The organism is Chenggangzhangella methanolivorans, from assembly GCF_019797865.1.
GTDB lineage: Bacteria > Pseudomonadota > Alphaproteobacteria > Rhizobiales > Methylopilaceae > Methylopila > Methylopila methanolivorans.
This window is the reverse complement of the sequence record NZ_CP081869.1, coordinates 283,256-510,817: the sequence shown is the minus strand read 5'-3', so window position 1 is coordinate 510,817 and position 227,562 is coordinate 283,256. Positions and strand designations below refer to the sequence as shown.

At 66.6% G+C, this 227,562-nt stretch carries 200 protein-coding genes, 4 tRNA genes, 35 pseudogenes and 2 riboswitches (1 of these 241 running past the window's edge); of the genes and pseudogenes, 106 read left to right on the top strand and 133 right to left on the bottom strand.

The genetic code is table 11. The features are described 5' to 3' along the window. Positions 1-185, top strand: partial view of a hypothetical protein gene (locus K6K41_RS02665; protein ID WP_261403784.1) — the 3' portion only. 46 nt of this gene lie to the left of the window's left edge; the window shows 185 of its 231 coding nt (coding positions 47-231); the start codon falls outside the window, past its left edge; the stop codon is at positions 183-185. 232 nt (positions 186-417) lie between these two features. Further along, positions 418-510 carry a pyrroloquinoline quinone precursor peptide PqqA gene (pqqA, locus tag K6K41_RS30120; protein WP_428978560.1) on the top strand — a complete coding sequence of 31 codons (93 nt, stop codon included), beginning with the start codon at positions 418-420 and terminating at the stop codon, positions 508-510. A gap of 98 nt (positions 511-608) precedes the next feature. Here the strand turns inward: pqqA and metC are convergent, their stop codons facing one another. Beyond that, positions 609-1,787 carry a cystathionine beta-lyase gene (metC, locus tag K6K41_RS02660; RefSeq protein ID WP_261403783.1) on the bottom strand — a complete coding sequence of 393 codons (1,179 nt, stop codon included), beginning with the start codon at positions 1,785-1,787 and terminating at the stop codon, positions 609-611. A gap of 279 nt (positions 1,788-2,066) precedes the next feature. Here metC and K6K41_RS02655 point away from each other — a divergent pair, with 279 nt between their 5' ends. Beyond that, entirely contained in the window at positions 2,067-3,161 is a 1,095-nt protein-coding gene (locus tag K6K41_RS02655; RefSeq protein ID WP_261403782.1) for a hypothetical protein, read from the top strand. Positions 3,162-3,215: 54 nt separating this feature from the next. Continuing rightward, entirely contained in the window at positions 3,216-3,494 is a 279-nt protein-coding gene (locus tag K6K41_RS02650; protein WP_261403781.1) for a hypothetical protein, read from the top strand. A gap of 6 nt (positions 3,495-3,500) precedes the next feature. Here K6K41_RS02650 and K6K41_RS02645 read toward each other — a convergent pair whose 3' ends face one another. From K6K41_RS02645 to K6K41_RS02620, 5 genes and pseudogenes are all read right to left on the bottom strand, one after another. Next, positions 3,501-4,115 carry a thiamine phosphate synthase gene (locus K6K41_RS02645; protein WP_261403780.1) on the bottom strand — a complete coding sequence of 205 codons (615 nt, stop codon included), beginning with the start codon at positions 4,113-4,115 and terminating at the stop codon, positions 3,501-3,503. Between the two features lie 171 nt (positions 4,116-4,286). Next, a pseudogene (locus tag K6K41_RS02640) lies at positions 4,287-5,067 on the bottom strand (thiazole synthase). A 2-nt stretch (positions 5,068-5,069) separates the two neighbouring features. Continuing rightward, positions 5,070-5,267, bottom strand: coding sequence for a sulfur carrier protein ThiS (gene thiS / locus K6K41_RS02635; RefSeq protein ID WP_261403779.1), 198 nt, complete (start codon positions 5,265-5,267; stop codon positions 5,070-5,072). Further along, a pseudogene (locus K6K41_RS02625) lies at positions 5,258-6,237 on the bottom strand (FAD-dependent oxidoreductase). The gene thiS and the pseudogene K6K41_RS02625 overlap by 10 nt, the downstream one beginning before the upstream one ends. An 80-nt stretch (positions 6,238-6,317) precedes the next feature. After that, positions 6,318-6,420: riboswitch (TPP riboswitch) on the bottom strand. Continuing rightward, on the bottom strand, positions 6,388-7,134 hold the full coding sequence (locus K6K41_RS02620) for a hypothetical protein (RefSeq protein ID WP_261403777.1): 747 nt from the start codon (positions 7,132-7,134) through the stop codon (positions 6,388-6,390). It overlaps the preceding riboswitch by 33 nt. A 25-nt stretch (positions 7,135-7,159) precedes the next feature. Here K6K41_RS02620 and K6K41_RS02615 point away from each other — a divergent pair, with 25 nt between their 5' ends. Next, positions 7,160-7,822 carry a hypothetical protein gene (locus tag K6K41_RS02615; protein ID WP_261403776.1) on the top strand — a complete coding sequence of 221 codons (663 nt, stop codon included), beginning with the start codon at positions 7,160-7,162 and terminating at the stop codon, positions 7,820-7,822. A 9-nt stretch (positions 7,823-7,831) separates the two neighbouring features. Here K6K41_RS02615 and K6K41_RS02610 read toward each other — a convergent pair whose 3' ends face one another. Continuing rightward, the gene (locus tag K6K41_RS02610) at positions 7,832-8,335 is read right to left on the bottom strand and encodes a hypothetical protein (protein WP_261403775.1); all 504 of its coding nucleotides are present in this window, start codon (positions 8,333-8,335) and stop codon (positions 7,832-7,834) included. 113 nt (positions 8,336-8,448) lie between these two features. Here K6K41_RS02610 and bluB point away from each other — a divergent pair, with 113 nt between their 5' ends. The 3 genes from bluB (at position 8,449) to K6K41_RS02595 (ending at position 11,575) form a co-directional block, all read left to right on the top strand. Next, positions 8,449-9,174 carry a 5,6-dimethylbenzimidazole synthase gene (gene bluB, locus K6K41_RS02605; protein ID WP_261403774.1) on the top strand — a complete coding sequence of 242 codons (726 nt, stop codon included), beginning with the start codon at positions 8,449-8,451 and terminating at the stop codon, positions 9,172-9,174. Positions 9,175-9,311: 137 nt separating this feature from the next. Then, positions 9,312-10,388 carry a siderophore-interacting protein gene (locus K6K41_RS02600; protein WP_261403773.1) on the top strand — a complete coding sequence of 359 codons (1,077 nt, stop codon included), beginning with the start codon at positions 9,312-9,314 and terminating at the stop codon, positions 10,386-10,388. A 14-nt stretch (positions 10,389-10,402) separates the two neighbouring features. Further along, positions 10,403-11,575: an amidase gene (locus K6K41_RS02595; RefSeq protein ID WP_261403772.1), complete on the top strand. Its 1,173-nt coding sequence runs from the start codon at positions 10,403-10,405 to the stop codon at positions 11,573-11,575. Positions 11,576-11,595: 20 nt separating this feature from the next. Here the strand turns inward: K6K41_RS02595 and K6K41_RS02590 are convergent. Then, a tRNA-Thr gene (locus K6K41_RS02590) sits at positions 11,596-11,671 on the bottom strand. Between the two features lie 151 nt (positions 11,672-11,822). Then, a pseudogene (locus K6K41_RS02585) lies at positions 11,823-13,533 on the bottom strand (MFS transporter). Between K6K41_RS02585 and K6K41_RS02580 the strand changes: the two are divergent. Both K6K41_RS02580 and K6K41_RS02575 read left to right on the top strand, forming a co-directional pair. Next, positions 13,460-13,825 carry a hypothetical protein gene (locus K6K41_RS02580; protein WP_261405905.1) on the top strand — a complete coding sequence of 122 codons (366 nt, stop codon included), beginning with the start codon at positions 13,460-13,462 and terminating at the stop codon, positions 13,823-13,825. The pseudogene K6K41_RS02585 and the gene K6K41_RS02580 overlap by 74 nt on opposite strands. Before the next feature lie 19 nt (positions 13,826-13,844). Continuing rightward, on the top strand, positions 13,845-14,261 hold the full coding sequence (locus K6K41_RS02575) for a hypothetical protein (RefSeq protein ID WP_261403771.1): 417 nt from the start codon (positions 13,845-13,847) through the stop codon (positions 14,259-14,261). Here the strand turns inward: K6K41_RS02575 and K6K41_RS02570 are convergent. After that, positions 14,258-15,080: pseudogene (locus K6K41_RS02570) on the bottom strand (TrmH family RNA methyltransferase). The gene K6K41_RS02575 and the pseudogene K6K41_RS02570 sit on opposite strands and share 4 nt — an antisense overlap. A 231-nt stretch (positions 15,081-15,311) precedes the next feature. Here K6K41_RS02570 and K6K41_RS02565 point away from each other — a divergent pair. The 3 genes from K6K41_RS02565 to K6K41_RS02555 all read left to right on the top strand — a co-directional run bounded on the left by K6K41_RS02565 (position 15,312) and on the right by K6K41_RS02555 (position 16,457). Continuing rightward, positions 15,312-15,396: transfer RNA gene (locus K6K41_RS02565), tRNA-Tyr, on the top strand. Positions 15,397-15,427: 31 nt separating this feature from the next. Continuing rightward, a tRNA-Gly gene (locus K6K41_RS02560) sits at positions 15,428-15,501 on the top strand. A 413-nt stretch (positions 15,502-15,914) separates the two neighbouring features. Continuing rightward, positions 15,915-16,457, top strand: coding sequence for a type IV toxin-antitoxin system AbiEi family antitoxin domain-containing protein (locus K6K41_RS02555; RefSeq protein WP_245479769.1), 543 nt, complete (start codon positions 15,915-15,917; stop codon positions 16,455-16,457). Between the two features lie 85 nt (positions 16,458-16,542). Here the strand turns inward: K6K41_RS02555 and K6K41_RS02550 are convergent, their stop codons facing one another. Further along, positions 16,543-16,890 (bottom strand): hypothetical protein, encoded by a 348-nt coding sequence (locus K6K41_RS02550; protein ID WP_128778768.1) that lies wholly within the window; start codon positions 16,888-16,890, stop codon positions 16,543-16,545. A gap of 170 nt (positions 16,891-17,060) precedes the next feature. Further along, positions 17,061-17,136 (bottom strand) — tRNA-Gln (locus K6K41_RS02545). A gap of 478 nt (positions 17,137-17,614) precedes the next feature. Here K6K41_RS02545 and K6K41_RS02540 point away from each other — a divergent pair. The 4 genes from K6K41_RS02540 to K6K41_RS02525 all read left to right on the top strand — a co-directional run bounded on the left by K6K41_RS02540 (position 17,615) and on the right by K6K41_RS02525 (position 18,820). Continuing rightward, positions 17,615-18,067 carry a hypothetical protein gene (locus tag K6K41_RS02540; RefSeq protein ID WP_128778769.1) on the top strand — a complete coding sequence of 151 codons (453 nt, stop codon included), beginning with the start codon at positions 17,615-17,617 and terminating at the stop codon, positions 18,065-18,067. Continuing rightward, positions 18,064-18,213 (top strand): hypothetical protein, encoded by a 150-nt coding sequence (locus K6K41_RS02535; RefSeq protein ID WP_164919661.1) that lies wholly within the window; start codon positions 18,064-18,066, stop codon positions 18,211-18,213. Before K6K41_RS02540 ends, K6K41_RS02535 begins: the two co-directional genes overlap by 4 nt. Continuing rightward, a complete protein-coding gene (locus tag K6K41_RS02530; protein WP_128778770.1) occupies positions 18,210-18,443 on the top strand; it encodes a hypothetical protein in 234 nt (77 codons plus the stop codon). Before K6K41_RS02535 ends, K6K41_RS02530 begins: the two co-directional genes overlap by 4 nt. A 62-nt stretch (positions 18,444-18,505) precedes the next feature. Next, positions 18,506-18,820, top strand: coding sequence for a hypothetical protein (locus K6K41_RS02525; RefSeq protein ID WP_128778771.1), 315 nt, complete (start codon positions 18,506-18,508; stop codon positions 18,818-18,820). 28 nt (positions 18,821-18,848) lie between these two features. On the opposite strand, the gene K6K41_RS02520 is transcribed toward K6K41_RS02525, so the two are convergent. Continuing rightward, positions 18,849-19,523, bottom strand: a complete 675-nt coding sequence (locus K6K41_RS02520) for a hypothetical protein (RefSeq protein ID WP_261403770.1) — start codon at positions 19,521-19,523, stop codon at positions 18,849-18,851. A gap of 40 nt (positions 19,524-19,563) precedes the next feature. On the opposite strand from K6K41_RS02520, the gene K6K41_RS02515 reads away from it, so the two are divergent. The 11 genes and pseudogenes from K6K41_RS02515 to K6K41_RS02465 all read left to right on the top strand — a co-directional run bounded on the left by K6K41_RS02515 (position 19,564) and on the right by K6K41_RS02465 (position 26,849). Continuing rightward, entirely contained in the window at positions 19,564-20,502 is a 939-nt protein-coding gene (locus K6K41_RS02515) for an AAA family ATPase (protein ID WP_261403769.1), read from the top strand. Then, positions 20,502-21,122 (top strand): hypothetical protein, encoded by a 621-nt coding sequence (locus K6K41_RS02510; protein ID WP_128778773.1) that lies wholly within the window; start codon positions 20,502-20,504, stop codon positions 21,120-21,122. Before K6K41_RS02515 ends, K6K41_RS02510 begins: the two co-directional genes overlap by 1 nt. A 50-nt stretch (positions 21,123-21,172) precedes the next feature. Beyond that, entirely contained in the window at positions 21,173-21,589 is a 417-nt protein-coding gene (locus K6K41_RS02505) for a hypothetical protein (protein ID WP_128778774.1), read from the top strand. Next, positions 21,586-21,891, top strand: a complete 306-nt coding sequence (locus tag K6K41_RS02500) for a hypothetical protein (protein ID WP_128778775.1) — start codon at positions 21,586-21,588, stop codon at positions 21,889-21,891. The genes K6K41_RS02505 and K6K41_RS02500 overlap by 4 nt, the downstream gene beginning before the upstream one ends. Further along, positions 21,888-22,697: a metallophosphoesterase gene (locus K6K41_RS02495; RefSeq protein ID WP_261403768.1), complete on the top strand. Its 810-nt coding sequence runs from the start codon at positions 21,888-21,890 to the stop codon at positions 22,695-22,697. Before K6K41_RS02500 ends, K6K41_RS02495 begins: the two co-directional genes overlap by 4 nt. Next, the gene (locus tag K6K41_RS02490) at positions 22,690-23,073 is read left to right on the top strand and encodes a hypothetical protein (protein ID WP_128778777.1); all 384 of its coding nucleotides are present in this window, start codon (positions 22,690-22,692) and stop codon (positions 23,071-23,073) included. Before K6K41_RS02495 ends, K6K41_RS02490 begins: the two co-directional genes overlap by 8 nt. 122 nt (positions 23,074-23,195) lie before the next feature. Beyond that, positions 23,196-24,290: a metallophosphoesterase gene (locus tag K6K41_RS02485; RefSeq protein ID WP_128778778.1), complete on the top strand. Its 1,095-nt coding sequence runs from the start codon at positions 23,196-23,198 to the stop codon at positions 24,288-24,290. A 605-nt stretch (positions 24,291-24,895) separates the two neighbouring features. After that, positions 24,896-25,111, top strand: coding sequence for a hypothetical protein (locus K6K41_RS02480; protein WP_128778779.1), 216 nt, complete (start codon positions 24,896-24,898; stop codon positions 25,109-25,111). A gap of 63 nt (positions 25,112-25,174) precedes the next feature. Next, positions 25,175-25,371: pseudogene (locus tag K6K41_RS02475) on the top strand (SOS response-associated peptidase); the annotation flags it as partial. Between the two features lie 228 nt (positions 25,372-25,599). Continuing rightward, the gene (locus K6K41_RS02470; protein ID WP_128778780.1) at positions 25,600-26,175 is read left to right on the top strand and encodes a restriction endonuclease; all 576 of its coding nucleotides are present in this window, start codon (positions 25,600-25,602) and stop codon (positions 26,173-26,175) included. Further along, positions 26,175-26,849, top strand: coding sequence for a hypothetical protein (locus K6K41_RS02465; protein ID WP_128778781.1), 675 nt, complete (start codon positions 26,175-26,177; stop codon positions 26,847-26,849). The genes K6K41_RS02470 and K6K41_RS02465 overlap by 1 nt, the downstream gene beginning before the upstream one ends. Before the next feature lie 92 nt (positions 26,850-26,941). Here K6K41_RS02465 and K6K41_RS02460 read toward each other — a convergent pair whose 3' ends face one another. Further along, positions 26,942-27,121 (bottom strand): hypothetical protein, encoded by a 180-nt coding sequence (locus tag K6K41_RS02460; protein ID WP_128778782.1) that lies wholly within the window; start codon positions 27,119-27,121, stop codon positions 26,942-26,944. 388 nt (positions 27,122-27,509) lie between these two features. Between K6K41_RS02460 and K6K41_RS02455 the strand changes: the two genes are divergently transcribed. From K6K41_RS02455 to K6K41_RS02420, 8 genes are all read left to right on the top strand, one after another. Continuing rightward, on the top strand, positions 27,510-28,385 hold the full coding sequence (locus tag K6K41_RS02455; RefSeq protein WP_261403767.1) for a hypothetical protein: 876 nt from the start codon (positions 27,510-27,512) through the stop codon (positions 28,383-28,385). A gap of 77 nt (positions 28,386-28,462) precedes the next feature. Continuing rightward, a complete protein-coding gene (locus tag K6K41_RS02450) occupies positions 28,463-28,792 on the top strand; it encodes a hypothetical protein (RefSeq protein WP_261403766.1) in 330 nt (109 codons plus the stop codon). Then, a complete protein-coding gene (locus K6K41_RS02445) occupies positions 28,789-29,268 on the top strand; it encodes a hypothetical protein (protein WP_261403765.1) in 480 nt (159 codons plus the stop codon). The genes K6K41_RS02450 and K6K41_RS02445 overlap by 4 nt, the downstream gene beginning before the upstream one ends. A 2-nt stretch (positions 29,269-29,270) precedes the next feature. Further along, positions 29,271-30,815: a methylation-associated defense system protein MAD7 family protein gene (locus K6K41_RS02440; protein ID WP_128778783.1), complete on the top strand. Its 1,545-nt coding sequence runs from the start codon at positions 29,271-29,273 to the stop codon at positions 30,813-30,815. Beyond that, on the top strand, positions 30,812-31,798 hold the full coding sequence (locus K6K41_RS02435) for a hypothetical protein (RefSeq protein WP_261403764.1): 987 nt from the start codon (positions 30,812-30,814) through the stop codon (positions 31,796-31,798). The genes K6K41_RS02440 and K6K41_RS02435 overlap by 4 nt, the downstream gene beginning before the upstream one ends. Further along, the gene (locus tag K6K41_RS02430; RefSeq protein WP_261403763.1) at positions 31,758-32,045 is read left to right on the top strand and encodes a hypothetical protein; all 288 of its coding nucleotides are present in this window, start codon (positions 31,758-31,760) and stop codon (positions 32,043-32,045) included. Before K6K41_RS02435 ends, K6K41_RS02430 begins: the two co-directional genes overlap by 41 nt. A 945-nt stretch (positions 32,046-32,990) precedes the next feature. Beyond that, complete coding sequence (locus K6K41_RS02425) at positions 32,991-33,242, top strand: hypothetical protein (protein WP_261403762.1); 252 nt, start codon at positions 32,991-32,993, stop codon at positions 33,240-33,242. Further along, a complete protein-coding gene (locus tag K6K41_RS02420; protein WP_261403761.1) occupies positions 33,188-36,217 on the top strand; it encodes an FtsK/SpoIIIE domain-containing protein in 3,030 nt (1,009 codons plus the stop codon). Before K6K41_RS02425 ends, K6K41_RS02420 begins: the two co-directional genes overlap by 55 nt. 9 nt (positions 36,218-36,226) lie before the next feature. On the opposite strand, the gene K6K41_RS02415 is transcribed toward K6K41_RS02420, so the two are convergent. The 13 genes and pseudogenes from K6K41_RS02415 to K6K41_RS02355 all read right to left on the bottom strand — a co-directional run bounded on the left by K6K41_RS02415 (position 36,227) and on the right by K6K41_RS02355 (position 49,631). Continuing rightward, positions 36,227-37,063 (bottom strand): phosphoadenosine phosphosulfate reductase domain-containing protein, encoded by an 837-nt coding sequence (locus tag K6K41_RS02415; protein WP_128778785.1) that lies wholly within the window; start codon positions 37,061-37,063, stop codon positions 36,227-36,229. Then, a complete protein-coding gene (locus K6K41_RS02410) occupies positions 37,060-39,276 on the bottom strand; it encodes a hypothetical protein (RefSeq protein WP_261403760.1) in 2,217 nt (738 codons plus the stop codon). The genes K6K41_RS02415 and K6K41_RS02410 overlap by 4 nt, the downstream gene beginning before the upstream one ends. 498 nt (positions 39,277-39,774) lie before the next feature. Further along, on the bottom strand, positions 39,775-40,359 hold the full coding sequence (locus K6K41_RS02405; RefSeq protein WP_261403759.1) for a hypothetical protein: 585 nt from the start codon (positions 40,357-40,359) through the stop codon (positions 39,775-39,777). Continuing rightward, positions 40,356-41,279 (bottom strand): DUF4007 family protein, encoded by a 924-nt coding sequence (locus K6K41_RS02400; RefSeq protein WP_128778827.1) that lies wholly within the window; start codon positions 41,277-41,279, stop codon positions 40,356-40,358. Before K6K41_RS02400 ends, K6K41_RS02405 begins: the two co-directional genes overlap by 4 nt. A 10-nt stretch (positions 41,280-41,289) precedes the next feature. After that, positions 41,290-42,392, bottom strand: a pseudogene (locus K6K41_RS02395) (cysteine desulfurase family protein). A gap of 65 nt (positions 42,393-42,457) precedes the next feature. Then, entirely contained in the window at positions 42,458-42,952 is a 495-nt protein-coding gene (locus K6K41_RS02390) for a hypothetical protein (RefSeq protein ID WP_128778787.1), read from the bottom strand. A gap of 370 nt (positions 42,953-43,322) precedes the next feature. Beyond that, the gene (locus K6K41_RS02385) at positions 43,323-43,715 is read right to left on the bottom strand and encodes a (R)-mandelonitrile lyase (RefSeq protein WP_261405620.1); all 393 of its coding nucleotides are present in this window, start codon (positions 43,713-43,715) and stop codon (positions 43,323-43,325) included. 85 nt (positions 43,716-43,800) lie between these two features. Beyond that, positions 43,801-45,002 (bottom strand): annotated as a pseudogene (locus K6K41_RS02380) (MFS transporter). Positions 45,003-45,228: 226 nt separating this feature from the next. Next, complete coding sequence (locus tag K6K41_RS02375; RefSeq protein ID WP_261405619.1) at positions 45,229-46,086, bottom strand: aldo/keto reductase; 858 nt, start codon at positions 46,084-46,086, stop codon at positions 45,229-45,231. Positions 46,087-46,181: 95 nt separating this feature from the next. Further along, complete coding sequence (locus K6K41_RS02370) at positions 46,182-47,252, bottom strand: SMP-30/gluconolactonase/LRE family protein (protein WP_245479771.1); 1,071 nt, start codon at positions 47,250-47,252, stop codon at positions 46,182-46,184. Continuing rightward, positions 47,242-47,523, bottom strand: a complete 282-nt coding sequence (locus tag K6K41_RS02365; RefSeq protein ID WP_261403758.1) for a cyclophilin-like fold protein — start codon at positions 47,521-47,523, stop codon at positions 47,242-47,244. Before K6K41_RS02365 ends, K6K41_RS02370 begins: the two co-directional genes overlap by 11 nt. 210 nt (positions 47,524-47,733) lie before the next feature. Beyond that, on the bottom strand, positions 47,734-48,495 hold the full coding sequence (locus tag K6K41_RS02360) for an SDR family NAD(P)-dependent oxidoreductase (protein WP_128778792.1): 762 nt from the start codon (positions 48,493-48,495) through the stop codon (positions 47,734-47,736). A gap of 243 nt (positions 48,496-48,738) precedes the next feature. Next, positions 48,739-49,631, bottom strand: a pseudogene (locus tag K6K41_RS02355) (LysR family transcriptional regulator). A 1,085-nt stretch (positions 49,632-50,716) separates the two neighbouring features. On the opposite strand from K6K41_RS02355, the gene K6K41_RS02350 reads away from it, so the two are divergent. Further along, positions 50,717-51,913 carry an alpha/beta hydrolase gene (locus K6K41_RS02350; RefSeq protein WP_261403757.1) on the top strand — a complete coding sequence of 399 codons (1,197 nt, stop codon included), beginning with the start codon at positions 50,717-50,719 and terminating at the stop codon, positions 51,911-51,913. 151 nt (positions 51,914-52,064) lie between these two features. Further along, complete coding sequence (locus K6K41_RS02345) at positions 52,065-52,994, top strand: AraC family transcriptional regulator (RefSeq protein WP_128778795.1); 930 nt, start codon at positions 52,065-52,067, stop codon at positions 52,992-52,994. Positions 52,995-53,320: 326 nt separating this feature from the next. On the opposite strand, the gene K6K41_RS02340 is transcribed toward K6K41_RS02345, so the two are convergent. Then, complete coding sequence (locus tag K6K41_RS02340; RefSeq protein ID WP_261403756.1) at positions 53,321-54,139, bottom strand: helix-turn-helix transcriptional regulator; 819 nt, start codon at positions 54,137-54,139, stop codon at positions 53,321-53,323. 554 nt (positions 54,140-54,693) lie between these two features. Between K6K41_RS02340 and K6K41_RS02335 the strand changes: the two are divergent. Continuing rightward, positions 54,694-55,448: pseudogene (locus K6K41_RS02335) on the top strand (IS5 family transposase). 538 nt (positions 55,449-55,986) lie between these two features. On the opposite strand, the gene K6K41_RS30115 reads toward K6K41_RS02335, so the two are convergent. The 8 genes from K6K41_RS30115 to K6K41_RS02300 all read right to left on the bottom strand — a co-directional run bounded on the left by K6K41_RS30115 (position 55,987) and on the right by K6K41_RS02300 (position 62,570). Then, a complete protein-coding gene (locus tag K6K41_RS30115) occupies positions 55,987-56,130 on the bottom strand; it encodes a hypothetical protein (RefSeq protein ID WP_428978588.1) in 144 nt (47 codons plus the stop codon). Next, complete coding sequence (locus tag K6K41_RS02330) at positions 56,084-56,212, bottom strand: hypothetical protein (protein WP_378146918.1); 129 nt, start codon at positions 56,210-56,212, stop codon at positions 56,084-56,086. The genes K6K41_RS30115 and K6K41_RS02330 overlap by 47 nt, the downstream gene beginning before the upstream one ends. An 877-nt stretch (positions 56,213-57,089) precedes the next feature. Next, positions 57,090-57,896 carry a polyamine aminopropyltransferase gene (locus tag K6K41_RS02325; protein ID WP_261403755.1) on the bottom strand — a complete coding sequence of 269 codons (807 nt, stop codon included), beginning with the start codon at positions 57,894-57,896 and terminating at the stop codon, positions 57,090-57,092. Positions 57,897-58,386: 490 nt separating this feature from the next. Beyond that, on the bottom strand, positions 58,387-58,704 hold the full coding sequence (locus K6K41_RS02320) for a hypothetical protein (RefSeq protein WP_261403754.1): 318 nt from the start codon (positions 58,702-58,704) through the stop codon (positions 58,387-58,389). A 527-nt stretch (positions 58,705-59,231) separates the two neighbouring features. Further along, the gene (locus K6K41_RS02315) at positions 59,232-59,855 is read right to left on the bottom strand and encodes an alpha/beta hydrolase family protein (protein ID WP_261403753.1); all 624 of its coding nucleotides are present in this window, start codon (positions 59,853-59,855) and stop codon (positions 59,232-59,234) included. An 852-nt stretch (positions 59,856-60,707) separates the two neighbouring features. Continuing rightward, positions 60,708-61,370, bottom strand: a complete 663-nt coding sequence (locus K6K41_RS02310; RefSeq protein ID WP_128778799.1) for a hypothetical protein — start codon at positions 61,368-61,370, stop codon at positions 60,708-60,710. A 179-nt stretch (positions 61,371-61,549) separates the two neighbouring features. Further along, positions 61,550-61,843 (bottom strand): hypothetical protein, encoded by a 294-nt coding sequence (locus K6K41_RS02305; protein WP_261403752.1) that lies wholly within the window; start codon positions 61,841-61,843, stop codon positions 61,550-61,552. 295 nt (positions 61,844-62,138) lie between these two features. Further along, entirely contained in the window at positions 62,139-62,570 is a 432-nt protein-coding gene (locus K6K41_RS02300) for a hypothetical protein (protein ID WP_128778801.1), read from the bottom strand. 31 nt (positions 62,571-62,601) lie between these two features. Between K6K41_RS02300 and K6K41_RS02295 the strand changes: the two genes are divergently transcribed. Further along, positions 62,602-63,276, top strand: coding sequence for a hypothetical protein (locus K6K41_RS02295; protein WP_261403751.1), 675 nt, complete (start codon positions 62,602-62,604; stop codon positions 63,274-63,276). A 227-nt stretch (positions 63,277-63,503) separates the two neighbouring features. On the opposite strand, the gene K6K41_RS02290 is transcribed toward K6K41_RS02295, so the two are convergent. Further along, positions 63,504-63,716, bottom strand: coding sequence for a DUF763 domain-containing protein (locus K6K41_RS02290; RefSeq protein ID WP_245479772.1), 213 nt, complete (start codon positions 63,714-63,716; stop codon positions 63,504-63,506). 745 nt (positions 63,717-64,461) lie between these two features. Here K6K41_RS02290 and K6K41_RS02285 point away from each other — a divergent pair. The 5 genes and pseudogenes from K6K41_RS02285 to K6K41_RS02265 all read left to right on the top strand — a co-directional run bounded on the left by K6K41_RS02285 (position 64,462) and on the right by K6K41_RS02265 (position 73,938). Continuing rightward, positions 64,462-65,214 (top strand): ImuA family protein, encoded by a 753-nt coding sequence (locus tag K6K41_RS02285; protein ID WP_128778804.1) that lies wholly within the window; start codon positions 64,462-64,464, stop codon positions 65,212-65,214. After that, a pseudogene (locus K6K41_RS02280) lies at positions 65,129-66,648 on the top strand (DUF6504 family protein). The gene K6K41_RS02285 and the pseudogene K6K41_RS02280 overlap by 86 nt, the downstream one beginning before the upstream one ends. Beyond that, positions 66,645-69,914, top strand: coding sequence for an error-prone DNA polymerase (locus K6K41_RS02275; RefSeq protein ID WP_128778806.1), 3,270 nt, complete (start codon positions 66,645-66,647; stop codon positions 69,912-69,914). The pseudogene K6K41_RS02280 and the gene K6K41_RS02275 overlap by 4 nt, the downstream one beginning before the upstream one ends. Positions 69,915-70,141: 227 nt before the next feature. Continuing rightward, positions 70,142-70,762: a hypothetical protein gene (locus K6K41_RS02270; protein WP_261403750.1), complete on the top strand. Its 621-nt coding sequence runs from the start codon at positions 70,142-70,144 to the stop codon at positions 70,760-70,762. Beyond that, complete coding sequence (locus K6K41_RS02265; RefSeq protein WP_261403749.1) at positions 70,759-73,938, top strand: hypothetical protein; 3,180 nt, start codon at positions 70,759-70,761, stop codon at positions 73,936-73,938. Before K6K41_RS02270 ends, K6K41_RS02265 begins: the two co-directional genes overlap by 4 nt. 306 nt (positions 73,939-74,244) lie before the next feature. Here K6K41_RS02265 and K6K41_RS02260 read toward each other — a convergent pair whose 3' ends face one another. Further along, positions 74,245-74,652, bottom strand: coding sequence for a hypothetical protein (locus K6K41_RS02260; protein WP_128778808.1), 408 nt, complete (start codon positions 74,650-74,652; stop codon positions 74,245-74,247). 609 nt (positions 74,653-75,261) lie between these two features. Between K6K41_RS02260 and K6K41_RS02255 the strand changes: the two genes are divergently transcribed. Then, complete coding sequence (locus K6K41_RS02255; protein ID WP_261403748.1) at positions 75,262-76,308, top strand: hypothetical protein; 1,047 nt, start codon at positions 75,262-75,264, stop codon at positions 76,306-76,308. Between the two features lie 126 nt (positions 76,309-76,434). Here the strand turns inward: K6K41_RS02255 and K6K41_RS02250 are convergent, their stop codons facing one another. The 5 genes from K6K41_RS02250 to K6K41_RS02230 all read right to left on the bottom strand — a co-directional run bounded on the left by K6K41_RS02250 (position 76,435) and on the right by K6K41_RS02230 (position 77,962). Then, the gene (locus K6K41_RS02250) at positions 76,435-76,632 is read right to left on the bottom strand and encodes a hypothetical protein (RefSeq protein ID WP_261403747.1); all 198 of its coding nucleotides are present in this window, start codon (positions 76,630-76,632) and stop codon (positions 76,435-76,437) included. Between the two features lie 37 nt (positions 76,633-76,669). Continuing rightward, positions 76,670-76,819, bottom strand: coding sequence for a hypothetical protein (locus K6K41_RS02245; protein WP_261403746.1), 150 nt, complete (start codon positions 76,817-76,819; stop codon positions 76,670-76,672). A 131-nt stretch (positions 76,820-76,950) separates the two neighbouring features. After that, positions 76,951-77,181, bottom strand: coding sequence for a hypothetical protein (locus K6K41_RS02240; RefSeq protein ID WP_128778812.1), 231 nt, complete (start codon positions 77,179-77,181; stop codon positions 76,951-76,953). 95 nt (positions 77,182-77,276) lie between these two features. Then, positions 77,277-77,459: a hypothetical protein gene (locus tag K6K41_RS02235; protein ID WP_261403745.1), complete on the bottom strand. Its 183-nt coding sequence runs from the start codon at positions 77,457-77,459 to the stop codon at positions 77,277-77,279. A 92-nt stretch (positions 77,460-77,551) separates the two neighbouring features. Then, a complete protein-coding gene (locus tag K6K41_RS02230; RefSeq protein ID WP_128778814.1) occupies positions 77,552-77,962 on the bottom strand; it encodes a hypothetical protein in 411 nt (136 codons plus the stop codon). 99 nt (positions 77,963-78,061) lie between these two features. On the opposite strand from K6K41_RS02230, the gene K6K41_RS02225 reads away from it, so the two are divergent. After that, positions 78,062-78,295: a hypothetical protein gene (locus K6K41_RS02225; RefSeq protein ID WP_128778815.1), complete on the top strand. Its 234-nt coding sequence runs from the start codon at positions 78,062-78,064 to the stop codon at positions 78,293-78,295. On the opposite strand, the gene K6K41_RS02220 is transcribed toward K6K41_RS02225, so the two are convergent. The 3 genes and pseudogenes from K6K41_RS02220 to istA (K6K41_RS02210) form a co-directional block, all read right to left on the bottom strand. Beyond that, complete coding sequence (locus K6K41_RS02220) at positions 78,292-78,486, bottom strand: hypothetical protein (protein ID WP_128778816.1); 195 nt, start codon at positions 78,484-78,486, stop codon at positions 78,292-78,294. The two genes, K6K41_RS02225 and K6K41_RS02220, sit on opposite strands and share 4 nt — an antisense overlap. A gap of 784 nt (positions 78,487-79,270) precedes the next feature. Further along, complete coding sequence (istB, locus tag K6K41_RS02215) at positions 79,271-79,999, bottom strand: IS21-like element helper ATPase IstB (protein WP_128779582.1); 729 nt, start codon at positions 79,997-79,999, stop codon at positions 79,271-79,273. Continuing rightward, positions 79,999-81,493: pseudogene (gene istA / locus K6K41_RS02210) on the bottom strand (IS21 family transposase). The gene istB (K6K41_RS02215) and the pseudogene istA (K6K41_RS02210) overlap by 1 nt, the downstream one beginning before the upstream one ends. A 328-nt stretch (positions 81,494-81,821) precedes the next feature. Here istA (K6K41_RS02210) and K6K41_RS02205 point away from each other — a divergent pair. From K6K41_RS02205 to K6K41_RS02165, 9 genes are all read left to right on the top strand, one after another. Then, complete coding sequence (locus tag K6K41_RS02205) at positions 81,822-82,121, top strand: hypothetical protein (protein ID WP_128778820.1); 300 nt, start codon at positions 81,822-81,824, stop codon at positions 82,119-82,121. Between the two features lie 1,164 nt (positions 82,122-83,285). After that, positions 83,286-84,518: a tyrosine-type recombinase/integrase gene (locus K6K41_RS02200; protein WP_261403744.1), complete on the top strand. Its 1,233-nt coding sequence runs from the start codon at positions 83,286-83,288 to the stop codon at positions 84,516-84,518. Between the two features lie 503 nt (positions 84,519-85,021). Then, positions 85,022-85,954, top strand: a complete 933-nt coding sequence (locus K6K41_RS02195) for a KAP family P-loop NTPase fold protein (protein ID WP_261403743.1) — start codon at positions 85,022-85,024, stop codon at positions 85,952-85,954. Then, a complete protein-coding gene (locus K6K41_RS02190) occupies positions 85,884-86,435 on the top strand; it encodes a P-loop NTPase fold protein (protein ID WP_261403742.1) in 552 nt (183 codons plus the stop codon). Before K6K41_RS02195 ends, K6K41_RS02190 begins: the two co-directional genes overlap by 71 nt. After that, on the top strand, positions 86,398-86,907 hold the full coding sequence (locus K6K41_RS02185) for a hypothetical protein (RefSeq protein ID WP_261403741.1): 510 nt from the start codon (positions 86,398-86,400) through the stop codon (positions 86,905-86,907). The genes K6K41_RS02190 and K6K41_RS02185 overlap by 38 nt, the downstream gene beginning before the upstream one ends. Then, on the top strand, positions 86,907-87,695 hold the full coding sequence (gene qatB, locus K6K41_RS29220) for a Qat anti-phage system associated protein QatB (protein ID WP_315855125.1): 789 nt from the start codon (positions 86,907-86,909) through the stop codon (positions 87,693-87,695). Before K6K41_RS02185 ends, qatB begins: the two co-directional genes overlap by 1 nt. A 59-nt stretch (positions 87,696-87,754) precedes the next feature. Continuing rightward, positions 87,755-88,963 carry a Qat anti-phage system QueC-like protein QatC gene (gene qatC / locus K6K41_RS02175; protein ID WP_261403739.1) on the top strand — a complete coding sequence of 403 codons (1,209 nt, stop codon included), beginning with the start codon at positions 87,755-87,757 and terminating at the stop codon, positions 88,961-88,963. After that, positions 88,960-89,688, top strand: a complete 729-nt coding sequence (gene qatD / locus K6K41_RS02170) for a Qat anti-phage system TatD family nuclease QatD (RefSeq protein WP_261403738.1) — start codon at positions 88,960-88,962, stop codon at positions 89,686-89,688. The genes qatC and qatD overlap by 4 nt, the downstream gene beginning before the upstream one ends. A gap of 1,102 nt (positions 89,689-90,790) precedes the next feature. After that, positions 90,791-93,721, top strand: a complete 2,931-nt coding sequence (locus tag K6K41_RS02165; protein ID WP_261403737.1) for a site-specific integrase — start codon at positions 90,791-90,793, stop codon at positions 93,719-93,721. Positions 93,722-93,737: 16 nt separating this feature from the next. Here K6K41_RS02165 and K6K41_RS02160 read toward each other — a convergent pair whose 3' ends face one another. After that, a complete protein-coding gene (locus K6K41_RS02160; RefSeq protein WP_261403736.1) occupies positions 93,738-94,262 on the bottom strand; it encodes a hypothetical protein in 525 nt (174 codons plus the stop codon). A gap of 1,013 nt (positions 94,263-95,275) precedes the next feature. On the opposite strand from K6K41_RS02160, the gene serA reads away from it, so the two are divergent. Beyond that, positions 95,276-96,538, top strand: coding sequence for a phosphoglycerate dehydrogenase (gene serA, locus K6K41_RS02155; protein WP_261405618.1), 1,263 nt, complete (start codon positions 95,276-95,278; stop codon positions 96,536-96,538). A gap of 240 nt (positions 96,539-96,778) precedes the next feature. Here the strand turns inward: serA and K6K41_RS02150 are convergent, their stop codons facing one another. From K6K41_RS02150 to K6K41_RS02120, 7 genes are all read right to left on the bottom strand, one after another. Next, positions 96,779-96,937, bottom strand: coding sequence for a hypothetical protein (locus K6K41_RS02150; RefSeq protein ID WP_261403735.1), 159 nt, complete (start codon positions 96,935-96,937; stop codon positions 96,779-96,781). Positions 96,938-97,195: 258 nt separating this feature from the next. Further along, positions 97,196-97,507, bottom strand: coding sequence for a hypothetical protein (locus tag K6K41_RS02145; protein ID WP_261403734.1), 312 nt, complete (start codon positions 97,505-97,507; stop codon positions 97,196-97,198). A 76-nt stretch (positions 97,508-97,583) separates the two neighbouring features. After that, positions 97,584-97,775 (bottom strand): hypothetical protein, encoded by a 192-nt coding sequence (locus K6K41_RS02140; protein ID WP_261403733.1) that lies wholly within the window; start codon positions 97,773-97,775, stop codon positions 97,584-97,586. Positions 97,776-98,066: 291 nt separating this feature from the next. Then, the gene (locus tag K6K41_RS02135) at positions 98,067-98,702 is read right to left on the bottom strand and encodes an ATP-dependent metallopeptidase FtsH/Yme1/Tma family protein (RefSeq protein ID WP_261403732.1); all 636 of its coding nucleotides are present in this window, start codon (positions 98,700-98,702) and stop codon (positions 98,067-98,069) included. After that, positions 98,674-100,140: an ATP-binding protein gene (locus tag K6K41_RS02130; RefSeq protein ID WP_261403731.1), complete on the bottom strand. Its 1,467-nt coding sequence runs from the start codon at positions 100,138-100,140 to the stop codon at positions 98,674-98,676. The genes K6K41_RS02135 and K6K41_RS02130 overlap by 29 nt, the downstream gene beginning before the upstream one ends. A gap of 41 nt (positions 100,141-100,181) precedes the next feature. Continuing rightward, positions 100,182-101,363 carry a GIY-YIG nuclease family protein gene (locus tag K6K41_RS02125; RefSeq protein ID WP_261403730.1) on the bottom strand — a complete coding sequence of 394 codons (1,182 nt, stop codon included), beginning with the start codon at positions 101,361-101,363 and terminating at the stop codon, positions 100,182-100,184. 148 nt (positions 101,364-101,511) lie between these two features. After that, positions 101,512-101,832, bottom strand: coding sequence for a hypothetical protein (locus K6K41_RS02120; protein WP_261403729.1), 321 nt, complete (start codon positions 101,830-101,832; stop codon positions 101,512-101,514). A gap of 208 nt (positions 101,833-102,040) precedes the next feature. Here K6K41_RS02120 and K6K41_RS02115 point away from each other — a divergent pair, with 208 nt between their 5' ends. Then, positions 102,041-102,556 carry an MDR/zinc-dependent alcohol dehydrogenase-like family protein gene (locus K6K41_RS02115; protein ID WP_261403728.1) on the top strand — a complete coding sequence of 172 codons (516 nt, stop codon included), beginning with the start codon at positions 102,041-102,043 and terminating at the stop codon, positions 102,554-102,556. 15 nt (positions 102,557-102,571) lie between these two features. Further along, positions 102,572-103,000 (top strand): hypothetical protein, encoded by a 429-nt coding sequence (locus K6K41_RS02110; RefSeq protein WP_261403727.1) that lies wholly within the window; start codon positions 102,572-102,574, stop codon positions 102,998-103,000. Between the two features lie 597 nt (positions 103,001-103,597). On the opposite strand, the pseudogene K6K41_RS30110 reads toward K6K41_RS02110, so the two are convergent. Together K6K41_RS30110 and K6K41_RS02105 are read right to left on the bottom strand one after the other, a co-directional pair. Beyond that, a pseudogene (locus K6K41_RS30110) lies at positions 103,598-103,912 on the bottom strand (transposase); the annotation flags it as partial. Positions 103,913-104,092: 180 nt separating this feature from the next. After that, positions 104,093-104,992, bottom strand: coding sequence for a LysR family transcriptional regulator (locus K6K41_RS02105; protein ID WP_261403726.1), 900 nt, complete (start codon positions 104,990-104,992; stop codon positions 104,093-104,095). Between the two features lie 579 nt (positions 104,993-105,571). Here K6K41_RS02105 and K6K41_RS02100 point away from each other — a divergent pair. The 4 genes and pseudogenes from K6K41_RS02100 (at position 105,572) to K6K41_RS30105 (ending at position 108,744) form a co-directional block, all read left to right on the top strand. Further along, positions 105,572-106,705 (top strand): amidohydrolase family protein, encoded by a 1,134-nt coding sequence (locus K6K41_RS02100; RefSeq protein ID WP_315855199.1) that lies wholly within the window; start codon positions 105,572-105,574, stop codon positions 106,703-106,705. A 41-nt stretch (positions 106,706-106,746) separates the two neighbouring features. Then, positions 106,747-107,430, top strand: coding sequence for an alginate export family protein (locus K6K41_RS02095; RefSeq protein ID WP_261405616.1), 684 nt, complete (start codon positions 106,747-106,749; stop codon positions 107,428-107,430). After that, positions 107,366-108,306: pseudogene (locus tag K6K41_RS02085) on the top strand (alginate export family protein). Before K6K41_RS02095 ends, K6K41_RS02085 begins: the two are co-directional and overlap by 65 nt. 273 nt (positions 108,307-108,579) lie before the next feature. Beyond that, complete coding sequence (locus K6K41_RS30105; protein ID WP_428978559.1) at positions 108,580-108,744, top strand: MFS transporter; 165 nt, start codon at positions 108,580-108,582, stop codon at positions 108,742-108,744. 281 nt (positions 108,745-109,025) lie between these two features. Here the strand turns inward: K6K41_RS30105 and K6K41_RS02075 are convergent, their stop codons facing one another. After that, positions 109,026-109,406 (bottom strand): DUF411 domain-containing protein, encoded by a 381-nt coding sequence (locus K6K41_RS02075; RefSeq protein WP_261403724.1) that lies wholly within the window; start codon positions 109,404-109,406, stop codon positions 109,026-109,028. Between the two features lie 236 nt (positions 109,407-109,642). Between K6K41_RS02075 and K6K41_RS02070 the strand changes: the two genes are divergently transcribed. Beyond that, the gene (locus K6K41_RS02070) at positions 109,643-109,861 is read left to right on the top strand and encodes a hypothetical protein (protein ID WP_261403723.1); all 219 of its coding nucleotides are present in this window, start codon (positions 109,643-109,645) and stop codon (positions 109,859-109,861) included. Between the two features lie 77 nt (positions 109,862-109,938). Here the strand turns inward: K6K41_RS02070 and K6K41_RS02065 are convergent, their stop codons facing one another. From K6K41_RS02065 to K6K41_RS02025, 9 genes and pseudogenes are all read right to left on the bottom strand, one after another. Then, entirely contained in the window at positions 109,939-110,442 is a 504-nt protein-coding gene (locus K6K41_RS02065) for a Crp/Fnr family transcriptional regulator (protein WP_261403722.1), read from the bottom strand. Between the two features lie 280 nt (positions 110,443-110,722). Beyond that, the gene (locus K6K41_RS02060) at positions 110,723-111,094 is read right to left on the bottom strand and encodes a hypothetical protein (RefSeq protein ID WP_261403721.1); all 372 of its coding nucleotides are present in this window, start codon (positions 111,092-111,094) and stop codon (positions 110,723-110,725) included. Further along, entirely contained in the window at positions 111,084-112,052 is a 969-nt protein-coding gene (locus K6K41_RS02055) for a cation diffusion facilitator family transporter (protein ID WP_261403720.1), read from the bottom strand. The genes K6K41_RS02060 and K6K41_RS02055 overlap by 11 nt, the downstream gene beginning before the upstream one ends. 10 nt (positions 112,053-112,062) lie before the next feature. Next, positions 112,063-112,533 carry a hypothetical protein gene (locus tag K6K41_RS02050; protein WP_261403719.1) on the bottom strand — a complete coding sequence of 157 codons (471 nt, stop codon included), beginning with the start codon at positions 112,531-112,533 and terminating at the stop codon, positions 112,063-112,065. Continuing rightward, positions 112,530-114,615, bottom strand: a pseudogene (locus tag K6K41_RS02045) (efflux RND transporter permease subunit). The gene K6K41_RS02050 and the pseudogene K6K41_RS02045 overlap by 4 nt, the downstream one beginning before the upstream one ends. 121 nt (positions 114,616-114,736) lie before the next feature. Further along, a pseudogene (locus K6K41_RS02040) lies at positions 114,737-115,707 on the bottom strand (efflux RND transporter permease subunit); the annotation flags it as partial. Positions 115,708-115,774: 67 nt separating this feature from the next. Then, positions 115,775-116,684, bottom strand: a pseudogene (gene ihpB, locus K6K41_RS02035) (divalent metal ion exporter adaptor subunit IhpB). A gap of 999 nt (positions 116,685-117,683) precedes the next feature. Continuing rightward, complete coding sequence (locus K6K41_RS02030; RefSeq protein ID WP_487308368.1) at positions 117,684-118,673, bottom strand: TolC family protein; 990 nt, start codon at positions 118,671-118,673, stop codon at positions 117,684-117,686. A gap of 352 nt (positions 118,674-119,025) precedes the next feature. Further along, a complete protein-coding gene (locus K6K41_RS02025; protein ID WP_261403718.1) occupies positions 119,026-119,304 on the bottom strand; it encodes a hypothetical protein in 279 nt (92 codons plus the stop codon). A 343-nt stretch (positions 119,305-119,647) separates the two neighbouring features. Here K6K41_RS02025 and istA (K6K41_RS02020) point away from each other — a divergent pair, with 343 nt between their 5' ends. The 3 genes from istA (K6K41_RS02020) to K6K41_RS02010 all read left to right on the top strand — a co-directional run bounded on the left by istA (K6K41_RS02020) (position 119,648) and on the right by K6K41_RS02010 (position 123,328). After that, on the top strand, positions 119,648-121,144 hold the full coding sequence (gene istA, locus K6K41_RS02020) for an IS21 family transposase (protein WP_261403717.1): 1,497 nt from the start codon (positions 119,648-119,650) through the stop codon (positions 121,142-121,144). Beyond that, complete coding sequence (gene istB / locus K6K41_RS02015) at positions 121,144-121,869, top strand: IS21-like element helper ATPase IstB (RefSeq protein WP_261403716.1); 726 nt, start codon at positions 121,144-121,146, stop codon at positions 121,867-121,869. Before istA (K6K41_RS02020) ends, istB (K6K41_RS02015) begins: the two co-directional genes overlap by 1 nt. Before the next feature lie 361 nt (positions 121,870-122,230). Continuing rightward, positions 122,231-123,328, top strand: coding sequence for a hypothetical protein (locus K6K41_RS02010; RefSeq protein WP_261403715.1), 1,098 nt, complete (start codon positions 122,231-122,233; stop codon positions 123,326-123,328). A 336-nt stretch (positions 123,329-123,664) separates the two neighbouring features. Here K6K41_RS02010 and K6K41_RS02005 read toward each other — a convergent pair whose 3' ends face one another. The 3 genes from K6K41_RS02005 to K6K41_RS01995 are packed head-to-tail and all read right to left on the bottom strand — an operon-like array spanning position 123,665 to position 126,862. After that, positions 123,665-125,194 (bottom strand): ATP-dependent helicase, encoded by a 1,530-nt coding sequence (locus tag K6K41_RS02005; RefSeq protein WP_261403714.1) that lies wholly within the window; start codon positions 125,192-125,194, stop codon positions 123,665-123,667. After that, on the bottom strand, positions 125,187-125,873 hold the full coding sequence (locus tag K6K41_RS02000; RefSeq protein WP_261403713.1) for a hypothetical protein: 687 nt from the start codon (positions 125,871-125,873) through the stop codon (positions 125,187-125,189). The genes K6K41_RS02005 and K6K41_RS02000 overlap by 8 nt, the downstream gene beginning before the upstream one ends. Continuing rightward, complete coding sequence (locus K6K41_RS01995) at positions 125,852-126,862, bottom strand: ATP-binding protein (protein WP_261403712.1); 1,011 nt, start codon at positions 126,860-126,862, stop codon at positions 125,852-125,854. The genes K6K41_RS02000 and K6K41_RS01995 overlap by 22 nt, the downstream gene beginning before the upstream one ends. A 473-nt stretch (positions 126,863-127,335) precedes the next feature. Then, positions 127,336-127,439: riboswitch (glycine riboswitch) on the top strand. Positions 127,440-127,597: 158 nt separating this feature from the next. Between K6K41_RS01995 and gcvT the strand changes: the two genes are divergently transcribed. The 3 genes and pseudogenes from gcvT (at position 127,598) to gcvP (ending at position 132,008) form a co-directional block, all read left to right on the top strand. Continuing rightward, positions 127,598-128,767: a glycine cleavage system aminomethyltransferase GcvT gene (gcvT, locus tag K6K41_RS01990; protein ID WP_261403711.1), complete on the top strand. Its 1,170-nt coding sequence runs from the start codon at positions 127,598-127,600 to the stop codon at positions 128,765-128,767. A gap of 89 nt (positions 128,768-128,856) precedes the next feature. Further along, positions 128,857-129,157 (top strand): annotated as a pseudogene (gcvH, locus tag K6K41_RS01985) (glycine cleavage system protein GcvH). After that, positions 129,154-132,008 (top strand): annotated as a pseudogene (gene gcvP / locus K6K41_RS01980) (aminomethyl-transferring glycine dehydrogenase). The pseudogenes gcvH and gcvP overlap by 4 nt, the downstream one beginning before the upstream one ends. A 405-nt stretch (positions 132,009-132,413) precedes the next feature. Here gcvP and K6K41_RS01975 read toward each other — a convergent pair. The 3 genes from K6K41_RS01975 to K6K41_RS01970 all read right to left on the bottom strand — a co-directional run bounded on the left by K6K41_RS01975 (position 132,414) and on the right by K6K41_RS01970 (position 135,673). Continuing rightward, on the bottom strand, positions 132,414-133,808 hold the full coding sequence (locus K6K41_RS01975; RefSeq protein WP_261403710.1) for a site-specific integrase: 1,395 nt from the start codon (positions 133,806-133,808) through the stop codon (positions 132,414-132,416). A 691-nt stretch (positions 133,809-134,499) separates the two neighbouring features. Beyond that, complete coding sequence (locus tag K6K41_RS30920) at positions 134,500-135,045, bottom strand: hypothetical protein (protein WP_487308360.1); 546 nt, start codon at positions 135,043-135,045, stop codon at positions 134,500-134,502. A gap of 178 nt (positions 135,046-135,223) precedes the next feature. Beyond that, a complete protein-coding gene (locus tag K6K41_RS01970; protein ID WP_261403709.1) occupies positions 135,224-135,673 on the bottom strand; it encodes an RrF2 family transcriptional regulator in 450 nt (149 codons plus the stop codon). A 581-nt stretch (positions 135,674-136,254) separates the two neighbouring features. On the opposite strand from K6K41_RS01970, the gene K6K41_RS01965 reads away from it, so the two are divergent. From K6K41_RS01965 to K6K41_RS01955, 3 genes are all read left to right on the top strand, one after another. Continuing rightward, on the top strand, positions 136,255-136,620 hold the full coding sequence (locus K6K41_RS01965; protein WP_261403708.1) for an APC family permease: 366 nt from the start codon (positions 136,255-136,257) through the stop codon (positions 136,618-136,620). Positions 136,621-136,914: 294 nt separating this feature from the next. Further along, entirely contained in the window at positions 136,915-137,757 is an 843-nt protein-coding gene (locus tag K6K41_RS01960) for an APC family permease (protein ID WP_261403707.1), read from the top strand. 314 nt (positions 137,758-138,071) lie between these two features. Beyond that, positions 138,072-138,224 (top strand): hypothetical protein, encoded by a 153-nt coding sequence (locus K6K41_RS01955; protein ID WP_261403706.1) that lies wholly within the window; start codon positions 138,072-138,074, stop codon positions 138,222-138,224. Between the two features lie 197 nt (positions 138,225-138,421). On the opposite strand, the gene K6K41_RS01950 is transcribed toward K6K41_RS01955, so the two are convergent. The 5 genes and pseudogenes from K6K41_RS01950 to K6K41_RS01930 form a co-directional block, all read right to left on the bottom strand. Then, positions 138,422-138,799 carry a hypothetical protein gene (locus tag K6K41_RS01950; RefSeq protein WP_261405904.1) on the bottom strand — a complete coding sequence of 126 codons (378 nt, stop codon included), beginning with the start codon at positions 138,797-138,799 and terminating at the stop codon, positions 138,422-138,424. 61 nt (positions 138,800-138,860) lie between these two features. Beyond that, positions 138,861-139,067: pseudogene (locus tag K6K41_RS01945) on the bottom strand (HAD family hydrolase); the annotation flags it as partial. A gap of 19 nt (positions 139,068-139,086) precedes the next feature. After that, entirely contained in the window at positions 139,087-140,496 is a 1,410-nt protein-coding gene (locus tag K6K41_RS01940) for an HAD-IC family P-type ATPase (protein ID WP_261403705.1), read from the bottom strand. Positions 140,497-141,024: 528 nt separating this feature from the next. Further along, on the bottom strand, positions 141,025-141,357 hold the full coding sequence (locus K6K41_RS01935) for a hypothetical protein (RefSeq protein WP_261403704.1): 333 nt from the start codon (positions 141,355-141,357) through the stop codon (positions 141,025-141,027). A gap of 62 nt (positions 141,358-141,419) precedes the next feature. Next, the gene (locus K6K41_RS01930; RefSeq protein WP_261403703.1) at positions 141,420-141,707 is read right to left on the bottom strand and encodes a hypothetical protein; all 288 of its coding nucleotides are present in this window, start codon (positions 141,705-141,707) and stop codon (positions 141,420-141,422) included. A gap of 548 nt (positions 141,708-142,255) precedes the next feature. Between K6K41_RS01930 and K6K41_RS01925 the strand changes: the two genes are divergently transcribed. From K6K41_RS01925 to K6K41_RS01915, 3 genes are read left to right on the top strand one after another with little or no spacing between them, the layout of a single operon-like run. Then, positions 142,256-143,161, top strand: a complete 906-nt coding sequence (locus K6K41_RS01925) for an exopolysaccharide biosynthesis protein (protein WP_261403702.1) — start codon at positions 142,256-142,258, stop codon at positions 143,159-143,161. Continuing rightward, complete coding sequence (locus K6K41_RS01920; RefSeq protein ID WP_261403701.1) at positions 143,158-143,313, top strand: hypothetical protein; 156 nt, start codon at positions 143,158-143,160, stop codon at positions 143,311-143,313. Before K6K41_RS01925 ends, K6K41_RS01920 begins: the two co-directional genes overlap by 4 nt. Before the next feature lie 8 nt (positions 143,314-143,321). Next, on the top strand, positions 143,322-143,477 hold the full coding sequence (locus K6K41_RS01915) for a hypothetical protein (protein ID WP_261403700.1): 156 nt from the start codon (positions 143,322-143,324) through the stop codon (positions 143,475-143,477). Positions 143,478-143,510: 33 nt separating this feature from the next. On the opposite strand, the gene K6K41_RS01910 is transcribed toward K6K41_RS01915, so the two are convergent. Continuing rightward, a complete protein-coding gene (locus K6K41_RS01910) occupies positions 143,511-143,660 on the bottom strand; it encodes a hypothetical protein (RefSeq protein WP_261403699.1) in 150 nt (49 codons plus the stop codon). Between the two features lie 54 nt (positions 143,661-143,714). Between K6K41_RS01910 and K6K41_RS01905 the strand changes: the two genes are divergently transcribed. Continuing rightward, on the top strand, positions 143,715-144,212 hold the full coding sequence (locus tag K6K41_RS01905; RefSeq protein ID WP_261403698.1) for a hypothetical protein: 498 nt from the start codon (positions 143,715-143,717) through the stop codon (positions 144,210-144,212). 120 nt (positions 144,213-144,332) lie between these two features. Here the strand turns inward: K6K41_RS01905 and K6K41_RS01900 are convergent, their stop codons facing one another. The 7 genes and pseudogenes from K6K41_RS01900 to K6K41_RS01870 all read right to left on the bottom strand — a co-directional run bounded on the left by K6K41_RS01900 (position 144,333) and on the right by K6K41_RS01870 (position 149,766). Then, on the bottom strand, positions 144,333-144,476 hold the full coding sequence (locus tag K6K41_RS01900) for a hypothetical protein (RefSeq protein ID WP_261403697.1): 144 nt from the start codon (positions 144,474-144,476) through the stop codon (positions 144,333-144,335). Positions 144,477-144,642: 166 nt separating this feature from the next. Beyond that, positions 144,643-145,989 carry a P-type ATPase actuator domain-containing protein gene (locus tag K6K41_RS01895; protein ID WP_261403696.1) on the bottom strand — a complete coding sequence of 449 codons (1,347 nt, stop codon included), beginning with the start codon at positions 145,987-145,989 and terminating at the stop codon, positions 144,643-144,645. A 25-nt stretch (positions 145,990-146,014) separates the two neighbouring features. Beyond that, positions 146,015-146,922 (bottom strand): annotated as a pseudogene (locus K6K41_RS01890) (sulfite exporter TauE/SafE family protein). A gap of 196 nt (positions 146,923-147,118) precedes the next feature. Continuing rightward, the gene (locus tag K6K41_RS01885) at positions 147,119-147,757 is read right to left on the bottom strand and encodes a GNAT family N-acetyltransferase (RefSeq protein ID WP_261403695.1); all 639 of its coding nucleotides are present in this window, start codon (positions 147,755-147,757) and stop codon (positions 147,119-147,121) included. A gap of 1 nt (position 147,758) precedes the next feature. Continuing rightward, positions 147,759-148,577 carry an ABC transporter permease gene (locus K6K41_RS01880; RefSeq protein WP_261403694.1) on the bottom strand — a complete coding sequence of 273 codons (819 nt, stop codon included), beginning with the start codon at positions 148,575-148,577 and terminating at the stop codon, positions 147,759-147,761. Then, a complete protein-coding gene (locus K6K41_RS01875) occupies positions 148,574-149,323 on the bottom strand; it encodes an ABC transporter substrate-binding protein (protein WP_261403693.1) in 750 nt (249 codons plus the stop codon). The genes K6K41_RS01880 and K6K41_RS01875 overlap by 4 nt, the downstream gene beginning before the upstream one ends. Beyond that, a complete protein-coding gene (locus tag K6K41_RS01870; protein ID WP_261403692.1) occupies positions 149,284-149,766 on the bottom strand; it encodes an ABC transporter substrate-binding protein in 483 nt (160 codons plus the stop codon). The genes K6K41_RS01875 and K6K41_RS01870 overlap by 40 nt, the downstream gene beginning before the upstream one ends. Positions 149,767-149,822: 56 nt before the next feature. Here K6K41_RS01870 and K6K41_RS01865 point away from each other — a divergent pair, with 56 nt between their 5' ends. Beyond that, a complete protein-coding gene (locus tag K6K41_RS01865) occupies positions 149,823-149,975 on the top strand; it encodes a hypothetical protein (protein ID WP_261405903.1) in 153 nt (50 codons plus the stop codon). Positions 149,976-150,273: 298 nt separating this feature from the next. Here the strand turns inward: K6K41_RS01865 and K6K41_RS29920 are convergent, their stop codons facing one another. The 4 genes from K6K41_RS29920 to ssuD form a co-directional block, all read right to left on the bottom strand. Further along, positions 150,274-150,393 (bottom strand): hypothetical protein, encoded by a 120-nt coding sequence (locus K6K41_RS29920; protein ID WP_346433438.1) that lies wholly within the window; start codon positions 150,391-150,393, stop codon positions 150,274-150,276. A gap of 188 nt (positions 150,394-150,581) precedes the next feature. Continuing rightward, complete coding sequence (locus tag K6K41_RS01855) at positions 150,582-151,610, bottom strand: acyl-CoA dehydrogenase family protein (protein ID WP_261403690.1); 1,029 nt, start codon at positions 151,608-151,610, stop codon at positions 150,582-150,584. Beyond that, positions 151,607-151,999 carry a carboxymuconolactone decarboxylase family protein gene (locus K6K41_RS01850; RefSeq protein WP_346433464.1) on the bottom strand — a complete coding sequence of 131 codons (393 nt, stop codon included), beginning with the start codon at positions 151,997-151,999 and terminating at the stop codon, positions 151,607-151,609. Before K6K41_RS01850 ends, K6K41_RS01855 begins: the two co-directional genes overlap by 4 nt. Before the next feature lie 245 nt (positions 152,000-152,244). Beyond that, positions 152,245-153,375 carry an FMNH2-dependent alkanesulfonate monooxygenase gene (gene ssuD, locus K6K41_RS01845; protein WP_261403689.1) on the bottom strand — a complete coding sequence of 377 codons (1,131 nt, stop codon included), beginning with the start codon at positions 153,373-153,375 and terminating at the stop codon, positions 152,245-152,247. A gap of 163 nt (positions 153,376-153,538) precedes the next feature. Between ssuD and K6K41_RS01840 the strand changes: the two genes are divergently transcribed. The 8 genes from K6K41_RS01840 (at position 153,539) to K6K41_RS01805 (ending at position 162,417) form a co-directional block, all read left to right on the top strand. Further along, the gene (locus tag K6K41_RS01840) at positions 153,539-153,898 is read left to right on the top strand and encodes a hypothetical protein (protein WP_261403688.1); all 360 of its coding nucleotides are present in this window, start codon (positions 153,539-153,541) and stop codon (positions 153,896-153,898) included. Further along, positions 153,895-155,109 (top strand): acyl-CoA dehydrogenase family protein, encoded by a 1,215-nt coding sequence (locus K6K41_RS01835; RefSeq protein WP_261403687.1) that lies wholly within the window; start codon positions 153,895-153,897, stop codon positions 155,107-155,109. Before K6K41_RS01840 ends, K6K41_RS01835 begins: the two co-directional genes overlap by 4 nt. Before the next feature lie 62 nt (positions 155,110-155,171). After that, positions 155,172-156,797, top strand: a complete 1,626-nt coding sequence (locus K6K41_RS01830) for an ABC transporter substrate-binding protein (RefSeq protein ID WP_261403686.1) — start codon at positions 155,172-155,174, stop codon at positions 156,795-156,797. Next, complete coding sequence (locus tag K6K41_RS01825; protein ID WP_261403685.1) at positions 156,794-157,726, top strand: ABC transporter permease; 933 nt, start codon at positions 156,794-156,796, stop codon at positions 157,724-157,726. The genes K6K41_RS01830 and K6K41_RS01825 overlap by 4 nt, the downstream gene beginning before the upstream one ends. Beyond that, positions 157,723-158,604 carry an ABC transporter permease gene (locus K6K41_RS01820; RefSeq protein ID WP_261403684.1) on the top strand — a complete coding sequence of 294 codons (882 nt, stop codon included), beginning with the start codon at positions 157,723-157,725 and terminating at the stop codon, positions 158,602-158,604. The genes K6K41_RS01825 and K6K41_RS01820 overlap by 4 nt, the downstream gene beginning before the upstream one ends. Continuing rightward, complete coding sequence (nikE, locus tag K6K41_RS01815) at positions 158,601-160,286, top strand: nickel ABC transporter ATP-binding protein NikE (RefSeq protein WP_261403683.1); 1,686 nt, start codon at positions 158,601-158,603, stop codon at positions 160,284-160,286. The genes K6K41_RS01820 and nikE overlap by 4 nt, the downstream gene beginning before the upstream one ends. A gap of 11 nt (positions 160,287-160,297) precedes the next feature. Further along, the gene (locus tag K6K41_RS01810; RefSeq protein ID WP_261403682.1) at positions 160,298-161,629 is read left to right on the top strand and encodes an LLM class flavin-dependent oxidoreductase; all 1,332 of its coding nucleotides are present in this window, start codon (positions 160,298-160,300) and stop codon (positions 161,627-161,629) included. Between the two features lie 281 nt (positions 161,630-161,910). Beyond that, on the top strand, positions 161,911-162,417 hold the full coding sequence (locus K6K41_RS01805) for a PPC domain-containing DNA-binding protein (RefSeq protein WP_261403681.1): 507 nt from the start codon (positions 161,911-161,913) through the stop codon (positions 162,415-162,417). A 17-nt stretch (positions 162,418-162,434) separates the two neighbouring features. Here the strand turns inward: K6K41_RS01805 and K6K41_RS01800 are convergent, their stop codons facing one another. The 13 genes and pseudogenes from K6K41_RS01800 to K6K41_RS01740 form a co-directional block, all read right to left on the bottom strand. Further along, on the bottom strand, positions 162,435-163,364 hold the full coding sequence (locus tag K6K41_RS01800; RefSeq protein ID WP_261403680.1) for a DUF6882 domain-containing protein: 930 nt from the start codon (positions 163,362-163,364) through the stop codon (positions 162,435-162,437). Positions 163,365-164,290: 926 nt separating this feature from the next. Further along, the gene (locus K6K41_RS01795; protein WP_261405890.1) at positions 164,291-164,599 is read right to left on the bottom strand and encodes a c-type cytochrome; all 309 of its coding nucleotides are present in this window, start codon (positions 164,597-164,599) and stop codon (positions 164,291-164,293) included. 156 nt (positions 164,600-164,755) lie between these two features. After that, positions 164,756-165,667, bottom strand: a pseudogene (pufM, locus tag K6K41_RS01790) (photosynthetic reaction center subunit M); the annotation flags it as partial. Between the two features lie 10 nt (positions 165,668-165,677). Then, on the bottom strand, positions 165,678-166,517 hold the full coding sequence (gene pufL / locus K6K41_RS01785) for a photosynthetic reaction center subunit L (protein WP_261403679.1): 840 nt from the start codon (positions 166,515-166,517) through the stop codon (positions 165,678-165,680). A 121-nt stretch (positions 166,518-166,638) separates the two neighbouring features. Then, positions 166,639-166,827, bottom strand: a complete 189-nt coding sequence (gene pufA, locus K6K41_RS01780) for a light-harvesting antenna LH1, alpha subunit (RefSeq protein WP_261403678.1) — start codon at positions 166,825-166,827, stop codon at positions 166,639-166,641. A gap of 10 nt (positions 166,828-166,837) precedes the next feature. Further along, positions 166,838-167,071, bottom strand: a complete 234-nt coding sequence (gene pufB / locus K6K41_RS01775; RefSeq protein ID WP_261403677.1) for a light-harvesting antenna LH1, beta subunit — start codon at positions 167,069-167,071, stop codon at positions 166,838-166,840. Between the two features lie 152 nt (positions 167,072-167,223). Continuing rightward, on the bottom strand, positions 167,224-167,442 hold the full coding sequence (locus K6K41_RS01770) for a hypothetical protein (protein ID WP_261403676.1): 219 nt from the start codon (positions 167,440-167,442) through the stop codon (positions 167,224-167,226). Further along, positions 167,439-168,887, bottom strand: a complete 1,449-nt coding sequence (bchZ, locus tag K6K41_RS01765) for a chlorophyllide a reductase subunit Z (protein WP_261403675.1) — start codon at positions 168,885-168,887, stop codon at positions 167,439-167,441. Before bchZ ends, K6K41_RS01770 begins: the two co-directional genes overlap by 4 nt. Beyond that, entirely contained in the window at positions 168,887-170,422 is a 1,536-nt protein-coding gene (bchY, locus tag K6K41_RS01760; RefSeq protein WP_261403674.1) for a chlorophyllide a reductase subunit Y, read from the bottom strand. Before bchY ends, bchZ begins: the two co-directional genes overlap by 1 nt. 14 nt (positions 170,423-170,436) lie before the next feature. Continuing rightward, positions 170,437-171,408: a chlorophyllide a reductase iron protein subunit X gene (locus K6K41_RS01755; RefSeq protein WP_261403673.1), complete on the bottom strand. Its 972-nt coding sequence runs from the start codon at positions 171,406-171,408 to the stop codon at positions 170,437-170,439. Continuing rightward, positions 171,405-172,346 carry a chlorophyll synthesis pathway protein BchC gene (gene bchC, locus K6K41_RS01750; RefSeq protein ID WP_261403672.1) on the bottom strand — a complete coding sequence of 314 codons (942 nt, stop codon included), beginning with the start codon at positions 172,344-172,346 and terminating at the stop codon, positions 171,405-171,407. Before bchC ends, K6K41_RS01755 begins: the two co-directional genes overlap by 4 nt. Before the next feature lie 78 nt (positions 172,347-172,424). Further along, positions 172,425-173,600 carry a methyltransferase gene (locus tag K6K41_RS01745; protein WP_261403671.1) on the bottom strand — a complete coding sequence of 392 codons (1,176 nt, stop codon included), beginning with the start codon at positions 173,598-173,600 and terminating at the stop codon, positions 172,425-172,427. Next, entirely contained in the window at positions 173,597-174,466 is an 870-nt protein-coding gene (locus K6K41_RS01740) for a polyprenyl synthetase family protein (protein WP_261403670.1), read from the bottom strand. Before K6K41_RS01740 ends, K6K41_RS01745 begins: the two co-directional genes overlap by 4 nt. An 81-nt stretch (positions 174,467-174,547) precedes the next feature. Here K6K41_RS01740 and K6K41_RS01735 point away from each other — a divergent pair, with 81 nt between their 5' ends. Then, a complete protein-coding gene (locus tag K6K41_RS01735) occupies positions 174,548-176,326 on the top strand; it encodes a phytoene desaturase family protein (protein ID WP_261403669.1) in 1,779 nt (592 codons plus the stop codon). Next, a complete protein-coding gene (locus K6K41_RS01730; RefSeq protein WP_261403668.1) occupies positions 176,212-177,162 on the top strand; it encodes a carotenoid 1,2-hydratase in 951 nt (316 codons plus the stop codon). The genes K6K41_RS01735 and K6K41_RS01730 overlap by 115 nt, the downstream gene beginning before the upstream one ends. Before the next feature lie 150 nt (positions 177,163-177,312). On the opposite strand, the gene K6K41_RS01725 is transcribed toward K6K41_RS01730, so the two are convergent. From K6K41_RS01725 to bchF, 24 genes and pseudogenes are all read right to left on the bottom strand, one after another. Continuing rightward, complete coding sequence (locus K6K41_RS01725; RefSeq protein WP_261403667.1) at positions 177,313-177,477, bottom strand: hypothetical protein; 165 nt, start codon at positions 177,475-177,477, stop codon at positions 177,313-177,315. Then, positions 177,474-178,505: a phytoene/squalene synthase family protein gene (locus K6K41_RS01720; protein ID WP_261403666.1), complete on the bottom strand. Its 1,032-nt coding sequence runs from the start codon at positions 178,503-178,505 to the stop codon at positions 177,474-177,476. Before K6K41_RS01720 ends, K6K41_RS01725 begins: the two co-directional genes overlap by 4 nt. Then, positions 178,483-179,996: pseudogene (locus K6K41_RS01715) on the bottom strand (phytoene desaturase). The gene K6K41_RS01720 and the pseudogene K6K41_RS01715 overlap by 23 nt, the downstream one beginning before the upstream one ends. 215 nt (positions 179,997-180,211) lie before the next feature. After that, positions 180,212-180,919, bottom strand: a complete 708-nt coding sequence (locus tag K6K41_RS01710; RefSeq protein WP_261403665.1) for an alpha/beta fold hydrolase — start codon at positions 180,917-180,919, stop codon at positions 180,212-180,214. Positions 180,920-181,331: 412 nt separating this feature from the next. Continuing rightward, a pseudogene (dxs, locus tag K6K41_RS01705) lies at positions 181,332-183,262 on the bottom strand (1-deoxy-D-xylulose-5-phosphate synthase). Between the two features lie 103 nt (positions 183,263-183,365). Beyond that, positions 183,366-183,974 (bottom strand): annotated as a pseudogene (locus K6K41_RS01700) (VWA domain-containing protein); the annotation flags it as partial. A 273-nt stretch (positions 183,975-184,247) separates the two neighbouring features. Beyond that, a pseudogene (bchD, locus tag K6K41_RS30100) lies at positions 184,248-184,447 on the bottom strand (magnesium chelatase subunit D); the annotation flags it as partial. Between the two features lie 171 nt (positions 184,448-184,618). Continuing rightward, positions 184,619-184,825 (bottom strand): annotated as a pseudogene (gene bchD / locus K6K41_RS30095) (magnesium chelatase subunit D); the annotation flags it as partial. Between the two features lie 539 nt (positions 184,826-185,364). Continuing rightward, the gene (gene bchI, locus K6K41_RS01690; protein WP_378146843.1) at positions 185,365-186,423 is read right to left on the bottom strand and encodes a magnesium chelatase ATPase subunit I; all 1,059 of its coding nucleotides are present in this window, start codon (positions 186,421-186,423) and stop codon (positions 185,365-185,367) included. After that, positions 186,416-187,330 (bottom strand): 4-hydroxy-3-methylbut-2-enyl diphosphate reductase, encoded by a 915-nt coding sequence (gene ispH / locus K6K41_RS01685; protein WP_261403664.1) that lies wholly within the window; start codon positions 187,328-187,330, stop codon positions 186,416-186,418. Before ispH ends, bchI begins: the two co-directional genes overlap by 8 nt. A 302-nt stretch (positions 187,331-187,632) precedes the next feature. Then, on the bottom strand, positions 187,633-188,850 hold the full coding sequence (hemA, locus tag K6K41_RS01680; protein WP_261403663.1) for a 5-aminolevulinate synthase: 1,218 nt from the start codon (positions 188,848-188,850) through the stop codon (positions 187,633-187,635). Between the two features lie 19 nt (positions 188,851-188,869). Then, a pseudogene (puhE, locus tag K6K41_RS01675) lies at positions 188,870-189,684 on the bottom strand (putative photosynthetic complex assembly protein PuhE). 172 nt (positions 189,685-189,856) lie between these two features. Next, positions 189,857-190,941: pseudogene (gene acsF / locus K6K41_RS01670) on the bottom strand (magnesium-protoporphyrin IX monomethyl ester (oxidative) cyclase). Positions 190,942-191,100: 159 nt separating this feature from the next. Then, on the bottom strand, positions 191,101-191,352 hold the full coding sequence (locus K6K41_RS29215) for a hypothetical protein (protein ID WP_315855124.1): 252 nt from the start codon (positions 191,350-191,352) through the stop codon (positions 191,101-191,103). A gap of 91 nt (positions 191,353-191,443) precedes the next feature. Continuing rightward, positions 191,444-191,902 carry a photosynthetic complex assembly protein PuhC gene (gene puhC / locus K6K41_RS01660; RefSeq protein ID WP_261403662.1) on the bottom strand — a complete coding sequence of 153 codons (459 nt, stop codon included), beginning with the start codon at positions 191,900-191,902 and terminating at the stop codon, positions 191,444-191,446. Between the two features lie 13 nt (positions 191,903-191,915). Next, on the bottom strand, positions 191,916-192,581 hold the full coding sequence (puhB, locus tag K6K41_RS01655; RefSeq protein WP_261403661.1) for a photosynthetic complex putative assembly protein PuhB: 666 nt from the start codon (positions 192,579-192,581) through the stop codon (positions 191,916-191,918). Beyond that, positions 192,578-193,315 carry a photosynthetic reaction center subunit H gene (gene puhA, locus K6K41_RS01650; RefSeq protein ID WP_315855264.1) on the bottom strand — a complete coding sequence of 246 codons (738 nt, stop codon included), beginning with the start codon at positions 193,313-193,315 and terminating at the stop codon, positions 192,578-192,580. Before puhA ends, puhB begins: the two co-directional genes overlap by 4 nt. A gap of 73 nt (positions 193,316-193,388) precedes the next feature. Further along, positions 193,389-194,797, bottom strand: a pseudogene (locus K6K41_RS01645) (BCD family MFS transporter). After that, positions 194,794-195,486 (bottom strand): magnesium protoporphyrin IX methyltransferase, encoded by a 693-nt coding sequence (gene bchM, locus K6K41_RS01640; RefSeq protein WP_261403660.1) that lies wholly within the window; start codon positions 195,484-195,486, stop codon positions 194,794-194,796. The pseudogene K6K41_RS01645 and the gene bchM overlap by 4 nt, the downstream one beginning before the upstream one ends. 11 nt (positions 195,487-195,497) lie before the next feature. Further along, positions 195,498-196,403 (bottom strand): ferredoxin:protochlorophyllide reductase (ATP-dependent) iron-sulfur ATP-binding protein, encoded by a 906-nt coding sequence (bchL, locus tag K6K41_RS01635; RefSeq protein ID WP_261403659.1) that lies wholly within the window; start codon positions 196,401-196,403, stop codon positions 195,498-195,500. A 10-nt stretch (positions 196,404-196,413) separates the two neighbouring features. Further along, positions 196,414-200,019: a magnesium chelatase subunit H gene (locus K6K41_RS01630; protein WP_261403658.1), complete on the bottom strand. Its 3,606-nt coding sequence runs from the start codon at positions 200,017-200,019 to the stop codon at positions 196,414-196,416. Further along, positions 199,991-201,655: a ferredoxin:protochlorophyllide reductase (ATP-dependent) subunit B gene (gene bchB / locus K6K41_RS01625; RefSeq protein ID WP_261403657.1), complete on the bottom strand. Its 1,665-nt coding sequence runs from the start codon at positions 201,653-201,655 to the stop codon at positions 199,991-199,993. Before bchB ends, K6K41_RS01630 begins: the two co-directional genes overlap by 29 nt. A gap of 4 nt (positions 201,656-201,659) precedes the next feature. Further along, positions 201,660-202,937: a ferredoxin:protochlorophyllide reductase (ATP-dependent) subunit N gene (locus K6K41_RS01620; protein WP_261403656.1), complete on the bottom strand. Its 1,278-nt coding sequence runs from the start codon at positions 202,935-202,937 to the stop codon at positions 201,660-201,662. Between the two features lie 137 nt (positions 202,938-203,074). Beyond that, positions 203,075-203,565: pseudogene (bchF, locus tag K6K41_RS01615) on the bottom strand (2-vinyl bacteriochlorophyllide hydratase); the annotation flags it as partial. 563 nt (positions 203,566-204,128) lie between these two features. On the opposite strand from bchF, the gene K6K41_RS01610 reads away from it, so the two are divergent. The 5 genes from K6K41_RS01610 to K6K41_RS01590 all read left to right on the top strand — a co-directional run bounded on the left by K6K41_RS01610 (position 204,129) and on the right by K6K41_RS01590 (position 209,909). Then, positions 204,129-204,722: a cobalamin B12-binding domain-containing protein gene (locus tag K6K41_RS01610; RefSeq protein WP_261403655.1), complete on the top strand. Its 594-nt coding sequence runs from the start codon at positions 204,129-204,131 to the stop codon at positions 204,720-204,722. A 33-nt stretch (positions 204,723-204,755) separates the two neighbouring features. Next, positions 204,756-206,204 carry a transcriptional regulator PpsR gene (gene ppsR / locus K6K41_RS01605; RefSeq protein WP_261403654.1) on the top strand — a complete coding sequence of 483 codons (1,449 nt, stop codon included), beginning with the start codon at positions 204,756-204,758 and terminating at the stop codon, positions 206,202-206,204. Positions 206,205-206,280: 76 nt separating this feature from the next. Beyond that, positions 206,281-207,159 carry a chlorophyll synthase ChlG gene (gene chlG / locus K6K41_RS01600; RefSeq protein ID WP_261403653.1) on the top strand — a complete coding sequence of 293 codons (879 nt, stop codon included), beginning with the start codon at positions 206,281-206,283 and terminating at the stop codon, positions 207,157-207,159. A 64-nt stretch (positions 207,160-207,223) separates the two neighbouring features. Further along, positions 207,224-208,567, top strand: coding sequence for a BCD family MFS transporter (locus K6K41_RS01595; protein WP_261403652.1), 1,344 nt, complete (start codon positions 207,224-207,226; stop codon positions 208,565-208,567). A gap of 133 nt (positions 208,568-208,700) precedes the next feature. Next, positions 208,701-209,909: a geranylgeranyl diphosphate reductase gene (locus K6K41_RS01590; RefSeq protein WP_261403651.1), complete on the top strand. Its 1,209-nt coding sequence runs from the start codon at positions 208,701-208,703 to the stop codon at positions 209,907-209,909. Between the two features lie 15 nt (positions 209,910-209,924). On the opposite strand, the gene K6K41_RS01585 is transcribed toward K6K41_RS01590, so the two are convergent. From K6K41_RS01585 to K6K41_RS01570, 4 genes and pseudogenes are all read right to left on the bottom strand, one after another. Next, positions 209,925-210,188 carry a hypothetical protein gene (locus K6K41_RS01585; RefSeq protein WP_261403650.1) on the bottom strand — a complete coding sequence of 88 codons (264 nt, stop codon included), beginning with the start codon at positions 210,186-210,188 and terminating at the stop codon, positions 209,925-209,927. A 458-nt stretch (positions 210,189-210,646) separates the two neighbouring features. Next, positions 210,647-211,845, bottom strand: a pseudogene (gene nhaA / locus K6K41_RS01580) (Na+/H+ antiporter NhaA). 83 nt (positions 211,846-211,928) lie between these two features. Continuing rightward, positions 211,929-212,133: pseudogene (locus K6K41_RS01575) on the bottom strand (ion transporter); the annotation flags it as partial. A gap of 98 nt (positions 212,134-212,231) precedes the next feature. Continuing rightward, complete coding sequence (locus K6K41_RS01570) at positions 212,232-212,735, bottom strand: nuclear transport factor 2 family protein (RefSeq protein WP_261403649.1); 504 nt, start codon at positions 212,733-212,735, stop codon at positions 212,232-212,234. 270 nt (positions 212,736-213,005) lie between these two features. On the opposite strand from K6K41_RS01570, the gene K6K41_RS01565 reads away from it, so the two are divergent. From K6K41_RS01565 to K6K41_RS01530, 9 genes and pseudogenes are all read left to right on the top strand, one after another. Further along, positions 213,006-213,932, top strand: a complete 927-nt coding sequence (locus tag K6K41_RS01565; protein ID WP_261403648.1) for a LysR substrate-binding domain-containing protein — start codon at positions 213,006-213,008, stop codon at positions 213,930-213,932. 275 nt (positions 213,933-214,207) lie between these two features. Then, positions 214,208-214,860, top strand: a pseudogene (locus tag K6K41_RS01560) (hydrolase). 22 nt (positions 214,861-214,882) lie between these two features. Further along, positions 214,883-215,161: a XapX domain-containing protein gene (locus K6K41_RS01555; RefSeq protein WP_315855123.1), complete on the top strand. Its 279-nt coding sequence runs from the start codon at positions 214,883-214,885 to the stop codon at positions 215,159-215,161. 98 nt (positions 215,162-215,259) lie between these two features. Next, on the top strand, positions 215,260-217,143 hold the full coding sequence (locus tag K6K41_RS01550) for an amidohydrolase (RefSeq protein ID WP_261405885.1): 1,884 nt from the start codon (positions 215,260-215,262) through the stop codon (positions 217,141-217,143). Between the two features lie 25 nt (positions 217,144-217,168). After that, complete coding sequence (locus K6K41_RS01545; RefSeq protein ID WP_261403647.1) at positions 217,169-218,005, top strand: alpha/beta fold hydrolase; 837 nt, start codon at positions 217,169-217,171, stop codon at positions 218,003-218,005. A 207-nt stretch (positions 218,006-218,212) separates the two neighbouring features. Then, positions 218,213-219,787: pseudogene (locus K6K41_RS01540) on the top strand (MFS transporter); the annotation flags it as partial. A 439-nt stretch (positions 219,788-220,226) separates the two neighbouring features. Next, a pseudogene (locus tag K6K41_RS01535) lies at positions 220,227-220,667 on the top strand (alginate export family protein); the annotation flags it as partial. 38 nt (positions 220,668-220,705) lie between these two features. Next, complete coding sequence (locus tag K6K41_RS30090; protein WP_428978619.1) at positions 220,706-220,942, top strand: alginate export family protein; 237 nt, start codon at positions 220,706-220,708, stop codon at positions 220,940-220,942. 275 nt (positions 220,943-221,217) lie between these two features. Continuing rightward, positions 221,218-221,652: a GlcG/HbpS family heme-binding protein gene (locus K6K41_RS01530; protein ID WP_261403646.1), complete on the top strand. Its 435-nt coding sequence runs from the start codon at positions 221,218-221,220 to the stop codon at positions 221,650-221,652. A gap of 19 nt (positions 221,653-221,671) precedes the next feature. Here the strand turns inward: K6K41_RS01530 and K6K41_RS01525 are convergent, their stop codons facing one another. Next, a complete protein-coding gene (locus K6K41_RS01525) occupies positions 221,672-222,610 on the bottom strand; it encodes a LysR family transcriptional regulator (RefSeq protein WP_261403645.1) in 939 nt (312 codons plus the stop codon). A gap of 122 nt (positions 222,611-222,732) precedes the next feature. Between K6K41_RS01525 and K6K41_RS01520 the strand changes: the two genes are divergently transcribed. The 3 genes from K6K41_RS01520 (at position 222,733) to K6K41_RS01510 (ending at position 224,776) form a co-directional block, all read left to right on the top strand. After that, on the top strand, positions 222,733-223,665 hold the full coding sequence (locus tag K6K41_RS01520) for a ring-cleaving dioxygenase (protein ID WP_261403644.1): 933 nt from the start codon (positions 222,733-222,735) through the stop codon (positions 223,663-223,665). A gap of 71 nt (positions 223,666-223,736) precedes the next feature. Continuing rightward, positions 223,737-224,381, top strand: a complete 645-nt coding sequence (locus K6K41_RS01515) for an alpha/beta hydrolase (RefSeq protein ID WP_261403643.1) — start codon at positions 223,737-223,739, stop codon at positions 224,379-224,381. After that, entirely contained in the window at positions 224,378-224,776 is a 399-nt protein-coding gene (locus K6K41_RS01510; RefSeq protein WP_261403642.1) for a helix-turn-helix domain-containing protein, read from the top strand. The genes K6K41_RS01515 and K6K41_RS01510 overlap by 4 nt, the downstream gene beginning before the upstream one ends. Here the strand turns inward: K6K41_RS01510 and K6K41_RS01505 are convergent. Together K6K41_RS01505 and K6K41_RS01500 are read right to left on the bottom strand one after the other, a co-directional pair. After that, entirely contained in the window at positions 224,727-225,782 is a 1,056-nt protein-coding gene (locus K6K41_RS01505) for a glycosyltransferase family 87 protein (protein ID WP_261405883.1), read from the bottom strand. The genes K6K41_RS01510 and K6K41_RS01505 overlap by 50 nt on opposite strands. Further along, complete coding sequence (locus K6K41_RS01500; protein WP_261403641.1) at positions 225,680-226,135, bottom strand: glycosyltransferase family 87 protein; 456 nt, start codon at positions 226,133-226,135, stop codon at positions 225,680-225,682. The genes K6K41_RS01505 and K6K41_RS01500 overlap by 103 nt, the downstream gene beginning before the upstream one ends. Before the next feature lie 168 nt (positions 226,136-226,303). Here K6K41_RS01500 and tuf point away from each other — a divergent pair, with 168 nt between their 5' ends. Next, complete coding sequence (tuf, locus tag K6K41_RS01495; protein ID WP_261403640.1) at positions 226,304-227,491, top strand: elongation factor Tu; 1,188 nt, start codon at positions 226,304-226,306, stop codon at positions 227,489-227,491. Positions 227,492-227,562: the final 71 nt, after the last annotated feature.

Here is a 227,562-nt window from a genome sequence, read left to right as displayed (position 1 = left end):
TGGCGAACCTCAAGGGCGAGGACCGCGCGAAGAACGGCTCCTGGGCGGCTGCGATCCCCGACAAGGCGGCGGCGCGCAAGGCCATTCCCTACGGCGCCGCGGTGCCGAGCGCGCCGCTGCAGCCGCTCAGCGCGGCCGAGATCGAGAGTCTTGGCCTCAAGGCCGGCGAGGTGAGGCGGATCTAGCTGTCGGTCGCCTGTTCTCGCGACGCCGGCGCGAACGCGGCGATGGCGGCCGACAGGTCTGGTCAGCTTCAAAACCTGTGAGAATTCTAAGACATATCTTGCTGCGCCGCACCCAAACATGACCGATAATTAATTGGTCATCGGCGGCCGGCGTCCCTATGTTCAATCTTACAGGACGCGACGCAGCGATCCGACGCCGCGCGGTGCGACTACCGCGCCAGCTTTAGATCTAATGGAGGATCTTATGGCTCTCTGGACCGCCCCGATCGTTGAAGAGACCCCGGTTGGCCTCGAGGTCACCTCGTACAGCCCGGCCGAGCTCTGAGCTTCTAAGCTCAGTCCTTAGTCAATACGGAAACCCCGCGCGGCCCGACCGCGCGGGGTTTTTGTTTGTCTTGACGTCGTCTGTCGTCGCGCTTCTCCTCAACAGGCGGCGGCGTATCGCTCGAGCCCTGCCTCAAGGTCGGCGATGAGGTCTTCGACGTCCTCAAGACCGATGTGAAGCCGCACGGTCGGACCCTTGGGGGCCCATCGCGACGCCGTGCGGATCGGCGTCGCGTCGTAGGGGATGGCGAGGCTCTCGTAACCGCCCCAGGAATAGCCGAGCCCGAACAGCTCCAGCCCGTCGAGAAACGCCTCCACCGCCTCGAACGGACCGGGCGTCAGCTCCAGCGCGAACAAGCCGCAGGCTCCCGAAAAATCGCGCTTCCAGAGGTGGTGGCCCGGATCGTTCTCGAGCCCCGGATGCATCACGCGGGCGACCTCGGGACGCGACTGAAGCCAGCGCGCCACTCTCAGCCCCGACGCCTGGTGATGGGCGAGCCGCACGCCGAGCGTCCTCAGCCCGCGCAGCGCGAGGAACATGTCGTCCGGCCCGCAGCAGAGGCCGAGAGCGCCATGCGTCGCCTTCAGGGCGGCGGCGTAGGGCTGCGTCGCCGAAACGTAGCCGATCAGCACGTCGGCGTGTCCGCCGAGATATTTGGTGCCGGCCGACAGCGACAGGTCGACGCCATGGTCGTGCGCGCGGAAATAGAGCGGCGTCGCCCAGGTGTTGTCCATGATCACCGCGGCGCCGCGGGCGTGCGCGGCTCCCGCGATCGCCGGCACGTCCTGCACCTCGAAAGTGAGGGAGCCTGGGCTCTCGACGAAGACCGCGCGGGTGTTGGGCCGCATATGCGCGGAGATGTCCGCGCCGAGGGCGGGATCATAATAGTCGGTCTCGATCCCCATGCGCTTCAGGAAGCCGTCGCAGAACCGCCGGGTCGGATCGTAGACCGTGTCGACCATCAGGAGGTGATCGCCGGCGCTCAGGACAGACAGCAGCGCGAGCGAGACGGCCGTGACGCCGGACGGCGCGAGCGCTACGTGGTCGCCGCCCTCGATCGTCTGAAGCGCATCAGACAGCGCGTCGGAGGTCGGCGTGCCCCGCCGGCCGTAGGTGTAGCGTCCGCGCGCGGCCTTCATGTCGGCGACGGTCGGCCAGACCACCGTCGAGCCGCGCACCACCGGCGGATTGACGAAGCCGTACGAGTCTTCCGGATCACGGCCGGCCGTCACGAGGTCCGTCAGCGTTCCGTAGTTTCGATCGCCGCGCCGCGCCATGCATCCTGATCCTTCGATGCGCCCCGGGTTTCATTGGGGGCGGGCCCGCGCGGCCGTCAAGCGCCCCCAAGGCGCGGCTCCGTCGCCGCCGAATGCGCAAGGCCCGGATTTCTCAACGAAATTCAAGTAATCTTTAGCCGTTCAAAGACTTGATCGCTCGAACAGCTTGTGGTTATCCGACGCCCCGACTAACGTCACGCCCGATAAAAGCTTTGGGGGAGAACAATGACGCACGTCCACATGCGCAGTCTGTCCGCGGCTTTGGTGGGGGCGTCGCTCATGGCCGCCCCTTCCGCCTTCGCCCAGAGCCGGGCGACGACGGTCGTTCCGGCCGAAAAGGGCCGGGTCACCGGCGAGATGACGATCGACTACGCTTCTCGATCCGAGCGCTCGTCCAGTGGCGTCGACACCTACGAGTTGAAGAAGCTCACGGTCGCCGACCTCTTCATCATGCGCGAAGCCAGGTTCGGCGGCCAGCCCGGCGAGCGCATGACCTACAGCATCAAGTTCGACGTCTTCAATCCGGCGAACCCGGGGCAGGTGGCGACCGACGTCGCGATCCTGCGCGGCGACCTGCCGATCGACAAGCGCGGCCGCTATCTTCCGGCCGACGGAAACCTGCGCATCGACGTCGTGAAAGGGCAGCAGACCTCGTCACGCTATGGCGGCGTGCTGCAGGGGCGGCGCGTGACGAAATGGTGGGACGTCGCCGAGCGGCTGCGCGCGGCCAAAACCGACGCCGAGAAGATCTATTCGCGCGTGGTCGAGGGCAAGACCGTGTCGATCACCGTGAAGAATCCGGATCCGCTCGGCTTCGAGAGCCTCGCGCTCGCCGCCGGACCGTTCTCCTACCTCACGGCCGTGAAGGTGAACGGCAATCTCGACTACGACTACGAGCTCGGAAACTGGCTCACCGACGCCAACGGCCTCAACTTCTACTACACGATCGCCGACCGCCCCTACACCGACCGGGTCACGGGCTCGATCCGCTACGTCGAGGAGGAGGGCCGGTTCGCCGATCCGACCGGCCAGATGCGCGAATACACCGGCTATTACGACTACAACCTGCGCTGGAACGAACAGGCGACCTCGCAAGACGCCTCCTTCTTCCCGAGCGCTGGCGGGCAGTCGGATCCGGACGCCTTCTTCGCCTCCAACGACCAGACCAAGCCTGGCGTCTACGGGCGGGTCTACTACAAGGACAGCGAAGACTACTGCAAGAAGGTCAAGAACGACAAAGGCGAGGACGAATGCGTCGGCCCGACGCGATCCGAGGTCGTCTATGACCTCAAGGCCGTCGGGCTGAACTATCAGCAGCTCGCCGCGTGGTTCAAGATGGAGCCGCTGGCGCTCGGGCCGCTCACCGACGAGTGAGCGACGCCGGAACCTTGTGCGCGCGTGATCGCTTCGCTTCGAGAAGCGACACGCATGCGAGGGTTCATGACGCCGGGATCGCCGAAACCGGAAGCCGAAGACAGCGCCGCCACCGGGGCCTCCGCGGCGGAGGCGGAAAGACCAGTGGACTTCGAGCCGGATCGAGGCGCGAAGCCCGGCAAGGGCAAGGATCCGAAGGATCAGCCGCCTGACGCCGCCGAACGGCTTGGGACCAAGCGGCGTGACGGTGAGAAGGATGAGACGAACGGCGCCCCTCCCGGCGCTGTCTCGCCCGAAAACCTCACCACCGAAAGCGACGACGGAGCTTCCTGACCGCGATCAGGCCGTCTCGCGGGTCACCGCGATCCATTCGCGGGCGCGGGCTTCCGGGTCGACGGCGCCCAACACGTCGTTGACCACCGCGACCACGTCCGCGCCGGCGTCGAGGCAGAGGCGCGCCCGTTCCGGCGTCAGCCCGCCGATCGCGACCAGCGGCCTGTCGTCGATCAGCCGCTTCCATTCGGTGACGCGCTCCACTCCCTGAGGCGCGAACGGCATTTTTTTCAGGATCGTCGGCCAAACGGGACCGAGCGCGATGTGGTGGGGGTCGATCGAGAGCGCCCGGTCGAGCTCCTCATGGGTGTGGGTCGAGACGCCGAGTTTCAGGCCCGCGGCCTTGATGGCCTTCAGGTCCGCGCCGTCGAGGTCCTCTTGCCCGAGATGCAGGAACTTGGCGCCCTCATCGATCGCGATCTCCCAAAAGTCGTTGATCACGAGATCGGCCCCAGCCTTGCGGGCGAGCGCCAACGCATCGCGAATCTCGCCGCGCAGCTCTTCGGCCGGCCGGTCCTTGATGCGGAGCTGGATCAGCTTCGCGCCCGCGCCGAGCATGCGGCGGACCCAGTCGAGGCGGTCGACCACGGGGTAGAAAGGATCGAGTTTCGCGGAGGTCATAGGCGTTCCGAACAGGCGGTAAAGGTGGACCGAGGCGTCGTGACCTTGTCCCGGCCTTGAGCCGGGACCCAGAACCGAGACGCCGGCGAGAGAGAGCGACGAGCGTCCCGACAATCCCGGAAACGGCGTCGGTTCTGGGTCCCGGCTCAAGGCCGGGACAAAGGCGGCGCTTTACGCGAAGGCCCGCCCGAACACCGGCGTCGAGGGCGCGGCCATGTCGCGCGGCTCGATGCAGCCGGCCTCGAAGCCTGCGCGGCCGGCCTCGATCGCCTGGCCGAAGGCGCGGGCCATCGCTACCGGATCGCCGGCCTTCGCGACCGCCGTATTGAGCAGCACGGCGTCGTAGCCGAGCTCCATGGCGTGCGCCGCGTGGCTCGGGCGGCCGACGCCGGCGTCGACCACCAGCGGAACCTCGGGGAAATGCGCCCTCAGGCTGCGCAGCGCGTAGACGTCGTTCAGCCCCATGCCGGTGCCGATCGGCGCGCCCCAGGGCATCAGCACCTTGCAGCCGGCCTCCAGCAGCCTTTCGGCCACCACGAGGTCAGTGGTCGTGTAGGGGAACACCTCGAAAACCGTCGTCGGTCAGGATCTTGGCGGCCTCGACAAGCCCGAACACGTCCGGCTGTAGGGTGTCGGCCTCGCCGATGACCTCGAGCTTCAGCCACGAGCTTCCGAACACTTCCCGCGCCATCTGCGCCGTGGTGACCGCCTCCTGAACCGAATGGCAGCCGGCGGTGTTCGGCAGCACCTTCACGCCGAGACCCTGGATCAGCCCCCAAAAATCCTGGCCTTCGCGCAGTCGCCCGGATTCGCGGCGCAGCGACACTGTAAGGATCTCGGCTCCGGAAGCGCGGGCGGCGTCGGCCAGCACCTGCGGGGAGGGGTACTGCGCAGTGCCGAGCAGCAGGCGGGAGCCGATGGTCTCACCGTAGAACGTCAAGGGTCCGTCCATCGTCATCCTCCCTGTCGCGGCGCGACGATCTCGATGCGGTCGCCGTCTTCCAGTCTTTTCGTCGCGCGCGCGGCCGCCGGCACGAAGGCGCCGTTCACCGCGGTCGCGACTTTGGCGTCGCCATAGTCGAGCGCGTCGAGCGCGTGGCCCAGCGTCTCCGCCTCGACCTCAAGCGCTGAGCCGTTGACGATCAGCCGCATGGGGCGTCTCCGAAACCTCTTCGAGGGCCTCCGCGGCCTCCCGCGCGAGCGCGGGGGGTGAGCAGGAAGCCGTTGCGATAAAACCCGTTCAGCCGCAGCACGCGGCCGGACCTCTCCAGCCGCGGCAGGTTGTCGGGGAAAGCGGGGCGGACGTCCGCGCACATCTCCACGATCTCCGCCTCGCCAAAGGCCGGATGCAGCGCATAGGCGGCGTTCAGAAGCTCGACGGCGGAGCGCGCCGACATCTTCGCGCGTGAAGAACTCCGATGGAGGTCGCGCCCACCATGAAGATGTCGTCGGCGCGCGGCACGACATAGAGCGACAGCCGCGGATGCAGCATCCGAACCGGGCGCTTGAACGCGATCTCCGCCGTGCGCAGCAGCATCATTTCTCCGCGCACGCCGCGGAGCTCCGGGACGGCGTTCCTGGCCGCGAGGCCGCGGCAGTCGAGCACGGCGTCGGCGTCGAGCGCCTCCGGGTCGGCGTCGACGCCGAAGCGGACAGCGCCGCCGAGCGCTTCCAGCCGCCGCACGAGCGCCGGCAGCGCCTCGCGCGGGTCGACGTGGCCTTCCTCGGGAAAGAACAGGCCCTTGTCGAAGCGGCCCGAGAGGTTCGGCTCAAGCTCACCGATCCGCACGGCGTCGGCGTGCTCGAAACGCTCCGTCATCCGGGCGAAACGGGCGAGTTCGGCGTGGTCCCGGCGCGAGGCGACGACCAGCGTGCCCTCGATCTTGGCTTGCGAGATCTGGCGCGGCCACCAAGCGAGCGCTTCGGGACCCTTTTCGGCGACCTCCTCCTCGCCGGCTTCGGCTTCGCACCAGGGCGCGATCATTCCGCCGGCCGACCAGGCGCAGGCGGCTCCGCCGAGGCGGGGGCTCCGCTCCAGCACCTCGACCTCATGTCCGCGCTCGGCGAGTTCGACCGCCGCCACGAGGCCGGCGACGCCTGCGCCCACCACGGTGACGCGCATCTCAACGTCCTTCCCGGCCGCAAAGGCCGCAAGGGATCCGGACGTCGCATCGCGAGAAGGAACGGAGAGGTCGGCGCTGACGCGCCGTTTGCTCCCGTCCCTTCGCCGGCATGACCCGGATCAGGTTCAAAGGGTCCGGCCGAAGCCGTCTCAGCCCGTCGCCGGGCGCCCCTCGGATGATGAGGAAACTGTGGGGGCGGGGCAGGGCGGTGTCAACCGCGCGCCATGGATCTTCACCGATGCTAGTCTGGCGCGCGAACGCCATATTCGCGTGCGAGCGAAGTCTGATCGGGGGACGCCGTGACTGCAACATTGACCCGTCGTGGGTTTTTCCTCGGTCTGGCGGCCGGCACAGGTCTCGCTGTCGTCGACGCCCATGCGCGTCGCGCCGAACGGCCGGTCTCGATGGCGGCCGCAGGCGTCAAGTCCGACGGCAGCGATCAGCAGGCGGCGATCCAGAAGCTTTTGAGCGCGGGCACGCCCCTCGACGGCGGCGGCGCCACCTATTGCGTTTCGAACACGTTGCGGCTCTTCGACGATGGGCTGCTCCAGAACGCGACCATCAAATACATCGGTCCCGACATCGCCAAGATGGCTGAGTACGGGGTCATCACGGCGATGAACGTGACCGGGCCGACGATCCGCGACGTTCGCGTCGACCGCAACGGCGCGCGGACCAGCGGCGTGGCGCTTACGAGCGCAGCAATCGCCGTCATCGGCTGCACGAAGCCGGTCGTCGCCCGCTGCGACGTCACGGGCGACGGCAAGGGTTCCGGCGTCCTCTGGCGCGCGAATGTCGGCGGACGGCTGTCGAACGTGACCATTCACGACATGACGTGGGAGGACGACGCCGCGCGCGACGACGTGCTTGTCGGCCTCGCGCTCGACGGGCGCCAACACCGACAACCTCATTTCCAGAGTCGTGGTGAAGAACCTGCTGGGATATCGGGCGTCCGGCTTTCCGCGCGGCGAGACGCGGTTCCAGACGAAGGCGCTCTGGACCCGCGGGATCTCGCATTGGACCGGACCCGGCTCGTCGGGGAATGTCTTCTCGGACTGTCAGGTCTCCAATGTCGATCAAGCCTTCGATGCGCCTGGGCGGGGACTGCGGTTCGAAAGATGTTCGGCGACGGACTGCTACACGTGGGGCTTCAAGCAGGCTCACAACGGCTTCGGCACCAGGTTCACCGATTGCGTGGCGACGCGCTGCGGCTATGCGGGCTTCGTGTTTTCCCAGACGCAGGCCGCGGGCGAAATGACCGTCAAAGTGCTGCGCATCGTCAATTGCCGCTCGATCGATAGCGGAACCTCCAATTGCACCGGATCGCCCACGACGACGAGCACGCCGGTCGGCGTGCCGGCTCTCTGGGCGGATCCCAAAGCAAGTGGTTTTCTCTTCACGGGAGCGAGCGGGCTTTCTCCGGAAGACGTGGAGATTCTCGGAGGGGCCGCGACGGATCGCTATGGCCGCATGGTTTTCGGCGTGAACAACGCGACTGCGTCCCGGACGATCTCCGTCGACAGGGCGTTCCTCTCACAAGGCTCCGCGAGCGCGCCGACGGCGAATGTCGGGCGCCTGAACTAGTTCGGACCGTCATCGACCGGGCGGGCACGCTTTGGCGATCTTCGCGCGGACCTCGGCGACGCCCTTCGTGGAGAACGTCGTCTCGCGACGCGCGCCGGCCGCGTCCGCGAGCATGACGCGAAGCTCCCCGTCGTCCGAAAGCGCAGCGAGGAACGCTTCGACGCCCTCGCTCAGAAACGCCGCCTTGCCGTTGGTCGAAACATCCCAACGTCGGGTCTCGGACGAATGATCGTCGACGCGGGTCGTGATCTCGATCTGGCCGCGCGACAATCCCCAGCCCCCGGAGCCGCCGACCAGAAATTCGACGCGGCCGCCGAGGCAGCGCGCGACGAGATGGCTCGGGTCGTTCGGATCGGCGGACGGCGAAGGCGCCGGGGCGAGCGCGGTGACGATCCCCCCCTCGCCGGTCGAGGAGGGCTCGTAGGTGTAGGTCCAGACGCCGGACTGGCCCGTTTCGCCCCAAGCCGGGACGACGGCCGCCGAGATGGCGATGGCGAGAGCGACTCTTCGCATGCTGACCGTTTCTTCCTGCTGCGGATCCTTTGCCGGGATCCTTCGACGGAGGTCATCTTGCGCGCTCGGCGGGCGAGGCCATAGACCTCGTCATCAAGTTCAAGGACCGCACGATGACCGCCCCCGCCGAGGGAACGCCGGACGACGAGGCCGACCGGGAGCGCCGGGCCGCCGGGCCCTTCGACGCGGCCGCGCGCGCCGCCGTCTACCGCGCGATCGAGAGCCGGCGAGACGTCCGCAACGAGTTCCTGCCCGATCCGGTCTCCGACGAAATTCTGGCGCGGCTGCTCAAGGCGGCCCATTGCGCACCGTCGGTCGGGCTGTCGCAGCCCTGGAGCTTCATTCTCGTGCGTTCGGCGGAGAAGCGGGCCGAAGTCGCCGGCATCGTCGCGCGGCGGAACGAGGAGGCGGCGAACATGTTCGACGGCGAGCGCGCCGCGCAGTATCGGCGGCTGAAACTCGAGGGAATCGAGGCGGCGCCGCTCAACATCTGCGTGGTGGCGGACCGATCGCGCGGCGGACCCGTCGTGCTCGGACGCACCCACCAGGACGACGTCGACCTCTACAGCACGGTTTGCGCCGTCCAGAATTTCTGGCTCGCGGCGCGCGCCGAGGGGATCGGCGTCGGCTGGGTGTCGATCTTCGAGCCCGACGACCTGAAGCCGGCGTTCGGCCTGCCCGAGCATGTGTGCGTGGTGGCCTATCTGTGCGTCGGCCATGTCGAGCGACTGCATGTGCGCCCGGAGCTCGAGGCGCGACGCTGGGGCGAGCGGCTGCCGCTCGCCGACGTTGTCTTCGACGAGCGCTGGGGCGCGGGCGCGGAGATGTTCAATCGCTGATCGCAGCCGCTGCGCCATGCGGGCCGAACGGTGGAACCTGCTGATTTTAGAACGATTATCATCTTCGCCCGTGGCGTTGCCGGTGGCGGCTTGGATCGGTTAAGCCTGTCGCGGCCCCCGCCCGCGGAGCGCTTGCGATGACCCGACTGTTCGTCTCCGAAGCCGAAATCCGGACCGAAAACGCCGAAGCGCTCGCGGCCGAAATCACGGCCTATTGGGACGGCTACGAGGTCGAGCTCGAAACCCAGGGCTCCCGCACCACCGCCAAGCTCGGCGCGAGCCTGGGCGTGATGGAGGCGCATGGCGAGGTGCTCCGATTCCGGCTCGAATGCGCGGAGCTCGGCGTGCTCGAGATCATGCGCTCCTCGGTCACCGAAACGTTTCTGGCGCTCGGCAAGGACGAGGGCCTCAGCCTCGCCTGGCGCGGCGAGATGCCGACCGGGCGCCTGTTCGCCGATTTCCGCGAGGTGCGGCTCGTCGCCAATGTCGAGGTCGCGCCGCGCATCAGGCGCCTGACCTTCACGGGCGACGACGTCGCGCGCTTCGGCTCTGCGGCCGACATCCACGTGCGGATCTATTTTCCGCCCGACGGCCTCGCGACGCCGGAATGGCCGAGGCCGGGGCCGGACGGGCGCACGATCTGGCCGGAGGAGGCGAAACGCCCGGAGGTCCGCTACTACACGGTGCGGCGCTGGCGGCCGGAAGCCAACGAGATCGACGTCGACTTCGTGATGCATGAGGACGAGGGGCCGGGCTGCGCCTTCGCGTCCCGGGCGACGCCCGGCGCGATCGTGGGCATGGCGGGGCCGGTGGGCCGCGTCGCGCCGAAGGACGGCTGGACGCTTTACGCAGGCGACGAAACGGCGCTGCCGGCGATCGCCCGAATGCTGGAGGAGGCGCCGCGTGAGGCCGCAGGCGTCGTCTTCATCGAGGTGAACTCGCGCGCCGACGAGATTGCGCTCGATGCGCCTGCCGGCGTCGCCGTGCGCTGGCTGCACCGTCGCGGCGCGCCCGCGGGCGCGACCGATCTGCTGCATCGCGCCGTGATCGCCGCGCCGCTGCCGATGGACTCAGATCCTTTCGTGTGGGCGGCCTGCGAGGTCTCGGCCGCAAAGGCCATCCGCAAGCATCTGAAGGCGAAAGGGCTTGCGCGCGACCGCTTTCTCGTCGTCGGGTACTGGCAGCGGGAGGCGATGGACGCCGCCGCGGCCTGAGAGGTTTTGCGCGCGTGTTCGTCGACGAGATCGGAGCCCTTGTCCCCCACGGAGCGGTCGAGCGTGAGCCGACGGCCGACGGGCCGCTGTCCGGCCTGACCTTCGCGCTGAAGGATCTGTTCCATCTCGCGGGCGTCCCGACAAGCGCCGGCAATCCGGACTGGCTGAACACGCACGACGTTCCGTCCGAGACCGCCCCGGTCCCCGCCGCGCTGCTCGCCGCGGGCGCGCGGCTCGCGGGCAAGACCATCACCGACGAGATCGCCTGGAGCCTCAACGGCGAGAATTTTCACTACGGCACGCCCAAGAACCGCGCGGCGCCGGGGCGCATCCCTGGCGGTTCGTCTTCCGGCTCCGCCGCTGCGGTCGCCGCGGGGCTCGTCGATTTCGCGATCGGCACCGACACCGGCGGCTCGGTGCGGCTGCCCGCAAGCTATTGCGGGCTCATCGGCCTGAGGCCCACCCACGGCCGCATTCCGATCGACGGCGCGGTGGCGCTCGCGCCGAGCTACGACACGGTTGGTTGGTTCGCGCGCGACCTTGCGACCTTCGAGCGGGTGGGGGGCGTTCTGCTTGGCGCGCCCGAAAAGACCGTGGAGCCGGCGCGCCTGCTGGTCGCTGACGACATGTGGGCGCGCGCCCGACCCGAGACGCGAGAGGCGCTCGCGCCCGCGCTCGAGAAGCTGACGGGCCTCTTTGGCGGCGCCGACCATGTCGAGGTGTCAGGCGCGCGCGGCGCCGGCTGGCGCGACGTGTTCCGCATCATCCAGTCGGCCGAGGCCTGGTCGCTTCACGGGGACTGGGTCGAGCGCGTCCGCCCGACCTTCGGTCCCGGCGTGAAAGAGCGCTTCGAGGCCGCCTCAAGGCTCTCCGCCGACGAGATCGCAGGCGCCAAGGCCGGGCTCGAGACCATCCGCGCGGAGATGGAGGCGCTTCTGCCGCCGGGCGTGATTCTCGTGTCGCCGACCGTCCCCGGGATCGCTCCGCTGATCGGCACGCCCGAGCCTGAGCTCAACGTCTTCCGCGCCGCGGCGCTCGAGATGTTGTGCCCTGCGGGTCATGCCGGCCTGCCGCAGATCTCGCTGCCGCTGGGCGTCGTCGACGGCTGCCCGGTCGGCCTCTCCCTCGTCGCGGCGCGCGGCCAGGACGAGGCCCTGATCGCGCTGGCGGGACGGCTGCTGGGCTGAGGCTTCCGCCGAGACGTCCGTGGTGCCGCGTGCAGGGATCGAACCCGCGACCCCCTGATTACAAATCAGGTGCTCTACCAACTGAGCTAACGCGGCGCCGGCGGACGACCTTCGGGATCGGCGCATGGCGCTGTTCTTAGGGATAGCGACCGATCTTTGCAAAACGATTGCGCCGTCGTCCGGCGAAAAGAAAAAGGCCCCGCGGTTCGCCGCGGGGCCTTTTCCGTTCTCGGGCAGGCCTGAGCGGTCAGGCGTGCTCGTAGGTGGTGATGTCGCGGTCCTTGGTCTCCGGCACCAGGATGATGCCGATGATGAAGGTGAAGACCGCGAAGCAGATCGGGTACCAGAGGCCGGCGTAGATGTCGCCGGTCGAGGCCACGATCGCGAAGGAGGTCGCCGGCAAGAGGCCGCCGAACCAGCCGTTGCCGATGTGGTAGGGCAACGACATGGCGGTGTAGCGGATGCGGGTCGGGAAGAACTCGACCAGCGCCGCGGCGATCGGGCCGTACACGGCTGTCACGTACAGCACCATGATGGTCAGGATGCCGATGATCTTCAGCGCCTGCATGTTGCCGAGCGCGGCGAAGAACCCGTTGACCTTGACCTTCTCGGCGTCGTTGGCGGCCGGATAGCCGGCCGCGACGGCCGCTTCGCCGATCGTCTTGGCGAAGGTGGCGGCCTCGAACGGCACTTCCGTCCCGTTGACCGTGACCTTGGTGGGCGAGCCCGCCGGAGTCTCGACCTTGGTGTAGCGCAGCGCCTGCTGCGAGAGGGTGCGCCGCGCGACGTCGCAGGGCGCGGTGAACTTGCGGATGCCGACGGGGTCGAACAGCGTGCCGCAGGTGGCGGGATCGGCCGAGACCTCGATCTTCACGTTCTCGAGCGCCCGCTCATATTTCGGGTTGGCCACCGAGGTGAGCGCGCCGAACAGCGGGAAGTAGGTGACCGCCGCGATCAGGCAGCCGCCGAGGATGATCGGCTTGCGGCCGATCTTGTCCGACAGCGCGCCGAAGAACAGGAAGCCGCCGGTGCCGATGATGAGCGACCAGGCGATCAGCACGTTGGCGGTCAGAAGGTCGATCTTCAGAATGTTCTGGATGAAGAACAGCGCGTAGAACTGACCCGTGTACCAGACCACCGCCTGGCCGACCACCAGGCCGAACAGCGCGATGAGAACGAGGCGGGAGTTCTTCCACTGTCCGAAAGCTTCGGTGAGCGGAGCCTTCGAGCGCGTGCCTTCCTCCTTCATCTTCGTGAAGGCTGGCGACTCATGCATCTGCATGCGGATGTAGATCGAGATCGCAAGCAACAGGATCGAGGCCAGGAACGGGATGCGCCAGCCGCCCTGCAGGCCGAAGAACAGCTGGAAGTCCGTTTGGAACGCCTGCTCGCCCATCCACAGGCGCAGCGACACGATGACCGCGAGCGACAGCAACAGGGCCGAGCGTGGCGGTGGTCTGGATCCAGGCGGTGTAGAAGCCGCGGCGGCCGACCGGGGCGTGCTCGGCCACATAGACCGCCGCGCCGCCGTATTCGCCGCCGAGCGCCAGGCCCTGGAGCATGCGCAGCACGATCAGGATCACCGGCGCGAGCCAGCCGATCTCGTTGTAGCTCGGCAGCAGGCCGACGAGAAAGGTTGAAGCGCCCATGATCACGATGGTGATCAGGAAGGTGTATTTGCGGCCCACGAGATCGCCGAGGCGGCCGAACACCAGCGCGCCGAACGGACGGACCAGGAAGCCCGCCGCAAACGCCAGCAGCGCGAAGATCGCCTGGGTGGACGGATCGAAGGCCGAGAAGAACTGCTTGCCGATGATCACGGCGAGCGTTCCGTAGAGATAGAAATCGTACCATTCAAAGATGGTGCCGAGGGAGGAGGCCAGGATGACCTTCTTCTCCTCGCGGGTCATTGGCCGCGTCCTTTCGGCCATGCTCGGAGCGGCTGTTGCGACTGACATGGGCGTCACCTCGGTTCTGGCGGTCGGCGCGCGTTCCCGTCGCGTCGCAGCCGTGCGCCGCCTTGTTTTCGGCGGCTTCGTTGAAACACTGGACCCGCGGCTCTTCCGGCCGTCGGTCCCACCCCCGACGAACCGCGAAGCCTTCGCCGCGATTCGCCCTGTAGCTGACGTCCTGGACGCCGGTCTTCAGCCTGACGACGGGACCGCCGCAACGCTTTCGGCGACCGCCGAAACGATCCCCGCGCTACTGGCGCGGAATGTCGCACCAACTAGATACAAGTTGTTGGAATGACTCGTCGACTGGAGGCTGAATGCGACGTTCGTCTATGCCGCTTGCGATCGTTCTCGCGCTGGCGTGCCATGCGCTGGGCGTCGGGCCCGTCGTCGCCGACGAGCGACGCCCGGGAACCTCGATCGCCGCGCCCTACGACCAGCGCCCTGGCGCGGTCACACGCCCGTCCGGACAGGCCGACCGCGACTGGCGTCGCGGGCGGCGCTCTCCCGAGATCGTGATGACGCCCCAGCGCTCCACCTACCCGCGGCAGCGCTTCGAGGCGCCGCGATATGACGCGCGGGGGCGGCGGCTGAACGTGCCGGGCCGTCCGGACACCTATGACGGCTTCGGCCGCGCGCGCGCCCTTCAGCGGCCAGGGCCCGCGATCGCGCCGAGCGGCCCGACCGTGCGGACCGACGCGGCCACCCGCATCAACCAGTACAAGCCGCGCTAGCCCGCCGGTTTCGTCCGCCGCGCGACGTGCAGCGCGATCGCCGCCGCGTTCGACACGTTGAGGCTCTTGATCGCGCCCGGGCATGTCGAGCCGGGCGAGGACGTCGCAGGTCTCCCGCGTCAATTGGCGAAGGCCCTTGCCTTCGGCTCCGAGCACCAGCGCGAGGCCGCGGTCGCCGAGCTTGGCGTCGTCGAGCGGGGCGGGCCCATCCGAATCGAGCCCGATCCGCAGAAATCCCCGTTCGCCAAGATGTTGGAGCGCGCGGGCGAGATTCTGGACGAGCACCAGAGGGGCGTGTTCGAGGCCTCCGCTCGCCGATTTCGCTAGCACGCCGGTGGCTTCCGGGCTGTGGCGGGCGGTGGTGACGATGGCGTCCACCGCATAGGCGGCCGCGGTGCGCACGATCGCGCCGACATTGTGCGGGTCGGTGATCTGGTCGAGCACGAGCACGAGCCCGTCGCGCGGGATCGTCTCGAGCGTCGGGACTTTCAGCGCCTCGGCTTCGAGATAGAGGCCCTGATGGACGGCGTCGGGGGTGAGCAGGCGATCGATCTCGCCGGGGCGCACGATCTCCGGCGCGAGGCGCTCGGCGACGCCGGCCTCCGCGAGGCGGGCGAGAGCGTTCTCTGTCGTGAGAAGACGGATCGGCTTGCGCTTCGGGTTCCGCAGGGCCTCGACGACGCTGTGGAAGCCGTAGAGCACGACCGGGCCGTCGTGATCGCGCGGAAAGGCGCGCGGACCCCAGCTCTTCTGGCCGTCCTTGGCGTCGCGGCCCTGCGCGCCGGGGCGTGGCCGGCGGGGCGGTCGGGAGACGGACATTCTGGGCTCCCTTGGGGCGGAAGGTTCGAGACGGCGACGTTCGGGCCGCCAAGGCGCGGTTCTTCCACCACGACGGGCCGCTTGGCAACGCGTTCGCCCACAGCCGGGCGGCCGCCGCGCGGTTTTCCGGTTGACCGAGGGCGCGGCCTCCCCCTATAGCGAGCGCCGCGATCGCTTCTGTCCTTCGGGACCGCGGCGCTTGCGCGGCCCCCTACATATCGGGGCCGGCGTGGAGGGGTGCCCGAGTGGTTAAAGGGGACGGACTGTAAATCCGTTGGCTCAGCCTACGTTGGTTCGAATCCAACCCCCTCCACCATCCCGCATGAATGCGCTATGACGGGCGGCGCGCGGGTGTAGCTCAATGGTAGAGCAGCAGCCTTCCAAGCTGAATACCCGGGTTCGATTCCCGGTACCCGCTCCAGCCTTCCAGCCCTGAAAATTGAACGTTTTTCTGGCCTCTGGCCGCCTCATGCGGCGTGGGGGCTAGGGGAACGTAAGGCGGCCAAAAGGCCTCTTGTGGGGTGTTTCGGTGCAGAAAGTCCCCACGAAGTCCCCACGGAGGTTCGCTAGGCGTTCTCGCCGGCGTCCGAATCGGGAAGGGGGTTACGAAACAGCGAAGTAGCTCGAATCGGATTTTGCTACTTGGACGTTTCGAAAACCGGCGGCCGGGGATGTTACGTTCAGGTAGCAAAACTGAGATTTTGCTACTTCATTGTAACATGCGGGCTGCGCGGATAGGCTGCTCGCATGAGCCCTCCACCCGCTATCGACGCTATCTTCGCAGACAACAGGCTGCATCGATCCGCCGATCTGGCTGCAGCCGGGTTGTCGCGGATGGCGATCAAGCGCGCCGCCGACGCCGGTCGGATCATTCAATACGCCCGGGGCGTCTACGTAAGCGCCGAAGGCCTTGCGACCACTGGCATCAGCCTGGCCGCGACCTCCCTGCTCTTGCAGGGCGTCGTCTGCCTCGGATCCGCGGCGCAGTTCCATGGCCTGTCCGACGAGGATCCGCCAGAGATCTGGTATGCGGTCGATCGCGGAAGAAACGGCAATATGGCGGCGCCCAGCATCCGTCAGCCCCATCGCCTCGTGTGGTGGCCGGCCGAACTCTTGGAGGTCGGTGTGAACACCGTCCAGATCGCCGGCGTCGACGTTCGCTTCACGTCGCCGGCGCGGACCGTCGTCGACCTCATCCGCTATCGAGGGAAGCTTGGCGAGGAGACCGCCGCCAAGGCGCTGGCGGACTATGTGCGCAGCGGCGCGGATCTGAACGAGATCTGGGACATTGCGGAAGCGATCGGGGTGAAGGACGCGTTGACGCCATTCTTGAGGGTGGCCGAGGAACTGGCGCCCTCGATCGCGGCCCTCCGGTAGTCCCTCGATCTCAACGAAAAAGGGCCGCCGGCGCCACCACCGACGACCCAGTCCTGGGGGAGGAAACGCCCAAGGGCGCTCCTGGTCACCTGGATTCGCGCGCCGGCAGGTCAAGCCGCCTGCGGATCATCCGCTCCCCGGACGGCGTCAGCGTCCATCCGGCGCCGCCGCGCGGGCCTGGAGCCTTCACTGCGAAACCATCACAGACGGCGACGCCCATCGCCTGCTCGACGTCCCAGGCCGCCGCTCCGGTCATGCGGTCGAAAGCGTTGCGCGACGCGACCATCTCGGCCTTGGAGCGCCGGACGCCCATGATGTCCCCCAACCAGTAGCGCAAGCTCCGCGCCTCGCGGCGGGCGGTCTCGGCACGGGTGACGGCGGCCTGCTTGGCTGCCTGCGAGCGCGTCAGGGGGCGATGGCGTTGGGTGAGCACCGGAGACCTCCTCTGAAAGGCTACCAGCGGGCCGGTCGCTAGGCCGGCTATCGCAGAGGGAACGGCCTGCGTCGCATCAAGGCCCTCATCCCTGCCAGCTTGCGGGAGCGCGATGCGCTGCGCGGCCCGCTCACCTACGTGTCTGCTCTCCACGCCGCCGCGCTGGAAGTTGGCTCGGGGTGAAAGTCTCGAACTTCCGACCTTCGGGCTCAGAACCCGCTGCGCTACCAATTGCGCCACCCCCGAAAAGGGCGCGCGCGGCCGGAGCGCGCCCCACAGTCCAGTTCGAACGGCCCGCCTGGTGCGCTTCTAGGAGAGGCGTGGCGGGCACTAAGGGCTCTGCCCCATTCCAGGCGGATATCTAGGCTGAAAATTGGATTCTGCCGGAAGCCCCGACCCGCCACAACGGTTATCTGCGGCCTGACTCAAGAAGAGGCATTGTCAACATTGCGCCCAAGAAGGCGTCATGTCCGATAACCCTGAGTTATCGGACATCATAAATCGGGCGTTCCAGCAGGCTCCGCAGGCCAAAACTATCGGTACAAGAGAAGCGAAAAGAAGGGTGCTTCTTTTCCAAAACAGCGGTCCGCCGACCCCCCGGCCGGGAACTTCGAATCGGTCGGCGAGATCGTACCGCAGCCCTATTGCGGCTTTCGAGGGCGCATGCATATCATGGCCTTGTCCCGCTCGGATGACCGAGGCGCGACGGCAGGAGGCCTAGAGAATGAACACCATCATCATCACGGACAAAGACCGACAGCTCCGCGCTGAGCTCGCTGAACGCGTGCTCGTCGCCGTGCTGGGCGAGGGTTACGACCCTATCCGCGGCGACTTCCATCCACTCGGCTGGACCCGCACGCTGGTGCAGTTCACCGGCGCGATCGACAACCCCGACGACGAAGACCCGGAGGCGACAGTCGAAATGCTGGCGCAGGTCGGCGGGATGGTTGCAGCCATAGATGCCGCCAAGCGTGCGTTCGAGGATCAGTGGGTAGAGGCTCGCCTCTCAGACGACGGCCTCACGCTCGATATCTCCGACGTCACAGGAGAGGAAGCGCTCGAGGAGGCCCAGGATCTCGCGGCGCGCTGGCTGTGCGTTTCGTCCGATAGGAGCGTCATTCCACCGTTCCCGTATCCGATTCCTCGGGTCGATCTCGACACAGAGATCGGCTGGTGACCGGCCGCCCCTGGGCCGTCGCCCTGGACATCGACGGAGACGTCGAGCTCGTCCGTGAGTTCTTCCCCACCGCAGCCGAGGCCGAGCTCTTCGGAAACGCCTGCTTCAGCCCCATGCCCTTCATCCTCGTGAGGATCGACCAGTGACCAAGCCCGACGCCGTCTCCCGCCGCCTCTTCGCCGCCGTTCTCGCGGCCCCGCTCGGCCGCAAGCCGGAAGCCAACGCCCTCCTCAATGACCTGCTCGCCCGCAATCGCCGGATCGGCGACGAGGTCGAGGCCGCGGATCCGATGACGGTGGACACCGACGCGGTCGCGGCTCAGGTGCTCGCCAACCGAAAGGCGGCGGCCGAGGCGATCGAAGCGCTCTCGGCGTGACGACACAGCACCACGACGGGTATGCTCACCCTCGCGCTGACCACGGCGCGGGGGATTCTTTATTGGCGCTGACCGAGCACGAAGTCCTCATGCACATCGTCTTTCCGGAAGGCGCTGGCGGCCGGCTCGCGCGCGTCTTCGGCGTCGACACGAGGACCGGCCAGCGCTGGAACAAGCAGGAAATGCCGATGCCGGCCGAGGTGAAGGCCTGGCTCGAGGATCAGCAAGAGAAGATCTTCACGATCGTGAACCCCTACCCGGACGCGGTCCTTCGGGCGCTCGTCCAGCGCATGCGCGACGCCGGCGTCCATGACGAGGCGATCGCAAGCTATCTCGCCGAGGCGCACGTCGAGGTCCTCGGACGAACGATCCGGTAACCAGCCAAGCAACTTCAGCTTGAAATCGCTACCGTCGATCACCTAAGGTGGTCGAGTCCACCGCTGGAATGGTCCGCGCTGGACGGTTCGAGCGAGACCAGCTTTGCCCTCCCAGAATCCGCCTTTTACCCCTCGCGCCGAGGATGTCTCGGTCGCGCGCCAACGTGCCGCGCGTAGCGCCGAGATCATGTGCGGCGACCTGCCGACGCTTGCGGACCTGCTCGTCGGCCATCCGTTCCGAAGTGGTGACTTCGAGAAGGACGTCCGCTCGTGGGCGCACACAACGCTGAACGCGCTGGTCGTCTGCCGGCCTGAGCGCGGCCGCGCCGATCTCGGGAGCGCCCTTCATGCACTCCTGGGCGAGGTCAGCCTGACCAACGTCGCTGAGGCCGGACGGGAGCTTGAGCGCGTCGGGGCGCTGGCGGCCGCCGCCGAGGAGAAGATCCGCTACGAGGGCCGGGTTCGTTGCGACCTTTATTGCGTGGCCGGTTTCGGAGCCCTGGAGCCGCGCGCCCGGCTGATCGGCGCGATCATGCTTTTGACCGGTAAGCACCACCAACACCACCTGCTCGCGATGGCGGCCGGCCTGCTGCCGTTTCGTCCAGGGCGGGCGTCCGAAGTCCCCACCTCCATACCGCCGCGAGAACATCCTCCGCTCGGCATGGTCGAGGATCTCCGCCGAGCGCCGGGCGGAGGGCGACATCGAAGAGGGCATCCTCCGCAACCGGCCCGAACCCGGAGAGATGACGGACCTGCTCGACGAGGTCATGGAGGACCGCGGCGAGATCGTGCGCGCGCCGGGCGGGTTGGCTCGCCTGCGCGAGAGTCGCGTGACCGGCCTGCAGGTCGTCCCGAAGCAGCCGGCGGGCGCGGGCGATCGTCTGTGGCGGCCCTTCGCGGCGATCGCCGGCCGGCGCTTGCCGCTGGTCCGCCGCGGGGATGTGGCTGCCCACCGCCGCGCCCTGGTTCGCCGCGCGCCGCATGCCGCGGCCGCGATCGACGTGATCCTGCGCGACCTGACGGCGTCCGAGCTCGCCTGGATCAGGCCGACGCTCTTGGTCGGCCCTGCAGGCGCCGGGAAGACGTCGCTCGCACGCTCGATCGCCGAGGTCATCGGCTTGCCGGTCACGACCTACGCGGCCGGCGGGATCGCGGACGCCAGCATGATGGGGACCAGCGCGCAGTGGTCGACGTCGCGGCCGAGCGTGCCGCTGGACCTGATCAGGTCTTCAGGCGTCGCGAATCCGCTGGTCGTGCTGGACGAGGTCGAGAAGTCGCAGGCGTCCCACAACGGCTCGCTCGTGGACGCCTTGCTGGCCTTTCTCGAGCCGTCCACCGCCCGGCGCTACCGCGATCTCGCGCTCGAGATCGAGGTGGACCTATCGCGCGTGTCCTGGATCGCGACGGCGAACAAGCTCGATGACGTCCCGCGGCCGCTGCTCGATCGATTCCGGATCATCCGGGTTGAAGAGCCGACCTGGGCGCATGTCGGAGATCTCGCGCGCGGCATCCTCGACGACATCGCGGCCGAGCGCGACCTCGACAGGCGATGGCTGGACGAGCTGGCCCAGGACGAGCTTCAGGTGCTCAGACGAGCATGGAACGGCGGTTCGATCCGGCGACTGCGGCGCGCCCTTGAGGTGCTCGTCGACGGGCGTGACATGGCGATGCGGCGCGCGTGATGGAGCAAGCCCTCCTCATCGTTTCCATCGCGATCGCGCTCCGCGGCCTTCACCGAGACGGCCTGCTCGAACCAGCGCGCGCCAACGGGATCGCCGGGCGCGGCGCGGACGTCATCGAACTGCTCGGCATCGTTTCTCGTCTCGAGGATGAGGCCGAGATCCGGGAGCGTCTCGGCGAGCCCGGCGTCGCAGATCTACACGTGCGAGCGGCGGGTATGGAGCGGCTGGCGCTGGAGCTCCTCGACGCCGGCGGCTGGCTGGCCGTATTCGACGCCGCGCCCGATCATGCCCGAAACACCTGGGAAGCGCTCGCCGCCGATCTGAGTGCGGCACACGCTCAAAAGGTCAAGCCTGCACCTGATGGGATCGAGGTACAGGTCGATATGGCTCGGCGCACGATGCACGTGCGGATGTCCATGCGACCGCTACTCGACCGCTGGTGGATCGGCAGGCTCTTCGGCCCTGGCCGGCCCGGTCACCGCTGGCCGATGGTCGGCGGGAAAATCCACGGCGACCCGCGCTCGGTCGACGGGGATGAGGTGATGATCGTGGCCGTCGTTGAGGGCCAGACAGCACGCGGGCTTAGCGGGCTGGACTACGAGCTTGGGAGGCCGGCGTGAGCGCGTTCGATGCCAAAGACCCTGCGCGACGCCGAGATCGCGAGGGGCGAATGACTTCTGACGCGCTCATCCTCGCATTGGCCGCCGACGTCGCGACGGCCCATCGGACCGGCCGGATCAGCCGACCTGTCGCGACCGCGATCCTGACGCGGCCGAGCCCGATCGCTTTATCGTTGGCTGGGCTCGGAGAAATCGGAGGCCGGATCGACGCGGCCGGAGGCTGGGAGCTCGTCTACTGGTCCGCCGGCTCGGAGGCGCGCACCGCCTGGGCGGAAACCGTCGCACTGATGCTTGAGCAATTCCCGCGGCTGGATGGATGGGCGCTTGTCGGAGAGGTCGACGGCCGGACAATGGCGGCCGGAAATTTCTCGCACATCAGCGTCGGCGCCGGGTACGCGATCGGGTTTTTCGACGCCGTCCGGTTGGGCTCGCAGGCGAGGCGTGAGACCGAGATTCCGAGATCATGAGCGCGTTCGAGCCAAAGACCCTGCGCGACGCCGTCGTCGTGATCGGGCTGCTGACCCGCGCCAACGCGGATCGTGGGTTCATCGGCCGCGAGGAATCCGCGCGCCTGCTCTCCATGAGGGAGCCCGACCTGCTCTTGGTCGTTGTGGAAATCAACGGGCTCCGGCTTTCAGGCGATCACGAGGGCGCGTGGCAGCTGTTGCAGGCCTTGTCGCTTATCGTCGTGGCGGGCGGATGGCCCGCCGTTGTCGCGGACCCCGAGGCCTCGGCTCAGTGGCCTAAATTCTGGAGGCCGGGGGAATGAGGCTCTGGGTGATCTCCGACCTGCACCTGTCCAAGATCGCGGCGCAGTCCGGCTGGCAGCCTCCGCGCGTGGACGCCGACGTCGCGGTCGTGGCCGGCGACATCGTGGAGGGCGTCGGCTTCGCGCTGAACTGGCTCTGGTTGACGATCACGCGCCGGATGCCGGTCGTGTGGGTCGCCGGGAATCACGAGTTCTACGGCGAGATACTGCCCCAGGCCCGCCGGCACGCCCGGACCTACGCCGATCGCGTGCCGAACCTGCACCTGCTCGACGACAGCCAGACCGTGATCGACGGCGTCCGATTCCTCGGATCGACCCTCTGGACCGACTACAAGCTCTATGCCTTCGGCGAGCGGGCGCGCCAGGAGGGTTCCATGCGGGTCGCGGAGCGTCTGCCCGATCACGCCCAGATCTTGATGGAGGCGCCGGAGCCGGGGAAGATCGCGCGCCGGTTCTCGGCCGCCGACGCGCTGGAGCTTCACGAGACCAGCGTCGCCTGGCTGCGGTCCGCGTTCGAGATCGAGCACGGCCCGACAGTCGTCGTGACCCACCACGCTCCGCACCCACTCTCGGTCGCGGAGAGATGGCGTGGCCACCCCAGCACGCCGAGCTACGTCAGCGATTTGAGTTCCCTGATCGACGCCGGCCAGCCCCGGCTCTGGAACCACGGGCACACCCACGTCAGCCTCGACTACTCGATCAAGCCGATGTTTTCCGGCCTGCGGGACACGCGCATCATCTGCAACGCGAAGGGCTACGCCGGCGAAAACCCGAGCTTCGACTGGGGCCTGGTGGTCGATGTCTGATCGCCCGCGCGACCTCGGCGACGTCGTCAACGACATCGAGCGCATTCGACACGAAGCCGGCCGTCGCGCGCCCGGGCAGAAGCCCGTGGTGGAGCCGTTCTACGACAGCCGAGATCCGGACGCCGTCGAACGCGCGGCCGCCGCGATCGAGCAGTGGACTGACCCCGGCGCCCGTCGATGGTCGACCCCGCTCCGCCGGTACGCCGCAGAGCTCAGGGCGCCGCTCGCTGTGCCCACCGAAGCCGAGCTCGTACGGCGTTGCGTCACCGGCGAACACGACGTGACCACGCTCCGGGAGATACTTCAGCTCACGCTTGTCGAGACGATGGACCTGCTCATCGGCTACCGGGCCAAGCCTCGGGACGGCATGCATTGAGTCACGCTGACGCACCCTCATTTCGAGCTTGCGGCTTGCGACTTGATCTACGGGTGACCTGCCCATGACCTTTCGATAGGTCAAGAAAATACAAGCCTAAACCACTGATAAGGCTGACTAAATTGCGCTTTCGCGTGTTTTCCGACCTGCATGTGGACGCCAATGACGGGCTCGCGGTCCCGCTGGATTTGAGCGACTGCGACGCCGTGATCGTGGCCGGCGATGTGAGCGAACGGCTCTCAACTCGGGTGCTCGACTGGCTGGTCGAGAACATCGCGATTGCCGGCGCGCCGGTCGTCTACACCCCGGGCAACCACTGCTATTACGGCAAGCGTTTTCCTGCGGAGCTCGACCGGGCGGTCGCCGCGTTCGAATCCGCCGGGATCAGCCTGCTCGCGCGCGGGCAGAGCGTTCAGATCGGTGACGTTTTTGTGGTCGGCGCGACGCTCTGGACCGACTTCCGGCTGACCGGCGACCAGCGGGCGGCGATGCTTGCAGCCTCGGATCGAAGGTCGGGGATGAACGACCACCGGAAGATTCGACATGGCGCCGGCTCGCGGCCGTTCCTGCCTAGCGACGCCGTTCGGGAGCACGCGGCCGCGGTCGAGGCGATCACCCGGTCCTGCCGAAGCGCTCGTGCGGCTGCCGATTCGCTCGTGCCGGGCGGTGGCCCTGCGGATACGCTCGTGGCCTGCAAAAACGTTCGCGGGCGTGCAGAAAAGTTCGCAGATGAAGGCCGGCCTGCAAATCCGCTCGCGCGCAAAAACGCTCAGCCGATCGCAGGAACCTTCAGCGGCGACGACGACGTCGCAAATCCGTCCTGCAAAAACGATTACGAGCCTGCAAAAACGATTACGAGAGCGGCCGAGCCTGCAAATGTCGTTGTGGTCACCCACCACGCGCCGAGCCCGAGGTCGCTGCGTGGCGGCCAGGTGACCGGCCTGCTGGACGCCGCCTATGCATCCGATCTGGAGAGCCTGATCCTCGACCTGCAGCCAGCCGCCTGGATCCACGGGCACGTCCACCGATCCGTCGACTACGAGATCGGCCGCACACGGGTGGTCTCGAATCCGCTCGGCTACGTCACCCAGGTCGGGCGCGGCAAGGCGGCGCGGATGCAGCTCGAGAACCCGGAATTCGATCCGTCCTTCACGATCGTCGTCGGGCGCGAGACGCCGCCGGAGGATGAGGCGGCGATCGGGGATTTATGGCGCTGACGCCATATCCGCGTTTATGGCGCTGACGCCATATCCTACCGCTCGGGAGGAACTGGCCTCCCAGCTCCCGAATCCTCCCGAGCGGTAGGAGCTAACCGATCGGGAAGAAACCGGCTCTGAGGGCTCGAATCTTCCCGATCGGTAAGATTTCAGGCCCCTGGAAACGGTACGGGAGAAGCGAAAAGAAGGGTCCCTTATTTCCGGATCAGCGTGCCCAGACCGGTGCCCGGACGGCGTTCGCCTGGTTCGGTGCCGGCGGCTCGAAGACCAGACTGATCCTCCTGTTGCCGCAGCGCGGGCATTTAAGCAGGCTCTATAACATACTGGCCAGAAAAGATAATCCCCGCTTTCAGGCGAGGTTGCGGAGGTCGAGTTCCTCGAAGATGTCGCAGCGGCGGCTGGACGTTTTGTGGTCGACCGGGCCGCCAACGCACCGTGCCCGGACCCTCCAGCCGGCGCTCAGTGCATCCGCGATCGTTTCCACAGCCGCTATGAGAACATATAGGGAACAATTTCTGGACGGGTCAACCCGACTCGGGCACGATCGGGCGATCGGCGGAAAATAGATCACTCCGGCGGAAACGGCGTTACAGGGGGCTTACGAGATGGCTGAAACCGCTGAGGCTCTTGGGCCACAGGATTCCGCGCTCGACATCGCCACCGACCGGGCTGTCGAGGCCTGCTACGGCGATGCATGGGACGCTGTCCGAGGTCTCTTGGTCGCGAACGCTGCGCTCGAGGAGCAGATCGCCGAGCTCGAGGCTCGAGTGTCGACGGGGTACGCGCGCGGCCGCGTCAGGAGAATAGCCAGATCAGGATGACCGCGACCGCGGCCCCGCCGATCAGCGGGCCGTACCGATCCGTGCGGATCCGCCAGCGCTGGATTCTTCACCACCGAACCCAATGCCGTGATTAAGCCTGCCACCCGAAAGCGATGCCGGTCATCTTGACGACGGAGGAGGAAATCGACGTCTGGACGAGGGCGGAGTGGTCTGAAGCGAATAGGCTTCAGCGGCCTCTGCCGGACGATCAGCTCACTGTGGTAGCTCGGGGATTAAAGTGGGACGGGGCGAACTCGTAGGTACTCTGATACAGGTAACGGCCTTTTTTTGGCATTGTCATCGCTGGTTTATTGTTCTCGTATACACGACCAGTTTCGATAGTTGTACTATTGATATTTGGCCTAATATTCCTATATATTTTAATTACATCGTCTGGAAGCTCAAATCATTTTCAGACAGCGATCGATAAAGCGTCGTCTGCTGTCCAGGAACACCTCGAGACGCTGGCCCGGAAGCGGCTCGCAACAGTGAGAATAGACGAATATGGCGTCATTCATGACGCGGCTTGGCAGAAAGAATGGCGCTACTTCGTCGAGAAGGTCATCCACGCGAAGCTCAACGACAAAGAGCGCAACGCGTTCGACGCGATGCAGCGCCAGCCGTTGGCTAATTTCAAAGATACGATCATTGCCCCTATCGTGAAGAGAGCCGAAGAGATCGCGGCCAACAGCGCGATACCGGACTTCATGACCCCGACCGGCTTCGAACAGTGGTGCCAGCGGCGACTGCAGAAACAAGGCTGGATTGCAATAACTACCCAAGCCACGGGCGATCAGGGCGCTGACGTGCTGGCCGAGAAGGACGGCTTCCGTGCCGTCGTGCAATGCAAGTATTACACGTCGTCGGTAGGTAATAAGTCAGTCCAAGAGGTCTTCGCCGCTAAGCAGCACTACCGCTATGACGCTGCCGCTGTCGTCACCAACGCTGGTTACACGGCCTCGGCGCGCACGCTCGCCAGGTCAACAGGCGTCGTGCTGCTGACGATCCATGACCTCGACCGCTTTGATGAGTTGATGGACGCGCCTTGGACGAGGGTAGCGTGATGAGATTTTTGCTTTCCGGCTACGGCTACCGGTCGAAGGTCTCGGACGGATCCAAGTCATACCGCACCTTGCGCGGACGCATGGGAGCGCTCGACGAAAGTGTCGAGTTCCGGAAGAACGGCATCTCGACCGGTGCGCCGGCCTTCGTGCTTAAGGCCAAGACGTCGAAGACTAGCGAATACACCTCCGACAACGACGTTGAGATCGTGCTGTTTGACCTGAAGGAGCACGAAGTCCTCGACCTGGCAGCGAAGCTGGTCGACTACGCTACCTTTCTACACGAGCAGCGACCCGGTCACGGCTACCAAGGGGCGACAGATCGGGTTCCGGCGTGGGCGTCTGACGCTCATCGGGTCGAGTATGAGCGCGAGACCGCGAGAGCATTCGGCCGACTGCTGGCCACCACGATCACCTATGAGAAGAAGGTCAGCTATATTAACGGCATTATGGGCTACGCAGACGGAATTGTCGCGGCCCTGGCCAGGCGCGTAAGATCCGCAGGAATTTTCGAGAAACTGCGCCAAAACAATTCGCCCGAGCGCCCGCCGTCACGCGACTTCGGTCTTTGGGATGAGGCGCTGTCTCTCGCCGAACGACTCCAGGGGATGGTGCAGCCGGGCGCGATTGAGCGACGGGAAGAAAGGCCTCCGCTCAGGCTCGTTGATCCGGACTAGGCGAAGTCCAGAGGCTCGCTATAGGGCGCTTCCTGAGTGCGCCGACTAGCGGCTTCGTCAGCCATCCAATTTGCCGTCCGGACCGCAAGAACCTAAGCGAATTCGTCATAGCCGCGTGTCTTCGATCGGTCGTTAGTCAGCCCGCACATCTGCTCGGCGTCGATCAGGATGGCGGCGTTGGTGCGGATTATCGCCATGTGCGGCAGGACGGTTTTGCCTGGACCGTCATCGATGGTCTGGCCGGCCTTTTGCGCGCCAAGATGACTCTCCATCGCAGCGATGCAGATTAGTCATGTAACATATCAAAGCAGATCGTCACGCTCGACAGCTTAGTGGCGTCAGTGACTGACCCACATCGGTCGTTGGAAACGTCTGTTTGGCGAGCCTAATCTCAGCGCTGGTGTGCAACTCTAGCCGGCGCTTGGCAACGCAAGCCTTAATCCAAGTCGACGTCAGCCCTACCGTGGTCATAACGGCTGTTGAGCTGGCGCAGAAGTCTACCATGGACGTTGGAAATCTACCCTGCCGATTGCGTTGCGGCGCCAGATCGGTAGCGTGCAACCAAGAGGTGTCGGGGGAATCGGATTGCCAGAAGCATCGACCACAGCCACATGGGTGCGATTTCTGCGCAACTACGGGCCGATTCCAACAAACGACAACATGTATGACGAGTCGATTCAGCGCGCGTTGAAGCGGCACAGGATCAAGCCTATCGTGTTGCCTGCACAGTTTATGCAGGCGCTGCTTGAGAATTTCAGTGGTGCCGACCCTGTAACCCAAATCATCACCGGGACGGCGGGCGACGGAAAGACCTACCATTGCCGCGAGGTTTGGAGCGCCCTCGGCGGCGACGAGGCGACCTGGAACAAGGGCACCAAGGTCCAAACGCTAGCGGTCGGCCAACGCACCCTTGTGATCGTCAAGGACCTCAGCGAGCTTCGCGACGAAGAAAGCGCAGAGCTCATCGCCGGCGTGGCGCGCGACGTCACTCAGCCATCCTCGAACACCGTCTATCTCCTGGCCGCCAATCACGGCCAGCTCTTGGAGAAGCTGAAGGCCGCACCCGACACGCCGGAGGTGCGCCGACTCTCGGACGTGGTCGAGGACCTGCTGGTGACTGGCGGCACCGACGATCGGGAGGTCCGCCTGAACCTCAGCGATCTCAGCCGCGCGCCGGCGGCGAAGATGACGTCGTACATTATCGACGAGATTGGTGGTCACGAAGGCTGGGCGGGCTGCGACGGCTGCCCCGCGGCTCGTGACCAGGCCTGTCCAATCCTCGAAAACCGCCGGCGCCTGACCGGCGCTGACGGCCACGGGAAGTTCAGACAGCGTCTGGCGTCGCTGGTCGAACTCAGTGAGCGGAATGGCGGCCACTTTCCGGTCCGCCAGCTCCTTTCACTCGTGGCGAATGTGATCCTCGGTCACCCCGATGGTCGCGATGGCCTGATGTCCTGCGGGGACGTCCCAGACATTGTCGCCAGCGGCAGGGCCGATCTCGCCAGCGTCTACCGCAACGTTTCGGCGAGAACCTGAAGCCTAGCCGTGCCGAGAAGACCGAGCCCTTCAAAAAGCTGAACCTGTTCGGCATCGGCGCGGAAACCAGCAATCGGGTGGATAACCTCCTGGTCTATGGTGCCGACGACCCTGCCTATTCCGAGCCCTATGACGCTCTTGTCCGGAAGGACCCGTTCTACGGGGCCACGGCGAACTACACCCAAGGTCAGAAGGCGTATCTAGAGGGCGGGGAGGGCGTCGACCGTTCCGCATTCCTTCACCTGCTCAAGGCCCAGCGCCAGCGCCTGTTCTTCACCCTGCCGGATGACCTCGTAGCGGCCTACGAGCTGTGGGACCTGACGGTCTTCCGCTTTGCGGGCGTCTACCTCGAGGTGGCCGAAAAGTTGGCGCGAAGCAGCCCCTGCCGCGGGCCGCGCTCTCGATGATCGTGCGGGGTCTCAATCGCGTGTTCACCGGCATGCTCGTGCAGAACCAGGACGAATTGGTCCTAGCGACGTCGGGCAGCTACTCGCAGTCCAAACGAAGCCCGCTGCTCGACGAACTGATTTCTGTTCCCCGACAGGGGGGCGAGGAGGTCAGCCTGGTGCTCAATCCTCAGGGTGGCTTCGACGTCGCCGTGCGGCTCACGCGGGGCGAGATCCATCCGGCCGTGCGCCTCGAGCTCTCGCCGACCCGATTCGAATTCCTGGGCCGGGTGGCCGAGGGTGCGCTGCCGAGTAGTTTCTCGCTCGAGTGCCACGAGGACATCCTGGCCTTCAAGGCGCGCCTGCTCCGCGAGACCGAGACCCGGCGCAAGCTGGATGGTGACGACGTCGGCGAGGATGGTCAGCTGGTGCTGCGCTTTATCGAACTGACTAACGACGGGCGGGCCACGCCGCGCCGAGTGATGGTGCGGGCATAACCATGGAGGTGCTGGCGAGGCCGACGCATTTCGAGGAACGCTCCGGGCCCGAGATCTGGGTCGATGAGGCGATCTGGGGCCACCGGCTCCACGACGAGCAATCGCCCTGGCTGACGTTTCTCGAGTTCCTCAATGTCCTGTTGGCAGAAAAGGTCGCTGGCCGGGCGCTGCAGGAAACATCGCTGAACAGCTTGAGCTATCGGCCGCAGACCCAGCTTCGACTGCGCAACCTGGTGTTCAACAACCCCCACATCACGACCGTGCTGGCGGAGGACCGCTCCGACGAACTGGCCTGGACGTCCTGGTTGGAGAAAATGGCGGACACCGCCGGGGGGCTCGAGTCACCCGACTTCGCCTACCTGCGCGACCGCTTCGAGACCTTTCGCGACTTCGCGGCCGTCATCCGTTTCCTCCAGGGCTCGGCGATCGAGGGCGACAGCAACAAGCGCTGGAGTTCCAAATTCGTCTTCCCGTTCGGGCCCAACGGCCTCTACGAGGACGTCAACGTGAAGGTCAACGGCGGAGTGACGACTGACCGCCGGTTCTTCGCGCGCACCGGCGAAATCCTCTACCTCATGCTTTGCCGCAGCCAGCGCGTCGAAGAGCTACGCGAACGGCTCGTCGGGCAGTTCCTGCAGAATCCGGCGCCCTATGACGGCATGGTCCGGGCGCTTCAGGGAGAGGCTCAGCTTGCCAAGGCCGACCGCGGCGGTGCCTTCCTTCCCTGCTCATCGCATCCTGCGTTCGACCGTCTAGCCGAGGATTGGCTCGCCATCCTGTCACTGCCGATCCCGGCCTACGACGCGATCCCCCACCTCGTCGCGGTGACCGGCCTCAACCTAATCCTCTATCAGCTCGACCGGGCCGGCGAAGTCTTGGGCAGCGAGCGCGCCAGCTTGGTGTGCGAGATCGTCTCGCCCAAGAAGTCTGTGGTGCGCGATCTGTCCGCGGACTCCTACCAGTCCAACAACGCCCTGCCGCAGCAGGCGATGGAGCGCTTCATCCGGGCGACAACCGAAACGTCGCAGTGGCAAACCGCGATCACCTCCGACGACGCGGCCATCGAAGTTGCCGAGCTGCTCAAGCGGGCATTCGACTGGCCCGATCCGGACGACGACGATGAGCGCAGCATCCCGCCCGAGGAGCTGATAGACCGGCTAGTCAATAAGGCTGCGGTCCGACACAAGCAGCACGTCGGCAAGGTCCACATGACCTGGGCCCGCGCCATTGGCCTCTCTTCGCGCCGTTCGAGCCGGCGGGTGCGCTACGCCCCAACCGACAGGCTCCTCAAGACGCTTGTTGTGACCTGCGTGGCCAAACGGATGGAGTTCAAGGACTTCTTGGCTACCCTGGCAGGCCGTTACGGCCTCATCATCGGTGATCATCAGGCCCGCTCCTTCATCGACAGCGGCAATGCCGATCAAGAGGATTTCTCTGACAACGCGCGCCGGCTCGAAGAGCGCCTCGCCAGTCTCGGCCTGCTGAAGCGCCTGTCCGACTCCTGCGCTTACGTCGAAAATCCCTTCCAGCGCGGAGAAGCCGCATGAAGCCGGCCGACCTCATCGGCGCTGCCGGCGCAACCTCGATCCAGCAGCGCTTGTCGACGCTCACATCCGAGGATGGCGTAGCGCGCTACCTGCTCGACCGCCTTACCGGCGAGCAGGTAGCGGCGATAACGGCGGCCTTGCTGGCAACATCGGGTGTCGCGGCCCAGCTGAAGATCGCGATCCCACGCGCCTTAGTCGACGGTCACGGCCTGCCGGACGCGGTTGTCACTGACGATCGGACCGTCGCGGTGCGCAACGCGGAGTGCGAAAAGCCGGCGCTCCTGATGGCCAATACCGACGACGACCAGGGCGAGTCCTTGCAGGACGTGACATTGATCGGCGCCAAGCAACTCACCGAGGACGTCGCCCCCTGGGTCGAGGCCGCTAGCACTGGCCTCGGTCTGCCGGAGGGGCAGCTCGCCGCGTGGCGCGCGGCTTTGGCGGGGCTGAACGCCGCCGACGACTGGACCCTCCACCAGGTCTCCCATTTCGTCGCCCTTACGCGCCAACGCGTGGCCGAGGAGTCCAAGCCCGTCCAGGAAGCGCTCGGCTGGGCGCTGCCCGCTCTGAGGCTCCCGCGCGACAGCGGCTATTTCGTCGGGATCAAGGATAAGGATCTCGACCAGCCGCGCCGTTGGAGGAAGCTGTTCGATAAGCTGATCTCGGACCGCAAGCCGCTCATGGCGAAGATGCGGTCCAACCGCCAGACTATCGATGCGGATGAGCTGCAGGGACAGTTCGAGCAGTCGAAGGAAGACATCGCCGCCATTGCGCACGGGCCGATTGAGGTCTTCATCGCGGCGCCGCCCGGGTGGGGGGACGCTGCTCAGGCGCTCGCCGAGTTCGAGTGGGAGGCAGACAACGTTCTGCTGCTGTTCTCCGGCATCAAGCTCAAGAAAACGACGCTGGCCGAAGACACGATTAACTTCTTCGAATTCGATTTTGCCGGGCCGGCTCAGCGATGCCGACGAGGAGTATCTTAAGGCACTGAAGGGGCGTTCGCTCAAAGAGACCCGCGACGACGATCGAGAGTTCTTCGAAGCCCACCGCGATGACCTCGGGCAGGACAAGCCCCTGCGCGCAAAGTGGGAGCGGTTCATCTTCGGCCGCCCGATTGAGTGCACGGACTTCCTCGCCGGCCTGCTCCTCGTGCTCGAGCGCCTGTTCGGTCAAGTCAACGCGACGGGCGGCCCGCAGCCTAACCATCCGCTCCGCCCGCAGGTCGCGTAGCCAGTGGCTCGACATGAACGCAGACATCGCCCTTGCGTTCGGTGTGCGCTACCGCGGCCTGCCCGCGCTGATGGGCAACGCGGTGACCTGGGACGCGCCTCACATCTTCCAGTACGAGGAGCTTCTGGAACGCGCGAAGCGCCGCAAGAAGTATCGACGCAACGAGTCGGTCTCCCGAGCGAGCCTGCAGATCAAGTTCGACGTCGAGTTGGTCGTGGGCTCTGGTGCCGGCTCGGAACGCGCCGTCGTTCAGCTCGTATGGGCGGGGCAACCCAATGCGATTGGCGCGGAACTTTCCAAGGACCTACGGCGTCTGTTGGAGCGTCCGCTGCGCCGAACAAACGTTGCCCGCCTACTGGTGAGCCGAAAGGGCGCCTTGCAATCGGTCTCGCTGTCCGATGTAGGGACCCTACAGCCGGCGTTCGGCCAGGACGCCGGCTCCTTAGTGCCTAGGACCAAGGTCGGCGAGGATGTCGCGAAACTCATCCCGCGGCGCCTTAAGGAGGCCCGCCAAGTCGGTCGGTTGACTCCCGATGCGGCGGACGCCGTGGCGGCCGCCTGGGGGACGTTCTCGGAGGTCTATGGGCGGGCGCTCCTGGCCTGGTCGGGGACCGGGTACGCCGACGCAGTGCTCTTAGAGCAGGCCGAGGCCTTTGGCGCGCTGTTGCGCTGCCTCTCCGTTCACGCGGTCGGCGACATCAACCGCCAAGGGCTGTGGGAGCAAGCGTTGGGCTTGGGCATAGTGCAGATCACCGGCGCGGCACCCTCGGCGATCATCGCGCCGTGGCACCCCATGCGCCTAGCGGCCACCGCCATCAAGATGCGATCGGTCGCCGGCTTGGCAGACTATCTCCTGTCGGACAACGACGTGAACTTCGGGGACTCGCGGCTATTCTTTCCGACCTGCGCGAGGAGCTCGGCCACCCGCTCTACCCCGAGATCGCCGTGGGCTACGAGGGGGCGGAGCCGGTGCTGCTGGTCGAAACGGGAACCGTCAACGACTACTCCCTGTTCGAGCGGCCGGTGCGCGATCCGGCCGAGGCCGGCACCGACGTCGACCCGCAGGAGGCGGCGCGTCAGATCCGCGGGGTGCTGGAGCGCTACCTCGACTTGCAGCCGCATGAGGATCGAACCTCAGCATCATGCTCTACAACTGCGATGCAGCTGGCCTGCCCCTCGCAACGATCAACGCCCTGAGCACGGTGCAGGACGAAGATGAGGTGCATTGCAACGTCCTCGTCCGCCACCGGGACCGCAATCGGCTCACCCAGGTCTATTCGGAGCTGCTGGAGAAGTCGGAGGGCGATCCAGACGCCATCGTGGTCAGCGAGACCTCCCGCAACTTCATGTCCAAGCTGCGCATCGGCGTGATGCTGGACGGGGGCGGCGGCCCCAAGGACGCCATCGGCCGGCGGATCGATGTCGCCTTCCTCCACGACGTGGTGTCTCGCCAGGCCAAGGAACACTGGTTTCCGGTCCCGGCTGCAGAGCGGAATCCGTCGCTACTTGAACACGTGCCGTCGCGCTGGTCCTATCGCCGGGTAACTGCCGAAGACGAGCTCAAAGCGACAAGTTATCTGACCTGTCCGCGCCAGCCCGATGCTGGCTGGGCCTATGTCGATGCGGTCGCCGGGGTGATCCGCCGGCAGTCGCATGGCACGCAGGAGCACGTCCTGCCCGCGCGGCAGATCTCCTTCCAAGATCATGGCCTGAAGTCGATGTTCGACGAGGCCCACCAGCTGGCGGAATGGGTTGCGACTTACGACGACCTGCTCGACAAGCGGCAGCTGACTGCACAGGGGATCAGCGTCATCCGCTATCGCCGTCAGCGCACCCACGGCCGCAACATGGTGGTCTCCTCGACTTCCGAACTGCGTCTGCTGCACGTCCTGGTCCGTCGGCGTCTGGGGGAATTGAACCTTGGTCTGTCCGACGCTCGGCTGTCCGAGCTGGCGCGGCGCATGATCAACGACGCCAACGCTATCTCCGGCGATATCGTGCTTCGAGCGGCCAAGCGCGGTATCTCGGCAGGTGAATTGATCGGATTGGTCATAAGTCGAGCGCTCGTCGCCGAAGAGCTCGGCGACGGCGCTGCGGTTGCCTGGTTCTTACTCGACGACTATGCGGAGTGGCTTGGGCAACGCGAGGAAGGGTTGGCGGATATCCTGGCGCTGAGCGTCGGCGTCGACGCCGATGGCACCGAGCACCTGCGCGCCGTGGTCACCGAAGCCAAATACGTCGATGCGTCCGGCCAAGCGGATGCTAGCCGCAAGTCCCGCCAACAGCTGCGCCAGACGGTCAGCCGAATGGACGACGCCTTGTTCGGCTATCCCGGCCGGCTCGACCGCGACCTTTGGCTGTCGCGGATCGCAGACCTGTTGCTCGACGGAACGGCAGCCCTCGGCCATTCGACGCTTCTGGAACGGGTGCGCGACGGAATCCGTCAGGGCAGGGTGCCCATCGACCTGCGTGGGTACTCCCACATCTTCATCTCGGGGCCGCCGAGCGATGCGAGCAGCCTTGGAGACCAGGAGTCTATCGCCGACATCAGCGGCGGCCTGCAGGAGACCTTCACGCGGGAAGGTGTTAGGGCCCTGATCAAGGCTTACGAGTCCAACGAGCCTCTAGCGCCGCAGCGTGAGGCGCTAATCGGCGTGCGTCCGTGGCAGGCCGATACGTTCAAGAGCCCGGCACCGCGCATCGACTGGACTAAGGCCATCGACCTCGACCCTAAAGCACCACTGCCCAAGCCGGTCAACGTCCAGACCTTCGACGATGACGAGGACGATGGGGATGACGACGACGGCGCACCGCCGAACGCGCCCCCGTCCCCGTCTTCCTCGCCGGAGCCCAGCCCCGCGGGTGGTGCGGCCGCCGCGCCGTTCACGCCGGCTCTATCTTCACCCGCCGAGCCTGCCCTCGAAAATGGTGGCACCGAGGTCGCGCCCGCGGCTCCTGCCGCGCAGGTCTCGCCTCCGCCCGCGTCGGAGCCAACCAGGGGGCTCGCCGAACTCGTTCGGGAGAAGGCGGAGCAGGCCCGCGAGGACACGGCCGATGACCAGGCCTGGCTCAACGCGACAGCCCAGAAGCTGCGCAGCGCGCTCCTGGGTTATTCGCTGCAGGCCAAGATCGTTGGCACACGGCTGACGCCTAACGCCGCGCTAGTGCGGTTCCAGGGGAGCGATCGGCTGCGGGTGGAGGACATTGAGGCCAAGCAGTCGGCTTTGCTGACGACCCACGGGCTCCGGCTGATCTCGATCTCGCCGCTGCCCGGCGAAATCGTCGTCGGGGTCGCGCGACCGCAGCGTCAGACCGTCTCCATGTGGGATGTCTGGGCGCGCCGTGTGCTCAACCGCAACGCAGTCGGTGTGAACACCTCCTTCGTTCTCGGCCTTAAGGAAATTGATGGGGACATCCTTTATCTGAACCTTAGCGGTCCATTCGCCGGCGGGACGCAGCACGAGCCCCATACCCTAGTCGCTGGCGCGACCGGCAGCGGCAAATCGGTGCTGATCCAGGCGTTGTTGCTGGACATCGCCGCCACCAATACTAGCCGTTTGACCCGGATCCACCTGATCGACCCCAAGATGGGCGTGGACTACGCCGCCGTCGAACGATTGCCCCACTTGCAGGGCGGGGTGGTGGTCGAACAGTCCCGTGCGACCGAGGTGATGGAAGGCTTGGTCGCTGAGATGGAGCGGCGCTACGACCTGTTCCGGCAACGGGGCGCGCGCGACATCCGCAGCTTCAACGAGAAGGCCGACGCGGCGGAGCAACTGCCTTGGACCTTCCTCGTCCACGACGAGTTCGCCGAATGGATGCTCAGCGACGACTACAAGGAGGCCGTCACCGCCAATGTCTCGCGCCTCGGGGTCAAGGCCCGCGCGGCCGGCATCCACCTGATCTTCGCCGCCCAGCGGCCTGACGCCAACGTCATGCCGATGCAGCTGCGCGATAACCTCGGCAACCGCCTGATCCTCAAGGTGGCCAGCGTCGGGACCTCGGAGATCGCCTTAGGGGTAAAGGGCGCCGAGCAGCTGCTAGGGCTTGGCCACCTGGCGGCCCGTCTCAGCGGCGAGCCTGCCATCATCTACGCCCAGGCGCCGTTTCTCTTGGACGACGACATCGACCTGGCCGTGAACGCCATCATTGCCGGCGACGCTGGCGCCTAGGCGCTCCACCTACTTGTGGCAGATGACGCAGCCACCGTCGGCTTCATCGACACCGTAGACGTCATCGATCGTCTCATCGGTGCGGGCGGACAGCGGATTAACGGGTCGATTGCGCCTTAGGCGGTCACGTCGGCGCTCATAGTCGGCCTTGATTTGGGCGACCCTGCCGGGCGCGAGCAGATCGACGAGGCGTTCCCCGTGGCTCCAGGTGAAGGGCGAGCCATCGTCCATGGCCGTCTTTTCGTAGGCGATCGCTTCGGCGAAGCGCTGCGGATGGTTCTCCGCGAGCCGCACCCACTCGATCTTCTGCTGGAAGAAACAGAAGGTGCAGCCGGACCTGGAGCGCCAGCGATAGTATGCTGGCTCGCCGACATCGGCTTGATCGAGGATCTCGACCACCCCAGCGCGGTCAATCCCCGCTTCCCGCAGCGGTAGGTGCACCTTCATGTTGGGATGCGTTGCCTGATAGCCCTCGCGACTGGGTTCGTCGGACCGGATCGCAACATAGGAGTGGACAGTGACGCCGTCGTCGAGGTCCTTACGGAGCCAATGCTCCAGCGGCCGCAGCTTCAACTGGCGAGTGCACCAGCGTGTCCGCGGCGAGGGCAGGAAGTTGTTGTACTCTTGCAGCCAGAAATCGAAGTCCCGGTCCGGGTTCAGGCGCGCGATCTGACGGCCGAGGAATCCCTCCAGGCGATCTAGGAACGAATAGACCTCCGGCAGCTCCTTCCCAGTGTCGGTGAAGAAGTATTCGATTTGCAGCTCTGGGAAATGCTGGCGCATATAAACGGCCAGCGCCGCGCTGTCGCGGCCGCCCGAAAGTCCCAGGATGTGCCGTTCGATCACGCTGCCTCCACTTCGCTTTCGGCCGCCAATGCCGCGATGGCGCGCGCCAAGGCCGCGAGCTTTAGGCGCCTGCCATCCGGGTCGGTCTGCAACACCTTGAGGACGTGGTCGGCCAGGCAGGCGGCCGCCTGCTTCTCGCTGTCCGTCAGTTCGAAGCTGCGCAGCAGAGGCGGGGTCAGGGGATCAAGCCCCACGACAAGGGCCAAGGTTTCAGTGTGGGACCGGCGGTCGCGCACCACGGCGAGCGCCTCGAGCTCCCGGAAACGGCGCCCGTACCGCGCCACCTCGGTGAGTGCTTGTTCGCGATCGCGGTCCGACCATCCGTGGGCCGGGCGGTGGAGCAAAACGCTGAGTGCGCCCTCAAGGTCGCCGTGGCCCTCCAGAGAAGCGACCCGGTCGGCGAACGCCTCGAACGCATAGTCGTTGGTGAGTCCCTTAATCGCCGCCGCGCGCTCCGTCAGGCCGGCGAAGGTGTTCGGGACCACGCCCAGCGCCCGGGCGATGGCTTGGCGCATCTCGGCCAGCAGCGCCGGATAGGTCGCTTCGCATTCGAGCAGCGCGTTGTGGACGGTTTCGGCGGCGAGGTCGTCACCGAGCGCCTCAGGGAGCGCGTCGAACAACAGTGCTTCCGGGTCCCGCGACTTCAGGACCGTCCGACGCACCGTTTGGGCCAGGGCGCTCACCCGGGTTGTTCGGGCCGCGTGCACTGGCAGCGCCTCGAACCTCTGGAACAGGGCCTGTGCGACCGGCAGCGAAGTTGACGCGTCCTCCACGCCCAACTGCGACGCCAAGCTGCCTAGGAACGCGGTCTCGCGGACAGTGCGATCAATTATCCTGAACTTGAAGTCGGCTGGACGCTGCAGGAGCCGATCGACGGTTACGTCGTCGATGCCCGTTTGGAAGACGCCGTCGGCATAGACCGCGACGGTCTCCCGGTACGCCAGCATGTAGGCGAGGGCGAGCGCGGGCATGACGCCAGCCTTGATGCCGAAGGGCGGGGCCGCCCAAACCTTGAAGACCTCACCGAGGCCTCCGTCGCCAGATTCCTCCAACACCCGCCAGGCCGGCCACAGAGTTTTGCCCGGGCCCTCGGGCGAGGGCTCGCAAAAGTCGAACCGGCCATCCGCGTCCTCGCGATGCAGCCCGAACGGCTTGATGACCGTCAGATAGAGGCCGAGTTCAGCGGGAAAGCCTGTAATGCCGAGGTTGGCCTGGTCGCCTCGAGACACCATCGCGTGGCAGAGCTCGCGGAGCGCCGCCATTGAGTTTGACGATGGCCGGTCGCGTTGCAACAGCTCGCTCTTGAGCACCGGCGCGGCGGGATAGCCGGCGTCCGCCAAGGCGCTGGCCACGATCGGCAAGGTCTCCCGCATCGGCTTGAATGGCTCGGGAGCGAGCCACCATTTGGCCTCGTCTAACGAGGTTTCGAGAGCGCGATGCAGGCGATCGACGCAAGTGGAATGCCGGGCCGCCAGTTCGCGCCGCGCTATTCGATCTCCCTCAAGCTGCGGATGGTCGCGCAGCACGCGCTCGACGGCCGCGAGTTCAGCCGCGCTGTCGCGCAAGGCATAGCCGTTCGCAGCCGCACCAAGCGCCACGACCAGACCCGACTTCTTCAGCCCCTTGGCGGCTGCCTTGCAGACCGCCTCAACGGCCGATTGCTCGACGCTTCCATCGCCCAGCACCAACGCAAGGTGACCACTGCCCCGGGCGGCCCTGGCGGTGACGCCGGCGGCCAGCTCATCGGCGGTGTCATCAGCCCCGACCAGGTACAGCGAAATCGCGAAAGTGCGCAGGGTGCCTGTGACGAAGTAATGGCGTTTGGCCGTGGCGAACCCGAAGCCAACGCGCTGCGGCAAGCCCTCCAACAACGCGGCATCGACCGGGCTCGTCGCTCGGGCGATGGCCTCCTCCAGGTCGAAGTCGCTGCCCGCGAACAGGGCGTAGCCTCCGAGCCGCGGCTGTCTGATTAGGACCGCCCATTCGAGTAGGTCGGCGATGGCGCGGCTCCGCTCAGCGTCCTCCAGCCCTGGAAGCGAGAGCGCCAAGAAATCTTCCGCCAAAGCGAGCCCGGACCCGTTTCGGAAGAATTCAAGCGCCGCCGCCGTCTTCGTCAGCGCGACGTGGGCCGGGCTGCCCTTTGCGCCGGCGCGTTCGATCGCCTCGAAGGCCAAGCTGAACCGGCCACTGTCGTGTCCTGCGGCGAGCGCCATGCCGAAGTTCGACGCTAGGTAGTCCCACAAGCGATCTGGCCCGTAGGTCGCAGCGTCCCCTTCCGTCGTGGCCAAGAATTCTTGGAAACCAGCCGGCTCGCCAGAACTCAAGAAACCGAAGACGCTACGTTCGTTCTGCGCGAACCGGGCCCGGGAAACCGGCCCGAGAAGGAGAGCGGTGACCGGGTTGAGCGGCCACGTCGCCGCCAGGGCTCCGGTTAGGACTTCAACCTCAGTCGGCCGGCGCCGGGCGACAGCTTGCGCGGTGGCTTCGGCGAGCCCGTGGAATTCGGTGGGTGGGGTGGGGCTGGAGATTGCGCGCCCAAGGAGCGCGACGGTTTCGTCCGCGCCGCTCAGAAACGCGATGTCGTGGAACCGGCCCTGAACCTTAGCCCATTCCTGGCGTGCGTCGCGAGCGGCCCGAGCTGCGTATTGATCGAACGCCTGGTGCAGAATCCGATGACGACCAGCCGGCCTTGCTGCGCGTCGCGTGCTCAGCTAGATCCTGCAGGAGATGGATATCGCCGCCGCCAAGCGCTTCGTGCTCCAATAGTTTGCCCAACTCGTCGAGCACGATGAGAGTCCGCTCGATTTCGAGGATCCCGCACGTTGGATCGCGCTGATCAGCGCATTGTCACTCTCGTTCGCCGCGGCAGCCTGCTGGTCCGTCCAGCCGAAAGTCGTCGCGGCAGCGCCCGCAACGGTGTCGCGTAGACCGACCCGACTGCCGGTGACCGCCACCACCTTCCATGGTCCGCTATCTTCCGGGAACGCCTTGGCGTAGGCCGTCGCCAGTTCCTTGCCGGCGATTTTGGTTGCGATCGCGCGGTTGCCCTTTTGCCCGGCGACCAGGTTCGCCAAGAGCAGGGCTGCGCTGGACTTTCCGCCGCCGTAGGGGCCTGTCCAGGTGTACGCGCCCTGACGGTGCTCGCTTTGGCTTACGGCAAGACCCATGAGTGACTTGCGGACGCTGGCCTGAAGCACATAGCCCACCAAAGGCGGCGTGCCGTTGAGATCAGCGTCGATCCGAGCAGAACGTGCAAACCGGCGATCGATTTCGACGATGTCGGAGAGGCGCATCATGCCGCGACGCCAACAAGCGGTCGGGACGGATAGGCGGCCGCCACGAGGCTGAGGGGGTCGATGTCCCCGCGCTTCTGAACCTGACGAAGGCCGGCCGTGTCGGTCCACTGCCAGGCGTTGTCGGTCAGCTCCGCCAGGTGCATCAAGCGCGTGATCACGCTGTCTTCGTCGAGCTTGAAAACGCGTCCAGGCGAGCCGGGGGCGTAGCAGATCTGTTCAGCGGCGAGCGTGCTGGTGCCGCCTTGGCGCTGCCAAAAATCGGCGAGGCCGTAGGCAAAAACGCCGTCCGGCAGATTGGGTTTTGGGCCCCGAACAAACTCGTACCATCCGCCGAGCCGGGCCTCTCGCACCAAGCCAAGCTCTGCGAGCAGCGGCTCGGCCGCGTCCTCGTTCCGAACATCGCCTTTGCGCACGTAGCTGCGCAGAAAGACCTCCACGTCGCGCTTGATCGTGCCGCGGGTGGCCCGCCAGCCCTTCGCTGTCACCATCTCGAAGAGATCGTCGATCAATGTCGCGGAATCGAATTCGATTGCGTTTAGTGCGTTGAAGGCGTGGAAGGCAGTCGTCGTAACCTCGGGGGTCGCCGCGATGTGCAAGTGACAAAGCCAAACGGTGGCGGGCCGTTCTAGGTAGGGATCTAACCCGCCGTCGGAGAGTAGGAGGCGGCCCAGCGACGTCGGCGAGAGCTGACGATCAGTTTCCTCAAAGAATCCAGAGGCTAAGGCCCAATGACGCATCGAGACCGCCATGTTGCGCCCTACGCCAAAGCGTGCGATAGCGTCTTGTTCTTGGAACGTTCCGGATGGCGCGCCGTCTTTGACGGCATCGAAGGCCTTTTTTAGCCACAGGAGCCGCAGCGGGAACGTCTCGTGCCCTGCGAACTGAACCTTGGAATCGGCGTAGATTGCTTCCTGTCGCATGGAGAGGAGGCTACTGGCGAAGTTCTCCAGTGGCAAGGCGGCAGCGCTCGGCTGCGGCAACAAATTCGTCAGCAGCTAGCACAACATGCACTTCGTCTAAGTAACGGTTAAAGTATACTCTGACAACTTGCTTGGCGGATTTGGCGGAAAAGCCCATTGCTGCAAGGACATGGGAAGTTGTGAGCTGGCCTGACGTGCAAGCGGATCCGGTAGAAATCGCCACTGTCTTCGCCAACGCGACGCACAGAGCGTCTCCGTCGACGCCAGGAATACTTAGGGCGATGCCGCCCGGAACCGTGGGATGGCCGTCCGTCACCCGATGATGGCGAAGTTGTCGATGGGACAAACACTCCAGGAAGCTCTCCAGCAGCACGTCTTCGCGATGGTCTGCCCGGGCGAGTTCAGCGGCGGCAACGGCGGCGGCCGCGCCGAACCCCGCGATCAAGGCTACGGGTTCGGTGCCCGGGCGTAGTCCGCGCTCTTGGCGACCGCCATGCAGGAGGGGGTGGGGCGCCGGCGCGCTTGAAGCACGGTAGAGCGCACCGATCCCCATCGGTCCGTAGCACTTGTGACTAGAGATGCTGAGATAGTCGACGTCGAGCTCGACGACATTGACTGGGATTTTCCGATCGCCTGAGCGGCGTCGGTGTGAAACAAGCCGCCGACACGGTGGGCTAAGGCGGCCGCCTCGGCGATCGGTTGAATCGCGCCGGTCTCGTTGTTGACGAGCATGATAGACGCCAGAAGGAGTCGTTCGTCCGCCAGTTCGGCGAAGGCTGCAACATTGAGGCGCCCGGTCTTGTCGACGGGGCAGCGAATGACCTCAATGCCCTCGCTTCGCAAGGTATCAGCCGTTTCGAGCACCGACTTGTGCTCGACAGCCGAGACGATAACCCGCGATCGCGAGTGGCAGGCCCGGTGGACCGCCCGCAGAACGCCAGCCAGCGCTAGGTTGTTCGCCTCCGTCGCGCCCGAAGTGAAGGTGATCTCGCCGGGCGAGGCACCGATGAGACTGGCGACGGCGGCGCGTCCCGTAGCTACGAGCGCCGCAGCCTGCTCGCCGGCGGCATTCGGCGATCCCGCGTTTCCCGGACGATCCCACGCCGAAAGCATCGCTGTTCTGGCCTCGGGCGCCAAAGGCTGAGTTGCGAATCCGTCCAGATAGATCGGTCGCGCGATCATGGCGCGGGACCAACTTCGGCCTGCGGCGCTTCGGGCTCCGCAGCGACCGGGCCCCGCTGCACCGCATCTTTCCGACTGGGCGCATCCTCGACTTGTCGATCGTGCACGTGGATAAGTAGACCCGAGCGCCAAGCATCCCCCGGGTTTAGCTTGGCTCCGACGTTCGGCGCATTCTTGGCGGTGAAAGCCATCCCGCTCAGACCCTCTGCCGCCGTTTCGATCGTGCTCCACAGCGCGCCGACACTGTCGAAGCTCGACCCCCTCGAGGCCGTCTCGCTTAGCTCTGAACTTGCCTTCACATGCTCACAGGCAGGTCGTGCTATGGCAAAGACCGTATCGACATCGGCTGTGACGGCCTCCTCGACACCGTCCCAGGCGCTCTCCGTCCCGGCGTCGTTTTCATTTTCGATCAGCTTATAGAACGCGATGATGTCCGAGCTGATGAGGACGGGATCTAATTCAAGCACCATCCGGGCGGTGATTCGGAACAAGCGGACGGATTCTCCGTAAACGCCAAAGGTAGGGGTGGGGAACCGCGTCGCCAAGGGGCACCACAGAAGTTGCATCCTGGTCCGTTTGCGACGCGGTCTCCTCGTCGAGCACGCAGCTGCGTCGAGGCTGGCAGGTGAGGGGACCTTGCTGGTGGGCTGGGATGCGACTGCGCCTTGGCCCGCGGCTGCAGCAAAGCTTGGCGCCGCGATGCAGGTCCTGGCGCTCAGCGTCGGCAAATGACCCTTTGCGGCTGTCTGAGGCGTCTGCTTTCGAAACAGACAGGCGGCCGATCTACGCGGGAGACCGGACTGGAGGATCGGCCGCTCTGATCGCGCGAAGGAGCTCCGCGCGAAGACTACGCTGTCGCGCTCAGTCGCCGTACTGCTCATCCGTAACCTTCTCCATCCACTCGACGACCTTGCCGTCGAGGGCTTCCTGAATGGCGACATGCGTCATCGCGGCCTTCGGGGCGGCGCCGTGCCAGTGCTTCACGCCCGCAGGGATCCAGACGACGTCGCCCGGCATGATCTCCTGAACGGCTGCCCCCTCCTGCTGGACCCGGCCGAGGCCTGACATGACCAGCAGGGTCTGGCCGAGCGGATGCGTGTGCCAGGCCGTGCGCGCGCCGGGCTCGAACGCGACGGTCGCGCCCGTGACCCGCTGTCCCGTACCCCTGAAGGGCTGGTCAACCCTGACGGTCCCAGTGAACCAGTCCGCGAGGCCGACCTGCGAGGCCTGCGATCCCGGGCGCTGGATCGTCACCCGGACCTCTTCGGCCGCCGCCGGGGCGCCCATCGCGACCGTGGAGGCCGCGGCGGCCATGATGGCCTGTCTCATGTCGTTTCTCCTACTTAGGCGACCGCCGCGGACAAGCGGACGACCGGGACGTGAAGACGACGAGGACCGCGGCCGCGACCAGCATCGCGGCGCTCGCCGTGAACGTCGCCTGGTAGCCGTCGGCGTCATAGAGAACGCCGCCGACCGTCGCGCCGGCGGTGATCGCGAGTTGGACGATGGCGACCATCAGGCCGCCCCCGGTCTCCGCGTCGTCCGGCAGGGCGCGGGCGAGCCAGGTCCACCAGCCGACGGGCGCGGAAGTCGCGAGCAGGCCCCAGGCGCCGAGCATGACGCCAGTCGCGCCCGTCCAGCCGCCGAGCGTCATGAGGGCGAGCGAAAGGACCGCCATCAGCGCCGGGATCAGCCCGAGCGTCCGATAGAGCCCCTTGGTCAGGAGCCCACCGATCAGCAGCGTTCCGACGAAGCCGGAAACCCCCATCACCAGCAGCATGACCGACAGCGTTGGCACGTCGACATGCGTGACCGTCTCGAGGAACGGCCGCAGATAGGTGAACAGCGTGAACTGGCCCATGAAGAAGAAGGCCGCCGCAGCCATGCCGAGCGCGACCATGGGCTGGCGAAGAAGCCGGAACACCGATCCCTTCCCACTCCGGGCGTCGGCCCTCATCGAGGGCAGGCTCAGGACCTGCCAGATCAGCACGATGACGGCGACGGGGACCACGAAGAAGAACGCCCCGCGCCAGCCGATCAGGCCGCCGAGGAAGCTGCCGAGCGGGGCCGCGACGACTGTCGCGAGCGCGTTGCCGCCATTGAAGATGGCGAGCGCCTTCGGGACCTGGTCGCTCGGCACGAGGCGCATCGCAGTCGCGGCCGACATAGACCAGAAGCCGCCGAGCGCGACGCCGATCAGCGCACGGCCGATCATGAAGACGACGTAGTTGGGCGCAGCCGCGACGACCGCTCCCGAAACGATTGTCAGGGCGGTGAGCGCCAGCAGCAGCGTCTTGCGGTCGAGACCGCCTGCGACGGAAGAGATGGAGAGGCTGGTCAAGACGCGAAGGCGCCTGAGACCGCGATCGCCTGTCCGGCCTGGCCCTCGGTGACGCCGAGGTCTTGCGCGATCGGGGTGAGCAGGCTGACGGGCATGAACTCCGAGGCGACGAGGCCGAACGCGCAAAGCGACAGGGCGAAGACCGCGCCCCAGGACGCGGAGGGGCTTTCGTCAACGGATGGGGCTGCTGTGACTTGCATTGCGTCTGTCCCGAATGCTTTCCGCTCGACGGAGGCGTGCGTCTGCCTTGCGCGCGGCGTCAGCCTCGCGGTGCGGTCGTGTCCAGTGACGGTGTCTGGAGCGGAAGCTAAGGCCGTGGCTGTGTGCCCGGCACCCGGTCAGTTCCGCATGCGACTATGAGAAAGGCTCATCAATCAGCGGACACACGAGGCAGCGCCACCGAGACGACGCTTCCATTTGTTCGGGTCAGGTCTGCGCCGCCAGCTTCTGTTCGAAGAAGGCGAGATCGAACTCGTTCGGGTCCGGACCGCCTCGCGCGCCGCGGTCGAGACCGTCCAGCGCCGCCATGTCGTCGTCGGAGAGAGCGAAGTCGAAGACGGCGATGTTTCCGGCGATGCGCTCGGGATTGACCGACTTCGGTATCGGGGAGAGCCCATGTTGCAGGTGCCAGCGCAGGACGACCTGAGCAGGCGTCCTGCCAAGTCGCGTCGCCATCCCGGTTATGACCGGGTAATCGAGCAAGCGCGTGGCTGTGTCGGGGTCGTTCGCGTCATAGACGAGCACGCCCCCGATCGGCGACCAGGACTGTGTGGCTATTCCCAGCCTGGCGTGGGTCTCCCTCATCTCCCGTTGGCTGAAGAAGGGATGTAGCTCGACCTGATTGACCGCCGGGACGACGGACGACTCCGCCGCGAGCCTCTCCAGGTGACCGGCCCTGAAGTTGCTGACGCCGATGGCCCGCACCCTTCCTTCGCCGAGTAGCATCTCGGCCGCCTGATAGGCCTCAACGGTCCGGTCGAAGCTCGATGGCACCGGAAAATGCAGGAGGTAGAGGTCGAGGACGTCGAGACCGAGCTTCTCCATACTGATGTCGAAGGCGCGCAGCGCTTCATCGCGGCCGAAGTCCGAGATCCAGAGCTTGGTGGTGACGAACACGTCCGAGCGCGGGAGCCCGCTCCCGGCGATGGCCTCGCCGACCTCGCGCTCGTTGCCGTAGACGGTCGCAGTATCGATCAGGCGGTAGCCAGCGCGCAGAGCATGGACGATGGCGTCGACGGTTTCTTCCGGGGCGCTGCGATAGACGCCCAGTCCCACTGCGGGCATGACCACCCGTTGTTGAGGGTGATTCCCTCCACGCCATCGACCATGACGGTGTCCTTTGCCTTGCGCTCGGACCCAAGAGGGGTCCGGGGGTGGATCTACCGGTGGGAGTACAGTGTCGCGGCCTTCGCAAAGGCCTTGGACCTGAAGATCGTCGACCCGCGGCCACCGTCGCCGTCGTTGGTGACGATGAACAATTCGTCTGACCCCGTGCGGATCGCCATGCTGGTGGAGCGGAGGTTGTGCCCTTCCTCACGTCCCGGCAGCAGCACTTGGCCGATCGGGATGCCTTGGGGGTTGAATGCGAGGACCCGTCCTTGGCCGTACATCGCGACGTAGACGTTCCCGTCGCCGTCGACCCGCATCGAGTCGGGAGCCGGCCCGACGAAGTGATAGGCGACCGCCGTCCCGAAGGGAGTCGGGGTCGTCGCGTCAGCCAGCTCGATCCGGTGCAGCAGGTTTCGACTGAATTCGGTCACCCAGAGGGTCCGGCCGTCCGGGCTCAGCGCGACGCCGTTAGCCATGGCGAGGTTCGGGACAACCGGAACGACAGTCTTTCTGTCAGGCGCAACGTAGTAGACGCCCCCCTTCGGATCAGTCGACGAGCCCCTGAAGTCGGTGAAGTAGAAGCCGCCGAGCCTGTCGAACACGAGGTCGTTCGGGACATACCCGGCGTCCAGTGACACGACAGTCGCCATGTCCGACCCATCGGCGGCGACCGAAACAATTGAGCCCCTACGGAAGTCTCCGGCGCCGGCCGCGTAGATGCGGCCATCCTTATGCACCGCCAGTCCGCCCAGGCCGAGCGCGTTCTCAGGCACGACCGTCGTGAGCCGCCGCTCGGCAGTGACGCGCAGGATGCGCCCGCTCCCCGCATCCGCGAAAATTAAGTCGCCGATCCGGTCGAACGCCGGGCCCTCCAGCGGCACGCCGACGTCTGCGACCTTGAACCACTCGTCGGCGACCGCCGTCTGGAGCATGCGCTCGGCCGGCGGGATTGGGGCAGGCCCGCGCGTCAGCTCATCATATGCAAGCGGTCTCGGGATATCTCCGGCCTGCACGAGGAGAGAGAGCCCTGGCCATCCGATCGCCGCGACGACCAGAGCGCCTCCGAGCACGCGCCGCGCGTGCGGCCCGATCGGTGCGAGCGTCGAACCGTCAGGGGTCACGGCGTCGCCTCGCCTGTATCGCTTCGATCGTGACGGCGACCGGATCCGAGCCGCGGAACGCGTCCGGAATCTGCTTCAGCCGGCCGAGGCGTACCAGTCCCTTGGAGTACGGGAACTCCTTGTAGAAGACCGCGAGGTTTCCCCAGGGCGCGTAGTAGGCGATGTCGCCCGCAACGGGGGTGAAACCTTCGCGAGCCCCGGCGGTCGGCAGCTTGCGCGGGAGGTCGCTGATCTTCTCCGTGGCGTTGTAGTCGGTCAGCTTCAGCGTCATCCCACACAAGCGCCCCGAATGCTCGGGCGGCCTCTCCGTCCTCGAGGGTCGCCTCGACGGTCTCGCCGCTCCCCGCGATGCGGAACTGGATCTCGTTCATCGGACGTCTCGCGGAGCTCTCGACTTCAACAGGCCAGGCGACGGAAGTCGTCGCCAGGAAGGCCGCGGCGATAGCCGTCGCTCGCGACCGATGGTTTCCGACGCCCGGCATCAGTGCGCCGTGTAGCCGCCGTCGACCGGAAGGGCGACACCCAGCACGAAGCTAGCCGCGTCGCTACAGAGCCACAGAACGGCAGCTCCAACCTCGTCCGGCTTTCCAAGGCGGCCAATTGGCTGCTTCTTAAGGATCTCAGCCATGGCCTCGGGGCGCTCCTCGATCATTTTGGCGACCATCGGCGTGTCGATCGTCGCGGGACACACCGCGTTGATGCGGATGCCGCGAGCGGCGTTCTCGAGGGCGGCGGCCTGGGTAAGGCCGATCACGCCGTACTTGGTGCCGTGATATGCTGTGAGGAACGGGTTACCGACCAGCCCGCCGATGGACGAGCAGTTGACGATCGCGCCGCTTCCCTGCGCCTGCATCTGGCGCAGCTCCGCCTTCATGCAGTTCCAGACGCCACGCAGGTTGACCGCGACCACGCGTTCGAAGTCGGCGCTCGGAACGTCCACGACGTCCGCCGGAGGAATCTGGATCCCGGCGTTGTTAAAGGCCACGTCGAGGCGGCCGAACCTCTCGACCGTCTGCCGGACCATCGCTTCGACCTGATGCTCGTCCGTCACGTCGCAAGGCACGCCGAGCACCGTGCGCCCCGCCGCCGTCAGATCGTCGGTCGCCTTCCGGAGGGCCTCGGGGTTGAAGTCTGCGAGCACCACCGACGCGCCGGCCTCGGCGAAGAGCCTGGCGGTCGCCAGTCCCATGCCCATCGCGGCGCCCGTCACGAGCGCAACCTTGTTCTCGAACCCAAGCTTCATGATGCGGACCCTCCTGCGTTCCGAAGCTTCGCGCTCATGCGCGGCGTGTTTCCATCGACGGGTCCTCAAAGGTCGTTAGTCGGTGCCGTCGCGCGAGCCGACCACGGTCCCCGCCTGTCCCGCGACCTGCAGCGCGGATGAGCCGTAGTTAGACCCTAGGCATTCCCGCCATTAGCCGCCTGCGCCTCATTGCTTTCATCGACGCGGCTCATCAATCGAGGTGGAAACGTATCGGGGGCTTCTTCAGGTCCTGTGGCGGAGCGCCTCGAGCAGCTTCACGAACGCCGGGGAAGTATGCCGACGGCTGGGATAATAGAGGTAGTAGCCGTCCCAGACCGGACAGAATGGCTCCAGGACGCGGGTGAGACGTCCGGACTCAATGTGCGTCATCGCGATGTCTTCCGGCATGTAGGCGAGCCCGAACCCGGCGAGCGCAGCCTCGAGCACATCGTAGATGTGGTTGAAGGCGAGCTGACCGTCGACCCGGATCCTCAACTCGCGGCCGTCCTCCTCGAACTCCCAGGCCCAGAACCCTCCATACGTCGGCAGGCGGATGTTGATGCAGGTGTGCTGGACGAGGTCCTGCGGATGCGCGGGTTCCAGGCGCGAGGAGAAGTAGGACGGAGCCGCCACGACCGCGAACCGCAGATCGGGGCCGATGCGCGCGGAGATCATGTCTTTGGCTAGTTGCTCACCGAGCCGCACGCCCGCGTCGACGCGCTCGGTGACGATGTCGGTTAGGCCGTTGTCGAGCACCAGCTCGACCTTAATGTCAGGGAAATGAGGAAGGAAAAGGCCCAGCTTCGGCCAGAGTGCGCTCCGGATTGCATGGTCCGAAGCCGTAATGCGAATCGATCCGGCGGGCTTGTCCCGCAGCTCGCTGAGGGCGTCGATCTGGGCGTTAATCTCATCGAAGTGCGGGCCGACGCCGTTCAGAAGCCGCACCCCCGCCTCGGTCGGCGTCACCGCGCGGGTAGTCCGCGTCAGCAGCCTCAAACCAAGCCGGGTTTCGAGCTGGCGGATGGTGTGACTGAGCGCTGACTGCGAGACGCCGACCTTGGCTGCCGCCCGGGTGAAGCTGCGCTCCCGGGCACCGCCAGGAAAGCGAGAATGTCGCTGACGTTCTCGCGGGGCACCCATAAACTCCCTTCATGTCCGCATGCCGATTGTACCGGCTAATCGCGGGGCATGACAGAGCTCAGATCGAGGCAGCCGCGGCCGTCAGGCAAGGCGCGGAGAACGACGCTTCGGATGGGCACCGGGTTGGTCCGCGAGGCGCGCGGAAGCACCGGGCCCAGAGAGCCCAGCACGCCGGAGGCGACCCGCTCCACAGGGTCTACTCTTGCAGCGCTCTCCGCCGATCAGGCCAGGACGGACGAAGGAGCGAGGTGAAGCCGACAGTCGCGAGATCTCGTCCAGCTCGCCCTTAATACGGCTGTAGAAGAAGCGCGAACCGACGTCGGCCCCGAGCGGGGTTCAGCGCGAAGGTCTCGGCGCCCCTGCCGTTCGGCAGCCGGGATCCTGAGCGGATAATCGTAATCGTGCGGCGGAGCGCATCATTCGAACTCGCTTTCCGGATCGTGGTTCCGAGCGCGCAGATGAGCAGCATCGACGCTCCGAACGGCGCTCCCGCGAGAAGGTTCTCGTAGTCCAGCAACCGGCGCCGACAGCTTCGGATGCCCGGGCAGTGCGCGTTGGAGCGGTGCCGTCACCGCGGCGACGCGCCGGTCTTCTACGCGAGCTTCGACGGCGATGCCGGGGTATCGCTAAGCGAGGCCGCGACGGTGCCATCTCACGGTCTCGAAGCAGGGCGACAGGACACCGACGCTCGAGATCGACAACAATCGATCCATAACGGCAGCTGTGTCGGAACGCCTAGCCGTCACGCGGCGACGCAGCGGCGCATCCGGCCGCATCGTGCGTCTCCGCACGACCCCCAGCAGCGTGTCGTTGCTGATCGGCAGCACGAGGCGTGCGTCAAGGCGAAGGGGATCTGCTCGTCCGGATACCGTTGCGCTTAGCGGGATTCCCTCCGGCAGGGGTGACGACGCCCGAAAAAGCCGCGGTCAAATCGCACCAGCCGGAGGATCAGGGCAGGACCACCTCTCAGGCGACAGACCAACTTGACAGTAGCGCTTCTTACCAGCTAGTCTTCGATCGTCGGCTATCCCCGCATCAAGGTCGACCAAATAAACCAACAAGTACGTCTAGGGATGACGCTATGGAAACCGATAAAAAAACCGGAACGTCCCGCAGATCATTTGTGAAGGCTGCTGGGACCGGCGCAATAGGAATAGCGACGCTGCCGCTTTCGACTGCAACTGCTTTCGCGGAAACTGACAACGTGGAGCTTGCCCAATCGAAGCGGAAGGTTGTCCTTGCTGAACAAGGCAGTTTCTACATCGGGGGCAGAACAGTAACCGGGCCTGGAAAATTCGATCCGTCAAAGCCGGTAATTCGAGCTTCCAACGAAGGTGCCACGTTTTATATCAATCAAATGTACGTAAACTTTCAAGCTCCTGTGCGCCCTCGTGGGCTGCCTCTAGTCTTTTGGCATGGGGGCGGACTAACCGGCCATATCTGGGAATCTACCCCAGACGGCCGCCCCGGATTTCAGACCCTCTTTGTTCAAGATCGGCATACGGTCTACACGATTGATCAGCCAGGGCGCGGAAGGGGCAATATTCCTACCTTTAATGGCCCTTTTGGGCAGTTGGAAGAAGAGTCGATTGTTAACACTGTTACCGCAAACGTCAGTAAAGAAAGAGCGTGGGTTAGAGATCGACTAGGGCCCGCTCCCGGCCAGTTTTTTGAGAACAGCCAATTCCCACGTGGTTATGAAGACAACTACTTCAAGGAGATGGGGTTCAGTCCGTCGATCTCATCAGATGAGATAGTCGACGCTGTTGTTAAACTAGTAACTCACATAGGTCCTTGTGTTCTGGTGACCCATTCGGCTTCCGGAGTACTGGGCATGCGAGTCGCGACACACGCCAAGAACGTGAGGGGGATCGTTGCTTATGAGCCTGCGACAAGTATCTTTCCCAAAGGAAAAGTGCCTGAGATACCGCCTCTCGCCGATAAAAAGTCGCAAATTTTCCCGCCGTTCGAGATCCAGGAGTCTTACTTTAAGAAGCTCGCGAAGATACCCATTCAGTTTGTCTTCGGAGATAATATCCCCAAGAACCCTAAATCCGCCTATTGGTTCTTGGACTGGTGGAGAGTCACTCGCTACGCTCACAGCTTGTCACTCGAGGCTATCAATAAGCTCGGTGGTCAAGCGTCTCTTTTGGATTTGCCGACTGCGGGACTTCGCGGCAACACGCATTTTCCATTCACCGACCGGAATAACGTGCAGGTCGCTTCTCTGTTATCTGATTTCCTCGGAAAGCACGGCTTAGATCAGAACGAAAGCTGAAGCCGCAAGTCCTAGAGGCTGCATTCTGACATCATCCCTCCACTTTAACGAGTGGAGGGCTTTTCCATGTTGACGACCTGTTCAGTCCTTGCTCTGCTAGGGCTGAACGCAGCAGTCATTTCTATTTTCTTCCGTTTTGGAGGTCTGGATTATGACGATGACGGCCTCTTCCGCTCAGTCGCCTCTCCTCGATGTCGTGCGCTTCTTAGCGTCAGAAGGTCTGGTCATACAGCAATCAGCGCAAATAGAGGACTCCACTAGCGCTTGCGTAAGTTATGATCAGTATACATTTGTCGACGGCGCGTGCAAGAAGTGCCAAAGCGATTATTTCGGGATATCAATCAAGGTTAAAGGCCCGCCGGTTCGTCGGGTTGACTTTCGAGCCAAGCCGGACTTCGCTGTAGGGAAGGCTGGTATGACAATCATGATCCCGCCCGATGATGAAGGGCATTTCGAGGGGGTCGGCTCGTTCGAATCGTTAAATTTTTTCATTGCCTCGAGCGCTGTTGAAAGGTTGTCACTTGAAGTCTTTGATAAGCCTCTTGCTAATCTAGAGTTTCAGCAGGGGCATTTCCGTTATGATGCGACGATGATGCAAATCGGAGGTATCGTACTAGAGAGACTATTTAGCGGTGATCTTGTCACGGCTTTAGAAATGGACGCCTGGGCTCAGATTGTTGCGTTGCATATACTTCGTAAATACAACCTGAGCGACGGCCTGAAAAGAGGATTATCGGGCGGTAGGAAAGAGGTTCTTTCAGGAGTTGCTCTTAGCCGGGCTAAGGCGTACATAAATTCTCATTTGAGTATCGGCCCTCTGTTCCTCCGGGATATTGCTTCATCGGTGGGCGTTAGCGAGCGGAGATTTGCAAGGGCGTTTCAGGAAGGGACGGGATCCAGCGTTCACGAATATGTCTTGCAGGTGAAATTATCGCGAGCCTGCGAAATGCTTCGGAACAGTAACATGCCGCTCCTAGAGATCTCGGTGTTGTCAGGCTTCGCTTCCCAGAGCCATATGACAAACGTTTTTCGGCGTAGACTTAGGATGACTCCGCGAGAATTTCGCAATGCATTGTTGTAGGGACGCGTTCAGCTGAACGCAGAAAGCTTGGGGCGGCAAGATTGTAAAGCATGCGAGCTGTTACGCTGACTTCCGCCCTATCCGGCAGTCTCCGCAGCGCTCGCGACAGATTCCACGGAAAGGAACAGTACCGGGTGTTGACGCTGATGGCTATTAGAGCCTTGAACTGTTTGAGACGAGCGTCTTGAGCTACTTGGAGTAGCTGTAGGCAAGCAGTCAGCCCCTGACATGGCAAAGCAAGAGGTTGGTGGCGAACTTAGTCAAATGCAAAGACGGTCGACATCCCAGCTTTACAATGTCACTGAATCCTGTAAAGATGAACCCAATTAGCAAAGCCGTCTATATTTGGAAGGACTGAGGCCCGTTAGCTTTCGAAAGATGCGAGAGAAATGCGTATGACTTGAAAAACCAAGCGTCACTGCAATATCAACCAAATCCCGTTCCGGGTTTCTCATAATGATCTTCGCTTTTTCAACCCGTTGCAAGAGCACAAACTGATACGGACCGGTCCCAAAAGTGGTCTTGAACACCCTAGAGAAGTGGTCGGGGCTTAGCTGAACCAGATCTGCGAGCCGCGTCACCGACAAGTTATCGGATAAATGTTCTGATATATAGTCTAAAATTCTTTCGGTCTCTTTAGGAGAGAGCGAACGATGGTCAACAATCGGCGGGCAGGTCGCAGAGTATTTCGCCCTTAAAAGGCCAACGAGCGCGATAGAGAGCGACTCCGCATACAAAGGGCCGTTTGGACAACCGGCCTTAATCTCAGCCCGCATCAACCGAACGATGTCAGCGACTTGACGATTTTGACTGAAGACTGTCGGCACTAAGCCCTGCGACTCTCCAACGCCCGTCATTGGGTATAACTTAGTTAATCTATCGGTATCTAAAAGCAACCCAGTGCGATTATACGCCTGAGTCCTACTCACCTCGACGATTTCTACGCCCGCCCTTAGCAGAAATATCGCTCCAGCCGACATCCGTTCATGGTGAGATGAACCTCGAAAAAACCATCGTACTTCACCATGCTGCTTTCCGCCAACGACGAGCACCGTTTTTATCGCCATCGCCCGCTTGGTGGGTTCTAACGTTCCGGCACCCTCTTCGAGCGGAAAGCCAGCCCATGCCGGGGTGGCTGCACTCAAGAAATGCTCTGAGCCGGGCACAAACGTCTGAATTTCGCCATTGCGAAAATTGCGACGCGCCGCTGAACAGCGGCTGGAATCAGTTCGGTGGAGGGCATGGCGATCACAAAGTCCCCTCCTCAGCCAAACACTCTTCACACGGGACAGAGAAGCTTGACGAATTGCACATTCGTTCGCCGGAGAGGGGTGTGTCTCTGCGAGAGCGCGCGGAAGCCCTTTATAAGCTCAGTGTCTGCTGCCGTCAATTATGGCTGTGTTCACCTCTTCTGATGGTCTAACATCTTACTTTGGCGATGGACCGCGGCGGCATCCTTGTTCAGCAATGATGCGCCAATCTTGCTGCAGGACGCTACAAGTGGTATGCTAGGGTTTGGAGCGGCGCTTGCGCCCTAGGTAAATCACGCGCGCCGTGCCAAGCCCGTCGCCGCACGCGTACTCCCAGCGCTTCTCCTACTGCGCCATCTAGGCGTTCAGTCCTAGGGCCCGGACCCATTAACGGCTTTGCGGATTGAGCGAAGCGTGATTCAGAGGCGTCCTCGTGGAGGAGGACGCCGATGGGATCGGACTACTTCTGGCTGACGGACGAGCAGTTCGGCCGTCTCGGGCCACACCTTCCGACGAAGACGCGGGCATGCCGCGGGTCGACGACCGTCGGATGATCAGCGGCATCGTGCATGTGCTGAGGTCGGGCGGCCGATAGGCCGGCGCGCCTGCCGTCTGTGGTCCGAGCAAGACCCTCTACAATCGCTATGTGCGCTGGGCCGTGAAGGGTGTCTGGTGCAAACTGTTTCGACGCGCTCGCCGCTGAGGCCGGGCCCCGCTCTCACGTCCTGATCGACAGTTCCGCAGTAACAGCTCATCGCTCGGCGGCCGGCCGCAAAGGGGCGAGCGCAGCCAGGCGGTCGGCCGATCGCGCGGGGACGCACCACCAAGATCCACGCGCTCACGGACGGAAAGAGCCGGCCGATCGCCTTCCTGCTGACCGGCGGGCAGGTCGCAGACTGCGCGGCCGGCGCGACGCTGCTGGCGGAGCTTCCCGCCGCCCGCATGCTTCATGGCGACAAAGGCTACTACAGCGACGCGATCCGGCGTCAGGTCGGGGCCGCAGGCGGCACGCCCAACATCCCGCCGAAGGAGAACAGGCGCTGGAAGCCGTGCTTCTCGCCAGCGCTCTACCGCGATCGCAACGCCATCGAGCGCATGTTCTGGCCGCCTCAAGGACTTCAGGCGCGTCCCGACGCGCTACGACCGCCTCGCCTCGAGCTTCCTCGCCGCCGTCCACATCACCGCGATCGTCAGCTGGTTATGAGTCCGGGCCCTAGCGTGTCCTGGCTTGGCTGGCGAGTAGACAGAGCTCCGGCTTTTCGACGCCGACGGCTTTGAGGGCCTCGAGCGACGTTCTGAACCGGAGCCTCGATCTTCCAGCATTCGATCAGTTATTCGAGTGGCTGATGCGTATGCCCGTCGACCTAAAGAGTTGGCTGCCGTCGATCGATCAAGGTTGACAGATCGGAGACGAAGGCAGGCGTGAGAGCGTCACCTGCGAAGGGCTGGCTTACCGACTCCGGGTGCGGGCGCGGTGGTGACAACGATGGTCAGACCGTGGTCCGTTGCGGGCGAGAGCCCGATCGAGAAACGCGGCGCTTCGCGTCGTGCATCCGATCCGGCCGCCGATCGCCGCCAGGCTCTCCGCGCCTTGCGGAAGTCTACCGCCGCGTCGCCACCAGAACCCAGACCGAGCCGGACGGGCCGATCACGCCCCGGCCTTCAACGCCCGGATCACCGTCGCTACGGTACTTGCGTCCGCACCGCCGCACCGTCGACCTCACGCCCGATCGACGCTGTCTTCAAAGACGAACGCCGCAGCCGACGAGGCCTTGGCCTGGCCGATACTCCGGCTCCGCCGTCACGACTACCGGAACGAACGACGCCGCCTTCTCCGCCTCAGCCCTGTACGTCCGCCGCCATGCAAAAAGCTGAGGCGGCGTCAGCCCATGCCGTCGCGAAACTGCGCGCACCGTCGCGCCGGGGCTCCGCGCTTTCGGCGACGATCGCCGCCTTCTCCTCGGCCAACCAGACCCGCCGCCGCCCGCGCCGATGAACACCTCAAGCCGCCGGGCAGGCTCCGACATAGGCTTAAGCTCTAAAACCGACATATGCCGAAGCCCTAAATCAGGCTCCGAACATCACCCCGCACCGCCCCGGCAGTAGGTGGCGGTGGAACAGCGCTTACCTTGGAATCACACCATGCTGCCGTTAACATAGCAGGGCACAGGTACTATGTTCGTCTGCACGACCACAGCATCAGGAGTAACGCACCAAGATAACAGGAAGCCGCAATGTTAAGGGCGAATGTAAAACTGAATTGCTTCGAAAGCGCAACGGATAGCGCGGACCCAAGTACCGACGCCGAGCCATTGATCGCCCATAGAATAGGAATATCAATGGAATGAGCTTTATGACCGGCCAGCCTCAACGCTGTAGGAAAAAAGCAGCCCAACGAAATACTTAGCGGAAAAATCATGGCTCCCGTTAGGATTATCCGCCCACCCGTCGAAAGATAAAAAAACTTGCTCGTTACTAAGGGACCTAGATAGTTCACCATCAGAACTGCCGGAACAGAAAACATACATGTGACCAGCAAGATCTGCCACTTTTCACGATTGATAAAAAGTGCGAAAGCAAACTGCCTAGGCCCGCCCCCACCAGCATGGAGAAGAGCACCACAGAAAGAGTGATGGTAGGAAATCCCAAAAATAACATGTATCGCTGAACAATGATATTCTGGACAACCATAAATCCTACGCCTATTAAAGCGACTAGGATAGCTAAAATGGATAGCTTCGGAGTCGCTTCTCTAAAGTTCCTACCCGACGCAAACGCCCATACCAGCACAATAAATGTTACTGAGGCCGAAATCACAAGTAGCCCTCTTACCATTATGGGAAGCTCAAAAGATAATCGAAAAAAACGGGCTATCGTCACTCACTGGTCTTAAATTTACCTCAGGGAGCTTATATGCTTCCGATGACGAAGCGAGTTGCTTTAATAGCGGAGAGCCCGTATCAGGAGCTAGATAACTAAGCGCAAATCCGCGCGCCTCCGTGACGAACTTCAGTCTTGCTGTTTCCTCAGCGGTCAATGGAGATCGTTTGATGATGAGGAGATGATTATAGGGTGCATTGTTTTTATTAGGCGCGCTCACCACAGCGAGATGAGCGGCGGCTTTCGCTATACTCTGCCCTTCCGAATAAAGAATCGAAAGTGCTGTTACGAAGGCACGCGCAAGAAATGCATCCTGATCAAATATAAGTACAAGGGCACCACTTGGCGTTAAACGTGCAACAGCGTCTTGTAAGCCTTCACGGGTCTGAATGTAACTTTCAGCCAGAGCAAGGCCCTGACCGGTCGCGGTCGCCGTTTGCGTCAGAGAGAGATATATTAAGTCATACGCACCTGTATCTCGAGCTAAGAAGTGTCGTCCTTCCTGTATAAAAAGTTTCGTACCCGGTTTGTTATACAAGTCGCCATAAAATTCGCGAAACTGTTCGAGCATCGCCGGTAGGGCGGGATTTATATCAATTGCCGTGATGTCTCTGACGCCAGCGAACTGTCCGAAAAGTACGTCCAGCCCCCCACCGGCCCCAATCGTTAACATCCGATCGGACTGACGCGGCCGCCAGACATCAAGCGGGACGTGTCCGATGTGCGAGCGCAGAGCCGTGGGATCAGTTTCCCGGCTGTGCATCCGCACCATTGGGGCGGGCGTGTCACCGTCTGTGAATATCGAGATTAGATCTTTGTTCAATCCCATGACGGCGTCAGTTCGAGCATATGCATCCCCCTCGTGGCTAGAAACGGTCCAATTATTTGGGTCCCTTTGCATTCTAACTATCATCGGCTTTGAGTTAGCCGGGTCGACAGCGACCCTGCCAACCGTCAGCCGATTCAGTGGAACGCTCACGCTAAAAGCGAAGCAGGCGATCAACAACGGTAGCGCTAGGAATGTTGCTGCTCTAAGTCGCCGTTCGCGCTCGCATCCCAGCGCAAAAATCAAACCTGCCAGCGACGTGAGCGTAGCAGTAGCGGAGATTGTAGAGACCGGTCCAAGGAGATTCAAAAGGAAAATACCTACAAAGCATCCAGTTCCCGCTCCTATTAGATCAGCTGCATAGAGTTTACCTGCTCTGTCCGGCCAGCGCGTGAAATTGATCCCACACACCATCCGCTAAAGATAAATGCGGGGATCAAGACGATCGAACGGCGGCGAGAGGCGGGAGCAGTGAGAGGGCGGGTGTGGTGAAGATCATTATCATCGGCGTGACGTTCAGGATCGCGGCGGCAATGGAGGCTGCTACAATGTAGGCATCACCGTTGCGCCAACGCGCCAGCAAAGCTCCCAGCCCCAGCCCCAGAATACTGAAGGAAACAACCGCGAAGACGAAATGATATCGAAATATGGCCGAAAATATTCGGATAATGCTTATCTGAAAAACCAACGATGATAAGCATAGAACGAACGTAGAGGCGTAAAGGGCCGTTGAACGTGTCATCAAGCTCGACATCAAACCTGAGCCTTGGGAAAGCTACCTTGGCATAACGCGGCTCTTCGCGCGTGCTGGCCGACAGGCGTGCTCTGTCGGCCAGACTGATGAAAGTCTTCTATTAATCGGCGTCGAATTGGGAACTTCCGCGGCTTGTATCCAGGACTTTATCTTCTATCCAATTCAGAATGACGCCCGCCACTTCGTCACTATTACGTTCCGACATCATCTGATGGCTGTTGCCGTGGATATCAAAGTCCGGGAGGAAGGCATTGGACTTTACCTCCTTTCGCCTTTATCGCCCTGACTAATGGACGGCAGTGCTCTTTACCGTGACCGGACCAGATACCGTGACCGGCTTCACTATTGAGGTTGAGCAGAGGAACTTTGGTGTCTGCATAGACGGATACGAGTTTTCGGATCGACCGGCTTCTGTGGCTGCGGGCTGTCAAAATCCGTCGAATTAAGAGGCAAGGTCGTACAATTGGCAGCTTCGACGGAAACAACAGCCTTAAACAAATCGGGCCGTTGCATCATGAGCTCGTTTCCTAAGACAGCACCTCCTGACCATCCGACATAGATAACCGGCCATATTCCTCTTTTATACGTTCCATGGCTGCGATAAAGCTCTCATGTACGTCGCCTCCGCTTGGACCGCCCGGGATTAACTGTCCAAGGAACTGCCTCCGAGCTTCTTTGTCAGTGGCCATCTGGTTTCCGAAATTATGGCCATCACCTAGCTCCCCGAATTTCGGCCCAACGTCGTACCATCTCCATGCGAAGCTGGTCTGCAGGAAGAACGGGCTGTTAGCCAGCGGATCGCCCTTCCCTGTGGCGGCCTTATTGATTGCGTCGACCACGAAGCCCGCGCGTCCAGTGCCTGGCGGATCAATGACGTAGACGGGAAAGCCGCGCCTTGCAAAGTATTTATCCCAGCCTTCCCGCCCGTCGACTGTCGTTTGCCAGACCATCCCGTTCAGGCCGCTGTGCGCGAAAATGATAGGTGCCGCGCCGGCTCGTAGTTCCTTAGGTATCAGGTATTCGACATAAGCTTGACCAACAAGGTTCTTCATTGTATTCAGAGGCGGGAGGCCCGGCGCCAACAAATCAGAAGACTTCCTTTTCATGATCTTGCCGCCCGCAAAGAAATGTCCCATCGTCCTCAGGGTCAATCGGGCATCTTCTTAGCCTCTGCCAAAGCACCGGAAATATTCGCGGCGAGCAAAGTTCCCGCTATTGCAGCTGCCAGCTTGATTTTGTTCGTTGACTCCCGGGGGCCCTTTACATCTTTTCTGATCACGTTTCTCTCCCTGACCTTATTGTCTATACCACTACCGCCACCACTACGATGAAGGGTTCGGCACAGGCATATTGGAGAGACTTTTCCGGTCCCGCTCCCACCTTTGCGCGCTTTTTAGTATCATTCCGCGGTCCCGAACCATCGCAGTGGATAGGTGCCCCGCCCGCCAGCGAGAAAGCCGACTCTACCGTTTATAGTGTCCGCCGATGTCGCCGGTAAAATCTTACCAGCTAAATCCGTAGGGACGGGAAGCGTCGCGCGACCCTATCGGCGCTAAGCAGCGGCAGGCGAGAACGTCCGTAGCGCAATTGTACTGGTGGCCTTTTGCCACTTTCGCCACCAGTTGCGAGGTCGGTTGGGCGCCATAGGACTAAACCGCTCTCGCGGTAGACGCGGCCGGCGTTTGGCGGCGGCGTAGAGGGCGCAGGCCGAAAATCGACGTCGAATAGTAAATGGAGAACGCATCGTCGAACGTCAGCCGCAGTTCGCTATAGGTTTTGCCGATGGATATCATTATCACGGACATGAGCTATTGAATGTACTACCTGAGATGGTGCGAGCGTGTGAGGCAACTTTGAAGATTTTAATCAAAGCGAAGCTCGGTTCATAAGTCGAGTTGTGCCGATCCATAACATGGCGGTCTTCTGCGATTGCTAGAAGCGACGAAAGCGCCCCGCCGGCCGGAGCCGAGCGGGGCGCGCTAATATCTGGCGGACACAGCTGGTCAGCCGCTATCGTCCTGGAGGGTTGCTGCGGGTGGATCGGTCAGAGTCGCCCTTAGGCTGTACGGAAAACGCCGGTCGATCTCGATCCTGTTTTCTCGAAAAGGGCCGCTGCCGTCTTCCCGGCGGCCCTCCATCCGCTCGAGGAGCCGATCCAGCTTCCGCTCGAAGCCTTCGACCCGCTGGGTCAGTAGCGCAAGGCCCTTGTCGGTCCCGGCCTGACGTTCGCGGGCGTCGTCGATCTGCCGCTGTCGCTCCCCGCGCCCGTCGTCGAGGTTCTTCGCCACCCGCTCGAGGCTGCCCTGTTGCTGCTTTAGTTGATCGCGTATCAGCGGGATGTCCTCGACCCTTGAGGCCATCTCGTCGAGCTTCGAATTCACGAAGGTGCGCCGGGACGCGATGTCGGAGACGACGTTGTCGACGCGCGTGTTCACGCTGCGGTCGTTGTTCGCGATCTTGTTGTTGATGTCCGTCATGGACGCCGTGAACTGGCCCCATGCGATGAAGGCCGTCCCCGCCATCGCCGCGATCGTCAGCAGGTTCCCGACCGAGATTTCTGCATTGAAGCGTGGTCTACCGTAGCCGTTCGCATGCGGCGCTGGCTGGACCGGAGGAGGCGCGGGCGGCGGCATGTGGTGGTCATGACGATTCTTCAGATCCGCCACCTCAGACCGAAGTGCTTCAAAGGCCTGTCTCACGATTTCCTCGAAGGTCGCTTCGTTTTTCGGAGCCTAGCGACCTCTTCCGGATCGCCCTCTGCGTATGTTCCCACAATGCCGCCTTACTGCGCGGCCCGCTCGCTCTTTGCCGCGTCCCTCCGTCACCGCGATCGAGCTGTTCGTCGTCACCACGTCGTTCTGCACGCCCGGCAGCTTGGCGATGATCTTGGTGCGGAGCGTGTCGTCGCTCTGCTTGAGCGCCGCGACCGCCTTGGGATTGTCGCGCGCTTCACGATCTCGATCGCGTCGTTGATGAGGCCGGCCGGAAGCCCTTCGAGCTTGCCGCCGCGCGCCGCGAGCGTGGTCACGAGCGCCCGCAGCGTGTTGTCGATGGTGCGATAGAGGCTCTGCGCGAGCTCGCCGTCCTTCTGGACCTTGAGCGCTTCGACGATCTTCGCCGTCAGCCATGTCGCGAGCACGGGTACGAGGCCGGCGAAACAGGAGCAGTCCCGGCCGGACGGCCTCCCAGACGTCGTTCAAGAAGGCTTCCATGGCTCAGGTCTTTCCGATGGCGTTGCGGATGTCCGCACATTGGAGAGTTCTTGAGGTCCGGTTGTGGCGCATCACGGCTGTGCATCTTAGGCGCGAACGACCTTTTGCCGACATACGTGGCGTCCGGTTCTGGGCTGCCGATAACCGTAGATTGCCAAGCCCGCTCTTTTTTCGGCCGCGATATTACAATTGACAGAAAATAAGATAGCTACCGATACTTTTTTATTTATCAGGTATTGATCCAGTATCTGAATTGAATGTCAGCAAATTTTCTTTCTGAGACGGTCTGAGCGCAACGTAAATTTGAGATAAAAAGTGCATGCCGGCAGGCGTTATTTCGATGCTGTACACTCTGCCTTGCCCGCCCTTTTTTTTAAGAAGACCTAATCCCTCACGCCCTCCTACTCCTGCTCCTAGCAGATCTGTATGTCGAGCGAGTGTCGAGTAAGGCACACCAAGGTCACGGGCGATTTTCGGAAGCGTCAAAGAACCAGCGTCGATCTGCTTCTGCCGACGGGAAATATAGATGAGGGTTTCGAGCGCGCCTACCGTGAGTTGAGGGAAGCGAGACCGCGACTCTGCGAGCGCGCGCTCTACCGGAAGCCACGCCTTATCAGCCAGCAGCCTCTCAAGGTCCAAAAACCAAAAGAACATCGAGATCCCGTTTACCTTACGCGATCATATAATGATTGTTTGGAGCCGGCGTGTCGATAGCAGCCTTGACAGCAAGGCGTTTGTGCCTCAGAACATTACGCAATCGCGTAAACTTTATGCGTTCCAAAAAGGAGTTAGCGCATTGGTTTTGAACAATTTTTTCTTTTCTCGCCCCGTCGCTATCGACGCAGGTTCCGTTCTTTCCAAGGCCCACGAGGGGCGTCAGCTGTCGGACGGAGAGGATGCTTTGTTGGATCTTCTCGCAGGTCTTCCGACCTACCCGGAGGCGCATGCCTCCGAACACGCCCGCGAGATGAAGCTGGGGATCGACAACGGCGTCGTCGATTTTCTGGCCACGACGGCAAACGAGGTCGAGGCCGCGGGCTTCGAGCTTTCCCTGATTGCGATAGGACCTGCACCGGACGAGCAGGGCTTCAACCTAATCGCTTCTCTAATACTTCCTGAAGTCATTCAGAAGGCGAAGTCCCGTGGAAGCGAGAATCAGTGGAACGCGCAGATCATAATCGCTCGCATCCAGTGCTCGATCGATTATGATTCAGGTGGTGGGCTCAGTGTCGAAGGGTATCCACTCTACGGTGGCTTCGACGCTCATGCGCGTCGAAATGGTCCTTCGCTGGCTCACTGCAGCCGTAAAGACGCGACTTTAAAACGGCTGTTATCAACTGGAGTATGGCGCGCCTCGTAGGAGACGGGGCGCGCATGTACAACGGTGCCTCCGTTGTTGAATTCAAGAGTTCTGTAAAGCGGCTCGATCTCAACCAGCTTCATTGCGGGCTCCCATCCGAACGTGCTGCGACTACCACACTCTGAGACCGTCCGCGTTCTTCTCGAAGCACGTCGTTCGCTGGCAATGGCCTCGAGACGGCGAGCCTCCCGATCCAGCCGCGCCAACGCCTCAAGCCGCTCATCGTTTCAAAGCTTCGCCTTTGAGAATGCAGACTTCGAAACTCCGATGGTCTCGTCATAGACGCGCGTAGGCACCGGGAGTGGATGCCAGTCCCTGCAACCGTGGGCGAACGAGAACCGAGCGAGGTCGCCGAAGCGACACGGAGCGCCGTGGACGACCTCGGCTACCAACGCCAAGGCACGCACAGTTCGAGCCCCAATGCCTGGCGTCGCGAGCACATCCGCAAAATCCTCAGGCCCCCGTTTCGTCGCAGCGGCGATTGCCCCAAGAAACGCCGTGCAATCACATCGCTCGCATGGACCTTGTGATGCGCCGGGATAGACAGGTGCGGCAGCGTCATCAGGGTGGTGGACTTGGCCTCCTTCTCTGCGCGCGGTTCGAGCCTGAGGGGCCCGGTCGCGATCCTGTCGGGCGACGTCGTGCGAAGAAGGTCGAGCTGAGCGTCCCGCGACGCCGTAGCGTGGTCAGCGAAATTCAGGATCGAGCTGCCTGTTTCGCCGTCGATCGCCGCGTGCGGATCGTCGAGGTCGAGACTTCAGGTTCAGCCCTCAGCGCCTCGATGTCGGATAGGCGCTGAGCAAGAAGCCGTGCGTGAATTACGTAGTGGCAGACCTGTGGAGCGGACGGTCGGCCCGAACGTGCCGCCGCGCAGTTTCAGAACCAAGTGGTGCTCGGACTGGCGCGCCGTCGGCGGGACCAGTCGCTGGCAGAGCGCGTTGCGCGGCGCCTCGTTGGCAGCGGCCTCAATTTTTTCGAGCTCCGCCTGAAGGCGCTTCGCGCGGCTCATGGATCCTGTCGGTCAGTCATTGTCCTAGAGCCTCTGGACTTCAGCGACCTAGCGCCCTCGCGATTGAATTGAAGCCGCAGCGTTACCCACAGCAGATCGCGTCTTGACTCAAGCGTAGCGGGATTAGAACAAAGAGAGAACGATGATGCCGCCCGACTTCGGAGGACGACGACCACGTGCAGCCACAGCCTGCGATCGACGCTTTGCGCGCGCAGATCGAACGGATCGAAGGTCGTTCGAAGCGCGCGAGATCGGCGCTCCCGTTCGGGATCGCCGAAGTCGATGCGCGTCTACCTGGAGGGGGACTCGCATTCGGCGCGCTGCATGAGGTCGCTGGCGGCGGCAACGGCGCCATCGATGGGGCGGCGGCAGCCTTGTTCAGCGCAGGAGTCGCGGCTCGCACGAGGGGCAAGGTCCTCTGGTGCGTCACGCGGCCAGATCTGTTCGCGCCGGCGATCGCGCAGGCGGGGCTCGTCGCGGACCGAGTGATCTATGTCGAGGCCGGCGACGACAAGACCGTGCTTGCATGTATGGAGGAAGGCCTTCGCCATGGCGGGCTCGGCGCTGTTATCGGCGAGCTTGCACGCCTCGCCATGACGGCTTCCCGCCGCCTTCAGCTTGCAGCAGAAGGCACGGGCTCGATCGGGATCGCGCTTCGTCGATGGCGACGACAGGCGGAGGCGATGGACTTCGGCCAACCGACCGCGGCGACGACCCGATGGCGGATTTCGGTGATCCCGTCCGCTCCGCTGCCCGTCCCGGGCGTCGGAAGACACCGATGGCTCGTCGAGCTGATCCGGGCCCGGGCGGGCGAAAGCGCTGATTTCGAATTGGAGGCGTGCGATGGCACGGGTCGTCTCGCTCTTCCTTCCGACCTGGCCGACGGATCGCTTTCGGCGACAGGCCGGCTACGTCGCGCCGCCGGCTGAGACGCCGCTCGTCCTTGTCGGCCGTCAGGGCAACCGGCGCGTCGTCACAGCAGCGGACCTCGCGGCGCAGAGCATGGGCGTGCGGGTCGGCATGCCCGCCACGAAGGCCCAGGTGCTGGTCCAGGGCCTGCTCGTTAAGGACGCCGATCCACGAGCCGACGCCGAGGCTCTCGAACGACTGGCGGTCTGGGCGCTGCGCTTCTCGCCGATCGTGACAGTCGATCCGCCAGACGGATCGTCATCGATACGACCGGCGCCGATCATCTCCATGGCGGCGAGACCGCGATGCTCGAAGGCCTCATCGGGCGGCTCGCCATGTCGGGCGTCACGGCGCAGGCCGCGGTCGCTGACAGCTGGGGCGCGGCGCATGCGCTGGCCCGCCACGTCGCGCGACCAGCAGCCGTGGCACCTTCGGATCACGGCGCGGCGGTCCTGCGCGACCTGCCGCTCGAAGCCCTTCGGATCGCGCCTCAGGTCACAGCCGCGCTGCGGACGCTCGGCTTCGATCGCATCGGCGAGCTCCTTGCGCAGCCCCGGGCGCCGCTGACTTTACGGTTTGGCCCGGAGCTTGGCCGCCGTATCGACCAGGCGGTTGGCGACGCGGCCGAGCTGATCGAGTCGGTGCGGCCGGCCGACCTGATCGAGGTCCGTCGCGCCTTCGCCGAGCCGATTGGCGCGCCGGAGACCATCGCCCGCTACATCAGCAAGCTAGTGGCGGAGCTTTGCGAGAGACTCGAGGCAGGTGGCCTTGGCGCCCGGCGGCTCGACCTCATCTGCCGCCGGGTCGACAACGACGTCCAAGCTGTGCGCGTCGGCATGGCGACGCCGGTCCGCGACGTGAAGCGCATGACGCGGCTGCTCTGCGACAAGATCGAGACCATCGCGCCGGGCTTCGGCATCGAGATGATGACGCTTGCCGCCACCCTCGCGGAGCCCTTCGGGCGCAGGCAGATGGCGAGCTTGCTGATCGAGGAGACGGCAGCCGACGTCTCCGATCTCGTCGACACGCTGATGAACCGGGTCGGCGAGCGCGCGATCTACCGGATGGCGCCTGTCGCGAGCGACGTTCCCGAGCGGTCAGTCTGCCGGGTGCCCGCCATGGCGGCAGACAGCGGTACAGGCTGGCCCGGTCACTGGCCTCGGCCGTCCCGATTGCTCGCTCATCCCGAGCCCGTCGAGACTGTCGCGCTACTGCCCGATCATCCGCCCGTCAGCTTCACCTGGCGCGGCGTCCGCCGGCGCGTACAGCGCGCCGACGGACCGGAACGCGTGTTCGGCGAGTGGTGGAAGCGTGACGCCGAGCTCGTGGCCGTCCGCGACTATTTTCGGGTCGAGGACGATGCCGGCGAGCGCTACTGGCTCTACCGGGCCGGCGACGGCGAGGACGCGACAACCGGATCGCACCGCTGGTTCGTCCACGGCGTGTTCGGATGAGCGGCCCGCGCTACGCCGAGCTCCAGGTCACCTCGCACTTCTCGTTTCTGCGCGGCGCCTCGTCCTGCGAAGAACTCTTCTCGCAGGCGGCGGTCTGCGGGATCGAGGCGCTCGCGGTCGTCGACCGAAACTCGCTCGCCGGGATCGTCCGCGCCCATGAGGCGGCGAAGGTCACGGGCGTGCGGCTCGTCGTCGGCTGCCGCCTCGATCTCGTCGACGGCGTGTCGGTGCTGGTCTATCCGACCGACCGGGCGGCCTACTCGCAGCTGTGCCGCCTGCTCTCGCTTGGCAAGAAGCGCGGCGGGAAGGCGAGGTGCCGGCTCCAGTGGCAGGATCTCGTCACCTATGGCGAGGGGCTACTCGCCGTTCTCGTGCCGGATCTTGCTGATGAAGACTGCGCCTTTCGTCTTCGCCGGCTACGCGACGCCTTTGGTGACCGCTCCTATCTCGCGCTGACCCTTCGACGCCGACCGAATGACCAGCTTCGGCTGCACGAGCTGTCGAATCTGGCGACCCAAATGCGCGTCGCGACCGTCGTGACCAACGACGTGCTGTTCCACGAACCCTCGCGCCGCATGCTGCAGGACGTCGTCACCTGCATCCGGCACACCGTCACGATTGATGCCTTGGGCGATCGGCGGGAGCGCCACGCCGATCGCTACGTAAAACAGCCCGAGGAGATGCATAGGCTGTTCGGCCGCTATCCGGAAGCGCTCGCCCGCACGCTGCAGATCGTCGATCGCTGCCGCTTCAGCCTGGACGAGCTCGCCTACCAGTATCCGGAGGAACGCGACGACCCGACGCTGACCCCGCAGGAGACACTAGCGAAGCTAACCTGGGAGGGCGCCGCGGAGCGCTATCCGGAAGGTCTGCCCAAAAGCGTCCGCGCGGCGCTCCAGCACGAGCTGACCCTGATCGAGAAGCTCAGCTACGCGCCGTACTTCCTGACCGTGAACGCGATCGTCCGCTTCGCCCGGTCGAGGGACATCCTCTGCCAGGGCCGCGGCTCGGCCGCAAATTCCGCCGTCTGCTTCGTGCTCGGGATCACTTCGATCGACCCGGGCCGGAACGACTTGTTGTTCGAGCGCTTCGTCTCGGAGGAGCGCCGCGAGCCGCCTGACATCGACGTCGACTTCGAGCACGAGCGGCGTGAGATCGTCATGCAGTGGGTGTTTGAAACCTACGGCCGCGACCATGCGGCCCTGTGTTCGACAGTCATCCGCTATCGCGCCAAGGGCGCGCTCCGCGACGTCGGCAAGGCGCTGGGCCTGCCCGACGACCTGATCGGCGCGCTGTCGGGGCAGCTCTGGTCCTGGTCGGAGCAAGGGGTCGAACAGCGCCATGTCGAGGAGCTGAACCTCAACCTCACCGACCGCCGGCTACGGCTGACGCTTGACCTCGCACGCCAGCTCATGGGCGCGCCGCGGCACCTGAGCCAGCATCCGGGCGGTTTCGTGTTGACCCATGATCGTCTCGACGACCTCGTGCCGATCGAGCCGGCCGCCATGGCCGATCGCCAGGTGATCGAGTGGGACAAGGACGACATCGATGCGCTGAAGTTCATGAAGGTCGACGTGCTCGCGCTCGGCATGCTGACCTGCATGAAGAAGGGGCTCGATCTTCTCGCCGAGCACAAGGGCGCGACTTACGACCTCGCGACCATCCCAGCGGAGGACCCGCGCACCTACGCGATGATCCGCAAGGCTGACACGCTCGGCACCTTCCAGATCGAGAGCCGCGCGCAGATGTCGATGCTGCCGCGGCTGAAACCGAGGACCTATTACGACCTCGTCGTGCAGGTCGCGATCGTCCGCCCCGGTCCGATCCAAGGCGACATGGTCCATCCCTATCTTCGAAGGCGGGAAGGGCTCGAGCCGGTTCACTTCCCAAAGCCTGAGCTCGAGAAGGTGCTGGGCAAGACGCTTGGCGTGCCGCTCTTCCAGGAGCAGGCGATGCGGGTCGCGATCGAATGCGCGGGGTTCACCCCAGGCGAAGCCGACATGCTCCGGAAAAGCATGGCGACGTTCAAATTCACGGGCGGCGTCTCGAAGTTCAAGGAGAAGCTGGTCGCTGGCATGGTGGCGAACGGCTACGAGGCCGAGTTCGCCGAACGCACCTTCAAGCAGCTCGAAGGCTTCGGTTCGTACGGCTTCCCGGAGAGCCACGCGGCGTCCTTCGCGCTGATCGCCTACGCCTCGGCCTGGCTGAAGTGCTGGCATCCGGATGTGTTCTGCGCCGCGCTGCTGAACTCTCAGCCGATGGGGTTCTACGCGCCTGCCCAGATCGTCCGGGACGCCAGAGATCATGGCGTCAAAATCCTGCCGGTGTGCGCCAACGCTTCAAGATGGGACTGCACGCTTGAGCCGATGGACGACGAGGCCCGGTTCGCGGTCAGGCTCGGCCTGCGAATGACCAAGGGACTCTCCAACGCTTATGCGGCTGCAATCGTCGCGGCGCGTGGCGACCGGCCGTTCGTGTCAATGGACGATCTGTGGCGTCGCTCCGGCGTGCCCGTCATGGCGCTGACTCAGATTGCCGAGGCCGACGGCTTCCGTCCGGCGTTCGGACTGGCTCGCCGAGAAGCGCTCTGGGCGATCCGGGGGCTGCGCGACGAACCGCTTCCGCTATTCGCAGCGGCCTCGGCGCGAGAGAACGAAATCGTGCCGGAGGTTGAGGAACCGGCCGTCACGCTGCGACCTATGACGGCCGGCGGCGAGGTCGTTGAGGACTACCGCCATGTCAGCCTGTCGCTGCGCGCCCATCCCGTTGCGTTCCTGCGCCAGGAACTGACGCGGCGCCGGATGGTGACGTGTCTCGAAGCCATGGAGGCGCGCGACCGGCGATGGCTGGAGATCGCGGGCGTCGTGCTGGTCCGCCAGCGTCCCGGCAGCGCCAAAGGCGTCATGTTCATCACGCTCGAGGACGAGAGCGGAGTGGCGAACCTCGTCGTCTGGCCGAGCGTGTTCGAAAAGAACCGCAGGACGATCCTGTCCGCGGGCATGATCGCGGTCTACGGGCGGGTGCAGCGCGAGGGCGAGGTGGTTCATCTCGTTGCCCAGCGCCTGACGAACCTGTCGGCGGAGCTTGCAAGCGTCGGCGAGCGGGACGGTGAGTTCCCGCTGCCGCACGGACGCGGCGACGAGGTGCATCGCGGCTCGACCCCGGATCCGAGGGGCCAACGTTCGACGGGGCTTCGGCCGCGCGACATCTACGTCCCGGACCTGCACCTCGACACGATCAAGGTGAAGACGCGGGACTTTCGCTAGAACATCACCGGGTCGCGATACGCCGACTTGTGTTGGCGGTCTCCAGTCTCTTTGACGACGGCCTGATCGGAGTCGCGGGCAGGCGCGGCGAAGCGCGATCGTTTTCGGCGGCGATCGTCAGAAGGGTGTTGTGGTTCTCCACGATTACACCGAACATCTAAAGAATAGGACGAACCCGCGCCTGGCAGCCCGGTCTAGTCCGCCCTGACCATGACGAGCGTTCCCAGATGATTTTGGACGATCGCAGAGGCGCATCCGCGCCCGCGCAAGCAGACGTGCGCTTTGACCCGAGAGGCTGGGACGCCACTCCGGAGGCTGTCGCGGCGCGTGAGCAGGCTCAGCACATGATCCGCGTCCTCACGGACGTGCAGCGCGACGTCTACGTCAGCAACCGCTGGTTCTACAAAGACGTCGGCGTCCAGATGCACAATCTCGGCTGGCCGGTGTTCCCGCAGACGCGTGACAGAGACAGCCGTCGGCCGTTCCGCGCGCAGCCGTCCGAATATCGGGACGCACTTCCGTCGCGATGGAAGGTGGAGGAGTGGACCGCCAAGGCCGGGTACGAGCACAACCTTGCGCTGGCGCTTGGCGGCTCCTCGTCGCTCAGTGCGATCGCGATCGATGTCGATATCTCGGACGCGACCTTGTCGGCCGAAGTCATGCGGATCGTGTTCAAAACGCTCGGATTCACGCCGTTCGCGCGTATTGGTTCCTCGCCCAAGGTCGCTTTGGTCTACCGCTTGGACGAGCCAACCCGCCAGGGCGACGAGGCCTTCGCGACGATCGAGCTCCCAAGGGAGAAGAGGGCAAGCGCGAGGTCGAGTTCCTTGGATTTGGTAAGGTCTTGACGCTCTACGGCTGGCATCATCGGTGGGGTTCGAAGATCGTCTGGTGGCGTGATCTCTCTGACGCACGTCCCGAGGATCTGCCGGTCATCACCCGCTCGCAGCTCCAGCGGCTTAGGTATGAGATCCAGCGCCGCTTCACCGACCTCTCGGTCGCGAAGATCGCTGCGGCGCCTGTGGAGCTTTCCGACGTCCGGATCGACAATGTCCGCCTGCCGTCGATGCCGAAGGCGGGCGAGAAGGCGAGGGAAGGCCGCGAGAGCCTCCTCCATGGCATCGTCTGGAACCTGGTTCGCGCCAATCCCTCGTCGAACTACGAGGAGGGCGACAAGGCGAGCCTGCTCAAGGCCGCGATCGCGACGTTCGGCGAGCATGCCGAGATGAGCGGGCGCTTCGGCGGGCAAGGGCTCGTGACCGAGATCACCGAGCGCCTCAACCGTTTCTGCCCGATGATGGAGCGAGGCGAGATCAGTCCGCTGCGCGGCTCAATGCCGACGCCGACATCGCCTGCTCCCAAGGCTCCTGCGGCGCCGGTTGTGGACCGTTTCCGCGACGAGAGCGGCGCGTTCTCGCGCCTCAACTCAAAGCCGTTCGTTTCCCCGGCGTGGAAAGGCATCCAGAAGGTCTTGGCCGTCGAAAAGTCTCCCGAGCAGGTCGCGAAGGACCGCGAGGAGCGCAAGCTCCTCACCCAGGATCAGCGCGAGGCCGGATACAAGCGGATCGGCCGCGCGATCGACAAGGTCAATGGCGACTTCTGGGAGGCCGTTCGCGACGCTTCCGAGAGCAAGCAGGGGTCAGAGCACGCAGTAATTCTGCGGGTGCCGCCGGGGTCGGGGAAGACCAGCCAGTCGGCGCGCTACGCCGCCCAGGCGGTCGACGTCATGAACACGCTGTTCGCCAAGCCGCTCGAGTACGGCTTCGTCGCCTTCATGCTCCCCGACTACAATGTGCTCGAGGAGGTCGTGGAGAAGGTCGCTGCGGTGTGCCGCGAGGACGGGTCTCCGCTCGCCGCCATCATTCGTCACAACCAGCCAATGCCGGATCTCACCGACCGCGTCGCCGTCATGGTGCCCGTCGGAAAGGGCCGTACAGCCTGCATGCGCAAGGCCGAGATGGAGGCGCTCGAGGCGGCGGACATCTCAGGCTCCGGCTTGTGCGAAGCCAATGTCGAGATTCCGTCTTACCGGCGCGCCGACAATGGACCGAAGACCGAGAGGATCCAGTGCACGTTCATGCTCGATGGCTGCGAGTTCTTCGAGCAGCACCGTCGCATCAAGCATGCGCAGATCGTCTTCATGGTCAGCCAGATGGAGACCGTCGCTGGCAAGTGGCTCTGGGAACGCTGCGTCGGTCGCATCGTGGACGAGGATACGACGACGAGCCTCGCCAAGAGCTACGTCAGCTTCGATGTGGACCGGGCGAACGCCGTCCGTCACGGACGCCCGACCAAGGCGCAGGCCGATGCCGGCTACGACGACGACTTCCCGACGATGGCGCGCGAGGCGCTGCTCCCGAAGATCGTCGCGGAGATCAAGGCCGGCCGCTGCCCGTCCTATTTCGTGAAGCACTGGCATGATGGCCTGAACACCGACGGACCGACGATGCTCGGGCTGGCGTTGTCGGCAGTGCGCCGCGACGACCCAAGCCAGCTCAAGATCCACCCGAAGATCTCGGCTGCAGACCTCCAGAAGATCATCGATGCCCCGAGAAAGTCGCCCGGCGCTTCGGCCGAGCGCGAGCTCCTGAAGATCGTTGAGGATCGTCTCGAGAGCTATGACCTGAACACCCCGCGCCGCCCACTGGACGCTCGCCTACAATACGTGCTCTCCGAGTATGCCGGCTCCGAATTCCGCGGACAAAAGCTGTGGGGCGTTCGCGTCTCCAAGCGCTTGAAGTCGAAGTTCACAGGCCACCCGCTGCTCGTCCTCGACGCCAGCGCGAGCAAGCGCCGGGTGGACAAGGTGTACAACGTGAACGCGAAGGTCGTGTCCGAGACCGTCGCGCCGCACTTGCGTGTTCTGATGGACCCGACCCGCACCTATTCTGTCGCCTCGTTCAAGCCCGGTCCGGACGCGCCGCCGGAGCAGATCAGGTCCGCGCGTCTCTTGATCGACAAGGTCCGCCGCATCATCGCCCTCGAGGCCGCTGAGCGCCCTTGGAGCCGCATCCTTGTCGTCCTCCCGAAGGCAATCGAAGAGGTGATCAACAGCCCGTTCTGGAGAGCTCCGGAGAACGTTTGCTGGCTGCATTACGGCGCTGTGCGCGGCCGCGATTTCGCGAAGGGTTACGCCTCGGTGATCACCGTCGGCCGCCAACAGATGGGCATCGGCTCGAACGACGCGAGCGCATGCGCTTTCGGCTGTGACGACATCAAGCCGATCACACCCTTCGACCTGCGCGGCGATGGTCTCACCGCCGATGAGAAGCCGCTTATGCGGCCGACGGTGGTGAAGACCTGGGCCATGCGGTCCGGCGAAGACGTCCAGGCCAGCGTTCCTTCGTTTGAGCTCGGGACGTTCCACCACGAGATCGACGACGCCGCACGCGAGCAGGAGGTCTACCAGGCCGCCTTCCGCCCCCGTCCGATCTACTCCGACGCCGCGAGCGCTCCGGCCCGCTGGATCTGCCTCGGACCGTGGGTGCCCTGCGATATCGTCGTGGACGCCATCCAGTCGCTCGACGTCATGATCGCCAATGCCGACCAGGCTGAGTCCGCCCGCGGCGCGGGCCTGCTCACCTACGGCGGCCTGTTCGAGCACCGGGACTCCAGCCTCAAGGGTCGCGAGCCTCTCCCGGCGCCGGACGTCCGCGGCGAGAACGAGGCGCTGCTCAAGGCAGCGCGGGAGGCTTTTCCGGATCGCACGGACGCCAAGGCCTTGGTCCTGCTCCGTCGCCGCAGGAAGCGGGTCGAGGACTGGGGCCCGTATCTTGCCCCCTGCGAGATCGAGATCGTCGCCACGGCCGACGAGGAGCGCGATCGCGCGGCGCTCAAGGCGATCTACGCGAGCATCGTGGCCGTCTTTGGGGACGAAAACGTTGCGCCGCTCGAAGAAAACCTAGGGCCGATCGCTGAGCCCGCTCGCCCTATGAACGAGGTTGTGGCACCCGCGACACCACCGTCGCCGCTGGTCCTAACCTGCAAGGTCAGGCGCGTGATGCCGATGTCGATCACGGCTTAGTCCTTGGGGCTGCGGAGAGCTCGGCTGAGATCCTGAGGTCGGTTGTGTCGGTCGCCATGCATTTAGGACGACGGCCAGCGCGGCGAACGTCCAGAACGAAAGAGCCCCGCGCGATCCAATGGACCGGCGGGGCGATGGCGCATGGTGGCGGAGCAGCGCGCGGGGCTCCTTGCCGAATCGAGGCTCCGGCCTGCCTGCTTCGCCCTGACAGACTGAGCGCTCTCGATTCTATCTGAACCGACGCATCGCACAAGAGTCCCCCGCATTTCCGGCGGAATTCATGCGAATTTTGGACCGTCGCCCCCGTTACTCCCTCACTCCGGCGCACGTGTCCCGAGACGTGACGCGGTCCGCAGTCCGAACGTTTCGGCGAGACGGCACCGGGCGCATGCGGGCCAGCACCGCAAGCCGCGCCTGCTCGGGATCGGCGCGGTCGAGGCGAGCCAGATGCGCGGCCGCGCGGGCGCCGATCTCGACGGCGGAGATGGGCTTGCCCATGGCGGCCGCGCGCGCCTGGGGATCAGCCCCGGCCTGGTCGATCGAGGCCGCCCAGATTTCGCGCAACGCCATCACGATCGCCCGGTCGGCCTGGCCCGACGACGGCCGGCGCGCCGCGGAGATGCGATCGCGATAGGCCTGAGAGCGCCTGCGATCGCTTTCCAGCCGCGCGGCGAAACGGTCCTCGAAATTGGTGGTCTGTCTGATCCGGCCCATCTGCGGTCTCCCTAGGATCTCACGACCCTATCGAGAGGCCCGGAAAGTCACAAAACGTGACGCGCGCACGTGGCGCGAACCGCAGTCCGATCGAGAGACAGCGCCGGCATCGCGCGAGAAACAGCGCCGGCATCGACAGCGTCCGCAGCCGGCATCGGGGATGAAATGCGCAGGGCCTCTGTCAGCCGCTTAAGGCCTTCAGACCTCCGCTCATGCATTCATGGCGAAGCCGCCCTCTCAGCGCGCCCAGGCTGGCCCTCATGACCATCCCGCTCGCCTCCGCTCCCCTTCACCTCTTCCCGACATTCTTCCTCTTAAATCTTGGCCGAAGGCCCAGTCAGGCATCGGCTTCCAAAGAGGCAAGCATCGGCTTCCATGAGGAGGGGCGAAGCCCCGACCCAGCCATCTGGATTCTGACAGCTCCATGGGGGAGGCCGCAGGCCGGAGCGGCAGCGTAGGGCCGTAGGCCGTCAGCCGGACGCAGCCGGAATCTCGCTGTTTGGAAGCCGCTTTCAGGCCATTTATCTGCTTTCTTATAACCCCACGGCTTTCGCTTGCAGCGTTCTCCAAGACGCCTGCATAATGAGGAATTAGCAAGAACGGTATACAGTGAGACGACAAAAAGTGCACGGATTTCGTTTAAGTCGTTTGAACCCGCAGCCGAGGTCGTACGAGCCCAAGCTGGAGCCCGATGAACAGCTCGAGCGGGCGATCCGATACGCCTATGGGGATGAGGCCGTCGAGCAGGCGTTGGAGCCAACCGCGCCTACGCAGGTTCGCAGGGGACGGCGCCGGCCGATCGCGCAGGGCAAGCTGGCTTCGACCATGGACGCCGGGCGTGCGTTCAAGGTCTCGGCGGTGGTGGCGGCGAACGTTGATTTTCCAGCGCTCGAGGGGGCGGACGCGCATCGCCTCTGGACGATCCTCTCCCTCTGCACGGACGCCGTCACGCGGATCCAGCTGCTCGACCTCGAGGCGGTCTGCGGGCGGCCGTTTCGTGACCTGGACGCGTTCAGGCGGTTGATCGAGGGCTCGATCGCCTATTGCCCGTTCCTTCCGGATCTCCAGGGCGTCCAGCTGGTCGAAAACATCGTGCTGGAGGAGGGCGAGCGGAACCGGGCCTTCGTGCGCGGCAAGAGCTCCGAGATCGAGGTCACGCTCAACCAGCGGGCGATGTGGGCGCTGAAGTCCAAGCCGACCGCCGAGATCAACGCGACCGCATGGAGGCATGTCACTGGCCGGCTGGCGGTGCGGCTCCTGGTCATGGCGGCGGGCGGAACGCGGCTGCAGAGCACGGACGCTCTGAGCCTGACGCTGGACGAGGCTGACATCGACCTCTACGCGCCGAACCTGGGTCGCCGGACCATGGCGCAGTTCGTCGGCGTCTACGTCAGGACCGCGATCGACACGCTTAAGACCCTGGAGCCGCAGGAGTTCGAATGGGGCTATTGGCCGATCCGCAAGGGCGCGGCGACGACCGGCGTGACAATCTACGCCTCTTCGAGCCGGTGGAAGGGCAGGAAGCGCCCGGCGACGGTGGCGGCCGCCCAAAACAAGGCCCAGAGATCCGCGGACGCAGCGTGGCGGAAACAGCGCCAAGAGCGTCTGGCGAAGGAGCGGGCCGAGCGGATAGCGGCGCGAAAGACGGCCTCTTGACTTTTCGAATCCAGGAGGTTACTGCTAAGCGGTAGCGCAGGCAGTAAACGGTCGTTTACTTCGCCGCCAGGACAGCAAAAAGCCCGCCCCGAAATCCGGTGGCGGGCTTTGTCGTGTCTGTGGCTCTCAGGGGAGCCGGTGAGGCAGGAACGTGACCCCGGCGCGCCGGGCGTAAACCTCCCGTATTATAAGCGCGAACTCGGAATCGAACTTGCGCGAGTGCCGCCTGCGCTGCAGCTCCTGGTACCAGGCCAGGACCAGGGCCTCGGCCGGCGAGGCGTCGGGGACGTAGCGAAGGTCTTTCTTCTTCTTCATCGGTCTCATCACCAGCCCCTGGATGACGGCGGGGCGCCCGTGTCGGTCAGGCTTTCTTGCGAGCGAGCGACTTCGCGACCTTGGCGAGGGCGTGGTCGATGGCCGCGCGATCGGACGTCAGGTCGTGGGCGGCGCGGATCGCGGCGATCGCCTCGACGGAGGGCCGAGAGCTGCAGGGCAACGGTCTTGCCGCCATTCTCCTGGGCTTTCGAGCGAACGCGGGCCTGCTTCTCAGCGAGGGTGAGTGGGGCGTCGCCAAGGGCGGTGCGGGGCATCTGATTGGGTCCTATTCATCCCCGCACACGCAGGGAACAGAGTTCTGCTCGATCAGAGCTGGGGGCCGTCCACGATGACGGCCTCGACGATGCGATCCACTTGGGAGGCGAACCCCAGGTCGTGGTCGCCCGGCAGGCCGGCGAGCCCGCTCTCGCGGGGGCGGGACACAACCTCGACGTCGTGCTCGGCGAGCGGGGAGACGAGCGCCTTCGCGAGGCTCTCGCAGGTCCAGCCCTCGAGGTCGTTGGCGTCGGCGTTGACGATGTAGGTAGGCTTGCTCATTTTCGGTCTCGGCCCCTGGGTTTCGGCGGGGCGCCCGTCATCGCGACTGCGATATAGTTACTAGTAGCTGAACAAGTGGACCGGGTCAAGCGAGATCAGAGGCCGAGATCAGACATGAGCTCTGGATCGGCCGGCTCGCCTAGGCTCTCGTCGGGCTCCAGCCCCATCGCGGCGCGAGCGGCCGCCGGCCGGTCGGTCTCGATCCAGGCGCCCTGATCACGGAGCGCGCGGAAGGATTCGGCGGTCAGCTGCTCGGAGGCGTGCTTGAACAGAAGCACCCCGGAGCGCGGAGCCCCGGGGCGTGAGTTCGTCCAGCGGAGCGAGCGCGAAGGCTCGCCCGGCGTGTGCAATCGATATCCCATGAAGCCCCTTATGCCGCGACCAGATCGTCGGCGGTTGTGTACGGCTCGTGACCCCAGATGCACTCCTCGACGAGGTAGGCCCACTTGAGATCCTTCGCGAGCTGGTTCGCGAGGCCGCGCGCGATGAACTCCGCGTCGTCCCAGCACGTGTTGTAGTCGTATTCCGCGTTGTCCGAGCAGTGCTGGCGGACCTGGCGGGCTGCGTCCGTCATGCCGAGCTCGTCGAGGGTGCGGGCAGCGGACTGGAGCTCGAGGATACGGCCGGACAGGCGATCCATCTCATTGGCGATGTCGGCGTGACCGTTGAGACGGAAGGCGTCGGCGAGGCCGATGTCGGAGAAGAGGGACTGGACGAAGCCGTCGCTGGAGATGACGAGCTTGGCGAGTTCGATCTGGTTGCGGGTGAGCTTGGTGTGCATCGTGGTGGTCTCCTGGCCCCCTTTGATCCGGCGAGGCGTCCGGTAACGATCTATTAATTAGTGACTAGTAACCTTATGTCAAGCGACCTTGGAGGTCTCATGCTCGGCTACGAAGAAACCGGTCTCATCCTCGGCATGGGCGACCGCATGAAGCGGGATGCGGCGGCCGCCCAGGCGGTGGTCGATCAGGTGGTCTCCCAGAGGAATGATGCGATCCGGCTGGCGAACCACAACTACTTAGAGTGGGAGAAGTCGCAGGCGGTGGTCGCCGAGCAGGCCGCCTACATCGCCCGCCTTGAGGCCATCGTCAGGCGCCAGGCCGGCTGCGCCTAACGCCGAAGAATGTTGGCGACGATCTCGTCGTCGGTGAGCGCGGCCGCGCGCGGGGCAGGGGCCGGGTTGACCGCCTGACGCCGGCGCGCCGGGTCGCCCTCCGCGATCGTCCGATCCAGATCGAGCTCCGAGATCCAGATCTTCGCCCAGGCCTCGGCGTCGATCCGCCGGAGGTCGCGCTCGGACCGCATCCGGACCAGCTCTGCCGCGACATGCGGTCGCAGGCCTTCGGGCAGTCTCTGGCCCCGTCCAGCGCGCCGCTCCTGGGCCCAAAAAGCGACCTTTTGAGCCTCCGTCTGAAGGATTGGCCTTCGAGCTTCCACGCCTCCAGGGGCTGGATAAGACGTTTTGAAGGGGGTCGAGCGCCTCAACCTGAATCTGTCGATCAAACCCATTTTAGCCTCCGTACGTGGCTCCTGGTGAACCACAGGCCCCAAAGATATGCCTCTGCACTATGAAAGTAACAAGCGAAGGTCGTTTGCGCATCGTAAGTCGAGGCCGCCGGATGCGTCCTCAGGGTGGCGAAATCCGATAGATCCGGACCCAGCGTTGCGGTCGTTTTGAGGGTTTGACGGTCCGTGGAGCGCGGCGAGGGTCAAATCAAGGTTGCGGATACTTCGGACTGCGGCATTCTCTAAGCGTTGAATTTAACGCTTCTCGGATTCGTCCATGCTTCGCCGTCCGCCTGCCTATGTGCCGCCATCAGAGCCCCAGTCTATAGAGACGCCCGCGCCCGCCGCGCCGGCGGTCCAGAAGGTCTCCGAGACCCCGTGGGAACCGGCTCCGGCGTTGGAGCCCGGCCCGGTTCCGGCCCTCCCGACTGTCAATCGGCGCTGAACTTTGACCCCTTATCGGCGTCCAATGTTGACCCCCTGAAGCTGGGTGAGCGGTGTCGATCCCGCCGGCGCGGAGCTGGTCGGGGTTGCGCAGCGTCGGCGGGATCGACGTCCAGAGGGCTAGGGTCTGGGGCGGAGCTCAGGCGCGGTTCTTGAAGCGCCAGCTCTCGTTGCCGGTCTCGACGATGTCGCAATGGTGGGTGAGCCGGTCGAGCAGCGCGGTGGTCATCTTGGCGTCGCCGAACACGCTCGGCCATTCGCCGAAGGCGAGGTTGGTGGTGACGATGATCGAAGTCTGCTCGTAGAGGCGGCTGATCAGGTGGAACAGGAGCTGTCCGCCGGACTGCGCGAACGGCAGGTAGCCGAGCTCGTCGAGGACCACGAAGTCGAGGCGGCCGAGGTAGTCGGCCATCCGGCCCTGGCGGCCTGAACGGCCTTCGGCCTCGAGCTTGTTGACGAGGTCGACCACGTTGAAGAACCGGCCTCGGGCGCCGTCGCGGATGCAGGACCGGGCGATCGCGATGGCGAGGTGGGTCTTGCCGGTCCCGGTGCCGCCGACCAGCACGACGTTGCGCTGATGGGCCAGGAACTCGCCGCCGGCGAGGTCGCGGATCAGGGTCTCGTTGATTGGCGTGTCGTCGAAGGCGAAGTCCTCGACGTCGCGGGCGAGCGGCAGCTTGGCGATGGTGATCTGGTACTTGATCGAGCGCGCCTGCTTCTCGCTGATCTCGGCGGTGAGCAGGTCGCCGACGATGCGTTGAGGCTCGTGCTGGCGCTTCACCGCGGTCGCGATGATCTCGTCGAAGGCGGCCTTCATGCCGTAGAGCTTCAGCTCGCCCATGGTGGTCAGTATCGCGGAACGCTCCATCACACGGCCCTCCTGAGGCTGTCGTATCGGGCGCAGTCGGCGGTCGGCTCGACGGCGAGCCGCAACGCTTCGGGCGTCATGATCGTGACCGGCGGCGCGGGGTCCCGGCGCCGGGCGAGGATGTTCAGGACGACGTCGGCTGAGCAGACGCCCTCACGCAGAGTCTCGGCGCAGGCGGCCTCGACTGCGGACAAGCCGTCGCTCAGCACCGCGGCGAGGATCGCCACCATCTGACGGTCGCCGTCATCGACGCTCGCAAGCTTGCGCCGGACCTTCTCGAGGCTCGCCGGCAGCACCCAGTCCTTGAACGGCGCTCCGTTCCTGAGCGCGCCGGGCTTACGAGCCAGCACCGGAACGTAGTGCCAGGGATCGAACACGGTCTGGCCGCGGCCGAAGCAGCGCGGGTGGTCGCCGACGATCCGTCCGTCCTGGCGAAGCTCGATCCGGTCGGCGTACGCGCGGATCTCGACCGGGCGGCCGATCGCGCTCGCGGCGACCGAGTACTTGTTGTTGTCGAACCGCACGAGGCAGGTCTTGGACACCGACGCCGGCACGGCGTGGAAGCCGTCGAAGCGGCCGGCATAGGGAACGAGGCTCGGGCGCTCGGCCTCGAACGCCTCCCACACGGTCCGCTCGGCGAACTCGGGATGACGATGCGCCTTGGCGTAGGCGATCGCCTGGTCGAGCAGCCAGGCGTTCAGCTCGTCATAGCTCTTCGCCCGGACGCGCGGCGTGAAGAAGCGCTCGCGCACCAGCCCGACTTGGTTCTCGACCTGCCCCTTCTCCCAGCCCGAGGCCGGCGTGCAGGCCACGGGGTCGATCAGGTAGTGGCTGCACATCTGCAGGAAGCGCCGATTGTAGGCGCGCTCGCGGCCGACGAGGATCGTCTCCACCGCGGTCTTCATGTTGTCGTAGATCCCGCGCGTGCAGGTTCCCTTGAAGAAGGCGAACGCCCGGTCGTGGGCGTCGAACACCATCTCCTGGCTCTCGCGCGGGTAAGCCCGAACGAACAGCATCCGCGAGTGACAGAGCCGGACGTGTGCGACCTTCACGGTCGTGGTGACGCCGTTGATCAGGACGATCTCGTGGCTCCAGTCGAACTGGTAGGCCTCGCCCGGATCGAAGCTCAGCGGCACGAACGCCGCCGATGACGACGACCGCTCACGCTGCCGACCGCGGGCGTAGCGCCGGACCGCGTCGTAGCCGCCTTCGTAGCCCAGCGCCCGCAGCGCCTCGAAGATCCGGATCAGCGTCAGCCGCTCGCGCGCCGCCCGTCCCTCGTTCTCCGTTAGCAGCCGGTCAAGGTCGCTACGCCAGGGCCCGAGCTTCGGAGCGGCTGGACTTCGCGCTCGTACTCGAACGCCGTCGCCCCGACCGCAACACCTTGCGCACCGTGTTCCGCGACACGTGCAGCTCGCGGACGATCTCCTTGATCGTCTTGCCGCGCACAAAATGCTCGCGGCGGATCCGCGCGATCGTGTCCACGCCCTTCATCCCCCGGCAGCCCGTCCTCGACAAAGACAGGCAGCATGCGCAACGCGCCAATCAGGGGGTCAAAATTGGACGCCGATCCCCCGACCTACGGGGTCAAAATTCCACGCCGGATCACAGTGGAGGGCCCGGTTTTCGACTGGGTGACTGCGTCGCACGAGCTCAATCAGGCTTGGCGGGCGGCTGCGAAGGAGAAGCGCACATGACTATCACCGAACCCCGCATTCCAGTGTCTTCGACACTTACCTACCGACCCGCTCGCTCGACCAACTCCAGCGCCTGCGGATGATATTTGAGGCCGTGAGCGTCGCTTCGAGAAGCGTGCCGCCAAATGCCGAAGGGCTTCAAGATCTCGTCCCCGACGCATCGCAGGATCGTCGCTCTAAGGCGGGCAGGGCGGTCGCGCGTTCACATCGCGAAGGAGCTCGGCGTCAGCTACTCCATGGTCGTCAAGACGCTGATCGAGGCTGGCCTGGGCTCGCAGAACCGCCTGCCGGACGAGCCGGTCCTGCAGGAGTACCTCGAGGCCGGCATGAGCCAGGCCGAGATCGCGCGGACCTACGAGGTCTCCCCGGCGCTGGTCTCCAAGACCCTGAAGCGGGCGCGCGAGGCGCTTGAGCCGGCCTCCTGAGCCGCAGATCAATCTGATCCGCCCATAGGTCAGCGGCAGGTCAACGTGATCTGCGCGCGACCTATGGGTGACCTGCGCGTAACCTTCCCATAGGTTATGGGACCGAAAACTCCATGAGTAACAATCCCTTATGACGCTGATCCGGAAGCTGAGCGTGAGCGGCTCAGAGAGCTATGGCTGGCCGGCATTCGCACGGCGGCGATCGCCGAAAAAGACGGGACCAACATCCATGTCGTCCTCAGCCGGGCCGCGGCGCTGGGCCTTTCGACCCGGCGAAATCGCGGTCGAAAGGTCGTGCCAGGGTCAGCGGAGGACCGCCGTCTGCGAACGCTCGACGCCACGGTCGAACGCCTGACCCGGCTCCGAACGCCGATGGACGAGATCGCGATCAGGGCCGGCGTCAGCCAGCGGACCGTCTATAATCGGCAGCGACGCCTGGGCCTGCGTCAGCCCGGCCGGCGCCTGCCCTGATCGATCCCATCCAGGACGGCGATGTCGGCCTTGGTGTAGCCGTCGGTCGGCTCCGGAGCGGGCTCTTTGAGCAGACCGTGCTCCCTCAATTCGGCCTCTAACCGTTCAATCTCTTGGCCTGCGCCTCTGTGGGGGAAATCGTTTTCGGGTCCATGATCGGCCTCCGAGCCCGAATTTTTTGCACTTTAAGCCACAATTTCCGCGGTCACCCACCGATTGTATCCTAAATTGCGGGGTCGATCATCGGTTGGCGTGGTTAACCGGTAAGGATTGGCCGTTCGGAGCCCCGAACTTCCCCACGATTTTGACGAACTTCCCCAAGGTTTTCGACATAGGCATGGGGAAGTTCGTGGTGAAGTTTTCGATTTCACCCATAGCCGCAAGACTCTGCGAAACCTAGGATTTTGCCGCTTGATGCGGATGCAAAATCCGGCATGCTGAATCGCATGTACGCCGCATCTTCGATTCCTTTGCAGCAGCTCGCCGACGCGTTCGGCCCGGACCCGATCATCCCCCTCGATCGGGCGGCCGGGCTCCTGCGCATGTCGTCAAAGCAGTTGCGTGGACACTGTGCGGCGGGGAACATTCACTGGGTCAACACAGGGCTCGGGACCAGCGGCAGAAGCGGTTCTTTCGCCTCGCCGACATCGCGGAGTTTCTCGAGCGCCAGTCACAGCAGGCGACGCACGCTCAATGTCGGTCTTCAAGCGTCCGGACAGCACGGGCTGGCACTACGAATTCGTCGTCCGTGGTGTCAGGCTTCGTGGAAAGGCGCCGTATGATGACAAGCGCCAAGCGGACGCCTGGCTGAAGGCCGAGAAGGCTCGCGTAAAGGCCGCCGCCGCCGACAAGGTCGCCGCGCCCTCCATGACGTTCGACGCCGCAGCGGACCGGTATTGGACCGAGGTCGGCCAGCACTCGAAGGAACGCGATCTCGCCGCCAACCTAGAGCGCCTCGTGCTCTGGGTCGGCCAGCGCACGCCGATCTCCGACATCAATAACGACCTCGTGGCGCGCCTCGTCGCCCGGCGCCGCGCCGACATCAAGACCAACGCGGCCGCCGGGATCGTGAAGGACGAAGAGGGCAGGCCGGTCCTCGTCTCTCCCTCGACCGTCAATCGCTCTGTCACCGCGCTCCTGCGCCGGATCATGACCCGCGCCCGCAAGGCCTGGGAGATCCCGCTCCGCGAGCCGGACTGGTCCCAGCACATGCTGAAGGAGCCCGAGGAGCGGGTGCGGGAGCTCGATTTCGCGGAAGAGGAGCGCCTGTTCGAGAGCCTGCGGCCGGACTACCGGCCGATCACGGCCTTCGTCCTGGTCGTGGGGCTCCGGCGTGAGACCGCCGTCACGCTGACCTGGAACCAGATCAAGTGGGCCGAGGGCCAGCTGCGGGTGAAGGGCAAGGGTGACAAGTGGCAGACCCTGCCGATCACGCCCGCGATCACTGAGATCCTGTGGCCGCTGTGGCAGAACCGCGACCCGTCGATCGAGCAGGTCTTCACCTACACCGCCGAGCGGACCCGCACCTGCGCGACCTCGAAGAAGCAGTTCGTGCGCGGCAAACGGTACGCCATCACTTACAGCGGCTGGGGGAACGAGCTCGCCCGCGCCTGCAAGGCGGCCGGCGTCGTCGACTTCAAGCTCCATGACACCCGGCACACGGCCGCGACCAGAACGCTCAGGGGCTCCAAAAACCTCGCCGCGGTCCAGAAGCTGCTCAACCATTCCGATGTCAAAACGACGATGAATACGCTCACGTGCTGGTTGACGACGTCGCTGAAGCCCTGTCCACGAGCGCCCTTGACGTCGCCGCGCGCCGCGCGCGTTACGAGGAAGCGGCCGCAAAAATCCCCCACGGCACTCCCCACGGGACGAAGCGGATGCGGACTAACGGCCGAAAAAAAAGCGTATTCGGCCGTAGAGTGACAATCTTCCAAGCTGAATACGAGGGTTCGATTCCCTTCACCCGCTCCAGCCCCAACGCCTCTTTTTTGAACGATTATATTGGACCAAGCGCTTTTAGAGCTGGATCTGCGTTCAGGCTGGCACCACATCGGCACCACCTTTCGGTAGAACTCAAGGATTTCTCCGTGGATCTCGGAAGCCTGCGGAACTCCATAGAAGCAATCCTTCGTCGGCGGGTTTCTCGAGCGAATTTCGCCGGGCTCTGAAGGAAGTTTTTCTGCTGACGACGCTGGAATCCGTGTGAGCCATTCCTTCAGCTGGTTTTAATCCATACGCGCGCGTTTGATTCGGCGATGCCTCAACGGCCATGCCGCGAAGGCTTTCGCGCCAGCGCGACGCGCACGAATCCAACATTTTGGCTTGAGGTGTGGACACACCGTGACCTTGAGGCGTGGCGTCTGGCGATTGAAGCCAAGATGCAGGTAGCATGTCCGCGAATAATTCAACTGCTGGGCGATATTGGCATGTGGTCCGACAATGAGACCGACCGCGACTTTCTGAACTTCAAGTATGTCGCCGGCGTCGCAGCCGAGATGATTGCTCAGGCGAATGGGCAGCCGCTGTCCATCGGCGTTTCGGGAAGCTGGGGCGTCGGCAAATCGTCGATGATGCGGCTGCTTGAGGCCGATCTCAAAGCGCGAGAGCGCGAAGATTTCCTGTTCGTGCCGTTCAACCCCTGGCTTTACCAGGGATATGACGACACCCGCGCCGCCTTGATGGAGGTGCTCGCCCGAGCGCTCGTGAGGCACGCCGAAGAATCGAAGACCGTCGTCGAGGGCGGCTTGGAGCGGGCGCGCGGCCTGCTCGGGCGCGTGAACTGGTTCCGTGTGGCCGCAGCTGGAGCAAAGACCGCCGCTTCACTCGCTGTGGGCTTGCCGCCGATAGGGCTGGCCGGAGACGTCTACGACGCCTGGAATGCGTTGACGGACGGCGACATCAGCCAAGCGGACATCGACAAGGCCGATAAGGTGGCTGCCGCCGGCGCCGAAGCCGGAAAGGGCGCGCTCAAAGACGCCAAGCCAAAAGCGCTTCCGACGCCGCCGAAGGCGATTCAAGACTTCAGAGACGACCTGGAACAGACGCTCGAAAAACTACAGGTCACCCTGGTCGTGCTGATCGACGACCTGGACCGCTGCCTGCCGCCGATCACCATCGCGACGCTCGAGGCGATGCGCCTGTTCCTGTTCCTCAAGCGAACGGCGTTCGTGATCGCGGCCGACGACAACATGATCCGCTCGGCAGTGAAAATCCACTTTCAAGACGTCAGCCTCGACGAGGATCTGGTCACCAACTATTTCGACAAGCTGATCCCAGGTTCCACTTCGCGTGCCTCCGCTCGGCACGCAGGACGTCAGGGCCTACCTCTTCCTGTTATTTATCGAAAACAGCGCGATTGAGGTGAAAAAAAAGGAAGAATTACGGGCCACCATAAGCAAACGTCTTGGCGAAAGTTGGCAAGGCAAGCGCGTCGATCGCGCGTTTCTCAAAGAAGTTCTAAAATCATGTCCTTCTGAGCTTGAGTCGCAGCTCGATCTCGCGGATCGCATCGCCCCGCTGATGACGAGCGCGAGCAACATCGCCGGCAACCCGCGCCTCATCAAACGCTTCCTGAACACGCTTTCGATCCGGCGCTCGATCGCAAAGGCGCAGGGCATCAGTTTCGACGACGCCGCCATGGCGAAGATGCTGCTGTTCGAGCGCGCGGGGGGCCCCCAAGGTCTATGCGCAGCTGCTCGCCGAGATCAACAACAGCGAACATGGCAAGCCGGCGTCGCTTGCGACGCTGGAGAAGGCGGCGCTCAAGGGCTCCGAGGAACTCAAGCTCGAGAAGGAATGGGACGTGCCGTTCGTGCGCGAGTGGCTGACGCTTGCGCCTGAGCTCGCCGATCAGGACCTGCGCGGGCTCGTCTATGTCAGCCGCGAACAGATCCCGATCGTGACGGCCGCAGACCGCCTGTCGAGCGAAGCCGTCGGACTGCTGGAAGGGCTGTCCAAACTCACGACGTCCGCCAGCGCCCAGCTCGCCGAAAGGCTGCGCGCTCTGCCCCCGCACGAACTCTCCGCCATCGTCGAGCGCCTGATCGCGCGCGCCCGCAGCGTGACGACCTGGGGCGCGCCGCCGATCCTTCATGCCTTCCTCACCATCGCCAAGGTCGACGGCGCGCACCGGGCCACGATCGCGCGCTTCCTGAAAGACGTGCCCGCGGCCCAACGCTCGACCCCGATCGTTCCGTTGCTGGGCGGCGAGGCCTGGGCGGCGGACGTGCTCAGCGCCTGGGCGGCCGACAAGGACACGAAGGAACCGGTGAAGAAGGCGATCGCCACGGCGTCGCGAAAGGCCGGCGGCTGATGGGAACATCGAGTTCGAGCAAGGGACCCGGCGCGGGAGTGGCTCTCGTGCCGGGCTGGGTCGATCCGGCGCCTGCGCCCGCGAACGCGCCCCCGCCGGCGCCACCCGCAGTCGCCCCGCCGCGCAGATTCCAGTCGGCGCGGCGCAACCTCGGCGGGTTCGCAGCAAGCGGCGACGCAGGCCGACTGAGACAGGGGCTCGGACATTACGTCCGCACAGGACTTGGCGGCTCGGCGTCCGCCACGTCGCGAATGGCGGGGACGTCACGGACTGCGGGACGGCTCTACGACACGCTCAGCTCCTTAAGCGGCGGCGGCGCGCCGCCTGCGGACGTATCGCTCGATCCCGCGTCGCTTGCGGGTCTGTCGCAGGGTGAGATCGCGGATCGGCTGGCGGACGCGATCAGGCCTGTCGACGGCGCCCAGGACAGCGAAGCGGCCCGCGACGCGCTCTCACGGGCATTGTCGGAACTGCTGAGCGAACAGCCAGACGTCGACCTCACCAATCTCGACGCCGCGCAGATGGAAAGCGTGGTCGAAGGCTATGTCGGTCACGACCTCGCCCACCGGATTGAGCTGGACGTCGGAGCGGCGGTCTACTCCAGAGCGCCGAGCATTCCCGAAGGCGTGGAACGCATGCAGGAAATGCAGGACTACGTCCGCCAGGCGGTCGCGGCGGCGTTTCGCGCCCGTCGGGAGCTCGGCGAGCGAATGACGGCCGGGACGGCGGGGCGACTGACCGCCACCGTGCTGCGCGACACCTTCGAAGTCTTCGAGTCCTATCTATGAAACGGGTTGTCTGCGCCCCAAACGGTACGCCCGGCGTCCCCATCGGCGACGTTCGTTACGTGCTCTACAACTATGGCTCGCGCCCCGGCGAAGGCGGCGTCGGCGCTCGGTTGATCGATGAGATCCGGACCATGGGTCTGTCGGCGGGCCAGAAAGCCTGGGATTTTTCCTGTCGATCGCTGGCGGTCCTGGCCGCGGACGAGGGAATCACCCGCTCCGACAGCCCGGACGGCTGGACGCGCGAGATCACGCTGACCGTCGCGGTCGCCGACGCCGGTTTCTGGGCGACGCAGGCAGCCTCGCTCGCGCAGGCCCTTCGCTTCCTGACGACTGACATCTGGGCGCTCGACTTCATTGAAGGCGGCGTCCAGCCGGCGCCGCTTCGCAACCGGGCGGCTCGGCCAGAAACGGTCGTGTCGCTCCTGTCCGGCGGCATGGACAGCCTGATTGGCGCGATCGATCTCGTCGCCCAGGGCGAGACCCCGCTGTTCGTCAGCCAGGTCGCCAAGGGCGACAAAGCCAACCAGATCGAGTTCGCAAGCCGAATTTCGCCGCGTTCGCTTCACGCCCAGCTCAACCACAAGGCGGTTCACCCCGTGATCTCCGAGCGCTCACAACGGGCTCGGTCGATCATCTTCTTTGCCTTCGGCGCGTTGGCGGCCGAAAGCCTGACTGGCCGCGCCGGCCGCGTCGACCTGATCGTGCCTGAGAATGGCTACATCAGCATCAATCCTCCGCTGACGCCGCTCAGGCTCGGGTCTCTCAGCACGCGCACGACGCATCCGTATTACCTGCAGGCGCTCCAGCGCGTCCTGGACGCGGCGGATCTGCGGGCGGTGCTGCGCAACCCGTATCAGCTCAAGACCAAGGGCGAGATGCTTACGGAGTGCCTGACTCCTGCTCTGCTGGCGGATCTGGTCGGCCGTTCGACGAGCTGCGGGCGATACGCGCGCTCCGGCTTCCGCCAATGCGGCAGATGCGTTCCCTGCCTCGTGCGACGCGCGTCGTTTCATGCGGCGGGGCAAGTTGATCCGACAGGGCGTTATCGCTACGACGACCTGTCCCTTCCGGGGCGCGCCCATCGGGATTTCGACGATGTCCGCGCTGTCGCCTACGCCTGGCGGGTGATACAGACCGACGGCTTCGACGCGTGGCTCGGCGGCGCGCTGAACTCTGCAGTCAATCCCGACGCCGATGGCTTGCGTAAGACCGTCAGACGGGGCGTAACCGAACTGGGGGAATTCATCTCCAACCGTCTCGACCCGTGATCGATTTTCATTGCCACATAGACCTCTACAGTGATCCAGCGGCCGTCCTGAACGAGGCGGAGACGCGAGGCGTCTACGTGCTCGCGGTGACGACCACACCGAAGGCTTGGGCGGGCAACCTGAAGCTGGTGGCGGGCCGTCGGCGCGTCAGGTTGGGGCTCGGCTTCCATCCCGAACTGGTTGAAACTCGTTATTCCGAGATCGCGCTGTTCGAACATCTGGTGCCGGAAGCCAGATACATCGGCGAAGTCGGTCTCGACGGAAGTCCTGAGCACTCCGCTGGATTCGATCGCCAGCGCAAGATTTTCGAACGGATACTCCGGGCCAGTTCGATGGCCGGTGGCCGGGTGCTGAGCCTCCATTCGCGGCGAGCCGCGGGCGCCGTAATGGACTGCCTGGATCGGTTTCCAGACGCCGGGACGGCGATCCTGCACTGGTTCTCCGGGGACCGCTCCGAACTCGACCGTGCGATCCGCCGCGGGTGCTGGTTCAGCGTGGGCCCGTCGATGTTAACGAGCGCGAAGGGCATGGCGTTGGCGAAAGCCATGCCGAGGGACCGTGTGCTGACCGAAACCGACGCGCCATTCGCGCGGATCAAGGGCCGTCCGCTCAATCCATGGGATGTGGACGGGGCATACGTGCTTCTGGCTGAGGCTTGGGGCTGTGACGTCGAAACGGCGAGGGGCACGATACGGGAGAACCTTCGAACACTCGGCCGGGGATGAGAGACGATCGCGGGGTAAGGTCGTCGGACGCCTGGGAAGATCGCCCGCGCGCTCGTAACGGGTAATCCTTCCAAGCCCTTCATTTTCTTGGCGTGATGGTGCCCCATCGTCTTATCAAACCTTTCGCAAATAAAGGATTCGTTCCGCCAACGACGTGTCGTGACAAGGATTATAAGTCACTGAATTAATTGAGTTTTTTTAAAAATTTGCTTGACCGGTGCCCCGGCTTGCGCTGCGATCATCAGGCTTGGCGGGAGGCCAAGCCTGATGGAGGGCGACGTGAGCATCGAGCACCCAAGATCGAGAAACCGAGGATCAAGCGTTGATAATCCGCTGTCCCCGAGGGTCGGCCATTCGCAGAATGCGCTGTCGGAGGTCTGCGCAGACGCGGAGGGGCATGGATCCCGTAAAAATGCCGTTGGCTTTAGCGTGCCTCAAGAACCAGCTCGCATCGCGACGGCTTCTGGTCACCTCGGATTCCACGAAACAATTTTTGATTGTGGTAACGACGCGAGTTATGATCGAGGCTGGGTCGTCCTTCAAGCCCGTCCGGAATGGCGATGGAATGCTGTCCCAACATTCAGGGATTTACTGTATCTTCCATTCTTGAATGAGGGATTCGGTTTCGTTTCGAAGGCTCCTACACCGACACAGTGGTCAGGTGTTGAGGCGCCGCTTCCGGAGCCCAGAAACGACTCGTCGGGCAACGGGTCCAAGACCCCCAGCGGTTCCGACCGAAACGTTAACCTCAATTTGAGGTTGTGCTTGACGGGCGTGGCCGAAGACGCCTGCAAGCCCCATTTTCTCGGTCTGACAGCCGGGGTTCACCATCATGCATGAGGCCGCCGCCGCCGGTCGCGCCGCGACCGGAAACGCCATCCTTTCGTCCACGCGTGGCGCGTCCCCGGCCGGACCGCAAGACCTCAAGCAGGTGAGGGCGGACATGTCCGCCTGGCGACGCCTGAAGCCCGGCTTGATCAAAAGCACCGGAACGGCGGCACGTCTTCGCGCGACGCTGACGGCCTGGGCGGCGACCGCGGTCATGCCTGAGCTCGCCACCGACGCCAGGACCGCCTGCGCCTATCTCGCCGCCCAGCGACTGGTGATCCACCTGCCGGAAGCCGAAGTCGCCGCGACATGCGCGGCGCTTGCAGCGCTTGCAGGCGACGCGGTCGCGCAGACGACCGTCAGGGCGCGCCTTTCGCACGCCGCGGTCCATGATCCCGTCGCGCGCGACGTGCTCGGCGCCTGGATCAGGCGCGACCGCCATGTCGCGCGCTCGAGCCGATGCGCACGCGAGGCGGCAGAGGCGGGCCAATCGCCTGACGGCGGCGCGGTCGCGCCGCCGGAGGCAAGTCGAGCAGGGCCGAACTGGACCACCGCACACCCGTCGCAAAGCCACAACCGGATCGTTCATGCGCAAAGCGCCAGCCGCGCCGAAACCTACCGGCAGGCGCTGGAACGCGGGGGGCTGACCCTTCCGCAGCGAAGCTGGGCGGCTGGAGGTCTTCGCGACGCGACGATCGACTGGCAGCAGGTTTCAGCAGAAAGCGGCATCAAGATCGGCTCTCTGCGTCCGAGGATGAAGTGGCGCGTCGTGATCGAAAGCTGGATCCCGGCGCTTGGTCTGGCCGAGCGCGAGCTGCGCCGCTACGACGGTCCAGGCGGAAACCCTGAGTGGTCAGGCGCCAATCGCACGCTGGACCGCGGCGAACGCGAAGCCAAGCTGACGGCCTATCTCCAGCGCCTGCGCGAGCAGGGTCTGCCGCTGCCGGAGCAGGTGACGCTTGGCGGCGGCATCCTGTGGAGGAAGGTGGCCGAGGAAAGCGGCCTGAGCCTAAATTGCTTCCACGCCGCCGGCGGCCGGATGCGGCGTATCGTCGAGCGGTGGGCGCCGGAGCTCGGGACTGGCCCGCGCCGGTCGGCCAGCCTTGGAGACCCGCTGTCGATCGAAGAGCTGGAAATGGTCCTCGACATCGAGCAGCCCCGGCTGCTGCGGCGACGGGGCCTGGACGACAAGGCGGTGCGCAAGGCGATGTCCAATCTGCACTGGGCGTTCCGGATCGCAAGAATTGTCGCAGGCGACTTGGTCGGCGCGCCGGCGAGGCCTGCGTTCGAAACTCTGGCGGCCGACGCCGGAACCAAGGCGACTGTCCGTACCGAAGCCCGGCGTTGTCTCAATGCGCTCGACGAGATCGAGCACGGCGACGGTCTGCCGGCGAGCTATTCGGCGGCGTTCGCTCTCGTCTGCGCTCGCTCGGGCAAGTCGACCCCCGCGATCGCTGCGATGGTTGGCCTGACCGAACGCGCGTTGAGGAACCGGATCGAAAGCGAGATCGGCAGCAATACCCTGATCGCCGAAGCGCAGAAGTTCGAGCGTCTCTTCGGCCTGCCGCCTGCCTGTCTGAGCTCGCGCCTGACGGAACGACGCCGCCGGACGCTGTATGTCGACAGGTCGATGTTCGACGCAGACATCGTCGACGAGGCGACATATCTGAAGATCCGAAAATACGTCCCGCCCGAGTTCACGATCCAGCCGGCTGAAGCCCGCCGGGCGATGCTGATCGAACTGCTGGCCGAGCTCGACCAGCAGACCTCGGCCTATTCGCGCGCGATGCGGATCTACAGACAGACGCCTTACAGGATGACGGCGTTTTCCGAGGCGCTCGCCAGCGAGTGGAACGATTTCATCGAATTCCAGAATACGCTCGCCCGTCGCCTGGACATCCATCGGCGCGGCGGAAAATGGTCCGACGCCACAGTCCTCATCAGAAAGGAGAGGCTGCATGGCTATTTCGGATCGCTCTGCATCCTGGCATCGCCCGACGACCCTGCGGCGCTCGTCCCTCACATGGCGCTCGCCCTGGCGTTGTTTCCGAAGTGCGCCCGCGCGCATCTGGAGCACATGGCGCGCCGCAAGGCGCTGGCCTGGGATGGCGACATGGAGCGGCTGACGGGCGCCGAATTCCATATTCTCGGCGATCTCCAGCGCCTGGTGGAGACCGAGACCGGCTGGCTTCGGCAAAGGCCTGATCTCGGCGATCGCCTGAGACCCGTCTACGGTCTGGTGAGCCAGGAGGAGATCGACACCGCGCTGGCCGACTGGGACGGGGCATGCGATCGCGCCGAACGAGGCTACAAGCGGGAAAAGCGTTCGCTGCGCAGCTTCGTCGAAGAACTGTGCGATCGACATGAAGCCGTGCTGCCCTTTCTCAAACAAGCCAATCCCGCCGTCGCCTTCGCGACATTGATGGAGGGCCTCGCGCAGGACATCGAAAAATGCCTGCCGGGCACGCGCGAGCGCGCGATCGCGCTGCGCAGCGGCGTGCTGGTCGGTATCCTGTCGCAGCTGGGATTGCGGCTCGGGACGCTCTGCGCACTCAATGCGCAAGGGGCCCACACGCATATCATGAAGGTCGACGGCGTCTGGACGCTGCGGATCAGCCGGCACCTATTCAAGAACAAGAACGGTCCGTATTTCGGCGACAAGGACAAGGGGTTCCACGACTATGAGGAAGAGCTCGACGACAGCGACGGCCTGGGGCTCTACGCCATGCTCGACGAGTATTTGCTGGAAGGCGGCCGGGAGGCGTTGAACCCGAAGGGTGTCGCAGACGCGCTGTTCCCGGGCATCATCGAGGGCAAACGCATGCGCAAAACGGCGATCCGCAATCTGATCATCGAGATCACGAGACGCTTTCTTGCGTACAACCCGTTGACGAAGTCCGGCGTCAAGGGCGTTCGACCGTTCGGGCCGCATCCGTTCCGGCACATCCTGGCGACGGCAGTGCTCAAGGCCACCGGCGACAAGCAGACCGCCGCCGACGCGATCCACGACGCAGTCGATACGATCGAACGCTATGTCCGCTATCTGCCAAGCGATAGACGCGACACGCTGAAGGCGGCGCGCCGGTCGATCTTCTCCAGCAGCCCCGAGCGGAAGACGTCGGCCAATGAGCGATCGGGCAAACCGGCCGCTAGCCCTTCAATTTCGCGCCTGGGCGCGCGAGGGCGCGCTCAGACCTCGCGCTGACGGCGGGGGGCGCGGCCTAGCCCCCCGCCGGCTTGGTTGTCTTCGCGCCAGCCTTGACGCCGGGGGCCGCCAACGCGCCCGGCGCCGACGTCGCCGTGGCTCCGAGCTCTCCCAGCGCCTGCTTCACGACCCGCATATGGTCTTCGGCGGTCGTGGCCTGCGCGAGGTGGGCTTTGAGCGCCTTGATCTCGGACTTCAGGCTTGCGTTGGAGGTCGCGAGGCTCAGTCTTACTGCGGAGAGCGCCTTGACCTCGGCGTCCTTCGTCTCGATCACCGCCGACAGTCGCTGGTTGGCCTCGGTCAGATCCGTGTTGGCGGCTTTCTGGCTCTGAAGCTGCGCTTCAAGAGCGCGCTCACGTTCGAGCGAATCCGCTTTGAGCAGCCGATAGCGCCGTTCGGCGGCGGTCCTGACGGTCGCGAAGAACCCCGCGATTTCCGCCCGGTGCCTCATCCACAGCCGCTGCTCCAGGAGCGCGTCGAGCTCCGACAGGTTCTCGCATTCCTCATTCAGCTTCGGCAGATTCTTGTGCGCGGTGCTCATCGAGCCGCCGATGCGCCCCCACGCGTGTATTCATCGTCGCTGACGCCGCACAGTACAGACGAATCAAGAATAGGACTTGAGTATGTTTCCGCAGGGACGTAGGTGACGTCGCCTGATGGCGACCCCACTACCATATGACGGTCGATCTAGGGCACAGAAGCTTCGACAAGCAGAACCGTGGTCTCGAAGAGCGCGGTTATGCAGGGAAACAAAAACTATCTGGACCTTGTAAGTTTCGCCGCGATCAAATCCGCTTCTTCTTTACGCAGCTTTATCATCAAAGTCCCTTCAGGATCTATCGCTATCGAGCCGCTGGGCACTCCAATTACCGCCCACCCAGACAACGACGCAGGATTCAGATTGTGAGCGATAAACCGGTCGTCCGCGGCGCGTGTCTGCTGTTCTTCAGGTGAAATACTTAGTTCGCGCAATGTAGCCACCATCGTTGCGGAAAGCTTGCCGAACCGTAATTTTTGCCGTTGTGCACTGCAAATAGACGAAAGTATAACAAGATCTGGTTGTGGAACATTCAGCTGGGAGGGGGACAATAAGGAGATACGGCCTTCCACTTGACCGCATGTCAAAGCGGCAGCTTCGTAGCTTCAGCCGCCATACTTGCATGAAATCAAATACGATCTTGGCGTTTTCACCGCTGACAGATCAAACACGTGTTCGACCTGGGCCGGCAAACAGTTCAGACAGTGTAAGCGCTAGGTGCCCCGTCCATGCTTTAGATAGACACATCAACGGCTGGCAGTGATTCCGATTGCAATCGGCGTACCTACCCACATCTGCAAACACCACCAAAGTACAAATCGCAGGGCTATCACACAGTAAATCAAATGAATTGTGTAGCATCGGACGCCTGACCAACAAATCTGCTCTATAATAATATTTGTTATATCTGCTATCTCAAGTCCACGCGCGTTTTGCATCGTGATCTATGAGCTGGTATGGACGCGATGCTGCGCTGCAATATGGCGGCTGCGATCCTTTGGCGAGCGCGACCAGACATGAGAGAGACAGGTAGTCGACACGCGTCATCCGACGTAAGCGTCGTTTTGACAGAAAATATTGCGCCTTCAGCGGCCAAAGCATTTTTGCTGGCCGGGTTCGGCGACGTCGTGCGGCTAACGGGCGCAGTCACGCCTGCAAACCAGACAGAGGCGCGCTCGGCGAACGTCCTCGGCATTCGATCTCGGACACGGATCGACATAGGCCTTCTCGACATTGCGTCAGGTCTTTTGGCGGTCGGGTGCTTCAGCGTCGGAACGAACCAGGTCGATCTGGCCGCTGCGCGGGCCCGCGGCATACCCGTCTTCAACGCGCCGTTCTCCAACACGCGCAGCGTCGCCGAACTGACAATCGGCGAGATCGTGATGCTGCTGCGCCGCATCCCGCAACGGTCGATTTCCGCTCATGGCGGAGGCTGGGACAAGTCCGCCGACGGTTCGTTCGAAGTTCGCGGGAAGACGCTGGGGATCGTGGGATACGGCAATATCGGAGCTCAGCTCTCCAACCTCGCCGAGGCCATGGGGATGCGTGTGATCTTCTTCGATCTCACCGACAAGCTCCGCCACGGCAACACCGAGCCGGCTGACAGCCTCGACGCGCTTCTTGCCGCCAGCGATGTCGTCAGCCTGCATGTGCCCGAGACCCCCGCTACGGCCGGACTGATGGACGCCGGAAGGATCGGCGCGATGAAGCCCGGCTCTTGCCTCATCAACAACAGTCGAGGCACGGTCGTAGACCTCGACGCTCTGGCGGACGCCCTACGACGGGGCCACCTGCATGGCGCCGCTGTCGACGTCTTTCCGGTCGAGCCGAAATCGAACAACGAACGCTTCAGGTCTCCGCTTCAAGGACTGGAGAACGTCATTCTCACGCCGCACATCGGCGGCTCGACCGAAGAAGCCCAGGATCGCATCGGCGCCGAAGTCGCGCGCAAGCTGATCGACTACGTGGAGACTGGATCAACACTTGGCGCGGTTAATTTTCCGCAAGTGCAAATTCCGCCGGGAAACGGCGGCGCTCGATTCGTCCATGTTCATCACAACGTTCCGGGCGTGTTGGGACGCATAAACGCCGCCTTCGCAAAGCGGAGCGTGAACGTATCATCTCAGTTTCTTCAGACAGACGGCGATCTGGGCTACGTAGTCATCGAGGCCGATGCAGAACCGGCCGACCAGACTGCGATCCTTCACGATCTTCGCACGATCGAGGGGACGGTTCGCGGGCGGCTGATACGGGATGGCGCGATCGCCAGGTCACGCTGATGTCGGTGCGCGGCGCGATCCATGGGCGTTTTGGGCAGGCTCTAATTCGACAAGGGCGTCGTTCGGCAGATTAGAGCTCAGCGACGTGGACGGAAAGTCCATGCGAACCGCGATCGGGAAAGTGTGGGCGCATCCATCACGGGCGCACCCGAACGGAAAGGGTTGTAATCGAAGAAGTCGCCTTGAGATCTGCGTCCTGATGATGAAGGGCGGCGCCAAGGCGCCGCCCTCCAGATTGCCTCATAGGGGAAGCAGGTAGATCACGCAGTTGCCGGGGGCGAGGAAGGCGCCCGGCGGAAGAAGACGCCAGTACTGGGCGTCTGACGCCAGCCAGTCACGCAGTTCCTGCTTGCCTCCGCGCTCGGCGAGAAGCGACCTCAGGTTGAACGAGAGCTTCACGCCAGGCCGTCCGAGTTCGCCTCGGCGACGAGGGTTGATCCCGGTCTCGATGCACCACAGGACGGCTTCGATGAACGCCTTGCGTGTGGCGAACGACGAGTTGGTTGCGCGACGCAGGGCGGCCGAACGACCGAGCAGTTGGAGAACTGCTCCTCGCTGAGGTTCCAGCGCCTGCCTCGAGCTGGCTGCGGGCCATCTCGAGATAGGCGTCGGAGACTCCGCCCTGGAGCCGCCAGACTTCGCGACAACGCGTGATGATCAACGGGTCGGGCGCGTCGCTTCCCCGTTCGGGCACAGCTCGACCGTCACGTCAAACATGTTGTGCCCCTGGTCGAAGCGCACCAGCACGCGGCGCCAGTTCTGCGTAAGCAGATCCTCGTGCTCCGGGGCGCCGACGAGCGATTTCACGCCATCGATCTCGGCCGCACGCAGTTCAGAGGTGTGAATGCCCGAGTGCTTGCGGACATAGACCTCGTTCTCGCAAACGAAGACCCGGTGGACCTGGTGCGTCTCGTGCCTCTGCTGCACTATGGGCAGGTCGCACGCGCAGCACCGCACCTTACGGCTCAAGTAGTCGACCGAGGCATAAGTGCGCCTGGCCGCGACCTTCCTGGTGCGAACCTCCTCGCTTTGACGCGCAATCGCGTCACGACGCGCTTGCGAGGTGGCGGACCCGAGCGATCGCAGTGTCGAAGAGCGGTTCGCTCTCGTCCCCGTCCTCCTTGCGACCGAAGACGTAGAGGCCGTTGTAGGTCGTGGTCTTGAGGATCTGCTCGATCCCGTAGCCGAGCGTCGCCACCACGATGCCGGCGTTGACGTCGTCGGTGATGCGCGCCACGCCCTTGAACGCCCCGCGGTCGTCGCTGGACCTTGACCCGGTCGCCCTCGATGATTCCGCTGGCGTCGGGCGTCGCGCTGGTTGATCAGCACGAACTGCTCGCCTTGCACGTGATGCTTGTCCGCCATGTTGGCGTAGCAGGTGTTCAGAATGTCCTGCCAGCCGTCGCTGACCCAGGGGTGGGCCGTGACGACGCGCTTGTCACCCACGATCTCGCTGAACAGATCAGGGTGCGTAGCGACCATGTCCTTGCGCCAGTCGCTCATCGCGAGGTTCGTCCCGGGCGCGCCGTCACTGAAGCGGCCCCATGTGAGGTTCGTGCTCCTCGGGCCAGTCGAAGACAGGCGTCTTGACCAGATCGCGCGTCAGCTCCTCGATGCGCTGGCGCGCCAGATAGGTCTCGCGTGCGAGAGCCTCTGCGACCCTTTCAAAGGTGCAGCTGTTCGCCGCCAAGGCGCGCGCGGCCGTCTCCTCCGCCATGCGAAGGCGAGCGCGCACTGCGGACGAGACAAGCGCGAACGCGTTACCGCCGACTACTCGGTCTGGCTCACCGAGATAAAGGGGGCCTTGCTCGCCCAGGCCAAAACTCGCCTCGATCGCGGTCGCCACGTGCGTCGCGAGCGCGATGTCGCTGTCGCGCGATCCGCCCGAACCGCTGCGGATCTCGCCATAGACGAGCCGTTCGGCGATGCGGCCGGCGAGCGCCTGTGCGATCATCGCGGTCAGCCCCTCGACCGTGTGATCGGTCAGGTCCTGTAGAATTTCGGTGTGACCGCCGTCCGAGGTGATCGCCGCGCTGCCGACACGGCACACCCCGAGCGCCAGAGTCACCACGACGTGCCCGGCTTCGTGGAACGCGACGCGACGGCGTACGCCCGGGGCGAAGTCCGGCTTGCCGTCACGGATCGCATCCAGGACGTCGTCCAACGTCACCTTTCGACGACCGACGCGACGCCCGTTGGCGTAAGCCCGCCGAATCCAGGCCGCCAAATCGGCGGGGGTGGCGCCAAGCCGCAACGCCCGCTTCGCGCAGACCGGCGTCGTCGAGCTCGCCCTGCAGATGATGACGGGCGACGCCCATGAGCTCGTCCAGCTCCGGCAGTCGAAGCGTCACGATTCGGTCGAGACGTCCCGAACGACGCAGAGCCGGGTCGATCCGGTCCGGATGGTTGGTGGCGCCGAGTACAAAAACGCCATCGCGGTTTTCGGCCCCGTCAAGACATTCCAGCAATGCGTTCACCACTTGGGACGAGTAGTCCCGATGATCGGCGGTGAACGTCGTCCGGTCGCCGAAACTGTCAATCTCGTCGATGAACCACACGGCGGGCGCTCTCCGCCGTGCGTCGGCGAAGCTGCGGCGCATCGCAGCGAGCGTGTGGCCCAGGTGACCTTCGCGGCTGCTTTGCCAGACCGCCAGCGATCCGGAGATCAGCGGAACATCCGCCGTCGCGGCGAATGCCTTGGCGAAAAACGTCTTTCCCGTTCCTGGCGCGCCGACGAGCAACAGACCTCGGTCGACGACGCTCCACGAGAGTTCGCCTGCGGCGAACGCCTTGAGATCTGCTGCGATCGCCATGCCGATGTCCCGCGCAGCGCCGAATCCCGACAGGCGATCCAGCGTCTCGGCGGAAGCCGGAGGCGTCGCGCGGCGACGCACCAGTTCCTCGACCCGCGCGACCATCAGATCCGCCACGCGCGACCCTCGCGCCGCGATCTGAAGGTCAATGGCGCGCACGTCTTGAACAAGGTCGCAAGCCACGTCTCGCGACGGCCCGGCGCCGCAGATCGCTTCGACGGTCGCCGCCAGGCGCGGGCCATCCATCCCGCCGAGCTCGATGCGCCAATCGGCTGCACGGACGAGATCGGGATTGAGCTGCCGTTCGGGATCGGCGGCCAGCGCGACGATCACGGCGCGGTTCTCCAACGCGTTCGTCAGCGCCTCGTCATTGGCGTCGCGGCGGACGCTGTCGCCTCCGCTACGGAAGATTACATAGGCGCGTTCGCTTGACGGCTCGATAGAGCCCGAACGCAGCCGAGCCTGACTGAGCTTGACGCAGCCGTTCAGCAGACAAGTGGAGACCGCGCGTTCGAGCGGCTCGACCAGTTCGTCGACGCCTGTCGTGATGCAGACGATCGGCGAGCCACCGCGAAACTGCCGAAGCAGCTCGGGGAAAGGCGAGATCGCGAATGCAAGATGGACGGCCGCAACGACGGTGTCGACGCGTGGCTGCGCGACCGGCTCTTTCTTCGGAACATCGACGCCGTCGACGTCGCTGGTCCCGCTCGCCTTTTCAAAAAGAAGCGCCACGAACTCGCGAGCCAGTCGACGAGGATCGACCGGCCGCTTGCGGGAGCCTGCCGTCATGATCTTACCGCCGTCTGTCGTTTTCGAAGACCGTCCAGCCGTCACGTTGCGTCACCCGTCTCGCCAGGCGAGGCGCTGCCCAGACGCGCAGCCCGGCTCGAGATCAGTCCGACGTCGCGGAGCGATCGGCAGAAATGATCGAACACGTCGGCGGCGGCGTTGCCCGCCAGCGCGCAGGCCAGCAACGCGGACATCACGAGATCGAGCTTGATCGACAGCTGGCGCGCGCGCGGCGCTACGGACCATGCCATCGCGATGGCCGCCGGCGCATAGCCGCGCGCCGCGCGCGGCCAGTCGGGCTCCTTCATGATGCTGACGCTGGCGAAAGCGCGTCGGATGTCTATCGGACGAGCGCGCCGCAGGACGTGCACGTCATGGCTGCGCCAGAAGTCCAGGGGCAGGGCTAACTGCGATCGAGCCCCCCGCAGCGGCGGGCGATCCCAAAGCTGGAGCTGACCGCGCGTCGAGCCCAGCACGAAAGCGGTCATCATCGAAGCTGACCGAAAGACGAGGTCGCTGGTCAGTCTGCCCGTGTCGGGCGAGAGCTCTTCTATCAGCCCGGCGAAGCGCGCCTCGAACCGAGCCATCAGCGCGCCGGATGGCATCGACTGCGTCGCCTTGAGCAAAATCTCGCTCCCGGCCTTGAGGATCGCCGGCTGCGGAACGACGCCAAGTTCTTCGTCCATGACGCTCGCAAACTGCACTGACCGTGCCCGAACCGGCCGATCGAGCCGTTTTTCCACCCCGCCAGAGGTCGGCACGAGCGCGGCGTAGACGCCATGCTCGACCGGCATCGATGGCCCGGCCGCAAGCGCCTGAAGAGACAGCAGTCGCAACGCCGGCTCGGACCGCGCGATCAGCATCGCCGCGGCGCCGGCGAAGGCGCGCCAGCCGACATAGCGTTCGAACGACGCGCATCGACCGCTGGGCAGTTGACGGTTGAGCTGGGGCAGGGCGCTGAACTGCGCGATCAGCAAGCGCTCGACGAGCCGCGCCTCGTCGGGACTGACATCGCCCCCTCCAGTCACGGCGTAGGCCCTGACGTTCGATGCGAACTCGTGAAGCCGAGGGTGCGCCTTGAGTCGCCGTCGCAAATCGCTGGCGCTGCCGACGTAAAGCTCGGAATTGGTCCCAAGAGCGTCGCAGATCAGCACATAGACGCCGATCGCGGATCCCTCAAGGCTCGAGAGCTTGAAGGGGCGGCTGCATAGCGCTTCGACCACCGGCTGACCGACCTGAAGCGTGAGCGTTTGGGCGGTCGTGCCGCCAGGAGTAGCTTTCATCGTCGCGTCCGTTCGATCCCGGTCATGCAGATGCGTCGCCGCGCGGCCGCGGCCGCGTCGAACGATCAGCGCTCTTGGTCAAGAGTCGTCAGGGTTCGAACGAGCGAAGAACGACGTGCGCGTCCGGGCTGAAGTCCTGACCGGACACGAAGGAGGCAAGGCCCTCGTCGATCAGGGCGACGACGGCCGACAGCGGGCGGGGATGGACGGGAATCGCGGCGATGAGCGCCTCAAGGGTGGCGAAGCCGTCGTGCTGGAGAATTTCGAGCAGCAGTCGGCGCGTGACGGGCGTGAGCCATGCGCTGCCGTTGGGCGCAACTCCATCGCTGCCATGGACGGAGTGGTGCAGGAAAGTCAGAGATTCGGGATTGCAAGCGAGCGCGGGCTCGCCGAAAAGGCCAGCAGCCATGACGGTCGGATCCTGTCCAAGCAGGTTTCGCCATCATGGTCAGGGCGTCGGCGGCTGCTTCCAACAGCTGCCGGCGTCCGCTTGTTATGCGGACGGCCCGTTCCCAAAAGCGAAAACCGTAGTCGCGGCATGATCGCCGCCGTCGAAAACTGTAATTAGGCCCCCAACCCGTCAAGCACGCAGCCGCCCGTAAATGCGATCACGGTTAATGCCGTGCCTGCCGGTCGTTCAGGATCGCGGGAGGCATTTGGGATCGTATAATGGCGAAAAGGGCGTCGTCGAAAAGGCTCTTGCCGGATCGAGCGTGAAGGCGGGCGATCGGGTCGTCGGCCTGAAATTCGAAGGGGCGTGGGCGGAGCGTGTCGCGGTTCCCGAAAGCTTCATTGCGTCGATGCCGGATCAGGTCAGTTTCGAGCATGCATCGACGCTGCCGGTCGCCGGACTGACGGCTGCGATCGCTCTCGCCACGAAGCCGTTGAAGCCGGGCGACGGGGCGCTCATCACCGCCGCGACAGGCGGTGTCGGCACGTTCGCAATTCAGCTCGCCGCCAAAGCTCAAGCTCACGTCGTTGCGTTCGCGCGTTGCGAAAGCGACGCTCCACGTCTCGTTGCTCTCGGCGCGCATGAGGTGGCAGCCAGCATCAACGACGCCAAGCGGCTGGGTCCCTATGACCTGATCCTTGAAGGCGTCGGAGGCGCGCTGCTCGGACATGCGCTGTCATAGCTTGCGGCGCGCGGCATGTGCGTTCAGTCCGGCGCCGCTGACGGCGATGACCTGACAGCGTTCGACGCCAAACAGTTTCGCTTGGGCTCCGGCGGGCTATTGGGTGGCGCGTCGCTCTACGGCTTCTTTCTTGCCGAAGAGCTCACGAGGCCAGGCGCGTCACGCGCCGGTCCTCATCTCGGTGAGCTTGCCAGGCAGCTGGTTGGCGGGGGCTTGGATCCAGGCGTCGAACGGATGGCATTGTGGCAAGACATCGACGAGGCGGCGCGATCGCTGCTTTTGCGCCGGTTTACGAAAAAGGGCGTCCTGATTGTCGATTTAAACGATCAGGATGCTTGCGCCGTCGAGGCGTCATTCGCGGGCATTCGAGGATACGTGGACAACGGGCGTTTGGCGCGGTCAAATCTACTTCGCTTCCATTCCATTGCACTCTCCCCGGCCTGATCGGACAAATTTTTCATTAACCGACCTTGCGGACTGAATTGCGCAGGCAGGACCGAAGACGCTGCCGTCCGCCTTTGGGCGAATAGCTGACGGAAGCGTAAAGCGAGTTGGGCCGAACCGCTTTCTGGCGCAGCGCGATGATGGCGACCCCCGCCTCGCAGACCGCCGCCGGCGTCGTCGGGTGCGCCACAGCCATGCCTAACGCCTCGCTCCGACGGACGACCGGAAGCGCGCGCCGTTACAGACTGCATCCGAGCCGCGCGAGCGCCCGCGCGGCTCGGCACCGCGGTCGACATGCACGATGCGGACTTGGCCCATCGCGGCGAGATTTTCGACCAAGACGACCGATGTTCCAGATCCGGCCTGGCGTCCGCGACATGCACTCGTCACGCTGGCGGCTCGGCCACGGCGCTGAAACCGCTCTTAGACCGCGAAACGCCGGCCGTCTTTATAGAAAGCGGCAGAGCAACGTCGGCTTTCGTCAGATCTTTTCGCGGGCGGCATAGGCGGGCTCGGCCGCGCGGATCAGGCTTTTGGCCTCGGCAGCGCGGCCGATGATCTCGGCGAGACAGCGCGCAGTCGCGTTGAGGCGGTCGGGCGCTCGGAGGCGTCGAGCTTGCCCATCACTCGATCGACGCAGGCGCTACGGCGGGCGAGGCTGGTCGGTTTCCCGCCCAGCCTCGGCCTGGATCATCTAATCCAGAGTCCAGTCCGACGCTGCGCGTCGAAGATGTGCGTTCTCAGCCTCGAGCTTTGTCAGCCGTTTCACCTGGTCGCCCTGCAGCCCGCCATGCTCGGTCAGCCAGCGAGAGAACTGACTTCAGTCACCCCGATCGACCTGGTCGCCTCCGTGACCGTCCGACCCTGCAGGGTCACAACCTGCACCTGCCGCAACTTCGCGACGATCTCCAGGCACGTGCCTTCTTCTCCGCATCAGACAGTCCTCCTAATGGCCAGAAGCCATACACAATGGAGGACAACTTCTCAGGGGGCAGACCAGCGCCAACGCGCAAACAAAGCGTTCGAGCAAGGAAGCCACCTTCATATAGCAAAACGAGAATTTGGCTAAGTTCTTATCGCAAGTGTCTTGGGTTAACAGGCAAGACGTTTCGGCAGATGATAAGCGAGATGCTCCAGGACCGCCGAAACGCGCGCCGGACGCGGTCCGGACGAAGGCGTGACGAGATAGAGCGCTGAAGTCGCCATCGTCCAATCGGGCAGAAGCTTCACCAGACGGCCCGTTCGGAGATCGTCCTGCACCATGAATTCTGGCATGTGAGCGATCGCCTGGCCTGCATGAAGCATCGGCAGCATGGCGTCGCCGCTGTTGGTGGTCAGGATCGCAGGCGCGTCGACGCGGACCTCGACTCCGGACGGGCCGACCAGTCTCCACCGTTCTGCAGCTGAAAGGGGCGTGTAGGACAGGCAGGCATGACCGGCGATATCTTGCGGAGCCGCAGGCGCGCCTCGGCGGGCGAGATAGTCGGGCGCGGCAACCAGAAAGCTCCGCATGTCGACCAGTTTTCGCGCGCGAAGCGTGGAATCGCGTGGCCAGCCGATGCGCACCCCTATGTCGACGCCCGAAGCGACGAGATCCGTCGGACCGTCGTCGAGCTGAAGCTCGACGGTCACATCGGGGAGCAGTCCAAATAGGCTCGGCAGAAGCGGCGCGATATGGAGCACGCCGAACGACACCGGTCCTGAAACCCGGACCAGTCCGCGCGGTTGCGTCGATCCGCTGCGCGCGACGTCGTCCAGAGCTTCCGCCGCGTTGAGCAGCGAAGCCGCCTGCTCTACGAGCTCCAGCCCGACCGGCGTGAGCGAGAGCGTCCTCGTGCTGCGGTGGATCAGCGCTGCGCCAAGGCTGTTTTCCAGCCGGCTGAGCGCTTTCGAGACCGTGGCCGGAGACATGTTGAGCTCGGCGGCTGCCGCTGAGAACGACCGCAGATGGGCGACGCGGGAAAAAACCGCCCAGCCTTCGAAGTCAGGCATTCTGCTCATTTTTGAAATTCAGTTTTCCTCTTCTTTCGATTGTTGAAGAGATTGGGGTCCTTATCCTCTCGCGCAAGACCAGACCCCGACAGTTCAGATCGTTCCGGGGGTGCTGCAAACGCGCTTGACCGGAACGGCCGCGACACGTCTCGCACGGCTTCCAATCGAGGGTTCGGCCATTGGAGATGATGCAGTGACCCGATTTTGCTTATGCGGCCGGCCTCTTTCGCTGTCGGTCGCGCATAGGCCGTCGCGCCGCGGTTTTCTATGCCGCGCTCTGGCTTCGGTCGCCGCAGCCAGCCTGCTTCCGAGCTTTCTGACCCTGCCCACGGTTGCGCAGGAGGCGGCGCCGCCTCTTGGCATCGGGGACGCCGGGCGAAGAACGCTGATTAGGGGCGGGCATATCCTCAGCCTGGATAGGGGCATCGGCGATCTGACCGGCGACGTGCTAATCGAAGGGAAAAAGATCCTGGAGGTCGCCGCGTCGATTGATGCGCCGGAGGCCGTCGTAATCGACGCGGCCGGCCGGGTGGTGATGCCAGGCTTCATCGACACACACACCACCAGTTCGAGACGGCGCTGCGTTCATTTCTGCCGAACGGCATCCTGTTCCACGATCCGACCCGCGAGGGCGAGCCGACCTATGAGAGCGACATTCTCGGCAAGTTCTCGAAGGTCTACCGTCCCGAAGACGTCCACATTGCACAGCTGTTCGGCGGCCTTAGCCAGCTCGACGCAGGCGTCACGACGGTCCTTGACGTCTCGCAAGTCCACCATTCGCCAAGACATTCCGAGGCGCTGATCGACGGTCTGAGGGAAGCCGGCCGCCGCGCCGTCTTCGGCTACTTCGAGGCCTATGGCGACAAGGTGGACTATCCGAAGGACGCGCGCCGTCTGCGCGAGACGTTCTTCGCGTCCGACGATCAGTTGCTGACCATGTTGATGGGCGGCGAGGTCTACGTGCCGGGCGTCGACCCGCTGCTGCTTTGGAACATGGCCAAGGAGCTCGATCTCCCCATCGGCCTGCACGTCGTGGGCGGCCCCATCATACGGGAGATAATGGAGAAGCTGATCCCGCATTACACCGACAAGCACCTGTTCATCCACATGACGGAGATGTCGGACGCCGTCTGGGATCGCGCGAGTGAGACCGGCGCTCATGTCTCCCTGTCGGTACCGATCGAGATGCAGATGCGTCACGGAATGCCGCCGATCCAGAAGGCGATCGACATGGGCATGAACCCCTCGCTGTCATCGGACGTCGAAGTGACAATGACGGCCGACTTCTTCACCCAGATGCGCTCTACCATCACGCTGCAGCGCGCATTGGCAAACCAGAGAGCGCTGGACGCCGGCATGGAGAAGGCGCCGGCTCTGCTCGATGCAAGGAAGGTGCTTGAGTTCGCCACGATCAACGGCGCCAAGGGCCTGAAGCTCGATCACAAAACTGGCTCGCTGACCCCCGGCAAGGAAGCCGACATCATCATTCTTGATGCGACTGCCCTGAACGTCGCCCCGCTAAACAACGCCGCCGGCGCGGTCGTTACGCTGATGGAGCGCTCGAACGTCGAGACCGTATTGGTCGCAGGCCATATCAGGAAATGGAAGGGAACGCTGATTGGCCACGACATCGCCGCGCTGCGCGACAGGATCACAGCATCGCGGGACTATCTGTTCGAGGCGACCAAAACGGCGATCCCCCTTTACCGCTAGTCTATAGCCGGGAACCCGGAGATCGCTCCGGCGTGACGATCATGCTTCATCACCGGCGACGAAGACGACGAGCCGCGCCTGCCATGCAGGCGACGCTTGATGTCGGCCAAAAGAGTTGCATCGGCCGCGGCGGCGGGCGCCCGTTCCGTGCCGGTCAAGACCAACTGTCGCCGCGTCCGACACGATTAGGGCAGATTCGGCTCTTCTCGGTCGCGGCGGTGGTCCTGATGCTTTATCTCGACGCCCGGCCTGCCGTGGCGGACGACGGCGCTTCCCCGGCCGCAGAAAGACCCGCGATCCTTGCAGACCGATGGCGGGAGGACTGGTCGCGCCTCGCCGACCCGCGCTTGCGGACTCAGCCGTTCGACGAGCTTAAATTCATCCCGCTCGGCGCGCATGCCCCCGACAGCTACCTGTCGTTGGGGCTGACGTTGCGCGAGAGTTTTGAAAGGAGCGACGCGCCTGCGTTCGGAACTTCTGAGGACCAGCCCAGCGATACCTACGGGCTTCAGCGCCTTCAATTTCATGTTGACCTGCGCCTCAACAAAAACTTGCAGATCTTTACCCAGTTTGAAGACGTCCGAACGTTCGACAAGAAGACGATAAGCTCCACCGAGGCCAACAGGCTCGATCTCAGGCTCGCCTTCCCTGGGCTACACGGTGCCGCTGGACGCCGGAACGTTCAGGGCGAGAATCGGCCGGCAGGATTTCGAGTTCGACCTTGAGCGCTTTCTGTCGTCACGGGACGGACCCAACGTCCGTCAGTCCTTCGATGCGGTTTGGGCCGGTTGGGAGTCGGACGAATGGCGTTTTTATGGGCTCGTCAGCCAGCCGGTCGAATACCTGGACGGCCACCCGTCGACGACAGGTCGACGCGCGACATCCGGTTTTCCGGCGTGCGCGCGGAACGGCAGCTGTCGGACTGGATGCAACTCACTGGTTACTACGCGCTCTATCAGCGCAGAAACGCGCTCTACCTTCATGCGTCCGGCGAAGAAGACCGGCACATCCTCGACATGCGCCTGGCCGGCGCCCATTCGGGTTTCGATTGGGACGTCGAAGCAATGGGGCAACTTGGACATGTCGGCCGGGCGGACGTTCGGGCCTGGGCGTTCGGCGCGAGAACCGGCTACACGATCCGTGACGTGGTCTGGTCGCCGCGGATTGGCCTGCAGTTCGATGCGGCCTCCGGCGATCGTCGTGCCGACGATGGCAATCTCGGCACGTTCAATCCGCTGTTTTCCAAACGGTTATTATTTTTCCCTGGGCGGTCACACTGGTTACACCAATCTTGTGCACCTCAAGCCTTCGCTGACAGTCGCCCCAATCAAGAATTTGACCTGTTGGCCGGAATTGGGCTGCTTTGGCGCCAGACGACCAAGGATGCGGTCTATGTTCTGCCAAGCGTTCCCGTCCTTGGAACGGCCGGCCGGGGAACGTCGTGGACCGGCGCGTATGCACAATTAAGGGCCGATTATAGGTTTGCATCCAACCTCACCGGATCCGTAGAGGCCGTACGATATGATGTTGGCTCAGACCTCCAATTCGCCGGCGGAAAGGACAGTATATTTTTTCGTTCGGAACTGAAATTCAGTTGGTAAGAACCGGTGATAATTCCCAATTCGGTTTGCGCATTCTATATTTCGTTGGTCTGGCAACCCGAAACAATTTTGCTAAAAGCGCGGTTGAAAACTAGGCGACAACAGTACCGATAGCTCAGTTCAGTATCAGCCAAAAAATCAGTCTCGTTGGCGTCCGGGACGGAGATGAAGTTTTGGGAAGCCTCGCCGTCAGGTCGCTCGTCGCGCTCACCTTCATGGGCGGGGTCGGCGCGGCGTTGATGCCCGACCTGGCAGTCAATCGTTCTCGAGCTTGTGCCGCGTAGAGAGTTTCGCAATGCCGTCGCGATCAACCCGCTCGGCATCAACATCGCGCGTTCGATCGGCTCCGCAGCCTGCGACATCCTGCTCGGCGCAGTCGGAGCCGCCGCCTCCTATGGGGTCGACGTCGCTCCTGCCTGCTCGTCATTGCGGCGTTGATCTGATGGCCGGGCCGAAGGCGGCCGACGATGTCTGGGCCGAGCGCTCCACCGGCGCGTTCCGCGTGGGGTTGGGTAGGGCCATACATGCTTGTACGCCTACGCCGCGAGGTCACTCAGCGATGAACTCATCCGCCGTTCCATGGATGACACCGCAAGTGCGGACCTTCTTAACCGCGGCTCCGGGTCAGGCCAGGCTAAGCGTTTCCATCGCGGACGCGCCAACAGCAACATGGCTTGGTCGCCGATAAACGGACTTGATGTCTCCCTCCCGACGAAGAACTAGGTCGCGACGCTTCCCCGGAACCTCATAATCACCCGAGGCTCGCCCTCGCCAAATGCCATCACGTCATATGCCTCCGGATCGCGTCCTTCGACCTCCATGCCGGGCGATCCGATCGGCATCCCGGGCACGGCGAGACCCCGCGCCTTTGGGCGCTCAGCGAGCAGCCTGCCGATCGCCGCCGCGGGCACGTGGCCCTCGAGCACGTAGCCGTCGATCTCGGCCGTGTGGCAGGATCGCAGGTCCGGGGGCACGCCGAGCTTCGCCTTGACGGCGTTGATGGCCGCGACTTCGACGACCCGCGCCTCGTAGCCGGCCGCGCGGACGTGATCGACCCAGGCATCGCAGCAGCCGCAGGTCGGATCCTTGTGAACGATCATCGCCGGAGCGGCGCGGACCCCGCCCGGAGAAGCAGCGCCGCCCCTGCGATCACCAGCGTGAATGTCCTGCGGTCCATCGTCATGGGCGTCGCCCTCCTTCCTTTCCGGCCACCTTCGCACACGCCCGGCTCACGTCCAGTTGTCCGCTGATGTGGGACTTTCCACCCGGCGAATCCGGGCCTCCCGGCATCGTGGTCCCAAGCTCAAGACGAGCTTCCACAAGGGAGTGACTTACGATGAAGACCATGATCGCCGCCGCCCTCGTCCTGATGTCCTCGGTCGCGGCCGCGACCGCCGGGACCGGGCCCGCCAACTCGACGAACCAGCACCTGCGCGACAGCGCCGACTTCTACGACAGTGTGCCGGACTTCAGCGTCCTGTCCGGCGAGCGGACGGGCAGCGTTAACCGTGAGGCGAGCAACCGCAATGACCCCAGCCGCGTGATCGCGCGCTGATCCGAACCGGCGCCGTCATTGGTCTCCAACCCTGACGGCGGCGCAGGGCCAGCCCTTCCCGGGCTGGCCCGCCCAACTCAGGGGTTCCAGCTAGGTCCGACGAGCCTCAGGCCATGGCGTTCCTTGCGGATGGCGCCCTGCCGCTCGAGACGGCTCAGCTCCTTGGTCACCGCCTCCCGCTGCGTCGCGATGCGCGAGGCGATCTGCCGATGCGTCGGCAGCCGCCCGATCGTCCGGCCCGACGGGTCGCAGGCCGCCAGCCGCAGCAGCTCGGCCTCCAGCCTGCCCGCCATTGGCAGCGTCATGACTTCCGACATCCTCTGAAGCGTCCGGCACTGCCGACGGCACATCGCCCGCACCACCGCCTTGGCGAAGGCGGGGTGGCGCTCGAACGCGGCCGCGAAGTCGCGCGCCTCGAAACACCAGGCCTCGGAGGCCTCGTCGGCCACCACCTCGAACGGCGTGTCGCAGCGCTCGAACGCGAAGGCCTCGCCGATCACGTCGCCCGGCTCGACGTCGGCCGCGAAGGCCTCGTGCCCGTCGGACGTGATCGTCTCGGCCGAGAGCCTTCCCGAGGCCAAGACCAGCGTGGAGCCGTGCCGACCCGGCAGGTCGAGCTTCGTCCCGCGGGGAAGCCGGCTCCGACGGGCGAGCAGCTCGATCTGGTGGCCCTCGATGGTCGCGAGCAGTTCGACGTCGTCCGCATTGTGCGGGGTGCGCGCAGGATGAGTGGGTGATCATGTCTTCGTTCCCGGAGTCGGTCCTTGCGTCCCCGAGGACGGCGTCGGCCGTCGCGTCAGGGACGCGTCGCTGAAAGCAAGGTCGGCGGAACGGCGTCGCCGCATCCGCCGGACGGCGCGATCAGGCGATCCGGGGCGGCGGGGTGGCGAAGCCGACGTGGACGCCGTCGAGGCCGAGGCACGGGGACCGGACCGACGGGGACCACTGGGCGATCGCCCCCCATGAACCGAGGGCGGCCGGAAGCGGCGCGGCGCACGGCGCGGAGCACTCGGCGGCGCCCGATCCAGCATGCCCGAGCGCGGCGGACGAACAGGGCGCGGAGGTCACGAGCACGGCCTGCTGGCCGGAGGCCACCGCAAGGCGGGAGGCATGATCGATCTCGACATGGGACACGGCGAGCAGCAGCACGGCGACGAGCGTCGCAAGCGCCGCCGCCTTGCCCGCGAGCGCGTGGAGCAAACCTGCCGCGCGTGTCCCGGCCTCAGACCGCATGGGCGGACGCCAGCGGACAGGAGCCCGTCGCGAGCTCGATCTGGATCGTCGGGTGGGCGATGCCGAAGCGCTCCTCGAGCTCCTGGGCGATCGAGCGCATGGCCGCGTCGCCCGGATGGCCCGAGGGCATGACCAGATGCGCGGTGAGCGCCGTCTCGGTCGTGCTCATCGGCCAAACGTGGAGGTCGTGGACCTCCACGACCCCGGGACGCTCTTCAAGGAAGGCGGCGACGGCCGCGGGGTCGATGCCCGGCGGGGTCGCGTCGAGCGACATGGTCACGCTGTCGCGCAGCAGTCCCCACGTCCCGATCGTGATCACCGCGGCGATCATCAGGCTCACGACGGGGTCGAGCCATTCCCATCCGGTCACGATCACCAGCAGCCCGGCGACGATCACGGCGACCGAGACCCCGGCGTCGGCGACCATGTGGAGGTAGGCGCCCTTGATGTTGATGTCGCCCTTGCGCCCGGACATGAACAGGAACGCGGTGAAACCGTTGATCAGCACGCCGATGGCGGCGACGACCATGACGGTCACGCCGGCGACGGGCTGGGGGTCGAAGAAGCGCTGGATCGCTTCCCAGGTGATCATCCCGACCGCGATCAGCAGGAAGATCGCGTTGAACAGCGCCGCCATGATCGAGGACGAGCGCAAGCCGTAGGAGAAGCGCGGCGACGGCGGTCGGCTCGCCAAGGTCGCGGCGATCCAGGCGACCACGAGGCCGAGCACGTCGGACAGGTTGTGGCCCGCGTCCGCCACGAGGGCGAGCGAGTTGCTGGCGTAGCCGTAGCCCGCCTCGATGACGACGAAGACGGTGTTGAGCCCGATGCCGATCGCGAACGCCTTGCCGAAGCTCGCGGGCGCATGGGCGTGCCCGCCCGGTCCGTGGGAGTGGCCGGACTCGACCTTCCCGCCATGGTCGTGGTCGTGCCCGGCGTGGTCGTCACCTGCCGTCATCGTCCCGTCCTCAGCCGCGGCCCTGGCGTGCGTCCTTGAGCATCTGCTCGAAGAACTCGTGCCGCTCGTCGTGGTTCTCGACGACGCCTTTCACCAGCGGCTTCGCCGTCCCCTCGCAGAGCGCCCTGACCCTGTCGGTCTGCTCCTCGACCGATCCGCCGGAGAGCGAGCGGATCATGCCGAGGCCGACGGCGCGGGCCGCGCCTGCGGCGCTGACGACGATCTGCGCGGCCTCGTCGCGCGTCATCGTCGCGATGATCTCGTCCTTCATGTGGGCGATGACCTTTGAGGCGTCGCCATCCTTGCCGCCCGTCTCGCGAGCGAAGTCGGGGTCGACCTTCACGCAGACGGCCGTGAAGTTCTGGGCGAGGAACACCGAGGACAGGACGTTGCGCATCACGTCCTCGTTGAGCCCCCGCGCTGGGGACGAAATCTCCAGCGCGAGAGCGAGCGCAGCCGCGCCGACGGCCGCGGCCCTCATGACGCTGCCGCCACGACTGCGTCCGGCCCCGGTTCCGGAACCGGGTCAGGCTTACGCCGCCTCGTGAACAGAACGTAGAGCGCCGGGAGCACGAGCAGGGTCAGGATCGTCGACGACACGATCCCGCCGATCACTACGGTCGCGAGCGGCCGCTGCACCTCGGCGCCCGGCCCGGTCGCGATCGCCATCGGCACGAAGCCGAGCGACGCCACCATCGCGGTCATGAGCACCGGGCGAAGCCTCGTCAGCGCGCCCTCCTTCACGGCCTCCATCAGGTCCTTGCCCTGCGCGCGGAGCTTCTGGATGAACGCAATGATGACGAGGCCGTTCAGCACCGCCACGCCCGAAAGTGCGATGAACCCGATGCCCGCGCTGATCGAGAGCGGGATGTCGCGGATCAACAGCGCCGCAACGCCACCCGTGAGCGCGAGCGGCACGCCCGAGAACACGAGCGCCGCGTCCTTGAACGAGCCGAGGCTCATGAACAGCAGCACGAAGATCAGCCCGAGCGCGATCGGAACGACAATGGTCAGGCGCTGTGTGGCGGAGACGAGCTGCTCGAACTGACCGCCCCAGCCGATCCAGTAGCCCGACGGCAGCTTGACCTGTTCTCCGATCGCCCGCTGCGCGTCGCCGACGAAGGAGCCGAGGTCGCGGTCGCGGACGTTCGCCGAGACCACGATGCGCCGCTTGCCGTTCTCGCGGCTGATCTGGTTCGGTCCGGGAGCCACCTCCAGCGAGGCGAGCGAGGAGAGCGGCACGTAACGCGTGCGGGAAGACGGCGGACCTCCCAGAACCGCAGGACTGGCCTGCGCCTCGTTACCGTCCGGGGTCGGCAGCGGGACCGGGATGTTCTTCAGCGCCTCGATGTCGGTGCGCAGCCGCTCGGGTAGCCGCACCACGATGTCGAAGCGACGGTCGCCCTCGAAGATCTGGCCGGCTTTCTTTCCGCCGACCGCGATCTCGACGATCTCCTGTACGTCACCGACGCTGACCCCGTAGCGGGAGAGAGCGGTGCGGTTGAGTTTCACCGTGAGGATCGGCAGGCCGGTGACCTGCTCTGTTTTCACGTCCGCGGCTCCGGGCACCTTCTGAAGGACCGTCTGGACCTCGCCCGCGACCTTGAGCAGCGTGTCGAGATCGTCGCCGAAGATCTTCACGCCGACATCCGAACGCACGCCCGAGATCAGCTCGTTGAAGCGGAGCTGGATCGGCTGCGAGAGCTCGTAGTTCGAGCCGGGAATCTCCTCCGCGGCCTTCTCCACGTCCTCCATTAGCTCGGCCTTGGTCTTCTTGGGGTTTGGCCACTCCGACCTAGGCTTCAGCATGATGTAGCCGTCCGAGATCGAGGGCGGCATGGCGTCGGTCGCGACCTCTGCGACGCCCGTGCGGGCGAACACCTCCTTCACCTCGGGAAGCTGCATGAGGCGTTTTTCGAGCGCTCCCTGCATCTCCAGCGACTGGGTGAGGCTGGTGCCCGGCACGCGCAGCGCCTGAATCGCTGCGTCGCCCTCGTCGAGGCTCGGGATGAACTCGCCGCCCATGCGCGACGCCGCAATCCCCGTCACGACGACGAGCGCGACCGCGGCCGGGGCCACGACCCAGCGGAGCTTGATCATGAGGCCAAGCAGGGGTTCGTAGGTCACGCGGGCGCCCCGCATGAACCAGTTTCTCCTTCTCCGACACCTTGCCGGAGACGAAGATCGCGATCGCCGCGGGGACGAAGGTCATCGAGAAGATCGACGCGCCGAGCAACGCCATCAGCACGGTGAGCGCCATCGGCGTGAACATCTTGCCCTCGACCCCCGTGAGGGTGAGCACTGGCAGGTAGACCACCGCGATGATCATGGTGCCGAAGAGGCTCGGCCGGATGACCTCGCTCGATCCCGCCAGGATCGTCGAGAACCGCTCCTGCATGGTCAGCAGGCGGCCGCGACGTTCCTGCTCATGCGCGAGCAGCCTCAGGCAGTTCTCGACGATGATCACGGCGCCGTCGATGATGATGCCGAAGTCGATCGCCCCGAGGCTCATCAGGTTCGCCGAGACTTTGTTCTCGACCATGCCCGTGATGGTGAAGAGCATGGAGAGCGGGATCACGAAGGCCGTGACGATGGCGGCGCGGATGTTGCCGAGCAGCAGGAAACAGCACCGCGATGACGAACAGCGCGCCCTCGACGAGGTTCTTCTCCACCGTCGTGATCGTGGCCTCGACCAGCGTCGAGCGGTCGTAGACGGAGCGAGCCTCGATCCCCTCGGGCAGCGACTTCTGGATTTCATCGAGCTTTTTCGCGACGCGCTCGGCGACGGTGCGGCTGTTCTCGCCGATCAGCAGCATGGTGGTGCCGAGCACGACCTCGTGGCCGTTGAGCGTCGCGGCGCCGTTGCGCAGCTCCCGCCCGTCCTTGACCTCGGCGACGTCCGAGACACGGACCGGAGTTCCGGCGTGGGAGTTCACGACGATGCCGCCGACGTCTTCCGCCGTCAGCGCCTGGCCGGGCGTGCGGACGAGATACTGCTCGCCGTTCCGCTCGATGTAGCCGGCCCCGACATTGGCGTTGTTGGTGGCGAGCGCCGTCATCACGTCGCGGAACGTCAGCCCATAGGCCATTAGCCGCGCCGGGTTCGGCAGGACGTGGAGCTGGCGCTCGTAGCCCCCGATGGTGTTGACCTCGACCACCCCCGGCACCGTGCGGAGCTGCGGGGTGATGATCCAGTCTTGGATCGTCCTGAGGTCCGCCGGGCTGTAGTCCGAGCCGTCCGGCTTCTTCGCGCCGGGCTTGGCGTCGACGACGTAGTTGTAGATCTCGCCGAGGCCCGTGGAGATCGGCCCCATGGCGGTCTCGATCCTGGCGGGCAACTGGTCCTTGGCCTGCTGCAGCCGCTCGTTCACGAGCTGGCGGCGAAATAGATGTCGGTCCCGTCCTTGAACACGACCGTGACCTGGGAGAGGCCGTAGCGCGACAGCGAGCGGGTGTAGTCGAGGTCCGGCAGGCCGCCGAGGCTGGTCTCGAGCGGGAAGGTGATGCGCTGCTCGACCTCGAGCGGGGAGAAACCGGGGGCGGTGGTGTTGATCTGGACCTGGACGTTGGTGATGTCCGGCACCGCGTCGATCGGCAGGCGCAGGAAGTTGAAGACGCCGAAGCCCGCGACGGCCAGGCACGCGAACACCACCATCCACCGCTGCGCGATGGAGAACGCCAGGATCCGTTCGATCAGGCCGTTGGGCTTGTAGTCGCCCGCGTCAGTGCTCATGGCTCGCGCTTCCCTTTGCGAGCTCTGCCTTCACGACGAAGCTGTTCCTCGAGGCGTAGGCCTCGCCTCCCTTGAGACCCGTCACGACCTCGACGGACCGTCCGTCCCGGCGGCCGAGCGTCACGTCGCGGGCGGCGAAGCGGTCGCCCTCGCGGACGAACACGACGTCGCGGCCCTCGAGCGACTGCACGGCGTCGATCGACACGGCGAGCGGCACGGACTGCTCGGCGGTCGCGACCGCACCCGTCGCGAACAGGCCCGGCCTGAAGCGGCCGTCGTTCGGGATCACGGCGCGCGCCACCGCGCTTTGGGGTGTCCGCGGCCCCGATCGGCGACAGGTAGGAGATCTGCGCCTCAATCGGCTCTCCGCCGTCCTCGGGGTCGATCCGCACCGTCTCGCCGACCGCGACCTTCGCGAGATCGCGGCGGTAGACCGAGAAGTCGACCCAGAGCGTCGAGAGGTCGGTGATGACGAAGGCGGGCTTCTGCTCGGAGACGTACTCGCCGAGCGAGGCCTGCCGCTCGGTGACCACGCCCGCCATCGGGGCCTTCAGCTCGTAGGTGGTGAGGCTCTGGTTGCTCTCGACGACCGCGAGCAGCTCGCCTTTCTTCACCTGGTCGCCGAGGCGCTTCGACAGCGTGCGGACCACGCCGGGGAAGCGCGGCGTGACCTGCACGACCGCTTCCTGGTTCGCCTGCACGATGCCGTTGAGCTGGAGTTCCTCGCGCAGCGTCGAGGCGCCCGCCTTGCCAAGAGCGATGCCCGCGGCCTTCACCTTGGCCTCGCCCAGCTCGACGACGCCCTCGGGGAGCTCGGCCCCATGGCCGTGGCCGTCGTCCTCCTTCTCGGCGCCGTGGCCGTGCCCGTCGTCCTTGGCGTCGACGGCCGCGACCTTCAGGGGCGCTTCGCCCCCGGCGTCGGCCTTCGGCTTCGGCTTCGGCTTGTCGTGGCCGTGGCCGTCATCCGCGCCATGCCCGTGCCCGTCGTCCTTGCCCGACCCGTGTCCGTGGCCGTCGTCCTTGGAATGGGCGTCGTCCTTCCCATGGCCGTGCCCGTCATCCTTGGAGTGAGCGTCCTCCTTGCCGTGACCGTGGCCGTCGCCCTCCTTGTGGTCGTCGGCGGCCGCGACCTGGATCGGCGCGCCTGCGTCGGCCTTGGGCTTCGGCTTGTCGTGGCCGTGACCGTCGTCCTTGCCATGGCCATGCCCATCGTCCTTGCCGGAACCATGGCCGTGGCCATCGTCCTTGGAGTGGTCGTCCTCCTTGCCGTGACCGTGGCCATCGTCCTTCGAATGGGCGCCGTCCTTGCCGTGGGCATGGCCGTCGCCTTCCTTGTGACCGTCCGCGGCGGCAAGCGCCTTCGGGGCCTCGGCGTGCGCATGGCCGTCCCCGCCCATAAGGCCGGAGTAGAGCGAGAGCGCCTGGGTTGCGACCGCGGACGGTCCAACTTGAGCGGCGTAGAGGCCGCCGGCCCCGATGAGACCCCCGACCACGAGGACGGCGGCGTCGCGTGCGAAGGAGCGGCTCATGACAGGTCTCCGGACAGGGCGTTGGGGTCGCGGCGGTCGCGAGGTCGGCAGGGGTTTCTGGTTGGGTGGAAGCGCGGCGCGCGTAGCAGGGCGGCTTCGTGGGGTAGCCCTTGAAGTTCCGCTTCGACCACTTGTGGCCGTGGCCGAGGTGCGCGTGTTCGGCGGCGTCGCTGGAGTGGCCGTCGCCCGCGAAGTGGCGGACGCGGACGTCGCGGGCGTTGCAGGTCGGCGGCGTGCGGCCGTCATAGACCCAGGCGCCGTCGTAGCCGGGCAGCGGGACGACGCGGGGCGTCGATGCGGGCGCCGCCAGCGACACGGTGGCGGAGGCGAGCAGGAGCGCGGCCGCCGCGGAGGCGGTCTTAAGGAAGGTCATTTGTCTCTCCGGGACAGAACGAGGGCGGATCCCGTCAGGCCTTCGAGACTGGCGAGCGATGAGTGGAAGGAGACGAGGGCGTCGATCTCCTTGAGCGAGGCTTCCGAGAGCGCGGCGCGCGCATCGAGCAGCTCGAGCAGCGAGTAACGGCCCTCGCCGTAGCCGGAGCGGATGCTGTCCCAGGCCTCGCGGGCGACGGGCAGCACGTTGGCTCGGGTGAGCCGGGCCTCGTCATAGGAGCCCCTCAACGCCTCGTAGGCGTTGCCGACGAGCACCGTCAGGGCCCGCTGGGCCGCGGCCTTCTCGGCCTCGGTCTTGGCGAGCGTCTCGTTCGCCTCGATCACGCCGCCCTGGTTCCGGTCGAACACCGGGAGCGGCACGCTGAGCGAAGCCATCGCGGCGTTCGAGCGGTCCTCACGGTAGTGCCGCCAGCCCACGCCCGCCGTGATGTCCGGCACGGCCTTGGCTTGAGCTGCGGCGAGCAGCGCCCGGCGCTGGGCCCTCACGGTAGAGAAGCGCGTGAGCTGAGGGGTCTGCAGCGCCCGAGACATCAAGCTGTCGAACGAGGGCGGCGCGCCGATGCGCGAGAGGTCGCCGCCGACCGAGGCGAAGGACGGCGCCTTCTCCCCGATCAGCACCGACAGCTCGCGCCGCGCCGCCTGGAACGAGGCCTTCGCTTTGGCGAGCTCGACGCGCGTCGTCTCGGTGGCGAGACGGCCGCGCGAGATCTCCGCGCTCGAGGACGCGCCCGCCTCGACCCGCCGCTGAAGCAACGGGGTCAGACGGTCGAGGTCGTCGACCTGTTCCTCGAGCTCCGCCACGCGGGCTTGCGCGCCGAGCGTCCTTGCGAACGCCTCGGCCGTCTCGGCGAGAACCTGGAGCCGGGTCGCTGCCCGGTCCCAGCGCGCGGCGTCGATGTCGGCGGCCGCGATCGCCATCCGGGCCTCGCGCTTGCCGCCGAGCTCGAAGAGCTGGCTGATCTGCAGCGTCGTCTCGGCGGTCTCGAGATTGCGCTTGAGCTTGGAGCGAAGGCGTTGTCGAGCTCTGCGGAGAGCTCGGGGTTGGGGAAGACGCCGGACTGGAGGCTCCGTCCGCCCGCCGCCCCGATCTCCCGTTCCGCCGCGGCAAGACCAGGGGAGGAGGCGACGGCGCGCGACAGCGCCTGAGACAGCGTGAGCGATCGCGACGACGGCGCGGCGTGCGTCGCCGGCGCGGGAAGCAGCGCGATCGCCACCCCCAGCGCAAGCGCGCGGGTTCTGAAAAGCATGACCTGACCTGATGAACTGACGAGCGGGGGCGAGCGCGTCTCAGGCGCGCGCCGACACGGATTCCGTCAGATCAGGCTCGAGGCGGAGGAAGGTCGACGAGGGGTTCGCGCCCGGCGGTCGAGGGCACGGAGGCCCATGCCGGGGACGAGCTGAGCGCGCTCGGCGCGGCGGCGACCTGCAGCATCGGCTCGGGGATGGCCGCGCAGCCATGGCAGCCGTGCCCGACGATCTTTCCGCTCATGTCCAAGTCGCCGGACTGGCCGTCGACGTGGATGCCGGAATGGTCCGTCGTGACGCTGGCCATGGTGTCGGCCGAGACCGCGTGGGTGAGCGCAGAATCAAGGCCCACGTGGCCCGCGAAGCTGCGCTCGACGGCGTCACCGACGCCGAAGACGACCAGGCAAAGGGCGAACGCAACCCGGACGCAGAAGCGCCAGGCACGCGTTGATCTCGCCTTCGACAGAACGTCCATACTGCAACGCATCCGGGGAAACGGGGGGCGGTGTCAAGTTCCGTGGCCGCCACGACTCCGCGATCCAATGGTGGCCGGAAGCCATCAACAAGTCCCTAATTAGGTGTGATCCGGCGTGGAATTTTGACCCCGTTATGAGGGGGATCGGCGTCCAATTTTGACCCCCTGAGGCGCGCGTTGCGCATGCTGCCTGTCTTTGTCGAGGACGGGCGGTCGGGGGATGAAGTGCGTGGACACGATCGCGCGGATCCGCCGCGAGCATTTTGTGCGCGGCAAGACGATCAAGGAGATCGTCCGCGAACTGCACGTGTCTCGGAACACGGTGCGGAAGGTGCTGCGGTCGGGGGCGACAGCGTTCGAGTACGAGCGCGAAGTTCAGCCGCTTCCCAAGCTCGGGCCATGGCGTAACGACCTTGATCGGCTGCTGACGGAGAACGAGGGACGGGCGGCGCGCGAGCGGCTGACGTTGATCCGGATCTTCGAGGCGCTGCGGGCGCTGGGCTACGAGGGCGGCTACGACGCGGTCCGGCGCTACGCCCGCGGTCGGCAGCGTGAGCGGTCGTCGTCATCGGCGGCGTTCGTGCCGCTGAGCTTCGATCCGGGCGAGGCCTACCAGTTCGACTGGAGCCACGAGATCGTCCTGATCAACGGCGTCACCACGACCGTGAAGGTCGCGCACGTCCGGCTCTGCCACTCGCGGATGCTGTTCGTGCGGGCTTACCCGCGGGAGAGCCAGGAGATGGTGTTCGACGCCCATGACCGGGCGTTCGCCTTCTTCAAGGGGACCTGCACGCGCGGGATCTACGACAACATGAAGACCGCGGTGGAGACGATCCTCGTCGGCCGCGAGCGCGCCTACAATCGGCGCTTCCTGCAGATGTGCAGCCACTACCTGATCGACCCTGTGGCCTGCACGCCGGCCTCGGGCTGGGAGAAGGGGCAGGTCGAGAACCAGGTCGGGCTGGTGCGCGAGCGCTTCTTCACGCCGCGCGTCCGGGCGAAGAGCTATGACGAGCTGAACGCCTGGCTGCTCGACCAGGCGATCGCCTACGCCAAGGCGCATCGTCATCCCGAGCTCGCGGATCGGACCGTGTGGGAGGCGTTCGAGGCGGAGCGCCCGAGCTTCGTTCCCTATGCCGGGCGGTTCGACGGCTTCCACGCCGTCCCGGCCTCGGTGTCCAAGACCTGCCTCGTGCGGTTCGACAACAACAAGTACTCGGTCGCCGCGAGCGCGATCGGCCGCCCGGTCGAGATCCGCGCCTACGCCGACCGGATCGAGCTGCGCCAGGACGGACGGATCGTCGGCGATCACCCGCGCTGCTTCGGCCGCGGCCAGACCGTGTTCGATCCCTGGCACTACGTTCCGGTACTGGCTCGCAAGCCCGGCGCTCTCAGGAACGGAGCGCCGTTCAAGGACTGGGTGTTGCCGGCGAGCCTCGAGAAGGTCCGGCGCAAGCTTGCGAGCGTCGATGACGGCGACCGTCAGGTGGTGGCGATCCTGGCCGCAGTGCTGAGCGACGGCTTGTCCGCAGTCGAGGCCGCCTGCGCCGAGACGCTGCGTGAGGGCGTCTGCTCGGCCGACGTCGTGCTGAACATCCTCGCCCGGCGCCGGGACCCCGCGCCGCTGGTCACGATCATGACGCCCGAAGCGTTGCGGCTCGCCGTCGAGCCGACCGCCGACTGCGCCCGATACGACACCCTCAGGAGAGCCGTGTGATGGAGCGTTCCGCGATACTGACCACCATGGGCGAGCTCAAGCTCTACGGCATGAAGGCCGCCTTCGACGAGATCATCGCGGCCGCGGTCAAGCGCCAGCATGAGCCTCAAATCGTCGGCGACCTTCTCACCGCAGAGATCAGCGAGAAGCAGGCACGCTCGATCAAATACCAGATCACGATCGCCAAGCTGCCGCTCGCCCGCGACGTCGAGGACTTCGCCTTCGACGACACGCCAATCAACGAGACCCTGATCCGCGACCTCGCCGGAGGCGAGTTCCTAGCCCATCAGCGCAACGTCGTGCTGGTCGGAGGCACCGGGACCGGCAAGACCCACCTCGCCATCGCGATCGCCCGGGCCTGCATCCGCGACGGCGCGCGCGGCCGGTTCTTCAACGTGGTCGACCTCGTCAACAAGCTCGAGGCCGAAGGCCGTTCAGGCCGTCAGGGCCGCATGGCCGACTACCTCGGCCGCCTCGACTTCGTGGTCCTCGACGAGCTCGGCTACCTGCCGTTCGCGCAGTCCGGCGGCCAGCTCTTGTTCCATCTGATCAGCCGCCTCTACGAGCAGACCTCGATCATCGTCACCACCAACCTCGCCTTCGGCGAATGGCCAAGCGTGTTCGGCGACGCAAAGATGACCACCGCGCTGCTCGACCGGCTTACCCACCACTGCGACATCGTCGAGACCGGCAACGAGAGCTGGCGCTTCAAAAACCGCGCCTGAGCGCCGCCCGAGGCCGCGCCTTCTGGACGTTGATCCCGCCGACGCTGCGCAACCCCGACCAGCTCCGCCGGCGGGATCAACACCGCTCACCAGCTTCAGGGGGTCAACATTGGACGCCGATAGAGGGTCAAAGTTCAGCGCCGATTGACACTATAATCACCTCTACTTCAGCGACCTGCCGGACGCCTATCGAGACGAACTTCTCCGGAAGGACTTCTACCTTCGCATCGTCAAGCATGAGAAGTTCAACCCGCGCTTGATTGAGTGGCTCTCTTCCTATCGTCGCCTGAGGCATGTCCGGTGGAGAGCTATCGCCGCTTCATCGAAGATCTGCTGCGTGATCCGTCGGAGATCTGGCGACATGCCTATGAGCAGGAGATCACCGAGGCTGGCCGGTCGGTTCTGCTCGCCGTTCGTGCGCTCGGCGGGGAATGCGGCGGCCCGGTCTTGGAGCGGGCGTTCGGGGCGCTGCACGCCTATCGGGCCACACGCTACAATTTTTCGACGACCGGACGATCTACGCACGGGCGTCCGAGAAGTCGTCAACAGCTTCGTCAAACCGTGGGGCGCGCAGGGTTTTCAAGTCATCGACCCTTCGGTTCTCGATCTGCTGAACGCCGTGGCGCGAAACGCGCCCGACAATGCGGTGGACCTGATCGCTGGCGCGGCAAGCTTTCATCAGATTGACCAGGTATGGACGCTCGCGAAAGCGGACCAAGGCGGGGCCATCATTAGCGCGCTCAGGCGCGAGGCGGGGCGAATTGCCCCAACGATCGGCCGGTTAGCGAAAGCGAGACGGCGTGTGGCGTCGGACAGTGGGGGAGTGGGCTATTACGGACCGACCTACGAGCGGCGGCTTGCGACGATCATTGAGATGGTTCAGCGGCTCGAAGCGCCTGCCATCGCAGAGCTGATCGCGCCGGCCTTTGAGCGCCTACTCGAGGAATGGCGGACAGAACGTCCACAGATCAACGACGCGGTCGAATGGATCCGAGCGATCGATGGCGCACCGCCGTTGATGATGACTAACGTGGACGGCATACGCGGGGCTGTGCTTGACGCAGTCTTAGAAGAGGCACGGACAGGATGTCGCGCGGACGAGCTGCGCGAGCTTCTGGGCGTCGTCGACACCGAACAAGCCAGGCGCGAGGTTGCCGTCGCCCGGGAGAGCTTCGCGAGGTACCAGCAGGACCACTTCTTGCAAGATCTAAGTGAATGTCGGTCGCGCGAGCAGTTTTCTGGCCTTATCGAAGATCTTGAATTGTTCCGAGACCAGCTCGACGTCGACGTTCGTGCCATGATCGAACGGGTGGAGGAGGCCAACGCCGAGTTCGCGGAACAAGAGGACACGTACGCCGATCACATGCATGACGAGTGGCAGGAGCGCTATCGGGACGAACGGGCAGGCGATCGCAGCATCGCAGACATGTTCGGATCGTTGAGAGGCAACCGCTCATAGCGAGAGGCAAGCGTTGATGCAGGTTGTTTATTGAGGCCGCCCAGCCGCCGCCACGCCTTTTGACCATTGGGTCAGGGGATCGGTTAGATGCAGGCTAGAAGCGCGTGCCGCAGGTCGATCTCGCTGCCGCTTGAGCGTCGGTGACGCGTCTCGAACCGCATGCGGCCCAAGCGGCGGGCGCGAGGTCGGGCCGCGCGTCACACCGAGCGGCGCATGCGCGCGACGATGGCCCTGTGGCGATAGATGCGCAAGTTGCTGCAAATCCCGCCGCGCAAAGCGTTGTGCCGCCCAGGTGGGAGAGTTTGCCGGATGCGATCTGGAGCAAGTTCGCTTTCCTTAGGCCAAGCGAAATAGCGGGCTAGGTTTGTCGCGCGACACCACTAGGGTCAGCCGACGCTTCGCCCGGCTGAGGGCAACGTAGAGCTTGCATCGCGCGTAGTCTGTGTCGCCGAACTGGTCGTGATCGCCGGCGATCAGGATGGCGTTGTCGCATTCCAAGCCCTTGGCTTTGTGGATCGTGCTGAGTGAGCGGCTGGGCGGAGCCGGCGAGGCCTGCGAGCGCCGACGCGCGATCTCGGCATAGCCCTCGTCCGGGCAGGCAAAGGCCTTCAGCCGTATGGCGTCCCGCAGCTCTGTGCGATGGACGATCTTAACGACATCGAAGCCCTCGGCCTTGGCCTCGATCAGGTCGTGAAGCTCACCCAGGGCGTTTGCAACACCATGGTGGTTGGGCGCCTCAAGAATATACCGAGCGAGGCGTTGAATATTCCCTGGCTTGCCGCGGGCCGGACGCGCGCAGCCCTCGTGAACCTCCTTCACCAACCGATCGCCGTAGCCGCTCGGCGAGAAGCCCACCGCGATGGCCCCGGCGAAGCTTAGCACTCCTTGTGCGATCCCCACAGGATGCCCGGACTGCTCGCGGACGGTGCGCACCAGATCGGCAAGCGCGGACCGAGTATGGCCTTCCCAGATCGAAATTCGGCGGTCCCAAAAAGCGCTCAATCCGCGGACCCGGTCGTTACTGGCGGCCAGGATCATCACGTCTTTCGCCGCCGCAGCATCAATGGGGCGGCGCTCGTCTCGACTGACCTGATAGCCGGTGCGCACCTGGGCGCGATTGCTGGCGCGAAGCACGCTAAGGCCGGCGACAGGCGGTCCGAGCAGAGAGATCGGGCGCCGCGCCCTCAGTTCTGAGCGCGCAGCCAAGACCCAGCGACCTAGCTCCGGAGAGCCGTCGTCCCAGCGATGGGGATGATCGAGATCGTCGAAGGCACTGGCGGCTTTCAGCGCCTCCCAGCGAACGAGCGCGGCGGCCATGGCCTTGTTGGACTTCGAGCCGCTCGCGAAGATCGCCTGGAGTGGGTCGCCGAAGATTCGTAGCCGGGCACCGCCAACGCGCAGCGCCATTATGACACGATGCTGAGCTTCGCTGGCGTCCTGATGCTCGTCGCAGATCACCAGCGGATAGCGGCGCGCCAGAGCCTCACGAACAATCGGATGACGCTCCATGTAGCCGGCGACCTTGGTTGCCATGATGTCGAAACCTTCGCCGTCGTTCCGATAAGCCCAGGTCGACAGGTCGTCCGGCAAGCCTAGCGCCCGGCGATAAACAGTGGCGACCTGACTGATCAGGGAGTCGATGGTTCGGATGTCGACGCGGGACGACAAGCCCCGCGTGCGGTTGGCGAAGACCCCGCAGGCTCCATGGGTGTGGGTGAGGATCAACACCCGGCCTTGCGGCAGCGCCTGCGAGGCCTCGCGCGCGTATGCCGCGCCCTGGAAGGTCTTCCCGCAGCCGGCCGGCGCCTCGATCACCACCAGCGGCTCGGCGGATCGCAGCAGGGCGGCGACGGAGGCGTCAGACACGATCAAGGCGCTCAATAGCGGCGCGGTCGACCGACGCCAGAATCGCGTTGAGCAGCGGCAGGATGCTGCCCGAAAGCTTCGGCCAGACGTCGTTCGCCAGCGCGTAGCCGGCAAGTTCGTCGCCGCCGACGATTGACTTGAACCACGCTCGTCCGTGCGCCTTCCACTCGTTCCGCTTTCCCTCGGGCGCGCCATCTGGTTTGCCGGTGGCGGCCTCGATGATCACGGCCCGGAGGGAGCGCTTCTGAGCGACGAGCGCCGCCTTGATGGCCGCTAGGGATTTGTCCGCAAGGCCCAGCCGATCCGCCAGGGTGCGCAACCGCTCGCCGTTCCAGCCTCCCTCTTCCTCCTTCAAGAGCTGCGGCAACCGTGCCTCCGGCAGATGTCCGAGCACCGCCTCCTCGGTGCAGCCGCCCTCCCACCGTAGCAGGCGCGCGCCCATGGCGGCCTTCACCTCGCTCCAACGGCCGTCGTGCGTGCCTTCGTCATCGGCAAGGGCCGCGAACTTTAGTCCGGTGACGCCGATCGCCTCGAGAAGGGCGAGGGTCTGAGCGTTGCCTTGGCCGTTGCAGACGCGGACGCCCGAGTCGAGCGGATTGCCCTTGAACGCCAACCGTAGAAGCCGTCTCAGGAAGCCGATCTCCGTGGGGCCCTCGGCTATGACCGCGAGTTTGGCCAAGAAAGTCTCCGGATCGCGCTGCTGCTGAGGGGCGATCTTCTCGTGATCAAGCGCGCCGATGGCACCAGCTGCGTCGAGATACCAGAGGTTGGCGTGAGTCGAACATTGAATGGCGACGGGGCTGTGTGTGGTGACGACTGACCGAACGTCGACTTGAGAATGCCGATCAGCTGCCGCAGCCGGTACGGTTCGAGGCCGCGCTCCACCTCGTCGATGACGGTGACGGAGCTGCCCGCCTGGGTGGCCGCGGCGATCTCCAGCGCCGCCATCCGCTTGGTCCCGGCACCCCAACTGGTCAGAGGCAGTGCCACGCCGTCGCGATTTGCCAGCAGCCCAATCAGGGCACCGATCGATAGGCCCTGGCTGGAGGTCAGCCCTAGCTTTACGCCGGATGGCAGCGACGCCGCCTTCAGGCGCAAATCCAGCTCGCCAAGTACCTTTACGCCAGCGTCGCCCACGGCGCCGGAGAAGTCCTGTTCCGCCACCTTCTTGGCGATGCGCGCTTTGATCGCCGGATCGGCCAGCAGTCGGTCGAGTGCCGAGCCGAACACCAAGCGTAGGTCACGGTCGTTGCGGTCGTCGGCGCTCAGACGGATCAGGCCGATTTTCTTTCGGAAAGCCGCCGAGAACGCAATAATGCTCTCATCCGGCTGGATGATCTCCCACACCAACTCCAAGTCGGCCGTGCCGCGCACCCGCAGGCGATATACCGGGTGCTTGGCTTCCGGGACGTCGCCATTCTGCGGATCGTCGGGCAGGACCGCATCGGCGCCGTTCCAATCCCAGGGCATAAGCTGAACGGAGAAGCTGTTGGGATCGACGCTAACGGGAAGCGAGACGACGCCTTCAATGGAGAATTCGTCGGTGTTGTCGCGGCGCCAGTAGTCAGCCTCCGAGATAGATGCCGCGTTCGAGGCGCTCAGGAGTAGCCCCACCGCATCGAGGATGGTGGTCTTGCCGACATCCCCGCCACCGAGGATGAGATTCATGGTCGAGCCGGGCCGCCAATCCAGACTTTTGATGCCGTGATATTTTCGGATCGACAGTTTCCGGATGATCGCGTGGCTGAGCGCTGTCAGTTTTCAGGCCTCCCTTGCTTCGGGACACTATCACAACCACTACGCGCCTTGCATCTGGGCCCCGAATTGGCTGTTCACTCCAAAGGTCGTTCGGTGGTCCCTCGAGTCAAAACAATAGGCCATAGCGGTTCGGAGCCTCCGCTCGTGGATGCCCCGAGCCGACCTTCCCAACGTCGCCTATGGATCAGGCCGGGACCTGAACTCACCGCCGGTCCGCGCAATTCGTGAACTACGGTTAGCAGCAGAAGCCTCAGTCGCTCTTTCGCTCGAGAAACAGAAACGGTTCCGCATATTGTCGATCGTAAAAAACGATTTATCGATCAAAATTATCAATCACACCTTGATCTATGTGCCCGCCTTAAGCCATTGTGCAGGCGTCCGCTACAGACGATGCGGGAGAGCCCAGCCCTCTTTTCGCAGGATCGGTATGGCGCCGACGGAGCAACCGCCCCCGGAAACTCTCAGGCACAATCACCGCATCGTTGGACAATCTGGAGAGAGGCGCTAACCGGCGTCCACCGAAGGAGAAACCTCCGGCCGAAAGGCCTGCGAGGGAAGCTCTCAGGTAACCGCGACAGATGGGGGTTCGCAGTCGGATTGCGCCATTCCAGGCGCGGTCCGCAACGAGCCGTCGCGGAGAGGCCTATGAACGCGAACGTCCAGACACAAGCCGGCCATTCTGTGCCGGCCAACGAGCGTAAGCGTACGCCGCTTCACGCCATGCACGCCCGTCTTGGGGCGAAGTTCTGTCCGTTCGCCGGCTACGAGATGCCGCTGCATTATCCCAATGGCGTTTTGAAAGAACATCTTCTGACGCGCAGCGCGGCTGGGCTGTTTGACGTCTCGCATATGGGCCAGATCGCACTCGTGCCGCGCTCGGGCGACGTCGACGACGCGGCGCGGGCGCTCGAGACGCTCGTCCCCGTTGATATTCTGGGGCTGAAGCCCGGCCGCCAGCGCTACGCGCTGTTCACAAGCGAGACCGGCGGCGTGCTGGACGACCTGATGGTCGCGAGGCTCCCGGATCGCCTCGCGCTTGTGGTCAACGCCGCCACCAAGGACGCCGACGAGGCGCATCTGAGGGCGCGCCTGCCCGACGCGATCGAAGTGCGGCCGGTCGACCGCGCTCTGATCGCCGTCCAGGGGCCGGGCGCGGAGGCCGCGCTCGCCGGCCTCGCGCCTGACGCCGCTGCCATGCGCTTCATGGACGCCCACGAGATCAACGTCGCGGGCGAGCGCTGTCTGGTTTCGCGCTCCGGCTACACCGGCGAGGACGGTTTCGAGATTTCACTCCCGAATGTGCGCGCGGAAAGCGTCGCCGAGGCGCTGATCGCTGCGGACGTCGAGCCCGTCGGCCTTGGCGCGCGGGACTCGCTGAGGCTCGAAGCCGGGCTCTGCCTCTACGGCTCCGACATGGACGAGGACGTGACGCCGATCGAGGCGAGCCTCGGTTGGGCGATCTCGCCGAGCCGCCGACCCGGCGGAGCGCGCGAGGGCGGCTTTCCAGGCGCGGACCGTATCCTGCTCGAATTGGCTGAAGGCGCGCCGCGTCGTCGCGTCGGCCTGCTCGCAGAAGGCCGGGTGCCGGTCCGCGCCAGCGCCGAGCTGTTCTCGGCGAACGTCGGCAGCGAGCTGGTCGGCCGCGTGACCTCGGGCGGGTTCGGACCGAGCCTGAACGCGCCGGTTGCTATGGGCTACGTCTCCACCGCCCTGAGCGAAGCTGGCCAACAGCTCTTCGCCGACGTCCGAGGCAGACGCCTGCCGGTCACTGTCGCGAAGCTCCCCTTCGTCCCCGCCGGCTTCAAGCGAAGCTGACCCCACTGCCTCTCGAGGAACATTCAATGCTGCGCTTCACCGAAGACCATGAGTGGCTGCGGCTCGACGGCGACGTCGCGACGGTCGGCATCACCGGCTTCGCGGCCGAACAACTGGGGGACCTCGTCTATGTCGAGCTTCCCAAAGTCGGAGCCCAAGCTCACCAAGGGCGCCGGCGCGGCCGTGGTGGAGTCGGTCAAGGCGGCGTCCGACGTCTACGCCCCATTGTCCGGCGAGGTCGTCGAGGTGAACGAGGGTGTCGTCGCCGACCCGGCTTCGATCGGAAGCGATCCTCAGGGCGCCGGCTGGCTCTACCGGATGAGGCTCGACGACGCCTCGGCCATGGACGCCCTGATGGACGAAGCCGCCTATGCGGAGATTTCCAGATGAGCGCTCGTCGATACGATCCCTACGACTTCGCCAACCGTCGCCACATCGGACCGACGGAATCCGAGATCGCCGAAATGCTCTCGGAAGTCGGAGCGGCCGACCTCCACGCCTTGATCGACGAAACGCTACCGCCTGACATCCGCCAGGAGAGCCGCATCGACTTCGGCAAACCGCTCTCCGAACGCCGCGCGATCGAGCGGATGCGAGCGGTGGCCAACCGCAACCGGCCGCTCGTCTCGCTAATTGGGCAGGGCTATCACGGCACGACGATGCCGCCGGCGATCCAGCGCAACATCTTCGAGAACCCGGCCTGGTACACCGCCTATTCGCCCTACCAGCCCGAGATCAGCCAGGGCCGGCTCGAGGCGTTGATCAACTTCCAGACCATGGTCTGCGATCTCTCCGGCCTCGACGTCGCCAACGCCTCTCTGCTCGACGAGGCGACTGCGGCGGCCGAGGCCATGGCGATGGCGCGCCGCGTCTCGACGTCGGAGGCCAACGCCTTCTTCGTGGACAAGGACTGCCTGCCGCAGACCATCGCGGTGGTGAAGACCCGCGCCGAGCCGCTCGGCTGGGAGGTCGTGGTCGGCGATCCGTTCAGCGATCTCGAGCCGGTAGAAGTGTTCGGCGCGCTGTTCCAGTACCCGGGCGTCGAGGGGGCGATCCACGACTTCACCGGCCCGATCGATGCGCTGCACAAGGCCGGCGCGATCGCGGCTGTCGCGGCGGATCCGCTGGCGCTGACGCTCTTGAAGCCGCCGGGCGAAATGGGCGCTGACATCGCGGTCGGCTCCACCCAGCGCTTCGGCGTGCCGATAGGCTTCGGCGGCCCGCATGCGGCCTATATGGCGGTGCGCGACGCCTACAAGCGCACCATGCCAGGGCGCATCGTCGGCGTCTCGGTCGACAGCCGCGGCAACCGCGCCTATCGGCTTGCTCTGCAGACCCGTGAACAGCACATCCGTCGCGAGAAGGCGACATCTAACATCTGCACCGCCCAGGTGCTGCTCGCCGTCATCGCCTCGATGTACGCCGTGTTCCATGGGCCGGAAGGGCTGAAGGGCATCGCGGCGCGGGTGCATCGCGACGCGACGAGGCTTGCCGAGGGACTGGAGGCGGCGGGCTTCACGGTCGCGCCGGGTGCCTTCTTCGACACTATCACGGTCGATGTCGGCGCCTTCCAGAGCTTGATCCTCGCCCGCGCGGTCGAGAACGGCGTCAACCTGCGCAAGGTCGGCGCAAGCCGCATCGGGATCACGGTCGACGAGCGCACTCGCGAGCATGTCATCGAGGCGGTCTGGCGCGCCTTCGGTAGCGACCGCAAAGTCGACCTCGACGAGTGGCCGGATAGCCGGCTGCCCGGCGCGCTCGCCCGGACGTCGGACTCCTGACCCATCCCGTGTTCCACATGAACCGGGCTGAGAGCGAGATGACGCGCTACATGCGCCGCCTCGCGGACCGCGACCTCGCGCTCGACCGGGCCATGATTCCGCTCGGCTCCTGCACGATGAAGCTGAACGCCACCGCCGAGATGCTGCCGATTTCCTGGCCGGAGTTTTCGGAAATTCACCCCTTTGCGCCGACTGACCAGACGGCGGGTTATGCCGAGCTGATCGGCGACCTCAGCCAAAAGCTCTGCGACATTACCGGCTATGACGCGATCTCGATGCAGCCGAACTCCGGCGCGCAAGGCGAATATGCCGGACTGTTGACGATCCGCCGCTATCACCTCTCCCGCGGCGAGCCGCACAGGACGGTTTGCCTGATCCCGTCATCGGCGCACGGCACCAACCCAGCCTCGGCGCAGATGTGCGGCATGACTGTGGTGGTGGTGGGCGCGCGGCCCGACGGCGACATCGACCTCGACGACTTCCGAGCCAAAGCCGAGACGCATTCAGCCAATATAGCCGCCTGCATGATCACCTATCCGTCGACCCACGGCGTGTTCGAGGGCCATGTCCGCGAGATCTGCGACATCATCCACGCCCATGGCGGGCAGGTCTATCTCGACGGCGCCAACCTTAACGCGCTGGTCGGCCTCGCCCGGCCCGGCGACATCGGGGCCGACGTCAGCCACCTGAACCTGCACAAGACCTTCTGCATCCCGCACGGCGGCGGCGGGCCGGGCATGGGACCGATCGGTGTCAAGTCACACCTGATCCCATTCTTGCCCGGCCATCCGGAGACCGGCGGGGAGGGTGCGGTCTCGGCGGCGCCGTTCGGCTCGGCATCCATTCTACCGATCTCGTGGAGTTACTGCCTGATGATGGGCGGGCGCGGCCTCACACAGGCGACGCGGGTCGCAATTCTGAACGCCAATTACATCGCGGCACGGCTGAAGCGCGCGTACCCTATTCTCTACGCGGGGCGGAACGGGCGGGTGGCGCATGAATGCATCGTGGACGTGCGGCCCTTCGCCAAGAGCGTTGGGGTCAATGTAGACGACATCGCCAAGCGACTGATCGATTGCGGCTTCCATCCGCCAACCATGAGTTGGCCAGTCGCCGGCACGCTGATGATCGAGCCGACCGAGTCCGAGACGAAGGCGGAGATCGACCGCTTCTGCGACGCGATGCTGGCGATCCGCGAGGAGATACGGGAGATCGAGGAAGGTAGGATCGACAAGCTCAACAACCCGGTCAAGCGCGCGCCGCACACGGTGAGCGACCTGATCGGCGCGTGGGAGCGACCCTACAGCCGCGAGGCCGCCTGCTTTCCAGCAGGTTCGCTCGGGATCGATAAGTATTGGCCGCCGGTAAACCGGGTCGACAATGCCTATGGCGACCGCAACCTAATGTGCTCATGCCCCCCGTCCGAGGCTTACGCTTCGACACCGGTCGCAGCCGAATAGCGAGCGCCGGCCGTCGCGCGGGCATCGCTTATTTGATAAACAGGTTCAGGGCCGTCGCGGCGCGCCAGAGCGGCGCGCGGTTTGGCACTGGTCCTACGGCGAAACGATGGAGATACAGGCGGGCGTCAGCGAGCAGTATGGCGCCGGGAGCGATCGCGAGTCTGGACTATCGCGGTCGCGCGGCTGGCCTCCCTATTTCCGCACGCTTTGATCCAAAACGCCGTCGAAGTCCGGAAAAGGGAGAACGCAATCAATCGTACTTTGTCGGCCACGCTTGCCTAGGCGAACTTGGTTGAAGCGGATCGCCCAATGCCCGCGCAGCGCCTGATGAGGGCTTTCAAATCAGTCAACTAGGCTGGCGATGGCCCCGGCCAGTACGCCCTTAAGACTCCGGGATCCGCCGGCTCAATGATCGCGTTTCGGACTGACTCGCTCGCGCTGGAGCGCTGCGGTTAGAGTCTCCGACCAGAGCTTCATACCCTCGGTCTTCAGGTGGATCTGCTGGGCAGTAAAGTAATGTTTTGAAGTGGTTCGCGCCATCGTCTCGTGCAGTGTCTCCTCGCTTAGGGGAAGGCGGATTTCAGTCGTGTGCGCAAGTATGGCGGACGCAGCCCGGCCTAAGCCGGCATTGACGAGCTCATTGGTTATGCTTCGCCGACCGTCATGCATCGTCCAGTCGTCGATGCCGCTCAAACGAAATAGGTTAGGGCGTGCGCGACCTCTGCTTGGCGACGGCTTGGGTCCGGGTTTTCCCTCGCGTTCCCGAGCAGCCTTGTAGCTCGTCCGCGCCGGCTTGCCTCTCAGCCGGTCGAACAGTTGACTGATGGCGTTGGGCGCGACGTGCCCGTCGCCCCTATGACTTGGAAAAGCCCATTTCGAGCGCGCCAGTCCCCGTAGCGCGCGCCGACGATCGATCTCATCCCATGCTTCTCGCATGACGGCATAAGCAGTCGGCGGGATCGGGATCGCGTGATCAAGGGGCGTCTTCATCTGGTCCGCGGTCCAGTGCGCGATCCACCAGCCTTCCTCGTCGGGATGAGTTTTGATGTTTGCGCGTTCAAGTTGGATGAGGGCGCCAACCCGCTGGCCGGTCGCTATGCCGACCCGTAGCGCCGCCAATACGCCGGGCATCACCACTAACGGATCATCGTTGCGCCGTCGCTCATGCTCGACGATCGCAAGGGTCCGCGCCAATTCGTCCGGCCCCGGAGCGCGAAGACGCTTCTTCGCGCTGTAGTCGACCTTGATCTGGCGCCACCAGGGCTCCGCGACATAGGCGAGGCCGCTCTCGACAGGCTTCGTCGTTTTCGCCCAATCAAGCATGGCGACGGCCTCCGACATGCAGCGGAAGGTGGTGGAGTTTGGCCGGCCGTCCTCGTCTGGGCCGCCTCCAGGCGTTAGCGCCTGCTGGATCCGGAACAGGTCGAGAAAGCGAAGCTCCGCGACGCGCCTGCCGGCGATCGGCGTAAAGGCGGCGTGGCGGAGATAGCGGGCATACTGCTGCTGGTTGCGACCTTCTTTGAGCTTTTGAAGCTTGCGCTTGAGGAAAGCGTCGACGCACTCTCGCCAAGTCCAAGACATTTCTCCGACCGACGCGCTGTTGCCCTGAGCGGAAGCATGCGTCGCGAAGACGTGGGCGTCGGAAGCGGAGGTGCCGCCTAAAATCAACTGCTCGCGGTAGGTCCTGACATAGATCTTCGCGTCGCGGCCTGCCTTCAGCGCGGCCCGAACCTCTCGGGCCAGGTGCTTAGCAATGGTCAGCGTGATCAGCGTCGGATCCTGCGGGTCGTCTTCGACCAACCGAAGGGCCCCAAGCTTGATGGGTGCGGGCGCGATCCCGAAACATGTAGCTCGCAGACGTCGCGTTAAAGGCAAGCGAGAGGCCGGAGCCCTTCTCGCGCCACTCATCGTCGGGGACGTGTCGACCGGACTTGATCGCGCGTGCAGCTTTCTCGACATGAGTCTGAGTCAGGCTATCGACACTTCTGGTTGAGGACATGTGCGACCTCCCATTGATGGCGCAAGGTTGGCACCACATCGGCACCACATCTCAGACCTACAAATTGAGGGAATTGGGGTCGGGTCAATCCCTAGATCGAGCAAAAACCCCTCGAAAGGCTTGAAAATAGAGATTGGTTCAGGGTTTTGCGATCCTAGAGACGTCGCCTTCCAAGCTGAATACGAGGGTTCGATTCCCTTCACCCGCTCCAGCCGCCTTCCTTCTCTAATTCAACGAACACGGCGGGTAGCGACCGCGTCTGACCGGCCCCAGACATGGGAGCCGACCGGCGACAAACAGGCTCCCAAACACCTCATCGGCGCAGCCAGTCCCCACGGATCACCCATGCGGGTTCCGACGCCGTTCTCGAGGGGCTAGGAAGCCGGGCAGGGCGCGGGGGCGCACATCGAGCGTCGAGGCGTGGAATCGCCGCCAGCGGCCTTCCCACGGGCGGGGCAGGGCGACTCGATCCATGTCGGCGATCGGCGACATTCAGCGGGACGATCTCGACCACGCCCGAAATCTCGCCGCTCGGCGACCCGGATTATCCCGCAGGACGGTGATCGTCGATGATTGCGGAATTAAACGAAGGGGCGCGCCCCGTGAGACGCGCCCTTCAGTCTTGAGCGAGCTCGCCAGGGCTACCTGCGCGCCTTCTCTGCCCGGATGTTCTGGAGGTCCCTCTCCGCGGTACCGGGCGATGGGTTCGTCCATCGCGATCAGCAGCGCGATCACGTTCGCCACGGGTCTAACTGCTTGTGTCGGTGGCCCTTCCTCAGGGAAGAAGGCCGCCACGATCAATGGCGAGGAGCGCCGGGCGACGTCCGCGGCCGCGCCCGTCACGTTTCCGATGAGGTCTGCAAATTCTGCGCAGGCCTGGGCGTTCCGACGCAAAGCCGCAGCATCCCAAGTCGAACGATCATTCAGGACTTCGGATTCGGCAGCGTCGATTGAGGACCCTGCCGCTAGTCGCCCTCGCCCACCGCATCCATTCAGGGGGGCGTCTGCCGTTTCATCGCACCCAGGCGTGAGGGTCACTGTTTCGCGCAGCGCCGCCTGCCGGCTGATCCGGGCTCCAGGCAGGATAAGGTGGGTCGACGAAGAGCCGTCGAAGGCTTCGAAGAGGCGTGTTCAGCTAGTTGACCCGGAGATTCTGTAGCCTCCAGAGATCGCACTCGTCGCCACAATCACTCAATGGCTTGGGTGAGGCCCCTCCCTAGATCTCGTAGACGAAGCTCGCCATGGGATCGGCGCGCGCGTCGCGCAGTTCGGCGAGCGTCCGGTGGTCGAGGACGCCCGCGATGGCTTCGCGCACCTCGAGCATCATGATCCGGATCTCGCAGAGCTCGATCGTGCCGCAATCGCTGCAGGGCGCATAGCTCGTGCGGCTCGCGCAGGCGATCGGCGCGAGCGGGCCGTCGAGCGTGCGGATGATCGAGCCGACCGAGATGGCCTCCGGGCGCCGCGCCAGCATATAGCCGCCGTTGCGGCCGGTCTTGCTCGTCAGGAAGCCGGCATTGCGAAGCTCGGTCAGGATGGCGTCGAGAAACTTCTTCGGAAGCGCGTTGTCCTTGGCGATCGACGCCACGAAGGCTGACGCGCCGTAATCGAGCCGCGCGAGATGCAGCATGGCCTTCAGGCCGTATTTCGCCTTCTTGGTCAGCATGCCGGCGCGGCGCGATCAAGCGCCCGAAGAGGGCTCCTCGTGACGAGGCGGCCGCGAACGCCGCGGGCCTGGACCCTGCGCAAGGACAGAGCGCGCAGGGCGGAAAAACTGCTGGACATGCTGGATCCGACGAACGGTGGAGCGCCATGGAACGCCGGGTCGGATCATTTTACAATAAAAATGATAGATTTAGTCTTTTGTCTGGACGCGACGGCGGTTGGATGACATGTTTTTGACGGCCTCGGGCAAAAGGCCTTCGCGCGGAACGGTTATTTCCGAAATCTCCCTATCCCTAGTAGGGAATAGGTATTTCCTTGCAATATGAATAACTTAGCCAGAATTATTTTTGCACTGTGCATTGCAATCTCCCGTTTTGCAGTGCATTAAATGACGCGTTGATGACGTCGTTGTAAGCGCGTCGCCGGCCTGGTCCGGAAGGCGTGCTCCACGTCGGTTTTCGGTGCGGAACGTGACCACGCGAGCATGACGCTTCGCCGCCTCCAGGCGACGAAAACGGATTGTCGCGTCCAGCGCTCCGCTGGTGCGGCGAGGTTCGCCGCGTTCGGCCTTATCGGAGCGAGGTGACCCCGATCATGCAGACCCAGCCCGTCGCCCTGGACACCACCGACGAGGTCGCGGCGCCCGCGGCCGGAGGTTTGCGCCGAGCGTGTCTGTCCTATCCGGAGGTTCTGGCGCAGTCGGTTTCGGTCATCGCTCCGTCGACCGTGCCTGCGGCCATCATCGGCCTGATCTTCGCGTCGGCCGGCAACGGCACATGGCTCAGCTTCCTGCTTGGCATGCTGGGGCTCGTCCTGGTCAGCCTCAACGTCAACCAGTTCGCCACCCGTTCGGCCTCGCCCGGCTCGCTCTACACCTACATCACGCGCGGCCTCGGCCCGACGTCCGGCATCCTCGGCGGCTGGGCGCTGGTGTTCCCTACACGCTGACAGGCATGTCGACGCTCTGCGGCTTCGCGATCGTGGGCGACGTCCTCCTCGGCCAGGCGACCGGCATGCAGCTTCCGACGCTCGTCTGGTTCGCCGTCGGCGCCGGCGTCGCGGGCTGGGTCGCGATGCGCAACATCCAGCTTTCGGCCAAGACCATGCTCGTGTTCGAAGGCGTGTCGCTGGTCTCGATCGTCGCGCTCGGCGTCATCATCTGGAACGCCCACGGCTTCTCGGTCGACGCCGCCCAGTTTCAAGCTCGAGGGCGCGACCGCGAGCGGCGTCCTCGTCGGCGTCGTGCTGGTCGTCTTCGGCTTTTCCGGCTTCGAGAGCTCGACCTCGCTCGGCGCGGAGGCCAAGGATCCGCTGAAGTCGATCCCGCGCTCGGTCACCCACTCGGTGGTGTTCTCCGGCATCGTCTTCATCTTCATGGCCTATGTCGTGGTCATGGGCTTTGAAGGTTCGCCCATGTCGCTCGCGAACTCGGAAGCTCCGCTAGACCATCTGTCGGAGAAGTTCGGCGTCGGCCCGCTCGGGACCGTCATCACCGTCGGCGTGTTCTTGAGCTTCTTCGCCTGCACGCTTGCGGCCATCAACTCGACCGCCCGCATCATCTTCTCGATGGCCCGGCACGGCCTGTTCTTCGAGGCGCTCGGCGAAGCCCACGAGACCAACCGCACCCCCCATGTCGCGGTCGCGGTCGCGGCGCTCATCACCTTCGCGGCCCCCACCGCCGGCCTCGCCTTCGGGATCAGCGCCTTCGACGCGCAGGGGCATTTCGGCACGCTCTGCAGCTTCGGCTTCATCTCCGTCTATCTGCTCATCACGCTGGCCGCCCCTCTCTACCTGCGCTCGATCGGGCAGCTCAGCTGGCGCGCCGTGGCCTATTCGGCCGGCGGGCTCGCCTTCATGGCGCTGCCTCTGCTTGGCACCTTCGGCCTTCCCGGCAGCGAGCTGTTCCCGCCGATCGACTGGCCCAACACGCTGCTGGCCGGTGCCTTCTTCGCCTACATGCTGGTCGGCGTCGCCTGGCTGCTCGTCGAGCGCATCCGGCGTCCGCAGATGATCGAGACCGTGCAGGACGCGGTCGAGGGCGGCCAGATGCAGTTCGCGGTCGCGCCGGCCAAGCGCGCCGGCTGAAGCCGCCGAAAAGATCCGGCGGTCCCGAGCGGGCCGCCCTTCCTCCAGCTCTGTTCAGGAGAGACAAACATGAGCGCGACTGAAACCATCGACGCCCCGCAGCACAGCGCCCTCGAGGGCTCCACCGCGGTCGAGAACGCGATCGACTACATCGGCAATGCGGGCGCGAGCGCCGGGGCCTCGGTCAAGTCGGCGGCGGGCAAGGCCGGCGACGTCATCGGCGCGGGAGCCTACAAGGGCGCCTATGGCGCGTCCTACGGCGTCGTGTTCGCCGCGGTGTTCCTGAAGGAGCTGCTGCGCCGACCGGAAGCGCGGTGCGCCGCGGCTTCGAGGACGGCGCGCACGCGGCCTTCGACGCGATCGACGAGCGCAAGGCGGCGTCGACGGTCGAGGCCGTCGAGGAGGTCGACGAAGAGGCTCCCGTGGCCAAGCGCTCGCGCCGCAAGGCGGCGACCGCCGAAGCCTGATTTCTCGGAAGCTCCCGACGCGACCAAACGGTTATGGCCCGCAGCGCTTCAGGCGCTGCGGGCCATTTTCTTTCGGAGTGAACTGACCCGAACCGCCATGCCCCGGCGGAGCCGGGTATCCCCGACTGGCTGGATTGAGAAGCTCTAAGACCAAGTCGTGGATGCCCGCGCGAAGGCGCGGGCATGAGGGCTGCGCTCTACTCCGCGACCGCGGGCGCCGGGAGCCTCGCAGCCTGCTGGCGTTCCTTCTCCAGCCGGACCGCAGAGGCCTTGCGCAGCGGCAGCAGGCCGTTGCCGACCGCGAGCAGGCCGCCGATCTGATTGAAGATCATCGAGTGCATCACCGTGAAGCCGCCAAACAGCGCGCCCGCGATGCAGATGATGTTCGGGATCAGGATCACGCCCCAGCTGCGGTTGATGTTGCGGGAGAGCTCCTGGGAGACGTCGCGCAGCTGCAGCAGCTTTACGAGGCTGTCCTCCATCAGCACGACCTGAGCGGTGTCGGTCGCGATCGACGAGGCCCCGCGCAGCGAGATCGAGACGTTCGCGGTCTTGAGCGCGATCGAGTCGTTCACGCCCGTCGCCGATGAAACAGACCGTGCGGCCCTCCTTCTGCAGCAGCTCGACATACGCCGCCTTGTCCTGCGGCAGCACCTCGGCGAAGTACCGATCCATGCCGAGCTTCTCGGCGAGCTTCTTGGTCGGCTGCTCGTGGTCGCCCGAGATGATGACGAGCTGCTTGGCGCCGCGGGCCCGAAGTCCCTCGATCACGGCCTTGGCCTCGGGCCGCTCGGCCGCATGAAGCTCCAGCGCGCCGCCGAGCCTGTCGTCGACGCCGACCATCACGAGCGAGTGGCCCTCCTCATGCGCGGCCTCGATCTCGGCCTTGAGGGCCTCGGGAGCGCGATGCCCTCATGCTCCATGAAGCGCGCGCTGCCGACCCGGACCGTGTGGCCGTCGACCGAGACCGTGATGCCGTAGCCGACATGGTACTTCGAGTCGTCGATCGCGCGGGCGGGTCGAGCTTGAGCTCGCGCGCCTTCTCGACGATGGCCTTGGCGATCGGATGGCTGAACCGTTTCTCGGCCGCCGCCGCCCAGGAGAGGATCTGGTTCTCGGTATAGGTCTCGTAGGTGAGGATGCGCCCGACCTCGGGCCGTTCGCGCGTCAGCGTGCCGGTCTTGTCGAACAGGAAGGTGTCGACGTTCTTCAGCTGCTCGAGCGCCCGGCCGTCCTTCACCAGGATGCCGAGCTCGGCCGACAGCGTCAGCGAGGTCAGCATCGCGATCGGAGCCGCCATCCGGATGCCGGTGCCGAGGTCGCAGTTCACCACAGCGGTCGCGGCGTTGACGCCCGTCATGGCGTAGCCGAGCCCGCCGAGCGCGAGCGTCGGGACCACCGCCTTGTCGGCGAGCTCCTCGCCGCGCGACTGGGACTTCAGCTTGTAGCCCGCGGTGTCGTTCAGGATGCGGGTGAGCTTCGCCGAGGTCGTCTGGTCGCCCGCGCTCGTGACCGAGACCCGCACCTTTCCCGCGATGAGCGTGGTGGAGGCCAGCACCGGATCGCCCTTCACCTTCTCGACCGGCGCGGATTCGCCGGTGAGCGTGTGCTGGTCGACCATCGCCATGCCGTCGACCACTTCGCCGTCGACAGGCACGGTCTCGCCGGTGTGGATGACGATGACGTCGCCGAGCTTCAGCTTCTCCAGCGGCGTCTCGACCTCGGCGCCGTCGACCTCGAGCCAGACGAAGCGCGGCTGCTTGCCGAAGACGTTGAGCAGCATCTTCTTCGAGTCGTCCTCGGTCTTCTGCACGAGGCGGCGCGAGACCGAGAGCGTGAAGCCGAGCACCGTGCCGGCGAGCACCTGGTTGGTGGCCAGGCACGCCGCCACCACGATCGCGTCGAGCACGTCGACGCCGACGCGCTTTTCCTTGAACACCACCTCGTAGGCGCTCTTGAAGCTCGGGATCACCGAATAGAGGAACAGAGCGGCGCTCACCGGCGCGAGCGCCGGCACGAAGAAGCGGCTCGCGACCGCAAGCGCCACAGAGGCCGTGTTGACGGGGAGGTCGAGATCGACCGGCGAGGGCTCGGCGTCAGGCGCGGACGCGGTCACGGCGTCGAGCAGCGTCACGATCTGGGAAAGCGTCAGCTGCTTCGGATTGAAATGCACCAGCACCGTGCCGGTGAGTTCGTTGGTGACGTAGCGGTCCACGCCAAAAGTGTTCATGAACTCGCGTTCGACGAGCTGGCAGACGTCGCGGCGGCGCACCAGGCCTGGATTGTAGAGCCGCACGCGCCCGGCAGCGCGTGCCGGATCGTCCAGCTCGACAGCCGCCTGTCATAGCGCTGCAGCCGGATCGCGCTCGCCGAGCCGCGTCCGAAGTCTTCCGGGAAGATCAGCGCTTGCGACGCATCCGTCCGCCCGATCGGCCGCGTGAGCAGCGCCGCAAGCGCGCTGACCCTTCGCCTTTCGCCAAGGGCGCGGCGAGGAACAGCTCGGCGCTGCGGCTCCGGCCGTCGATCTCGACCTGGGAGACGTTCTGCCTGGAACGCGCGCTCGAAGAAGTCGCGCGGTGTCGCTGCGCGGGTCGCCGAACAGCCGGGCGCTCGTAAAGCGCACGCGCGTGGGGGAGGGGAACGACACCTTCAGGTCCGACGCCCCGGCCGCGGCCGCGCCGCGTTTCCTCGGCGCGCGAGAGACGGCGTGGGCGCCCGCGGAGCTGGCTCGATGCGTCACGGGGCCCGTCGCCCGCGTCCTGGTCTGCGTCTTCGGCGAGGGCTGGACGGTCGGCATGGATCAGCTTCCGGGTTCGAGGTCTGCGGAACGGCTCTGCGTCGACGTCGCCGCGGCTGGCTTGTGGCGGCGTTCGGCGTTCAGGTCCTCGAGCGCCTCCTTGCGGTCGAGCACGACGCGCGCGCCTGACGCATAGGCGTCGCCGACCGCGTCTCCGCCGCGCGACCAGGCGTCCCGAAAGACGCCGAACAAGGCCGAGATCGCCGAGGCGCCCTTGGGCCGCTTCGGGAAATCGATTTCGAAAGCCTGCGAAGCGGCGCGTCCCTGAGGCAGCGCGCGCCGCTTGGCGGCTCCTGCCGCAGGCGGCCGCTTCGAAGGGTCTTGGGCAGACGACATTGGACCGCTCCCGAGGTGTGCGGCGCACGGGCGGTCCGCAGCCGGCCCGCGCGTCTGGAAGGTCAGCCTTCGGCCTTGCGCGACTTGATCACGACCTTTCGGACCCGGGGCTTGGGAGCCGCCTGCGGCTTCGGCTCGGGCTCGTGCGCTTCAGGTTCGGGTTCGAACTGGTCCTTCGCGGCGCGTCGGCTCGCGACGGCGTCGATCGCCGCCTCCGCTCCATCCTCGAAGCCGCGGCGAAGCGCATTGTCCTCGGGCAGAAGCTCCTTGAGGAACACGGCGCCAAACACGACGCCGAACGAAAGCCCGTAGGCGGCGTTGTAGGCGCCGGCCGATACGCCGGACTTCACCTTCTGGGCCGCAGCCTTGGCCGACTCGCTCGCGTCAGCGCGCGCGTCGCCGATCGACTGCGCCGCCGCTTCAAGGGCGTCGCCGAGAACGGACAGGGGTTGCTTTCCGGTGCTTCGGCGGTGGCGGCGGCCATGGACAGTTCCTTTTGCGACGTCTTGGAGAAACGCGGGCGGTCGTCTGGAGAGCTCTCGGGAGCGATGGAGTTCGCCCCGCGACGCCGTTTGCGTCCGCCGCCTGTTCGACCAGCGGGAGCGGCGCAAAAGCCATCTTGCCTCTTTAGACCATCAAGTCTATAGATTGTATGTGACGGGTAGCGGTCGGGGCCGTTCTTGTCAAACAGATGACAGCGCTTCCGGGCGCTCACGTCGATCTGTCGCAGCGGGAGCCGCGTCTGGTCTGGCGGCTTGATTTCGGAACGGCGTCAGGCCGTCAGAAAACTGTGACGCTGCGGACGTAAAAGCAAAGTCGAGCGAGTCGATATGCAAGGCTTCGAGAGATGGTCAGACCAGCGGCTCACCGGCTTGATGAGCCGAACGACGGCTTCGGAATGACGGATATTGCGATCCGCCCGAACGCCATGGCCCGAACGTCGGACCTGCTGCGCAATATTCTGCTGGCCAACCCGAATGTCGAAGTCTTCACCGTAGGCCAGATCCTCGATAGCCTTGGAGCCGACAGAACCGAGGCGTCGCTCGTTTTCTTCTCCATGCCTTCGATCGTGCCCGCCCCGGATCTGCCTTCCATGAGCGGGCTCTCGACCGGGATGCTGGCCGGCCAGATGATCGCCGGCCGCAAGACCACGAGCCTGCCCAAAGCCGTTTTGAACAAGAAGGTGCCGCGCCGCTCGCTCGCGGTCGCGATCCATGCGCTGGCCCCCGTCATCGAGGCGGCCGAGAAGATCTCCAAGCCGCGCCTGCGCTGGGCCACGTGCCCGCTGGCGCGCCGGGTCCTTGGCCTGCTGCTCTTCATCCTCGCGGTCGCGATCGCGTTCCCTGTGATCGGCTTCGATCCGCTCCACGCCGCGTCGATCTCGGTGATCTCGCTCGGTCTCGCCGAACAGGACGGCCTCGCCATCCTCCTCGGCGTCATGGCGGGGGTGATCTCGCTCGTGCTGATCGCGACCTCGGGCCTCACCGCGAAGATCCTCAAGTCGAAGATCGCCAAATGGCTCCGCAAGCTCGCCCGGAAGGCCGGGGCCGGCGCGCTCCCGCATGTGCGAGAGGCGCGGCTGGACGCGTCTGGCTTCGATGCTCCGCTTCGAGTGGCAGGAGATGCTGCTCTGGTGGGATCCGGAGCGCCGCGCCGCCGAGCGTCACGCGCGCGAGCAGGCCGCGCCGAGGCCCGCGCCTTCGGGCGAACGCCAGCGCGCCGCCGCGCGTCGTCCCGTTCGCCCCGCCAAATCCGCCCAGTCCGGGGCGCTCCGATCCAAATCCTTGCTGACGGCGTGAAATGAAGCGACAGAAGATCTACGAGTTCGACATCGACGCGCCGCTCACCGACGAACGCCGCGAGGCGCTCGAAGCCAACATCGAGAAGAACGCGGGACTGTCCCGAAGCCGTTCGAATATGGCTGGGAGGAGGACGCCGACGTCCTCCACATCCTGATCGATCCCGTGGACATCGAGGTCGAGTTCCTGGCCGAGAAGGTCGAGCTCTACGCCACCGCGCCCGCCTGGGCGAAGATCGGTTTCACGGCCAAGAAGAAGGCGGAGCTGCAGACGCTCGTCGAGACGGTGCTGCGGGAATCGGACTTCATAGCCGCGTCGTGACGGGCGCCCCGGCGGCCCGCAGCCGCGGCGGCGTCATCCGGTCAGCCGCGCCTGCTGCGCCTCGATCGCCGCGATCAGCCCGTTCAACCGGCGGACATGGCGGGCGTAGACGACGCCGGAGCCGAGGTTCGACAAAAGCCCGGACTGCAGGCTGCCGAAATTCGCCAGGAACGCGCCCGCCACGCCAAGAAGGTTCGCGGCGTAGACGGCGCGATAGTCCCCCCGAAGGCGCGCCCGATGCGTCGCCGCAAGCTCGCCCAGCGCGACGAGGCCGTCGAGTTCGCCGCGCAGCAGCAGAACGTCGGCGGCGTCGTTCGGCGCGCGTCCAAACCCCGCGACCGAACGCTGACGTCGCTCGCCGCCATGACGTCGGCGGCCTCCGCGGAAGCGCCGTCGCCGACCCAGACGGTGCGTCGCCCGAGGCCCCGCAGCAACGAGACCTTCCCGCGCGCGTCGAGCCCGCCGAATGCGAGCTCGATCCCGACCGCGTCGGCGACGGAGCGCGCGGCGGCGGTCGACCGGCTCGAGACGTGCACGAAGCGCATCTTTGGATTCTGGCGCGTCAGCGCCGCGATCACGGCGCGCGCCTCCGGCTCGCCGCGTCGGCCGAACGTCACGAGCGCCAGCGGGGCGCCGTCGCGGAAGAGGATGGCCGGCCACGTGTCGGGCCCGCTCTGCGCGTCGGCCAGGGAGGCGAGCTTCGGGGGCAGCGTGACGCCGTTTCGTTGCAGATAGGCCGGCGTCACGACGAGGATCTCCCGATCGGCCTCGTCCCTGAAGCGGATCGCGCCCGGGCTCCTGCGCACGCCGCGAACGTCGCGTGGTTGGGCGCCGGGCCGCTTCGCCGCGAGGCGCTCAAGCGCGCCCGCGCGCCGACCTCTTCGCAGGAAAAGCCGCCGCGGCGTAGCTGAGCGCGTCGTCCGCCGATCCGGCCAGGACCGCGATCTGGTCGACCTCGACGCCTCGCCGGCCGAGGCCCGCACCGTCGTCGAAGACCATGACGTCTACGCCCCAGAGCGCGTCGAGCGCCGAGATCTTCGGAACAGAACGCCCCTGGCGAGGCCGCCTGCGAGATCATGGAGCGCCGAGAGCTGGGCGCTGAGTCGGGGCGCCGTGACGTAGTCCGGTCGGATGACCGCCTGGGAGAACCGGGGCGCGCGGACCGTCAGCAGGTTGAGGCCGCGAGCGCGAGCGCGGGCTTGGCGTTGCGGTTGGCGACGCGCTCGGCCTCGTGGAACGAGGGCAGGTTCCGGAAGGCGGCGTAGGGCAGAATTCGGCCGACATGCGCGACCGCGGTCGCCTCGCCCGCGCGATCGACGCGCAACGTCACCTCGCCGTCCCGCAGGATCGCGCCGGCGTAGACGACATCGCCTGCCTCGACGTCTCGGGCCGGATCGGTCCATGGGCCGAGATGGTCGATCACCGAAGCCGCCCCCGCGACCGCGACGCCGTCGACCGGAACCGTCTCGCCGGCCCGCACGACCACCTCGTCGCCGGGCTGCAGATCGTCGACATGGACCTCGATCTCGGCCGCCTGTCCCGGAACGCGCGCCCAGACCGGGCGCTTGCGATGGGCGGCGAACAGCCGGCGCTGCCGGTTCGCGATGGTGCGATGGGCGAGGTACGGCCACAGCTGCATCAGCGAGGCCATGATCGTGCCGGTCAGCGGCAGGCCGCTGAGCAGCATGAAGCCGAGACCCATCGAATAAAGCGCCGGCAGCCCGACCTGTCCATGGCGCGCCTGCCTGACGGCCGTCGCGACGTTCGGCGCGGCGTAGACGACGACCGCCCCGACCGCCACGGGGCGCAGCGCCGGAACCGCGAACTGCGCGACGGCGGCGAGCGTCAGCAGCGTTCCGGCGGTGGCCAGCCGCTTGGTCGACGGCGGCTCGTCCTCGCCATCGAACAGTGCGGGCCATGACCGTTCGAGCTCGCGCGCGAGCCGTTCGAGCGTGAGCGTCTTCGGGTCGAAGCGCAGCAGGAAGTCGGACGACAGCGACCGCTCCCGCGCGTCCTCGACGCCGAGGATCGAGGCGAGCTGCTGCTCCAGCCGGTGGCTGCGATCGCGGCGTCTCTGTAGCGCGGGGTGGGAGAGGCGTATCCGGTCGCTTCCGACGCGTCGAAGCCGCCAGGTCGAAAGCGTCCCGCCGATCCGGCTGACGCGGATCGGCCAGCGGGCCGGATGATCAAGATAGAGATTGGCAGCCCCGAGCGGATCCGGCGTCCCCACATCCTGCCGGGAATGATGGGCGGCTGCGGCGGGATCGGCGGATCGCCGAAGCGCCGCCGCGAGCCTGCGCCAGACGCTTTCGGGCGCGCTCGCAGGCGCGTAGCCGATGCGTCCGAAAGCGTCTGCGGCGCGAATGTCGACCGTCGCGACGTCGGCGACGGAGAATGCGCTGGCGATGAAGTCGCGCAGCCGGGGCGATCCCGGCTGCGAGAACAGGTCTTCACTCCAGATCGAGACGCCGGCGGCTCCGGGAGCGATGCGCAGTTTCGGCCTCTGGCTCATGCGCGGTTCGAGACGCCCGGAGAGATCACGCCAGCGCCTTGTAGAGATTGAAGAGGCTGAGCGAGGTGATCAGCACGCCGACGGTGATCATGAGCACGCGGGTCGGAAGCTTCTTCACGAGCAGCGCCGCGAGCGGAGCCGCGAAGATCCCGCCGAACACCAGGCCCGCAATCGTGGTCCAATGCGTGAAGCCGCCGAGCAAGGCGAACGAGAACCCGCTCGTGATGGCGAGGAAGAATTCCGCGGCGTTGACCGAGCCGATCGTGGTGCGCGGATCCTGGCCGCCGCCGACGAGCGAGGTCGTCACCACCGGCCCCCAGCCGCCGCCGCCGACCGCGTCCACGAATCCGCCCGCGAGGCCAAGCGGGGCGATGAATGTCGGCGGCTCGGTCCGGATACGGATCGTGCGGAACGCCTTGATGATGATGTAGACGCCGATGAGCAGCAGGTAGCCGGCGATGAAAGGTTTCAGGATGTCGCCGTCGATCGAGGTGACCACGAAGGCGCCTGTGACCGCGCCGACGATCCCCGGGATCAGCAGGCGGCGGAACAACCGCCCGTCCACGTTGCCGAGCTTCCAGTGCGACAGGCCCGAGAAGCCCGTCGTGAAAATCTCCGCGATGTGAACCGAGGCCGAGCCGCCGCCGGCGGCACGCCGGTCGACAGCAGAAAGGTGGTGGAGGTGACGCCGTAGGCCATGCCGAGCGCGCCGTCGACCATCTGTGCGAATAGGCCGACCGCGACCGCGGTCCAGAAACCGCGCGAGGCGAGGCCCGTCGCGATCTCGTCGGGCGCGGCGGCCCAGTCGATCGGCGACAGATAAAGCCCGACCGCGATCGCCGCGACGACGAGTGCGGCGCCGACAAGGATCGCGACGCGGATCGGGCGGGAGAAACCTGCGGGTTCGGCTGTTGAAGCGTCGTGAACGGTCATGGCCAGGTCGCCTGATGTGAGGGGCGCGACTGGCCGAGACGCGGGCGTCGCCCGATGCCGGTCGCGTGAACTGGCCCTCATCCTGACGATCGATCAAACGTCGTCAACATATTTCTATTAAAATGATCAAGATTATAGGTTTTGAGCCGCCGGACATGATCCTGCGGCGATCCTTGGGAGGATCCGCGCGCGGCCGTCAGGCGGTGTCGGACACGCCGTCTCGGCCCTCGACGGTGAGTGAGGGCTCGAACGGATAGCCGAGACGCGCCACGAGGGCTTCCTTGGCCGTCGGCCAGAGATCGTCGGTGATCGCGAAGTACACGCTGTCCCGGTTCCGGCCGTCCGGATAGATCATGTGCTTGCGAAAGCAGCCTTCCTCGCGCGCCCCGAGCCGAGCGATCGCCGCACGGGACTTGAGGTTCTCGGCGTCGGTCTTCCACTCGACCCGCCGGCATTTCGGAATTTCAAACGCGTACCAGAGCTGGAGCAGCTTGGCTTCCGAGTTCACATGCGACCGCTGGAACGCGGTCGCGATCCAGGTCACGCCGATCTCGAGCCGCCGATGCTCGGGCTCGACATAGTGGAACCGCGTGGACCCGACGACCTTCCGCGTCCGCCTGTCGATCGTCGTGAACGGCACGATGCGGCGAGCTTTCTGAAGCTCAAGCGCCGCGGTCACGAAGTCGGTCATGGTTCCCGGCAGATGATGCCAGCTCGGCATCCACCGCCAGATGGCCTCGTCCGCGCCCGCCGCGAGATCCGCGACATGGTCCATCGAAAGCGGAACCAGCGACACGCCAGCGCCGCGAAGCGTCACGCTCGAAAAATAGTCCACCTCAGCCGCGCCCCTGGGCGCGATGGGCCTTGCGGGCGAGCGCGTCGAGCAAGAAGCCAAGCACGCCGATCACGATCACGACCGCCGCCAGCTCCGAGTAAGCGAGCCGGTCGCGAGTATCGAGGATGAAGTAGCCGAGCCCGGCCGAGACGCCGAGCATCTCGCAGGGCACCAGCATGATCCACTGAATGCCGATCGCGAGCCTCACCCCGGTCAGCACATGCGCCACGATCCCGGGAAGGATCACGCGCGTCAGCAACTCCCACCGGGTCGCGGAGAGGCTTTCGGCGAGCAGCAGCCAGCGACGGTCGAGCGCGCGCACGCCGGCCGCGGTGTTGAGCAGGATCGGCCAGACGGCCGCGAAGGTGAGCAGGAAATAGATCGGCTTGTCGCCGACGCCGAGAACCATCACGGCGATCGGCATCCAGGACAGCGGCGAGATCATGCGAAGCAGCTGGAACGCCGGCGTGGTGGCGGCCTCGAACGTCGTCGAGGCCCCGACCGCAAGCCCGATCGGCACGCCGATCAGCACCGCAAGACCGAGCCCGACCGCGATCCGCTTCAAGCTCAGCCCCACATGGGTCCAGAGGTCCGGTCCCGAGGCGAGGTCGAGGAGGCTCGAAAAGGCGGCCGCTGGCGCAAACAGCCGCGCGAAGGAGCCGGGCGCCGAGAACAGCTCGATCGAGCCCCACCAGAGCGCGACCAACGCGACGAGGCCAAACACGCCGAGCAGGGCGCCTGGAACCGCCGTCGATCGCGGGGCCCGGGGCTCGGACTTTTCCTCGATGGTCCGCGGCGCCTGCGCGGCGGCGTCGCTCACGCCGACACGATTTCGGAGCGCGTCCAGCTGTCGGCGAGACCGAAGGCCTTGAGCCCGCCTGCCGCCTCGACCGCCTTGCGCACGAAGCGGTCGTCGACGAGCTCGCGCGCCGCCGTCGCCGGATCGAGCTCGGCGAGGAAGCGGTTGTCGCCCTCGATCGCGGTCTCCTTCAGGCGCTTCACCAGCTCTTCGGTGTAGCTCGGGAACGGATAGGGCTGGAAGTCGATGCGCCGCTCGCGCCAATCCGCGTTCTTGATCGCGCCGGACTTCACATAGGCCTCGACGTCGGTCTCGGCTGGCGCCAGCACCTTTTCAAGCACGGCTTTGGCGTGCGGCGTGTATTTGTTTTCGCCGTCCTTGGAGAGGAGAGCCGCGGTTTCGGCGCGGTTGTCGCGGGTCCAGAGCTGCGCCTTGACCATGGCGTCCACGACCTTCTGGGACCATTCGGGCCGCTCGTTGAGGTCACGCTCCTGCATGAACACGACGCAGCAGGCGTGGTCCTTCCAGACGTCGCCCGTGAACCGCAGCACCTTGCCGACGCCGAGCGCCTCGGCTGCGGCGTTGAACGGTTCGGCCACGATGTAGCCGGCGATCTGCTTGGCCGCGAGCGCCGGGACCATGTCGGACGGCGCCATGATGACGAGCTGCACCTCGTTCGGTTTCAGCTCTCCGCCCTTCTTGGTGACGGGCGTGAGGCCGTTTTCCTTCAGCAGCGCCTGCAGCACCACGTTGGGATCGAATACCAAAACGGCACCGCGACGGTCTTGCCGCCGAGCTGTTTCACGTCCGTCACGTCGTTTCCGACGGTGAGCCCCGAGCCGCCCGTATGGTTCCACGCCACGACCTTGGCCGGGGCCTTCGAGCCGAAGCGCGCCCAGACGGTGATGGGCGAGAGCAAATGCACGACGTTGACCTGGCCGGAGACGAAGGCCTCGACGATCTGGGCCCAGCTGCGGAATAGCACGGGCTTTTCGGCCTTCAGCCCCTCCTTGTCGAAGAAGCCTTTTCCGTGCGCAACGAGGAGCGGCGTCGCGTCGGTGATCGGCAGGTAGCCGATCTTCACCGGCTTGTCGGGGCTTTGCGCGCGCGCTTCCGCGGCTTTCAGGAGCGGCGCGGCCCCGGCCGCGGTGAAGAGGGCCGCAAGCCGGACGGCGTCGCGGCGAGAGAAAATGAAATCGTCGGTCGGCATGGGTTTTTGTCCGTCAATGTCGGCGCACGGCCGAACGAAGGGCGGTGAGGATTTCGATGCGGAGCGCGCGCGGTCTCGGCCACGGCGTCCTCGCGCGGATGGGGCAGATCGACGTCCCAGACCCCGACGGCGCGGGCCGGCGCGCCGCCGAGAAGCACGATGCGGTCCGCGACGTTGAGCGCCTCGTCGACGTCGTGGGTGATGAGTAGAGCCGCGGCGCGATGGCGGGCCACGACTTTCAGCAGAAGCGCCTGCATGGCGGCGCGCGTCACCTCGTCGAGCGCGCCGAACGGCTCGTCGAGCAGCAGCACGTCGGGTTCGCGGGCGAGACAGCGGGCGAGCGCGGTGCGCTGCGCCATGCCGCCCGAAAGCGCCGAGGGGCGAACTTTCGGGCCGCCTCCAGCCCGACCTCGGCGATCGCGGCGTCGATCAGCGCCTTGCGGGCCGCGGCCTCGCGCCTCGGCTGGCGCTTGAAGTCGAGCCCGAACGCGACGTTTCCCTCGAGCGTCAGCCACGGCAGCAGCGCGGGATCCTGAACGCGACGGCGACGCGCGGCTGCGGCGCGTCTATCTCGACGCCGCCCGCGAGCACGCGGCCGGAGCTTGCGCGCTGGAGCCCGCCGAGCACCCGAAGAAGGCTCGACTTGCCGACGCCGCTCTGGCCGAGCCCGCCACGATCTCGCCGGGCGCGACCGCCAGATCGAGATCAGCGATCACGGGCGCGGCGCCCGGATAGCGGATCGAAAGCCGCTGACCTCGAGCGCCGGCGCGTTCATGCGGCGCGTCCCGCATGGACCTGGCCCGCGAGCGCGTTTTTCAGCTGCACGATGCTCGGCGTGATGATCGGCAGGAACGCCGCCTCGCGCCAGCGCCGCGCGAAGCCTTCGCCGGGGGCGACGAGGTAGCACTTGCCGCCGCTCGCCTGCAGCTCGAGCTGGACGGCTTGCGTCGCGGCCTCGCAGAGCGCGATGCGGATGCGGAAGAGATCTGCGGCCGCGTGCGGAAGACGCCCTCGTGGAGCCCCTCATGAAGCGCCCGCTTGGACGCTGCGAGCCGCTCCGACAAAGCTTCGATCTCTGGCCGCAGCACATGGCGACCGGAACCCGCCGCAGCGGCGGCCTCGGCGATCGAGCGGCGCGCGACGCCGATCGACATGCCGCATTGCAGCCCGAGGAAAGCGGGCCGCACGGCGGGGAGCCAGCCCTTGGCGTCGGCGGCGATCACGTCGCTCGCCGGCAGGGGAACGCCGGTCAGCCTGACGGCCGCGGTCGCGGTCGAGCGCATGGCCATGAGGTCGAGGTCCGGCGAACGTTCGACGCCCGCGCCGTCATGGGCGATCGAGGCCACGAAGGGCGCGCCGTCCGGGCCCTGGACGGCCGCCGCCACCAGATAGTTGCCGGTCTGGAGGTTGGTCACCCAGGGCATCTTGCCGTCGAGGACGAAATCCTCGCCGGACCGCGCCGCGGCGATCTGCAGCTCTTCAAGTCCCGCCAGGAACTTCATGGCGTTGGAGAGGCCGGTCGCGCCCGCGAGCGAACCGTCGAAGAGACGGGTGAGATGACGGTCCCGAAGGGCGGCGTTCGGGCTCTGCAGCAGATATTCGATGTAGGTCCGGTGGCCCCAGAACACGAAGCCGGCCGCCAGCGAGCGTTCGGCGACCTGCGCCAACGCCTCGACCGCGTCGGAAATGTCGCCGCCCGAACCGTCGAGCTCGACCGGCGCGCCGATCCGGAAGAGGCCGGCGTCCGCAAGCCGCTTCAGCAGCGTCGCTGGATCGCCGATCCCGGCGTCGAGCGCCGACGCGTTGTCGTCAAGCCAGTGTTCGAGCGAAGGGTCGAGGCTCATTCCGCCGCCTTCAGGCCGTCCCAGCGGTAGTCCTCGAGCTGGGGATTGAGCGGAGGTTGCCCGAGATTGTTGGCGAAGTTGCAGAGCGTGGCGAGGCTGACGCCCAGCACGACTTCGAGCGCGGCCTGATCGTCGTAGCCGGCAGCCTTCAAGGCGGCGAGATCGGCGTCCTCCACCTTGCCGCGGGTCGCGATCACCGCGGTGGTGAAGGCTTGCACGGCGTCGAGTTTGGCCTCGCCCGTCGTGCGGACGCCGCGGAGCGCCTCGACCTGCGCGCCGGGAAGTCCGGCTTTGGCGGTCGCCACCTTGGTGTGGCCGGCGACGCAGAAGCCGCAGCCATGGGTCGCCGCGGCGGTGATCTGGACGACCTCGCGCTCGGCGAGCGTCAGCGACGCGCGGCCGTTGATGCCGCCGACGGTCAGATAAGCCTCAAGCGCCGTCGGGGCGTTGGCCAGAACCCTTAAAAGATTGGGCAGAAACCGTTCGCCTTCTCGGCGCTGGCGAGGAAAGGCTTTGCGGCGTCGGGCGCGTCGTCGAGCGTGCGAAGCGGCAGGCGGCTCATGATTGGCCTCGTTTGTTGGTCTTGCGAGCGCGGCGATCGTGCGTCAGGGGACAGCCCCCGCGCAAGACGCCCTCAGGACGTCGCCGCAGCCCTGACGCCGAACTCGCCGCCGATCGTGGCGTGGCGCTGACGGCCCCTCTCGCCCACGCCGAGATGCGGGAACAGCAGCTCCGCGACCTTGAAGGCCTCCTCGAGATGCGGGTAGCCGGAAGCGATGATCGTATCGACGCCGACGGCCTGATACTCCCGAAGTCGCTGCGCCACCGTCTCCGGATCGCCGACGAGCGCCGTGCCCGCGCCCTTGCGCACGAGGCCAAGGCCCGCCCAGAGGTTGGGAGCGATCTCCAAATTGTCCCGCCGTCCGCCATGCAGCGCGGTCATGCGCGCCTGGCCCACGGAGTCGGACTTCGCGGCCATCGCCTGCGTGGCGGCGATCGCGTCGTCCGATACCTTGCTGATGAGGCGGTTGGCGGCGCTCCAGGCCTCGGCTGCGGTCTCTCGGACGATCAGGTGGATCCGCAAGCCGAACTTCAACCTTCGGCCCCGTCTGGCGGCTGCGGCGCGGACGCGCTCGATCTTCTCCGCCACCTGATCGACCGGCTCGCCCCATGAGAGGTAGACCTCGGTCTGGTCGGCCGCGAGCTCGATCGCGGCGTCGGACGATCCGCCGAACCAGAGCGGCGGATGCGGGGTCTGCACCGGCGGGAAAGCGAGCTCCGCCCCGAACGCCTTCAGGTGCTCGCCCTCGAAGTCGACCTTTTCGCCCGACAGCATGCGCCGCCAGACCGTGAGGAATTCGGCGGCCTGTTCGTAGCGGGCGTCGTGATCCAGGAAGACGCCGTCGCCCGCGAGCTCCGCCGCGTCGCCGCCCACGACGACGTTGAGCAGCAGCCGTCCGCGGCTGATGCGGTCGAGCGCCGCCGCCTGCCGGGCCGCAAAGGCCGGGCTGGTGACGCCGGGGCGCAGCGCCACGAGAAACTTCAACCGTTCCGTCGCGGCGGCGAGCGCCGTGGCGACGATCCAAGACTCTTCGCACCCCTTGCCGGTGGGCAGCAGAACGCCCTCGAACCCCAGCCGGTCCACCGCGATCGCGATCTGCTCGAGATAGGGAAAATCCGCCGGCCGATGGCCGATGTCGGAACCGATATAGGTCCCGTCGCCCTGCGTCGGGATGAACCAGAACATCGAGAGCGGCGCGGTCATCGAAAATCTCGTCCTTTGGAATGCCAAGCGGATCTTGCCGATCGCGCGGAGCGTCCGCCGATCGCGATGGCGCGCTGCAGCAAAGCCGCTTGACGCGCTTTTTCCATACATTCTATCACTTTGATAGATCAATAACCGACGCGACGTCTCGCGAGGCTTTTCCATGCCGCCCTCTGAAACTGACATCGGCTTCGACCCGCTGGCCGTGGGCGCGGGCTCGCCGCCGCGATCGGCCGCGGCGACCCGGCTCGCCCAGGCCGGACAGGCGATCTTCGGACCCCGCTTCCATGCGCCGCTCGCCACTGAACTCAAGGTCTCCCGGCCGCTGCTGTTTGCGATGGTGAACGACCAGCGCCGCATCACTCCCGACGTCGAACGGCGGCTCGCCGTCACGATCCGCGCCAGGATCGTCCCGCAGCTCGAGGCCAGGATCGAGACGCTCGCCTTGCTGGCGGAATCGATCGAGCGAAAGCTCGAGGCCTATTCGCAGACGCCGGCCGTCCAGGCGGAGCCGCGGCCGTGAACGCTCCGACGCCCGCCGCCGCGTTCGCGGCCGTCCGTGACGACGACTTCCAGAGCCTGTTCGCCGAGGTGGGCGCGCGCGCCGCCGAGCGCGACCGCGAACGCGTCCACCCGACCGACGTCATCGCGCTGCTGCGCGAGCGCCGCGTCGGCGCGCTGCGTCTGCCCGTGGAGGAGGGCGGCCGCGGCTATTCGCTGCGCCGGCTGTTGTCCTTCGTGATCGGGCTTGCGGCGGCGGACTCGAACGTCGCCCATGCGCTGCGCAACCACTACGCCTTCGTCGATCGTTTCGCGCTGCCTCATGCCGTTCCGGGGCGCGAGCGCTGGTCGGGCCTCGTCGCCACCGGCGCGATCGTGGGCGTCGCAAACACCGAACTCACAAGCGCCAAGATCGGCGCGAGCGACTACGCCACGACGCTGACGCAAGCCGGCGACGGCTATCTGCTGAACGGACGGAAATATTACAGCACCGGCGCGCTTTACGCGGACTTCGTCCTGATCCGCGCGGTGCTGCCGGACGGCCGACCCGCCTCCGCCATCATCCCCGTCGAACGCGACGGCGTCGAACTCGTCGACGACTGGGACGGCGCGGGCCAACGACTGACCGGCTCCGGCACCACGGTGCTGCGAGACGTGCGCGTCGAGGCCGACGAAGTGATCCCGGATACCGAAGAGGTCGGCTACGGCGTGCCCTACGCCAACACGCTGGCGCAGCTCATCGTGACCGGCGTCGTGGCGGGCATTTGCCGCAATGTGCTGGCCGACGCCTCGGCGCTGCTCGGCGGCCGCAAGGAGCGACATTTCTATTACGCCAGCTCCGAACGGGCCGCAGACGACCCGGTTCTGCTCGGGGTGATCGGCGAGATCTCCGCCTCGGCATTCGCGGCCGAATCCGTCGTGCTCGCCGCGGCCGACGCGCTCGACCTCGTATTCGAGGCGCGCCGGCAGGGCCTTCCGGCCGAACAGCTGGCGGTGAATGCGGCGGCCGCCACCGCGCGGGCGAAGCTCGTCGCCGACGAACTCACGCTGCGCGCCGCCACGCGCCTGTTCGACGTCGGCGGCGCCTCGGCGACCAAGCGCACGGCGGGCCTCGACCGGCACTGGCGAAACGCCCGGACGCTGTCCTCTCACAACCCCACCCCCCTCAAGGCGAGCGCGCTCGGCGCATATGCGCTGCATGGGACGCCGCTGCCCTCGCAGGGCTTCTTCTGATCTGCGCTTTCGGCCGCGCGAAAGTGCGGACCACGCCCTTCCTCCCTCAGACGAGCCGATCGATGATCGCCCATAGACACCTGCGCCGCGCCGCCGGCGGTTCCTTCCTCGCGCTTGCGCTCGCTGCGCCCGGCGCGGTCTTCGCCGAACAGCCGAAGCCTGGCGGCTCGCTGACATTCGGCGTGACGACAGAGCCTGCCTGCTTCAACCCGCAGCGGTCCGAGCAGCAGAACTCCTTCATCGTGATCCGCAACTTCGTGGACTCGCTCGTCGCCAAGAACGCCGACGGCCGCTTTCTGCCCTGGCTCGCGACCTCCTGGACGATTTCGCCGGACGGCAAGACCTACGACTTCAAGCTGCGCGACGACGTGACGTTCCACGACGGCGAGAAGTTCGACGCCGAAGCGCTCAAGTTCAATTTCGACTTCATCAAGGAGCCGGCGAACACCAACGCCGCCGGTCAGCTTCTGCTGGCCTACGAGAAATCCGAGGTCCTCTCGCCCACTGAGCTGCGGGTGACGCTGAAGCGGCCGGACTCCGCGTTGCTCGAAGCGTTTTCGAGCATTCGCCTCGGCATCCTGTCACCCAAGGCGCTGAAGTCCGGCGACCGGCTGTGCTCGGGCGGCCCGGCGCTCGCCGGCACCGGTCCGTTCGTGTTCCAGTCCTACACCCGCGGGCAGTCGGTGCAGCTCAAGCGCAACGAGGCCTATCGCTGGGCGCCGGGTTATGCGGCGCATCAGGGGCCGGCCTATCTCGACACCGCGACCATCCGCTTCCTGCCGGAATACTCGGTGCGCGCCGGCGCGCTCTCTTCCGATCAGGTCGACGTCATCGAAGGCGTCCAGCCGATCGACGTCGCTCTGTTCAAGGGTCAACCCGGCTTCCAGTTCCTCGTCGGGCCGTCGGGCGCCCAGACCTCGTTCACCTTCAACATCAACTACACGATCCCGCCGGCCGACGACGTCCGGGTGCGGCGCGCCTTGCGCGACGGCGGCGACATCGCCGGGCTGGTGCAGGGCGTCTATCTCGGCACGGTGCGCCGCGCCTGGTCGAACATCGGCCCGGAAAACCCGTTCTACAACAAGGCTCTCGAAGGCAGCTGGGGCAACGACCCGAAGAAGGCCAACGCCATTCTCGACGAGGCCGGCTGGACGGGGCGAGACGCGGAGGGCTTCCGCATCAAGGACGGCAAGCGCCTCACCATCGAGGTCGGCTACCCGCAGCCCTTCGTGCGCGACAACCGCGACGTGCTGATCCAGGGCCTGCAAGCGCAACTGCGCAAGAACCTCGGCTTCGACCTCAAGCTGCGCATCATCACGGCGGGCGAGTGGGCGCAGCAGCGCGAGAAGGCGACCTGGACGATCTATCCAAACACGTTCCTGCCCGCCGACGCGGCCCAGGAGCTGCAGAGCAACATCGGCGAGCAGGGCTTCATCCGCGCCGCCGCCGCCAAGGGCGACAAGGAGCTCTTTCGCCTCATCAACGCGGCGCTCGCCGCCACCGACGTCGAGGAGAAGAAACAGCTCGTCGACGCCGCGCAGAAACGCGCGGTGGACGAGGCCTTCATCGTCCCGCTGTTCTCGGCGAACTACCAGCTCGCCGCCAAGGACACGGTGCGCGGCCTGTCGTTCGAGGCGCAGCTCGACTCGCCCTCGAGCCTCCACGACGTCTGGCTCGCGAGCCGGTGAGCGCGAGGCCGCTGCTCCGGCGCGTCGCCGCAAGGCTCGCGACCAGCATCCTGGTCGCGTGGGGAAGCGTCACGACGGCGTTCGTCGCCCTCCACGCGCTGCCCGGGAAGATCGAGGACATTCTCGCGGGAGACCTCGAATATCCCGGCCTGCGCGAGGCGATCGCGGCCGAGTGGGGGCTCGATCGGAGCCTGCCCGAGCAATATGTCGACTTCGTCGCCCGCATCGCCTCCTGCGACTTCGGCGTCTCCTACGTGCTGCGCCAGCCGGTCGTCGAGATCGTCGGCTCGCAAGTCTGGCCGACCGTGCAGCTCGCGGCCGCGGCCGGCGCGCTGGCGCTTGTCCTCGCGGTCCTCGCCGCGACGCTGACGGCGGGCCGCGGGCCGCTCGCCCGTGGGGTCGCCTCCACGGTCGAGCTCGTCTGCGCCTCCGCGCCGGTGTTCTGGATCGGCATCCTGCTGCTGATGGCGTTCTCCTTCACGCTGCGCTGGTTCCCGGTGTCGGGCGCGCAGAACTGGAAGTCGCTGGTGCTGCCGGCCGTCGCGCTCGCGCTGCCGACCGCCGGGCTGCTCGCGCAGGTGCTGCGCGAGGCGATGGAGAAGACGCTCGAGCAGCCGTTCATCGTCACCGCGCGCGCCCGCGGCCTCGGCGAGACGCTGATCCGCGTCCGCCATGTGCTGCGCCACGCCGCGCTGCCGGCCGTGACGCTTGGAGGCTGGATGATCGGCGGGCTGCTCGGCGGCGCCGTCATCACCGAAAAGGTCTTCGGCCGGCCGGGCCTTGGCGCGGTGACGCTGAACGCGGTGCTCACGCATGACGTGCCGGTGGTGCTCGCGGTGGTGCTTCTCGCGGCCTTCATCCACGTGGCGGCCTCGACGCTGCTCGACGTCGTCTATCTCGCGATCGATCCCCGGCTGAGGGCGCAATGACCGACACGCTTCTCGACGCAAGGATCGCAGCCGCCGAAGCGCCCGCGAGACGCCGCGCGGGCCTTGGCCACGCGCTTCGTCAGTCGGCCCCGTTGGCGGCCGCGGCCTTCATCGCGGTCCTGGCCGCGGTCGCGATCGCGCCGGAGCTTTTCACGCGCGCCGACCCGCTCGCCGAGGACGTGATGGCGGCGCTGAAGGCCCCCGGGGCCGAGCATCTGTTCGGCACCGACAGGCTCGGCCGCGACGTCTTCGCCCGCGTGGTCCACGGCGCGCAGTACTCGCTCGCGATCGGGCTCGGCAGCGCCGCGATCAGCGTCGTGTTCGGCGTGGCGCTCGGGCTTCTGGCGGGCCTGCGCAGCCGGCTCCTCGACGAGGCGATCTGCCGGCTGTTCGACGTGATCTCGTCGTTTCCCGGCGTGCTGCTCGCAATGCTGGTCGTCACTTTCCTCGGCGCCGGCATGGAAAACATCGCGGTCGCGGTTGGCGTCGCCGGAATCCCCAAGTTCGGCCGCGTCGTCCGCGCCCAGACCCAGCTCGTGCGCGACGCCGACTACGTGACCCACGCCGTGATCTACGGCCGCTCGCGCCTCGCGACCTTCGCGGCCCATCTGCTGCCGAACGTCCTCACCGCAATTCCGGTGGTCGGGACGGTCTATGTCGGGACCACGATCCTCGCGGTCTCGGGGCTGAGCTTCCTTGGGCTCGGGCCCCAGCCGCCGACGCCCGAATGGGGCGTCATGCTCGCCGAAAGCCGCGACGTGCTGCGCGTCGCCTGGTGGCCGAGCGTGTTTCCAGGCGCCGCCATCACGCTGACGGTGATCTCCTTCACCGTGCTCGGCAACGCGCTGCAGCGCCGCTTCGAGGGGCGAACGTCGTGAGCGCGCGGGAGACGCTGGTCGAGATCGAAGACCTGACGGTCGCCTTCGGCGCGGACCCCGGAACGCCGGCCGTGCAGAACGTCGATCTCGTGGTGCGGGCGGGCGAGTGCGTGGCGCTTGTCGGCGAGTCAGGCTCCGGCAAGAGCGTCACGGCGCGCAGTCTCCTGGGGCTCGCGGGCGCCGACGCCCAGATGACCGCGCGGCGCTTCCGGATCGCCGGCGAGGACGCGCTCGGCTTCGACGAGCGGCGTTGGCGGGCGATCCGCGGACGCTTCGCAGGCCTCGTGATGCAGGACGCGCTGACCTCGCTCGATCCGCTGCGCACGATCGGCCGGGAGGTCGTCGAGGCGGCGCGCCATCACCGCTTGCTGGCGCCGCGCGACGCCGGTGACGGGCTCGTGCGGGAGGCGCTGTCCCGCGTCGGCGTCCCGGACCCGGACCGCCGCGCCCGCCAATACGCCCACCAGCTGTCGGGCGGGCTGCGGCAGCGCGCTTTGATCGCGGCCGCGATCGCCGGCGGTCCTAGGCTCGTCATCGCCGACGAACCGACCACGGCGCTCGACGCCGCGATCCAGACCCAGGTGGTCGCCGTGCTTCGCGACCTCGTGGCGGCAGGCGCGGGGCTCCTGCTCATAAGCCACGACCTTTCCGTCGTGGCGGGCGTCGCCGATCGCGTCCACGTCATGCGGCGCGGGCGCGTGGTGGACAGCGGCCCAACCGCCGAGGTGCTGGCGCGCCCGCGCCATGGCTACACGCGCGAGCTGATCGCGGCGTCGCCGTCGAAAGGCTCGCGCGGGGCGCGGCTGTCGTCGGCCCGGATCGCGCCTGACGCTGCGGGCGCGATCCGGATCCTGCGCGACCCGCTGCCCGCCCGCGCGCCGATCGGCGAGGCGCCGGTCCTCGAGGCGAGCGGCCTCACCAAGCGCTATGCGGCCGGCAACGCCGCAAAGGCCTTCACGGCGCTCGACGACGTGTCGCTCACCATCCGCGCCGGCGAGGTGGTGGGACTGGTGGGGGAGTCGGGCTCCGGCAAGTCGACGCTCGCCAAGATCGCACTCGGTCTCCTGGAGCCGGACGCCGGGAACGTCCGGCTGCTCGGCCGCCAATGGTCGGTCGTCGCCGAACGGGAGCGGCGCGCCTTGCGGCCGAAGCTGCAATACATCCCGCAGGATCCGCTGAGCAGCTTCGACCCGCGCTACCGCGTCGCAGACATCATCGGCGAGAACCTTTCAGGACTGTCCAGTCAGGCCAGGCGCGACCGGACCGCGGCGCTGCTCGAACAGGTCGGGCTTGACCACGCTTACAAAAACCGGCGGCCCGCGACCCTTTCGGGCGGCCAGCGGCAGCGCGTCGCGATCGCCCGGGCGCTTGCGGCCGAGCCTGCGCTGATCATTTGCGACGAGCCGGTCTCGGCGCTCGACGTCCGCATCCAGGCGCAGGTGGTCGACCTGATCGCGGAGCTCCAATCCCGGCTCGGCACGGCGCTCTTGTTCATCAGCCACGATCTCGCGCTCGTACGGCACGTCGCGGACCGGATCCTGATCCTGAAGGACGGCCGGATCGTCGAGCAGGGCGAGACCGACGCGGTGTTCGACGCGCCGATCCACGACTACACGCGCGCCCTCATCGGCTCGATTCCGCCGCCGCTCCACGCCGAAGACCGCGCCCCAGCCCACCCGTGAAGGAGACCGGCATGGCCGAGCGCCAGCTGCACCTCAACGTCAACATGTTGAACGCCGGCTTCTACGGCTCGGCCTGGCGCGCCGCGGCCAGCGAGCCCGACGCTTTCCTGACGGCCGCGCACTATGTGAAGACCGCCCGGATCGCCGAGCGCGGGACCTTCGACGCGGTGTTCCTGGCGGACGTGCCCGCCCTCAGCGACCGGCCGGAATACCGGCCGTTCCACGCGCTCGAGCCGACGCTCCTGCTCACCGCGGTCGCGGCCGCGACCGAGAATATCGGGCTCATCGCGACCGCCTCGACGACCTACAACGAGCCCTACAACATCGCCCGGCGCTTCGCGACGCTCGACCTCGTCTCGGGCGGCCGCTCGGGGTGGAACGTCGTCACCACCGCGGACGCCGCGGCCTCGCGCAATTTCGGCTTCGACAACGTCACGGCGCACGCCACGCGCTATGAACGCGCGGCGGAGTTCACCGAGGTGGTCACCGCGCTCTGGGACAGCTGGGAGGACGACGCGCTCGTCGGCGACAAGGCCTCGGGCCAGTTCCTCGACCTTTCGAAGGTCCATTCTATCCAGCATTCGGGCCGGCACTTCTCGGTGAAGGGCCCGCTGAACCTGCCGCGCTCGCCACAGGGCCATCCCGTCGTGGTGCAGGCGGGCGGATCCGAGGACGGCCGCGAGCTTGCCGCCCGGCACGCCGAGGCGATCTTCTCGGTGGCTCTCACGATCGAGGAGGGCGTCAGTTTCTCGGCCGACATCCGCCGGCGCGCTGCCCGCTACGGCCGACGCCCGGAGGCCATCGTGACGCTGCCTGGCCTTGCCACGGTGATCGGCTCGACCGACGAAGAGGCGCGGCGGCGCGAGGACCGGCTCTGGTCGCTCATTCCGGGCGATTACAGCCTCGTGCGGGTCGCGGGCATCTTCAAGGTCGACCCCGCAAACCTCGATCTCGACCGCCCGCTGCCGGACGCGATCGAGCTACCGGTCGACGGCTCGCAGACCTTCTTCCGCGCCATGTACGACACCGCCCGCCGCGACGGGCTGACGGTGCGCCAGCTGTTGCGAAAGCTCGGCGGCGGCACCGGGCACCGGGTCATCGTGGGCTCACCCGTCGAGGTCGCCGACGACATCGAGGCTTGGTTCCACGCGGGAGCCGCCGACGGGTTCAACCTCATGCCCGACGTCCTGCCTGACGGCCTCGAGATCTTCGTGGACGAGGTCGTGCCGATCCTGCGCAAGCGCGGGATCTTCCGCCACGCCTATGAAGGCTCGACCTTGCGCGACCATCTTGGCCTGGCGATGCCCGTAAACCGCAATGGCGCGCGTCGAATCGCAAGCTAGCTCTTTTTCCGCGCGTCCAACCAGAGACCGAAGGCGTCTTAGCTGCGAGGGTCGGGCTCTCGGAGCGCAGCCAAGTTCCGCTTGTGGCGCAGGCCGGCCGGAACCTGTCGCCCTCGGCAAACTCAGTCCCGTTCGACGCCTTGCTGCCGCAGCGGAGCTTCAGACCCGTCTAGCTCAAGAAGTCGTGCGCGGGCCTCGCCGGCGTGCGCAATCGGCATAGGTCTCGGGTTGGAGCGGCAGCCGGCGGGATCGCGGCTCTGACAGCGCGGTGAAGCAGACGAATGAAGCGCCTTTTCGGAGCGGCGGTGCTCCTGGCTACGTGCCTGGGCGCGTTTGGCGCTGCGGTCGCGGCCGACGACGACCGGCGACGCTACGTCAAGACTCCGACCGGCTTCCTGATGGTGCTCCGGCGCGGCGACGACGTCTTCGCCGAAGTGACGAAACTCGCCGAGCGGGAAAAGTTTGGCGGGGCCAGCCTGACGGGCATCGGCTTTCTGGAGACCGCGACCTTCGGGTTCTACGACTTCGAGAAGAAGGCGTTCGATCCGCGGACCTTCTCGAAGGTCGAGATGGCGAGCCTGACCGGCAGCATCGCCTGGCAATCTGGCAAGCCGTCGATCCACGCGCACGCCGCCGTCTCCGACGCGACCTTCGCGACTTATGGCGGGCACGCGCTGGCGCTCACTGTCGGAACCGGCTCGGCCGAGATCACCGTCACGGTCCATTCGGAGCGTCTCGAGCGGGAGGTCGATCCCGAGATCGGCGCGAACGTCCTCCAGCTCCGCTGATCGAGGCCGCAGCCAAGTCAAAACAGGCTGTCGATGATCCTCAGCCCGTCGTCGAACCGGTCGACGTCATAGGCGCGCGGACTTTCGAGCCCGGCACGGGCGTAGGTATAGGTCACGCGGTAGCGCCCTGGCCCGCGGGAAAACGTCCGCCAGTTCGTCGTGGCGGAAAGATCCATCTCCGAGTGCGAGGCGATGGAGCACGGGCGCCAGTAGTCGTCGTCGCGCCGCCAGTAGCGCTCATAGACCGGCTGCTGGGCGTCGATCGCGGCCTTGAAGCGATCAGGCTGCAGCTCCTCCGGAAGCGCGTTGTGGGCGCGCTCGATCGCGTGGATCTCTTCGCAATAGCGATGGACATGCGCGATCACGTCCGGCGCGTCGACGGGCTCGAGGCCGGCCGAAAAATCCTTTTCCTGACGCAGCGGGCGCGGCTGATCGGCTGACAGCGTGACGGTCCCGAAGGTCATGTAGACCAGCGTTGGGCCGGCAGGCCCGCGATAGGCGCCTTCGCCGCCTGACAGATGCATAGCGAGCGCCGCGAAGTCCCAGGCGGTCTGCTCATCGCAGGGAATGACGCGGGTGGTGAACTGGGCGAGCCCGCGCTTCTCGCCGAAATCGCGCGCGAGCCCGGCGTCGATTGCGCAAGGGGCCGGAACCGACGGATGATCCCAGCCCCACATCCAGGTCTGCTTCTCGCGGTCGAGCGTGCCGATCACCTGAACCGGCGCGGTCGCCTTCATGCCGTCGTCGGAGGTGAAGACGATTTCGCCCTTCTCGAGATCGACCGCCCAGGCGCGGTCGCCGAGCTGGAACAACTGGTTGGCGAACCCCGTCTTCAGCGCGAGTTCGTTGCGGGCGCGCTCCAGCGTCGAGGCGTGATCGAGCACAGGCGGCGCATCGATCGGCGCGCCGGGCTCCTTGCCGAACAGTCGCTTCAGGAAGGACGCCATCGCGGTAAGCTCCATGGCAGTTGGAAGAGGGGCGAGAGCGGTCGCCCAGCCGGTCGCATTAGCGTGTGGTTACGCGACTGACGTGGGCCTGCGAGAGCGGGTTTTGCGATCGGCGGAGAAACGGTGCGCCCCGACGGCATAGAAGATCGCCCCGCCAAGCCCCCCCCAGCGCCGTGGCCGGCAGCGCGAGGCCTGTTACGGTCGAAAGATAGCCGGGGCCGCTGAGAGCGGCGGCGATCCACCAGGGTGCGGACGCGATGGCCGCGCCTGCAAGCACGCCATTTGTCAGCGTCGGCCGAATGCGGCCTCGAAGCAGCGACACCATCGGGATGCCCAGCGCCAAGACCACGGGGACAGCGCCGAGGATGCCGGCGAAGAGACCGTCGACGAACCCGGGGCGAGCCTTCCGCGTCGCCTCGCCGATAGAGGGCGAACAGCAGGATGGGCGCGATTGGCGAGACGAAAAGCGCGAGAAACAGCCGGCCCAGGCTCGGCTCGTCCGGGGCGACCGGCGCTGACGGGTCGCGAGCTATTGGCGCGTCGAGGATTTTTCGATCACCGACCAGATCGCCTCGGGCGAGACCGTCGCCATCTTCGGAAAGCTCACCTGTCGCTCGGTGGAGCTCGGCCATGTCTTCACATCGCCCTTCTCCATCCTCGCCAAGATTCGCGATAGAGAATGATCTACTTCCAGTTCATGGAGGACGCCTACGCGTCCGCGAGTTCCTTCCGTCGAAGTGGATCTGGACGGTGACGACGACGAAAGAGACGCCTCCGTTCGAGGTCGGCCCCGTAGGGCCGCACACGTCGCTCGGGAAGGGCGCTCGCGTCGGATGTCGGGGGCGGCTTCTGAAACACTGGACGCATCGCATGCGTCGGAGAGCGTTCCAGGAATTCGTCCCTTCCATCCGACGCGATGTGGGATGCTATTTCTGCGTTTCCAGATAGTCCACGACCGCCTGCCGCTCTTCCGGCTTGGCGAGCTTGAACATCATCTTGACGGTTCCGCCGGCGTACTTTGCGGGATCAGTCAGCCACTGCTGCAGCTTTTCCTTGTCCCAGTTGCCGATCTCGCCGGCCTTCTTTTTGAGCGTCTCGCTGTAGGCGAAGCCCGGAACGCTCGCCACGGGGCGGCCGACGACGCCAGTGAGCGGCGGACCGATCTTCGCCTTCGCGTTCGGGCCGATCTCATGGCAGGTCTTGCACTTGGCGAAGACCTTTTCGCCCGCCGCCATGTCCTGGCCGCCAGCCGCCGCGGGCTGTGCGCCGCCCTGTCCCGGAGCGCCGGGCTGCTGTCCCGCCGCGCCGCTGCCGGAGCCGGGAGCGGTCGATCCGGGTGCGGCCTGCGCGGGTGAGGCGACCGCGGCCTGCGTGATGATCTGGGTGCCGTAGCCGTGGCGCCCCGCCCATTCCTGCCAGTTGTCCACGACCGTGCCGGTGAGCAGGATCCCGATGCCGCCGGTCAGCGTCACCAGCACCGCGAACCACCACGCCCAGCGATGGATCGACTCCATCGTGGCGTTGAAGCCCATGGTCCAGCGCCAGAACAGGGCCGCGCGCTCGGTCGCGGTGCCGCGATCGACGATCTGCTCGATCTCGCGGTCGCCGCCGTAGCGGGAGACGGCGAGGATCGTGCCGGCGTGCATCGCGAACAGCAGCGCCGAGCCGTAGAGGAACGCGATCGAGAGCGCGTGGAACGGGTTGTAGAACAGGTTGCCGTAGCGCAGCGAAAAGTTCTGGGTCCAGTCGAGATGCGGGAAGATGCCGAAGGGCGGCGCCTCCGACCATGACCCCATGGCGAACGGCCGGATGAAGCCGAGCACGAGGTAGAGGAAGATCGCGCTGGCGAAGGCCCAGGCCACATGCGTGCCGAGGCCGAGAGCCCGCGCCCGGCGATACATGCGCGCCCACCAGAGCAGGATCGCCGAGGTGAGGAAGAAGCCCGCCATCACCCACCAGCCGCCTTCTTTCAGCGGCGGGATGATCTTGAAGCCCATCTCGGGCGGCGGCGGCGCGAGGCTCAGCCAGAAGAACTCGCGGATGAAGGCCTGCGGGCTCCAGTTGACCGAGGCCAGCATGTTGAGCCCGATGATCTCGATCGCCAGGAACCCGCACATGAGCGAGGCCAGGCCGAGCCACCCGAGATAGATCGGGCCGATCTGCGCGTCGCCGAACCGGCCGATCCAGTAGTTGAACCGAAGCGGCGTCTGGCGTTCGAACGGGCCGGGCCGGTCCATGGGCACGCCCGCATAGAGCGGCCCGCGGACCTGAACGCGCGTGAAGATGTTTTGGTATTGAGCCATCGTCCCCTCCTCACACGGGCTTGCGCCAGATGTAGATGTCCTTCCACCACAGCCACCAGTCGGCCCAGCTCTTGCCCTCAGGCCAGTAAGGTCCCGAGATGATCATGCAGACGGCGCTGAAGAAGACGGCCGAAAGCGCAAGGAACAGCCCAAGACGATGGATGCCGAGCGGCCCGATCGAATAGCCGATGGTGTCGCGGAAGTAGGTGTTCTCGTGTTCGGCGGTCTTGATCTCCTTGCCGGGACCCGGGTTGGAGCTCGACAGGATCGCGCCGCCGTGCATCGCGAGCGCGAGCGCGGTCGTGAAGAAGAACGTGATGGCGATCATATGCGCCGGATTGTAGTGGAACTGGAGATACGCGTAGCCCGTGTTCGACACCCAATCGAGGTGGGTGAAGATCCCGTACGGGAAGCCGTAGCTCCACGATCCCATCAGGATCGGGCGGAACACCACCAGCGTGACATAGGCCAGGATCGCGAAGCTGAAGGCGAACGGCACGTGGTAGCCGATGCCGAGCTTGCGGCAGATCTCCACCTCGCGCAGCAGCCATGAGCCGAAGGCGCCGATCGCGCAGATCGTCACGACCTGCCAGATGCCGCCCTCCTTCATCGGCGCGAAGCCGAGGCCGTATTTGAGGTCCGGCGGATTGATCGAGATCAGGAACGGGTTCCAGGTCGGCCCGAGCGCCGCGCCGTAGAGGATCATCGAGATTCCGACGCCGGCGAAGATGATCGTCGCGACGCCGAAAAAGCCGACGAAGAACGGCCCGACCCAGAAGTCGAACAGGTCGCCGCCGATCAGGGTGCCGCCGCGGACGCGGTATTTTCTCTCGAAACTGAGCATCGCCATGGGACGCTCCTCCTCGGCGGTCGCCGTCTTGTTGCGCGTTCATGCCTTGAGGGATGGATCGCCGACGGCGGGGAGGCGTGGCTTGAGGCCGGGCCGTCCCGCCGCCGGCGGTTCTTGGACTTCAGCCTATGGGGCCGACATTGGTCCCGATGGAGGCCGCGGGCTTGGCCGCAGGTCCGTGGGGCTCCAGCCAGTTGAACCGGCTCGTCGACAACAGGATGAAGTGGATTACGAGCGCGAGCACGAAGAGGAAGGTGAACAGAGCCACCAGCGCTCTTCGCGGGTCGAACAGGAGCCACAGCTTCCACATGGGCGCCTCCTCAACCGATCAGCTGCGTCAGCGGCGCAAGCGCCGTGTGCACGCCGTCGAGCACGTCGTTCATCGCGTAGCCGTTCGGCCCGGGGATCCATGGCCGCCACATCCAGACGAGGATGTGAGCGATCACGGCCACGATCGTGAAGCCGATGAAGCTCGAGATGAACACGCTGTGGAATTCCTTGGCCTCGTTCTCGGTCAGTCCCGAGAGCGAGCCCCGTCTGTCGATGTCAGCCATCGTCATCTCCACAGGGATTACCGCGGCCACCCGCGCGGCGGGGACGTCCCCGGCCGGGCTTGGACCCCCGGTCGGTCTTCCCGGGCCGCCATGCGGGAAACATGGCGGCCCGGAAACTCTTGAGCCCGGACCCTGGCGGGGTCCGGAAAACGTCAGCCCATGAACGCGCAGGCGAGCGTCGCCGCCGCGGTCGCGTGGGCCTCCGAGAACACCGAGCGGCCGCCCGCGCTTCGCCCGCCCGTCGCGCGGCGCGCGATCTCGGCGGCGAGGAACAGCGGGTAGGTCGCGATGACGAGCGCGCGGAACTCCCAAAGCGCCGCCTTGCGGTCGCGCTCCTTGCCGAGGTCAGGCGCGTGGGCGATGTCGGTCATCGAACAGCCTCCAGCGTCGCGGCGCTTGCGCGCCCGATGTCGTCTGCGCCGACGGAAGCCGAGCCCCGCTGGCGCGCGCTGCGCTCGGCGGCGTCGCGAAGGCGACGCGCGGCCGAGATGCGGATGAGGATCGGTTGGGCCTCGAGAAGCGCGTCGAGCGCGTCCTGCGCTTGCGGCTCCCAGGCGAGCTCGGCGTGGGCCCGGCTCGGCGTCGCCTCGACGCGGTCGAGGTCCTGGGCGAGCGGCAGGATCTGGAACAGCGCGTCGAACAGCGCGTTGCAGACCTCCTGCACGAGGTAGGTCGCGCCCGAATAGCCCATGAAGGGCGTGCCGGTGTGCCGCCGGATGATCGCGCCCGGGAACGAGGCCGCGATGTAGCGGGAGCGCCCGCCGGCTTCGGCCGCGTACATCCGTTCGTTGAACGAGCCGAAGAGGACGAGCGGCGCCTTGTCCCTGACCATCGTGCGGACGAGGTCGTTGTCGGTCTTCTTTCCGGGCACGCGCGGGACCGCAAAGGCGCATGGCAAGCCCATGTCGTCTTCGAGAAATTTCTTTACGCCACGCACGTAGGTCTCGTTCGCCACAATCGCGAAGGAGGCGGTGGCGAAGAAGTCCTGCGTGACCGAGCGCCAAAGGTCCCACAGCGGCTTGATGGTCGTGTGCTTCTCGCGCTCGATGAAGGGCTCCGGATCGAGCCCCGTCAGCCGCCCGAGCTCGCGCAGGAACAGCGTGGTGGATTCGAGCCCGATGGGCGCCTGGAGATACGGCCGCTCCAGCGTCTCGCAGAGCAGGCGCCCGAACTCGCGATACATGCAGACATTGACATCGGCCTGCGCGAGCTTCGTCACGTCGGCGAGGTGACTGCCGAGCGGGAACGTCATCGCGACCTCGGCCCCGATCCCCTCGATCAGCCGCCGCACCTCCGCGAGGTCGGAGGGCATGTTGAAGGTCCCGTAGGCCGGGCCGATGATGTTGACCTTCGGCTTCTCGCCGTCCTTCCGGGGGCGCTGCGCCGGAACCCGCTTCGGGCCGAACTCCGACCAGAGCCACGCCATGGCGCGGTTCGCCGACTGCCACTGGTCCTCGTCGATGGTGCGCGGCAGGAAGCGCTTGATGTTGGAGCCCTGCGGCGTCACCCCGCCGCCGATCATCTCGGCGATCGAGCCGGTGACGACGACCGCGGGCAGCTCCGGGTCGAGCACGGCGCGGGCGCGCTTCATCGCGCCTTCGGTGCCGTGGCGGCCAAGCTCCTCCTCGCCGAGCCCCGTGACCACGATCGGCAGCTCATGCGGGGGGAGCGCGTCGGTGTAGTGCAGCACCGAGGTGACGGGCAGGTTCTCGCAGCCGACGGGGCCGTCGATGATCACCTGCAGGCCCTTGATGGCCGTGAAGACGTAGACCGACCCCCAGTATCCGCCGGCGCGGTCGTGATCGAGCACAAGCATCAGATCATCTCCTCGGCCTTGGCGGCGGCGGACTGCTTGATCAGATGCTTGCGATAGGTCTCCTTGTAGTCGTCGCGCTTCTGGGGCGTGTCTTCCCAGACGCCCGCCGCATGGCCTTCGCCGACGCCCTCGAAGAACGCCTTCATGGCGTCCATGCGCGACTTGCCGGCGATCGCGCCGTTGATCACCTGCGCGAGGGAACCCGCGCCCGCCGGGCCGAACAGCGGCCGGGCGGAGATGAGGTTCGTGAAGTAGAGCGCCGGGGTCCCGGCGGCCTTGGCCTTCTGCACCACTGGCGTGGTGCCGATGACGAGGTCGGGCTCGTATTCCGCCATGGCCGCGAGGTCGTGCTCGAGCGAGGCGCGGAAGCGGACCTTGACGCCATGCGCCTCCAGCCAGTCTCGGTCGGCCTCGGCCTGCGGCGTCTTGGGGCAGGCGGAGCCCACATAGCGAAGGTCCGCGCCGCTCTCGACCAGAAGACGCCCGACCAACAGCTCCGAGCCCTCATAGCCCGAGAGCGAGATGCGGCCCTTAATCGGCTTTGCGGCGAGCGCGCCCTTGATGGCGGGCAGCACGGCCTGCTTTGCGGCTTCGATCTTCTCCGCGGGGACGTTAACGGCCTTGCCGATGGCCTCGAGCCAGGCGGCCGTGCCCTCGTAGCCCACGGGCCCCGAGCCGACGATCGGGCGGCCCGCCGCCTCGAACTCGCGCATCGAGGACTTGTAGAAGGGGTGGATGGCGGCCACGACCGCGCCGTCGAGCGCGGCGTAGAGCTCGCGCCATTCGCGGGTCGGGACCACCGGACCGGCCGCGAGCCCCATGGGCTCCAGCATCCGCCCGATGCCGACGGGGTCGGCGGGGAACATCTCGCCGAGCAGCGTGACGGTCGGTTTTTCGGAGCGCCCGCCCTTGGGGGCCTGCACCGGGCCTTGCTCGACCTCGGTCCGGGCGTAGGCCAGCATCGCGCCGGCCAGAACGTCCTTGGCTTCCGCATGCGTCGGCACGCCGAAGCCCGGCACGTCGATGCCGATGATGCGGACGCCGTCGATCTCCTTCGGCAGCAGTCTGAGCGGCACGCCCGAGGCGGTGGGCACGCAGAGGTTCGTCACCACGATGGCGTCGTAGAGCGCGGGGTCGGCGAGCTTGAACACCGCCTCGCGGATGTCCTCGTAGAGCTTGCCGGTGACGAGCGTCTCCGAGTTGAACGGCACATAGCCGACGGTGCGCTTGGCCCCATAGAAATGCGACGTGAAGGTCAGGCCGTAGACGCAGCAGGCGCTGCCCGAAAGGATCGTGGCGGTGCGGCGCATGCGCAGGCCGACGCGGAGCGACCCGAAGGCGGGGCACATCGACTGCGGCTGGTCGTGGGGGCCGACGGGGTAGTCGGCGGCGTAGCGGTCGAGGATCTCGCTCTGGCCGGCCTTTTTCGCCGCCGACAGCATCTCGTCCTTGCCCGCATGGCAGCCGAGGGCCGGCGCGGAGCCGTCCTCCCTGCGCGGGGCGTCGGATTCGATGGCGTCGGGAGCGATGTCCATGGCGCGGCGCTCCCTCAGACCGCGTCGTAGACGACTTCGAGGGACGGCTTCCGGAAGTCGACCCGGCCGCACATGTCCTCGAAAGTCGCGGGCTGGAGCACGACGTTCCGCCCCACGGCGTCGCCGGCGAACAGGTTCAGCAGGCCGTCCTGGGTGAGCGGGGTCGGGCGCATGGGCGGAGCGTCGGCGACGTTCTGCGCGAGGCCTTCAAACAGCGGCGCCCAGCGCGAGCCCGGCCCTCCGATGATCTCGTAGGAGGCGCTCTTGCGACGGATGTCGTCGTCGGCGGGGATCGAGGCAAGGATCGGGATGCCGGCCGCTTCCGCGAAGGCCGCGGCCTCGCCGGTGCCGTCGTCCTTGTTCACGACGATGCCGGCGACGCCGACATTGCCGCCAAGCCGGCGGAAGTAATCCACCGCCGAGCAGACATTGTTGGCGACGTAGAGCGACTGCAGGTCGTTCGAGCCGACCACGATGACCTTCTGGCACATGTCCCGGGCGATCGGCAGGCCGAAGCCGCCGCACACGACGTCGCCGAGGAAGTCGAGCAGCACGAAGTCGAAGCCCCATTCGTGGAAGCCGAGCTTTTCGAGAAGCTCGAAGCCGTGGATGATGCCGCGCCCGCCGCAGCCGCGGCCGACCTCCGGCCCGCCGAGCTCCATGGCGTAGACGCCGTCGCGCTTGAAGCAGACGTCGCCGATCGCGACCTCTTCGCCCGCGAGCTTCTTCTTCGTCGAGGTCTCGATGATCGTCGGGCAGGCGCGGCCGCCGAAGAGGAGCGATGTGGTGTCGCTCTTCGGGTCGCAGCCGATCAGCAGGACCTTCTTGCCTTGCTGGGCCATGGAGTAGCTGAGATTGGCGAGCGTGAACGACTTGCCGATGCCGCCCTTGCCATAGATCGCGATGATCTGGGTGGCCTTGGCGGCGGGCTTTTCTTCGGTCGCTTGGGCCACAAGTGCGGCGAGGCGCGCTTCGGCGGTGCTCATGCCGTTCCCTTCCAGTCGATGATCATCTTCAGGCAGGACGGATCCTCGAAAGCGGTCCGGTAGGCGTCGGCCGCCTCCCGCGCCGGGGCGCGGTGGGTCACGAGGTTTTCGAGCGACAGGCGGCCCGAGGCCGTAAGCGCCGTGACGGCGGCGAGGTCGGCCGGCTTCCATTCGGCGGCGACGCGCAGGCGCGCCTCGCGCATGAAGGCCGGCGGAAACGCGAAGGAGACGCGGGTCTCGTAGAAACCCGCCAGGACGATCTCGCCGCCGGGCGCAAGCCGCTGGATGAGCGCGTCAGTGAGCAAAGAGTCGCCGGATGCGTCGCAGATCACGCGATAGTCGCGACGGGGATCGTTCTCGGGATCGATAACCAGATAACCGTCAGCGCCGGGCCGGCGGGCGGGAAGCTTCTCCCAGACGATCGGCGGCTCGGCTCCGAGCGCCACCGCGATGCGGGCGACGAGGCGGCCGAGCACGCCGTGCCCGACGATGAGTTCGGGCTGCGCATGGCCGGCGAAGGCGTGGTGCGCGGTGGCGGCGAGCGCAAGCAACGCGGCGCTCTCTCCAAGCGCCGGCTCGACTGGCGCGACGCGCGCGCCCGGCGTCACAAGCGCGCCCGCCGCCGCGCCGAACAAGCCGCGGATCTCGCCGAAACACTTCGCGCCGGGAACGAACACCGTCTCGCCGACGCGGCGGCCCGACTCGGGGCCGGCCTCGACGATCTCGCCCACCGCCTCGTAGCCCGGCACCAGCGGGTAGCCCATTCCAGGGAAGGGCGGCATCGAGCCGTTCCAGAGCAGCCGCTCGGTGCCGGTGGAGACGCCGCTGAACGCGGTCTCGACCACCACGTCGCCCGCGCGCGGCGCGGTCAGCGCGAGACCGCGGACGCTGATGCGCCCGGGCTCGTCCAGTACCACTGCGGTTGCGGCGAGGCTCATTGGGAGAACTCCCGTGGAGCTGCGGATGCGATATGTCAACTTAACGAGACGTCAATCTACGTCAAGTTAGCTTTACGCCTAAATTCGCCACATCGGCCCTTCGGAGCTTCGGCGGGCGGTGATGACGGCGAGCGGCAGCGCCCCGCGGGTGAAGCGGGTGCGCACGCTCCAGAATCCGGCTCGCTCCATCAGCTCCGCGATCTCCGCGGAGGTGCGCGGGCGCCCCGAGCCCATGGCCAGAAGGTAGAATCCGAAATAGGCGTGGCCGACGCGGGCGGCGCCCGGCATGTCGGCGATCGGCTCGGCGACCATGACCTCGCCGCCGGGCGTCAGCGCGTCATGAGCGAGCTTCAGCAGCGCGACGACGCGCTCGTCGTCATGATCGTGCAGCACGCGCACGAAGGAGACGACATCGGCCTCGCCCGGCGGCCGATCGGCGAAGAGATCGAGGCCATGGACGGCGATGCGGTCGCCGAGACCCGCCGCCGCGAGGCGCTGCCGAGCGCGTTCCGCAACCGGCGGGAGGTCGGCCATCGCGATGGCGAGGTGCTCCCAGCGCCGCGCGACCGTCTCGACGAAGGCGCCGTCGCCGCCTGCGAGATCGATCAGCGAGTTGCGGTCCCCGAACGAGAACACGTCGAGCACGTCGTCGGCCACGAAGGTCTGGGAGGCGGCCATCAATTCAGAGTAGGGGGCCGCTCCCTCCTCGCCGACCTCGCCTCCGCCCGCATAGGGCCAGAAGCGTGAGAGCCGCGTCTCGCCAGCCTCTCCGCGCAGGAGTTTTACGGGGTCTGCGAGGTCGGCGTAGAGCATGTCGTGATGCGCGATCATGGCGCGCACGCCGGTCTCGCCCTGGAGCGCGGAGCCGAGCGCTGCGATCTCGTAGGAACCGTTCTCCAGCCGCTCGACGAGATCGAGCGCCGCCGCGGCGTCGAGCAGTTTTTTGACGGCCTCCGGCGACATGCGGAGCGGCCCCGAAAGGTCTTCCGCCTTGCGCGGCCCGTCGGCGAGAAGCGCCAGCAGGTCGAGCTCCACCACGGCTTTCAGGATCTGCGAATAGACGAAGCCCGCGGTGTAATCGAACAGCCGCCTTGCGCTCGCCGTCGCGATCGGCCGCGTCAGCGGGTTCTGGGCCGCGCTCCTTCGAAACTCGCGATCGGCGAGCTTCTCGCGGCGTAGCTTTCGCCACGCCGCGCCGATGCGCTCGCCGGGCATGACCGGTGGTTCATGCCCCTCGTTGTCCACCGCGGTCATGCGGCGACGGTCTTCATGCCCGAAGGCATGAAGCGCCTCGTTTCATGCAGGATCAGCGCCCGAAAGTCCGCTTCGCCGGGGCAGGGCGGCACGAGCGCCGCCGCGCGGGCGACGAGCGACTTGAGCCGCCCCACCGCGGCCTCGAGCCCGAGTTCGAGCACCGCGCTCGGCCGCCCCAGCGCCTTGTCGCGGCCGGCGGGTTTGCCGAGTTGGGCCTCGCTGCCGACATGGTCGGAAATGTCGTCGGCGACCTGGAAGGCCTCGCCGATGGTCTCGCCGAGCGCCCGCCACGGCTCATGGGCCGCGCCCGCCGCCGCTGCGCCCGCGACCGTCGCGGCGGCGAAGAGCGAGCCGGTCTTGGCGAGGTGATAGGCGGCGAGATCCACTGCGCTTTCACATTCCCAGGCTTGACCTGCCGTGATGCCGCCCTGCGCCCCGACCGCGCGTCCGACGACGCCGACCAGCGCTCCGATGCGCTCGGGCCGCCGCATGGGCGCGGCTGCGATCGTCTCGAAGGCGAGCACGATCAGCGCGTCGCCGGCGAGCACCGCGAGCGGCTCGCCGAACGCCCGGTGGGCGGAAGGCTTGCCGCGCCGAAGGTCCGCGTCGTCGAAGCAGGGCAGGTCGTCATGCACGAGGCTTGCGCAGTGCAGGAACTCGATGGCGGCCGCCGCGGCGTCGGCAGCCGCGGGATCGTCGTCCCCGCAGGCTTTCGCCACAGCGAGCGCCAGCCGCGGGCGTATCCGCGCCCCGCCGGGGAACACCGCATAGTGGAGCGCGTCCGCCAGTCGTGGCGGGCAGTCGGCGCCGGCTGCGGCGCGCAGCGCCTGTTCGAGCGTCCGTTCGATGCGCGGCGTCAGGTCCATGGATCCTCCCGGTGCGCGCGTCTAGTTTTTATGACGTGCATATTTGTCCAAAATATTGGACAACGGAAGAGGCTCGCCGAAATGTTTTCGGCGGCCTATGGGATCGAGGCGAGATGCTCTGGCCAGAGCGAGGCCTTCGCCATGCCGGCTGACCGCGTGGTCGTGATCGGCGCAGGGATCGGCGGGCTCGTGGCCGCCGCCGTCCTCGCGCGCGCCGGGCTCGACGTGACAGTGGTGGAGAAGGCCGCGCGGCCGGGCGGAAAGATCCGGACCGTCGAGGTTGCGGGTCGGCCGATCGACGTCGGCCCCACGGTCTTCACCATGCGCGGCCTGATGCGCGAAATCGCCGGGACGGCGGGCTTCGATCTCGACGCAGCCGTCACGCTGAGACCCGTCGAGACGCTCGCGCGCCACGCCTGGGGGCCGGAAGAGCGGCTCGACCTCTTCGCCGATCCCGCCCGCTCGGCGGACGCGATCGGCGACTTCTCCGGCGCGGCGGAAGCGAAGCGCTTCCTCGCCTTCCACGCCGAGGCCGCGCATGTGTTTCGCACGCTCGACCACAGCTTCATCCGCGCCGAGGCGCCGAGCCGGGCGGGGCTCGTGATGGGAGCGGGGCTTTCGGGGCTCGTCGATCTCGCCCGCATCCGCCCGTTCCAGACGCTGTGGTCCACGCTGACAAGGATGTTCGAGGACCCGCGGCTGCGGCAACTCTTCGGCCGCTACGCCACCTATTGCGGCTCCTCGCCGTTTTCCGCCCCCGCCACGCTGATGCTCGTCGCCCATGTAGAGATGGACGGGGTGTGGCTTGTCGAAGGCGGCATGATCCGCCTTGCGGAGGCCTTCGCCCGGCAGGCCGAGGCCAACGGCGCGACGTTTCGCTATGGCGTCGGCGCGGCGCGCATCGAGGCCGAGGGCGGAAACGTCTCGGGCGTGACGCTGGAGAGCGGCGAGTGGCTCGCCGCCGACGCCATCCTGTTCAACGGCGACGTCGAGGCGCTGGGGGCCGGGCTTCTGGGCGAGGCGCCCGTCCGGGCCGCGCCGCGCACCAGCCCGAACGACCGCTCGCTCTCCGCCGTCACCTTCGCGTCGGTCGCCCGCGCCGACGGCTTCCCGCTCGCGCGCCACACGGTGTTCTTTTCGGGCGGCTACCGCGCCGAGTTCGACCAGATTTTTGGTCGCTCGCAGCTGCCCGAGGCGCCCACCGTCTATCTCTGCGCGCAGGACCGTGACGACGGGGGAGGTTTGCTCTCCGACGGCTTCGCGTCGGAACCACCTCCGTCATGCCCGGCCGCAAGGCCGGGTATCCACGACTTGGGAGACGGCGCCGTCGCGAAGGGAAGTCGTGGATACCCGGCTTCGCCGGGCATGACGGCGGAGGCGCGCGGTCGGCGGAGCGATGCTCCCGACGTCTTTCCGGAACGCCTGATGCTGCTCGTCAACGCGCCGCCGGTCGGCGACGTCTATCAATTCGGCCGCGAGGAGATCGCGAGATGCGAGAGGAACGCGCTGGAGCTATTGGACCGCTGCGGGCTGACGCTGGAGTTTTCGGGCGAGACGATCGCCACCACGCCGAGCCAATTCGCGCAGATGTTTCCGGCGACCGGCGGGGCGCTTTACGGGCCGGCGAGCCACGGGTCGAGCGCCTCGTTCCGGCGGGCCGTGACCACGAGCCGCCTGCCGGGGCTCTATCTCGCGGGGGGCAGCGTCCATCCGGGGCCGGGCGTGCCGATGGCGGCGCTTTCGGGATGGCGAGCCGCCACCTCGCTGATCCGGGACCTCGCTTCGACCGGAAAATCCCGCCGAGCGGCTACGCCTGGTGGTATCTCGACGGCTGGAGCGAGGACGGCCGGCACGGGCTGACGATCATCGCCTTCGTGGGCTCGGTGTTCTCGCCCTATTACGCGCTCGCCCGCCGCCGCGGTCCTGCCGATCCGGAAAATCACTGCGCCCTCAATGTCGCGCTCTACGGGCCGGGCGGGCGCTGGTCGATGACCGAGCGCGGCCGCCGCCGCATTCGGCGTGAGCCGAACCGCTTCGTCATCGGCCCGAGCGAGCTCGTCTGGGACGATTCCGGGCTGACGATCCGCTTCGAGGAGATCTGCGCGCCGATCCCGAAGCGGCTGAAGGGCGAGGTGCGGGTGAGCTTCGGCCCTGTGCTGAGCCGCGCCTTCGCGATCGACGGCGAGGGTCGTCACGAATGGCGGCCGATCGCGCCGATGGCGGAGCTCGAGGTTCGATGCGAGAGCCCGGCGCTGAACTGGCGCGGCGACGGCTATCTCGATTTCAACGAGGGCTCCGAGCCTTTGGAGACCGCGTTCTCGAAGTGGATCTGGGGCAGGGCGCGGACCCGCGACGGGGCGCTGGTGCTCTATGACGTCGCGCGGCGGCGTGGAGCCCCACTGTCGCTCGGGATCGCGATCGATGGGGAGGGGCGGTTCTCCTCCGTCCCCGCGCCGCCCGTCGCGGCGTCGCCAAGACTGCTCTGGGGCATGCCGCGCCTGGTCTGGCGCGACGCGGGGACGGTCCACCGCATCGAGGCGAAGCTGGAAGACGCGCCGTTCTATTCGCGCTCACGCATCGCGACGACGATCGGCGGCGAGGAGGTTTCGCTCATGCACGAAAGCCTGTCGCTCGACCGGTTCGGCATGCCGGTGGTGCAGGCGATGCTGCCGTTCAGGATGCCGCGGCGCGGATGAAGGGTTGATCCTCCCCTGCGCTTCAGCGCGGGGGAGGGGGACCGCGAAGCGGTGGAGGGGCGGGCGCAGGCGATCGACGCGTTTTGCGCCAAGGGCCTCCTCCACCATGGGCTTCGCCCATGGTCCCCCCTCCGCTGACGCAGAGGAGGATCAGGAAAAGCGCGTCTCTTGGGGCTGTGCGGCGTCCCGCTCCGCCTTCTCCCGGTCCTCCCGCAATGTCCGGCGGATCGAGACCCACTGCCAGCCGAGCACGCCGAGGATGACGCCGAAGACGCCCAGAAGCTCGATCAGGCCGAAGGCGTGAGAGTCGATCACCGGGCCCCACGCTCGATGCGGCGCGCCTGCTCCAGCCGCGCGAAGGCCTCCGCCACCCCGCCGACGCGCTCTCCGAAGCGGGGAGGCGCGGTGGCCGGCGCCGGTTCGCCCATCGCGGTCGCGGCTTCGATGAGCGCGCGCCCCGATGCGAGCGCCGGCGCTTCGGCGTCGCGTCCCGGCGTCGGAATGACCGAGGTGAGCGAGGCCGCAAGGCGCCATGCCTTGGCCGATCGACCGACGACGGCGCGGCGCGTGACGCTGTCGTGGCCCGCCGCCGCCACCTCGTCGCCGATCGCCGCATAGATCCGCCGCGCGGCTCCTATCGCCGGCCGGCAATCGAGCGGCAGCGCCGCGATGCCGGCGTCAGCCCGCGCATAAAGCTTTTCAGCTTGGCCCAGCAGGCGGCGGACGACGCGCGCAAGCGCCGGCGAGGGTCGGGGCGCCGCCAACAAGGCATCGGCGTCGAGGCCTGCTTCCGCGCACCAGTCGAGCGGGAGATAGAGGCGGCCCATACGGGCGTCCTCGCCGACGTCTCGCGCGATGTTGGTCAGCTGCATCGCGACGCCGAGGTCGAGCGCGCGGGCGAGCGCGGCGGGCGAACGCGCGCCCATCACCAGCGCCATCATCAGCCCGACCGTGCCCGCGACCCGCACCGCATAGGCTTCGAGCGCGTCGAATTTTTCGTAGCGCCGGCCTTCGGCGTCCCAGGAGAATCCTTCGATCAGCGCGTCGGGAATGGCCCGCGGGATTCGTCTCCCCGCCACCGCCGTCGCAAAAGCGCGATCAACTGCGCTGTCCTCGGGGCGCTGGGCGTAGGCGGCGTCGAGCCGGGCCTTTAGGCGCTGAAGGCTCGCCGGATCGGTCGATGTGTCGACCGCGTCGTCGGCCTCGCGGCAGAAGGCGTAGAGCGCGACCGCCGGCTCGCGAACGCGCCGCGGCAGCAGCAGTGAGGCGGCCTGGAACGAGCGCGACCCCTGGGCGAGGATCGCCGAACAGGCGGCGAGGTCAGCGGACGAGGCTTGTCGCATGCGGGACCACCTGATCGAGGATTTTTGCGGAGCACAGCACCCCCGGAAGCCCTGCGCCCGGATGCGTGCCTGCGCCTACGAGAAAAAGGTTCTGGACCTCCTCCGAGACGTTGTGCGGCCGGAACCAGGCGCTCTGGGTCAGCACGGGCTCCAGCCCGAAGGCGGCGCCGTGGGGGCTCAGGAAGTCGTCGCGGAAGGTCAGCGGCGTCGTGACCGTTGAAGTGACGATCTCGCGCTCGAAGCCCCGCATGACGGTCTGGTCGAGGAACCGCGCGACCCTTTGGCGATAGGGCTCGGCCTCCTGCGTCCAGTCGGCGCCGCCGAGCAGGTTCGGGACCGGCGAGAGCACATAGAACCCGTCGCAGCCTTCCGGCGCGAGCGACGGGTCGGTCGCTGTCGGCCGGTGCAGATAGAGCGAAAAGTCCTCGGCGAGGCGCTTCCTGGAAAGATGTCGTCCAGCAGGCCGCGATAGCGCGGACCCATCAGAATGAGGTGGTGGGGCAGCTCCGCAAAATGCTTTCGCGTTCCGAAGCGCCACACGAAGAGGCTCATCGAGTAGCTTGATTTGTTGAGCTTTTGATCATTCCAGCGTCGCCTCGTTTCGCCGGCGAGAAGGCGAGAATAAGTGAAGCCGCTGTCGGCGTTCGAGACCACGACGTCAGCGCGGATCATCTCGCCGCTCGCTAGCTTCACGCCCGTCGCGCGGCCGTTCTCGACGAGGATGCGCTCGACTTCCGCATTGAGCCGCACCGCGCCGCCAAGTCCGCGGACGAGGCCCGCGAGCCCCTCCACCAACCGACCGATCCCGCCCATCACGTAATGCACGCCCCAGCGCCGCTCGAGCCAGGCGATCAGCGCATAGAGGCTTGAGGCGCGGAACGGGTTTCCGCCGACGAACAGCGGATGGAACGAGAGCGCCTGACGCAGCCGCTCGTCCTTCACGAAGCCGGCGACGAGCGCATGGACCGAGCGATAGGCCTTGAGCCGCACCAGTTCTGGCGCGATGCGCGCCATGTCGGAGACGCGCGAGAATGGCTTCGCGCCGAGCTCCTCGAAGCCAACGCGGCAGAGCTCCTTCGAGAAGGCGAGGAAACGCTCATAGCCGTCGAGGTCGGAGGGTGACAGGCGGCGCACCTGCGCGCGCATCGCTTCCGCGTCGGTCGAGCAATCGAAGGTCGACCCGTCGTGGAAGCGGATGCGGTAGAACGGGTCGACGGGAACGAGCGTCACGTCGTCGGCCATTCGTCGTCCGGCGAGCGTCCAGAGCTCCTCAAAGAGATGCGGCGCGGTGACGATGGTCGGGCCCGCGTCAAAGGTGAAGCCGTCCTGTCGGTGCACGCGCGCCCGGCCGCCCGGTTGGTCAAGCCGCTCCAGCACCGTCACGCGCCAGCCGCGCGCGCCGAGCCGCACCGCCGCCGCCAGCCCCCCGAAGCCGGAGCCGATGACGACCGCATGCGGCCGGTCGTCGACGAGGGGCCAGCCGTCAGCCATGGGCGGTCGTCCTTGGCGTAGAAGGGCGATTGCCGCGAGGTCGGCCCCCTCCCTCCCCCTTGTGGGGAGGGTGAGGGTGGGGGTGGTTCAGAATGGAGCGCTCCGGCCGCGCGTTGAGCCGCGTCGCCGGCTCTGCCTTTTCCGGAGCCACCCCCACCCCCGACCCCTCCCCACAAGGGGGAGGGGGGCAGGCGGCGCAGCTCGAGCCGGGACGCTCAGCCATGGGCGGCGGCCTTCTGCTCGGGCGCGGCCGTCTTCGGGGCGAACTCGCCGATCAGCGCATGGATCTTTCCGGGCGCTTCCTCATGAGCGAGGTGGCCAAGCCCCTGCAGGCAGACGACGCGAGCGTTCTTCGCGAGCCGCGCGACGCCCGCCGCGCGCCCGGGCGGCACCATGGCGTCGGCCTCGCCGACGACGAGGAGCAGCGGCGTCTCGAGCTTCGATAGATCGTCCTCGAGCGCGTGGAGATCCCAGCCCGCCATCATGCCGAGCGCGCCCGAGACATGGGACGTGGTCGTCGCGAGCCGGCCATAGATCTCCTCGTCGAGCGGGTCGATCTCCGAGCCGGTGCCGTCGAGCAGCGGGGCACGGCGACCGGGTCGCGCGCCCGGAGCGCGAACAGCCAGGGGGTAAGCGGGTTCAGCGCCAGCAGCTTCGCCGCGCCGACGAAGAACGGCCGCGCGAAGGAGTTCGAGATCGGGAACAGCGCCGTTGAGGCTGACGATGGCGTCGGGCGCCGCGTGGCCGTCGAGCGCCATGCGGATCGCGATCGCTGCGCCCGCCGAATGGCCGACAATGATCCGGGGCCGGGCGCCGAGCTTCTTCAGCAACGCGCCGACAGCCTCGGCCATGCCGGGCAGAGTCGTCCGGCCGTAGGGAAGGGGGTCGGTGAAGGCGTGGCCGGGGAGGTCCGGCGCGATCACGCGATGGTCGCGCGAGAGCGCGACGAAACAGGCCCCGCCAGGAATGCGTCGAGGCGCCGGTTCCGTGGAGCAGCAGCACGTCGTCGCCGTCGCCCGCCGTCTGCACGTGCCAGGTGAGCCCGCCGGCCCGGACGAAGCGGCTCGCCGACCTGTTCGGCCAGTCGCCTCCGTCGCGGCTCCAGTCGAGGCGGGCGGGCATGGTTTTAAGGCCCTCTTCCCTCGAAGGTGTGTGACGTCTCACCTCCCTCCCCCTTGTGGGGAGGGTGAGGGTGGGGGTGGTTCAGGATGGGCTGCTGTCGTTGCGCGTCGAGCAATTCGCCGTCTGCGCCTTCTCCGGAGCCACCCCCACCCCCGACCCCTCCCCACAGGGGGGAGGGGGAGAAGACTGCGGCTCGATGATCCGCCCCGCCCATCACGCCCTCAACGGCGCGGCGGCGGCCGGAACGTCCTCGCGCCCCAGCGCGCCGAGAACCGTCGCGACGATCCCGGCCGCGTCGAGACCCGCTTCCGCGAGCATGCCGTCGGGCGTTCCGTGCTCGATGAAGCGGTCGGGGAGCGTCAGCGTCCGGACCTTCAGGCCATGGTCGAGCGCCCGGCCTCGGCGAGCGTGTGAAGGACCAGCGAGCCGAAGCCGCCGGTCGAGCCTTCCTCGACGGTGACCAGCACCTCGTGGCTGTGGGCTAGCCGCAGGATCAGCTCGACGTCGATCGGCTTCGCGAAGCGCGCGTCCGCGACCGTGGTCGAAAGGCCCCGCGCGCCGAGCTCGTCCGCGGCCTTCAGCGCATCCGCGAGCCGTGTTCCGAGCGAGAGGATCGCGACCGACGCGCCCTCGCGCACCACGCGGCCCTTGCCGATGGGCAGCGCCACGCCGCGCGCCGGCAGGGCGACGCCCGTCCCGTTCCCGCGCGGATAGCGGAAGGCGATCGGGCCGTCGTCATGGGCCGCGGCCGTCGCCACCATGTGGGTGAGCTCCGCCTCGTCGGCCGGCGCCATCACCATGCCGGGCAGGCAGGTGAGGTAGGCGAGGTCGAAGGAGCCGGCGTGGGTCGGGCCGTCCGGTCCCACGAGACCCGCCCGGTCCATGGCGAAGCGCACGGGCAATCTCTGGATCGCCACGTCGTGCACCACCTGGTCATAGGCGCGCTGCAGGAAGGTCGAATAGATCGCGCAAAACGGCTTCAGACCCTGCGCCGCGAGCCCCGCCGCGAAGGTCACGGCGTGCTGCTCGGCGATGCCGACGTCGTAGACGCGGTCCGGAAACGTCTTCTCGAACAGGTCGAGCCCGGTGCCGCCCGGCATGGCGGCGGTGATGGCGACGATCTTTTCGTCGGCTGCAGCTTCCCGGATCAGGCTCTCGGCGAACACCTTGGTGTAGGCCGGCGGCCCGGCCTTGCCCTTGGCCTGCGCGCCGGTCGCGACGTCGAACGCCACCACGCCGTGATACTTGTCCGCGGAGGCCTCGGCGGGCCCGTAACCCTTGCCCTTCTGCGTCACCACATGGACGAGGATCGGGCCCTGCTCGGCGTCGCGCACGTTCTTCAGCACGGGCAGCAGGTGGTCGAGATTGTGCCCGTCGATCGGCCCGACATAGTAGAAGCCGAGCTCCTCGAACAGCCCGCCCGACCAGAAGGCGCGGCCGTATTCCTCCGTCTTGCGGGCCTTGTCGAAGAGGCCACGGGGGAGCCTCTTGCCGAGCCTCTTCAACGCCTCGCGGGCGCCGCGATAGGTTTTTCCGGAGACGAGCCGCGCAAGATGCGCCGAAAGCGCGCCCGTCGGCGGGGCGATCGACATGTCGTTGTCGTTGAGAATCACGACGAGCCGCGCGTCCATCGCGCCGGCGTTGTTCATCGCCTCATAGGCCATGCCGGCCGACATGGCGCCGTCGCCGATCACCGCCACGACGTTGTTGGTCTTAGCCAAGCGGTCGCGGCCGACCGCGAAGCCGAGCGCGGCCGAGATCGAGGTCGAGGAATGCGCCGCGCCGAAGGGGTCGTAGTCGCTCTCGGCGCGCCGGGTGAAGCCCGAGAGACCGCCGGGCTTTCGCAAAGATCGGATGCGGTCGCGGCGGCCGGTCAGGATCTTGTGCGGATAGGCCTGGTGGCCGACGTCCCAGATGAGAATGTCGTCGGGCGTGTCGAACACGTGGTGGAGCGCGACGGTGAGCTCCACCACCCCGAGCCCGGCGCCGAGATGCCCGCCGGTGACCGAAACCGCCTCGATGGTCTCCAGCCGAAGCTCGTCGGCGAGTTGGCGGAGGTCGCTCTCGGGAAGTCTTCGGAGATCCGCGGGCGTCGAGACGCGGTCGAGCAGCGGCGTGCGCGATCCGGCGGTTGCGGGCGTCATCGGCATGTTCGGCCTCCTGTTCGCTCCGGATGTCAGCTTAGACCGCACAAGAGAGATGACAAGTTTTGTTTACACTCATTATGTCATCCATTCGTGACATGCGTCACGAGGCGGCAGCGCGAGCGAGCGCCGGGGCGTCGGCCGAGGGCAGCGGCATGTAACGGGCGCCCATCGCGGCCGAGAGTTCTCCAGCGCGCGGGTTCGGGCGGGGCGAGACGTCGATCACGAGGCTTTTCAGTCCCAACGCCTTCAGCGCGCGAGCGGCCTGCGCCGCCTCCTCCTGCGCCCGGGCGCGGCCGCCTTCGCCGTCGCGGGAGACGTTGGCCTGGCCGTCGGTGAGGAACACGAGCGCCGGCGCATCGCCCCGCCGCCGCGCCGCGACTGCAAGAAGCGCCGCAGCGTCGATCGCGCTCGCGAGCGGGGTGCCGCCGCCGCCGGGCAGCTCTCCGAGCGATCGCTTCGCGCGGGCGAGCGAGCGGGTCGGCGGCAGCAACAGCTCGGCTGTGGTCCCGCGAAAGGCGATGAGCGCCACCTCGTCGCGCCGGACATAGGCCTCGGCCAGAAGCAGTTCGACCGCGCCCTTCGCCTCGGCGAGCCGATGGAGGGCGGCGGAGCCAGAGGCGTCGACGACGAAGATCGTGAGCGAGCGACGGCGTTCCTTCAGGCGCTGGATGCGGAAGTCTTCGCGGCGGACGAGGATGCGGGGAGGGGGCGGACTTTCGCTTGCTTGGTTTTCGACGGACGACGTCCCACTCTGTTGAGCCGCGACGTCTCCGCCTCCCTCCCCCTTGTGGGGAGGGTGAGGGTGGGGGTGGCTCCGGAGAGAGCGGCGCGGTTGCGCGTCGAGCGATGTCGCCTCCTGCGCCTTATCCTGAAGCACCCCCACCCCCGACCCCTCCCCATCGCAAGTCGGATGTATCCGACTTGCGCACTCAGGATGGCCAACTCCGCTGAAGCGGAGTTGGCTCGGGGGAGGGGGGAGGGCCGCCTCCCTCCGCCGCAGCCCTGCCATGGCGCTGCAGCTCTGAGCGTCGCCACGAGATCGAGCCGCGCTCCGCCTTCGGGACGGCCGGGGCGCGAGCCGACCGGACGGCCGCGACGAGGCGAGGCCTGCGCGCCTGAGCGGCCCGCTGCGCCGGCCGAGCGCGCCGCGGCCGCACCAGCTTCGAGCAGTCCCGGCGGAAGCGTCGCCTCGGCGGCTGCGAGCACGCGTTCGGCGAGCTCGCGCGGATCGCCTCCGGCGCCGTCGTCGTCCTTGCCCCCGCGGTCCTCTCGATCGCCTTCGGGTTCGCTTGCGTGCTCTTCGTCGTCATGAGCGGCGGGAACGCAGGTCGCGCGGGGCCCGAGAACGAGCCGCGCCGCGAGTTCGAGGTCGGCGTCGTCGGGCCGGTCGCGACCGGCGAGCGCCGCCGCGGCGCGGGCGGCCGCGCGGGCGAAGATCAGCGGGCGCAGGCCGCAAATTCCAAGAGCCGCCGCAGCCTCGGCGAGCGCGAGCGTCCGGTCCTCGCAAACCTCGATCGCCGGAAGGCGGCGCCGCGCCGCCTCGACATCGGCGGCGTCCATAACCGCCGCAAGATCAGCGGGGCGCATCGCGGCGAGGTCGACCGCAAGTCCAAGCCGCTCGGTGAGCGCCGCGGGCGGGGCTGCGTCGTCGCCTTCGCCATCGTCGAAGGCCAGCACGGCGAAGCGGGCAGGCTGGAGCGTCCCGAACCCGTCGCGCTCGGCCGCCACGGCGCCGCGGTCGAGAGCCGACGCGATGCGCGCCGCGAGCCCCGGCGAGGCGCGTTCTGCGCCGGGGACCACAAGCGCGCCGCCGTCGGCTTCGGCGAGAACTCCGCGCTGGTGCGCCGGCCGCCCCGCCGAGAGCGTCGCCGCGAGGTCGAGGCCGCCGAGCAGGCGGTCGTCGGGGATGTTGGGCGGCAGCCGTCGGACAGGCGCGCCGGGAGGCAGAAGCGTCTTCAGGACGTCCAGCAGCTTTTCGCGCGCCGGCGCCGCGGCGTTGCGGAGGCGCATGCCGCCGAGGCCCGCCGGATCGATCGCCACAAGGGCGACGGCCGCGATCGCGTCGCGCCAGCATGGCGAGACAGGCGCGGCGCCGGGGCTCACCCCAGAAGATCCGCGACCGCGCGCTCGATCCGGGCGCTGGATCCGGTCTCGTCGAGCGGGTTGCGGCGCAGGCGATGGCGCAGCGCAGGCGCGGCCATGGCGCGAACCTGGCTCTCGCCCACCGCTTTCGCGCCGTCGAGCGCCGCGAGCGCGCGGGCGGCGCGCATCAGGGTGAGCTCTCCGCGCAGGCCGTCGGCCCCGACCGCGAGGCAGAGCCGCGCGATGGATTCGAGCGCGTCGTCGTTGACCGCGACCTCGTCGAGCCGTCGCCGCGCCCGCTCCACGCGTCGCCGGATCTTTGCGTCCGCTCCCGCCCAGTCGGCGGAGAATCCGTGCGGGTCGCGCTCATAAGCGTCGCGGCGCTTCACCACCTGAATGCGCGACGGGATGTCGGCCGGCGTGGTCACCTCGACGCACAGGCCGAACCGGTCGAGCAGCTGCGGGCGAAGCTCGCCTTCCTCCGGGTTGCCGGAGCCGATCAGCACGAAGCGGGCGGGGTGGCGGATCGAAAGGCCCTCGCGCTCCACCACGTTCTCGCCCGAGGCCGCGACGTCGAGCAGGAGGTCGACGAGATGGTCCTCCAGCAGGTTGACCTCGTCGATGTAGACGAAGCCGCGATTGGCGCGGGCGAGCAGGCCCGGCTCGAAGGCCTTCTGGCCGAGCGTCAGCGCCCGCTCGAGATCGAGCGCGCCGACGACCCGGTCCTCGGTCGCGCCGAGCGGCAGGTCGACGACCGGCGCGCGCCGCGCGACGGATTTTCGGCGCGCCAGGCCCGTGCAGGCGGGGCAGGGGGCGGCCGGGTCGCAGCCGTAGATGCAGCCCTCCACGGCCTTCTGCTCCGGCAAAAGCGCCGCGAGAGCGCGCACGGCCGTGGATTTGCCGGCCCCTCGGTCGCCCATGGCGAGAACGCCGCCGAGCGCGGGATCGACGGCCGCGATCAGCAGCGCGGTCTTCATCTCGTCCTGACCGACGATGGCCGAGAACGGGAAGGGCGGTCGGGGGGCGGAGGCGGCGACCGCGGCTTTGGGCGCGCTGTGTGCCGGGCGGTCAAGCATGGGCGGCCTCCCGGCGGTAGCGCAGGTCAGGGGCGAGCCTTGGCGGAAGGCGGAACTGAACCGTCTCCTCCGGCCCCTCGGCGGTCTCGACGGTGACGGGCCGCCAGTCGGCGAGCCGGGCGACCGCCTCCTCGACGAGGCGCTCGGGCGCGGAGGCGCCGGCGGTGATCCCGACTCTCTCGGCGCGTTCGAGCCAGCCGAGGTCGATCTCGGAGGCGTCCCCGATCAGCCAGCTCGGTCGTCCGGCCGCCTCGCCGATCTCGCGCAGGCGATTGGAGTTGGAGGAATTCTTCGCGCCCACCACGAGGATGGCGTCGACCTCGCGCGCGAGCGCGATCACCGCCGCCTGCCGGTTCTGCGTCGCGTAGCAGATGTCGCGCGTGTCGGGGCCGACGATGGCCGGGAAGCGGCTCTTCAGCGCCGCGATGACGTCGCTGGTGTCGGAGACCGAGAGCGTCGTCTGGGTCACGAAGGCGACGTGGTCCGGGTCTGACACCTTGATCGCCCGGGCTTCCTCGACCGTGGCGATGACATGCAGGCGCCCGTCGATCCGGCCGCGCGTGCCCTCGACCTCCGGGTGCCCCTCATGGCCGATGAGCACCACATCGAAGCCAAGGCTCGCATAGCGCGCGCCCTCCTTGTGGACGCGGTTCACCAGCGGGCAGATGGCGTCGATGACGTCGAGGCCGCGCGCCGCCGCCGCCGTCTCGACGGAACGGCCGACGCCGTGCGCCGAAAACACCGTGACGGCGCCTTCCGGAATTTCGTCCACCTCGTCGACGAAGATCGCACCCCTGGCTTTCAGCGCCTCGACCACATGGGCGTTGTGGACGATCTCGTGACGCACATAGACCGGCGCGCCATGGGCCGCGAGCGCCCGCTCGACGATCTCGATCGCGCGGACCACGCCCGCGCAGAACCCGCGGGGCTTGGCGAGGACGATGCGGAGGGGGCGGGATCCTGCCTCAGACGACGCCTTGGAGTTTGCGCTGACGTCCCCGTTCCCTCCCCCTTGTGGGGAGGGTGAGGGTGAGGGTGGGGGTGGCTCAGGACGAGGCGCAGACGTTGAGCGTAGAGCGGCATCGCCCTCGGAGCCTTTTCCTGAGCCACCCCCACCCCTTGCCCCTCCCCGCAAAGGGGAGCGGGTCCGGAGGCCTCGCGGTCTATCGAAGACAGCCGCGGAAGCGTTTTGGCTTTTCGGATGTCGCCTCACTCCGCCGCCTCCCGTTCGAGCCCCACTTCGGCCCACACCGCCGCGAGCGCCGCCACGAGGTGCTCGATGTCGGCGTCGGTGTGCAGCGGCGACGGGGTGATGCGCAGCCGCTCCGTGCCGCGCGGCACCGTCGGGTAGTTGATGGGCTGGACGTAGACCCCGTGCTCGTTCAGCAGCCGATCCGAAAGCTGCTTGCAGAGGACCGGATCGCCCACCATCACCGGCACGATGTGGCTCGGATTGGGAAGGTGCGGGATGCCGAGCCGGTCCAGCCGGCGGCGCACCCGGGCCACTCGGTCGCGCTGGCCGATGCGCTCGGCCTGGCTTTCCTTGAGGTGCCGGATCGACGCCGCGGCGCCCGCCGCCACTGCGGGCGGCAGCGAGGTGGTGAAGATGAAGCCCGAGGCGAAGGAGCGGATGAAATCCACCGTCGCGGCGGACCCCGTGATGTAGCCGCCGACCACGCCAAAGGCCTTGCCGAGCGTGCCCTCGATGATTGTGAGGCGGTCCATCAGTCCGCGCTCTTCGGCGACGCCGCCGCCGCGCGGGCCATACATGCCGACCGCATGGACCTCGTCGAGATAGGTCATCGCGCCATGGCGATCGGCGACGTCGCAGATCTCGGCGATCGGCGCGATGTCGCCGTCCATCGAATAGACGCTCTCGAAGGCGACGACCTTCGGCGCGGTCGGGTCGAGGCTCGACAGCACGCGGTCGAGGTCCTCCGGGTCGTTGTGCGCGAAGATGCGCTTCTCCGCCCGGCTTGCGCGGATGCCGTCGATCATCGAGGCGTGGTTGAGCGCGTCGGAGACCAGCACGCAGCCGGGGATCTGGGCGCCCAACGTCGTCAACGTCGCGAGGTTGGACACGAAACCGGAGGTGAAGAGCAGCGCCGCCTCCTTGCCGTGAAGGTCGGCGAGTTCGGCCTCGAGCAGAACGTGGTCGTGGTTGGTGCCCGAGATGTTGCGGGTGCCGCCGGCGCCGGCGCCCGCGCGGTCGATCGCCTCGTGCATGGCGGCGAGCACGTCAGGGTGCTGGCCCATGCCGAGATAGTCGTTGGAGCACCAGACGGTCACCTCGCGACGCCCGCGCGCGGTGTGGTGGATGGCGCGGGGGAACGAGCCCGCCTTGCGCTCGAGATCGGCGAAGACGCGGTAGCGGCCCTCGCGCTTCAGGCCGTCCAGACGTTCGCGGAAGTACCGGTCGTTGGTCATCGGCTTCGGTCCCCGAGGTTCAGGCTTTGGCCGCGCGGGGCGCGGGCTTCGTCGATGCGGGCGAGCGGCCCGCGCGAAGATTGTCGTTGGCCGGCAAGCCGCCCCAGAGCCGCCCGGAGTCCCAGGGCAGCGCGAGAAAGACGTGCTCGATCACGGCGAGCGCGAGCAGCGTCGAGACGAGCGCGACACTCGCGATCTCGAAGTCGCTCGGCGCCTCGCCCGCGCCGAACAGCGCGACGCCGGCGAGCGCGAGAGTGGCGGCCGTCATGGTGGCGGCGAAGAAAGGCCCCACGGGCCGGGTGCGGAAATGGCCCGCGAGATAGCGCAGCCGGTCGGGCAGGAAGCGCTCGCCGGGGTTCGGCACGCCGACGAAGATGTTGAGTTTTGCGCTCAATCGCATGACCCAGAGGGTCATGAAGGCGCAAAGGCCTGCATGGTTCTCGCCGCCGACGGTGAGCGCCGCGACCGCGGCCGCAGAGGCGAGCAGCACGACCTCATGGTGCATCACGCTCCCCGCCCCGCGCGGAAGCGCGCCCAGCCCTTGAGGCCGGCGTCCGCCGGCCCGCGATTTGGGCCGGTGACCGCGCCTGAGAGGAACAGGAGCTCGTTCCAGCCCCACACCCCGATCGCGCAGGCGAAGGCGAGGAACGCGCCGCCGGGCGTCACGGTCTTGGACGTGAGGCCGAGGCCGACGAGCGAGGCGAACAGCACAAGCGTCGCGCCAAGGATCGTCCAGCCGGAGGCGCCCGTCCGCCGGTCGAGCCAGAACACCGCCGCGGTGGCCGTCCACCAGAGCAGGATCACGAAGCCGACCGAGACGAGCGCGACGGTCATGGGAGGAGATCCCGCGTTGCGGAGCCGAACCGCGTGCTTCGAGACGCGGCCTTACGGCCGCTCCTCAGCATGAGGACGGATCGTGGCGGGCAAGAACGGTCCTCATGCTGAGGAGCCCGCTCCAGCGGGCGTCTCGAAGCACGCAGTTCCGTTCGAGCCGAGTCCATCGCGCTCACCAGACCGGCGCGAGGCGGGGCGAGGCGGGGACCTCGTTGGGAACGACCCTCACGACGTAGAGCCGCAGGAACACCGCTCCGGCCGCGAGCCCGAGCGCGGTCGCCTTCACCTTGCCGACCAGCCCGCCTTTCTTCTGCGCCGCGGCGATGCCGTCGGAGATCCGGCACATGCGGTCGAAGCCCGCTTTCATCGCCGGATGCTCGAGATCGAGCGTGAACGGAAAGACCTGCTTCGAGATCTCGGAGGTGAGGTTGAGGACCTTCGTGTCGTACCAGGTCGGGTCGATCCCGAGCGCCTTGTGGAAGGCCGGTCGGGCGTGGTCACGCACATACATCGTGGCGTAGACGGCCAGCAGGAAGAAGCGGATCCAGAGCTTGTTGACGAAGCTTTGGGTCAGCTTCGGGTCGCTGCGCATGATGATCGCGAAGGCTTCGCCGTGGCGGAACTCATCGTTGCACCAGCGTTCGAACCATTTGAAGATCGGATGGAAGCGCTTGTCCGGGTTTCGCTCCAGATGCCGGAAGATCGTGATGTAGCGCGCGTAGCCGATCTTCTCGGAGAGATAGGTCGCGTAAAAGATGAACTTCGGTTTGAAGAAGGTGTACTTCTTGGCCCGCGCCAGGAAGCCGAGGTTCACCCCGATGCCCATGTCCTTCAGCGCTTCGTTGATGAAGCCGGCATGGCGGCTCTCGTCGCGCGTCATGAAGCCGAAAAGCTCGCGGATGTCAGGGTTCTGGATGCGTTTCTTGATCTCGGCGTAGAGCACGCAGCCGGAGAACTCGGCGGTGAGCGAGGACACGAGAAAGTCCTTGAACTCGGCCTGCAGCTCCGGGGGCAGCGCTTCGAGCGAGAAGTCGTCGAACTCCGGCGTCTTGTGGAAGTGCTCCTTGTTCTCGTCGCGCCGCATCTCGGCGACGATCTGGTCCCATTCGCTTCGCACCGCCGAGACGTCGATCCTGTCCATCGCCGCGTGGTCGGTGGTGTAGAAGCGCGGGAGAGCACGGTCTCCTCCATGGCGCCGGCGGTGCTTTCGTTCGTGACGAGGCCGCCTTGCGGCACGCCGCCTTCGACCGCGATCATGACGCGCTCCTTCGTCGAAACCGACTTCGTAGAGATCCGTGAGCTCGAGATAGGCGGCGACAGGCGTCCAGATCCGGCCCCAGAGGCCGGCCTGCGTGACGCTCGCGCGGCAGCGGCGGACCACGCGACCGCCGAAGGCCGGCGTCGCGGGCGGGTTCTTCACCGTGACCTCGTCGCCGGGCCGACCTCGTAGCCGTCGAGGAACACATAGGCGTGGAGGCTTTCGGTTGTGTGCTCGACGTCGACCGTGCAGTCGATCTCGAAGCGCCGCCGGAACAGCGGCTTTGCGCGCGCGGCGCCCGTTCGCCGGATGGCCGCGACGGTCCCGCTCCCTCCCCCTTGTGGGGAGGGTGAGGGTGGGGGTGGTTCAGAATGGACCTCAGGACGGCGGCGTAGAACGGCGGCGGCCATCTCGCCTCCTTCTGAACCACCCCACCCCCGACCCCTCCCCACAAGGGGGAGGGGGGCAGGGCGCCACGCGTCTGCGCGTTCGCAGCCATTTTCATCGTGCCGCCTCCCTATGTTCGAAGAGCCGCGCGAAGGCCGCGGCGTTGCCGTAGCCGAAGGAGTCCAAAAACACCTTCTGGCCGGTCATGAGGTCGGTGAGGGTGATGCGCCCGTCCGCGCGGCGGGCGAGTTCGTAAGGGGCGTCCGCCGGAGCGCCGATCTGCTTGCGGCCGTAGGAGAGACCGTTGAGCGCGCCCCAGACGAAGCCCTCTTCCAGTCCCGGGTTCGTGGCGGCGAGGAGGTCGCCGGTCGTTGCGTCCTTCACCGTCGCGTGGCCGACGCCGCCGTCCAGAATGGTGAGCAGGCGGCTTTCGACCGTCGGGCTCTCTTCCATGCGGAACGCGCCCACGTCCGAGGCCCGCCCGACGAAGGCCGCGACCAGCGCGATCACGGCCATTGCGGCCGCGCCGATGAGGAAGGCGCGGGGCGGTGAGAAGTCGTCGGGGCGGGCCATGGCCGTGTCTCCCTCAGCCCGCCAGCGCCGCGGGGCGCGGCGCGGGGACGGGACGCATGTCGGGAGCGAAGGCGCGGACTTGCGCGACGCGGGCCGAGGCGCCCGGCTCCAGCGCTTCGGCGAGCACGGAGGCCGCGCGAGCGGCGTCGGGCAAGGCGCGCAACGTCGGTTCCGGCGTCTTGATCCGCCAGGGACGGGCGTGCGGCCAGAGTGTGAGATAGGCGACGCGCGTGCCGGCCCCGAGCCCGAGCGAGAGGTCGCCGGAGCCGTCGCCGAGAAGCTTCAGGTCCGCCCGCGTGATGGTTTTCAGTGGCAGGTTGAGCGTCGCGGTAAGCGCGACCCCAATGGACAGCACCACCCGCCGGTCGGTGATGGTGTAGACCGAGCAGCGCGCCGTCGCCCATGCGAGAAGGGCCAGCAGACCGAGGGCGATCGCGGCGATCGGCAGCAGCGCCATCGCCCGCACGGCCGCAGCCTCGAGCCCGGCCTCTGCGTAGCCCGTCGCGGCCCGCCATGCGGCGAAGACTGCGAAATAGATCGCGACCTCGCGGCAGTGGAAGGCGCGCAGCGCCAGCCCCCGCCAGCCGGGCTGCCCCTGCCAGAGGATGCGCTCGCCCTCCGGCAGCGGGCCGGGCAGGCCGAAGGGGCGGGGCTCGCCCTCTTGCGGGCCCGGGCTCACAGCAGCGGCTCCGCGCGGCCGGGATGGGCGTAGAGCAGGCCGGCGCCGTAGAAGGCCGCGGTCTTCTCTTCTTCGAGCATCGTGACCTGGTCTGGGCTCGCGGTCTGGGGCACGCCCAAGAAATTGTCGGCGTAGAGCGCCGTCACGGTGATGCGCCCGCGGCGGCCGTCCACCTTGGCGAAGGGCGTGGGCAAGAGCGCCCTGCGGCCGCCCGAAAGCTCCACCTCGAAGTAGCGGATCATGTATTCGGACTGGTCGACCCAGACGTCCGACACGACGCCGCCGACCTGCCGGTCGCCGCCGACCACAGGCCAGCCGCGCGGGTCCGGATCTTCGGGCGCGAGGTGGAAGTCGGGCGCTGCGCGCAGCGGCACGATCTTGGGTCGGCCGTCGACGGTGAGGTCCGGATGGTTCGAGCGCTCGACCCAGGAGCCGGGGCCGACGCCCGCGGTCATCGGATCGCCGACGGGCACGTAGGGCGCGCCGGAGAAGCCCGCGGTCGGAGCGAGCGCGAGATCGGCGCGCTCGACCCGGCCGCTCGGCAGCGAAACCTCGCCGTGCCCGCCATGCAGCAGGTAGGTCTTGGGCGAGGGCGGCTTCGGGAAGCCGACGATCGAGACGCCGCGGCCGACCGGGTGGTCTTCGACCAGCGGGTAGCCTTCGCGCTTGTTCTCGCGGTGGAGGTAATAGATCAACCCGGCGAAGAACGCCCAAAAGAGATAGAGCGAAGTCAGCGCGAGATCGAAATGCTGGGTGAAGTGCAGATAGAGTACATGGCGTCTCTCCCGGCGATCGTTTCCGTTGCGGTCAGGCAGGCATGTCGGCGAGGCCGATCTTCTTGTTGGCGGCGTCTTCGCGGGCGTGCCGAACGAGCGGCCCGATCGCGATCAGGGTCATGACGAGAAGGGCGAGTTCGACGCCGTAGACGGCGCCGTAGCCGGCGTAAGGCGCGGCGCCCGGCAGATGCGCGACGGCGTCGCGAAGCGCCCCGCCGCAGGCGAGCGCAGCGCCCCCCGCTCGCCGACACCGCGCCCCAGGCGCCGAGCGCGAGGCCGGTGCGCTCCTTGTCCTCGAGCCCCATGGCGGCGCTGAGCGTGCCGACAGAGAACAGCCCGCCGCCGAAGCCGATGGCGAGCACGCCCAATCGGAAGAGAGCGGGGGATTCAAGCGGCCCAGACAGCATCACGGCGGCGAAGGCCGGCAGGCCAAGCGTCGCGCCGATCGCCGCCACCACCAGCGGGTCACGGCCGGCGGCGAGCGCACGTGCGGCGATCCAGAAGGCGAGGAGGGCGCCGGCTGCGAAGAGGGCGGTCAGCGCCGAGGTGCCGCCGACCGAGAGATGCAGCACCTGCCCGCCATAGGGCTCCAGCACGATGTCCTGCATCATGAAGGCCGCGGTTCCGAGGCCGAGCGCCCAGAGGAATCGCCGCGCGCGCCGGTCGGCCGTAAAGGCGCCCCATGCGTCGCGGAAGCGCGGGGTCTCGGCGGACCGCATCGCCTCGGCCCGCGAACGATCGCGCGGCTCCATCTTCCAGAGGGCGGCGACGTTCAGCACGAAGGTCGCGAGCGCGCAGCCTTGCACGACCTGGATGAGGCGAACCTCAGAGAACTTCGCCAGCAGCAGGCCGAACAGGAAGCCTGAAAACACCATGCCGGCGAGGAGGGACACATACATCAGCGCCACCACGCGGGCGCGGGTCTCGGGCTTGGCGAGGGTCGCTCGCGAGCGCGAGGCCCGCGGTCTGGGTGGTCTGAAGTCCCGCGCCGACAGCCAAGAAGGCGAGCGCCGCCGCGACGTGGCCGGCGTAGGGGACGGGGGCCGGGTCCATCGCAAGCACCAGCAGCGCGAAGGGCATGATGGCGAGCCCGCCGAACTGCATCAGCGTGCCGAACCAGATGAAGGGCGCGCGCCGCCAGCCGAAGGCGGAGCGGTGATGGTCGGACCGGAAGCCGATGACGGCGCGGAGCGGCGCTGCGATCAACGGCACCGCCACCATGGCGGCGACGAGCGCCGCCGGCACGCCGAGTTCGACGATCATGACGCGGTTGAGCGTGCCGACGAGCAGGACAGTGGCCATGCCGACCGACACTTGGAACAGTGAGAGCCGCAGCAGTCGCGAGAGCGGCAGGTCCTCGCTCGCGGCGTCCGCGAAGGGGAGGTAGCGGGTCCCGATCCCGCTCCAGATCCTGGCGGTGTGGCGGAGCGAAAGCGTCATGGCCGAACGAGCTCCATGACTTGGCTTATGTAGAAGCCGCTTGTCACCCGGGAGGAACGGCAGGCCTCGAACGCGGGAACCGACCGGGCGAGCGCGTCCCGGAGCGCGCGCTCGGCCACGGGCTCGATCGCAGGCGACCGGTCGGAGCGGGGAAACAGCTTTCCGACCGCGTGCATGGTCGCGAGCAGCGGCGTTCGCGGTGCGAAGGTGAAGAGCAGCGAGTGACGGGTGCGAGCGCCGAGATCCTTGAGAGTCGCGACCGCGTCCGTCATCGGATAGTGTATCAGCACGTCCATGGCGATTACGTAGTCGAAGCCACCGAGCGCCTCGTCGGCGAGATCGCCGACATGGAAGTCGAGGCGGCGGACGAGATCTTTGGGCGCACGATGGCGCGCGAGCGCCACGAGCTTCGGCGACAGGTCGATCGCGACCACATCGGCGCCGCGCCGCGCCGCCTCGACCGCAAGCGCGCCGGTGCCGCAACCGGCGTCGAGGATGCGGCGGCCCGACAGATCCTCCGGCAGCATGCTGAGGATTTCTGCGCGCATCCGCTCGCGGCCGGCCCGCACCGTCGCGCGGATGCGCCCGAGCGGCGCGTCGGAGGTCATCTGCTCCCAGGCGCGAACGGCGGTGCGGTCGAAATAGGTTTCGATCCGGGTCAGTCGGTCGCGATAGGCGGCGTCGCTCATCACATCCTCCCTCAGTCGAACCCGAGAAGATCGAAAATGTCGCGGTCCTTCAGGGATTTCGCCGTGCAGGGCTCGACCCCTGCCCAGAGCTGCGCGGCGAGCCGCAGATACTCGGCCTGCACCTCCGCGACGCCCTCGCCCTCCATCTCGAACAGGGTCGACTTCTTCAGCCGAGAGCGGCGGATGACGTCGAGATCCGGCAGGCGGCCCAGCGTCTTCATTCCCGTCGCGGCGTTGAAGCGCTCGATCTGGTCGACGTCGGCGGAGCGGTTGGCGATGCAGCCGGCGAGGCGCACGTCGTAGTTCTTCGATTTCGCGCCGATCGCCTGCACGATGCGGTTCATCGCGAAGATCGAGTCGAAGTCGTTGGCGGTCACCACCACGGCGCGCTCGGCGTGCTGGAGCGGGGCCGCGAAGCCGCCGCAGACGACGTCGCCCAGCACGTCGAAGATCACCACGTCGGTGTCCTCGAGCAGGTGGAACTCCTTGAGCAGCTTCACCGTCTGCCCGACCACATAGCCGCCGCAGCCCGTGCCGGCCGGGGGCCCGCCGGCCTCGACGCACATGACGCCGGCGTAGCCCTGGAACACGAAGTCCTCGACGCGCAGTTCCTCGGAGTGGAAGTTCACTGTCTCCAGCACGTCGATGACGGTCGGCATCAGCTGCTTGGTCAGCGTGAAGGTCGAGTCGTGCTTCGGGTCGCAGCCGATCTGAAGGACGCGCTTGCCGAGCTTCGCGAACGCGACCGAGAGGTTCGACGAGGTGGTGGACTTGCCGATGCCGCCCTTGCCGTAGACCGCGAAGACCTTGGCCCCCTCGATCTTCTGGGCCGGATCGAGCGCGACCTGCAGCGATCCCTCGCCGTCGAGGCGGCAGGGCCCGGCGGCCGAGGTGGTGATCTTGGTGTGGGCGTTCATCCCCGTCTCCTCAGGCCGCCGCCGGGGCGCCGGAGACGCCCTCCAGACGGTCTTCGAGTTCCTCGCCCGCCTCGCGCAGCGCCGCGCGCGTGGCGTCGTCGGGCGTCCAGTAATTGCGGTCTTGGGCCTCGATCAGCCGGTCGGCGACGCGCGATGCCGAGGTCTTGTTCAGCCGCGCGAGGCGCTCGCGCATCGCGGGATCGAGCAGGTAGACATCGGTGATCTGCCGGTAGACCCACGGGTCCACCTGGCCGGTGGTCGCCGACCAGCCGAGCGTGTTGGTGACATGCGCCTCGATGTGGCGGACGCCCTCATAGCCGTGGGCCAGCATCCCCTCGAACCACTTCGGGTTCAGGAGCCGCGTGCGGGTCTCGAGCGCCACCTGCTCGGAGAGCGTGCGCACCGCGCCCTCGCCGCGGGTCTGGTCGCCGATATAGACCGGCGGCGCGGAGCCGCGGGCGCGCTTGGAAAGTCGCGTCAAGCCGCCCAGCGTGTCGACATACTGGTCGAGCGTCGTGACGCCGGTCTCGACGCTTTCGAGGTTCTGGTAGGCGAGATCGACGCCCGAGAGCGCGGCGCTCAAAAGCTCCGGCTGCGCCTGCGGGCGGCCGTTGACGCCATAGGCGAAGCACTTCCGGCGCCCATAGGTCTCCGCGAGGTCGTCCTCGTCGGACCACAGGCCGTTCTCGATCAGGTGGTTGACGTTCGCCCCATAGGCGCCTTCCGCGTTCGAGAACACGCGCAGCGCCGCGGTCTCGAGGTCGCAGCCGGTCCTGGCCTGATAGGCCAGCGCGTTCTTGCGCACGAAGTTGCGGTCGGTGGGCTCGTCCGCCGAGGCCGCCATCCAGCAAGCTTCGGCGAGCAGGCGGACCTGAAGCGGAAGAAGGTCACGGAAGATGCCCGAAAGCGTCATCACGACGTCGATGCGGGGCGTATCCAGTTCGGCGAGCGGGACGAGCGTCGCGCCCGCGACCCGGCCATAGCCGTCGAAGCGCGGCCGGGCGCCCATCAGCGCCAGCGCCTGGGCGATCGGGCCGCCTTCCGTTTTCAGCGTGTCCGTGCCCCAGAGCACCAGCGCGACCGACTCCGGGAAGGCGTTTCCATCCGCCACATGCCGGGCGATGAGGCGAGCGGCCTGCCGGGCCCCGTCCTTCATCGCGAAGGCCGAGGGGATGCGGAACGGGTCGAAGCCGTGGAGATTGCGGCCCGTCGGCAGAATGCCCGGCGAGCGGATCAGGTCGCCTGCGGGCGCGGGGCGGATGAACCGCCCGTCGAGCGCGCGCAGGATGGCGGGCGTCTCGTGGTCCGTGCGCAAAAGCTCCGCGACGCCTTCCGGCGCCTCGCCGCCCGCGGCCTCGCCGAGCGCTGCGAGCGTTTCGGAAAGCTCCGCTTCGCCCGGCGTTTCGCCCACCACATGGAGCCCGTGCGGGATCAGCGCGTATTCGACTTCGAGAACCTGGGCCGCCAGCCGGCCGACCTTCGCCTCCGCGTCCTCCCAACCGTCGTCGGCGCCGGCGAGATCGAGCCCGACGGCCTGCGCGCGGATCACGGTCGCGAGCGTCTCGCGCTCGGCGGCGGACGTGTCCGGCTCAAGCGCGCGCCAGCGGTCGATCGAGGCCTTGAGGTCGATCAGCCCGCGATAGAGCCCGGCCTGCTCGAGCGAAGGGGTGAGGTAAGAGACAAGCGTCGCGGCCGCGCGGCGCTTGGCGAGCGCTCCCTCCGACGGGTTGTTGGCGGCGTAGAGATAGAGATTCGGAAGGTCGCCGATCAGCCGGTCGGGCCAGCATTTTGCGCCGAGCCCCACTTGCTTGCCCGGCATGAACTCCAGCGCGCCATGGGTGCCGAAATGAAGGACCGCGTCGGCGCCGAAGTCCTCGCGCAGGTATCGGTAGAAGGCCGAGAAGGCGTGGGTGGGGGCGAAGGACTTTTCGAACAGAAGCCGCATAGGATCGCCCTCGACGCCGAAGGCGGGCTGCACGCCGACGAAGACGTTGCCGAACTCCGCGCCGAGGACGAACAGCGAGCGGCCGTCCGAGAGCTGACGGCCGGGCGCCGGGCCCCAGACCTTTTCGATCTCGGCGAGGTGGCGTTCGCGCCGCACATGGTCGTCGGCGGGGATGCGCGCCGCGACATTGGCCTGCGCGCCGAAGCGTGCGGCGTTGCCCTCGAGAATCCTCTCGCGCAGCGCGTCGACGCTCTCCGGAAGCTCGACCGTGTAGCCGTCTTTCTTCAACGCCTTCAGCGTGTTGAACAGCGACGGAAACACCGCGAGATAGGCCGCGGAGCCGACCGCTCCGGCGTTGGGCGGGAAATTGAAGATCACCGTCGCGACCTTGCGCTCGGCCTTTGGCCTGGCGCGCAGGGACACGAGCCTGTCGACGCGGGCCGCGAGCATGGCGGCGCGCTCGGGATCGACGCCCATGTCGCCGGCCTCGCCGTCGCGGCCGCCGAACGTCATGGGACCGGTGGCGCCGTCGAGTTCGGGGATCGCCACCATGATGGTGGCCTCGACCGGGGAGAGGCCGCGCTCGCTTTCCCGCCAGCCGTCGAGGCTCTGGAACTCGACCGGATGCGCCGCGAGATAGGGGACGTCGAGGTTCGCCAGCAGCTCTTCGGCGGCTTTCGCGTCGTTGTACGCAGGGCCGCCGACGAGCGAGAATCCGGTGAGCGACACGAGCGCGTCGATGGCCGGGCGGCCGTTGACCATGAAGAATTTTTCGACCGCAGGCCGGACGTCGAGTCCGCTGGAGAAGGCCGGGATCACGCTGAGGCCCCGCGCCTCCAGCGCCGCGATCACGCCGTCATAGTGCCGCGTGTTTCCGGCGAGCAGGTAGGAGCGCATCACCAGCACGCCGACCGTCCCGCGGGACTTCGGCGCGCGGGGCAGGCGGGCGGCGTCCTCGCTGATCCTGCCTTTCAGCGCCGGGTGATAGACGCCGACTTCGGGGTAGACGACGGGCTCCGCGGCGGGAACCGTCCCGCGCAGAACCTTTCGGGGGCCGTCCGCATAGCGGTCGACGAGCAGGCGCACGAGGTTCGCGACGTTTTCCTCTGAGCCCGCGAGCCAGTATTGCAGCGTCAGGAACCAGGCCCTGAGATCCTGAGCGGTCCCCGGAATGAACCGCAGGATCTTCGGCAGCCGCCGCAGCATCTTCAGCTGCTCGGCGCCCGCGGTCGCAGCGCCGTTCTGGCCGCGCAGGCGCTTCAGCAGCGCGAGCGGACCGCTGGCGGGCTTGTCCATGGTGAGCCGGCCCATGCGGGTCAGCCGCGTCACCTCCGCGGCCGACATCACGCACACCATCGCGTCGCAGGCCTCGCGCCGCGCGGCGAGCGCCGGCAGGATCGCGCGGATGTGGTCGTCCATGAACAGCATGGTGACGATCACGATGTCGGCGCAGAGCACGTCGGCCTTGGCGCGTTCGAGCGCGGAAGGGTCGTCCTCCCAGCGGGCCGCCGCATGCAGGTCGAGGGTGAGGCCCGGCAGATCCTTATGGAGACGCGCGGCCGCGCGGTCGGTGGTCGCGCCGAGATGGTGGTCGAGCGTCACCACCACGACGCGGACGGGGACGGCGCTTGGCGCGCCGGGCCTATCGGCCGAAATGCGCTTTGGCGTCATAGAGCGTCTCCACCGTGATCGCGGCGATCCCGGTCTGGCGGGCGAAGCTTTCGGTGTTCCGGCGCGCCTTTCCGCGCACGAAGAAGGGGATTTTCTTGAGCTCCTGCTCGGCCGAAGCCTCCCAGACGATTCCGGCGTCGGGGGCAGGCTCGGCGGGCGGGGCGTCCATGGGCGCGTGGCCCGCGAGATGCGAGGGCAGGGCGCCGTCGGCGAATTCGAAGTCGTCGCGGAACATCGCCACGAGGTGCTCTTCGAGCCCCATCATCAGCGGGTGGACGAGCGTGTCGAAGAGGACGTTGGCGCCCTCGAACCCCATCACGGGCGAGGTGCGGGCCGGAAAATCCTGCACATGGACCGGAGCCGAGATCACCGCGCAGGGGATCCCGAGGCGCTTGGCGACATGCCGCTCCATCTGGGTGCCAAGGACCAGCTCCGGCTGGAGGGCTGCGATCGCCTTTTCGACCTCGAGATGGTCGTCGGTGATCAGCGCCTCGATACCGAGCTCTTCAGCTTTCGCGCGGACCTCTCGGGCGAATTCGCGCAAATAGGTGCCGAGCCCCACCACCTTGAAACCGAGTTCGCTCGCGGCGACGCGCGCGGTGGCGATCGCGTGGGTCGCGTCGCCGAAGATGAAGACGCGCTTGCCCGTGAGGTAGTTCGAGTCGACCGACCGGCTCCACCATGGCAGGCGCGTGCGCTCGTCGGCGAGGATTGGGGTGGGGTCCAGGCCGGCGAGGCTTGCGACCTCCTCCACGAAGGCGCGCGTCGCCCCGACGCCGATGGGGACGACCGTGGTGAAGGGCTGGCCGAACTGACGCTTCAGCCACTCGGCGGCGGTGCGGGCGATCTCGGGATAGAGCACGACGTTGAAGTCGGCGTCGCCGATGCGCGCGAGGTCGGCTGGGGAGGCTCCGAGCGGGGCCACGACGTTGACCGTGAGGCCGAGCCGTTCGAGCAGCCCGCGGATCTCGGCGACATCGTCGCGGTGGCGGAAGCCGAGCGCGGTCGGGCCGAGGATGTTGCAGGTCGGTCGACGTTCCCCCTCCCCCTTGTGGGGAGGGGTGAGGGGTGGGGGTGGTTCAGAACAGGGCGCCGCGGGCGACGCAGCTCTACGCTCGCGCGCTTGGCCTTCTCCGGAACCACCCCCACCCTCACCCTCCCCACAAGGGGGAGGGGGTGGAGGCGTCGCGCCCTTCGATCCCGCCAGCGTCCGCACCAGCCGGTAAAAGGTCTCCGCCGCGCCCCAGTTCTCCTTCTTGGAGTAGGCCGGCAGCTCAAGCGCCACCACGGGGATCGGCAGCCCGACGGCGGCCGCAAGGCCCCCCGGATCGTCCTGGATCAGCTCTGCGGTGCAGCTCGCGCCGACCAGCATCGCCTGCGGCTGGAAGCGCTCGTAAGCGTCCGTGATCGCGGTCTTCAGCTTATCGGCGGTGTCGCCGCCGAGGTCGCGCGCCTGAAACGTCGTGTAGGTCACAGGCGTCCGCTCGCCGCGCCGCTCGATCATCGTGAACAGCAGGTCGGCGTAGGTGTCGCCCTGCGGGGCGTGCAGCACGTAGTGGACGCCGCGCATCGCGGTCGCGACGCGCATGGCGCCGACATGGGGCGGTCCTTCATAGGTCCACATGGCGAGCTGCATGGCCTCAGACCTCCAGCAGCTCTCGCCGGGCCAGGGGCCGGGCGAAGAGTTCGGCGAGGTCTCCGGCCTGTTCGTAGCCGTGGGTCGGCGTGAACAGCAGTTCGATGGACCACTTGGTCGCGAGGCCTTCCGCCTCGAGCGGATTGGCGAGGCCGAGGCCGCAGACGGTGAGGTCGGGCCTTTCGGCCCTGCAGCGGTCCAGTTGCCGGTCGACGTCCGCGCCCTCGACGATCTGGGTTCCGGCCGGCAGCAGAGCGAGATCCGGCGCGAGCCAGCGGCCGTGCAGATAGGGCGTGCCGACCTCGATGATCTCCGCTCCGAGCTCGCGGGACAGGAACCGCGCCAGCGGCGGCTCCAGCTGGCTGTCGGGGAAGAACATGACCCGCTTGCCCTCGAGCCTCGCCGCATGGCGCGAGACGGCGACGCGGGCGCGGTTCTCCTTGAGCGCGGTGACCTCGCGCACCCTCTGGGGCGAGATCCCGAACGCCTCCGCGGCGGCCGACAGCCATGCGGTGGTGCCCTCGGCCCCGAAGGGGAAAGGAGCGACGACGCCGGAACACCCGCGGGCGTCCAGCGCCGTCGCAGTCGCGCCGAGGAACGGCTGGGCGAGGAGATATCTCGTCCGGGGGCCCAGCGCCGGCGCGGCGTCGGCGCGCCGCGCGGGCAGGAAGCGGACGTCAGGAATCCCCAATTCCGAGAAGAGCCGCGCGAACTGGTCCTCGACGATGTCGGGCAGCGCGCCGACCACGACGAGCTGCTCCGGGGCGTTGGCGGCCTGCTGCGGAGCGGCGGCCACCAGCGCCGACAGGCAGGCGTCCTCGCCCTCGGTGAAGGTCGTCTCGATGCCGCTGCCCGAATAGGCCAGCACCCGGACGTCCGGCGCGAGTCTTTGCGAGAGCCGCGTCGCAGCCTTCGCGAGGTCGAGCTTGATGACCTCGGAGGGGCAGGAGCCCACGAGGAACAGCGTCCGGATGTCCGGCCGACGCTCGAGCACCTGGCCGACCACCCGGTCGAGTTCGTCATGCATGTCGGCCATGCCGGCGAGATCACGCTCCTCCATGATGGCGGTGGCGAAGCGCGGCTCGGCGAAGATCATGACGCCGGCGGCAGACTGCAGGAGATGCGCGCAGGTGCGCGAACCGACCACGAGGAAGAACGCGTCCTGGATTTTTCGGTGCAGCCACACGATGCCGGTGAGCCCGCAGAACACCGCCCGCTGCCCGCGCTCGCTGCGGATTTTTGGGGCGTCGCAGCCCAAAGGAAGGGCGACCGGCGCGTTCATGGCGCGGCCTCGACAGTGAGGCGCGACGGTCCCATCCCCCTCTCCCGCATGGCGGGAGAGGGTACGGGTGAGGGGACGTCGGAGACGCTTGCGCCACGTCCCCTCATCCGACCTTCGCCTTCGGCTCGGCCACCTTCTCCCGCAGGCGGGAGAAGGGAAGACTCCAACCGCGCCGCCCTCAGCTTCAGCAGGAACTGCGTGGCGTTGATCGCGTAGGTCGCATAGGCCGCGAGCGCGATCGTCACCTGGACATGCGGATCAGCGCCGAGCGCGAGCGCTGCGAGATAGGCGGTGTGGAGCGCGATCACGCCCATCGACACCACGTCCTCCCAGAAGAACGCGGGGGCGAACAGCCAGCGGCCGAAGACGACCCGTTCCCAGATCGAGCCCGTGACCATGATCGCGTAGAGCAGCGCGTCTTCAGGACGATCGACACGGTGGCGGCGAGGAACCCTTCGCCGGTGGCGAGGAAGCGCAGCACCAGCGCGAGAGAGATCACGAAGACGAGGAATTGCAGCGGCGCGAGCACGCCCTGGACGAGCGTCCAACGCGTCGCGTCGCGTCTCGCGCGCTCTTCGCTCGTGTAGAGCGGGCGGCGATCTGCAGTGAGGGCGCGCCTTGCCGGCATCTTCCAAAGTCCCTCGTGACTCTCGTCCGAGACAGACGGTGGAACGGCGCTAGCCAAGTGTCAAGAAAGTTGGACGTATAAAATAATTTACGCTTTTCGGCGCCGCAGCGCAGGATTCTGCTACCCCATTGCCTCTATTGAACGATCTACGGTTGTGCGTCGCCGCAGGCCGGTATTGGCCTGATGGCGCGCAATCGAAGTGCGAAATAGAGGGATTGACACCCCCTATCATCGGGAGGACGGTCGATTTAGCGCAGGCGAGACACATCGTCGCGCAAGGGGAGGGGCGCCGGTGGTGATCCTCGACGAGGCAGGAACGTCGTCCACCTGCGAGCAGGCGGTCGGAACCGAACGCGAACTTCGGGCCTTCGCCCGCGGCGCGCCCATCCAGCGAAGCGCGACCCTCGCGCGGGTCATCGAAGCCGACATCATACCCCGCCTTCTTCTCGCGCGCGGGCCTGTCGGACGCGCCTCTGCGCCCGCGAGCCTAGAGGTCGACGCGGAAGACATCGCGGGCTTTGCGGCGATGATGGTGGCGCTCGATCTCCGCAAGGCCGAAACTCGTGGTCGCGCGCGCGCTCGAAAGCGGCGTCGCGATCGAGACGGTGTTGCTCGACCTGCTGGCTCCGACCGCCCAGCGGCTCGGCCAGATGTGGGTCGACGACGAACTCACCTTCACCGACGTCACCGTCGGCCTCTGCACGCTCCAGAACCTGCTGCGCAGCGTCACCTCGGGCGAGGCCGCCGACCCGCGCGCGCTCTTCGACGGCCGCATCCTGCTGTCCGCGACTCCGGGCGAGCAGCACACCTTCGGCGTGTTGATGCTGGAGACCATGTTCCGCCGCGCCGGCTGGGACACGGTCGGCCTGCCGCTGACGGATACGGACGAGATCTGCGCCATGGTCGGCCGGCGCGATTTCTCCGTCGTCGGCTTTTCGCTGTCGCGCGAAAGCGCGCTCGAGGACCTGGCGGGGCTGATCGCCCAGGTTCGAAGAGCGTCGCGCAATTCCAGCGTCGTCGTCATGGTCGGGGGACGCGTCTTCAACGATGAGCCGTCCCTGGTGAGGCGGGTCGGCGCGGACATCACCGCGCAGGACGGGAAGGGGGCTCTCGTTGCATCCCATTCCGCGGTGTGCTCAAGAATGCAGACCCATTGATGGGATTGATCCCCCAACGGATTGCGCCTCGCCATGCAGCCTCTGGTCGCCGAGGACCTGATCGCCGGATTCGCTAAGGTGGACGAATGGTTCGCCGGCCTTGAGCCGGCCGCGGCTGCGCGCATGGTGTCTTCCGCGGCCGACATCGCGCTGGTGCTCGACGGCGACGGCGTGGTGCGCGACGTCTCCTACACGGCGAACGACCCGGCCCCGCGCGACATGGAGGACTGGGTCGGCCGGCGCTGGACAGAGATCGTCACCATCGAGAGCCGGCCCAAGGTCGAGGCGCTGTTGAGGGACGCAGGTCCCGTCGGCCCGACGCGCGGCCGCGAGATCAACCTCACCAGCCCCGGCGAAACCTCGATGCCGGTGCGCTTCTCCGCGATGCTGCTGCCGAAGGACGGGCGCGTGCTTGCGCTCGGCCGGGACCTGCGCGCCGTCGCGAGCCTCCAGCAGAAGCTGGTCGAGACCCAGCTGATGCTGGACCGCGAATACAGCCGCATCCGCAACGCCGAGACGCGCTATCGGCTGCTGTTCCAGCTCTCGACCGAAGCCGTGCTGATCGTCGACGACGCGACCGAGCGCGTCGCGGAGGCGAATGCGGCGGCCGCCAAGATCATCGGCGATCCCTCCCAGCGCATCGTCGGGCGCTCGTTCCATGACCTGTTCGACGCGCGAAGCGCCGCGAACCTGCGCCGCCTGATCGCGACCGCCCGCACGCTCGGCCATGCCGACAGCCTGCGCATCGGCCTCGCGGGCGCGGCTTCCGAGCTGGTGGCTTCAGCCTCGGTGTTCCGCCAGGAGGCCGCCACCTATCTGCTCGTCCGCCTCGCGCCCGCGGCGGACGGCGCCGCGGCGGTCGAGGCCGGTCACCGCTCGCAGGCGCTCGACGCCGTGATGCGGATGCCCGACGGCTTCGTGGTGGTGGACGAACGCCAGCGCATTCTCGACGCCAACCCCGCCTTCCTCGCGCTGATCGAGCTCGTGTCGCTCGACGCGCTCAAGGGCGCTCGGCTCGACAGCTGGCTCGGGCGCCCGGGCGTCGAGGCGCAGCTCCTCATCGCAAACCTGCGCGAGCACGGCTCGCTGCGTGATTTCTCGACCATCCTGCGCGGCGAGTTCGGCAGCATCGAGCAGGTCGACGTGACTGGCGTGGCGGCCGGAAACGCCGGCGCGCCCTGCTACGGCCTCGTCATCCGTCCCGTGCGCCGCCGGCCCGCGACGCCGTCCTCAGCGGCTCCGGGCGAGGGGTTCCGCTCAGTCGAGCAGCTCACCGAGCTTGTCGGCCGCGTCTCGCTCAAGGAACTTGTGCGGGAGTCGACCGACCTCGTCGAAAAGCTCTGCATCGAGGCGGCGCTGAGGCGGACCGACGACAACCGGGCGTCCGCGGCGCAGATCTTGGGATTGAGCCGCCAGAGCCTCTATTCGAAGCTTCGTCGGCACGGCCTCGCGCGTGACGACGAGTCGCCCGACGACACCTGACAGTCGTCAACCAAAGTTGACGTTTGAATCGTCAAAAATATTGGACATGAGGTCGCGGCCCGCCTAGCCTTGGGCCATGTCCGCGCCAGCGCCCAGCGCCGTCCTGGAACTGCTGAAGCCCATCACTTGGTTCGCGCCGATGTGGGCCTTCGGCTGCGGGCTAGTGTCGTCCGGCGCGCCGCTCGCCGAGCGCTGGCCGCTCGTGGTGGCGGGCGTGCTGCTCGCAGGGCCTTTGGTCTGCGCGACGAGCCAGGCGGCCAACGACTGGTTCGACCGCCATGTCGACGCCATCAATGAGCCGAACCGGCCAATCCCGTCTGGACGCATTCCCGGCCGCTGGGGCCTCTGGATCGCGCTGATTTGGACCGCGCTCTCCGCGGCCCTTGGCGCGGCGCTTGGGCCGGCGGTGTTCGCCGCGGCGGTGGTCGGGCTCGCGCTCGCCTGGGCCTACAGCGCGCCGCCGTTGAGGCTGAAGCGGAACGGCTGGTGGGGCAACGCCGCGGTGGGGCTCTGCTACGAGGGCCTGCCCTGGTTCACGGGCGCGGCCGTCGTCTCGGCCGTCGCGCCCGACATGCGGGTCGTGACGCTCGCGCTGCTCTACAGCGCCGGCGCGCACGGCATCATGACGCTCAACGATTTCAAGGCGATCGAGGGTGACCGCGCGCTCGGCGTCCGTTCGCTGCCCGTCCAACTCGGCCCGGAACGCGCCGCTCGCCTCGCCTGCTGGGTGATGGCGCTGGCGCAGGTCGGGGTGATCGCGGCGCTCATCTGGTGGGGAGCGTCCCTCCATGCAGCGATCGTCGGCGCGCTGTTGCTCGCCCAGATCGCGCTGATGGCGCGGTTCCTGACGGATCCTCGTGGAAAGGCCGCCTGGTACAACGCGACCGGAACGACGCTCTACGTGCTCGGCATGCTGGCCGCGGCCTTCGCGCTCGCCGGAGGCGCGGGAACATGAGCGTGCGGGCGCAGCGTCTCCGCTCCCTCCCCCTTGCGGGGAGGGGAGAAAGGGAGCTCGGAGGATGAGCGGCTTCGGCTGGGTTCAGATTGTCCGGCTCGGCCTCGCGCAGACTGCGCTCGGAGCCGTGGTCGTGCTCACCACCTCGACGCTGAACCGCGTGATGGTAGTGGAGCTCGCGCTGCCCGCTCTCGTGCCGGGCCTTTTGGTCGCGCTCCACCATGCCTCGCAGATGCTCCGTCCGCGCTGGGGCTTTGGATCGGACCGAGGCGGGCGCCGCACGCCGTGGATCGTCGGCGGCATGGCGCTGCTGGCGCTCGGCGGCGTTCTGGCCGCGGTCGCGACCGCGCTGATGGCCGAGGATTTTTCCGCCGGCCTTGCGCTCGGCGTCGTCGCCTTCCTCGCCATCGGGATCGGCGTCGGGGCTTGCGGGACCAACCTGCTGGTCCTGCTCGCGACCCATGTCGGCAAGGGCCGCCGGGCCGCCGCCGCCACCATCGTCTGGACCATGATGATCGCGGGCTTCGTGATCACCGGCGCGGGCGCAGGCCGCTTCCTCGACCCGTTCTCGCCGGAGCGGCTGGTCGCAGTCTCCTGCGCGGTGTCGGGCCTCGCCTTTCTTGTGACGGTCGCGGCGGTGTGGCGGCTTGAGCCGGCGCGCTCGCCGGCGGCCGAACGCGCCGCGACGCGCGCCGCCGCGACGCCGTTCCGCGAGGCGCTGAAGACGATCTGGGCCGAGGACGAGGCGCGCCGCTTCACCTGGTTCGTGCTCGCCTCAATGCTCGCCTATTCGATGCAGGACCTGATCCTCGAGCCCTTCGCCGGTCTCGTCTTCGGCATGAGCGCGGGCGAGACCACGCGGCTGTCGGGCCTGCAGAATGCCGGCACGCTCGCAGGCATGATCGGCGTCGCGATGCTTTCGGGCGCGTTCGGCGAGACGCCGTCCGGCCTTCTGAAGCGCTGGATCATCGCCGGCTGCCTCGCATCCGCGCTTGCGTTGGCGGCGATCGCGACCGCGGGGCTCGGCGGATCGGAGGCCGCCATCCACCCAGCGGCCTTCGCGCTCGGCCTCGGCAACGGCGCCTTTGCGACAGCGGCCATCGGTTCGATGATGGGTCTCGCCGGCCGCGGCGACCCGGCGACCCGCGGCGCGCGGATGGGCCTCTGGGGCGCCGCTCAAGCGGTCGGCTTTGGGTTTGGTGGTCTGCTGGGCGCGCTCGCCGCCGATGTCGCGCGGTTCGCTATCGGATCGACGGCCGCGTCTTACGCGCTGGTGTTTCTCGGCGAGGCTGCGCTGTTCGCCGCGTGCGCGGTGTTCGCGCTGAGGCTCGGCGGGGCAAACGCGGGGATGAGCGAACTGTGTGCTTCGAGACAGCCCTTCGGGCCTCCTCAGCATGAGGGAGGGTGAGGATGCCAATCGGGCTGTTTCATCACGCTCAAGTCATGCCGATCGCAAACCTTCCTCATGCTGAGGAGCCTCGCATCCGCGAGGCGTCTCGAAGCACGCAGTTCGCTTGTGCAGTTCACCGGGAGGCGATCCGATGACCGAGGCCTTCGACGTCGTCGTGGTGGGAGGCGGCCCGTCCGGGTCGACCGCCGCCGCCGATCTCGCGCGGGCTGGCCGCCATGTCGCGCTCCTCGACCGGGCGGGACGGGTAAAACCCTGCGGCGGCGCGATCCCGCCGCGCACGCTCACCGACTTCGACATTCCCGAAAGCCTGCTGGTGGCCCGCGCCCGCTCGGCCCGGGTGATCGCGCCTTCGGGTCGCGGCGTCGACATGCCGATCGACGACGGGTTCGTGGGCATGGTGGATCGCGAGGTTTTCGACGAATGGCTGCGCGACCGTGCGTCCCGCGCCGGCGCGTCGAGGCTCACCGGGACCTTCATCGGCCTCGAGCGCGATCCGGACGGCGTGGCGGCTGTGCTGTGGCGGCCGAAGGGCTCCGACGAGACGCAGCGGCTGCGCGCGAGATGCGTGATCGGGGCTGACGGCGCCAACAGCCAGGTGGCGCGCGCGGCGCTCCCGGGCCAGAAGGCGCCCTTCGTCTTCGCCTATCACGAGATCGTCGAGGTCCCCGATCGCGCCGACGAGGTCTTCGACGGCCGCCGCTGCGACATCCATTATGACGGCCGCTTCTCGCCCGATTTCTATTCCTGGATCTTCCCGCATGGCGGGACGGCAAGCATCGGCACGGGAAGCGCCCAGAAAGGTTTTGCGCTTCGCGAATCCATCGCCGCGCTCCGGATCAAGATCGGGTTGGAGCACTGCCGCACGCTTCGCCGCGAAGGCGCGCCGCTGCCGCTGAAGCCTCTCAAGCGCTGGGACAATGGCCGCGACGTCGTGCTCATCGGCGACGCAGCGGGCGTCGTCGCGCCGGCGTCGGGCGAGGGCATCTGGTACGCGATGACCTGCGGGCGGATGGCCGCCGAGCAGGTCGACGTCTTCCTCGCCACCGGAGACGCGCGGGGGCTGTCGGGCTTGCGAAGACGCTTCCTGAAACAGCATGGCCGCGTGTTCTTCGCGCTCGGGATCCTGCAGCGCTTCTGGTACGCGAGCGACCGGCGGCGGGAACGGTTCGTGGCGCTCTGCGGCGACCCCGACATCAGCCGTCTGACTTGGCGCGCCTATCTCGATAAGGGCCTCGTGCGTTCAGACTTGCTGGCGCATCTGCGGATATTCTTCAAGGATCTCGCGCACCTTCTCGGAATTGTCTCGCCGTGGCGCCGCGCACCCGGAAGGCGCGCTTGAGCTTGTTTTGGCCGCTCATTTCTGCAAACGCCGGACGAGATCGACGAACTGCGCGACGCCCGCGACCGTCAGCGCCGCTAGGATAACGGTTTCTGGCCAACCGACCAACGCCGCCCGGAGCGCGATCATCAATGCGGCGCCTGCGAAAATAAAAGGTCCAAATTCCATCAAGGCCTCGCCTCCGCGGCTTCGCCTCAGCCAGCCTATCAACGCCGCTTCCAGAGCGAGCGCCGCCAAGGCCAAATCGGCGATGAGGCCGCTTGTCACAAAGGTTGACATCCATCTCCCTCATTCTTGATGCGCTGGGGGGACACCGTCGACCTCGACATCATGCTCGACAACCCACGATGGCGGTTTGGAGAGCTTCCGTCGCGCGTCTGCTTGTCAGCCCGAGCGCCGAGATAAGAATAGTGTTGGTCGCCTCAAAAGCAGGCAAAGCGGTCCTGCGCGCCGGCGTTCAGTCGATGGTGGTGTGGAGAGCCTAAGAGTCGGTCGCGACGGTGTTCAACGCCGCCACGCCTCCATGGGGCAGATGGCGACCGTGAACCTGATCGCCATCTGCCTGATATCCGGACTCGTGGCGCGCCTCACCAAGGACCACTTCGCCCGGCGCAAGGCGGGCAGGAACCCGCGGGTTGTCGCGAGCTCTATGCCGGAGCTGGAAAGTCAGATCGAAGGAGATCTGGAGCGGGACGGGTTGACGTCACCACGCCGGGCGGGCGCGCGGCGCGTGGGCCTCAGACCGGAGCCGCCGCAGTTTCGCGCGCAGGCTCCGGTCTGGCGAGCCTGAGCGCCAGCCAACCAGCAAGTCCTGCGGCCAGCGAGCCAAGCAGGATGCCGACCTTCACCTCGTTCTGGAGCGTCGGGTCGTCCGCGAAAGCCAGCAGCCCGATGAACAGGCTCATTGTGAAGCCGATGCCGCAGAGCAGCGAGACGCCGAGAAGCTGAGGCCAGCTCGCGCGCGCCGGAAGGTCCGCCCATCCCATCCGGATGACGAGCGCGGCGCTTCCGAAGACGCCGACGAGCTTGCCGAGGAGAAGGCCGAGCGCGACGCCGAGCGTCAGGTGGTTGGTCAGCGATTCCGCAGTCATGCCTGAAAAGGACACGCCCGCATTGGCGAAGCCAAAGATCGGGATGATGACGAAGGGCACGACGCGATGGAGCGCGTGCTCGAGCCGATGAAGCGGTGAATGATCGACGTCGTCGACCTTTCCCGGCGTCGGCCGAAGCGGGATGGTCAGCGCAAGCGCGACGCCTGCGAGGGTGGCGTGAACGCCCGACTTCAGCACCAGGAACCACAGGACCGCGCCAAGCAGCAAATAGGGCGTGAGGGACGTGACGCCCGCGCGGTTGAGGGCGACCAGCGCAACGACCGTCCGGCGGCGAGATAAAGCCCCGAGAGGTCGGCGGTGTAGAACAGCGCGATGATGATGACCGCGCCAAGGTCGTCGATGATGGCGAGCGCGGTGAGAAAGACCTTGAGAGAGGTCGGCACGCGGTCGCCGAGCAGCGACAGCACGCCGAGCGCGAAGGCGATGTCGGTCGCGGCCGGAATCGCCCATCCGCGCAGCGTCGCCGGGTCGTTCCAATTGAGGCCTGCATAAATCAGCGCCGGCGCGACCATGCCGCCGAGCGCCGCGACGCCGGGCAGGACGCGGCGCGACCAGGTCGAGAGCTGGCCGTCGAGAACCTCGCGCTTGATCTCGAGCCCGACGAGCAGGAAGAACACGGCCATCAGGCCGTCATTGATCCAGTGCGAGACGCTCAACGGTCCGACGTAGGCCTTGAGCGCCGCTTCGTAGCCGGCGCCGAGAGGAGAGTTCGCGACGATCAGCGCCGCGGCCGCGGCCGCCATGAGCAGCAGCCCCCCGGACGCCTCGCTGTCGAGAAACGAACGGAACATGGAGAAGGGGCGGCGCGGCGGCGCAAGGGTCATCGGCTCTCCGGCTCTTGGGATCGTTCCAATAGCTAGGCTAGCGGCTCGGGCGTCAATTCACGCCGGGATCACGTCGACGTGGTTCAGTCTGGGGCGTTCGATATCTTCAGCTCGTGGCCGCACGCCTTGCAGAACACGGCGGCGGGCTCATCGCGGAGCAGCGCGCATTCCGGGCAGGCGAACGAAACCTTCCGCGGCCGCGAAGATCGCCTGCGCGAGCCGCACGAACGGCGAGATGCCGACGACCAGGGAGATGACGGAGGTGAGCCGTCCCCAGGGACCCGGCAACCAGCGTGGCGGTTCAAAGAACGCCCATGACCTTGCGTGGCGGACGGGGCTCGCAGTCTGGCCCGCCCCGCAGGAGATGCGGGCGATATGGCGTCGCGCTACGAGCCGCCAACCTCGAACGCAGGCGTATCTTTCGTTGTCTTTACCGTCCAAGACCCGCTCTGACGAAAAGAACTTGCAGACGCATAGGTGTCTTCCATGAACTGGAAGTAGACCAGTTTGCCGTCTCGAACCTTGGCCAGGATGGCGAACGGAGACGTAAAGACATGGCCGACCTCGACGGAGCGATAGGTGAACTTGCCGAAGATGGCGACATCCTCGCCCGATGCGATCTTGTCGGTGATCGAGAAGTCTTCGACGTGCCAGTAATTGGCGACCCGCAGGAAAGTGCTGCTGTAGGCCGACGGACCCGTCGCGGTGCCGGTCCATGGCTCGATCTTCTTCAGCTCCGGATTGTCGAAATTCAACGAGACATAGACGGCGTCCGGCGCGACAAGCCGGCTGGCCGCAGCTTCGACTTTATCGGGCGCGGTGTTCGACAGAAAATCTAGCGCCACAGCCAGAGACGCCGCCGACAGATCGTCGAAATTGGAGATCGTCATAGAAAATCGTCCTTTCGGCTCACAGAGTTCGCAGCGTCGAAAAGCCGGTCGCCAGCATGCGACGGCCGATTGAGAAAACAGATGCGCTAGAGACGGCCGTATCCGTCTGCGAGGATCGCCGTCCTCGCCGTCATTCTGGTCGCCGCCGCCCAGCGCTGCGGCCCCTTGAGGCCGCCCGCATGACGCCCTTGCGTCCGCAGAACAACATGGCGATGCGACGATCGTCGGAAAAGATTGGCCGTCGTGACGAAGCGTCCTATTTCCAGGACGATGCTTGATCTGAACGACTTTCAATATTTCGCCGCCGTCGTCGATCACGGAGGTTTTTCATCGGCGGGTCGCGCGCTCGGCGTTCAAAAATCGAAGCTCAGTCGCCGCGTTCTCTTGCTTGAGGAGCGTCTCGGCGTTCGCCTCCTCAACCGGTCGTCGCGCCGCTTTTCGGTGACGGAGGTCGGCCGCGAGTTCCATGAGCGCTGCGTTGCGATGCTGGTCCAAGCAGAAGCGGCCAAGCAGATTGTCGCCGAAGTGCGGGCGGAGCCGCGGGGCGTCGTTCGAATGAGCTGCCCGACAGGGCTCCTCTCGTTCCAGTTCGGCGAATTGATCGCGCGCTTCATGATGCGAAACCCCGCCGTCCAGGTGCAGTTGGAGAGTACGAACCGCCGCGTCGACGTCATCGCGGAAGGGCTGGATCTGGCGATCCGCGTGCGCTTTCCGCCGCTGGAGTCGACGGACCTGGTGATGCGGTGGCTCGATGAGAGCCGACAGTGTCTGGTGGCGGCGCGGACCTTGGTCAGCGACGCAACGATCTCGCCCAGCGACTTGCAGAACCTGCCGAGCCTCGACCAAGCCCGGCCATATCACGAGCATGCCTGGGAATTGCACCGGGCCGATGGCGAGGTGGCGACCATTCCTCATGCGCCGCGTCTCGTCACGGACGACATGTCGGTTCTTCGCAACGCCGCGATGGCGGGCGCCGGCGTCGTACAACTGCCGACTATCTTCGTCTGGGATGATATTCGCGCCGGACGACTTGCGCATGTACTGCCGGATTGGAGACCGAAACCGGGGATCGTCCACGCTGTTTTCCCCTCGCGCCGCGGATTGCTTCCATCGGTTCGAGCGCTTTTGGACTTCCTCGCTCAAGAATGCGTGATCCAGCGCGCGCAGGCCGACAGGTTCGTTCCTTCAATCGAGTGAGCCGCTTGTCTAAGCGGGCCTCAACGTGGCTCCTTTCTGCGTAACGACTTAGAGATTCCGAAGGCGGACGTGGTTCCCGACGATCGCGCCGCTGGTGCGCTGATCGGATGGCGATCGGAGCCGTCGGCTTGGCGACGTCGCTCAATTCTTGGTCGAGATGATTCAAACGTTCAAAACGCGCGACAAGCGTTCAAGACGGCGCTGATCGTCCCCGTCACGTTCCCCGCGAAGCAGCGGCGGCGTTCGCGCCGTCCATCCAGGGGAACGACATGACCATCACCGCCACGCCGACGCCCGGCTCAAAGCTGATCTCGCCGACCGACCACGCGCTGGTGCTCATCGACTTCCAGTCGCAGATGTCCTTCGCGACCAAGTCGATCGACGCCGTGACGCTGCGCAACAACGCCGCCCTCATCAGCCATGCGGCCAAGGGCTTCGGCGTGCCCACGATCCTGACCACGGTCGCCGAGAAGAGCTTCTCGGGTCCCATGTTCTCCGAGATCACCGACGCTTTCCCGGGCCAGAAGCTCATCGACCGCACCTCGATGAACACCTGGGAGGACGCCGCCGTCATCGACGAGGTCAACCGGATCGGCAAGACGCGGCTCGTGTTCGCGGGCCTCTGGACCTCCGTCTGCATCGTCGGCCCGACGCTCTCCGCGATCGACCAGGGTTTCGAGACCTACGTGATCGCCGACGCCTGCGGCGACGTTTCCGACGAGGCCCACGAGCGCGCCATGGACCGGATGATCCAGGCTGGCGTGCGTCCGATGACCTCGCTCCAGTACATCCTCGAGCTCCAGCGCGACTGGGCGCGCACCGAGACCTACGACTTCACCACCGGCGTCGCGAAAAGTACGGCGGCGCCTACGGGCTCGGGATCGTCTACGCCAAGACCATGTTCGGCGCCTCCGAAGGCGGACACTGACGGTCCGGCCGGGCGAGCTCCCATGAAGATGTACCTGCTTTCGGCGGGCGCAGGCCTCCTGGTCGGCGTCGTCTACAGCCTGCTGCATGTGCGCTCGCCCGCGCCGCCGCTGGTGGCCCTGGTCGGCCTGCTCGGCATCCTGGTCGGCGAGCAGATCGTGCCCGTCGGCCAGAAGCTGATGGCGGGCCTGAGCCCTGCGGTCGCCTGGGCCGAGGCGAAGTGCGCGCCGCACCTGTTCGGCGCGCTGCCCGGACGGCACGCCCAACCGAAACCCGACCCGACCGAAGGAGCCGGCTCATGAGCCCGACGCGCCGCGACACGACCATCGGCGCGGCCGCGGCCGCGCTCGCCGCAGGCCTCGCCACGCGATCGCGGGCAGCCCCCGCCGAAGGAACGGACATGACCGACGCGACGACCGCCGACCTCATCCTCATCAACGGCCGCGTCACCACGCTCGACCGCAGCGCGCCGGAAGCGGAGGCCTTCGCCGTCAAGGACGGGCGCTTCCTCGCGGTCGGACGCGAAAGCGACGTCATGGCGCATCGCGGGCCTGAGACCAAGATCGTCGACCTCAAGGGCCGGCGCGTGCTGCCGGGCCTCATCGACAACCATCTGCATCTCATCCGCGGCGGGCTGAACTTCAACATGGAGCTGCGCTGGGACGGCGTGCCGTCGCTCAAGGACGCGATGGACATGCTGCGCGCGCAGGTCGCCATCACCCCGCCGCCGCAATGGGTGCGGGTCGTGGGCGGTTTCACCGAGAACCAGTTCGCTGAGAAGCGCCTGCCGACGATCGAGGAGCTCAACCAGGTCGCGCCCGAGACCCCGGTGTTCATCCTCCACCTCTATGACAGCGCGCTGCTGAACGGCGCGGCTCTGCGAGCGGTGGGCTTCGACCGGAACACGCCCAACCCGCCCGGCGGCGAGATCACCCGCGACGCCAAGGGCGAGCCGACGGGCCTGCTGATCGCCAAGCCCAACGCCACCATCCTCTACGCGACGCTCTCCAAGGGCCCGAAACTGCCCTTCGACTATCAGGTGAATTCGACGCGCCACTTCATGCGCGACCTGAATCGGCTCGGCCTCACCAGCGCGCTCGACGCCGGCGGCGGGTCGCAGAACTATCCGGACGACTATGCGGTCATCCAGAAGCTCGCCGACGAGGGCCAACTTACCGTGCGGTTGGCCTACAACCTCTTCACGCAGAAACCGAAAGAGGAAAAGGACGACTTCATCAACTGGGCCAAGATCTCGAAGTACAAGCAGGGCGACGACTATTTCCGCCACAACGGCGCGGGCGAGATGCTGGTCTTCTCCGCCGCCGACTTCGAGGATTTTCGTCAGCCTCGGCCCGACATGGGGCCAGAGATGGAGGATGACCTCGAGGGGGTGGTGCGAGTGCTGGCAGAGAACCGCTGGCCCTGGCGCATGCACGCGACCTATGAGGAGACGATCTCGCGCGCGCTCGACGTGTTCGAGAAGGTCGACCGCGAGATTCCGCTCAAGGGTCTCAACTGGTTCTTCGACCACGCCGAGACGATTTCGGAACGTTCGATCGACCGGGTCGCGGCGCTGGGCGGCGGCGTCGCCGTGCAGCACCGCATGGCCTATCAGGGCGAGTATTTCGTCGAGCGCTACGGCGCCGGCGCGGCCGAGGAGACGCCGCCTTTTGCGCGGATGCTCGACAAGGGCGTGAAGGTCTCGGCCGGCACCGACGCCACCCGCGTCGCCTCCTACAATCCGTGGGTTTCGCTTTCGTGGCTCGTCACCGGCCGCACGGTCGGCGGCCTTCAGCTCTATCCGTCCCGCTCGCGCCTCGACCGCGAGACGGCGCTCAGGATGTGGACCGAGAACGTCACGTGGTTCTCGAACGAAGAGGGCGCCAAGGGCCGCATCGCGCCCGGGATGCTCGCCGACTTCATTGTGCCGGACCGCGACTTCTTCTCCTGCGCGCCCGACGAGATCTCGTCCATCACTTCCGACCTGACGGTCGTCGGCGGCGAGGTGGTGTTCGCCAAGGCAGACTTCGAAAAACTCGACGAGACCGAGGTGCCGCCGGCGATGCCCGACTGGTCGCCGGTGCGCGCCTATGGCGGCTACGGGGCATGGAAGGCGGAAGCGAAGAAAGACTCGGCGCTCCGGCTCCAGGCCGTTGCCTGCGGCTGCGCCAACGCCTGCGGCGTGCACGGTCACGAGCATGCCCGCGCGGCTTCCGGAAAACTGCCCGTCTCCGATCTCAAGGCCTTCTGGGGCGCGCTGGGCTGCGCCTGTTGGGCCGTCTGACGTCATCCGATCCAAGGACAAATCCATGGCCTATGTCACCACGCAGGACGGCGTCGAGATCTTCTACAAGGACCTCGGACCCAAGGACGCGCAGCCGATCGTGTTCCACCACGGCTGGCCGCTCTCGTCGGACGATTGGGACGCGCAGGCGCTGTTCTTCCTCCAGCACGGCTACCGCGTCGTCGCCCATGACCGGCGCGGCCACGGCCGCTCGGCGCAAGGCTCGGAGGGCCACGACATGGACCACTACGCGGCCGACGCCGCGGCGGTGGCCGACCATCTCGACCTTCGGAACGCGGTCCACATCGGTCACTCGACCGGCGGCGGCGAGGTCGCCCGCTATGTCGCGAAGCACGGCGAGCCGAACGGCCGCGTCGCCAAGGCGGTGCTGGTCAGCGCCGTTCCGCCGCTGATGCTGAAGACCGAGAGCAATCCCGGCGGCCTGCCCATCGAGGTGTTCGACGGCTTCCGCTCAGGCCTCGCGGCCAACCGCGCGCAGTTCTTCCTCGACGTTCCGAGCGGTCCTTTCTACGGCTACAACCGGCCGGGCGCGAAGGTCGACCAGGGCGTGATCAACAACTGGTGGCGGCAGGGCATGATGGGCGGGGCCAAGGCCCACTATGACGGGATCAAGGCCTTCTCGGAGACCGACCAGACCGGGGATCTCAAGGCCATCACCGTGCCGACGCTGGTGCTGCACGGCGAGGACGACCAGATCGTTCCGATCGACGACAGCGCGAAGCTCTCGGCCCCGCTGCTGAAGAACGGCGAGCTCAAGACCTATCCGGGCTTCGGCCACGGCATGCTGACGGTCAACGCCGACGTGCTCAACGCCGACCTGCTGGCGTTCGTGAAGGGGTGACGATTCGAGGGCGCTAGGCCTCCGCCTCCCTCCCCCTTGCGGGGAGGGTACGGGTGGGGGTGGTTCCGAAAGAGGCTGGCAGGATCGGCGTAGAGCTGCGTCGGCCTTCGCGCTCGATCCTGAGCCACCCCCACCCCTAACCCCTCCCCACAAGGGGGAGGGGGACTGCTCCGGCGCTCGACGTCGAAACCGCGTGAAAGCACCCGAATGACCGCGCCCGCCGCCCAGAACGCCTTCGCGCCGCTGCGCCGCCCTCTGTTCGCCGTCCTCTGGGGCGCGACGGTGGTCGGCAATGTCGGCTCCTTCATGCGTGACGTCGCGAGCGCATGGCTCGTCACGGACCTCGCCGCCTCGCCCGCGGCCGTCGCGCTGGTGCAGGCGGCGGCCACGCTGCCGATTTTCCTGCTCGCCATCCCCGCAGGCGTGCTCTCCGACATCCTCGATCGCCGAAAACTGCTCATCGCCATCCAGGTGCTGCTCGGGCTCACCAGCCTGACCCTCGCCATCCTCGCGGCTTCAGGCGGGCTCACTGTCTCCTCGCTCGTCGCGCTGACCTTTCTCGGCGGCGTCGGCGCGGCGCTGATGGGGCCGACATGGCAGTCCATCGTGCCCGAGCTCGTGCCGCGCGGAGAGCTTCGCGACGCCGTCGCGCTGAACTCGCTCGGCATCAACATCGCGCGCTCGATCGGGCCTGCGGCCGGCGGCATCCTGCTCGGCGTCGCCGGCGCCGCCACGACATATGGCGTCGACGTCGCGTCCTACCTGCTGGTGATCGCGGCGCTCGTCTGGTGGCCGCGGCCGAAGGCGGCCGACGACGTCCTCGCGGAGCGCTTCTCGGGCGCCTTCCGGGCCGGGCTGCGCTACGCCAAGGCGAGCCGCGAGCTCCACCGCGTGCTGTTCCACGCCGGTGTGTTCTTCGCCTGCGCGAGCGCGGTCTGGGCCTTGCTGCCGCTGGTCGCCCGCGGACTGCTCGGCGGGACCGCGAGCTTCTACGGCCTGCTGCTCGGCGCGGTCGGCCTCGGCGCGATCCTCGGGGCCCTCGTGATGCCCAAGCTGCGCGCGCGGCTCGGAACCGACGGCCTGCTGCTGTTCGCGGCGCTGGTCGCCGCCGTGGTGATGGCCGGCCTGTCCTTCGCGCCGCCCAAGCCGGTCGCGCTCGCAGCCCTCCTGCTGCTCGGCCTCGCGTGGATCGTCGCGCTGACGACGCTGAACGGCGCCGCGCAGGCGATCCTGCCCAACTGGGTGCGCGGCCGCGGCTCGCCGTCTACCTTACGGTTTTCAACGGCGCGATGACGGGCGGCAGCCTCCTGTGGGGGCTGGTCGCCCACCATCTCGGCGTCGCGCCGACGCTGCTCGTCGCGGCCGCGTGCCTCGCGGCCGCGGGGCTCCTGCTGCGCCGCCGGGCTCTGCCGAAGGGCGAGACCGACCTCACGCCCTCGAACCACTGGCCGGAGCCCCTGACCGCCGCGCCCGTGGAGCACGACCGCGGGCCGGTGATGATCCAGATCGAGTACCGCGTGCGCCGGGACGACCGGGTCGGGTTTCTCGAGGCCATGGCCAGGCGCCGACGAGCGGCGCCGCGACGGCGCCTTCGCTTGCGGCGTGACCGAGGACGCCGAGGACCCCGAGAAGATCGTCGAGTGGTTCATGGTCGAGAGCTGGGCCGAGCACCTGCGTCAGCACAAGCGCGTCTCTCACGCCGACGCCGACCTGCAGCAGGCGACCCGCCGCTTCCATGTCGGGCCCGAAGCTCCGGTCGTGCGCCACCTGCTCGGGCTCGACCTGAAACCGGCCGCGCGCGACTGCCGGATGCTCCGCGCAATCCAAGCGGCCGCCGCGGCCTCGATCTCCGTGGCGGCCATGAGCCCGGCGACTGCGGAGCCGCCATCCTTCTCCAACAACCGCGCCGACGAGGACTGGAGCGTGCTCGCCGATCCCGCCAACCGCACGGGGGCGGCTTGGGAGCGGTTCAAGTTCGTGCCGCTGGACGCCGCCGGCGAAAGCCGCCTGACGCTCGGGACGGACCTGCGCTTCAGGTTCGAGCGCTACTCCGACAATTTCGACAGCGCCAAGCCTGACGAGATCTACGGCTGGTCGCGGATTATGCCGTATGCGGACCTGCGTCTCGGGCCGACCCTGCGCGTCTTCGGCCAGATGCTTGGCGCATGGGCGGACCGCAGCGCGCTGACCGAGGGGCCGGTCGACGAGACGGGGGTCGAAACTGCTGCAGGGTTTTGCGGAAGCGAGCGCGCCGCTTGGTTCCGGCGAACTCTCCATCCGCGGAGGCCGGCAGATGGTCGCCTATGGTTCCGAGCGCCTCATCGGCCTGCGCTTCGGGCCGAACGTGCCGCTCTCCTTCGACGGCGCGCGGGCGCGGCTCTCGGTCGGCGACTGGACCGTGGACGCCTTCGCCTACCGTCCGGTCGCCAACGAGCTTGGGAACTTCGACGATCGCTCGGACCGGAGCCGCAAGACTTTCGGCCTCTACGCGACCCGCGCCTTGCCGGAGATCGGCCCCAAGTCGGGCCTCGACCTCTACTGGATCGGCTATGAGCGTGACGATGCGCGCTTCGACAGCGGCGTCGCCGATGAGCGCCGCCATACGCTGGGGACGCGGTTCTTCGGCGCGCTCGGCGACTGGAGCTGGAACCACGAGGCGATGCTGCAGCTCGGGACCTTCGGCGGTGAGAGGATCCTGGCCTGGTCGGTGGCGACAGACACACGCGCTACACCTTTTCCGCGGTCCCCCTTCGGCCGTTCGTCGAACTCAAGGCCAACGTCATCAGCGGCGACCGCGGGCCGGGCGGCCGCCTCGGCACGTTCAACGCGCTGTTCCCCAAGGGCAAATACTTTGGCGAGATCGGACTGATCGGCCCGGCCAACCTCGTGAACCTGCATCCGGTCATCGGGGTGTCGCTGGGTCTGGTTGGTCGCTGACTGGCGCGGCCGTCTTCTACTGGCGGCAGTCGCTCGACGACGGCGTCTACGGCAATCCCGGAAACCTCATCCGACCCTCCGCAGGCAGCCGCGCGCGCTATGTGGGGACGCAGGGCGAGGTCGTTCTCGGGTGGGAGGCGACGACAAACGTCACGCTCGAGACGTCTTACGCCCTCTTCGAACCCGGCCCTTCCTGAGCGAGACCGGGTCCGGCAAGACCGTCCACTTCGTGGGCGGAGAGATTCAGTTTCGTTACTGAAACCAAGGAAAAAGCGATGCACATCACGATCGAAAACGCGGCGAAGGCGATCGAAGAAGCCATCCGCAAGGCCCGCGAGATCGACACTTTCATGTGTATCGCGATCGTCGATTCCGGCGCGGACCTGAAGGCGTTCCATCGCATGGACGACGCCTGGGTCGGATCGATCGACATCGCGATCAAGAAGGCCAAGACCGCCGTCTTCTTCGGCATGCCGACCGGGGAGATCGGCAAGCTCTCGCAGCCGGGCAAGCCGCTCTACGGCATCGAGCATTCCAACCAGGGTCTGATCACCTTCCCCGGAGGTCTGCCGATCGTCGACAAGGACGGCGTCATGATCGGGGCGATCGGGGTCAGCGGCTCTTCGGTCGAGAACGACCATGCCGTCGCGACCGCGGGCGCGCAGGCGCTCGGCACGTGGGAACTGCCCGCCCATCCCTGGCGCACCTGATCAAAGCCGAGCGAGGCGGCTATTTCGCAGCCGCCTCGCTCGGCTCCGGCGTCGCCCACGGCGCCTTCGCGAGCCGCCGCACGAGGAACTCGATCAGCGCCGTCACCCGTGGCGGGCGCAGCGACCCGGGCGGGGTCACCACGTTGAGCGCGATCGGCGGCGGGCTCCAGTCGCACATCACCGCCTCCAGCCGCCCCGCCGCAATGTCCTGCCAGACGATAAACTCGGGCTGCACCGCGAGGCCGAGCCCCGCCATCAGGCTCGGCGTCAGCGCGTCGGCGTTGTTGGCGCGCATGGGTCCGGACGGCGTGGCGGTGGCCTCCTCGCCGTCCTCGCGCAGGAACCGCCAGCGGTCGCGCGAGGCCAGGTAGGAGTAGCCGAGGCATGCGTGGCCCGCGAGGTCGCGCGGATGAGACGGTCGGCCGGCCCGCTCGAAGTAGCCAGGCGTTCCGACCAGAACGCGCTTCACCCGACAGAGCCTCCGCACCTTGAGACGCGAGTCCGACAAGCTCGCGATCCGCAGCGCAAGGTCGAAGCCGCCATCGATGAGGTCGACGGTGTGGTCGCTGAGCTCCATGTCGACGGCCACGTCCGGATAGGCGGCGAAGAACTCCGGCAGCAGCGGCGCGACATGGGCGAGGCCGAACGACATCGGGGTCGCGAGCCGCACGACGCCCCGCGGCGAGGCGGACTGGGCGAGCGCTTGCGTCTCCGCCTCCTCGCCCGCGCCAAGGATTCGCTCGGCGTTCGGCACAGCGGCTCGCCCGGCCTCGGTCAGCGAAAGCCGCCGCGTGGTGCGGTGGAACAGCGGCGTCCCGATGCGCGCCTCCAGCCTGGCGACGGCCTTAGAGACCGTGGCCTTGGAGAGGTTGAGGTCCTCGGCCGCCCGGCCGAACGAACCACGGGCCGCGACGCGGGCGAAGATCGCCCAGGCCTCGAAGTCGGGAAGCGTCGCCATTGGTCAATTTCCGAAACAGTGATTTTCGATTGTTTCCGTTTAATATCTCAGCTCAGCGCGTACTTTCGTTCAAGCGAAATCGGCGTCCCCAGAGCGACGCCCCAACGAACGGAGTTCTCGCCATGAGCGGCGCAGCCCTTCACCACGTCACCGCGATCAGCGGACCGGCCCGCCGGAACGTCGGCTTCTACACCGGGGTTCTCGGGCTCCGCCTGGTCAAGAAGACCGTGAACTTCGACGATCCCGGCACCTACCATCTCTACTACGGCGACGCCGCGGGCCGCCCGGGATCCGTGCTGACCTTCTTCCCGTGGGACCATGTCGCCCCCGGCCGGATCGGCGTCGGCGAGACCTCGCAGACCTCGTTCCGCGTGCCCCGCGGCTCGATCGGCTGGTGGACGCAGCGCTTCGTCGAAGCCGCGGTCCCCCACGACAACCCGGTCATCCGCTTCGGCGAGACGGTGCTGGCGTTCAAGGATCCGGACGGGCTCTCGCTCGCGCTCGTCGGCGTGGACGGCGTCGAGGCTGAAGAGGCCTGGGAGGGCGGCTCGGTCCCGGCCGAGCACGCTATCCGCGGCTTCCACGGCGTCACGCTCCTGCTCGACAAGGCGGAGGCGACCGCCGCGGTTCTGACCAACGTGTTTGGTCACCGCGAGGTGGCGCGCGAGGACAACGTCGTCCGCTACGACGCTGGCGGCGAGGGGTACGGCCGCTTCGTCGACCTCCGCGAGGTCGGCGGCTTCCTCGGCGGTCGTCCCGGCGGCGGCAGCGTGCACCACATCGCTTTCCGCGCGGCCGACGACGCCGCGCAAGCCGCGATGGCGCGCAAGCTCGTCAGCGAGCATGGCCTCGCCGTCACGGAGCAGAAGGACCGCAACTACTTCCGGTCCGTCTACTTCCGCGAGCCCGGCGGGGTGCTGTTCGAGATCGCCACCGACGAGCCCGGCTTCGCCTTCGACGAGCCCGCGGAGCATCTGGGCGAGGCTCTGAAGCTGCCCCCGTTCCTCGAGGCCCTGCGCCCGCGGATCGAAGAGCGGCTGCCCGAACTCGCCTGACTTGAAGCTCCGCGCTCATCTGGGGCGCGGAGCCTTCCTTCCTCTCACTCAAGACACGATGGAGCGTCGCCATGAGCGCGCGTGAGCTTTCGTTCGTCCATGTGTTTCGCCCTGCGACCGTCGCGGGCCTGCCCCCCGTGCTTCTCCTTCACGGCACGGGCGGCGACGAGACCGACCTGATCGGCCTCGGGGCCGCGGTCGCGCCCGGCGCGGCGCTGTTGTCTCCTCGCGGCCAGGTTCTCGAAAACGGCATGCCGCGCTTCTTCCGGCGGCTCGCCGAGGGCGTGTTCGACGAGGACGACGTCCGCCGCCGGGCGGGCGACCTCGCCCGCTTCGTCGGGGAGGCGAGGGCCTCCTATGGAATCGGCGCTCCGGTCGCGCTCGGCTTCTCCAACGGCGCGAACATCGCGGCCGCCGTCCGCCTGCTGCATCCCGGCGCGCTCTCCGGCGCGATCCTGCTTCGAGGCATGGTCCCGCTCGACGGCCCCGTTGGGGGAAGCGTCCCGACGCCGGCCTTGCTGGTCTCCGGCGATCGGGACCCGATCGTCCCCGCGACGAACGCCTCGCAGCTCGCGAAGGTGCTTGGCGAGGCCGGCGGCCAGGTCGAGCACCGCATCCTGCCGACCGGACACGGCCTCACAAAGGTCGACGTCGAACTGGCGGCCGACTGGTACGAACGCTTGGCCACGCGTTCCGCCGAAGCCGTCGCGTCATGACGCGGCGGCCGACCTCGTGCGACTTCCGGCGTCGCGGCGGGCTCACCCCCGAGCAACGCCGGATCGCCTTCCAAGAGCTGGGCGTCAGCGGAGCGCCCAAACGCTCCGTCGCGGAGGTCGCGACGCTGTGCGGCCTCTCCCGGGGGCACTTCATCCGAGCGTTTCGCATGTCGGTCGGCGAAACTCCGTATCGCTGGTCGCGCCTGCTTCGCATCAAGGCGGCCCAGGCCGCGCTCCTGAACTCGGACGCGACCATCGCCGACATTGCGGCCCAGTGCGGCTTCTCGGACCAGAGCCATCTGACTCGGGTCTTCTCCGCCGAAGTCGGCGTGAGCCCTGCGGCTCTCAGGAGAACGCTGAGAACCCGACCGCCGGTCCCGGTCGTCGCCTCGTAAAGCGGCGCGTTCGACCGCGCCGCGCGAAGAAGGGCTGGCCGCCCGTATCGCGGGCGGATGTCGAGCGAAACGTCGCAGCCGGCGTCGCGGGAGAGGGGGGAGGCTGACTCCGGTCTCGCTCCCGAGGGGCGACCGCTCGGAGTGGGCGCGTGACAGATCTGATTGCGGCGACTGGCCGTTCAGGCCGCCGCCACCGCGTGCCAGCGCGCCAGGCCCGGCCAGATCCTCCTGATCGCCAGCGCGGCGACGATCGGCGCGGCGAGGACGCTGAGGGCGTTCCCGAAAGCGGCTCCGCGATGATCAGCAGGCACACGAGCGCGACCGCGCGCCGCTCGGCGGGGGCGCAGCCGTCCTTCAGGAGAAACGCCAGCGCGACGCCGAGCGTCGTCAGGTCGTAGACATAGGCGTAGGGCGAGGCCGCCACGCAGCCCGCCGCGAGCAAGGCGCGCTTGGGGCCGTCGGCGCCCGGCCGCCGCCAGGCCGACCAGACGAGCGCCGCGAGTGTCGCCATGACGGCGCCTTGCACCATCCAGGCTGACCAATAGCCGAGGCCGAGCCAGCGGGAGACGCCGAACGGGCTGACGAGCTCGGCGAAGTTCGCCCAGCCCATCTCCAGAACGGCGTGGTTGGTGAGCTTTGTCGAGGCGAGGAAGGCCGGCCAGACCTCGGCCCCGAACGCGAGCGTCGCGGCGCCCGCCGCGGCGAGCGCGGTGGCGGCGGCGGAGGCGATGGCGCGCCAGTGTCCACAGGCGAGCAGCGCGATCGGGATCAGCGCTCCGAACTGCGGCTTGTAGGTGAGAAGCCCGATCAGGATCCCTGCGGCGACCGGCCGCCGGTCGAGCAGCGCCAGGCCTGCGCCCAGAAGCCCTGCGGTCAAAAATCCGTTCTGGCCGAAGGCGACGTTCATCGCGACGGCGGGAAGGCGAGGGCGATCAGCACGGCGTCCCAGCGCCTGCAGATCAGGCGGATCGCGGCCGCGTAGATCGGCAGCGTCACGGCCGTCCAGACGAGCTGCGAGGCGACGTAGGGCAGCAGCGACAGCGGCGCGGCCACCAGCAGGAACATCGGAGGGTAGTGCCAGCCGAAATAGCCCTCGAAGTCGTGGCCGACGGCGAGAACCTCATAGGCGCGGTGCGCCGCCCAGTCGTAGACGTCCGCGGCCCGGCCCTCGATCGCCATCCGTCCGGCGGCCCAGACGTTTACGAAGTCGGCCTGCAGCGGCCGTCCTTCCGCGTCGAGCAGCCATTGTCCGAAGAGCGGCCCTGTCGAAAAGAAAACCGCATAGAGCGCGAAAAAGGCGAACGCGGCTCGGATCGCGAGCGCGCGGTCGTCCGGGGCGGGCGCGGAAGTGGCGGTCATGAGGCGGCGACAGAGGGCGTTCCGGGTCCGCGATGGTGGCGTCTTTTCGCTTAAGGAGAGGTTCCCGAAACAGGCCGCGGCGCTTTCGGGCTTGTCTCCCGGCCAGAACCCGCCTAGAGGAGCGGCGCTTTAAAGCCGAACAGAGATCGCGACGCAGGAACTCAGTCGATGGCCAAGGAAAAGTTTTCGCGGACGAAGCCGCACTGCAACATCGGAACGATTGGTCACGTTGACCATGGCAAGACGTCTTTGACGGCTGCGATCACGAAGGTGCTTGCGGAGACTGGCGGGGCGACGTTCACGGCGTATGACCAGATCGACAAGGCGCCGGAGGAGAAGGCGCGCGGCATCACGATCTCGACCGCGCATGTGGAGTACGAGACGAGCGGGCGCCACTACGCCCACGTCGACTGCCCCGGCCACGCCGACTATGTGAAGAACATGATCACGGGCGCGGCGCAGATGGACGGCGCGATCCTGGTGGTTTCGGCCGCCGACGGCCCGATGCCGCAGACCCGCGAGCACATCCTGCTCGCCCGTCAGGTCGGCGTTCCGGCGCTGGTGGTGTTCCTGAACAAGTGCGACATGGTCGACGACGAGGAGCTTCTCGAGCTCGTCGAGCTCGAGGTTCGCGAGCTTCTGTCGAAGTACGACTTCCCGGGCGACGACATTCCGATCGTGAAGGGTTCTGCGCTTGTGGCGCTCGAGAACGGCGACGCCAAGCTCGGCCATGACGCCATTCTTGAGCTGATGACCCAGGTCGACGCCTACATCCCGCAGCCGGAGCGTCCGATCGACCAGCCGTTCCTGATGCCGGTCGAAGACGTGTTCTCGATCTCGGGCCGCGGCACGGTGGTGACCGGCCGCGTCGAGCGCGGCATCGTGAAGGTCGGCGAGGAAGTCGAGATCGTCGGCATTCGCCCGACGGTGAAGACCACCGTCACGGGCGTCGAGATGTTCCGCAAGCTGCTCGACCAGGGGCAGGCCGGCGACAACATCGGCGCTCTTCTGCGCGGCACCAAGCGCGAGGACGTCGAGCGCGGCCAGGTTCTGTGCAAGCCGGGTTCGGTGAAGCCGCACACGAAATTCAAGGCTGAGGCGTACATCCTCACCAAGGAGGAGGGCGGCCGTCACACGCCGTTCTTCACGAACTACCGCCCGCAGTTCTACTTCCGCACGACGGACGTGACGGGCGTGGTGCACCTTCCCGAGGGCACCGAGATGGTGATGCCGGGCGACAACATCGCGATGACGGTCGAGCTGATCGTTCCGATCGCGATGGAGGAGAAGCTGCGCTTCGCCCGCGAAGGCGGCCGAACCGTCGGCGCCGGCGTCGTCGCCACCATCATCGAGTGATGTCGGCCGCCGCGCCCGGAGGCTCCCTCCGGGCGCGGCGCCGTGACGGACGTTCAGTCCGTCTCGAAACT

Coding starts and splice junctions, on each gene's coding strand:
- pqqA (WP_428978560.1), top strand. CDS start 418: ATGGAGGATCTTATGGCTCTCTGGACCGCCCCGATCGTTGAAGAGACC.
- metC (WP_261403783.1), bottom strand. CDS start 1,787: ATGGCGCGGCGCGGCGATCGAAACTACGGAACGCTGACGGACCTCGTG.
- K6K41_RS02655 (WP_261403782.1), top strand. CDS start 2,067: ATGGCCGCCCCTTCCGCCTTCGCCCAGAGCCGGGCGACGACGGTCGTT.
- K6K41_RS02650 (WP_261403781.1), top strand. CDS start 3,216: ATGCGAGGGTTCATGACGCCGGGATCGCCGAAACCGGAAGCCGAAGAC.
- K6K41_RS02645 (WP_261403780.1), bottom strand. CDS start 4,115: ATGACCTCCGCGAAACTCGATCCTTTCTACCCCGTGGTCGACCGCCTC.
- thiS (WP_261403779.1), bottom strand. CDS start 5,267: ATGCGGCTGATCGTCAACGGCTCAGCGCTTGAGGTCGAGGCGGAGACG.
- K6K41_RS02610 (WP_261403775.1), bottom strand. CDS start 8,335: ATGCGAAGAGTCGCTCTCGCCATCGCCATCTCGGCGGCCGTCGTCCCG.
- bluB (WP_261403774.1), top strand. CDS start 8,449: ATGACCGCCCCCGCCGAGGGAACGCCGGACGACGAGGCCGACCGGGAG.
- K6K41_RS02600 (WP_261403773.1), top strand. CDS start 9,312: ATGACCCGACTGTTCGTCTCCGAAGCCGAAATCCGGACCGAAAACGCC.
- K6K41_RS02580 (WP_261405905.1), top strand. CDS start 13,460: ATGACCTTCTTCTCCTCGCGGGTCATTGGCCGCGTCCTTTCGGCCATG.
- K6K41_RS02575 (WP_261403771.1), top strand. CDS start 13,845: ATGCGACGTTCGTCTATGCCGCTTGCGATCGTTCTCGCGCTGGCGTGC.
- K6K41_RS02555 (WP_245479769.1), top strand. CDS start 15,915: ATGGCGATCAAGCGCGCCGCCGACGCCGGTCGGATCATTCAATACGCC.
- K6K41_RS02540 (WP_128778769.1), top strand. CDS start 17,615: ATGAACACCATCATCATCACGGACAAAGACCGACAGCTCCGCGCTGAG.
- K6K41_RS02520 (WP_261403770.1), bottom strand. CDS start 19,523: ATGTCGCCCTCCGCCCGGCGCTCGGCGGAGATCCTCGACCATGCCGAG.
- K6K41_RS02515 (WP_261403769.1), top strand. CDS start 19,564: ATGACGGACCTGCTCGACGAGGTCATGGAGGACCGCGGCGAGATCGTG.
- K6K41_RS02510 (WP_128778773.1), top strand. CDS start 20,502: ATGGAGCAAGCCCTCCTCATCGTTTCCATCGCGATCGCGCTCCGCGGC.
- K6K41_RS02505 (WP_128778774.1), top strand. CDS start 21,173: ATGACTTCTGACGCGCTCATCCTCGCATTGGCCGCCGACGTCGCGACG.
- K6K41_RS02500 (WP_128778775.1), top strand. CDS start 21,586: ATGAGCGCGTTCGAGCCAAAGACCCTGCGCGACGCCGTCGTCGTGATC.
- K6K41_RS02495 (WP_261403768.1), top strand. CDS start 21,888: ATGAGGCTCTGGGTGATCTCCGACCTGCACCTGTCCAAGATCGCGGCG.
- K6K41_RS02490 (WP_128778777.1), top strand. CDS start 22,690: ATGTCTGATCGCCCGCGCGACCTCGGCGACGTCGTCAACGACATCGAG.
- K6K41_RS02480 (WP_128778779.1), top strand. CDS start 24,896: ATGGCTGAAACCGCTGAGGCTCTTGGGCCACAGGATTCCGCGCTCGAC.
- K6K41_RS02465 (WP_128778781.1), top strand. CDS start 26,175: ATGAGATTTTTGCTTTCCGGCTACGGCTACCGGTCGAAGGTCTCGGAC.
- K6K41_RS02460 (WP_128778782.1), bottom strand. CDS start 27,121: ATGGAGAGTCATCTTGGCGCGCAAAAGGCCGGCCAGACCATCGATGAC.
- K6K41_RS02455 (WP_261403767.1), top strand. CDS start 27,510: ATGTATGACGAGTCGATTCAGCGCGCGTTGAAGCGGCACAGGATCAAG.
- K6K41_RS02445 (WP_261403765.1), top strand. CDS start 28,789: ATGATCGTGCGGGGTCTCAATCGCGTGTTCACCGGCATGCTCGTGCAG.
- K6K41_RS02440 (WP_128778783.1), top strand. CDS start 29,271: ATGGAGGTGCTGGCGAGGCCGACGCATTTCGAGGAACGCTCCGGGCCC.
- K6K41_RS02435 (WP_261403764.1), top strand. CDS start 30,812: ATGAAGCCGGCCGACCTCATCGGCGCTGCCGGCGCAACCTCGATCCAG.
- K6K41_RS02420 (WP_261403761.1), top strand. CDS start 33,188: ATGCTCTACAACTGCGATGCAGCTGGCCTGCCCCTCGCAACGATCAAC.
- K6K41_RS02410 (WP_261403760.1), bottom strand. CDS start 39,276: ATGGCGCTCGCCGCAGGACACGACAGTGGCCGGTTCAGCTTGGCCTTC.
- K6K41_RS02405 (WP_261403759.1), bottom strand. CDS start 40,359: ATGATGCGCCTCTCCGACATCGTCGAAATCGATCGCCGGTTTGCACGT.
- K6K41_RS02400 (WP_128778827.1), bottom strand. CDS start 41,279: ATGCGACAGGAAGCAATCTACGCCGATTCCAAGGTTCAGTTCGCAGGG.
- K6K41_RS02375 (WP_261405619.1), bottom strand. CDS start 46,086: ATGCCCGCAGTGGGACTGGGCGTCTATCGCAGCGCCCCGGAAGAAACC.
- K6K41_RS02365 (WP_261403758.1), bottom strand. CDS start 47,523: ATGACGCTGAAGCTGACCGACTACAACGCCACGGAGAAGATCAGCGAC.
- K6K41_RS02360 (WP_128778792.1), bottom strand. CDS start 48,495: ATGAAGCTTGGGTTCGAGAACAAGGTTGCGCTCGTGACGGGCGCCGCG.
- K6K41_RS02350 (WP_261403757.1), top strand. CDS start 50,717: ATGGAAACCGATAAAAAAACCGGAACGTCCCGCAGATCATTTGTGAAG.
- K6K41_RS02345 (WP_128778795.1), top strand. CDS start 52,065: ATGACGATGACGGCCTCTTCCGCTCAGTCGCCTCTCCTCGATGTCGTG.
- K6K41_RS02325 (WP_261403755.1), bottom strand. CDS start 57,896: ATGGTGCGGATGCACAGCCGGGAAACTGATCCCACGGCTCTGCGCTCG.
- K6K41_RS02320 (WP_261403754.1), bottom strand. CDS start 58,704: ATGTCGAGCTTGATGACACGTTCAACGGCCCTTTACGCCTCTACGTTC.
- K6K41_RS02300 (WP_128778801.1), bottom strand. CDS start 62,570: ATGTTCTTTTGGTTTTTGGACCTTGAGAGGCTGCTGGCTGATAAGGCG.
- K6K41_RS02295 (WP_261403751.1), top strand. CDS start 62,602: ATGATTGTTTGGAGCCGGCGTGTCGATAGCAGCCTTGACAGCAAGGCG.
- K6K41_RS02275 (WP_128778806.1), top strand. CDS start 66,645: ATGAGCGGCCCGCGCTACGCCGAGCTCCAGGTCACCTCGCACTTCTCG.
- K6K41_RS02270 (WP_261403750.1), top strand. CDS start 70,142: ATGATTTTGGACGATCGCAGAGGCGCATCCGCGCCCGCGCAAGCAGAC.
- K6K41_RS02260 (WP_128778808.1), bottom strand. CDS start 74,652: ATGGGCCGGATCAGACAGACCACCAATTTCGAGGACCGTTTCGCCGCG.
- K6K41_RS02250 (WP_261403747.1), bottom strand. CDS start 76,632: ATGAGACCGATGAAGAAGAAGAAAGACCTTCGCTACGTCCCCGACGCC.
- K6K41_RS02245 (WP_261403746.1), bottom strand. CDS start 76,819: ATGGCGGCAAGACCGTTGCCCTGCAGCTCTCGGCCCTCCGTCGAGGCG.
- K6K41_RS02240 (WP_128778812.1), bottom strand. CDS start 77,181: ATGAGCAAGCCTACCTACATCGTCAACGCCGACGCCAACGACCTCGAG.
- K6K41_RS02230 (WP_128778814.1), bottom strand. CDS start 77,962: ATGCACACCAAGCTCACCCGCAACCAGATCGAACTCGCCAAGCTCGTC.
- K6K41_RS02225 (WP_128778815.1), top strand. CDS start 78,062: ATGCTCGGCTACGAAGAAACCGGTCTCATCCTCGGCATGGGCGACCGC.
- K6K41_RS02220 (WP_128778816.1), bottom strand. CDS start 78,486: ATGCGGTCCGAGCGCGACCTCCGGCGGATCGACGCCGAGGCCTGGGCG.
- istB (WP_128779582.1), bottom strand. CDS start 79,999: ATGGAGCGTTCCGCGATACTGACCACCATGGGCGAGCTGAAGCTCTAC.
- K6K41_RS02205 (WP_128778820.1), top strand. CDS start 81,822: ATGCCGAAGGGCTTCAAGATCTCGTCCCCGACGCATCGCAGGATCGTC.
- K6K41_RS02200 (WP_261403744.1), top strand. CDS start 83,286: ATGTCGGTCTTCAAGCGTCCGGACAGCACGGGCTGGCACTACGAATTC.
- K6K41_RS02195 (WP_261403743.1), top strand. CDS start 85,022: ATGTGGTCCGACAATGAGACCGACCGCGACTTTCTGAACTTCAAGTAT.
- qatB (WP_315855125.1), top strand. CDS start 86,907: ATGGGAACATCGAGTTCGAGCAAGGGACCCGGCGCGGGAGTGGCTCTC.
- K6K41_RS02160 (WP_261403736.1), bottom strand. CDS start 94,262: ATGAGCACCGCGCACAAGAATCTGCCGAAGCTGAATGAGGAATGCGAG.
- serA (WP_261405618.1), top strand. CDS start 95,276: ATGAGAGAGACAGGTAGTCGACACGCGTCATCCGACGTAAGCGTCGTT.
- K6K41_RS02130 (WP_261403731.1), bottom strand. CDS start 100,140: ATGACGGCAGGCTCCCGCAAGCGGCCGGTCGATCCTCGTCGACTGGCT.
- K6K41_RS02120 (WP_261403729.1), bottom strand. CDS start 101,832: ATGGCTGCTGGCCTTTTCGGCGAGCCCGCGCTCGCTTGCAATCCCGAA.
- K6K41_RS02115 (WP_261403728.1), top strand. CDS start 102,041: ATGCCGTGCCTGCCGGTCGTTCAGGATCGCGGGAGGCATTTGGGATCG.
- K6K41_RS02110 (WP_261403727.1), top strand. CDS start 102,572: ATGTGCGTTCAGTCCGGCGCCGCTGACGGCGATGACCTGACAGCGTTC.
- K6K41_RS02105 (WP_261403726.1), bottom strand. CDS start 104,992: ATGCCTGACTTCGAAGGCTGGGCGGTTTTTTCCCGCGTCGCCCATCTG.
- K6K41_RS02095 (WP_261405616.1), top strand. CDS start 106,747: ATGCTTCATCACCGGCGACGAAGACGACGAGCCGCGCCTGCCATGCAG.
- K6K41_RS02075 (WP_261403724.1), bottom strand. CDS start 109,406: ATGATCGTTCACAAGGATCCGACCTGCGGCTGCTGCGATGCCTGGGTC.
- K6K41_RS02070 (WP_261403723.1), top strand. CDS start 109,643: ATGAAGACCATGATCGCCGCCGCCCTCGTCCTGATGTCCTCGGTCGCG.
- K6K41_RS02060 (WP_261403721.1), bottom strand. CDS start 111,094: ATGCGGTCTGAGGCCGGGACACGCGCGGCAGGTTTGCTCCACGCGCTC.
- K6K41_RS02055 (WP_261403720.1), bottom strand. CDS start 112,052: ATGACGGCAGGTGACGACCACGCCGGGCACGACCACGACCATGGCGGG.
- K6K41_RS02050 (WP_261403719.1), bottom strand. CDS start 112,533: ATGAGGGCCGCGGCCGTCGGCGCGGCTGCGCTCGCTCTCGCGCTGGAG.
- istA (WP_261403717.1), top strand. CDS start 119,648: ATGAAGTGCGTGGACACGATCGCGCGGATCCGCCGCGAGCATTTTGTG.
- istB (WP_261403716.1), top strand. CDS start 121,144: ATGGAGCGTTCCGCGATACTGACCACCATGGGCGAGCTCAAGCTCTAC.
- K6K41_RS02010 (WP_261403715.1), top strand. CDS start 122,231: ATGCCTATGAGCAGGAGATCACCGAGGCTGGCCGGTCGGTTCTGCTCG.
- K6K41_RS01995 (WP_261403712.1), bottom strand. CDS start 126,862: ATGAATCTCATCCTCGGTGGCGGGGATGTCGGCAAGACCACCATCCTC.
- gcvT (WP_261403711.1), top strand. CDS start 127,598: ATGAACGCGAACGTCCAGACACAAGCCGGCCATTCTGTGCCGGCCAAC.
- K6K41_RS01970 (WP_261403709.1), bottom strand. CDS start 135,673: ATGCTGACCAAGAAGGCGAAATACGGCCTGAAGGCCATGCTGCATCTC.
- K6K41_RS01935 (WP_261403704.1), bottom strand. CDS start 141,357: ATGTCGTCTGCCCAAGACCCTTCGAAGCGGCCGCCTGCGGCAGGAGCC.
- K6K41_RS01925 (WP_261403702.1), top strand. CDS start 142,256: ATGACGGATATTGCGATCCGCCCGAACGCCATGGCCCGAACGTCGGAC.
- K6K41_RS01920 (WP_261403701.1), top strand. CDS start 143,158: ATGAAGCGACAGAAGATCTACGAGTTCGACATCGACGCGCCGCTCACC.
- K6K41_RS01905 (WP_261403698.1), top strand. CDS start 143,715: ATGCGTCGCCGCAAGCTCGCCCAGCGCGACGAGGCCGTCGAGTTCGCC.
- K6K41_RS01900 (WP_261403697.1), bottom strand. CDS start 144,476: ATGGTCTTCGACGACGGTGCGGGCCTCGGCCGGCGAGGCGTCGAGGTC.
- K6K41_RS01895 (WP_261403696.1), bottom strand. CDS start 145,989: ATGAGCCAGAGGCCGAAACTGCGCATCGCTCCCGGAGCCGCCGGCGTC.
- K6K41_RS01870 (WP_261403692.1), bottom strand. CDS start 149,766: ATGCCGACCGACGATTTCATTTTCTCTCGCCGCGACGCCGTCCGGCTT.
- K6K41_RS01865 (WP_261405903.1), top strand. CDS start 149,823: ATGCGGAGCGCGCGCGGTCTCGGCCACGGCGTCCTCGCGCGGATGGGG.
- K6K41_RS01855 (WP_261403690.1), bottom strand. CDS start 151,610: ATGAGCCTCGACCCTTCGCTCGAACACTGGCTTGACGACAACGCGTCG.
- ssuD (WP_261403689.1), bottom strand. CDS start 153,375: ATGACCGCGCCGCTCTCGATGTTCTGGTTCATCCCGACGCAGGGCGAC.
- K6K41_RS01840 (WP_261403688.1), top strand. CDS start 153,539: ATGCCGCCCTCTGAAACTGACATCGGCTTCGACCCGCTGGCCGTGGGC.
- K6K41_RS01830 (WP_261403686.1), top strand. CDS start 155,172: ATGATCGCCCATAGACACCTGCGCCGCGCCGCCGGCGGTTCCTTCCTC.
- K6K41_RS01820 (WP_261403684.1), top strand. CDS start 157,723: ATGACCGACACGCTTCTCGACGCAAGGATCGCAGCCGCCGAAGCGCCC.
- K6K41_RS01810 (WP_261403682.1), top strand. CDS start 160,298: ATGGCCGAGCGCCAGCTGCACCTCAACGTCAACATGTTGAACGCCGGC.
- K6K41_RS01805 (WP_261403681.1), top strand. CDS start 161,911: ATGAAGCGCCTTTTCGGAGCGGCGGTGCTCCTGGCTACGTGCCTGGGC.
- K6K41_RS01800 (WP_261403680.1), bottom strand. CDS start 163,364: ATGGCGTCCTTCCTGAAGCGACTGTTCGGCAAGGAGCCCGGCGCGCCG.
- K6K41_RS01795 (WP_261405890.1), bottom strand. CDS start 164,599: ATGGCGGCGGGCGAAAAGGTCTTCGCCAAGTGCAAGACCTGCCATGAG.
- pufL (WP_261403679.1), bottom strand. CDS start 166,517: ATGGCGATGCTCAGTTTCGAGAGAAAATACCGCGTCCGCGGCGGCACC.
- pufA (WP_261403678.1), bottom strand. CDS start 166,827: ATGTGGAAGCTGTGGCTCCTGTTCGACCCGCGAAGAGCGCTGGTGGCT.
- pufB (WP_261403677.1), bottom strand. CDS start 167,071: ATGGCTGACATCGACAGACGGGGCTCGCTCTCGGGACTGACCGAGAAC.
- K6K41_RS01770 (WP_261403676.1), bottom strand. CDS start 167,442: ATGACCGACATCGCCCACGCGCCTGACCTCGGCAAGGAGCGCGACCGC.
- bchZ (WP_261403675.1), bottom strand. CDS start 168,887: ATGCTTGTGCTCGATCACGACCGCGCCGGCGGATACTGGGGGTCGGTC.
- bchY (WP_261403674.1), bottom strand. CDS start 170,422: ATGGACATCGCTCCCGACGCCATCGAATCCGACGCCCCGCGCAGGGAG.
- K6K41_RS01755 (WP_261403673.1), bottom strand. CDS start 171,408: ATGAGCACCGCCGAAGCGCGCCTCGCCGCACTTGTGGCCCAAGCGACC.
- bchC (WP_261403672.1), bottom strand. CDS start 172,346: ATGAGCCTCGCCGCAACCGCAGTGGTACTGGACGAGCCCGGGCGCATC.
- K6K41_RS01745 (WP_261403671.1), bottom strand. CDS start 173,600: ATGACCGCGGTGGACAACGAGGGGCATGAACCACCGGTCATGCCCGGC.
- K6K41_RS01740 (WP_261403670.1), bottom strand. CDS start 174,466: ATGGACCTGACGCCGCGCATCGAACGGACGCTCGAACAGGCGCTGCGC.
- K6K41_RS01735 (WP_261403669.1), top strand. CDS start 174,548: ATGTTTTCGGCGGCCTATGGGATCGAGGCGAGATGCTCTGGCCAGAGC.
- K6K41_RS01730 (WP_261403668.1), top strand. CDS start 176,212: ATGGCGAGCCGCCACCTCGCTGATCCGGGACCTCGCTTCGACCGGAAA.
- K6K41_RS01720 (WP_261403666.1), bottom strand. CDS start 178,505: ATGCGACAAGCCTCGTCCGCTGACCTCGCCGCCTGTTCGGCGATCCTC.
- bchI (WP_378146843.1), bottom strand. CDS start 186,423: ATGCTTGACCGCCCGGCACACAGCGCGCCCAAAGCCGCGGTCGCCGCC.
- hemA (WP_261403663.1), bottom strand. CDS start 188,850: ATGACCAACGACCGGTACTTCCGCGAACGTCTGGACGGCCTGAAGCGC.
- K6K41_RS29215 (WP_315855124.1), bottom strand. CDS start 191,352: ATGGCCGCCGCCGTTCTACGCCGCCGTCCTGAGGTCCATTCTGAACCA.
- puhC (WP_261403662.1), bottom strand. CDS start 191,902: ATGGCCCGCCCCGACGACTTCTCACCGCCCCGCGCCTTCCTCATCGGC.
- bchM (WP_261403660.1), bottom strand. CDS start 195,486: ATGAGCGACGCCGCCTATCGCGACCGACTGACCCGGATCGAAACCTAT.
- bchL (WP_261403659.1), bottom strand. CDS start 196,403: ATGAACGCCCACACCAAGATCACCACCTCGGCCGCCGGGCCCTGCCGC.
- K6K41_RS01630 (WP_261403658.1), bottom strand. CDS start 200,019: ATGACGCCAAAGCGCATTTCGGCCGATAGGCCCGGCGCGCCAAGCGCC.
- bchB (WP_261403657.1), bottom strand. CDS start 201,655: ATGCAGCTCGCCATGTGGACCTATGAAGGACCGCCCCATGTCGGCGCC.
- K6K41_RS01620 (WP_261403656.1), bottom strand. CDS start 202,937: ATGAACGCGCCGGTCGCCCTTCCTTTGGGCTGCGACGCCCCAAAAATC.
- ppsR (WP_261403654.1), top strand. CDS start 204,756: ATGCAGCCTCTGGTCGCCGAGGACCTGATCGCCGGATTCGCTAAGGTG.
- chlG (WP_261403653.1), top strand. CDS start 206,281: ATGTCCGCGCCAGCGCCCAGCGCCGTCCTGGAACTGCTGAAGCCCATC.
- K6K41_RS01595 (WP_261403652.1), top strand. CDS start 207,224: ATGAGCGGCTTCGGCTGGGTTCAGATTGTCCGGCTCGGCCTCGCGCAG.
- K6K41_RS01590 (WP_261403651.1), top strand. CDS start 208,701: ATGACCGAGGCCTTCGACGTCGTCGTGGTGGGAGGCGGCCCGTCCGGG.
- K6K41_RS01585 (WP_261403650.1), bottom strand. CDS start 210,188: ATGTCAACCTTTGTGACAAGCGGCCTCATCGCCGATTTGGCCTTGGCG.
- K6K41_RS01570 (WP_261403649.1), bottom strand. CDS start 212,735: ATGACGATCTCCAATTTCGACGATCTGTCGGCGGCGTCTCTGGCTGTG.
- K6K41_RS01565 (WP_261403648.1), top strand. CDS start 213,006: ATGCTTGATCTGAACGACTTTCAATATTTCGCCGCCGTCGTCGATCAC.
- K6K41_RS01555 (WP_315855123.1), top strand. CDS start 214,883: ATGAAGATGTACCTGCTTTCGGCGGGCGCAGGCCTCCTGGTCGGCGTC.
- K6K41_RS01550 (WP_261405885.1), top strand. CDS start 215,260: ATGACCGACGCGACGACCGCCGACCTCATCCTCATCAACGGCCGCGTC.
- K6K41_RS01545 (WP_261403647.1), top strand. CDS start 217,169: ATGGCCTATGTCACCACGCAGGACGGCGTCGAGATCTTCTACAAGGAC.
- K6K41_RS01530 (WP_261403646.1), top strand. CDS start 221,218: ATGCACATCACGATCGAAAACGCGGCGAAGGCGATCGAAGAAGCCATC.
- K6K41_RS01525 (WP_261403645.1), bottom strand. CDS start 222,610: ATGGCGACGCTTCCCGACTTCGAGGCCTGGGCGATCTTCGCCCGCGTC.
- K6K41_RS01520 (WP_261403644.1), top strand. CDS start 222,733: ATGAGCGGCGCAGCCCTTCACCACGTCACCGCGATCAGCGGACCGGCC.
- K6K41_RS01515 (WP_261403643.1), top strand. CDS start 223,737: ATGAGCGCGCGTGAGCTTTCGTTCGTCCATGTGTTTCGCCCTGCGACC.
- K6K41_RS01510 (WP_261403642.1), top strand. CDS start 224,378: ATGACGCGGCGGCCGACCTCGTGCGACTTCCGGCGTCGCGGCGGGCTC.
- K6K41_RS01500 (WP_261403641.1), bottom strand. CDS start 226,135: ATGACCGCCACTTCCGCGCCCGCCCCGGACGACCGCGCGCTCGCGATC.
- tuf (WP_261403640.1), top strand. CDS start 226,304: ATGGCCAAGGAAAAGTTTTCGCGGACGAAGCCGCACTGCAACATCGGA.